Source organism: Collimonas fungivorans Ter331 (assembly GCF_000221045.1).
Lineage (GTDB): Bacteria > Pseudomonadota > Gammaproteobacteria > Burkholderiales > Burkholderiaceae_D > Collimonas > Collimonas fungivorans_A.
Genome location: NC_015856.1, coordinates 2,982,391 through 3,213,076 on the forward strand (window position 1 = coordinate 2,982,391; position 230,686 = coordinate 3,213,076).

Genomic DNA, 230,686 nt, shown 5'->3' on the forward strand with positions numbered 1-230,686 from the left:
CTGCTGCATGTTGTGCGTCACGATGGCGATGGTGTAGTCCTGTTTCAGCTCGCTGATCAGCTCTTCCACCTTGGCGGTCGAGATCGGATCGAGCGCCGAGGTCGGCTCGTCCAGCAGCAAGACATCCGGACGCACCGCCACGCTGCGGGCGATGCACAGGCGTTGCTGCTGGCCGCCCGACAGGCTCAGGCCGCTCTTGTTCAGCTTGTCCTTGACTTCGCCCCACAAGGCCGCCTTCGACAGCGCCCATTCAACGCGCTCATCCATCTCGCCTTTCGGCAGGTTTTCATACAGGCGGATGCCGAACGCGATGTTGTCGTAGATCGACATCGGAAACGGCGTCGGCTTCTGGAACACCATGCCGACCTTGGCGCGCAGCATGTTCAGGTCTTGTCCGGCTTCCAGGATGTTGCGGCCGGCATACATGATCTTGCCTTCCGCGCGCTGGCCCGGGTACAGGTCGTACATCCGGTTCAGGGTGCGCAGCAAGGTGGATTTGCCGCAGCCCGAAGGACCGATAAATGCGGTCACTTTCTTTTCATTGACATGCAGGTTGATGTTCTTCAAGCCCTGGAACGCGCCGTAGTAGAAATTCAGCTGCGAAATCTCTATGGTCGGCTGTTTGTCGAGAGCATTCGGTTTGATTGAGGTTTGCATAATATTGACCAGTAAGGATGGCAATCTAAGTGAGTTCGTTAGCCTGGAATCTTCTGGCTGAAAAGCGAACGCGATACGATGTTCAAGGCCAGCACGCTGAACGTGATCAGCAATGCCCCGCCCCAAGCCAGCGGCACCCAGTTATCGAACGGGCTCATCGCAAACTGGCTGATCACCACCGGCAGGTTTGCAATCGGCTTGTTCATGTTGGTGCTGAAGAACTGGTTGTTCAGGGCGGTGAACAGCAAAGGCGCCGTTTCCCCGGCAATCCGCGCCACCGCCAGCAAGACGCCGGTGACCACGCCGGCCTTGACCGCGCGCAGGCGCACCAGCAAAGCCACTTTCCAGCGCGGCGCGCCGAGGGAGAACGCCGCTTCGCGCAGGTTGCCCGGCACCAGCTTGAGCATGTTGTCGGTAGTCCGCACCACCACCGGCACCGCAATCAGCGACAAGGCGAAGGTGCCGGCCCAGCCGGAAAAATGGCCGACCTTGGCAACGTAGATCGCGTAGACAAACAAGCCGATCACGATCGACGGCGCTGACAGCATGATGTCGGTGACAAAGCGCGTCACCTGCGCCAGCTTGCTCTCCTCGCCATATTCAGCCAGGTAGATGCCGGCCAGGATGCCGATCGGAGTACTGATGACAGTCGCCAGTCCCACCAGCATCAGGCTGCCGATGATCGGGTTCAGCAAACCGCCGGCGCCGGAACCCGGGGCAGGCGTGTTTTGCGTCAGGATGCCGAGGTTCAGCGCGCCAAAGCCCTTGACCACCAGCGTCGCCAGGATCCAGGCCAGCACCGCTATGCCCAGCGCCATCGCCAGGAACGACAGCACCATGCCGAAACGATGCATCAGCAGCCGCTTGCGGTAGACCTGGTTGACCGGCGGAGTTGCCTGGATATCGGCATCCGCTTGCGAAGAATTACTCATTTGGCACCTTCTTTACGGGACATGCCCATCAACATGATTTTGGCGATCGACAAGACGATAAAGGTAATCACGAACAGGATCAGGCCCAGCGCAAACAAGGCCGATACGTGCAGCGTGCTGGAGGCCTCGGCGATTTCATTGGCCAGCGTCGAGGCGATGCTGTTACCGGAGGCAAACAGCGACCACGACAGCCGCTGCGCATTGCCGATCACGAAGGTCACCGCCATGGTCTCGCCCAAGGCGCGCCCGAGGCCGAGCATGACGCCGCCGACCACGCCGGTCTTGGCGTACGGCAGGACCACCTTGCGCACTACTTCCCAACGTGTGCAGCCGAGGCCGTAGGCGGATTCTTTCAGCACTGCGGGAACGACTTCGAATACGTCCCGCATGACGGAGGAAATGAACGGAATGATCATCACTGCCAGGATCAGGCCCGCGGTGAGCAAGCCTATGCCCATTTTAGGACCGTTGAACAAAGCGCCGATCAGCGGCAGATGGCCAAGCGTGGCGGACAGGAAAGGCTGGCCGTATTGGGCAAACAGCGGCGCGAATACAAACAGCCCCCACATGCCGTAGATGATGCTCGGCACGCCGGCCAGCAGTTCTACCGCGGTGCCCAGCGGGCGGCGCAGTTTGGCCGGGCAGATTTCAGTCAGGAACAAGGCGATCCCGAAACTCACCGGGAAGGCGATAGCCAGGGCGATGAACGACGTCACCAGGGTGCCGACGATGGCGATCATCGCGCCGTAATGGTCGTTGACCGGATCCCATTCGACGGTGGTGATGAAAGATGGCCCGAACTCGCGGAACACCGGCCAGGCGCCGATCGCCAGGCAAACGATGATGCCGAGCAGGACCAGCAGCACGATCAGCGAAAACAGCAGCGTGACCTTGTGGAAAAGGAAATCCTGGATGCGTTGTTTACGCATTGTGGCAAGCAGGCTCTGATGCGATAGACCCGCTTCTTCAGCGCTGATTGCCTGGGGTGAGATCGATTGTGCCATGACAGGAATATTTGCACTCATGAGTAGCGATATCCGATGAAGAATAAGAAGCGGCGGCGGGAGTTGCAAAGCCAGACCGCGCTCGACCTGAAGACATTTCGCGTGGGACTAGGTGATTCAATACTATTAACGGCGCAGGCAGCTTATTCCCCGAACAACTGCCGCGCCCACAACACAATTGCAACAACTGAAACTTGCGATCCGGACTTGAGCTATCCCAAATCCGGATCAGGTATGGCTATTACCAGACAGCCTTGCCGGCGTTATCCTTGATCTGGGCTTTCCACGACTCTTCCACCAGCTTCACCACCGATGCAGGAATCGCGACATAGTCCAGTTCGGTAGCAGCGGCGCCGCCGTTCTTATACGCCCATTCAAAGAACTTCAGGACTTCCTTGCCCTTGGCGGCATCGGCCTGGCTCTTGTGGATCAGGATGAAAGAAGCGCTGGTGATAGGCCAGCTGGTCTTGCCGGCCGCGTCGGTGAAATCCACCGCGAAACCTGGGGTCTTGGCCCAGTCGGCGCCGGCTGCAGCAGCCTTGAAAGTTTCGTCGTCAGGCTGCACGAAGCTGCCGTCGCGATTCTTCAGCTGAGTATGCTGCAGCTTGTTTTTCTTGGCGTAAGCGTACTCGACATAACCGATCGCGCCCTTGATCTTTTGCACGTTGGCGGCGACGCCTTCGTTACCCTTGCCGCCCACGCCGACCGGCCATTTGACCGCAGTGCCGGCGCCAACGCCGGTCTTGAACGCCGGGCTGGTCTTCGACAGGTAGCTGGTGAACACGAATGAAGTGCCGGAACCGTCAGCGCGGTACACCACGGTGATGTCGTCGGCCGGCAGTTTCACGCCTGGGTTGAGGGCCGTGATTTCAGGCGCATTCCACTTGGTGATCTTGCCCAGGTAGATGTCGGCAAGCACAGGACCGGTCAGCTTGACCTGGCCTGGAGTCACGCCGTCCAGGTTCACGACCGGCACCACGCCGCCCATGATCGCAGGGAATTGCGCCAGGTTGTCGGTGTTCAGGTCTTCTACCTTCAACGGCATGTCGGAAGCGCCGAAATCCACAGTTTTCGCCTTGATCTGCTTGATGCCGCCGCCGGAGCCGATCGATTGATAGTTCAAGCTGTTGCCAGTTGCGGTTTTGTAGGCTTCAGCCCATTTGGAGTAGATCGGGTAAGGAAAAGAAGCGCCGGCGCCGGTGATTTCCGCTGCCATGACCGAAGAAACCGCCAGGGTCGAACCCATTGCCAGAATGGCGGCCTTAACGAAGTGATTCAATCGCATTTGTTACTCCCTTGTTGACTATAGATGTGGTGTGCCCAAGTCGAGACTGTTGTGAAATTCATCTCCTTGCAAGGAAGCCAATTTCACAACAGCCCCTAAGACAGGGCGAACTCTAACCAAGATTTATGACAGCTTTATGACGAAGAAAAAATCAATGAAAATAACGTTAAATTATCAAAAAAATCATAAAAAAACAGGAAAAAAAACCTATTACGCCGTAGTATCTTCTTCATCCTGCCGGCGCACGGTGCCACCTTACAAGGGCAAATGTCTTGCGATGCTTCCATTTTCTTCATCAAGCTGTCATATTCAGTGCATACACTGCGCCGTAACCATCAGACCAGTTGCCTGATTCATGAATAAGAAAACCAAGCCGGACGATGATTCCAAGCACGCCAGCGCCAGATTAGGCGCCAATCCAAGCTATCTGAACCGCGAACTGTCGCAACTGGCCTTCAACCGGCGCGTCATGGCCCAGGCCGAGGACCGGCATGTGCCGTTGCTGGAGCGACTGCGGTATCTATGCATCGTCAGCAACAACCTCGACGAATTCTTTGAAGTCCGCATCGCCAGCTTGCTGGCAAACAGCCAGGTTGAAGGCGGCGGCGCCGAGTCGCCTGCCTTGGCCGCCGCGCTTGAGCGCACCAGCATAGAGTGCCACCAGATCGTCGACCGCCAGTACGCCATCCTCAACCAGACCATCTTGCCGCAGCTGTCGGCCAACCGCATCCACCTGCTGCGGCACGGCGACCGCAATGAAGAACAGCGGGCATGGGTGAAATCCTTCTTTGAACAGGAAATCCGCCCCCTGCTGACCCCGATCGGGCTGGATCCGGCTCACCCGTTTCCCCAGGTATTAAACAAAAGCCTCAATTTCATTGTCGAAATGGCGGGCAAGGATGCGTTCGGGCGCAGCACCTCGATTGCCATCATCAAGGCGCCGCGCGTATTGCCGCGCGTGATCAGGCTGCCGGATGTGCTGTCGCCCGACGGCGCCTCGTTTTGCCTGCTGTCGTCCATCATCCATGCCCACATAGGCGATCTTTTTGCCGGCCGCCAGATATTGGCTTATTCGCAATTCCGGGTGACGCGCAACAGCGACCTGTGGGTCGACGAAGAAGAGGTCAAGAACCTGCGCCAGGCGCTGCAAAGCGAGCTGCAGAGCCGCCAGTTCGGGGTTGCCGTCAGGCTGGAGGTGGCGCGCAGCTGCCCGTCGCACCTGGCCCAGTTTCTGCTCGACCAGTTTGGCATCGCCCCCAACCGCTTGTACGCGGTCGACGGCCCGGTCAACATGGTGCGCCTGTCGGAGATGATCGACCAGATCAGCGACGCCAGCCTGCGTTTCCCGCCGTTTGCTCCGGGCCTGCCGTTGCACCTGGAAAACGGTAACGACATCTTCGCGCAGCTGAAACAGAAAGACGTGCTGCTGCACCATCCGTTCCAGTCGTTCCAGCCGGTAGTCGACTTTGTCCGTTCCGCGGCATTCGACAGCAATGTGGTGGCGATCAAGCAAACCATTTACCGCACCGGCATGAACTCGGACCTGATGGAAGCGCTGATTGTTGCGGCCCAGCGCGGCAAAGAAGTGATGGTGATCGTTGAACTGATGGCGCGCTTCGACGAGGAAGCCAACATCAACTGGGCTGACAAGCTGGAGCGCGCCGGCGCCCAGGTGGTATATGGCGTGGTCGGCCTCAAGACCCATGCCAAGCTGTCGCTGGTGATCCGGCGCGAAGCCGACAAGAGCGGCAACGGCGAACTGCGCTATTACGCCCACCTCGGCACCGGCAACTACCATCCGACCACCACCAAGCTATACACCGACTTCGGCTTGCTCACTTCAAACCAGAAGCTGGCCACTGAAGTCAATGAGGTCTTCCTGCACCTGACCAGCCTCACCAAACCCAAGAAAATGGATTACCTGTGGCTGGCGCCGTTCCTGCTGCAAAAGGAAATCATCAGGGCGATCCACAACGAAGCCGAGATCGCCCGCAAGGGCCGGCCGGCGCGCATCGTCGCCAAGATGAATGCGCTGCTGGACGAATCCGTGATCCGCGCCCTCTACGAAGCCTCCGCCGACGGCGTCAAGATCGAACTGATCGTGCGCGGCGCTTGCGCGCTCAGGCCTGGCGTTCCGGGATTGTCCGAGAATATCCACGTGCGCTCCATCATCGGCCGCTTCTTGGAACACAGCCGTATTTATTATTTCCGCAACAACCTGCAGCACGATGTCTACCTGGCCAGCGCCGACTGGATGAACCGCAACCTGTTCCGGCGGGTCGAAGTGGCATTCCCGGTGCTGGACAAATCGCTCAAGAGGCGAGTCATCAACGAAGGCCTCACGCCTTACCTTAAAGACAACACCAATGCCTGGAGCCTCGGATCCGATGGCAATTGGCATAAAAACAAGCCTCACCGGAGACAAAAACCATACGGCGCGCAACGCCATCTGATGTTGGCCTTGGGCGCGCTTTCCCCTACACATTACACAAACAAGTGAGTAAGAGCAGATAAGGGCAAATCATGGATTTGATTCTATGGCGGCACGCGGAGGCAGAAATCGGCGAACCGGACGAGGGCCGCGCCCTCACCGGCAAGGGCCATAAACAAGCCTGGAAGATGGCCGACTGGCTGGACCATAACCTGCCTCACAGTTGCAAGATCATCAGCAGTCCGGCCACCCGTACGGTGCAAACGGCGGAGGCGCTGGGCCGCAAATTCAAGACCCATCCCGACCTCGCCCCCGACTGCAGCGCCGAACAGTTGCTGGCGGTGGCCAACTGGCCCAACAACCGCGAACCGGTGCTGATCATCGGCCACCAGCCGACGCTGGGCCAGGCCGCCGCCCTGCTGGTAGCCGGCCAGATGCAGGAGTGGTCCATCAGGAAAGGCAGCGTCTGGTGGATTGCCCAGCGCGAGCGCGGCGACATCACTACCAATTATCTGAAAGCCGTCATGTCGCCGGATCTGATCGCCAAGTAGAAATCAGGCTGAAAACCTGGTTGCCAGGGAGCCGTAAGTGGTATATTTGCGACCAAATCGTTTATCCTGTTTTTCTACCGTTGTTGTCAAACTACAGGAATTTTGCGGCATTTCCTTGCATAAGATAAAATGGCAGATGAGTTGCATTATAAGCAACCCTGTTGTAGTGGACCACCCGAGAGGTAACGCATGCTCTATCAATTTCACGAATTCAACCGCTCCTTACTCCATCCACTGGTGCAATGGGCCGATGCCGGCAGCAGACTCTTCACCGACCCGATATCGCCACTGTCCCACACGCCATTTGCGCAACGCATCGCCGCCGGCTACGAATTGATGTACCGCCTCGGCAAGCAGTATGAAAAGCCTGAGTTCGAAATCGACAGCACGCTGGTCAACGACAAAACGGTCGCAATCATCGAAGAAGTAGCGACTACCAAGCCGTTCTGCCGCCTGCTGCATTTCAGGAAAGACCTGAGCGCCAAGGAACTGGGCGCGCTCAAGCAGCCGACCGTGTTGCTGGTCGCTCCTTTGTCCGGCCATCATTCGACCCTGCTGCGCGATACCGTGCGCGGCCTGCTGCCGGAACACGATGTCTACATCACCGACTGGACCGACGCCCGCATGGTGCCGGCCAGCGACGGCGCCTTCCATTTGCACGACTATATCTATTACATACAGGATTTCATCCGCCAGCTGGGACCGGACCTGCACGTGGTCTCGGTCTGCCAGCCGACCGTTCCGGTGCTGGCCGCAATTTCGCTGATGGCCAGCGCCAAGGACAGCCACCTGCCGAAGAGCATGACCATGATGGGCGGTCCGATCGATCCGCGCGAATCGCCGACCGACGTCAACAACCTGGCCACCGAAAAGCCGTTCAGCTGGTTCGAGAACACCGTGATCTACAGCGTGCCCTCCAACTACCCTGGTTTCGGCCGCAAGGTCTATCCGGGCTTCCTGCAGCATGCCGGCTTCGTCGCCATGAATCCGAGCCGCCATGCCCAGAGCCACTGGGATTTCTACATGCACCTGCGCGAAGGCGACAACGAGTCGGCTGACAGTCACCGCAAGTTCTATAACGAGTACAACGCGGTGCTGGACATGCCGGCCGAGTACTATCTGGAAACCATCAAGACCGTATTCCAGGATTTCTCGCTGCCGCACGGCACATGGGAAGTCGAAGGCAAGCTGGTGCGGCCGCAGGATATCAAGAGCGTTGCGCTGTTTACCATCGAAGGCGAACTGGACGACATTTCCGGCCCGGGGCAAACCCAGGCCGCACATGGCCTGTGCAGTTCCATCCCGAAAAGCAAAAAACAGCATTTCACCGCCGAGAAATGCGGCCACTACGGGATTTTCTCAGGCCGCCGCTGGCGCGAACTGATTTGCCCGAAGATAACCGCCTTTATCAAGGACAACGCTTAAGCAAACAGCCTCAGTCCGGAAAATCCGCCGCCAGAGCCGTTCCCTTGCCGGGAACGGCTTTTTTCATTTGGCGCGGCCCCGGTATAATATGCCCCATGTTGTCATCACCAAGCTCCTTGCCGCCCGTGTCCTCACCTTCCCTCGCCGATCGTATCGAAGCGCTGCTGCCGCAGACGCAATGCACCAAGTGCGGCTATCCGGCTTGCCGCCCCTATGCCGAAGCCATCGCCGACGGCAGCGCCGGCTACAACCAGTGTCCGCCGGGGGGCCAGCAAGGCGTGGCGCGGCTGGCGCAGCTGCTGCAGCAGCCGGTCATCCCGCTCAATCCTGCCAACGGCGCCGAACGGCCGCGGCCGCTGGCGGTCATCGATGAAGCCGCCTGCATCGGCTGCACGCTGTGCATCCAGGCTTGTCCGGTCGACGCCATCGCCGGCGCCGCCAAGCAGATGCACACAGTGATCAACGACCTGTGCACCGGCTGCGACCTGTGCCTAGCGCCTTGCCCGGTCGATTGCATCACCATGGTCGACGTCAGCGGCACGGACACCGGCTGGGATGCATGGACCCAGCAGCAGGCCGATGCAGCACGTGCCCGCCACGATTTTCGTGCGGTCAGGCTGGCGCGCGAAAAACGGGAAAACGACGAACGCCTGGCCGCCAAGGCCGCGGAAAAACTCAAGGCGGTTGCAGCCGAATCGGCGGCGACACCTGAACAGCAAGCAGAACAGCAGCGCAAGAAAGCCATCATCCAGGCCGCCATCGAACGGGCCCGGCTGAAGAAAGAACAACAAGCCGAAGAGGCTGCCAAGGACTCGCCATGAATGCCGCCCATGAATGCAAATAAACGCCGGGAAATATTCACCCGCCTGCGCGCCGCCCTGCCGCACCCGACCACCGAACTGGAATACACCACGCCGTTTGAATTGCTGATCTCGGTGATCCTGTCGGCGCAAGCCACCGATGTCTCGGTCAACAAGGCGACGCGCAAGCTGTACCCGGTCGCCAATACGCCGGCGCAGATCTACGCACTCGGCATCGACGGCCTGATTCCGTATATCCAGACCATCGGCCTGTATCGCACCAAGGCCAAGAATGTGATCGAAACCTGCCGCATGCTGGTGGCCTTGCATGACGGCCAGGTGCCGCGCACCCGCGAACAGCTGGAAGCGCTGCCCGGGGTCGGCCGCAAGACTGCCAACGTGGTACTGAACACCGCTTTCGGGGTGCCGACGATTGCGGTCGACACCCATATCTTCCGTGTCTCCAACCGCACCGGCATCGCGCCCGGCAAGGATGTGGAGGCAGTCGAGCACAAGCTGATGAAGCTGGTGCCGGCCGAGTTCCTGCTGGACGCCCATCACTGGCTGATCCTGCATGGCCGCTATACCTGCATTGCCCGCAAACCGCTATGCTGGAACTGCAGCATCGCCGACCTGTGCGATTTCAAGGCGAAAACGCCGTTGCCGGAAAAAGGGATATAAATCCATGCAGCATTCTCATCCGCATACCGAACACCATTTCGAAGCCAGCGACACTGTGCGCGACATCGTCATTGGCATGGCCGACGGCCTGACGGTGCCGTTTGCGCTGGCGGCCGGCATCAGCGGCGCAGCTGCCGGGATCGACATCGTGGTCACCGCCGGCGTCGCGGAAATCGCCGCCGGTTCCATCGCCATGGGCCTGGGCGGCTACCTGGCGGGGCGCACCCAGCGCCAGCATTACTACGCCGAGCGCGACCGCGAAGAACAGGAAATCCTCAACGTGCCGCACCGCGAGCGCAAGGAAGTGATCGATATAATGGCCCAGTATGGCGTGACGAAACAGGAATGCGAACCGATGCTGGCCGGGCTGGAACGCAACCCGGTCGCCTGGCGCGATTTCATGATGCGCTTTGAACTCGGCCTGGAAGAACCGCAGCCGGCCGCAGCCAGGAAGAGCGCGGTCACCATCGCCCTGTCCTACCTGGTCGGCGGCCTGATCCCGCTCGCTCCCTACATGCTGATGACATCCATCCCGCGCGCCCTGGCCGCCTCCACCGTGGTCACGCTGCTGGCGCTGTTTGTCTTCGGCTACCTGAAAGGCCGCGTCACCGGCACCGGCGCCTTCAAATCGGCATTGCAAACCCTGACGGTCGGCGGCCTCGCCGCGGCTGTCGCATTCGGCATCGCCAGACTGATCAGTTAACCATCATGTTCAATCCATCCCAAGACGACGTGCGGCGCTTTTTCTGCGAAACCTACCGCAAGCACCGCGCCGGCGAAATCCTCACGCCGCTGGAAGCCATCGCCAGCGACTGGCTGGCACAGCATCCCGAGTATGACGACGACCTGAAAGACGTCGACGCCGCGCTGGGAGCAGATTATTCGGTCGAGAACGGCCAGACCAATCCCTTCCTGCATCTGTCCATGCACCTGTCGATCGCCGAGCAGATCTCGATCGACCAGCCGCCCGGCATACGCGCCGCCGCCACCGCCCTGACGCAACGCCTGCAATCGGAGCACGAAGCCCACCACCACATCATGGAATGCCTGGGCGAGATGATCTGGAATTCGCAGCGCAGCGGCTTGCCGCCGGACGGCGCGGCCTATATCGACTGCGTCAGGAAGCGCGTTTAACACAACGCCAAGCCACCGCACCGGGCAAAAAAAACGCCTGGATAAAATCCAGGCGCAAACCCAAGGGGACGTTGGGCAGGGAACTTCGGTTCGGCAAACTCAGTGCTGGACGACGGCTTCTTCGACGACCTTTCCTTCTTCATCTTCGTCACGGCGATGGAACAGCTGATACAGTATCGGCAGCACCAGCAAGGTCAGGATGGTTGAGGACAGGATTCCGCCGATCACCACTGTCGCCAGCGGCCGCTGCACTTCCGCCCCGGTGCCGGTGGCAATCGCCATCGGCACAAACCCCAGGGAAGCAACCAGCGCCGTCATCAGCACCGGCCGCAAACGGGTCAGCGCGCCCTCGCGGATCGCCGCGTCCAGGCCGCGGCCTTCTTCACGCAGGCTGCGGATAAAGGCGATCATCACCAGGCCGTTCAGCACCGCCACCCCGCACAGGGCAATGAAACCGACAGCCGCCGAAATCGACAAGGGAATCCCGCGCAGCCACAAGGCGACGATGCCGCCGGTCAAGGCGAACGGGATGCCGCTGAACACCAGCAAGCCATCCTTGATATTGCCGAACATGGCGAACAGCAGCGTGAACACCAGCAGCAACGCCACCGGGATCACGATCTGCAAGCGCTGGCTGGCCGACTGCAACTGTTCAAACTGGCCGCCCCAGCTGGTCCAGTAGCCGGACGGGATCTTGACCTGCTGCTGCAGCTTGGCCTCGGTCTCGGCCACAAACGAGCCGATGTCGCGGCCGCGTACATTGGCGCTCACCACGATCCGCCGCTTGCCGTTTTCGCGGCTGATCTGGTTCGGCCCGGGCGCCAGTTCCAGGCTGGCCACCTCGCTCAACGGGATATAGTTGGTGCGCCCTTCTCCGCCGGCGCTGCGCGGAAGCGAAATCGGCAGGCGCCTGAAAGCCTCCAGGTCGCTGCGCAGTTCCTCCGGCAAACGCACCACGATATCGAAACGGCGGTCGCCCTGGAACAAGGTGCCGGCTTCCTTGCCGCCTATCGCGGTAGCCACCACATCCTGCACGTCGGCTACATTGAGGCCGTAGCGCGCGGTCTTGTCGCGGTCGATGTTCACCGTCAGCATGGGCAAGCCTGAAGTCTGTTCGATCTTCACTTCGGCGGCGCCGCTGATCTTGCCCAGTACGGTCGACACCTTGTCGGCGGTATCGTTCAGGACTGCCATGTCGTCGCCGAATATCTTGACGGCGATGTCGCTGCGCACGCCGGAAATCAGTTCATTGAAACGCAGCTGTATCGGTTGCGAAAACTCGTAGTTGTTGCCGGGGATCTTGTTGGCGGCTTCCTGGATAGCCGCCAGCAACTCGGGCCGCGATTTCTTCGGCTTGGGCCAGTCGGTTTCCGGTTTCAGCATGATGTAGCCGTCGGAGATATTCGGCGGCATCGGATCGGAGGCGATTTCCGCGGTTCCGGTGCGGGCGAACACACGCTCTATTTCGGGAAACTGCCGCTTCAATGTGCTCTCGATCTGTTTTTGCATCTCCAGCGATTGCGTCAGGCTGGTGCCAGGGATGCGCAGCGCCTGGATCGCCATGTCGCCCTCGTTCAGGCTTGGCACGAACTCGCTGCCAAGCCGGGTCGCCAGCAGGCCGGACAACAGCAGCACAACCAATGCACCGCCCAGCACCATGGCTTTACGCAGCATCACCCATTCCAGCACCGGCGCGTAAAAACGCTTGGCGCCGCGCATCAGGAAATTTTCGGTTTCCGCCACACGCTTGCCGATGAACAGCGCCACCGCCGCCGGGATAAAGGTGATCGACAGAATCATCGCGCCGACCAGGGCAATTACCACCGTCAGTGCCATCGGATTGAACATTTTTCCTTCGACGCCGGTCAGCGCGAAGATCGGCAGGTAAACCACCATGATGATGACCTGGCCGAACAGCAAGGGACGGCGCGCTTCCTTGGAAGCAGCGAACACTTCATGGAAGCGTTCGCTGCGGGTCAGCGGCCGGCCGTGGTGCGCCTGCGCATGGGCCAGGCGCCGCACGCAGTTTTCGACAATGACCACGGCGCCATCGATGATGATGCCGAAATCGAGCGCACCCAGGCTGAGCAGGTTGGCGCTCACCTTGTACTGGACCATGCCGGTGAAGGTAAACAGCATGGACAGCGGGATCACCATCGCGGTAATGATCGCGGCCCGTATATTCCCAAGGAACATGAACAGGATGGCGATCACCAGGATCGCGCCTTCCAGCAGGTTCTTCTTGACGGTATTGATCGCCTTGTCGACCAGCACGGTACGATCGTAGACCGTCACCGCCTCGACCCCGGGCGGCAGGCTGCGGTTGATGTCGACCATCTTGCGGTCGACCGCCTGCGACACGGCGCGGCTGTTTTCGCCGATCAGCATGAACACCGTGCCCAGTACCACCTCGCGGCCGTTTTCGGTAGCCGCGCCGGTGCGCAGCTCGCGGCCGATGGCGACCTCGCCGATATCGCGGATACGGATCGGCACGCCCTGCACATTGCCCAGGATGATGTTGCGCATGTCCTCTATCGACTGCACCTGGCCCGGCGCCCGGATCAGCAGCTGCTCGCCGCGCTTTTCGATATAACCGGCGCCGACATTGCTGTTGTTGCGGTCAAGCGCGGTGACGATATCCTGCAGGGTCAGTCCGTAGGAGGCCAGCTTCTCCGGCACCGGCGCCACCTGGTATTCCTTGGCGAAACCGCCGATCGAATTGATTTCCGTGACGCCGCTGACATTACGCAGCTGCGGCTTGATGATCCAGTCCTGGATTTCCCGCAGGTCGGTAGCGGTATAGGCGCTGCCGTCCGCTTTTTTGGCGCCGTCCTTGGCTTCTACCGTCCACAGGTAAATCTCGCCCAGGCCGCTTGAAATCGGCCCCATCGCCGGCGTTACGCCAGCCGGCAGCTTGCCCCTCGCCTCCTGGATCCGCTCGTTCACCATCTGCCGCGCAAAATAGATGTCGGTACCGTCCTTGAAGATCACGGTCACCTGCGACAAGCCGTAACGCGACAGCGAACGCGTCTGCTGCAGGTGCGGCAGGCCGGACATCACCGTTTCGATCGGAAAAGTCACCCGCTGTTCGGTCTCCAGCGGTGAATAGCCGGGTGCAGAAGTGTTGATCTGGACCTGGACATTGGTAATGTCGGGCACCGCGTCGATCGGCAGCTTCTGATAGTTGTAAATGCCGAGCGCGGCCATCGCAAACACGGCCAGCATGACCAGCCAGCGCTGCTCGATGGCGAAGCGTATGATACGTTCAAACATGGGATCGGATCCTTTGCTGCATCAGTGGGCGTGCTCGGCGCTGCTCTTGCCGAGTTCCGATTTGAGAACGAAACTGCCGTCGGCCGCGTAGCGCGCGCCCGGCTTGAGTCCCTTGACGATCTCCACGTGCTGGCTGTCGGCGCGGCCGGTGCTCACCGGCTGCACCATGAAACCGTCGGCGATGCGGACGAACACTACCTGTTTGTCGTCCACGCTCTGTATCGCCTGCGGCTGCACCGCCACCGCTACTTCGGCATCGCTGGAAACCACCTCGACATTGACAAACAGGCCCGGCCGCCATGCCATGTCCGGATTAGCCAGCGTGACGCGTGCCTTGGCGGTGCGGGTCTGCTCGCCAAGCAAGGCGCCGACATAGGAAATGCTGCCGCTCGCCGTCGATTCGAAGGCGGTGGCGCTGATCTTGACCTTTTCGCCCAAGCGCACCAGGTTCAAGTCCTTGGCCGGCACGATGATCTCGGCCCACACGGTGGACAGGTCGGAGATCGTGAAAATGCTGGCATTGGCCGCCACGGCTTCGCCCAGCGCGATGTGTTTCTCTGTCACCAGGCCATTGAACGGGGCCCGGATCTCATAGCGGTTCAAGGCGCCAGGATTGCCGGCGCCGACACCGGTGCCCAGTACATTGAGTTTCTGGCGCGCATTCTGCAAGGCGATTTCAGCTTCGCTCATGACTTGCCGTGCTTGCTGGTAATCCTGTTCCGCGGATATCTTTTCTTCCCACAGCTTTTTTTCGCGCTCATAAGTGGTGCGCGCAAACGTGAAGCGCTTCTGCGCCGCCAACAGTTCGCTGCGCTGTTCCGCCAGGCCGGTGCTGGCCACCACCGCCAGCAGCTGCCCCTTCTTGACCTGCTGGCCGAGGCTGACCGCAACCTGCTCTACCACTCCTTCCAGACGCGGCACCACGTGGGCGGTCTTGTCTTCATTGAAGCGGATTTCTCCCGGCAGGGTGACCGAGGTCTTCACCTTGGCGGGGCCGGCGTTCTCAAGCTTGACGCCGCTGGCGGCAACCTGGGCCTGGTCCAGTTCGAGCTTGCCTTCCTCCTGGGCAAATCCGGCTTGCATGGACTGGTTGCCATATTGCAGCTGCAGCTTGGCGTCGAATACGTGCGGTTCAGCTATCGGCAAAGTGCTTTTGAGGAAATCCTTTTCCGGCGCGAAGCCGATTTTCTGGACTTCGCCATCCGGCCTGGTCAGCACCAGCTCCAGCCTGGCTGCCTCCGGCGCCAGCGGTTTACCGTCATTGAACAGCCACACCTGCAGGCGCGCTTCACCCGCGGCCTCGAGCATCTTCACTTCCAGCGCCAGCTTGTCCTTGGCGTACATTTTCCCGCCGTGCGGACCAGTGCTTGCCGCCGGGTGGTGTTCGCCGTCCGCATGCTGGCTGTCGTGGCCGTGCTTCTCGGATGGCTTTTCACCATGGTGTTCGGTATCGGCATGCGCAGCGGCTTCCCGGTGCATGCTCTCTTCCGGCTTATCGCCGCCATTGCTGCCCGCACTCAAGTACATGCCCGCGGCGACCAGCGCGACAATCGTCGCTATGCCGGCCGCGATAGCTTTGCTTTTGCTTAAATTGATTTTCATGTTGGCTGCTTCATAAGCTGATTGATGGGCTGATTAATAAGCTGACTGCGAAGACTCGGCTGGAGGGAAGATTCCTACCACGCGTTCGATTTCGGTAGCGGCGCGATGAGTGTCTGCGAGTGCGCGCAGGGTCTGTGACTTGGCCTGGAACAGCACACGCTGCGCATCCAGCACTTCCAGGAAACTGAACTTGCCGAGCTCAAAACCCTTGGTGGTGATGTCGTAGGTTTTCTGCGCGGCCGGCAGGATTTCGTCCTGTAGCGCCGCCACCTGCTGGCGCCCCAGCTTCAATCGTTCATAAGCATCCGCCAGTTCGCCATTGAGGCGCAGCTCGGCGCTTTTCTGTTCGTCGCGCGCCTTGTCGGTACGGCGCAGCGCTTCCAGCAGATTGCCTTGGTTGCGATCAAACACAGGGATCGGAATCGACAGGCCGAAAATCATCTGGTTGCGCCCGATCTCCTGCGCCCGCTTGCTGCCGATACTGACGGTGACATCGGGAATCCGACGGCTGCGCTCCAGTTCTGCCATGGCCTGGCGGCGCTCCACTTCCAGCCGTGCCCTGGCATACACCGGGGAATCGCGCAGGCGCGCCTGCAATACATCGAATTCGGGCAGCGCCGGCAAATTGTTTATTTCACCGTCGACTGCCGCAAAAGCCGGACTGCTGTCGCCCCAGGTAGCCGCCAGGCGCCGGCGTGCGATGTTCAGGGCGCTGCCGGCCTGCTGCAGATCGACCTGGACCCCGGCTTCGGCGACACGCGCCTTGGTCTCTTCGATGGGCGCCACCTTGCCGGCGATAACCCGTTTCTCGGTGAGTCCGGTGGCCCGTTGCGCCAATTGCAGGGAGCTTTGCAGCAGCTGCAGGTTCTCCTGCGCTTCCAGCACCGCAAAATAAGCTGCGACTACCGCCGCCTGTACGTCGGCGCGTTTGGCAAGCAGGTCAGCCTTGGCGGCATCCCGCCCCTTTTCCGCAGCGGCAATCCGCGCGCCGCGTTTGCCGCCCAGCTCCAGCGCCTGGTTCAGTTGTATGGTGGTGGTCCGGGTCGCCTTGCGGGTGTCTTCCAGCAAGGTCGAGAGTTCTGGATTGGGCCTGGCGCCGGCTTGCAAAATGGCAGCGTCGACCGCAGCGACCTCGAGCACCGCCGCGGCCAGTTCCGGATTGCTCCTGAATGCCTGCGCCAGCGCCTGTTCCAGCGTCAGCTTGCTGCCGGCATCGCTGCTCTTGAGCGGCGGCAGCCTGTAATTGATGGCCGGCGGTGCAGCCGCCGGTTTTGCTTCCTGCGCCAAGGATGGCTGGGGCTGGCAGGCCAATACCGCCAGACCGAGCGGCAAGAAAAGCTTGTACATGACTACTCTCCCCTCAAAACAGCTGACAGCTGTGTCGGCCTGCATCGCAGGTGGGTCGCCAGACCCGCGCCATGAACCCTGCGGCATGCATCAATGACCGGCATACACCGGGTCGATCTTCTGGTGCGATTCATCGGTCACCGGCTTCGATGGGGCTGCCATGCCGCCCTTGCTGCCGCCGGCAGGAATCTTCGGGTAGTGGGCATCCGCCACCGACATCTGGCCGGCGGCGCGCGCCTGCTCCAGTTCGCGCACGACTTCGGCGCGGGTCTTGCCTGCTGCTGGTGCCGAAGACTGCGCCGAGGACTGCGCCATGACGCTGCCGGCGGCAGCCAGTAGAACAACAACGACGGACATTTGCTTGATATTCATCTGCATCTCCTATTCATCTGGGAACACCCCAGCGGCCAGCCGGCTGTATCAGCGCGGCAGCTGCGTCGGAGTAATGGGCGAGAAGGCTTACGTTCAGGCGCCGGAGTAAATCGATTTTTTCGGACCATCCTGCTTATGGTCGTGCTTGCCGGACTTGCTCTTGCCCGCGTCCGGCTTGCCCGCCTCCTTTGTCGCTTCGACTTTGGCCGGAGCTGCCGGTTTGTCGGCGACAGGCGCCTGCGCCAGTGCCACACCGCTGGCAGTGATCAGAGTCAGTACGGCAAATAATTGTTTAGCGTTCATTTCAACCTCCGGAAAATTAAGAAAGGATTCAACGACGCCGCCATTTGCAGAACCGCTTGAGCCGCATCGTTGAACCAAGTGTAGAAAGGAGACGGAAACCGGAAGGTGACGGCTGGATTACGCTTTTGTAATCCACCGCTGCGGGGTTCTGTAAGATAATCGCCAGTAATTGGCAATAACCCGCAGTAACAACGCACGCAAGCAGAAGGGTGATACATGCGCATCCTGTTGGTGGAAGACGAGCCCAAGGCGGGCGAATACCTGCGCAAGGGACTGAGCGAATCAGGTTATGTGGTCGACTGGGTCCGGACCGGCGCCGACGGCCTGCACTGCGCCACCACCGAAGACTATGACCTGATCGTGCTGGACGTCATGCTGCCCGGCATGGATGGCTGGCAGGTGATCAGCGAACTGCGCAAGACCCATTCGACGCCGGTGCTGTTCCTGACCGCGCGCGACGAAGTCGACGACCGCATCAAGGGCCTGGAGCTGGGCGCCGACGACTACCTGGTGAAACCGTTTGCATTTGCCGAACTGGTGGCCCGGATCCGCACCCTGCTGCGGCGCGGACCGATCCGCGAAGCCGACCTGCTGCACATCGCCGACATGGAAATCGACGTCATGAAACGGCGCGTCACACGCAACGGCGAACGCATCGACCTCACCACCAAGGAATTTTCCCTGCTGTACCTGATGGCCAAACGCCAGTCCGAAGTGTTGTCGCGCTCGCTGATTGCATCGCAGGTGTGGGACATGAATTTCGACAGCGACACCAACGTCGTCGATGTCGCCATACGGCGCTTGCGCATCAAGATCGACGAACCGTATGCGCCGCCGCTGATCCATACCGTGCGCGGCATGGGCTACGTGCTGGAGGACCGCACTTGAGGCTGCGTGCGCCACGCTCGCTGACCGTCCGCCTGGCGCTGCTGTTTGCGCTGGCGACCCTGCTCACGTTCACCATGGTCGGCAGCTATCTGTATTATTCGCTGGCGCGCCAGCTGGAGCACCACGACGACCAGGAGCTGATGGGGAAAATCACCCTGATGCGGCACCTTGCGGCCAAGGCCAGGTCGGTGCTAGGCGATACGCGACGATCCGCACTCGTTCATGGACGCCACGCTTGGCCACGACGACCTGCTGCTGATACTGCGCAGCGCCGACGGCGCGCCGCTGCTCGACACCCGCCCCGAAGCCGGCAGCCTGCCGGCGCTGCCGATGACTGCCGCCGGCCAGGAGCCCGATCAAGAATCGCGGCAGAACCTGCGCACCTCGGCCGGTTTGCCGGTAAGGGCGACGGCGCTCTGGGCCAACATCGACAGCACCGGCGAAAAAGTGCAGATCATCGTCGCCCACAATACCAGCGACAGCATCGCCATGCTGGCCAGCTACCGCCAGCAGATACTCGGCGCGGCCCTGTCTGGCGCCATCCTGGCAGCGTTGCTGGGTTATGTGCTGGTGCGGCGCGGCTTGCGCCCTGCCCGCCTGATCGCGCAGCAGGCCCATTCCATCACCGCGCAGCGCCTGGACCGCGGCCTGGACGTCGCCAGCGCTCCGTATGAATTGCAGCAGCTGGTGGTCGCCTTCAACGGCATGCTGGACCGGCTGCACGACAGCTTCCAGCGCCTGTCGCAGTTTTCCGCCGATCTCGCGCACGACCTGCGCACACCGATCAACAACCTGATGGTGCAGACCCAGGTGGCGCTGGCGCAGCCGCGTTTACCCGAAGAATACCAAGGGCTGCTGGTGTCCAACGTGGAAGAGTATGAACGGCTGGCGCGCATGCTCGACAACATGCTGTTCCTGGCGCGCGCCGACCATGCGCATGTTGCGGTCGCCTTCGGGGAGCTCGACTGCCGCCTGGAACTGCAGCGCATTGCCGACTACTTTGAAGGGGTGGCGGAAGACAGCGGCGTGTGCCTGGAAATCGCCGCCTCCGGCAATATACGGGCCGACGCCATGCTGTTGCGGCGCGCGATCAGCAACCTGGTGGCCAATGCGATCCGTTATACCGCCGCCGGCCAAACCGTCGTGCTGGCAGCGGCGCAGACCGAACAGGCAACCGTGATCAGCGTCAGCAATCCCGGCCCGCAGATTGCGGATTCGGCCATTCCGAGACTATTTGACCGTTTCTACCGGGCCGATCCGGCGCGCAGCGACTCGGCGTCCTCGGCCGGGCTCGGGCTGGCCATCGTGCAGTCGATCATGAAACTGCATGGCGGCCGGGTCGAACTGAGCCGCAGTGCCGAGCAGATGACCGTATTCACGCTGTACTTTCCCGCGGACGGATGAAAAAAACCACGCAACAATCATTGCGTGGTTTTTTTGTGCGTAACTGATGAGTCTTATTTTTCCAGCACCAGGGTCGTCGGCAAGCTGTGCAGGTAAGCTGCAATATCTTGTATTTCCTGATGCGACAGCGTTTTTGCCACGCCGCCCATGACCGCATTGTTGCGGCCGTTTGGACCGTCGCCGCCGCGTTGGTAGGCAATCAGGGCGTGCTGCAGGTAATCTTGATGCTGACCGGCCAGGCGCGGAATATCCGGAGTGGTCGGACTGTGAAAATCGGCGCCGTGGCAGGAAGCGCAAGCATATTTTTTCGCAGCTGCAGCACCCGCTGCGATATTCCCCGCTGCGTGGGCATTCAGGAATGTGGCGGAAAGCAGAAACACCACGCCAGAAAAAATCTTTTTCATTATGTGGGTCCCTTATTTCTGCTGCGAATAATATGCCGCAATATCGGCCATGTCCTGATCGGACAGGCTGGCTGCGATACCGCGCATGGTTGGCATCTTGCGATCGCCCTTTTTATAAGCTGCCAGCGCATTCTGAATATATTGCGCAGACTGGCCGCCAAGCATGGGCACTTGATAGACTTCCGGGAAGGTAGCTTTATAGCCGGGAATACCGTGGCAGCCGATACACATCGATACCTTGTTTTCAGCTGCCTTGGCGTTGCCTACCACGTCCGCGGCTGCGGCCAGGTTGGCAAGACTCGCGAGCGCGAGAAGTGCAATTAGTTTTTTCATATTAGCTGGGTAATTTGTAGCGAAACCGGTTTAAGGAACCATGAAAAACCTGCCGCGTGCCCAGGCTGCGTGTCTCCCGCCGCCCCTGCGCCGCCTAATACGGTTTTCCTGCCCCTTTTACTGCGAACTTGCCGCGAATATTGCCTCAAATACGGCAGGAAATACAGCACGGGCAACAGATATACTCCATACGCCTTGCTGCATATACTGCGGCACTCATTGGGCACTTACTGCCAAGGTAGCCCTGCCCGACGCGGATTGCCGTCGCTACCCTACACCAAAACCGGCTAATTTTACCCCAAGAAACAGGCACAGTCCACGCCCGCCAATGCCAAAATCGCGGCATTTGCGGGGCTAGGACAATCAATTTCCACTGGTTTGACCCGTTTCAGCCGTGGCGGCTGCCGGGCTGACGTTGCCGCAAAGGGGACGCCTCCGACGGCGAAACCGGCTCGGCGGGATCGCCGTCGGGGGCGTAGGCTGCAGCCGCGTCGGCCTGCGGAGCAGGCGCTGCTGCCGGAGCCGCCGGCCGTTCGGGGAACAGGAAAGAACGCGGCGAGGCGCTGAAACGGCGCAGCGCCGCCCGGAACACCAGGCGCCGGATGCGCGCCGGCACATCGCGTGCGCGCAAAGCCAGGGTCAGCGCACAGGCAAACGAAACGCCGACATTCAATACGGCGATGCTGGCGATCCCGGCTACCGCCAGCCAGAATTGCGGCGCCGCCAGGACCTCCCAGCCCAGGCTGCTGGCGGCAGCGGTCAGCGAGCCGGTGGCCAGCGTCACATGGCGCACATCCAGCGGCAAGCCGAAGAACTGCGCCAGCACCGGCGTCATCCCCAGCAGCAGGCCGAGCGAGACGTTGCCGGCAATCTGCGCCACGTTGCGGTCCAGCCAGGCAGCCCAGCGTTCAGCCCGCATCGCTCCCAACACGAACACCAGGCGCCGCTGGTGGGTCAGCGCTTCGCGCAGGCGGCGCAGGGCAAACCAGTTGTCGGCAAAACCCGAGACCAGGCTCGACAGCCACAGCAAGATCCCGGTGAAAGCAGCAAACAAGGGCGTCGGCCCGATCACCGACAGGCTGTGCAGGCTGGCGCTGGCGCGCTCGGCCGTCATCATCGGCGCATCGGTAGCCAGCATGATGGCGCCGGAAATGAGCAGCATCGCCGGCACCACTCCCATCAGGTTGCCGAACACCGCCGCCGCTTGCGAACGCAGCAGCAAGGCGATTTCGCTCAGCAACGCGCGCAAGCCCTCTACCGTATCCAGCTGGCCCATCTTGGAGGCCAGCACCGGCGCCGTCACGGCCGGCTGTTTGGTGGCCAGCACGCCGCCGACGGCGGAAATCGCGATGAAGCTGACGGCGTAATTCAGGGAAGCGAACACACCCTCAAAGAAGCGCGCCGCGCCGACCGTCGATACCAGGGACTTGCCGAGCACGGTAAACGCCGTGATGACGCCGCCGCGCCCGGCTGCCTTCAGCATGGCGCGATATTCCTTGCTGTCGCGGGCGATGTAGTGCTCGCCGTGATCGGCGTTGCGCTCAACCATCTTGCGTGCCAGCAAAGAGAAGCTGCGCTGTATCAGCCCGCGCACCGAAGAGCGCTGATGGTGGGCCGCAATCAGGTCGCCCAGCAGGGCCTGGATCTGCCCCGCGCCCGGTTGCCCGGCGCCCGTCTCGGTATCCTGGCCGAGTGCGCCGGTGCTGTAAATCACGGAACGCAGGTCGGTCAGCAGCGCCATCCGCGTCAGCTGCGCGCGCATGCGTTCGACCCGGTAAACCAGGCTGACCGACACGCCGTGCTCGTCAAGATGGGCATAAATCCTGTCGGTCTGCGCCTGGCACACGGCGATCAGCATGCGCACGCTGCGCAAGGCTGCCTCATCCCGCGGGCTGACATACAAATAGGTTTCCAGCTCGCGCCGCAACACCATGAACGGGGTCGCCTGCAAAGGCATCTTGGGATCCAGCTTCTGGCGGAAGGCCTTGCTGATGCCGTCCGCCAGCACGGTCGCCGCCAGGTAGATCAGCGCCTCGTCGATCTGCTGCTGGTAGCTGTGGGCGATGCCGTCGTCGGCAATCAGTTTCCAGATTTGCGCCACGCTTTGCTTGTCCAGCGCCAGCAGCCAGTCGGCGTCTTCCGGGGTTGGGAACAAGGCGGTAAACAAGGCAGACAAATCGGCCTCGAACGGTGGCTTCGGCAGCACCAGCTTCACCGCGTGTTCGGTCAGTTCGCTGAAGAACGCCGGTTCATGCGGCAGGCCGGTGGCGCAAAACAGCTCGGGGCCGGCCGCCTCGCGCAAGGTTTTCTGCAGGGTGGCTTGCACTACCCGGCGCACGTCGCGGTTGCTGTCCAGCCATTCCAGCAGGAAACGCAGGCGCTGCTGCTTGACCCGCAGCCTGGCGTCGTCGTCGAGCATGGAGACCTTGGGGACATGGCGCAGCCACTGGACAATATCGATGATCCAGTTGGCCCGTTCCTGCCAGGAATAAAACGGATTGGCGCGACGCATCAAAGCGTCAACCTGGGTGGCGTGGTGCCGGCTATCAGCCTCCAGGTGCCGCTCGCCGTGTCGAAACCGGCGCCACATTACCCGCAGGCGGAGAAACAGAATTTTCATTGGCTATTTTTATAACAATGCAATAACAGTGAGGATGAGCTTGTCTCGTCAAGACAGCGCGTTTTTGAGCCCGGGCCAGCCAATCGCCCATCTCGTTTATACTCGGCCTTGTTTACTCCCTTATTGCTTCCTCATCACGACAATGCGACCTGAGACACGTTTTGAAAGTTCCGCCAGTTACGTCGCCACCGACGACCTGAAACTGGCGGTCAACGCCGCCCTGACGCTGCAACGGCCATTGCTGATCAAGGGTGAGCCGGGCACCGGCAAAACCATGCTGGCCGAAGAAGTGGCCGCCGCCCTCAACATGCCCTTGCTGCAATGGCATATCAAGTCGACCACAAAAGCCCAGCAAGGCTTATACGAATACGACGCCGTATCACGCCTGCGCGATTCGCAATTGGGAGACGCCAGGGTCAAGGACATCCACAACTACATCGTCAAAGGTGTCCTGTGGCAAGCGTTTGACGCGGACCAACAAGTGGTGTTGCTGATTGATGAGATCGACAAAGCAGACATTGAGTTCCCCAACGACTTGCTGCGCGAGCTGGATCGCATGGAATTCTACGTCTATGAAACACGTGAAATGGTGCGCGCCAAGCACAGGCCGCTGGTCATCATCACCTCGAACAATGAAAAGGAATTGCCGGACGCCTTCCTGCGGCGCTGTTTCTTCCATTACATCAAGTTCCCGGACAAGGCGACCATGCAGGACATCGTCAATGTGCACTTCCCCAACCTGAAAAAAGATTTGCTGGCGCAGGCGCTGGAAACCTTCTATCAGGTGCGCGATGTGGCCGGACTGAAGAAAAAACCGTCGACCTCGGAACTGCTGGACTGGCTCAAGCTGCTGCTGGCCGAAGACATCCCGCCGGAAGCCCTGCACAGCAGCGACGCCAAGGCGGTGGTGCCGCCGCTGCACGGCGCCCTGCTGAAGAACGAGCAAGACGTGCATCTGTTTGAACGCCTGGTGTTCATGGCCAGGAAAAACCGGTAAATCCCGTGCTGATCGATTTTTTCTTTACCCTGAAAGACGCCAAGATTCCGGTGTCGATCAAGGAATTCCTGCTTCTGCTGGAAGCGCTGCAGCGCAAGGTCATTTCGCCCACGCTCGATAATTTCTATTATCTGGCGCGCACCACGCTGGTCAAGGACGAAGCCCATTTCGACAAGTTCGACCAGGCTTTCGGCCGTTACTTCAAGGGCATCCAGACCGTCTTCGAAAAAAACGCCGAAATCCCGCTGGAATGGCTGATCCAGCGCATGAAGCGCGAATTGTCGCCGGAACAGCAGGCGCAGCTGGAGAAATTCGGCTACGACAAGCTGATGGAGCGCCTGCAGGAATTGCTGGAAGAACAGAAAGAACGGCACGAAGGCGGCAACAAATGGATAGGCACCGGCGGCACGTCGCCGTTCGGCCATGGCGGCAGCAACCCGGAAGGGATCCGCATCGGCGGCAGCGGCGGCAACCGCACCGCGGTCAAGGTGTGGGATGCGCGCGCCTACCGCGACTACGACGACGAGCGCGAGCTGGGCACGCGCAATATCAAGGTCGCCCTGCGCCGCCTGCGCAAGTTCGCGCGTGAAGGCATCGCCGAAGAACTGGCGCTGGACGATACCATACGCGCCACTGCCAACAATGCCGGCTACCTCGACATCAAGATGCGGCCGGAGCGCAAGAACAACATCAAGGTATTGATGCTGCTCGACGTCGGCGGCACCATGGACGACCACATCGCCCGCACCGAAGAGCTGTTCTCCGCCGCCAAGACCGAGTTCAAGAACATGGAGTTCTTTTATTTCCACAACTGCGTCTACGACTACCTGTGGAAAAACAACCAGCGCCGCCATGCCGAACGATTCCCGACCTGGGATATCCTGCGCAAGTACACGCCGGACACCAAGCTGATCTTTGTCGGCGACGCCACCATGAGCCCTTATGAAATCCTGCAGCCGGGCGGCTCGGTCGAATACAACAATGAAGAGGCCGGCGCCGAATGGCTGCAGCGTTTCACCAAGGCTTTTCCCAAGTTCGTCTGGCTCAATCCCGAACCCGAAGGCCTGTGGCAGTACCGGCAGTCGGTGGAAGTGATACGGCAGCTGATGAGCAACCGCATGTTTCCGGTGACCATGGACGGCCTGGAGCGCGGCATGCGCTTACTTAGCAAGTAATTCAGCAAATAATGCAGCAAATAAGCCGAGCCGGCCTTAGCGCCGCAAAGACAGGAATTTCCCCAGCGCCAGCAAGATCTGTGGCTGCTCCAGGTGACGGCTGAGAAAGCCGTCGCACGCCACCTGCCGCGCCCGCACGTGGTCATAGGCAAAATTCCTGTCGATCAGGAAAATCACCGCAATCCTCGTATTTTTGTGCTGCTGCTTGATGGTGGTGCACAGATCGTAGGGATCGAAACTGGACAACTGTGGATTGATCAGCACTACTGAAATGGTTTGGCGCGCATAAACTTCGGCCGCCGCATCCGGATTGCCGACCCACTCGACCGGCACCACATGGTGCGCCATGGCCACCGCCAGGTCGTCGCGGAAGGTCGAATGGTTGTCGATCACCAGGATGCGGTCGCTTTGCGGCGGCTTGCTGCGCATGCGTTCGTATTCTTGCGGATCGGTCAGGTCGAGGTCGAGCCGCTCGCGCCGGCGCCGTTCCGGCACGTTGTTGGCCAAGGCGGTATCGGCGGGATTCTGCTTGGCCAGCATGATCAGGCGCCGCTCCATCAAGCTATCCAGCGCATCGAACAGCTTCAGCCAGCGGATCGGCCGCTCGACGGTGGCAAACGGCAGTTCCACGTTAGGCGCGCCGACCAGCAAGGCCGGCCGCAGATTGTTGGGTTCCATGTCGGCCAGGGTCGCCAGCGCTTTCAGGTCGTCGGCGTTAACCAGGTACAGGTCCGGCTCCTGCAGGCTGTCGGCAGGCAAGCGGAAATATTGCTTCTCGCGATTTTGCTCGACCGAAAAAGTAGCGTCGAAAATATTGACTTCACGGGCCGAAAAGCCGATGAAGCGAATGGCGAATGATGCATGATGATTTTTCATTTTTTTGTATGCCCCCTGCTGCACGAACACCGGCGAAACCATGATAGCAGCACCATATTTAACTTTTGTTTTTATTATTGCACTGTGCAAAACAACAACATTCGATTGCTGGCCGCCAATAAAACAGCAGTTAAATCAGCGCATAAATGTGCGCATAAGTAAGTGATCAAGCCGGCTGTCCCTAAGCGATATTTCATTTACCGCATCTTGCCTGCGCAACCTGACGGCTTTTTCATTAGAATGCGCAAGGGATAATAACGAGTAATCTCCACCGTAATGGCGAACCTGTTCCAAATTAACAATAATTTACATTTAATACTACACATCTGAATGGCAACCAAAAAATCACCGCAATCTGACTACAGCGAATCGTCGATCCGTGTACTGAAAGGCCTGGAGCCGGTCAAGCAACGCCCTGGCATGTACACCCGCACCGAAAATCCGCTGCACATCATTCAGGAAGTGATTGACAATGCCTCGGACGAAGCGCTCGGCGGATTCTGCAAGAATATCCTGGTGACCTTGAATACCGACGGCAGCGTCAGCGTCGAGGACGACGGCCGCGGCATCCCGGTCGGCATGCATCCGGAAGAAAAAGTGCCGACGGTGGAAATCGTCTTCACCCGCCTGCACGCCGGCGGCAAGTTCGACAAGGGCAGCGGCGGCGCCTACTCTTTCTCGGGCGGCCTACACGGCGTCGGCGTCTCGGTCACCAACGCCCTCTCCTCGCGCCTGGAAATCACGGTATGGCGTGAAGGCGGCGAGCATCATATGGTGTTCGCCGATGGCGACGTGATTGAAAAACTCAAGTCGCGCTCGCTCGGCCGCGAAGACAACAAGAAATCAGGCACCCGCGTCACCGCCTGGCCGAATCCGAAATACTTCGACTCGCCGGCCATCTCGCAGCCGGAACTGCAGCGCCTGCTGCGCTCCAAGGCGGTGCTGCTGCCGGGCGTCAAGGTCACGCTGCTCAACGCCAAGAGCGGCGACAGCCAGACCTGGCAATACGACCAGGGCTTGCGCGGTTACCTGATGGAATCGCTGGCGCAGTCGTCGAACGCCGAGCCGCTGATCCCGCTGTTCGAAGGCGAGCAGTACGCCAATGCCGATGCCGAGGGTTTCGCCGAAGGCGAAGGCGCAGCCTGGGTCGTAGCCTGGACCGAAGACGGCGCCATCGTGCGCGAATCGTATGTCAACCTGATCCCGACCTCGGCCGGCGGCACCCACGAATCCGGCCTGCGCGAAGGCTTGTTCGGCGCCGTCAAGAGTTTCGTCGAAATGCATTCGCTGCTGCCCAAGGGCGTCAAGCTGCTGCCGGAAGACGTGTTTGCGCGCGTCTCCTTCGTTTTGTCGGCCAAGGTGCTGGACCCGCAGTTCCAGGGCCAGATCAAGGAGCGCCTGAACTCGCGCGACGCCGTGCGGCTGGTGTCCACCTATACCCGTCCGGCGCTGGAGCTGTGGCTGAACCAGCATGTCGAATACGGCAAGAAACTGGCCGACCTGGTGATCAAGCAAGCCCAGAACCGCTTGCGTTCGGCGCAAAAAGTCGAAAAGAAAAAATCTTCCGGGGTGGCTGTCTTGCCAGGCAAGCTGACCGACTGCGAATCCAGCGACATCAGCCGCAATGAGCTGTTCCTGGTCGAGGGCGACTCTGCCGGCGGTTCCGCCAAGATGGGCCGCGACAAGGAATTCCAGGCGATCCTGCCGCTGCGCGGCAAGGTGCTGAATTCCTGGGAAACCGAACGCGACCGTCTGTTCGCCAACAATGAAATCCACGATATCGCGGTCGCCATCGGGGTCGATCCTCATAGCAAGACCGACACCATCGATTTCAGCGGCCTGCGCTACGGCAAGATCTGCATCCTGTCGGATGCGGACGTCGACGGTTCGCACATCCAGGTCCTGTTGCTGACGCTGTTTTTCCGCCATTTCCCGCAACTGATAGACCGCGGCAACATCTGCATCGCGCGGCCGCCGCTGTACCGGGTCGATGCCCCGGCGCGCGGCAAGAAGCCGGCGCAGAAAATCTATGCGCTGGACGATGGCGAGCTGGAAGCGATTGAAGACAAGTTGCGCAAGGACGGCGTCAAGGACAGCGCCTGGTCCATCTCCCGCTTCAAAGGCCTGGGCGAAATGAACGCCGAGCAGCTGTGGGAAACCACGATGAATCCGGATACCCGCAGGCTGCTGCCGGTTTCGCTCGGCAACTTCGACCTGGAAGCATCGGAAAACCGCTTCAACATGTTGATGGGCAAGGGAGAAGCCGCGGCGCGCCGGGCCTGGATTGAAGAACACGGCAATGAAGCAGAGGCCGATATCTAAATCAGGAGCAGCGCGAGGCATAGCAATATATGACAGTATGGCAACATTTTTGCCATCCGCCATGCGCGGCGGCGAAACGTATTATCATGGTCGCAGTTTCCAGGCTTTCCCGGCGTCACTGTCATGTTTTCCGGACAGCTGGCAGCCAGTCGACCATCCCCGTCGTCCGTCGCAACCCTAGCGCAACCGCCCTGCTGCCCAGGGTTTTACCACGGCTCGTCGCCGAGCTTGCAAAGGATAGTGTTTTTAATGAAATACCGTAATCAACCAAGCTTGGCCTCCGATAGCAGATGAACCAGCTTCGCCGTCATCTGGGCCAACTCCTCACCGCCACTCTGCTGACGTTTGCACTCCTGACCACGGTCGGCAGCGCACGCGCGGATATTTTCGGCTATATCGACGCCGACGGCATGGGGCATTTCTCGACTGAAAAGCTGGATAACCGTTATCAGCTTTTCATGCGCGGCGACGGCTTTTTCGATTCCTCCCAGTTGGCGGCGGGCGGCGCCAAGCCGCTCAGCCCGGCGCTGCGCGACAGCCCGCTGTTCCGCTACCTGTCGCAGCATCCGAACCTGAAAAAATACGAAGCGCTGGTGGACCAGGCGGCGCAGGAATTTGCGCTGGAGCCAGCCCTGCTGAAGGCGGTGATGGCGGCTGAATCCGGCTTCAATCCCGCTGCGGTATCGCCTAAGGGCGCGATCGGCCTGATGCAGATCATGCCGGCCACCGCCGAGCGTTACGGCCTGACTGGCGACAGCAAGAAACCGGTCGAGAAAAAGCTGACCGACCCGCGCACCAATATCCGCCTGGGCGCCCGCTATCTGCGCGACTTGCTGAAACTGTATCCGGCGCAGCAGGAGCTGGTGATCGCTTCTTACAACGCCGGCGAAGGCGCCGTGCAGAAATACAATAACAAGGTGCCGCCGTATGCGGAAACGCGCAACTACGTGCAACTGGTGCGGCAGTTTTACCAGTTGTACCAGCCGGCATTCGCACAATCGGCCGCTAGCACTAACGCCGGCGGCAAACCCGGCTTGAACCGCATCCGCCTTGTGATTCCCGGCCGCAGCAACATGCCTGCGGCCACCACGCCGAATCTGAACCCGATTCCGCCGGCTGCGGCGATATCCGCAACGGCAACGCCTCTTATCGAATAATTCTCCGACTTCTCATGACCGACCAAAACGATCTGTTTGCTACGCCAGATGCACCAACCCCGGACGCTGAATCCTTAACCCTCGCCACTTTCGCTGAACGCGCCTACCTCGACTACGCCATTTCGGTCGTCAAGGGCCGCGCCTTGCCGGACGTCTCCGACGGCCAGAAGCCGGTGCAGCGCCGCATCCTGTATGCGATGAGCGAACTGGGCCTGAACGCCGCCGCCAAACCGCGCAAATCGGCGCTGGTGGTGGGCGATGTGCTGGGTAAGCTGCATCCGCATGGCGACCAGTCGGTGTACGACGCCCTGGTGCGCATGACCCAGGATTTCTCGCTGCGCTACCCGCTGGTCGACGGCCAGGGCAACTTCGGTTCGCGCGACGGCGACGGCGCCGCGGCGATGCGTTACACCGAAGCGCGCCTGATGCCGATCGCCCGTTTGCTGCTGGAAGAAATCGACATGGGCACGGTCGATTTCCAGCCCAACTACGATGGCTCCACAGAGGAACCGAAACTGCTGCCGGCGCGCCTGCCCTTCGTCTTGCTGAACGGCGCTTCGGGGATCGCGGTCGGCCTGGCTACCGAAATCCCGTCGCACAACCTGCAGGAAGTCGCAAAAGCGGCAGTCGCCCTGATCCGCAATCCCAACTTGAGCCATGCCGAGCTGATGCAGATCATCCCCGGCCCGGACTTCCCGGGTGGCGGCCAGATCATCACCTCGGCCAGCGCGATCTCGGAAATGTACGAAAGCGGCCGTGGCAGCCTGAAAGTGCGCGCCACCTGGAAGATCGAAGACCTGGCGCGCGGCCAGTGGCAAGCGGTGGTCACGGAGCTGCCGCCTGGCGCATCGTCGCAAAAGATCCTGGAAGAAATCGAAGAGCTGACCAATCCGAAAATCAAGCTCGGCAAGAAGACCCTGACGCCGGAACAGCTGGCGCTCAAGACGTCGATCCTGTCGGTGCTCGACACGGTGCGCGACGAATCCGGGCGCGATGCGCCGGTGCGCCTGGTGTTCGAACCGAAATCGAAGAACCTGGACCAGACCGAATTCACCAACATGCTGCTGGCCCATACTTCGCTCGAAAGCAGCGCTTCGATCAACCTGGTGATGATAGGCGGCGATGGCCGTCCGCGCCAGAAGGGCCTGGGCATGATCTTGCGCGAGTGGATCACTTTCCGCTTCGCCACCATTACCCGCCGCTCGCAATTCAAGTTGCAGAAAATCGACGACCGCATCCATATCCTGGAAGGCCGCGAAGCGATCCTGCTCAATATCGACAAGGTGATCAAGATCATCCGCGAGTCGGATGAGCCGAAGCCGGCGCTGATAGAGGCATTCAAGCTGTCCGACCGCCAGGCCGAAGACATCCTGGAAATCCGCCTGCGCCAGCTGGCGCGCCTGGAGACCATCAAGATCCAGCAGGAACTGGCCGAGCTGCGCAATGAAAAAGCCACGCTGCAAGACCTGCTCGACAATCCGGCCTCGATGAAACGCCTGGTGATCAAGGAAATCGAAGCCGACCAGAAACAGTTTGGCGATGCGCGCCGCACCCTGATCGAGGCAGCGGAAAAAGCCGTGGTGGAAACCCGCATCGTCGACGAACCGGTGACCGTCATCATTTCGCAAAAAGGCTGGGTGCGCGCACGCACCGGCCACGGCCATGACGCCAGCCAGTTCGGCTTCAAGGCGGGCGATGCCTTGTACGGCGCATTCGAGTGCCGCACCGTCGACAACCTGCTGACCTTCGGCTCCAACGGCCGCATCTACTCGGTATCGGTAGCGACCTTGCCCAACGCGCGCGGCGACGGCGTGCCGATCACGACCCTGATCGACCTGGCCAACGGCAGCAGCGTCATGCATTATTTCGCCGGCCCGTCCGAGCTGATGCTGCTGCTGGCCAGCACCGGCGGTTATGGCTTCACCGCCAAGATCGGCGACATGCTGAGCCGGGTCAAGGCCGGCAAGTCCTACGTCACGCTGGATGAAGGCGACCTGCCCTTGCCGCCGCAGGCGCTGAGCGCCAACGTCAGCGCCATCGCCTGCCTGTCGGAAAAAGGCCGCCTGCTGGTGTTCGGCCTGGACGAATGCAAGTCGCTCAGCAACGGCGGCCGCGGCGTGATCCTGATGGAACTGGAAGACAAGGAAAAACTGCTGGCAGCGCAACCGATCAGCCAGCGCGGCGTACTGGTGTCCGGCATCGGCCGCGGCGGCAAAGCGCAACAGGTAGCCTTGTCGGCATCGGGACTAGCCCCGCATATCGGCAAGCGCGCCCGCAAAGGGAAGATGCTGGAATCGAAACTCAAGCCGGCGACATTAACACCCGTGACACCCTAGTCCCAAGGCCATAAAACAGCCCGTTCCGCGCTGCTTTATTAAATTAGGGTCAGAGTCGAATTAAAATAATTCGACTCTGACCCTAATTTTTTCCTGGCCTGAAAATAAAAAAGCCGACTTCAAGTCGGCTTTTTCTGTTTGCATCACATCTCTGCAGCGTAAGCTGCGCGAAGACTATTGGATGGAAATCAAAGTTTCGAAGCAATCAGCTTGCCCAGCCTCTCGATCCCTTCGCGTATTTTTGCCGGCGGCACGGTCACGAAGCTCAGGCGCAGGGTGTGCTGTTCCGGCGTATTGCCGTAGAACGGACCGCCCGGCACGAAGGCCACGTGCTGTTCCACTGCTTCCGCCAGCAGCTTGGTGCTGTCGATGTGCTTGGGCAAGGTGACCCAGATGAACATGCCGCCTTCCGGCTTGGTCCAGCTGGTGCCGCTTGGGAAATAGGTCTTGAGCGCATCCAGCATGGCGTCGCACTGGTCCGAATACAATTTGCGGATGGTCGGGATATGCTGGTCGAGGAAACCGTCCTTGATGGTTTCGTACACCACCATCTGCGTCAGCTGCGCGGTGTGCAGGTCGGTCGCCTGCTTGGCTTGCTCCAGCTTTTCGATCAGCGGCCGCGGCGCCACCACGTAGCCCAGGCGGATTCCCGGCGTCAGGATCTTGGAGAAGGATCCCATGTAGATCACCCCGCCCGGATTCATGCTCAGCATCTTCGGCAGCGGTTCGGCGCGATAGCTGAGGGCGCCGTAAGGATCGTCCTCGATCAGCGGCAGGCCGAGCCGTGCGCAGATATCGACCAGCGCCTGGCGGCGCTCCACCGACAAGGTGCGGCCGGTAGGGTTCTGGAAATTCGGCAGCGCATACAGCATGCGCGCGCCCTGCCCCAGGGTCGCTACGGTTTCCGGGATCAGGCCGCCCTCATCGCTGGGCACTGAAACAAACTCAGGGCCGTACAAGGAAAACGCTTGCAGAGCACCCAGGTAGCTTGGCGTTTCCACCAGCACCTTGCTGTCTTCATCGATCAGCACCTTGCCCAGCAAATCCAGACCCTGCTGTGAACCGGAAGTCATCATGACCTGGTTCGCCATGATCTTGGCGCCGTTGGTCGACAGGGAATTGGCGACCCATTCGCGCAGCGGGCCGTAACCGTCGGTCGGACCGTATTGCAAGGCGACCTTGCCTTGCTCCGACAATATCTTGTCGAACGCCACCTTCAACTGTTCGACCGGGAAAGTCGCAGGCGAAGGCAGGCCGCCGGCGAAGGAAATGATTTCCGGACGCATGGTGATCTTCAGGATTTCACGGATGGCTGAACTTTGCAGTTTCTGCGCGCGCTGCGAAAAATGCCATTGCAGCGGGGTTGGATTTTCGATTTTCATACTATTCTCTTCAAGTGATCTTGTTCTGAGAGGCTGTCGGCCAGCGGCCGGCCGAAGCCAGGCGTGGACAGCAACAGCCTGTGGTTTTTATGATCTGCCGTCTCCTGGGCTGGCAGCGGATGGCGCTGCCAGGACTACGCTGCTGCGCTGCGAGGGTTACTCCAGCTCAGCAATCATTTCAATTTCTACGCAGGCGCCCAACGGCAGCTGTGCTACGCCGAATGCGGAACGGGCATGCTTGCCCTGCTCGCCGAATACTTCGCCGATCAGTTCGGAGGCGCCGTTGGTGACCAGGTGCTGCTCCGTGAAATCAGGCGTCGAATTGACCAGGCTCATCAGCTTGACGACGCGCTTGACGCGCTTCAGGTCGCCGCCGCATGCTGCTTGCAGGGTGGCGATCAGGTCAATGGCGATGCCGCGCGCGGCCAGCTTGGCTTCTTCGGTAGTGGTGTCCTTGCCCAGTTGGCCGACCCAGATCTTGCCGTCTTTCTTGGACAAGTGACCGGACAGGTAAACCGTATTGCCGCTTTGGGCGTACATCACATAGGCGGCGGCAGGCGCGGCCACCGCAGGCAATGTGATATTCAGGGCTTGCAACTTTTCATATACAGACATCTGACACTCCGAAAAAAAATCATTTGCCCGCGCTTTTGGCGCCAGCAGCAATGACGAGATAAATGGGATACAGCCGGCTGGCGCCCCGCCAAATTCCGGCCAATACGGGATTATCTCACCCCAGCGCCCAAATTGCGAAATGTAGCTTGGTATTTGGGCAGCTAAGTTTGCCGTCTACGCAGCTTGCCGCCGCACCGCCATCTTGCGGCCGAACGCCACCACCACCAGCACCGCCAGCGCAAACAGCATGTTGCCGGCCTGCAGGGTCTCGCCCAGCAGCAGCGCCGCTCCCAGCAAGGTCAGGAAAGGTTGCAATAGTTGCACCTGACCAACTCGCGCGATGCCGCCCAGCGCCAGGCCCTTGTACCAAAAGAGGAAGCCGATAAACATCGAAAATACCGACACATAGGCAAATCCCAGCCAGGCCCTGGGCGAAGCGCTGACGCCGTAATGCCATCCCAGCCAGACGGTCACCGGCAGCAGGACCGGCAAGGAAAGCAGCAGCGCCCAGGCGATCACCTGCTGCCCACCCATGGTTTGCGACAGGCGCCCGCCTTCCGCGTAACCCATGGCGGCGGCCAGCACTGCCGCCAGCAGGGCCAGGTCAGCCGCCTGCAAACCGCCACCGCCCTGGCTCAATGCAAAAACGACAACGATGAGGCTGCCGATCACCGCGGCGATCCAGAACCCGGCCGAGGGCCGTTCGCCAAAGCGCAAGGCGCCGAACAAGGCCGTAGCCAGCGGCAGGACGCCGAGTACGATGGCGCCGTGCGCAGCCGGCACATAACGCATCGCCACCGATGAAAACACGGGGAATCCGACCACTACGCCCAGCGCCGTCAGCGCCAAGGGTTTCCATTGCGCGGCGGTCGGCAGCTTGGCTTTCAGCTTCCACAACAGCAGCATGGAACACAGCGCAGCCACCACCGCCCGGCCCAACGCCACGAACACCGGATTCAGCTCCGCCACCGCCATCCGGGTAAACGGCAAGGTCAGGCTGAACACCGCCACCCCGACCAGTCCCAGCCACATGCCCTTGGATTCGTCCGTCATGCCGCTTGTCCTTGTATTCAAAGCCAGATCGAGACTGCAGAATAGATCGTCAGCAGCACCATTACTGTACAAAACACACGCTGCCACAGGGGCTGCGCCAGGTAGCGCCGCAATACCGAACCGGCGCCGGCCCAGACGCTCACGCATGGCAGGTTGATGACGCTGAACACCAGGCAATAGACGGCGATCGACAGCCAGATCGGCTCCAGCGGCGGCAGGAACGCCGAGGCGCTGGTGATGGCCATGATCCAGGCTTTCGGGTTGGCGGCCTGGAATACCGACGCGCCAAGAAAAGTCATCGGCTTGCGGTGGCCGCCGGCTTCCGATTTGAACGTCATGTTGCGCAGATTCCATGCCAGATACAGCAAGTAGCCCGAACCCAGTGTCTTCAGGATCACATGGCTAGCCGGCAAGGCCAGCACCAGGCTGCCGATGCCGGCCGCGCACAGCACCAGCATGATGCCGAAGCCGAAGGTCACGCCGAGCATGTGCGGGATGGTGCGGTTGAAGCCGAACATGATGCCGGACGAAGTCAGCATGATGTTGTTCGGGCCTGGCGTGATCGACGACACGAAGGCGAACACGGCGAGCGGCAGTAAGGAAGCCAGCATCATGACACGCTGGTGGCTGGGTGGAAGCCAGGGCCGCGCAAGCGCGCCAGCAGCGCCCGCAGGATGTCCGGCCTGCCACGGTGGCGCTGCGGCAAGCCGCTGAGGCTGATGCGGCTGTTGCCCGGATCGGCTTGCACCACCACCATGCGCCCCGGCAGCAAGGCCAGCGAACGGCCGGCGCACAGCCAGTGGTCTTCCGGCTGGCCTTCAAAAGTCACCCAGACGCGCCCGCTGACCACTTTCAGGATCATTTGCTGTTCGGTCACGCCGGACAGCACGCTGCCGCCCGACAAGGTATGGGACTGTTGCTTGAATAGTGTTTGCATGGCGCACTCGCTTCCGGATTTGCAGCATTGGAGATTTAGGTCTATGCTAAGCCAATAAACCAATACAGTACCAATACAGTTAACCAAGTAATTTCTGACATTGTCCCGGCCAAATCACCAATACAGTATCCAGCACAGTGACCAACACAGTCCCTCCCCGCAAGCTGAGCAACGGCCAGCTGCCATCCGCCCCACAGCCGCTGTCGCGCGACAGCGATACCTCGCTGGTCGAGCAGATCGTGCGCAGCATCGAATCCCGCATCAGCGACCGCCTGTTGCGCAGCGGCGCGCGCATGCCGTCGATCCGCCAGTTTGCCGACAGCCACAGCGTGTCGCGTTTCACGGTGGTGGAGGCCTATGACCGGCTGGTGGCCAAGGGTTGTCTGGAATCGCGCCGCGGTTCGGGTTTTTACGTGCGCGAGCGCTCGCCGCTGCTGGCGGAACGCGGCAGCAATGCCGCCAGCGACAAACAGCCACAACTGATCGACGTAGTCTGGTTGGTGCGCAATATGCACCAGCAGGCGCCGAACAAGAAAATGCCCGGCTCCGGCATGTTTCCCAGCGAATGGCTGGATGCCGACCTGATCGCCAATGCCCTGCGCAGCATCAGCCGGCAGAATCCGGCGCAACTGCTCTCCTACGGCATTCCGCAGGGCTTCCTGCCGCTGCGCCAGCAATTGCAGCTGAAGATGGCCGAACTGGAAATCGCCGCCACGCCGGAACAATTCGTCACCACCACCGGCGTCACCCAAGCGCTGGACTTGGTGGCGCGCCACTTTACCCAGCCCGGCGACGTGATTCTGGTGGACGATCCGTCCTGGTTCCTGATGTTCGCGTCGTTCGCCGCGCTGGGCGCCAAGGTAGTCGGCGTGCCGCGCCTGGCAGACGGCCCCGACATGGCCAAGCTGGCGGAACTGGTGGCGCTGCACAAGCCCAAGCTGTATGTGCTGGTCTCGGTGCTGCACAATCCGACCTCGACCTCGCTGTCGGCAGCCAAGGCATTCCAGATTCTCAAGCTGGCCGAGGAACACGACTTCATGATTGTCGAAGACGATATCTATTGCGACATGCATCCCGGCTCGGCAATCCAGCCGGCGACCCGCATTGCCGCGCTCGACCAGCTCAACCGCGTGATCTATATGGGCGGCTTTTCGAAGACGCTGTCGCCCAACCTGCGCTCCGGCTTTATCGCCACCTCGCTCGAACTGGCGCAGCATTTTGCCGACCGCAAGATGCTGACCAACCTGACCAGCGCCGAAGTCGGCGAGCGGGTAGTTTATAAAATCCTGTCCGAAGGCCACTACCGCAAGCATCTCGACCGCCTGCGCAACAAGCTCGACAGCGTGCGCGACCGCACCATCAGGCAGATGGAAAGGATAGGCATGACGGTCGACATCAGCACCCCGGCCGGCATCTTTGTGTGGGCCGACACCGGCCACGACACCAATGTGATGGCGGAAAAAGCCCTGGCCGAGGGTTTTTTGCTGGCGCCCGGCGCCCTGTTCTCGCCCAGCCAGCTGCCCTCTTCAAGAATGCGGATCAATGTGGCGGCGATGTCGGATCCGGCGATCTGGCGTTTCCTGGAACAGGAATGTGGCAAATAAGGAAACTTAATAGACGCCACGCCATCCGCTTCTGGTCGACTCTTGTAAAATCCGGATTACTCCCCATTTTTTGGGCAACACTCGGCTTTACGCGATGAAAGCGGACCAAGGCAGGCCGCCTTTATCGTTTTTACAATATTTTTTACGTTTATATACAGAGGAAACAATGGCCGTATCCGAAAAGCAAACCCTTGGTTTTCAGGCAGAAGTAAAGCAGCTGCTGCAATTGATGATCCACTCGCTGTATTCAAACAAGGAAATTTTCCTGCGCGAGCTGGTTTCCAATGCATCCGATGCCGCCGACAAGCTGCGCTTTGAAGCGATCAACAACGGCGCCCTGTTCGAGAACGACCCGGAACTGAAGATCAAGGTCGCTTTCGACAAGGCTGCGCGCACCATCACCATCTCGGACAACGGCATCGGCATGAGCCGCGATGAAGCCATCTCGCACCTGGGCACCATCGCCAAGTCCGGCACCAAGGAATTCTTCTCGAAACTGTCCGGCGACCAGCAAAAAGATGCGGCCCTGATCGGCCAGTTCGGCGTCGGCTTCTACTCCGCCTTCATCATCGCCGACAAGATCACGGTCGACACCCGCCGCGCCGGCGCCAGCGCCACCGAAGGCGTGCGCTGGGAATCCGAAGGCGCCGGCGATTTCAGCATCGAAGCGATCGACAAGCCGTCGCGCGGCACCGACATCACCCTGCACCTGCGCGAAGGCGAAGACGAGTATCTGTCGGCCTGGAAGCTGAAATCGATCATCCGCAAGTACTCCGACCATATCTCGCTGCCGATCGTGATGCAGAAAGAGGAATGGGACGAAGAAAAGAAAGAAACCGTCGTCAAGGACGAATTCGAGACCGTCAACCAGGCCAGCGCGCTGTGGGCCCGCAACAAGTCCGACATCACGGAAGAGCAGTACGTCGAATTCTACAAACACGTTTCGCATGATTTCGAAGCGCCGCTGACCTACACCCACAACCGGGTCGAAGGCCGCAGCGAATACACGCAGCTGCTGTACGTACCGAGCCGCGCCCCGTTCGACCTGTGGGACCGCAACAAGCGCGGCGGCATCAAGCTGTACGTCAAGCGCGTCTTCATCATGGACGATGCCGAACAGCTGATGCCGGTCTACCTGCGTTTTGTCAAAGGCGTGATCGACTCCAGCGACCTGCCGCTCAACGTTTCGCGCGAAATCCTGCAGGAATCGCGCGACGTGCGCGTGATCCGCGAAGGCTCGACCAAGCGCGTGCTGGGCTTGCTGGAAGAACTGGCGAACAGCGACGACCAGGCGCAAAAGGACAAGTACGCCAGTTTCTGGAAGGAATTCGGCCAGGTCCTGAAAGAAGGCATAGGCGAAGACGCCAGCAACAAGGAAAGAATCGCCAAGCTCCTGCGTTTTGCTTCCACCAGCAACGCAGATGGCAACGGCAGCGAGGCGCAGACCGTTTCCTTCGCCGACTATATCGGCCGCATGAAAGAAGGCCAGGACAAGATCTATTACGCGACCGGTGAAACTTTCGCCGCCGCCAAGAATAGTCCGCATCTGGAAATCTTCCGCAAGAAAGGCGTCGAAGTGCTGCTGCTGACTGACCGCGTCGACGAATGGATGCTGTCCTTCCTGCAGGATTTCGAGGGCAAGGAACTGGCGTCCGTGGCCAAGGGCGGCCTCGATCTTGGCACCCTGGAAGACGAAGCCGAGAAAAAGCAGCATGAAGAAACCGAAACCCAGTTCAAGGACCTGGTCGAGAAGATGAAGGGCGCGCTGGCCGACAAGGCCAAGGATGTGCGCGTCACTTTCCGCCTGACCGATTCGCCGGCCTGCCTGGTGGCTGACGAGAACGAGTTGTCGGGCAACCTGCTGCGCATGCTGAAAGCCGCCGGCCAGGAAGCGCCGGACTCCAAGCCTATCCTGGAAATCAATCCGGACCATCCGCTGGTGCAGCGCCTGAAGTACGAAGAAGCCAAGTTCGGCGACTGGTCGCACATCTTGTTCGACCAGGCTCTGCTTGCTGAAGGCGGCGCCCTGGCCGACCCGGCCGGTTTCGTCAAGCGCCTCAATGAAATGCTGTTGGGCATGACGGGCAAATAAGGCAGGCCGCCTCCCCGGAGGTGAAAACAAAGGGCGGGGAGACTTCATGTCTCCTCGCCCTTTGTTTTATGGCTTTTCTTCTGCAGTTACGGCGCCACCTCGAATTCGCCGACGAACACCGTTTCCTGTCTGTCCTTCAGACGCAGCGTGACCATCTGCTCTTTCTGCCGGGAGCTGCTGAAACCGGTAGTCAGCTTGACTTGCAAAGTGGTGGCGCCGGCAATCACCTGCTGGCGGTTGCCATAATAATTGGCTTCGATCTTGTACTTGCCCGGCTTGGCCTTGCGCAGTGAAAATTCCTCCGGTCCGTAGCCCTGGGTGAAATCGCGCGACAGGCGTCCACCCTGGTAAGTCAAGGCATGGCCGTAGTAGCATTTTTCACCGTTCGGATCGGTGACCCACAGATCCATGTCGGCATTGTCCGCATCCCAGGTCATGATCACCCGCAAATCGAGCGGCATGTTCTTCAGCAGGCGCGGATCGATGCGGCTGGTGTCGAGCGGCACGCCGGAGGTGGCGACAATCGCATTCAGTTCTGCCAGCACGATGGTCTCGATTTCCGGGAAACGGGCGTCCCATGGGCGCAGCACCACTTCGTACAGCTGGTCGACGGCTTGCTGGTACTGCTTGTTGGCGGCATACGCCAGCCCGAGATCGCGGAACGATTGCGGTTCTTCTTCCGCCAGCCGCCTGACCTTCTCGAACACCGGTATTGCCAGTTCCGGCGCGCCGGCTTGCAGCAGGCGGTAGCCCAGTATGCGCAGCACCGCGCGGTTTTCCAGGTCCATCTCGGCCAGGTTGGACAGCACGCGCAACGCCAGGTCGCGCTGCCCTTTTTCCAGCAGGATGTCGGCGGCATCGAGCAAGAAAGCGCTGCTGTTCGCGTAGCCGGGCTTTTCGTCGAGGTAGATGGCGTACACGGTTTCCGCCGTGGCCGATTTGAGACGATCGATATACGACGCTGTTGCACTCCATTTTTTCAGCGCCATCCTGATCTCGGGCGCAGCCGAAGCGGTATCCGAATCGACCTTGGATTTTGCCGAATAATTCGAACCCGCTTCAAAATTCTGCCGCGCGCTGATAGCGGGAGCCGGAGCAGACGGTGCTTGCATCACCGAGGCGGCAGCGTTGATGTGCGGCCGTCCTTCGTATCGGGCCTCGTCCTGCACCGGTGGCTTGGACGGCGGCGCAGCGCCTTTAGGGAAATCTTTATCCCACCATGCGGCCTTGCGCTGGAATTGTTCAATCACGGTTTCCAGATGCTTATCGCGCGCTTGCCTGACATCCGATTCGCGCAGCGCTTTCAATTGCTTGAATGCGATCTGGTATTCCTCCGGCGGAGCAACGTCGTAGCGTACATAGTCGTCCAGGCGCTCCAGCACGATCAGCGAAGTCTCGGCCGTCGCCAGGCCGAACTGCTGGCCGATGCGGCGGATTTCGGCGCGATGCAGGTCACGGTTCGCTTCCAGTTCATGCAAGCGATAGCCGGCCCACAGATAGGCCGCCAACGGATGTGCCGGCGCCGTTGCCGAAACGGGAACGGTGATGGTCGCCAGCCGGCCGTTTTGCCGCATAACCAGGGTGAGCTGGGCTTCCGGATTGCGCAACCGCCCGGCGATGCGCAGGATGCCGTTTTTAGCGTCATGCGATTCGATCTGCAAATCGCTGGCGCCGGCCGCCGTCAGCGTTTCCACATGGGTCGATTCGCTTAGCAAAGCTTGCGTCGCCGCAGCTATGGTTTGTGCTGAAACCTGTATCAAGCGGCCGCCGGTATTTTCCGCCCAGGCGGACAGCAGGCTGGCATCGGCCGCCAGCGCCGAGTTCAATGCGTACAGGCGCTGACCCGCAGCAAGCTTGGGAAATGCCGCATTGCCGTAATTGCTCAAGCCATCGCTCACCAGCAGGTATTCGCCGACATCGGCTTCCTGCTTCCATTCGCCCAAGGCGCTGGCGCCATCGTAGGAGGTGTTCTGCAAAGCCTGGCGCAAGGCGCTCCAGTTGCCGCTGGCGACATGGAAGGACTGTTCCGGCTCCTGCCTGTCGCGCAAACGGGTCAGACGCACCTCTGCATTGCCGGCGGCCTTGAAATAACGATCGAGAACGGCAAATTCGGCATCGTGATCGCGCGCCGCGCCGGAGCCCGAACTATCCCACAACAAGCCGATCACCTTGGGCAAGCTGCGCGCCATGCGCGTCTCGGGCACCGGTATTTCAGTGACAAACCAGGTGCCGTCATCGCGCAGCTGGGCGTAAGTCTGCGGCTTCTCGCCGGCAGGTATCAGCAGATTGAGCATGCCGCTGGCGGCAAATCCGCTTTTATTGACATGCATCTGGTACTGCTCACCGGTGCGCACGAGGCCAATGGCGCCCAGGCTGCCGCTGGCCTGCGGTGCGGCCATGGCGCCATGCACACTGAGCGTCAGATCGAAATCGCGCATGCGGTCGCCGTAAGCCAGCGGCAAGCGGTATTGCCAGTTCTTGCCTTGGCGCGCCAGCGGCTCCACGTACTTGATCTCCACCGTGCGCGTACCGTTGGCTGGAATCGGATAGATCCGCAGTTTGAAATTATTGCCCTGGGTCGCTTCCAGCAAACCCGGATCGACCCGGCGCCGCTCGATTGCTTCGAATATCTGACGTCCCTTGGCTTTTTCAACCGGCACGGCAGGCCGCTGCCGCCCTTCGATATCCAGCGAAAAGCCGACGATCTGCTGGCCATCGAGCAAAGGAAATTGCAGCTGTCCCTCCAGCAAGCGCCGGTTTGGATTGAAAAACACCATCTGCACCGTAGTCTGCGCCATGCCGCCGCTGATCTCGCCGCTGACCTGCAGGCTTTGCAGCACAATCGGTTGTTCCGCCCCGCTAGCGATGATCAGCGGCGGCGGCATCACCGTCCGCGCCTGCGCCGCGGGAAGTAGAAGTAGCAGCGCCCATAGTGCGGCTAACAAGCCTCGTAACATAGTATTCTCCGTTTATGCCGATACGCCGGCTTGTGATATGAAACGAGGCAGGTTCTGAAACGGGGTTAAATCGGCAAAAAAATTTACTAAGAAAAAATGGCTACGGGCAAGCATTCATTGGCTTATTGCTTTCTTGCACGGCACAAGTCACAATCGGCGCTACCGCCCTGCCGGGCAATGAAGCTGCCGCCGATCCACCATGCCCGCCGAACCCTCCGATGAATCGCTGATGCTCAGTTACCGCGACGGTGATCTGGCTGCATTCAGGGAGCTGTACCGGCGCCATAGCCAGGGTCTGTACAGATTCATCGCCTGGCGTTCGCCGCGCCGCGACTGGGTCGACGAGATCGCGCAAGACAGCTGGGCCGGCCTGCATCAGGCTCGCTCCCGCTATCAGCCGGAATCGCTGTTCCGGACATATCTGTTCCAGATCGCGCGCAATCGCCTGATTGACCTGTTACGCCAACAGCAAACCTTGCTGGCAAGCGAAATGGGCCAGGGAGACGACGAGCAAGCGGCGTTCGATTACCTGGCCGAAACGGCGCAAGAAATTCTGTCGCCCGAGACTGTGCTGGAAAACCGGGAGCGCATCGCCAGGCTGCATGCAGCGATACGGCTGCTGCCAGGAGAACAGAAAGAGGTTTTGATCTTGCAGCAATTTAACGGCATGAGCTTGGCAGAGATCGCATTGATTGTCGCCGCGCCGGAAGAGACCATCAAGAGCCGCTTGCGCTATGCCATGCGCAAATTGCGGCAGCAACTGACACCAGACCTGGATTCCAGCAAGGAGGCGGCATGACGTCCGAAGACAGCAAACGGCTGGACGACGCCGAATTCGAGGCCTTTCTGCAAGGCCGTGGCGAATTGGCGCGCCAACTGCAAGGGCTACCGCAGCCCTCGCCTTCGGCTGGCTTGGACGCTGCCATCCTGGCGCAGGCCGAGATCTTGCTCAAAACGGCAACACCGGTGCAGCAAGCGGCCAACGACGCCTTGTCCGGCAAACCCGGCCAGCCGGCCAAACCGCGTTTCTTGATGCGCTGGCCAACCCAGCTAGGCATGGCTGCTTGCATGGTGCTGGCGGTGCTGGCCACTTTGCGGTGGCAGACAGAGCCGGCCACACAGTCTTACGATACGATGCCGCAGGCCGAACCGGCGCCGTCATCTCCCGCGCCGGCAGCGGCGACAACGCCGTCAGTAAAGCCGGCGGAACCGGTTGAAAAGAAAGCCCAGGCAAAACCGGAGTTGGCGCGTCAGAAAGTTGCCGCCAGCAGCACGCCGCCGGCGGCAAAAGCCACACCGGAAGCGAAGTCGCTGGCCCAGGCCCGGGATACGCAAGCCCCACCTGCTCCGGCGCCAGCGCCTATTGCAGGTAGCGAAAACTATGCCGTTTCGCCAGCGCAGTTGGCAAGTCCGGAAAATTTGCCGTCAAGAGCCCGGGTAATCATTGCGCCGCGGGCTTCGCTCGCGGCCAATCCGCCATCAGCGATTGTCGATCCTGCGGCGGCGTACTCACCTGCTCCGACACCCATAGTAGCGCCCCCGCCTGCCCCAGTGATAGCATCTGGCGCCGCCGCAACAGCAGCGGAATCGGAATCGACGCCGGCCGCCGCCCTGCCGGGCAAACCAGAATCGCCCGTACGAGCCGAGGCGTGGCTATCAGTGATTGATGAAATGCTAAAGGCCGGCTTGCGCCAGGATGCGCTGGAAGAATGGGAGAAATTCAGACATGCCTATCCCGATTATCCGGTACAGGAAAAATTGCGCGCGCAAATCAGATTATTGCAGAAATAGAGATGAAGCTAGCCATGTAGAGCGAGTCCCCAGACCTTCAGGAAAACGGATTTACCAGGCTCACCCCGGTGCCGATAAAATCGCTGGTGTTACGCGTAACGACAGTCATGCTATGGATCAAGGCGATCGCGGCAATTTGCTTATCGATCGGATGTTGATTGTCGGCGGACATCAAACACCCCCACACCTGGGCACAACCGTCGTCAAAAGACAGGATACGATCCGCATATTCCGTTGTAAGCGTCTGCAGCCATGTCTCCAGCATTTTGGCCTGTGCTGAATCGCCGCGGCGCTTGACGATTTCAATACCGCGGCGTATTTCGCCTATGCTTTGCGCCGGCAGATAAATCGCATCGAGGTCAACCGAGCGCCAGAACGCCTGCGTTCCGAGATTGGCCTTTTTCCCTTTGCGGGACTCGCTGATGACATTGGTATCTAGCAGATACACGCGTTGCCCCTGAATTGACTCTTGCATTTACTCTTGAACATTGCGCGCATCGAAGTCCTTGTCTTCTCCGACATCCGGCATACTCAATAAAAATTCCACCAGCGAACGCCGCTTCGGACGCTGCAGCGCCGCCCGCAGGATTTCCCTGTGTTCGGCTTCGGCGCTGCGGCCGTGCGCAGCAGCCTGCTGCTTGAGTGCCAAAGTAAGCTCTTCTTCCACGTTTCTAACCACCAGGTTGGTCGCCATCGCAGCTCCCCACAATTGATTGCAACGCTATCACTTTAGCGAATTACCGCAATCAATGCAAGCATCTTCTCCGGCCATTAGTTGATTTTTTAAAAAGAATATGCTTTTTCAGGGCAACTGATGCAGCTATAGCCGGAAAATTAGTTGAATACTTATAAAAAAGGGCTGGAAGACAAGTTGTCTCCAGCCCCTTCGCTGATGTGCATTGCTTTATTTAGCGCTCGTCCCGGCGCTGCCGCCCTCAGGCAACCTGCTTTTCCTGGCTGAGCGATTTGCGCCCGGCCAGATGCGTCAACATATCGTCAACCATCTCGCTCAAGCTGTATGCAGGACGCCATGCCCACTCTGCCCGCGCACTGGAATCGTCAATCGAACGCGGCCATGCATCGGCGATCGCCTGGCGGAAATCCGGCTTGTAAGCGGCCTGGAAAGCTGGCACACGCTGCTGGATGACGCATACCAGCTCGCGCGGCGAAAAGCTCCATGCCGCCAGATTGTATGAACCGGCGGTCTTGAGGTTCTCTTTCGGTGCGCTCATCAGTTCGATGGTAGCGCGCACGGCATCCGGCATGTACATCATCGGCAATGTGCTCTCTTCGCCCAGGAAACTGGTGAAGGCGCTGCCGTCAGCCGCCGAAAACAAGGCCTGGATGGCGTAGTCGGTCGTGCCGCCGCCGGGTTCCGCCGAGTAGCTGATCAGGCCCGGATAACGCAGGCTGCGGATATCCATGCCGTATTTTTCCGCATACCAGCTGCACCAGTGCTCGCCCGCCAGCTTGGAGATGCCGTAGACGGTCTTGGGATCCATGGCGCCGACCTGCGGCGCATTGTCGCGCGGAGTCGACGGGCCGAAGGCGGCGATCGAGCTGGGCCAGAACACTTTCGACAGCTTGGCCTGGCGCGCCACTTCCAGCACGTTCAGCAAGCCGGTCATGTTCAGGTTCCAGGCCCACTCCGGATGCTCTTCGCCTTTGGCCGACAAGGCGGCCGCCAGATGATAGATTTCACCGATGTCGTGTTGCTGCACTACTTCGGCCAAGCGTTTGGCGTCGGTCACGTCCAGTTTTTCGTAAGCCAGTTCCTGGTGCCGGCCCAGCGCCTGTATATCGCTCGCAACCACCTGTTGTGCGCCATGCAGTTTGACCAGTGCGGTCGTCAGTTCGGTGCCGATCTGGCCGTTGGCGCCGATTACCAATATTTTTTTCATCGCTTGTCTCTTCAATTCTTATCTTCAGTTCTTCACCAGGCCCAGCTCTTCGCCGGCTTGCCGGAAAATGCCCACGGCGCGCTGCAATGTTGCTTCGTCATGGACCGCCGACATCTGCACCCGGATCCGTGCCTGTCCTTGCGGCACCACCGGATAAAAGAAGCCGACTGCATAGACGCCCAGCTCATACAGGCGGCGCGACAGGTTTTGCGCGACGACGGCGTCGTACACCATCAGCGGCACGATCGGGTGGGTCCCCGGCTTGATCTCGAAACCGGCTTCCGTGATGGCCTGGCGGAAATAGACGGTGTTGCGTTCCAGGCGGTCGCGCAATTCGGTGGATGCTTCCAGCAGGTTGAGCGCTTCGATCGAAGCACCGACGATCGCCGGCATCAGTGTGTTCGAAAACAGGTAGGGCCTGGAGCGTTGCCGCAGCAGGTCGATCACTTCGCGCCGGCCGGCGGTGAAACCGCCGCTGGCGCCGCCCAGGGCTTTGCCGAGGGTGCCGGTAATCACGTCGACCTTGCCGAAGATGCCGCGCGCTTCATGCGTGCCGCGTCCGCGCGCGCCCATGAAACCGGTGGCGTGGCAGTCGTCGACGCCAAGCAAGGCGCCGTACTTGTCGCACAGCTGGCGGATCACATCGAGCTGCGCCACGGTGCCGTCCATCGAAAACACGCCGTCGGTAAACACCATGGAAAAACGGGCGTTGTCGGCCTTGGCCTGTTTCAGGCAGCGCTCCAGGTCTTCCATGTCGTTGTGGGCGTAACGATAGCGTTTCGCCTTGCACAGGCGGACGCCGTCGATGATCGAAGCGTGGTTGAGCGCATCGCTGATGATCGCGTCCTGCTCGCCCAGCAAGGGCTCGAACAGGCCGCCGTTGGCGTCGAACGCGGCGGCGTACAGGATGCAGTCTTCAGTGCCGAGGAACTGCGCCAGGCGCTGTTCCAGTTCGCGATGGATATCTTGCGTGCCGCAGATGAAACGCACCGAACTCAGGCCGAAACCGTGGCTGTCCAGCGCCGCGTGGGCGGCCTTGATCAAGGCCGGGTGCGAAGACAATCCGAGATAGTTGTTGGCGCACAGGTTGATCAATTCGCCATTGGCGGTATTGATCGTGCCGCCCTGCGGGCCAAGGATCAGGCGCTCGCTTTTCAGCAGGCCGGCGGCCTGGATCCCGGCCAGCTCGTCGCGCAGGTGGCCGTAGAAACCGGGAGCGCCAGCCTGGGTAGTGATGTCTTGTGTCATTGTCTGCCTCGATCTTATATAATATATTGCTTCAATTCGATATATCGAACAAGAATTCCACGATAATGCACAAAAACGAGGTTGTCAACCAGATGAGCAGCAATTCAGGAAAAAATTTGGAGGATGCACCGCCCAAGGTCGGCGATACCTTGGTCAAGCTGCGCCAGGCCGACGGGCTCTCGCTGGATGCATTATCGAAACGCGCCGGCGTCTCCAAGTCCATGCTATCGCAAATCGAGCGCAACCAGGCCAATCCCACGGTTGCCGTGGTGTGGCGCCTGGCCAACGCCCTCGGCGTGCCGATCTCGCTGCTGGTGGACGGCAACCAGCCGGTGCCGGCCTCGATTGAAACCTTGCCCAGCCACGCCACGCCTTCGCTGCGTTCGCGCGACGGCCATTGCGTGCTGCGCATCCTGGGGCCGATCGAACTGGCCGGCCAGTTCGAATGGTATGAACTGTCGCTGGAACCCGGCGGCTGCCTCGACTCTGAGGCGCACGAACCGGCTTCGCGCGAACACCTGACGGTCTTGTCCGGCATGCTGGAAGTCCAGAGCGGCAGCAACGTCACCAAGATCAAGGTCGGCGAAACCGCACGTTATGCGGCGGACCGCCCCCACTACATCAAGAATGTCGGCAAGAATGCCGCCACCGCCCTGCTGGTGGTGATCCATAACGGCGGCCAGTAACCAGCCCTCCGCACAATAAAAAAGGCTGGAAGACAATCATGTCTTCCAGCCTTTTTGACTTTACAGCCGCTTGATCCGGGCTTAGTGGGTTACCCGGGTAACGCCGCCGGAAGACAGCAAACGCACACGGTCGCCGACGTTGAAACGCTCGTCCGCATCCTGGGTAATGGCGCGCAATTCGCCGTTGCTCAGGCGCACGGTGATTTCCAGGCCTGGACGCTGGTTCAGGTTGTTTTCCACCTGGTTGCCGGCAATCCCGCCGAGCACTGCGCCGACTACGCCGGCCGCAATCGATCCGTTGCCTTTACCGATCAGCGAACCGGCGCCAACCGCGCCAAGCGCGCCGCCAGCCAAGGTGCCGGCGCTGCCGCCGTTGTTCTTGTCGATGGTGACCGGACGCACCGAATCAACCACCGCCATGCGCACCGATTGCTCGCCCTGGGCTTGGTGGCTGGTATATACGTTTGCCGAATTCGGCGTTACAGCGCAACCGCCCAAGGCCACCAGGGCCGCGACTACGATCAGGTTCTTCATTCTCGATAACTCCATCTATAAATTGCTCTTACACAAAAAATTGCCGCATGACCCGCAAAGCGCACCGACAGAGGGGTTGCCCGGGCACGGCGCCGTTACTTGCAGCGTTGGACAGTGAATCAATGGATCAGGTTTTCGCCAATTCTGCTCATTTTATCAATTTTTTACAAGCAACTGGGATTTTGCCCAAATTGCCCCGATTGGGATCGAGAAAATCAGCGTATTAATTCAGGTTCAACAATAAAATCATTCCCATGAAACCGCACAAAAAAATTACTTAATGGCAACTAAAAACTATATAATCAATCTTCGCTGCCAAATTCAATCCCAGCAAGGCTCCCATGAAAACGCTGTTCAAAGCCCTAAGCATCATGTTTTTTTTAGTACTGATGGTCGGCTTTGGGCTCTGTGGCTTTCTAGGGATTGTGTCTGGCAGTAGCTACAAAACCGCTGGGGATGGCCTGTCGTCCATTTTTCTTCTTGGGTGCGCAGGAGTAGGAATTAGTATCGCGCTCGGCTTCGTTATATATCGCATTGCAAAAAAACCAGATGTAGCGATGCAGCCAGATCAAGACGAATCCAAATAATGAAAGCAGTTGTCTTTTCCAGCTCGACTGCACACCTCATCCATCTGTTTTTTGAATGGGCAGCCATCGCCTCCGGCGTCCAGCTATATCGCTGGCAACGTGCCCGCCAAGGCCTCCCCGGCATCTTGGAACCGGGACAATACGCCATCATCATCGGCTGCATACTCGGCGCAGCGATCGGAAACAAGTTGGTGTTCTGGATGGAGTTTCCCCAGTTATGGGCATCGTCTTCTTTAGACTTCAATCTCTGGATGTCGGGACAATCTATCGTCGGTGGTTTGCTCGGCGGGTTGTGTGGCGTAGAGATTGCAAAAAAACTGATTCGCTCTCAACGCTCCACGGGCGACAAATTTGTCTTGCCATTGATGCTAGGCACCGCCGTCGGGCGCGTCGGTTGTTTTCTGGCGGGACTGCACGACGGCACTTATGGCGTAGCCACCCACATGCCTTGGGGTGTCGACTTTGGCGACGGCATTTTTCGTCACCCCACGCAACTGTATGACATTCTCTTTGTATTAATTTGGGGTGGCGCCATTCTATTTTTTCAAAAACGCTGGCGCGAAAGCCCGGGCCTTCTCTTCAAGTTTTATCTATCAGGCTATTTACTGTGGCGCTTACTCATCGATGGCATCAAACCGATTCCTTATGAATATGCCGGTGGCCTTAGCGGCATACAGATCATATGTTTATTGGCTTTACTGTGCTATCTCCCATTTGTAATCAAACAATTTTTGAATTTTAAAAAAAATGCGCCTCTTTTCCCGTGATCGATCACGTGCAGCGTTACTGATAGTGAGTTTGAGCTTGATTGGTGGTACGGGTTGTATCACTGCCTCGATCGTCAACAGCGTGCAACAAAAAAATGCAGAGCGTGCGAATGCAGAAATGCAGAGAAAAAGAATTGAAGGGTACAAAGTAGCAGCCAGTCGCGGCGATCTGGAGGCCATGACACAACTTGGAATGGAATATATAAACGGTTCTCCAAGCCTGGAAAGAGATATCTCCACTGGTATCACTTTACTCGAACAAGCCGCTGCCAAACAATATAGTCCTGCGGAATATGGCTTAGGCTGGCTTTTACTCAACGGCTCCAACCGACAGGCCAACGCCAGGCCTCTCCGCGCAGAACAATTGCCCCTGGATCCCCTGCGCGGAGTCGAGTTATTAAAACGATCGTCTACACGTTCTTGCAGCCCTTCACCGGTGTTTTTTAATCGCTTTTCTGCGTTTGACGTTAGTGAAATATATCGCAATGGCGGGATTATCGGGCAAGACATACAGCAAGCAGACCTTTGGCTTGCGCGCAGCATTTTAGACTGCGGATATCCATTCGACGCCGCGATTAGATACAAATTTGAAATTTCAAAAACACCCGACACAGCGGCTAAAATTAAAACCCTATCTTTTCTCTTGATGCAACCGGTCAGCGACACGCTCACCAAACTGCAGGCATCCATGTCTCAGGCAGACATACAAGCGGCACAAGAAAGAATGGCATTGCTACGCCAAGCTGCCATCGAATCAAGACAACAATATCCCGCACCGCCTAACCCGAGACAACGATGACGCGTAAAATCCGCCCCTACCTTTTTTACGATACGACTACTTCAGTCTGCTCTACCTGCCTGCATCCGGTTGAAGCCAAGATCATCTTTAAAGATGATCTTGTCTACATGGATAAGTGGTGTACTGCGCACGGCAGCGAACGCGTGCTGGTTAGCGATGACGTCGAATATTATCGTTTGTGCCGCGAAGTGTTCGTCAAACATCCGGAAATGCCGCAAACGTTTAACACTAAAATGGAATACGGCTGCCCCTATGATTGCGGCCTGTGTCCAGACCACATGCAGCACTCTTGCTTATCCATTGTCGAGATTACCGACAACTGCAATCTAAATTGCCCCGTTTGTTATGCAGAAAGCGGTACGCATCGAGAACAGCATAAACCCTTGGCGGACGTCATCAAGATGCTTGACGCTGTTGTGGCCAATGAAGGCGAGGCTGATGTCATGCAATTGTCCGGCGGCGAGCCCACTTTACATCCGCAATTCTGGGAAATTCTCGATGCTGCCAAAGCGCGTCCGATCAAACATGTGATGGTTAACACCAATGGCATCGTATTGGCGCAAGATCCTGAGTTTGTGCAACGCTTGGCAGGCTATGCGCCAGGAATAGAAGTGTATTTGCAATTCGATTCCATGCGTGCAGAGGTGCATAAGGTATTACGCGGCGCTGATTTAAGCCGCATCCGGCTACAAGCATTGAAAAATCTGAATGCAGCTGGCTTGTCCACCACTTTGGTGGTAACGCTGAAAAAAGGTTTGAATGATGATGAGATTGGCGCCATTATCGATTTCGCCTTGACACAACCGTGTGTTCGCGGCGTCACATTGCAGCCGATTCAAGATGCTGGTCGTGTTGAAAATTACGATCCTCGCCTGCATCGCCTGACCGTTTCTGAAATACGTCGCAAGATCGCCGAGCAAACCAGTGTATTCACCTTGCAAGATATCGTCCCGGTGCCTTGCAACCCCGATACTCTGGCAATGGCTTACGCTCTCAAAACCGACGAAAAAACTGTCCCGCTTACCCGATATCTTGATCCGCAATCGTTAGTGGAAGGCAGTGGCAACACGATAGTTTTTGAGCGCGACGATGCGCTCAAAAAGAATATGAAAGACCAGATATTTAAACTATTTTCGACTAACCATTCGCCGGAATCACAAGCCAACTGTCTTTCTGAATTAATGTGCTGCCTGCCTTTGATTTCTGCGCCGCAGACGCTGCGATACGACAATGTTTTTCGGGTACTGATTGTGCAGTTTATGGACGCCTATTCTTTGGATGTTCGCGCCTTGAAAAAATCCTGCATACATTTTGCCCAAGCTGATGGAAAAATGATTCCATTTGAAAGTTACAACCTGCTCTATCGCGATGACAAACGACTTACGGACATTCGCCAAAGCATTGCGCAACAAACCACCGCCAGACACGATCCCAACCGCATCCCGATCAAACTGTTGTAGCTAGGACCACGGTCGGACGCCTTCACCTCGAATCATCGCTTCTACCGTCTGATCCTTCCTGTGATTAACGGCCGCCGGCGACATCGATGAACGCGCCGGTCGAATAAGACGCCTCGTCGGATACCAGCCACATGATCGCGCGCGCTACTTCCTCAGCGCTGCCGCCGCGCCGCATCGGCACCGTATCCTTGACCCGGTCGACCCGGCCCGGCTCGCCGCCGCTGGCGTGGATATCGGTATAGATCACGCCGGGACGCACCGCATTGACGCGGATGCCCTGGCCGGCGACTTCCTTCGCCAGGCCGACCGTCATGGCGTCGATCGCTCCCTTGGAGGCGGCGTAATCGACATATTCGCCCGGACCGCCGAGCTTGGCCGCCATCGACGACAGGTTGACGATGGCGCCGCCCTGGCCGCCGAGGCTGGTAGACATGCGCCGCACCGCTTCGCGGGCGCACAAGAAACTGCCGACGATGTTGGTGGCGAACACGCGCTGCAAACGCGCCACGTCCATCTCTTCCACCCGCATCTGCCGCTCCAGGATGCCGGCGTTGTTGACCAGGGCGGTCAGCTTGCCGAGTTGCGCATCGACGGTCTGGAACAGCTTCAAGACATCGGCCTCGACCGCGACATCGCCGGCTACCGCCAGGGCTTCGCCGCCAGCCTGGCGGATGGCATCGACCACCTGCTCGGCGGCGCTGCGGTTATGCACGTAATTGACGCATACGGCGTAGCCGCGGGCGGCCGCCAGATGCGCGGTGGCGGCGCCGATGCCGCGGCTGGCGCCGGTAATCACGATCACTTGTTTCGACATGCTGCCCTCATTCGTATTTGCGGGCATCCTCGATGACTTTGCCGTCATTCGGCAGGCTGCCCGGCGCGACAAATAAAACTTCGCCGCGCAGTTTGGTTATCTCGCGTAGGCTGTCCGCAATCTGTTCCGCGGCCAACGCCGGCGCGTCCTGCGCCTCGCAATGCAGCGTCATGACATCGTTGGCCATGGCGCCGCTGACCACCAGCCGCGCTTTCAGTACCTGTGGATGGCGCTTCAGCACTTCCGCCAGCTGCGACGGATGGACGAACATGCCGCGCACCTTGGTCACCTGGTCGGCGCGTCCCATCCAGCCCTTGATGCGGGTATTGGTGCGGCCGCATGGCGAGACGCCTTCCAGCACCGCAGACAAATCGCCGGTAGCGAACCGTATCAAAGGATAATCGGGGTTGAAAGAAGTCAGCACCACCTCGCCCACTTCACCGGCGGCAACCGGGTCGCCGCTGCCGGGCCGCACGATTTCCAGGATCAGGTCCTCATCCAGGATCATACCCGGATTGAGGCGGCCGTTGCTGAGCGACTCGTATGCGATATTGCCGACGTCGGCCGAGGCATACAATTGCAGCACGTGCGGCACGCCGTTATCGTGGAACCACTGGCGCAGCGATGGCGGCAAGGCTTCGGCGCTGAGCAGCGCCCGCTGCACGGTGCCGATGTCGGCGCCCATCTCGCGCGCCTTTTCGATGATGATCTTGAGGAAAGACGGCGTGCCGACGTAGGCGTCCGGCCGCAAGGCCGACATCGCCTGCACCTGCAGCTCAGTCTGGCCGATGCCGGCCGGGATCACGGCGCAGCCCAGCTTGCTGGCCGCGCCTTCGACCATGAACGCGGCCGGCGTGAAATGGTAGGTGAAACAATTCTGTATCAGGTCGCCGGCGCGCAGCCCCAGGGCCCGCATCGGCCGGGAAAAACGCCACCAGTCCTGGCCATAGCCCTCTGGATCGAAAATCGCTCCGGGCGACACATATAAGCGCCGCAACTGGCGGTGCGGCGTGGTGTTCAGGCCGCCGAACGGCGGCTGCTGCGCCTGCAGTTCATGCAAATCGGATTTGCGCGTGAGCGGCAATTGCGCCAGCGCGGCGCGGTCGCGGATCTCGCCGGCGGCTACGCCGTGCAGGATGCGGCCCCAGCCGGTTGCTGCCTGCGCCCGCGCGATCAATTGCGGCAAGCCGTTCATCAGATCCGCCTCGCGTTGCAAGGGATGGCGTTGTTCAAGAAAGTCGAGAGTGTCGGACATGGCGGACCTGTAGGCGTGGACGGAAAAACGGCGTAGCGATAAAGTCAGGCCAGCCAGCGCTTGCGGCGCCGGTAGAATTTCATGTCGCGGAAATTCTTGCGCCCCGCTCCCGATACCCCCAGGTAGAACTCTTTCACATCCTCGTTGCTGGCCAGCTCGCTGGCGGCGCCTTCCATCACCACCCGGCCGTTTTCCAGGATGTAGCCGAAATCGGCGTAACGCAGCGCCACCATGGTGTTTTGTTCTGCCAGCAGGAAAGACACGTTTTCCCGCCGGTTCAAATCCTTGACGATCTCGAAGATCTCCTCAACCACCTGCGGCGCCAGCCCCATCGACGGTTCATCCAGCAAGATCATCGACGGCTTGGCCATCATCGCCCGGCCGATCGCCGTCATCTGCTGTTCGCCGCCGGAGGTATAGCCTGACTGCGATTTGCGCCGTTCTTTCAGCCGCGGGAAATAGTCGTAGATCCTTTCCAGGTCGCGCCTGACCTGGATATTGCTGACCTGGCGCGTATAAGCGCCGGTCAGGAGATTTTCCTCTACCGTCAGGTGGCCGAAACAATGGCGTCCTTCCATCACCTGGATCACGCCGCGCCTGACCAGGTCGTTCGGCGTCAGGCGGTCGACCCGCTCGCCCTTGTATTCGATGCTGCCTTTGGTGACGTCGCCGCGCTCCGCCGACAACAGGTTGGAGATCGCTTTCAGCGTCGTGCTTTTGCCGGCGCCGTTGGCGCCCAGCAAAGCGACAATCTTCCCTTCCGGCACCGCCAGCGACACCCCTTTCAGCACCAGGATGACGTGGTCGTAGATCACTTCGATGTTATTGATGTTGAGTGCTGTACCCATGCTTTCCTCAGCTATGCAGTAAAAAGCGCCGGCGGCCCGCTTGGGCGCCGGCGCCGGGACTACTTCATGCAGGCGGGCGTGATGCCTTTTTCTTTTGCATACTTCGCGGCGGAAGCCTTGAACAGCGGATGAATCAGGTTCTTGTTGCCTTCGATCCAGTCGGACACCAAAACCCACTTGCCGCCGTCCCATTGCTGGATCTTGATCTTGCCCGAACCCTCATGGTTGTCGCAGGACGTCTTGATCTCAGGCAGCAGGCCGGAAGCGCCCAGCTGCTGCAGGCGCGCGTTGGTGATGTTCAGGTTTTCCAGCCCCCAGCGCACGTCCTCGCCGCTCATCACCTTGCCCTTGCCGTACTTGGCCTGCGCGGCGCGTATCGCTTCCACCGTCGCCAGCGCGGCCGATACGCCGCGGTTGTACAGGATCGAACCGATCTTCGCCTTGTCCTGCATGTTGCCCTTGCCGGCGCCGTACACCACCTTCTCGATATCGGCGATCAGCGGCACGCTCTTGCCGGATACGTTCCATGTGGCGCTCAGGTAACCCTTGGCAGCGTCGCCGGCCGGCACCGTGTCTTCCTCGGAGCCGGCCCACCAGGAACCGATGATCTTGTCGCGGGCGAATCCGACTTTCTGCGCCGCTTTCAAGGCGGTCTGGTTCATCACGCCCCAGCCCCAGAAAATCACGTAGTCCGGATTTTCCTGGCGGATCTTCAGCCATTGCGCGCCCTGCTCGTTGCCGGGATGGGCCACCGGGATCTGCACCAGCTTGAACTTGCCCAGCGTCGCCTCGGCTTCCAGCGCCACTATCGGTTCCTTGCCGTAGGCCGAGTCGTGGTACAGGAACACGATCTTCTTGCCGGACAGCGAACCGCCGTTCTTGCTGGCCAGGTATTTCACGATCGCCGACACCTGCATCTGGTAGGTCGTCACCAGCGGAAAGGCATACGGGAACACCGAGCCGTCCACCGCATCGGTGCGGCCGTAGCCGACCATCAGCAGCGGCACCTTGTCTTCCGCCGTCTTGTCGATCAGCGCATAGGCAATGCCGGTCGCCATGGCGTTGATGGCGGTGCCCTTGGTGACCGGGTTCTTGCCTTTCAGGCGTTCGTAACACTCGACGCCCTTGGCGTTGTTGTATTCGGTTTCGCATTCTTCCCAGGACAGTTTGACGCCGTTGATGCCGCCTTCCTTCAGGTTGACGTAGCTCAGGTAGTCGATATAACCGCCGTAATAAGACTGGCCGTTGGTGCCATACGGGCCGACCCGATAGCTGGGAATCGCGATGAACTGGTCGCTTGCCTGCGCCATCGCGGGCAAGGCCGGCGCCAGCAGGCTGGCTGCGGCCGCGACGGCGAGCATGATCCGTTTGAGGTTTTTCATTATCTTGTCTCCTTTATTGTGCTAATTGCCGTGCTGATTATCGGGACTGGGGGATTGCTAAAAAACTGCCGCATCGGTCAATGCGGGAACGGCCACAGGCGCAGTTTTTCCTTGGTGATCTGCCACAGGCGCGCCAGCCCGTGCGGTTCTGCAATCAGGAAGAAAATGATCAGGGCGCCGAACAGCATCATCTGGATATGCGACACCGTGGCGTTGGTGAACGGCAGGTGCAGCCAGGTCGCCAGCGGCGGCAAGACGTTGTCCAGGAAAATCGGCAGCAGCAGGATGAAGGCGGAACCGAGGAAAGCGCCGAGGATGCTGCCGACGCCGCCGACGATGATCATGAACAGGATGCGGAACGACAAGTCCAGCGAAAAGCCGTCCGGCTCCACCGACCCCAGGTAGCAGAAGGCGTACAGGGCGCCGGCGACGCCGCAGAAAAACGAGCTGACGGCAAACGCTAGCAGCTTGGTCTGCATCAGGCGGATGCCGATCACTTCCGCCGCCACGTCCATGTCGCGCACCGCCATCCAGGCGCGGCCAGTGGAAGAACGCACCAGGTTTTTCGCCAGCAGCGCCATGGCGCAGACAACCGCCAGCACGAACAGGTACTTCCTGACCGGGCTGTTGATGGCGATGCCGAACAGGTTGATCTTTTGCGCGCTGATCACGCCGGAAGAGCTATCGTTGGAAAACCAGGGAAACTTGGTCAGCACCCAGATCACGAAAAACTGCGCCGCCAGCGTCGCCACCGCCAGGTAAAAACCCTTGATGCGCAATGAAGGCAGGCCGAACAGGACGCCGACCGCAGCCGCGCAGCAGCCGGCCAAGATGAAGGACAGCAGGATCGGAATGCCCTCCACCCGCAGCTGGAAATTGTAGGCGGCATAGGCGCCCACCGCCATGAACGCGGCCGAACCCAGCGACAACTGGCCGGCGTAGCCAGTCAGTATGTTCAGTCCCAGCGCCGCCAGCGCAAACACCAGGAAGGGGATCAGGATCGCGGAAAACCAGTACTCGCTGCCGATCAGGGGGATGCCGACAAAGGCAACCGCCAGCAGGATGGCCATGCCGATGCGGTCCTGCCGGATCGGGAATATCTGGCTATCCGCGACGTACGAAGTTTTAAACTGTCCGGCTTCACGATAAAACATGGCATGTCTCCGTTCGAATTCTCAAGGTCTCGCCAGCGCCAAAAATGTCACACACGATCGATATGCCGCTCGCCGAACAGCCCCTCCGGCCGCACCAGCAGGAACAGCAGCGCAAACACATACGGGAACCATCCCTCTATGCCGCCGAAATTGCCGCCGAACATGTCTTGCATGACCGGCGGGATATAGATCTCCGCCAGCTTTTCGGACACGCCGATAATCAGGCCGCCGGCAATCGCCCCGGGGATCGAGGTAAAGCCGCCGAGAATCAATACCGGCAAAGCTTTCAAGGCCGTCATCGTCAACGCAAACTGGACGCCGTTGCGCGAGCCCCACAGCAAACCCGCAACCAGCGCCACAAAACCGGCCACGCCCCAGACGATGACCCAGATATGGCGCAAGGGAATACCCAGCGACAGCGCCGCCTGGTGGTCGTCCGCTACCGCCCGCAAGGCCCGGCCGACCTTGGTTTTCTGGAAGAACAGCGCCAGCAGCAGCACCAGACCGATCACCATGCCCGAAGCAAACAGGTCGAATTTGGAAATGCCTATGCCGAAACCGTCCATGACCGAGGCGATAGGCTCGTCGACGATGCCGAGGTTGATTGCCCGCACTTCGCTGCCGAACAGCATCGGCCCCAGCCCTTCCAGGAAAAAAGCCAGACCGATGGTGGCCATGAACAAGGTGATCGGCGGCTGGTTGACCAGCTTGCGCAGCACCAGGCGTTCGGTCGCCACCGCCACCACTATCATTACCGCAAAAGCGCCGATGATCGCCGCCCACATCGGCCAGCCCTTGTCCATCAGGCCGACCACCGCCAGCGCCGCAAAATAGACCATGGCGCCCTGGGCGAAATTGAAGACGCCGGATGCCTTGTAGATCAGCACGAAACCCAGCGCCACCAGCGAATACATCAGGCCCGAGAGCAAGCCGCTCAGCGTCACTTCAAGGAAAAATTGCATTGTCGTCTCCGTTCAGTGCGAGCTGCCGAGGTAGGCCTTGATGACTTCGGGATTGTTCATGACTTCGTCCGGCGTGCCGTCGCCGATCTTCTTGCCGTAGTCGAGCACCACCACCCGGTCCGAGATATCCATCACCACTCCCATGTCATGCTCGATCAGCACGATGGTGCTGCCGAACTGGTCGTTGACATCCAGGATGAAGCGGCACATGTCCTGCTTCTCCTCGACGTTCATGCCGGCCATCGGTTCGTCCAGCAGCAGCATGCTTGGCTCCGCGGCCAGGGCACGCGCCAGCTCCACGCGCTTTTGCAAGCCGTAAGGCAGGCGCCCGACCGGCGTCTTGCGGATGTGCTGGATTTCCAGGAAATCGATCACCTCCTCCACCTTGCGCCTGTGCTGCATTTCCTCGTTGCGCGCCCGCCCCCACCAGATGGCGTTGGCCAGCAGGCCGGAATGCATCTTGGTATTGCGGCCGGTCATGATGTTGTCCAGCACGGTCATGCCCTTGAACAAGGCGATATTCTGGAAGGTGCGTGCAATCCCCTGCCGCGCCACTTTGCTGGGATGCATGCTGTGGCGCGGCACGCCATGGAATACGATGCTGCCTTTTTGCGGGTGGTAGACGCCGTTGATGACATTGATCATCGAACTCTTGCCGGCGCCGTTGGGGCCGATGATGGCGCGGATCTCATGTTCTTTCACATTGAACGAGATATCGGTAAGCGCCTTGACGCCGCCGAACGACAGTGAAATATTCTGCAGGTCGAGCACCACTTCGCCGATATTGCGCTCGCGGCCCATCACCTGCTGTTCCGGTTTGTGCAAGGCAGCCAGCGGCGCCGGTTCTGCCGGCAGGACTTCTGCGGCGGCATGTCTTTTCATGATCGCACTCATCTCAGTCAAGCCGCTTTATCGAAAGAGTTAAAAGTCCTGGCGTCGGCGATCTGCAGGTCGGCAGCGATCATGCCCTGCCGGCCGTCTTCGAACTTGACCTGGGTTTCTATGTACTGCGATCGCTTGCCGTCATACAGGGCGTCGATCAGCACAGCATACTTGCCTGCGATGAAATCGCGCCGCACCTTGCGGGTGCGCGTCAGCTCGTCGTCATCGGCATCCAGTTCCTTGTGCAAGATCAGGAAACGGTGGATCTGCGACGCCGCCAGCAAAGGATCTTGCGCCAGGTCGGCATTGACCTTTTCCACGCAGCCGGCGATCAGCGCGTACACCGACTGCTGCGCGGCGAGGTCGGCGTAACTGCTGTAGGCCAGGTTGCGGCGTTCGGCCCAGTTGCCGACCGCATCCATGTCGATGTTGATGAAGGCGGTGCATTGCTGGCGCTGGTTGCCGAACACCACCGCTTCTTTGATGAAGGGAAAAAATTTCAGCTTGTTTTCTATGTACTTCGGCGCAAACAGGGTGCCGCCCGCCATCTTGCCCACATCCTTGGCGCGATCGATGATTTTCAGGTGGCCGTCGCCGTCGAAAAAGCCGGCGTCGCCGGTGTGGAAATAACCGTCGGCATCGATCGCCTCGGCGGTCGCCTCAGGCCGCTTGAAATAGGATTTCATCAAGCCGGGCGAGCGCACCAGCACCTCGCCCTTGCTGTCGATATGCACTTCCACCCCTTTCATCGGCCGTCCTACCGTGTCCAGCTTGACGTCGCCGGAAGGCTGCATGCAGACGGTGACGCAGGTTTCGGTCATGCCGTACAGCTGCTTCAGGTTGATGCCCAGCGAACGGTAGAAGTCGAACAGGTCGGGGCCGATCGCTTCGCCACCGGTATAGGCGACGCGAATCCGCGACATGCCCAGCACATTCTTCAGCGGACCGTAGATCAGCAGGTTGCCGAGACCGTACAGCAGGCGGTCGGCCAGCGACACGTCCAGCTTCTTGTCGAGTATGCGTATGCCGACGCGGCGGGCGATGCCCATGAACGCGTGGAACAGCTTGCGCTTGATCCAGCCGGCGTCTTCGATCCTGATCATCACCTGGGTCAGGATGTTTTCATAGATGCGCGGCGGCGCAAAATAATAGGTCGGCCCGATTTCGCGCAGGTCGCTCATCACGGTATTCGGCGATTCCGGGCAGTTCAGGCAGAAGCCGGCGACATGCGCTTGCGCAAACGAATACAGGAAATCGCCGACCCAGGCCAGCGGCAGGTAGCACAGCAGGTCGTCGTCCTGGTCCAGCTGGTCGAACTCGACCAGCGTGCGCGCGGTGGTGATCATCGCCGCATGCGAATGGCAGACGCCTTTCGGTTTACCGGTGGTGCCGGAGGTATACAGGATGATGGCGATGTCGTCGGCTCGCCCGGCATCGACTTCGTTCATGAAAAAGCCGGGATGCGCCAGGTCGTAGGCGCGCCCTATCTCCACTACCTTGGCAAAGGAAGATAATTCGGGCTGATGGTAATTGCGCAAGCCGCGTTCGTCATCGACGATGATGCGGCTGATGCGCAACTGCGCCTGCTTTATCTCAAATATCTTGTCGACCTGCTCCTGGTCTTCCACCACCACAAAATCGATTTCGGCGTCGGCCAGCACGTAAGCCATGTCAACTGCGGGGGCATCCTGGTACAGCGGCACCGGCATCCCGCCCAGGCACTGCGCGGCCGACATTGCCCAATACAGCCGCGGGCAGTTATTGCCGACAATCGCCAGGCTCATGCCGCGCCGGAAACCGAGCGCCGCCAAGCCGCAGGCAAAAGCCCGCACTTCGCCGGCCACCTGGGCCCAGCTGGTGGCTTGCCAGATGCCAAGGTCTTTTTCCCGGAACGCCGGCTGCTGCGGGCGTTCCTGTGCATGTTTCAGGAGCAGGTCTGGAAATGTCTGCACTCCTGGACGTCGTGTTGTCTCCACCATCGTCCCACCTTTTTTATTTGGTCCCGCGGCATCGAAATCGAAGCCATGGAGCTGTCAGTGTCAAGTCAGTCTGGGCCGGCATGCTTACGTCGCACTTACTCTAGCCGGTTATGCGCTGCTTTTGTGCGATGATAGTAGTGTGAGTCGGGAGATGGGGTTGTCATCTCGCAGACAATTGCCAAATTTTCGATATTGCAACGCATCATAATGATCAAAGAGACCTCCATCCAAGACATGCTGGCCAAGACCATGTGGGCGCGTTCGCTTACCGATGCGCAACTGGCGCGGGTGGAAGCCGAGATGTTCAGCCGCAAGATTGCCGGCGGCGCCTTTGTCTGCCACAAAGGCGATCCGGTCACCCACTGGATAGGCGTCCACGAGGGATTGCTGAAGATGAGCAGCGTTTCCCCCGAAGGTAAAACGGTGTCCTTTGCCGGCATGGCGAATGGCGGCTGGCTGGGCGAAGGCTCTTTGCTCAAGAGCGAGCCGCGCAAATACGATGTGGTGGCGCTGCGCGACAGCGAACTGCTGTACATGCCGAAAGCCACTTACCTATGGCTGCTCGACAACAGCATCCAGTTCAACCGCTTCCTGGTCACCCAGCTCAACGAACGGCTGGCGCTGTTCATCTCGCTGGTGGAATACGACCGCATGCTGGAGCCGGACGCGCGCGTGGCGCGTTGCCTGGCGGCGCTGTTCAATCCCTACCTGAACCCCGGCATCGGCCGCGAGCTGCAGATTTCCCAGGAAGAGGTCGGCAATCTTTCCGGCGCCTCGCGCCAGCGCGCCAACCAGGCGCTGCAGGTGCTGGAAAAGGCCGGACTGCTGAAAGTCGATTACGGCAGCATCACCATCCTCGACCTGGACGGCCTGCGCCAGTTCCACTCCTGATCCTGATGACCCGCAAGCGCAGCTTTCCGCCGGTGGTCGACGAGCAGGTCCGCCTGTTGATACTGGGCAGCCTGCCGGGCAACGTATCGCTGGCGCACAGCCAGTATTACGCCCATCCGCAAAACCGCTTCTGGAAACTGCTGGCGGAAGTGGCCGGCGTCGACCTGCCGGCGCTGCCCTATGCCGACCGCTTGCAAGCCCTGCTGGCCAGGCACATAGGCTTGTGGGATGTGGTCGCCGAAGCGCAGCGCGACGGCAGCCTGGACAGCAATATCCGCGACCATGTGCATAACGACTTGCCCAGCCTCGCCGCCAGCCTGCCGCAGCTGGCCGCCATCGCCTTCAACGGCGGCACCGCCGCCAGGCTCGGCCTGAAGGCGCTGGGACCGCAGGCCGCGGATTACCGCATCATCCTGCTCCCCTCCAGCAGCCCGGCCTATACCCGGCCGTATGCGGAAAAGCTGGAAGCCTGGCTAGCGCTGCGGGACTACCTGGCCTGAATGGTGACAAATTGACTGCGTCTAGTCAGACAATATTTAGCGCAGGTTGCTGCCGGGGCACGGTATCATTGCCCTACATTTTTACCTGACGCTATTTATTCCGCTAATGCTGATCAAACGCAAATCCATAGAAGCCGACGCCAATCGCATGGACGGCCCGCGCAAACGCTCCGAAGTTGCAAAAAAAGACACACCAAAACCGCCGCGCAAACCCAAGTTTGCCCCAGTGACGCTGTCCGAACAGGACGGCGTGCGTTTCCTGCATTTCGGCACCGAGTGGGTGCAAGGCGCCATGCGGCTGCGCAAGCCGGACTGGCCGGAACTCGAATACGCACAGCAGATGATGGCCTGGATGCTGTTCAACCCGGAGCCGCAGCACATCGTGCAACTGGGCCTGGGCACTGCGGCGCTGACCAAGTTCAGCTACCGCCAGTTTCCCGCCGCGCGCGTCACCGCGGTCGAACTGAACCCCTCGGTGCTGGCGATTTGCTGCTCCATGTTCAAGCTGCCGCCCGACGACGAGCGGCTGTCGGTGCTCGAGATGGACGCCATGGATTTTGTCATGGACCCGCTCAACCACGGCAGCATCGACGCCCTCCAGGTCGACCTGTACGACGCCACCGCGCGTGGCCCGGTGCTCGACACGCCAGAGTTTTACAGCGCTTGCGCCGCCTGCCTGAAGGACGACGGCATCATGACCGTCAACCTGTTCGGCGACCACCCCAGCTACGCCAAAAACCTGAAAGCCATGATGTTTGCCTTCGACGACGTCTGGTGCCTGCCGGAAGTCCACGAAGGCAATGTGATCGCCATCGCTTTCAAGAAGGCGCCGCCGGCCGATTTCAGCGCCCTCTATGAACGCGCCGCCGAAATCACCGCCGCCACCAAGCTGCCGGCCAAGTCCTGGGTCAATGGCCTGAAGACCTGGCATTCGCCGCAGTAAGAGACTAGGCTTGAAGCCATGGCATACCAGACAAACCCAGCCCAGCCCGCAGCTCAACCCGCAGCTAAACCTATCGATACTCCTGTCGCAATGAACACTGCCTCGCCAAAAATACTAGACCTGCAGCAGATCTTCACCTGGCTGCTGAACGACGGCACGGTTGACAAGAACGAGGTGAAAGCCTTTTATACCCAGGCGCAGGGAATTTTCCGCAACGCCCCGATCGCGATCCACCCGCTCAATGCGGTAGCCCAGTGCAAGCGCCAGTCGGCGCTGCCGCCGCATCGCGCCATCACCCTGGAATGGCTGACCGAATGGCTGGCGCGCCAGGTGCAGATGCCGTTCTACCGCATCGACCCGCTGAAGATCGATTTCGCCAAGGTGGCCGATGTCATGTCCGCCAGCTACGCTACCCGCTTCAACATCCTGCCGGTCGAGCTGAGCCTGACCGACCTGGTGATCGCCACCGCCGAGCCGTTCCGCACCGAATGGCAGGCCGAGATCGCCAAGATTTCACGCCGCAATATCCGCCTGGTGATCGCCAACCCGCTCGACATCACGCAATACATCACGCAGTTCTTCACACTGGCAAAATCGATCAAGAGCGCCCACAAATCGGGCGGCCAGGAACTGGCGCTGCGCAACAACTTCGAGCAGCTGGTCGAACTGGGCAGGTCGAACAAGCAAGTCGACGCCAACGACCAGCACATCGTCAACATCGTCGACTGGCTGTGGCAGTACGCGTTCGAACAGCGCGCCTCCGACATCCACATGGAACCCAAGCGCGACTTCAGCGCCATCCGGTTCCGCATCGACGGCGTCTTGCACCAGGTGTACCAGGTGCCGGCAGTGGTCATGATCGCCATGACCGCGCGCATCAAGCTGCTGGGGCGGATGGACGTCATCGAAAAGCGCCGGCCGCAGGATGGCCGCATCAAGACCCGCACCGCCGGCGGCCAGGAAATCGAGCTGCGCCTGTCGACGCTGCCGACCGCCTTCGGAGAAAAGCTGGTGATGCGGATTTTCGATCCGGAAGTAGTGGTCAAGACTTTGCCGGAACTCGGCTTCCCGGCCGACGACGCCCTGCGCTGGGACGCGCTGACCAAACGCCCGCACGGCATCATCCTGGTGACCGGCCCGACCGGCTCCGGCAAGACCACCACGCTATACACCACGCTCAAGGCGCTGGCTACCTCGGAAGTCAACGTCTGCTCGGTGGAAGACCCGATCGAAATGGTGGAAGCCTCGTTCAACCAGATGCAGGTCAACCACGGCATCGACCTTACCTTCGCCGACGGCGTGCGGGCCCTGATGCGGCAGGATCCGGACATCATCATGGTGGGTGAAATCCGCGACCTGGAAACCGCCGAAATGGCGATCCAGGCCGCCCTTACCGGCCACCTGGTGCTGTCGACCCTGCATACCAACGATGCGCCGTCGGCGGTGATGCGCCTGCTGGAACTGGGCGTGCCGTACTACCTGCTGGAAACCACCTTGATCGGCATCATGGCGCAGCGCCTGGTGCGCACCCTGTGCACCCATTGCAAGAGCGCCGACGGCCAGGTCGCCGACGATGTCTGGGCCACGCTGGTGGAAAACTGGAATGTGCCCAAGCCGGCCAATGTCTACCACCCGGTCGGCTGCCCGGAGTGCCGCCAGACCGGCTACCGCGGCCGCACCGGCTTGTACGAGCTGCTGACCGTGACCCAGCCGTTCTCGAAACTGATCCAGACCGAAACCGATATCCATGCGCTGAAACAGCAAAGCATCCGTGACGGCATGAAACCGCTGCGCTTGGCCGGCGCGCTGAAGGTGCTGGAAGGCGTGACCACGGTGGAAGAAGTATTGAAAGTGACCTCGGCGCTGACCTGACACGGCAATCCGCCGGCATCGCGGCAATCGATAAAGGGCTGCCCGTCATCGCGACGGGCAGCCCTTTTGTCTGTTTGTCATCCCTCGCGATAAATTGCGCCGGCCCTGGCGCCGAAATGGTTGAAATTCCAGGCGCTTCAAAAAAATAGCGCTTATCGCCGATTCCGGCGCTGATTTCCAATAGACAATTATTTAACCTTTGCGTAAGCTAAGGCACGCTATCGCCGGCGCCGCTTTTTTGTTCGCTGATTTGCTTGAAAGCGGCGTCAGTGCTGGCTCAGGGAGATGTGTGTATTTTGCAATACAGGGAGTAGTCTGCAACGAATAGTTTGCAATAAAAAAGACAGGCGGGAAATCCGCTCCGACCATACGCAGTCAAATCCGGATAAAAATAATGAAATTGACACAATTTAATTTCGTCACGGTAGCACTTGTCTTCAGCCTGATCAGTTCCGCCTTCGCACAGGAAGATCCAACCTTGTTCCTGAACCGCGCCAATGCCAAGATCGCCAAGGCGATGGCTTTCAAAACCAGCTGGGACGGTCCCACCAGCGGTCCCAGAATCGCAGCGCAGAAAAAATCGATCATACTGATCGCCTCGAACCTGAAGAACAACAGCGTGCTGCGCGTCGCCAACGGCGTCAAGGAAGCAGCGGCGGTGGCCGGCTGGGACGTGTTCGTGATCGACTGCTGGGGCGTCAACAGCAAGCACGCGGAAGCCTTCAGCCGGGCGCTGGCGCTGAAGCCGAACGGTATCGTCCTGGCCGGGATCGATGCCAACGAACAACCCAAGGAAATGAATGCCGCCCACGCCCAGAGCGTACCGGTGGTCGGCTGGCACGCCTCCACCAGGATAGGCCCGAGCGACGGCTTGTTTACCAACGTCACCGCCGATCCCAAGGAAGAGGCGACCATCGCGACCTTGCTCGGCGTAGTCAACTCCAACGGCAAGGCCGGGGTAGTCGTCTTCACCGACCCCAACAGCCTGTACGCCCAGTCGAAATCGAATGAAGTGGTGGCGGTGGTCAAGCAGTGCCGCAGCTGCACCCTGCTCAGCGTGGAAGCATTGCCGGCCACTACCACGGCCGACAAGATGCCGGCCCTGTTGACCGCGCTGGCGCAGCGCTTCGGCAAGAAATGGACGCATATCATCGGCGTCAACGACAACTACCTTGACCTGCTGGCGACGCCGGCCGCGGCCGCGATCATCGCCAGCAACAAGATCGAGGCGCTGTCTGCCGGCGAAGGTTCCGAATCGGCCTACCAGCGCATCCGCAGCAAGACAGTCCAGCTCGCCACGGTGCCAGAGCCGTTCAGCTTGCAAGGGTGGCAAATCGTCGATGAATTGAACCGCTCGTTTTCCGGTGAACAAGCCAGCGCCTATACCACCCCGGTCTATCTCGTCACTGAACAGAACATTGCATTCCATGGCGGCCAGCTGAACACCTTTGAACCGAATAACGGCTACCGCGGCGAGTACAAGAAAATCTGGGGCAAATAAGGCGATTGGCCGGCGCCCGCGCGATGGAGGTAGAATCGAGCAGACGGCTCCATTCAACGATGGCTCAAGGAGGAATCCCATGCACCCCCGAAGAATCCTTATCGCGCAAGGCGGCGGACCGACCGCCGTCATCAATCAGTCCCTGGCGGGAGTAGTGCTGGCGGCGCGCGGCGTGTCCGATGTCGACCTGGTGTACGGCGCCCGCAACGGCGTGCGCGGCATCGTCAACGAAGATTTCCTCGACCTCGGCCAGGAAACCGCCGCCAACCTGGAGCTGGTGGCCAACACCCCTTCTTCCGCGCTGGGATCGACGCGCGACAAACCCGACCTCAAGTATTGCAAGGAGATCATCCAGGTGCTGCAGGCGCACCAGATCAATCACTTCTTCTACATAGGCGGCAACGATTCGTCCGACACCCTGCGCATCCTCAGCCTGGAAGCGGAAAAGCTGGCCTTTCCCCTGCGCTGCATCCATATTCCGAAGACCATCGACAACGACCTGGTCAGCAACGATCACACGCCGGGTTTCCCATCGGCCGCGCGCTTCGTGGCGCAGGCGTTTGCCGGCGCCAACCTGGATAACGCCGCCCTGCCTGGGGTTTATGTCGGCGTGGTGATGGGCCGGCATGCCGGCTTCCTGACGGCGGCCTCAGCGCTGGGCAGGAAATTCGCCGACGACGGGCCGCACCTGATCTACCTGCCGGAACGGGTCTTCGTGCTGGAAAATTTCCTGGCCGATGTGAAGCAGGCCTACCAGCGTTTCGGCCGCTGCGTGATCGCTGTCTCGGAAGGCATACACGATGCATCCGGCACGCCTATCGCCAGCCTGCTGGCCAAGACGGTGGAGCGCGACGACCATGGCAACGTGCAGCTATCCGGCAACGGCGCCCTGGCCGACCTGCTGTGCGAAGAGATCAAATCGAAACTGAACATCAAGCGCGTGCGCGGCGACACCTTCGGCTACCTGCAGCGCTCGTTCATGGGTTGCGTCTCGGATGTGGACCAGCGCGAAGCGCGCGAGGTCGGTGAAAAAGCGCTGCAGTTTGCCATCAACGACCAGCGCAACGGCACTGTCGCCATCAAGCGCAGCGGCGCCTATTCGATCAACTACGCAGTCAACTATGAATTGCTGGACCTGGATGTGGTGGCAGGCAAGACCCGGGTCATGGAAGACGAGCTGATCGCCGCCAGCGGCACCGACGTCACCGACGCCTTCCGGCTTTACCTGCAGCCGCTGCTAGGCTCGGGCATGCCGGACGGTTTCCGGCTGCGCTCGCCTGCCGTCGCAAAAATACGGAACGTCGGCGGCTGATCCGCATCCCGCGACGAAGCGGGATGCACGGCCACTTTATGCAGAGGCTTTTTCCATCGTACTGTCGTACTGCCCGGCATGCGCCAGGCCGTTCAGCCGGCAACGGCGGAAGAAGGTTTTTTGCGCTTCCGCCACATTCTGCTCCTGGCCCTTCCAGGTGGTCAGCACCGGCGCCTGCAGCGCCCGGCCGTAAGAGAAGCTGACCGGCCACGGATGCGCGCCCAGCTTGTTCATTGCATCCAGATGGGCGGTGGCGTCTTGCGCGCTTTGGCCGCCGGACAGGAACACGATGCCGGGAACCGATGCCGGCACATAACGCGTCAGGCAACGCATGGTGGCTTCAGCCACTTGCTGCACGCCGGCTTGCTGCGGACACTTCATGCCGGCGATCACCATGTTCGGCTTGAGCAGCATGCCCTCGAACACCACACGCTGGTTATCCAGTTCGGCGAACACGATTTCCAGCACCTTTGACGTCACCGCTTCGCAGCGCGCGATATCGTGCGAGCCGTCCATCAGCACTTCCGGCTCGACGATAGGCACAATCCCGACCTCCTGGCACAGCGCGGCATAACGCGCCAGGGCGTGGGCGTTTGCCTGGATCGCGGAGCTTGTCGGAATGCCTTGCTCGCTGATTTCGATCACGCCGCGCCACTTGGCGAACCTGGCCCCCAGCTGCTGGTACTCCAGCAGGCGCTCGCGCAAGCCGTCCAGCCCCTCGGTGATTTTCTCGCCCGCATGCAGGGCCAGCGGCTTGGCGCCGCTGTCGACCTTGATGCCAGGGATGATGCCGCGCCGCGCCAGCAGCTCGGCAAAAGGCGTGCCGTCGGTCGCGCTCTGGCGCAGTGTTTCGTCGTACAGGATGACGCCGCCGAGATAGGGCTCGACGCCTTCGGTGGAAAACAGGATTTCACGATAACGGCGGCGGTTTTCTTCGCTGCACTCGAGTTGGATGACATCAAACCGTTTCTTGATGGTCGGCCCGCTTTCATCCGCCGCCAAGATGCCTTTCTGTCCTGCCACGATGGCGCTGGCCACCGACTTCAGCTCGTCGATATTCATTGCTGGTTGCTCCCAGTGATGACTGCAGACTGCAAAAAGCCCTGCGGAACATGCTGCCACGAATGCATCGGCAAGGCAACCGCTTGCCGCACTGTGCGTGCCTCCTATGTTGGCTATCGAACTGACAGCGGCCAGTGCCGCGTGGGATTGTGTCCGGCAACCGTCAACACATGACAAATCTTTTTTTACCTAGGAGACATGGTTATGAAACGTACAGCATCGGCAGCCTGGAGCGGCGGCCTCAAGGATGGCAAAGGCAATATCTCGACCCAAAGCGGAGTACTGGCCAATGCCCAATATGGCTTCAATACACGATTCGAGGATGGCCCCGGCACCAATCCGGAAGAATTGATCGCAGCCGCGCATGCCGGCTGTTTCAGCATGGCCCTGGCGGCCCAGCTGGGCGAAGCCGGCATGACCGCGGAAAGCATCAAGACCAGCGCCGCGGTGACGCTGGAGAAAATTGACGGCGGCTTCTCGATTACCGCGGTGCACCTGGACCTGGTCGCCAGGATTCCCGGCGCAACCCAGGCCAGCTTCGAGGCGGCGGCGAACAAGGCCAAGACAGGCTGCCCGGTGTCGAAGCTGCTCAACGCCAAGATTACCCTAGATGCAAAACTGGAAACCTGAATATAGGTCTAGGTGCGCCACCGTACCGACCATGGCCGGTTTTGCGGCTACTGTTGACTCCAAGGCTAGGACATTTCCCTACGCCTGAGTATTGATAAAGAGGTGTTCTTATGAAAACCATGCAAAAACTTACTGCCACAGCAATCACTGTTGTCATGTTGCTTGGCCTCGGCGCTTGCGACGGCATGTCGCGTCGCGGGCAGAATACGGCGATCGGCGCCGGTGTAGGTGCGGTCGGCGGTGCAGTGCTGACCAACGGCAGCGCGCTTGGCACTGTCGGCGGCGCCGCAGTCGGCGGCGTCATCGGTAACCATATCAACGGCCACTAATTTCAGCACAGCAGTGCCGCATACACCTGCCGCTCAACAGCATAGCAGCCGCACGCGGCTGCTTCCAGCCCCAGCCTGTCCAACACCTTGAGGTTGCCGCGCCGGTACTCTATCAAGCCGCTGCGTTGCAGGGCGCTGGCGGCGGCGGTAATGCCTTCGCGGCGCACGCCGAGCATGGCCGCCAGGAATTCGTGGGTAACGCGGAAACTGTCGGAATGCGCCCGGTCCTGGCTCATCAGCAGCCAGCGCGCCAGGCGCGGACCGATCAGGTGGAAACGCAGGCAGGCGGCCGAAGTCGCCATTTGCGCCATGCGTACATACAGATAGTGGTGCATGGCGCGCAGCAACGCCGGACTATGCGCCAGTTCGCCTCGAAAATCGTTGACGCCGATACGCCGTGCGGCGCCAGGACTTTGCACCACCGCATGCACCGGCGCCGTCGCCACGCCCAGCGCCATCTGCACCCCCAGCATGCCTTCCCGCCCTACCATGCCGACTTCCACTCCCGGGCTGCCCTCAATCCGGGCAACCAATGAAATCGACGCTTCGGTAGGGAAATACACATGGCGGATAGCGTTGCCAGGTTCGCATAACACTTCACCCAGCACCAGCTCGACCGGCTCACTGACAGACAGCAGGTGCAGGCGATCCTTGCGCGGAAGCAGCTCGATCAGATGGTTCTCGACGGTGCCCAAACTGATTCTCCGGTATATTGCCGGTCCGTCAGCTGCACGGGCCGGGATGAAGATCGCGTTGTTGGCGAATACGATGTCGCGGTGGTGACAACAGTTTGCGGCAAGCGGTCGCGGCTGACCGTCTGCTAGCGCACATAACGCAGACTTGATTGAGGCGCCCCACGATGCCTGAAACAACACCGATAGCGATGGAAGCTGGATTTTTATGCAAAAGACAAGCTCTCATGTTAAATTTCCGTACCGCAACTCGCGGCAGCTCAACATCTTTCGAAAACAGGGAAATACATGCATAAAAATAAAGCCGGCACCGGCAGTAGCGGCCGCGCACCAGCGGCGACTGCGTTATGTGTGTTTTTCTCGGGATTCCTGACCGTCTGCGCCGCTGCATCCGCCCCCGACGCTGTTACGCCCGACGGCGGCCGATATTACGGCCAGCTGGCGGACGGCAAATTGCAGGGTCAGGGGAAAATGGAATGGGAGAATGGCTCGACCTACGAAGGCGGTTTTGAAAAAGGACTGTTTTCAGGCAACGGAAAATACCAGTTACATCTTGGCTATTTGTACGAAGGCGAGTTCAAGGATGGCATGAGATCCGGCCAAGGCCGCGCTGTCAATCCCAGAGGCACCGTGTACGTCGGGCATTTCGCCAATAACGAATTCAACGGTTTTGGAAAACTGACTTCCAGGACCGAGGAATACATCGGCCAGTTCAAGCAAGGGGCATACGCCGGCAAAGGTGAAGTAAAGTACTCGAACGGACACGCTTCTTACAAAGGTGAATTCGCCAATGGTCAATACCAGGGCAAAGGGCGCTATGAAGTAAAAGGTGAGGAATTCTATGAAGGAGAATTCGACAAGGGCGAGTTCGCCGGATATGGCATCTTCCAGAGGAAAAACGGCTCCCGATATGCCGGCGCTTTCAAGAAATGGCTGCCTGACGGCGGCGGCCGGCTTACCGATGCCAGTGGCAATGTCTACGAAGGCGTTTTTTCTGGCGGACGCCTGGTCGGCCAGGGACGCTACACCGGCAAGGACGGCAGCAGCTACCAGGGCGGATTCAAGAACTGGAAATACCACGGCCAAGGAATCTACCGGAATGCCAAAGGCGACCAGTACACGGGAAATTTTGCGTACGGTCTCTATGAAGGCGAAGGCACCCTGGTTTACGCCACGCCGCAAAAAGACGGCCGCACCAAGGACAGCGGCAACTGGAGCGAAGGGGTCCTGGAAAATGCGGCGGCGGAAGCGCAGGCCCAGCAAAACATAGAAACCGCGCTGTACCAGCAGCGCGCCCTGCTCGACAAGGCACTGGCGGCAGTCGCGCCGCGTGAACCGGGCAAGATCAACCTGTACCTGCTGGCTGTCGCCGGCGACGGTTCGCAGGAAGTATTTCACCGCGAAACGGATTTTGTGCAGCAGCAGTTCGACCGCGATTTCGGCACTCGGGGGCGCTCGGTAGTACTGGTCAACAGCCGCAATACGGTGTCGCAGCAGCCGATGGCGACCGTCACCAGCATCCGCGAAAGCCTGAACGCCATCGCCGGCCGGATGGACAAGGAAAAGGATATCCTGTTCCTGTACCTGACCAGCCACGGCTCACGCGACCACCAGCTGATGCTGGCCCAGAACGGCATGGAACTGCGCAATCTCAAGGCTACGGAACTGGGAAAAATGCTGGCTGAGTCCGGCATACGCTGGAAGGTTGTGGTGGTTTCGGCCTGCTATGCCGGCGGTTTCATCAATCCGTTAAAGGACGAACGCACCATGGTGATCGCCGCCGCGCGTCCTGACCGCACTTCCTTCGGCTGTTCCGACGACAACGACTTCACCTATTTCGGACGGGCTTTCTTCCAGAAATCCCTGCCTGGCAGCGCTTCCTTCAGTGCAGCTTTCGACAAGGCCAAAACCCTGGTCGCCACCTGGGAGAACGACGATATCAAATCCGCCGGCAAAGACAGTGAAGTGTTGCATTCGGAACCGCAGATATATCACACCTCCCTGATCGACCAGTACCTGAAGACGTGGCAGGCGCAGCCGAAAACCGCCTCTGCTCAAAGATAGCGCCCCTGTCCGCCAGCTACTCGCTGGCTGCCGGCTCCATATACGCGAATTCCCATGCGTGGCCGTCCAGGTCGCGGAAACCGTGGCTGTACATGAAACCGTAGTCTTGCGGTTCTTCCGTGGTTCTCGCCCCGGCAGCAAGACCGCCTGCAACCAGCTTGTCGACCTGGGCGCGGCTGTCGCATGAAACACAGACCAGCACCTCGGTCTGCTTGGTGGCGTCGCATATAGGCTGCTTGGCAAAACCCTGGAAAAAATCTTCGACCAGCAGCATGGCGTACAGGTTCTCGCCAAGGATCATGCAGGCCCCTTGGTCGTTGGTGAATTTCGGGTTGAACTCATAACCGAGGCTCTTGAAGAAATCCTTCGATTTCGGCAAGTCCTTGACCGGCAGGTTGATGAAGATTTGCTTGTGCATGATTGTTCCTTTCAGATAATTCAGACGGTTGCCTGCGTTGCAGCGATATCGCTGACATCGAGCTCGCGCACCGGGCGCACTTCGATGCTGCCGTAGCGTGCAGGCGGGATCTTCGAAGCCCAGTGGATCGCCTCGTTGAGGTCCTTGGCTTCTATCATGTAGAAACCCGCCAGCTGTTCCTTGGTTTCGGCGAACGGGCCGTCGGTCAGGGACATCTGGCCGTTGCGCACCCGGATGGTGGTGGCCGTGTCGGTCGGCTGCAGCGCTTGTCCAGCAACAAAGTGGCCGCTGCCGCGCAGTTCCTCGGCGAAGGCGAAACAGGTGCTGTCCGGACAGGCATGCAGCTTGTCATGGGCGAGGTAGACAAGGCACAGATAGTTCATGATGGTCTCCAATAATGGCGAGGATGATGGGTGACTACTGGTGGCGCGGCGCGCCGCCGGGGTCGCTTCATTTGCACTTACACTGAATAGTCGAACCACAGGCAGCGGAATCGACAGTACTCCAAATATTTTTATTGTTCAGCCAGGCCGGCCAGGCGCCGATGCAGGAAGCGCCGCTCCGGTTCTTGCTGGGTCAAGGCCAACGCCCGCCCGTAAGCGGCGCGCGCTTCCGCAACATGGCCCAGGCGCCGATGCAGGTCGGCCTGCGCGGCGTGCGCCAGATGGTAATTTTGCAACTGGCCGCCGGCAATCAGGCCATCCACCAAAACCAGCCCGGCATCCGGCCCCTGGTGCATGGCGACCGCCACTGCACGGTTCAATTCAATCACCGGCGTAGGCTCCAGCCGCAGCAAGGCGTCGTACAGGCCGACGATCTGCGCCCAGTCGGTGGCGTCGGCGTGGCGGGCGTCGGCATGCACGGCGGAAATCGCGGCCTGCAGGCCGTATGTGCCGAAGCGCCCGGATGACAAGGCGCGCTCCACCAGCGCCGAACCCTCGGCGATATATTCTGCGTTCCACAAAGTGCGGTCCTGCTCGTCCAGCGGCACCAGGTCGCCGGCCGTCGTGCTGCGCGCGATGCGGCGCGATTCATGCAGCAGCATCAGCGCCAGCAAGCTCATGACTTCCGACTCCGGCAACAGTTCCAGCAGCAGCCGCGTGAGACGGATCGCTTCCTGCGACAGGTCATGGCGCGTCAGCGTCTCGCCCGAGGAGGCGGAATAGCCTTCGTTGAACACCAGGTAAATGACGCGCAGCACCGTGTGCAGGCGCGCCGGCAATGCGTCGCGGCCGGGAACCTGGTACGGAATGCGGGCGTCGCGGATCTTGGCCTTGGCGCGCACGATGCGCTGCGCCAGCGTCGGCGCCGGCGTCAGGAAGGCATGGGCGATCTCTTCCGTGCTCAGGCCGCAGACTTCGCGCAAGGTCAGCGCAATCTGCGCGTCCGGCGCCAGCGAGGGATGGCAGCAGGTGAAGATCAGGCGCAGGCGATCGTCCTCGACATGCTCGCGGTCGTCGTCCGGGGCCTGGCTGTCGTCGGCGATCGCCTCGATCGATTCCGCCACCTCGTCGTAGGCGGTGAACCTGGCGCGGCGGCGTATGCCGTCGATGGCCTTGAAGCGCCCTGCCGACACCAGCCACGGCACGGGCTTGTCGGGGATGCCGTCGCGCGGCCATTGCTCCATCGCCGCTTTGAACGCATCTTGCAAGGCTTCTTCGGCCAGGTCGAAGTCGCCCAGCAGGCGGATCAGCGTGGCGAACACGCGGCGCGATTCGCTGCGGTAAATACCTTCGATCGTGGCGCTAGTTGACATCATGCGGGCATCGTGTCGGCATCGTATTGGGGTCGTCTCTTGATAGTTTTTTTGCGCGGTGCAGCACACCGCCTGGCGATGGCTGTTTATTCGGACAGCGCCGTCGCTCCCTGTCCCACGAGAATAATACATTGAATCGCTGCCCTGCCAAGCTCGCCGGTCCGGCGGCGCTACAGATTCTGGGCTTGACTTCACCATCCAATATAATAGAAAATAATTCCATTATTATAGAAACCGAGGAATCGTCTCCCATGGACATCAACGCCCGCATTGCCGCCCGCGTCAGCTTCTTGCGCCAGGAACGCGGCCTGTCGCTGGATGCGCTGGCTACCCGGTGCAGCGTCAGCCGTTCCATGATTTCCCTGATCGAGAGAGGGCAAAGCAACGCCACTGCGGTGGTCCTGGAAAAACTGGCGACCGGGCTCGGCGTGATGCTGCCCGCCCTGTTCGAAGATCCGCAGCCGCAAACCGCCCCCCTCATCCGCCATGCCGACCAGCCGCAATGGCGCGATCCGCAATCGGGCTACGTGCGCCGCAATATCTCGCCGCCGGACCCGCAATCGCCGCTGCGGATCGTGGAAGTGCTGTTTCCGGCCGGCGCCCGGGTCACTTACGAAACCGCCGCGCGCGAAGCCCTGGTCTACCAGCAGGTATGGATCCTGGAAGGCAAGATGGATATCGCCGTCGGCGCCGCGCAATATTCGCTCGCAGCCGGCGACTGCCTGGCGTTCCAGCTGGACAGCCCGGTCGCCTACCACAACCCCCATCGCAAACCTGCGCTTTACGCCGTCGCCAGCAGCACGGACAACGCGCGCCAATAAGGAACCGCCATGCAAGACAACATACAAATCCGTCGCCTGGACGCGCTTGATCCGGCCGCAATTAACGCCCTGAGCGAGATCCTGATCGATTGCGTCGACGGCGGCGCCTCGGTCAGCTTCATGCATCCCCTGACGCGCAGCCGTGCGGACAATTTCTGGAATGGCGTCGCTCCCGGCGTAGCCGCCGGCGAACGTTTGCTGCTGGTGGCCCAGGACCAGGACGGTACGATTCTCGGCACGGTGCAGGTGGTGCTGAGCCAGCCGGAAAACCAGCCGCATCGCGCCGACGTGGCGAAACTGCTGGTTCATCGCAAGGCGCGGCGCGCCGGTTTGGGAGCAGCGCTGGTGACGGCGGCGGAACACGCCGCTGCGCTCGCCGGGAAACGCTTGCTGGTGCTCGATACGGTCACCGGCAGCCCAGCGGAGCAGCTATACAAACGGCTGGGATGGCAGGTGTCCGGCGTGATTCCCGACTATGCGCTATGGCCGGATGGCCGCTTGTGCGCCACGACCGTCTTCTACAAGCACATAGGAAACGGCACGGCAGCCTGAGCCGGCTACTTCGTGTAAGCGGGGAGCTCTGTTTGCGGCGGTGCGGCGCCGGCGCCAAAGTTGCTGGGGAAACGCGCATCGCGCAGCTTCATGAAAGGCGTTTCGACCAATCGATACAGCAAGTATCCGCCCACGATGCTGATCAAGGCGATCAGAACAACTTCGACCGCCGGGTCAATGCCGGCGCGTTTCAGGATCGGGTGAGCGATCATCGCGAGCGGCTTGTGCATCAGGTAGATGGCGTAAGACCATGCGGCCAGCTGGGCTGCGCCCGGTATCCGCCAGCGGTACAGGTAGCTGCACGGACTGAGCGCGGCGACCACCAGCAGCGCGAAGGCGACGGCAATCAGCGAATAGCCGAATCCGCTCATGAAGAAGCCGTAGCCATAGCCCTCGATATAGTAATAATTGACGGCCAGGTAGAAAAGCAGCGCCACCGCCAGGGCGCCGAAAAACAAGAACAAGTGGCCGCGGCGCAGGATCTTTTGCCAGAGATCGCGGTGAAAATTCTTCAGGATGGCGACAGCAATACCCGGCAGGAACTCATCAAAGCGGCAAAAGCTCGAGTAGTAGACATTCGGGTAATAGCCACCGACCGCACCGCCGGCCTCCCGTCCATACTGCAGCCACAGTAGGCTGCGCAGCGCGATCCCGGCCAGCATCAGCAGGCCGAGGGCGACCCAGGCCAGCCGGATCGACTTGCCATACCTGGCGGCGAGGATGACGGCGGCCGGCAACAACAGATAAAACTGTTCCTCTATGCACAGCGACCAGGCATGGGAAAAAGCGGTTCCCGGCTGCAGCCACAGATTCTGCGTGAAAGTGAGGAAGCGCCACAACGGCGGCGGCGCATTTCCTCCCATTACCACGGGAAACAGAAAATAGAGCGCCAGCACAAAGTAGAAATTGGGCAGCGTCCGCAGGAATCTCCTGGCGTAGAAATACCTGAGCGAAAGCTGCTGCCCGCGAGCGACGCCGGCAAAGATCTGGTTGCTGATAAGGTATCCGCTCAGCACAAAAAACAGGTCGACTCCGGTCCAACCCACCTTGCTGGCCCAGCCGAATGTGGCTGAGCCGCTGACAAACGCCATGTAGTGGTACATGAATACCAGCGTGATCGCCGCGGCGCGCAGCGTGTCCAGGCCGTGGTTGCGATGCGATTGATTTACAGGATGGCGGATGGCGGGCAGCATGGTGAGTAAATGGCGGGATTGATCGGGAGCCGGCTGCAGGCCGCCGGCATTTTTCCGGACATGGCGCGTATCGGCCCTTGCTGCGCATATCACATAAAAAAAGCCCGCCGAAGCGAGCTTTGCAATGACCGATACTTGAGGAGATTCGCGTATTCCCGTGCTATCTGCAAAGTGACTACGCCGCGAATGAATCTACTCAAGTATCTGCCATCAAACATTTTCTGGACACGCACGATAGCCTGTGCGTGAAATCCAGTATGCAACACGAATTATCCGGATGCAAGTTTTTTCTGATGCTTTTCTGCAGAAGCAAAACCGGCATCGGCCAGCCGCGATCGGAGGCAGCCGATGCAGGCTCTTGCCGGCCGGCGCGACATCTGCGCGACGGGCCTCCCGCCTCACTTGTTGGTCACGAACGGAATCGGCGCGGAACCGTACATCGTGGCCGGGACATCGCCCTTCCATTGTTTGGCGCGGACCATGTCAACCTCGATGCGACGCAGCTCCAGGACATCCTTGTTCTGCGCCAGCGCAGCGTTCTGGATTTTCAGGGACTCAGCCTGGGCCGTTGCGATCTTCAGTTGCGAATAAGCCTCGCCGTCGGCACGCGCCTGCATGGCATGCGCCTCGGCTTCAGCGATGGCGACTTTCTGCTTTTGCTCCGACTCCACCGTTTTGAGCTTGTTTTCGGCGCCCAGCCGCAACTGCTCTTGCGTTACTTTTTCGTTGATCGCCGCCATGTAGGAAGGAGAAAAGGAAAAAGTCCGCATATCGATGCCGATCACCTGCGCACCGTACACTTTCAGTTTCTCGCGCAGCGCGGCGCTGATGTCTCCGCTCACTTGCGAGCGGCGCGCGATCAAGTCGGGAGCGCTGTATTTTGCGGTGACCGCCTTGAACACTTCCTGGGTTGCGGTCTGGACATAGGAGGACAAATCGCCGTCGTGGCTGTATTTCTCGTAGACCTCGGCGACGCTGTTGGTGGAAATCGAATAACGGACAGTCATGCTGACTTTGACCGGCTGGGTATCCGAGGTGCTGCCCTCGGCATCTTCAACGTCTGCCCGTTCGGCGCGGATGCTGAAGATGGTCAGCTTCTTCCATGGCGGCAGGATGACCAGCCCTTCGTTCTCGATGCCGACGATCTTCCCGAACGAAGTTACCACGCCGCGGTTACCGGTAGGCACCGATCCGAATGGCCAGATCCACATCAAAACGACAATGGCGACAACTGCAATCAAAACCAGTTTCACCGGCTTCTTGTTCTGAAACTCAGGCATGCATTTCCCCTTATTGTAAAAACCGACAACCATGGCTAATCAAACGCCGCTTATATGTAATTCTTCCCAAGGCTGGCGATCTAGGCCCTCACCTAGCTCGCTGCCGTTCCGGTCACTTGGTCAGGCAATCATATTGCACCCCGATTGTAGTGTTAACATGACATTATTTCCAATCTTCAATTTTTCTATCGGATGACAGAAAAATGCACAACCCAGCCACGACTGCAAGCGAACCAGCTCCTGTTGCCCCCTCGTCCCCACATCGATCCGCATTTGCGCTGCTGCCTATGCTGTTCTGCGCCGCCTTTTTTTGCGCGCCGGTTCACGCAGCCGAAGCCTCGCCCTGCCCGCCCGACTGGGAAGCGCAGATCTGCGAGCTCAAGTCGGTAGTAGACGTGCTCAAGAAAGAACACCTGACGGAGATCGATGTCCCGGCCTTCCTCGACGAAACCATCCGCCTCGGCGTCAAGACCCTGCCCTACGCCCGCTTCCTCAATGCGCAGGAACAGCAAGAGCAGGTAAAAAAAGACCAGCGCACGCGCAACGGCACGCCCGGCATCGGCATCATTTTCGAAACCTTGCCGGATGGCTTGCATATTATCGATGTGGTGCCCGACGCGCCCGCCGCGCAAGCCGGGGTGCGCACCGGCGACCTGGTGGTGGCGATGGACGGCAACAGCATGGTAGGCATCGACAATACCGAAATCGCCAAGTACGCCAACGGCGAAGCCGGTGCGCCGCTCAAGCTGACGCTGCTGCGCGGCGCATCCCAGCAACGGTTGGAGTTCTCACCGCTGCGCGCAATCATCAAGCCAAGGCCGGCCAGCGCCAGGCGGCTCGACGGCAATGTGCTGTATACCCGGCTGGCCAGTTTTCCTGAGCCCACCATCGGCGATTACATAGACGTGGTGCAAGCGGAACGTAAAAAGGGACCGCCGGCCGCGGCAGTGATCCTCGATCTGCGCATCAACGGCGGCGGCGCGCTTAATGCGGCGATCGGCATTACGGCGCTGTTCACCGGCCGCGACAAGACGGCAATGGTGACGCTGCAGCGCGACGACAAGATCCAGCACCGCATCAGCACCAACTGGCCGGATTATGACCTGCCGGTGATGCAGGGCCAGGATCCGCTGGCGCCACTGCAAGGTGACGACTGGTGGCGTAGCGTGCCGCTCATTGTGCTGGTCGACGGCCAAAGCGCCTCAGCTGCCGAAGCCACCGCCGCCGCCCTGAAAGACCTCGGCCGCGCCAGGCTGCTGGGCACTCCGACCTATGGCAAGGGCATGGCGCAAACCGGCGTCGGCACGCGCGACGGTACTTACGTCGTCTGGAGCAATGCGCGCAACTTGCGGCCGAACGGTTGTCCGATGGAAGGCTATGGCGTAGTGCCTGACTGGATCGTGCCGCCGCGCAAAGACGCTGACATGGATGGCGTCCTGCTCGGTTATCGCGAAGTCGATATCCCGCGCGCCGCCTACGCCAACAAGCCGGCGCCCGATCCCTTCGCCGACGTGCGCAAGGAACGCCAGCGCCTGCGTGACCGGCGTGCGCTTGCCAAGCTGGACCCGGCCAACAGCGCGGCGCTGCCGCAAAAGGAATTCGGGACCGCCAAGGATTGGCAGCTGGAACAGGCGCTCAACGCGCTGGCCGGCAAGCCGGTGCAGGTGGTGAGGGTGAACCCGAGGTTCATGCCGGCGCAGCCGGCGTGCATGAAATTTGATATGCAGGAAACCAGGCAGAAAACTTAACAGACTATTTCTGACGGTTTTTGCCAAAACGACGGTCTATGTATTGCGGGATGTTCACCGGGGTGACCACAACCACGGACGACGAATCGCCGATGGCCGACACAGGCAGCAGTTTGTGGAAATGCATGATCTGGTGGCAGGCGTTCCTCATGTCCTGTCGCAGGTCATGATGCAATACCGCGCTGATCTGCCCGTCTCGCAGCAGGCGCATGTTGTCCCGGTCGAGGTCATGCGCGATGAAGCACTTTGGCGCTTTCCCCATGGCATGCAGGGCACGGAGTATCGCGACATTCCCACCGCCCATTGAATACACCGCCGCGACTTCTCTTTTTCTACCGACAGCCCTTCGCACCCGTTCCTCAGTCTCGACATCGAGCCCGTGCCCGCCACTGGCGTCTACCAGCATCAATTTCGGATAGCGTCTGCGCAGTTCGTCGCGAAAGCCGGCTTCACGTTCCTCCTCGCCCCTGAAGTGGCCATCGCTCATCGTTACCAGGACATTCCCCTGCGGCCGGGCAAGCCACTGGCCGATGAGAAAAGCGGCGGTTGCGCCCGCCATCCGGTTGTTAAGGCCCGCATAGGCGATCCGCGCCGACCCAGGCATATCGGTAAAAATGGTCACAACCGGAATGCCTCGTTGCTGCAGCCCGGCAATTGCCTCCGATATCTCGGGAATATCGCGCGCCTTGAGAAATACGCCATGGCTGCCCCGGCGGCCCACCGCCTCGAGTGCGTCCACGACCTGGGCGGTGGTCATGGTGTCCTGCATCATGAAGCGCGGCCGAAACACGGCCGGACGGAGCATCGGAAGTTCAGATTCCAGCGCCTCGCGTATCTCTTCGGAAAATCTGCTCGGAGCCTCCACCAGGACGTCGACGACGAGCTTTCGGCCGCTGGTCGCTAGCTGAAACTGTTGCCTTTCAAGCTCTTTAATTGCGTGCTGAACCCGCTGGCGGGTGCCTTCACGCACGTGTGCCCGGCCATTCAGCACCCGGTCGACCGTGGCCAGGCCGACGCCGGCCTGCAGGGCGATTTCCTTCATGAGAAAGCGATGCGGCATTGGAGGCGCTGCTCCTGGTTGAGGTGTTTTTGAGGTGTTTATGGTAACGCAAGCGGCTGCAGGAGGGATATCATGAAAGGACTACGCGAGGAGACGCCATGGATCAAGCCCACTTACACTCAAACGAAAAGCGGCGCAGACAGTATCGGGAACAGGATTGTTCACTTCACGACTTCCTCGCAGTCCTGCAGGACCGCAGCGATGACGTTCAACTCGAATACGCCCGCGAAATATGTGAACAGGTGCCGATTTACGACTGCGCCGAATTGGGCCGCGTGCTCGACGATGCGGTGGCCCGCGCCGATCTGCAGGCTGAGTGGGCGGAGGTTCTACATCGCGGTCCGGGCGTGCTGGTGCTGAAGCGCGCCTTTCCCGATCCGACCCCGATTGACGATGCGACGGCGGTCTTCGAAGCGATCATCCGCGATGAACGGGAAGCAGGCGGAGCAGCCGCCGATCATTTCGCAAAAGCGGGGGCCAACGACAGGATCTGGAATGCACAGCAAAAGCTCTGCTTGCGCGCACCGTCCGTGTTCGCCCGTTACTACGCCAACCCAATGCTGGTGGCCGCGGCCCAAGCATGGCTGGGGCCCTGCTTTCAGATGACGTCGCAGGTGAACGTGGTTCGGCCCGGCGGCGATGCACAACAGGCGCATCGGGACTATCACCTGGGATTCCAGGTAGCAGCCGAGGCCGAACGCTATCCGCCGCACGTCCATGCGATGTCGCCTTTCCTGACGCTGCAAGGCGCCGTCGCCCACAGCGACATGCCCGTGGCAAGCGGTCCCACCAAGCTGCTGCCGTTTTCGCAGCGATATGCCGAGGGTTATCTTGCATGGCGGCGCCAGGACTTTCGGGATCATTTTGAGGCCAACTACGTCCAGTTGCCCATCGAGAAAGGCGACGTGATCTTCTTCAGCCCCGCGCTCTTTCATGCCGCAGGGGCAAACCGGACGGCAGGTGTTCAGCGCATGGCCAACCTGCTGCAGATTTCCTCGGCTTACGGCCGCGCAATGGAGTCGTTGAATCGGGCAAGGATGTGCGAGGTCCTGTATCCGGTACTGCTGGATAAGCTCGCGGCGTCAAAGATCAGCGAAGCCGAAGCCGATGCGGTGATTGCCTCGTGCGCCGAGGTCTACCCGTTTCCCGCCAACCTTGACAATGTCCCGCCTGCAGGCGGCCTTGCGCCGGAAAGCCAGCAAATGTTGTTCGCCCGGACGCTCAGGGAGTCGTGGAAGGCCGACATTTTCACCTCGGCGATTCGGCGGCAAGCCGCACTACAGGAAGCCTGATCCGGACTCCCCAACCCGGAAGCATTCGTCCCGAATCAAACGCAAATCAGTCTGAAAGCGAACTCGACGTTACAAGAAGCATCAGGAAAGCGCCATACAAAGCAAAAAGGGCTTCCTCACGGAAACCCTTATGCCTACAGCAGCTGCTGATGTTCTGTTGGTGGGGCGTGTGTGATTCGAACACACGACCTACGGATTAAGAGTCAAACCAAGCTAGCCACAGGTTACCAGCGATCACTCTATCTCACAAGAGATTCTGTGGCTCCCGATCACTTGAGATCAGCCCTCATCACCAGATTATTCCGGCAGATTTGGAGGCATCTACTTTCGAGGTTGCACGAAAAAATTCACACTACCGTTGCATTGCCACGTCCAAAAGAATGAACGCTTTTTGTGTAGCTACAGAATCTTTTTAACAGAGCGTGACTGCGTATTGAGCAGATGAAGATATCAAGCTAAATCACTATCTACAATGTTAACGGTACTCATGCCTTCTTGTGCCTGCTTGTACTTTACAGGATAGGGCATGTTTTGAATAATGTATCGCTTTACCCGCTCCTCCATTCGGCATCCAAAAATGATCGCTTCAACAAATTCCGGCTGATAATAAACTTCCTTCCTAAGTTTTCCTGCCGGAATTCTGCTATTCTCATCATTCGCTAGATAACGGTACTCATCCTCATAAGACCACTCTTTTAGTTTTACTCTCAAAGCGGCCACTACCTTCTTGCCGAGTTCGTTTTCATCCACAGTACTGAGCTGAAGGCGAAACAGGTCTATCATCTCAAGCTTGGCAATGTTATCGGAGTAGGTTACCGGAAGAGCTTGAATGTACTGAGATCTAAATTCAATGCAGAATCCTCTATGCGAATCTGCGTAATGTGCCCACATCAAGTTGCTGGTAGCTTTCGCAGATAGTGAATATACGGCGTAGCTGTCGATAAGCTCGTTGAACATTTGTTCAAGATCATTGAGATGTCCGTGACCTGCCTGTGTAAATTTACCACTCTTGGTCAGCCCGTCAAATATGTGCTTTTGAGCCTTGTGTATGTGGTTTCGCAAAGCCTTAAACTGTTGTGGCGTCGGCTTAGCCAAGTCTATTTTTGAGTCAAATAGGTCGTTGAAATTCTTTCGACCAGAGAAATTTCCATAGCTCTTAAATAGAGCTTGAATTGCGTGATCATCCGCAATCTCGTCAAATTTCTTCGAGATTGAACGGTATTTGTAAAAGAATTCTGGATACATGTTTTCCTTAGCACGGTCCTGTATCGGATGTTGATTTGCGTCTAAAACTGACCCACTTAGCTGGATAATTTGCATCGAAAATTGACCCACGTATAGAACACAATCCTACTCAATATAGTGAGTGGGAGATTGGAGTGATCGACGTGGCATTATTAGGCATTATTCGACGCTGGCACCTTCGTGACCAGGTCTCCCTGAGGGAGATCGCCAGGCGCTTGGGAATCTCCAGAAACACCGTCAGACGTTATCTGCGCTCTGAGGTCATAGAGCCGGCTTATAGGGATCGACGCACTCCCAGTGCTCTTGATCAGTACGCCTTCAAACTTTCATCCTGGCTTAAAACCGAAGCGGCCAAATCTCGAAAGCAGCGCCGCAGCTTGAAACAGATCCATGCTGATCTATGTGCGCTAGGTTTTGAGGGATCGTACGACCGGGTTGCTGCCTTTGCGCGGCAGTGGCGAGTGGATCAACAGGATAGGGTCAATTTCGCAAGCAAAGGCACAGGCTTGGGTCCAGTCTGGGCACCAATCTGCCTGGCAGCTCTGTGAGTCAGTCGATGTTCTTGGACATTCTAATGCCTTATCCGAGCGAACACTATCCTTCGAGGAGTTCAGCGGCACAGCCGTGGCCCTTGGTTGGATGCCTTCCCGAGAGAAGACCGTGACGGATGATGTGGCGCCTCTCAATGTATGGCTATATTGCTTGAGTAGCAATGCCAGGTAAAGTCTAGGCAAATACACAAGAGCCAAGTCGATGGTTTACACAATTCTGGGATAAGACATTAGCTAACTAGTGCAACAGCTCACTGAGATCGTAATAATGGAAGCACAGAATCTAACTGACGATAACAACGTTTCTAGCCCGATGAGCTTTTTCTGGATCAATATCAAAGGTCACGCTCGTACCGGCTGCCACGGCCCCTCCTTCGTACTTTGATTGGATGTCACTCCAATGAAAGAAAACATCCTTCCCTTTAGGGCGGGTAATAAATCCAAAGCCTTTTAGAATATCGAAATTTTTTACACGTCCCTCATTCATGGAAACTCGCTAATAAACATGTTGGTTTCAGCGGCTTCAAATCTTTCTCTAGGCTAATCGCCAAGGTTCGATTTGTGCGACTCAATATACTAATTTTGTGTTTGAACTTGTAGTATTTACGAGTGTAGCCTTCTTCGGAAAATTTACTTGGGTGTAGTTTTGAATACCCGATAAATTTCCTGCAGAGCCACCCTATTTTCTTTGCTTTTTTATTGTCATATGTTGGCAAAATTTGACGCAAATGTTGACGATGAATTTCTGCCTTTTTTGTATTTAATCGACTATAGAGAGCGACCAATCCAGAAGCTTTATTAAACGATTTATGATACTCATGATCTGTCGTACTAACCTCCGCCTTGCTCTTAAGCTCGTACACCATCTGCCCGATTAATTTTACTTTTTCTTTTGGCAGTTTTATCATTTTATCTTCGACTACCAGCCCAGTTACAACAGTTTTCTTCCCAATCACTGTAGTGTTTGTAACCCCATATTTTCGCTGACTAATCTTCAGTTTTTTTTCACCCAACATCTTACTAATTTGCTCATATATAAAGCGTCTTTCTTCGTTTTTTATTATTGTTTTTGAACTTACCGTTATATCGTCAACGAGTCGTGAATAGGTAAAACCCATTGCATTCAAAGTTTTTACTATCTTATGTTCGCAGTCATAAAAAATTAGATTTGCCACATACGAACTAGTCGGTGCTCCTTGCGGAAGCCCATCCTGAAGAGTCATCAGCGAAACGAGCATTTCAGCAACTTCGTTTGGCAAATTAAATAAGAACTTAAGAACTTTTTTTACAAATTGAGGGCGTACGGATGGAAAGAAAGATTCGACATCAAAAGCCATAACCTCTCGTGCTTGGCTATGATATTGCGCGTTCCGAACGAAATCGCGAGGATTTATTTCATCCCTGATAGATCCAAATAGATAACTCGGAAACGAACACTTAGAAAAAATTCGCCGGACAATGCGGCGTTGAACAATTTTTAGTTCTTTTACAGGGTCAGAAATCGTTCTGAATCCATCTGTCTTTTTTGGAATTTTCGATATGGAGTAAAAATCATCTGGTTTAGATGCTACAAGCGTGAGGAAATTCTCTGTAACATCAAGCATTTTTGCTAATGCAGCAACGCTTCCAATAGAAGAATTAGAATATGCAATTTTCATATGTAAAGGTGACGAAGTGTTACTTAGTAAAGTGCGTAATTAGGTAGTGCAAAACTTCCGCAATTAACGCCCTCGTTACGTAACCAAAAAATAGTTTGAAGAGGCTTTCGCCTGCCATTTTTTTTAGCCCCAACCAGGCCTGTCTCGCAAATTGTTTCGCTTCCGACGAAACATTGCGGTTAATACTTGTATGTGCGAGTTTAATGATGATTAACAGATTCATAGGAATATTCCTTATAAGGGGTTATGACTACCTAAAAAAGATAGCCCGACTAGCCTTAATGAATCTATTTTGACCATTGGTGAGGTGTAACCTGGTTGGGTTAACTCCGCCACTTTTATCGTCTTACTGCTGTTGCTATAAGTTCACCGGCATTTTGGTCCACGCGGCGCGCGCCTTTAGCGCGGCCTGCGGGCCAACGTCCCGGTAGAGATATCAAGTGATATCGTCGAAAGCCAAATGGATTCCGACTTGGACACCCAGTCAATCTCAACACATAAAGTATGCTTGTTAAAGAGCGAAAACACGACAGCAAGGCATATCGCCCTGTTTCTTGATGGTATCGTACAAAAAAAACATTGTCAAACTGTACTAGATTTTCTCGAATGCTCACCTAACAAGGAAGACCGCCCGATCTAAAAGTAATGAGAAAGAGCGGTACAGTACGCTTCGCTATCCTTGGCGCGACCATCCTGCTCCAGTCTTTTCCCGCCGAAATTGGCCGCACTGCAACGGGCAGCCCACCCGCCCCTGAGCGGCCATATATTTATCGACGGTATCTTGCGATATCCGGCCTCGCATATCACCCCAATCTCTCCAAAAGACTTTCCGGTTTGAGGTGAGTGTACCTCTTGAGCATCTGCATGCTTTTATGCCCGGTGATACTGGCCACCTCCATTGGATGAAATCCCTTTTCGAATAGCCGCGAGGCAGCTTCGTGACGTAGATCGTGCCAGCGCAGGTCTTCGATTTTCACTTTGGCCAGCGCGCGTTTCCAGATGCAAATGATTGCGTTCGCCGTAGTGGCCAGCACAAGTCCGGCGCTTGGTTGCACAATTTCGCCTTTGTCATTCCGAGGGCAGATAGACTGCAGCACCTCGATAGCACGCCTAGATAAGGGCAATGCCGCCGGCACCCCTTTATTCGAAATTTCCACGGTGCTGGCCGGGAACCGTATCATCCGCGCGGAAAGATTCACCCACTCCCACCTAACTTTAAACAGCATTCCTTGCCGCAGGCTTGTTTCTATTGCCAGATCAAAAGCGCACGCGGCATACGGGTTTTCACTTGCTTTTAATCGACCAAGAATGAGATCGTACTCCCCTGTTTCCAGGCGGCGATTGCGCGCACGACTGCCAGCCGGTTTACGAATATTTTTCAGTGGATTGGCAAGATTTTCCATTCCCCATTCTTTACGCGCAATCTCATATAGATGACTGATAAGCTGGAGTTCCAGGCGAATTGTATTTTCTGCTCGACCTGCTTCGCGCCTTTTATCTCTGTAAACTGCGAAATCTGCACCTTTCAGATTTGCTAGGGTGCGGTAGCAAAGTCATTTTGCAACCATCGGTTGATGCGACAGGTTTCTTGATATGGATGTCGCTTGGCTGGGACGATATCTCGGTTGTAGCGCTCCAACGCCTCGCGCAGAGTGGTACGTTCCGCTTCAGCCCTGTCAACGTATAGGCCTGAATCCATTTCCGACTCTACGCGGCGCGCCCACTGCTGGGCCTGCTTTTGCGTATCGAATGTGCGATACGTAGGTTTATATCCTTTGCGACGAACTTCCGCCCGCCAATATGCACCGCGTTCCTTGATGTATGCCATTCCAGACTTCCCAATTGTTGATAAAGCGCTTGGTCTGGATTTTTTCATTCCGGCAGATTTCCGGCAAAGGCCAGTTTTTGAATCCTGCCGGGAATAAATAGACGAAAAAAAAGCACTGCGATTACTCGCAAGTGCTTGATTTCCATACCTGAATACTGTTGGTGGGGCGTGTGTGATTCGAACACACGACCTACGGATTAAGAGTCCGCTGCTCTACCAGCTGAGCTAACGCCCCAACAGGGGACGAATTATAGCGGCTGTTTATTATTTTTGCTAGTTCTTCGTAGGAATTTCTATCGAATTAAATATTCGCCGTTGTTTCCGCCTCTTCCAAGCGCCGGCAGCGCCGTCATGCCGTGACCAGTCCCACCCAGTGCAAGGTTGATTCGTCCACCGCGACCTGGGTGCGCCCGGCCGGACGGGCCGCCTTGGCAGCCGCTATCGCAGACCTGTAGAGCGTCTTCTGGGCTTTTCTCAGCAAGCGCTGTTCAATGCGCCGGGTATACAAATCGCTGTATTCGACAATTTTCCCCAGCGTCTGCGCCAACTCCTTGTCGTCGGCCTGGCTTTGCGCCAGCTGGCGCCAGAAATCGCATTCGGTCCAGCGCCGGAAACGCATGTAGACCGTGCTTGAACTGCCGAACCGCTCGGGCAGGCAGCGCCACGAACCTTTGTTGAGCACTATCCACAGCACGGCCTCGATGAACAGACGGTTGTTTTTTGCATTGGCGCCGGGATCGCTCTGTTTCCCGGTCAGGAGCGGCTCAAGCTTTTGCCATTGCCCGTCCCGAAGTTTGATTTGCTGCTTATGCACCAGGCTCATGGCCGCCTCCTCCAGAAAGAATGTGGTTGCGCTACCCGCCTCGGCCGCTCATGGCGGCGAGCCGAGGCACCAGCTTGACATTCTAGCGATGGGGTACGTTAAGGAATATAAGAGATGTCTGAAATTGAAAGGCCAGGCCTGCGTCAAAGGCCATACATCAAAGACCTACTGATCGTCTTAAAGCGGATCAGGCCAGGCGCGCATCGCTTGCGCACCGATCGCCAGCAGCTTCTCGCGCCCGGCGTTGTCGCGCGCCTGGGTCGACATGCCGTGGATGACTGTCACGAAAAAACTCGCCATCGCGGCGGTATCGGTGTCGGCAGCCAATTCGCCCTCGCGCACGCCGCGGTCCAGCCGGTCCTTGATGCCGGCCTCCATCTGCCCGCGGTAATCCGCCAGTACTTCCTGCACATGCGAAGAGGCGGCGGTGCAATTGGTGGCTGAAGTCACCACCATGCAACCGGGCGGCTGGTTGGGATCGGTTTGCGAGATGGCGATTACTTCGAGGTAGCTGCGGATGCTTTCCTTAGCCGTCAGCGGCTCGGCCACGATCGACTCGAAAAAACATGGCTTCTTTGCAAGATAATATTCCACTGCTTCCAGAAACAGGCGTTCCTTGTCGCCGAAGGCCGTATACAGGCTGGGCGGCGTGATTCCCATGGCGCAGGTGAGGTCGTTGAGCGACGTCGCCTCATATCCGTAACGCCAAAAAACCAGCATCGCGCGTTCCAGCGCAAGTTCCCTATCGAACGATAAAGGACGGCCGGCCTTCTTGCGCGGCTTGTCTTGTGTCATTTCCATAGTGATCGATATTAAACTACTTGACAGCGTAAAACAACCCCGTTAGAGTCGTACTCCAATTCGTAGTGATCGCTATTGAATAGAAATTCTGCAGATGCCGGATGTGGCTAAATGGAAACATCAGTGTCTCACAGAATTAAATTTGATGTTTTCCGAGCGCGTTTTTTTGCTTTCAGGTAAGGGAAAAACCGGCACATTTGGAGGATCAGACAAGAAGCGTCCAGTAAGCGGCTATCGGCTGACAGCCAGTCAGCCATACATTGCTAATCATGATTTGAAGCAATCCAAGCCAGTCAAGAACGCCGATGTCGATCTCCAGGCCAAGCTGCAATCCCTTTCATAGGCCCAGCGCTCCCGCGATTGTTTCCGATTACGCAGTTATCCATTTCCGTTTCCACACATATATCCAGGGGTCTCACATGCAAACTTCGACACCATTATTTTCTCGCAAAGCGATTGCGATTGCGGTTGGCATCCTCATCCTCGCCGCCGCCGGCACTTTCACCCTGACCAGCCGCCAGGCCAAGGCGGTCGCCGCGCCGCCTCCTGCCGCATCGGTCTCGGTGGCCGCCGCCCTGGAGAAATCGGTTACCGAATGGGATGATTTTTCGGGACGGGTGGAAGCTATCGAACGGGTTGAAATCCGCCCGCGCGTCTCCGGCACCATCGACGCCGTGCATTTCCAGGAAGGCCAGCTGGTCAAGAAAGGCGACCTGCTGTTCACTATCGATCCCCGCCCTTATCAAGCTGAACTGGCGCGCGCAGTGGCGACCCAGGCCGGCGCCCAGGCCGGACTGGCGCTGGCCAAAACCGAGCTGGCCCGCACCAGCCGCCTGATCGAAGAACATGCAGTGGCCCAGCGTGAGCTGGACCAGCGCAACAATGCCCTGCTGGAAGCCGACGCCAGCCTCAAGGCGGCGGACGCAGCGGTGCAGACCGCGCGCCTGAACCTGCAATACACCTCGATTGCAGCGCCGGTCAGCGGCCGTGTCTCGCGCGCTGAAATCACGGTCGGCAACCTGGTCGGCGCCGGCGTCGCTTCGCCGGCCTTGACCACCGTGGTGTCGGTATCGCCGGTGTACATCAATTTTGAAGTGGACGAGCAAACCTATATCCGCTACGCCGCCAACGGCGCGGTCGGTAATTCCGGCGTCAAGAACCTGCCGGTGTCGATAGGCCTGGCCAGTGAAGAAGGTTATCCGCACCAAGGCCAGATCAAGGCTTTCGACAACCGTCTCGATACTGCCTCCGGCACGATGCGGGTACGCGCGGTATTCGACAATTCGAACGGCACCCTGACTCCCGGCATGTACGCCCGCGTGCGCACCGGCGGCGCAGCGGCAGAGACCGCCGTGCTGATTGACGACAAGGCGGTCGGCACCGACCAGGACAAGAAATACGTCATGGTGCTGGGCGCCGACAACAAGGTTACCTATCGCACGGTCAAGCTGGGTCCGATCGTCGATGGCTTGCGGATCGTGCGCTCCGGCCTCAAGAAAGATGAGCGGATCGTCGTCAACGGCCTGCAGCGGATCCGGCCGAACGACCTGGTCACGCCAGTGACGGTGGCCATGGACGGTGAACAGCTCGCGCCAGCGAAGAATGCACTGGCCGTGGCTGCAGCTAAATAACAAGGACGCCGACGACTCACCTCGCAACGACGCCAAAACACAGCAGAGCCCAACACCATGAATATTTCTAAATTCTTTATCGACCGCCCGATCTTTGCGGGCGTGTTATCTGCAATCATCCTGATCGGCGGCCTGATTTCCATGCTCAGCCTGCCGATCTCCGAGTACCCGGAAGTGATTCCGCCATCCGTCATCGTCAAGGCGCAGTATCCGGGCGCCAATCCGCAAACCATCGCGGAAACCGTCGCCACGCCGATCGAAGAACAAATCAACGGCGTCGAGGGCATGCTCTACATGTCTTCGCAAGCGACTTCCGACGGCCTGATGACGCTGACCATCACCTTCAAGCTCGGCACCTCGCCCGACCTCGCGCAGCAACTGGTGCAGAACCGCGTCAACCAGGCGTTGCCGCGCTTGCCGGACGTGGTACAGCGGCTGGGCGTGACCACCGTCAAAAGCTCGCCCAACCTGACCATGGTGGTGCACTTGCTGTCGCCTAACGACCGCTATGACATGGCCTACCTGCGCAACTACGCGGTGCTGAACGTCAAGGACCGGCTGGCGCGCCTGCCCGGCATCGGTTCGGTCCAGCTGTTCGGTTCCGGCGATTATTCGATGCGGGTCTGGCTCGATCCGCGCAAGGTGGCTGAACGCGGCCTGGCTGCCACCGATGTGGTGAACGCCATCCGCGAACAGAACGTCAATGTCGCCGCCGGCGTGATCGGCGCTTCGCCTGCCGTTCCCGGCGTCAATTATCAGATCTCGGTGAACGCCCGCGGCCGCCTGGCCAATGAGGAAGAGTTCGGCAACATCGTGATCCGCACCTCGTCCGACGGCGTGGTGACCTACCTGAAAGACGTGGCGCGCATCGAACTGGGCGCCAGCGAATACGCCTTGCGCTCGCTGCTGGACAACAAGCAGGCGGTGGCGATTCCAATCTTCCAGGCGCCCGGCTCCAACGCGCTGGAAATCTCCGACAACGTGCGCGCCACCATGGCCGAGCTGAAGAAAGACATGCCGGAAGGCGTCGACTACAAGATCGTCTACGATCCGACCCAGTTCGTCCGCTCTTCGATCGAAGCCGTGGTGCATACCTTGCTGGAAGCGATCCTGCTGGTGGTGATCGTGGTGATCATCTTCCTGCAAACCTGGCGCGCCTCGATCATCCCTTTGCTGGCGGTGCCGGTCTCGGTCATCGGTACTTTTGCCGTGATGATGGGCCTGGGCTTTTCGATCAATGCGCTGAGCCTGTTCGGGCTGGTGCTGGCGATCGGGATCGTGGTCGATGACGCCATCGTGGTGGTGGAAAACGTCGAGCGCAATATCGAAAACGGCTTGTCCGCCAAGGAAGCCACCTATAAAGCAATGCGCGAAGTATCGGGACCGATCGTGGCGATCGCCCTGACCCTGTGTGCGGTGTTCGTGCCTTTGGCTTTCGTCAGCGGCCTGACCGGCGAATTCTTCAAGCAGTTCGCCCTGACCATTGCTATCTCTACCGTGATCTCGGCCTTCAACTCGCTGACTCTGTCGCCGGCCTTGGCCGCCCTGCTGCTAAAAGGCCATGGCGCCAAGAAGGACGGCTTCCAGCGTGCCATCGACCGTGTCTTCGGCGGCTTCTTCTCGGTGTTCAACAAGGTATTCCATCGCGGCTCGACCGCGTACGGCGAAGGCGTGACCGGCATCCTGAAACGCAAGACAGCCGCGCTCGGCGTGTATGCCGTACTGATCGGCCTGACCATGCTGTTGTTCCACACCGTGCCGAACGGCTTCATCCCGGCGCAAGACAAGCAGTACCTGGTCGGTTTTGCCCAGCTGCCTGACGCTGCTTCGCTCGACCGTACCGAGGACGTGATGCGCAAGATGTCCGAAATCGCACTGAAGCAGCCTGGCGTGGAATCGGCCGTGGCCTTCCCTGGCCTGTCGATCAACGGTTTCGTCAACAGCCCGAACTCCGGCATCGTATTCACCACGCTGAAGCCGTTCGACGAACGCCGCAGCGCCGACCAAAGCGGCATAGCGATTGCGCAGCAGCTTAACCAGAAATTCTCGGCCATCCAGGGCGCCTTCATTGCCGTGTTCCCGCCGCCGCCGGTACAGGGGCTGGGCACCATCGGCGGCTTCAAGCTGCAGATCGAGGACCGTGGCGCGCTGGGCAACCAGGCCTTGAACGATGCCTTGCAAGCGTTCATGGCAAAAGCGCACCAGGCGCCGGAACTGGCGGGCATGTTCTCCAGCTTCCAGATCAACGTGCCGCAACTGTACGCCGATGTCGACCGTGTCCGCGCGCAGCAGCTGGGGGTGTCTATCCCTTCAGTGTTCGACACCTTGCAGATCTACCTGGGTTCCTTGTACGTGAACGACTTCAACAAGTTCGGCCGCACCTTCCAGGTCCGGGTCCAGGCTGATGCGCCGTTCCGCGCCCATGCCGAAGATATCGGCTTGCTGAAAGCGCGCAACGACAAGGGCGAAATGGTGCCGCTGTCTTCGCTGCTGAAGATGACGCAAAGCTACGGCCCCGATCAGGCAGTGCGCTACAACGCCTTCCCCTCGGCCGACGTCAACGGCGGTCCGGCGCCAGGCTACAGCACCGGCCAGGCCCAGGCCGTGGTGGAACGCATCGCGGCCGAGACCCTGCCGCGCGGCATCAGCTACGAATGGACCGAAATCACTTATCAGGACAAGATCGCCGGCAATACGCTGTTCATCATCTTGCCGCTGTCGATCCTGCTGGTGTTCTTCGTGCTCGCAGCGCAATACGAGAGCCTGACCTTGCCGCTGGCGGTATTGCTGATCGTGCCGATGGGGATCCTGTCGGCGATTGCCGGCGTCTGGCTGACCCGTGGCGACAACAATATCTTCACCCAGATCAGCTTGATCGTACTGGTTGGGCTGGCGTGCAAGAACGCCATCCTGATCGTCGAGTTCGCCCACGAGCTGGAGCTGCAAGGCCGCTCCATCTACGCTGCGGCGATCGAAGCTGCCCGCCTGCGTTTGCGGCCTATCCTGATGACCTCGATCGCCTTCATCGCCGGCGTCGTGCCGCTGATCCTGTCGAGCGGCGCCGGCGCCGAAATGCGCCATGCAATGGGCGTGGCGGTGTTCTCGGGAATGATTGGGGTGACGGCTTTCGGCCTGTTCCTGACGCCGATCTTTTATGTACTGTTGCGCACGCTGGCATCGCGCTGGACCAGCGGCAAGCATGAAACCGAAGCCTATACCGGCCCGGCGCCACATGGCAATGCCGTTCCAGTAATTGCCAGCACCGCGCAAATTGAAGGAATCTGAACATGAAAAGCTTTAACCTGAAACTGACTGCAATGATGGCGGCGCTGGTGCTGGCCGGCTGCTCCACCACCAAACCGCCGGAACAGGTCGCGGTCGACACGCCAGCCCAGTATCGCGAAGCGGCCGCGCTGGACGGCAGCTGGAAAGTAGCCCAGCCGGCCGACGCCGCCGACCGCGGCGCCTGGTGGTCGGTGTTCGGCGACGCCCAGCTCAGCAAGCTGGTCACCGATGCCACTCAGTCCAGCCCGACCCTGGTCATGGCCTTGGCGCGCGTCAAGGAAGCGCGCGCCACCGCCGGTCTGGCCGATGCCGACCGCGCCTTCCAGCTTGGCGCCGCCTTCGGCCCTACCCGCCAGGGCACGGCCAGCGCCACCTCCACCCAATGGCAGGCGCAGCTAGGCGCCTCCTATGAGGTCGACCTGTTCGGCCGTCTGTCGGACAGCAGCCGCGCCGCCCGCCTCGATGCCGAAGGCCAGGAAGCGGCGTATCGCTCGGTGCTGCTGGCGCTGCAGGCTGACGTCGCCCAGCAGTATTTCGCGATCCGTTCGCTCGATTCGGAACTCGACGTGCTGCAGCAGACCATCAAGCTGCGCCAGGAAAACCTGCGCCTGGTGCAGCATCGCTACGATGCCGGCGACACCAGCGAGCTGGATGTGGCGCAAGCCCAGACCGAGCTGTCGGTGACCCAGGCCGAACAGGAAGGCGTCAGCCGCAGCCGCGCCCAGCGCGACCACGCGCTGGCGATCCTGCTGGGCAAGGCGCCGGCGCAGTTCACCCTGGCCAGCGCGCCGCTGCAGCCGGTGACGGTCAGCGTGCCGCCCGGCCTGCCATCCGATCTGCTGGAACGGCGCCCGGACATCGCCCAGGCGCAGCGCCAGCTGGCCGCCGCCAGCGCCCGCATCGGCGTCGCCAAGGCCGGCTTTTTCCCGAGCCTGGTGCTGACCGCTTCCGGCGGCTTCGCCTCGGACGCGCTGCACAACCTGTTCCAGTGGTCCAGCCGTAGCTGGATGCTGGGACCGCTGGTAGGCAGCGTGCTGAATCTGCCTCTGCTCGATGGCGGCCGCAACAAGGCCAACCTGGCCAAGGCCGACGCCAACTATGAATCGGTGGTGGCGAACTACCGCCAGCAGGTGCTGGTCGGCTTTCAGGACGTGGAAGACAACCTGAGTGCGATGCGTACGCTGGATAACCAGATCCGTTTCCAGGAAGACGCCGTGAAATCGGCACAACTGGCCGCGCGCCTGGCCGATTCGCGCTACAAGAACGGTTCGACCAGCTATTTCGAAGTGATCGATGCGCAACGTTCGAGTCTTTCCGCGCAACGCGCGAAGAGCCAGAGCGTCGGCCAGCGGGCGGTGGCCTCGGTCGGCCTGATCCGGGCGCTGGGCGGCGGCTGGGATCAGCCTGCGGCAAACGCTGCCCCTCTGGCGCTGGCCAGGTAACAAGCAGTAGAGTTTCTCTCCAGCCTGCATCAGGCGAAGTCGAAGCCGACTCGCCGATGCAGGTTTTTTTTCGTTCTTAATCCCGGATATCGCGCAAAGGCGAGGTTTTCAGCAAGCCGAAAGTCAGCAGGCTGCCGCCCACCGCGATGGCAATCAATCCGCTGCGCACGCCCAGGTGCTCAGCAATCCAGCCGGCCGACAAGGCGCCCAGCGGCGCCGCCGCCACGGTCATGAAACGCATGGTTGACACCATGCGGCCGTGATAGGCATCCGGCGTCAGTTTCAGCCGCAGCGCCAGGTAAGGCATGAAATACAGCATGGCGCTGCAATCGAAGATGAACACCACTACGCCGTAAGCCAGCGCGCTCAGCAGCGGCGAGCCGAACAGGCTGGCCGGGATCACCGCCAGCAGCAGCCACGCCGCGCCGGTGCCGCCGAGGCCGATCAGGATCGTGCGGCCGCTGCCGAAGCGCCGCGACAAGGGCTTGAGCAGCATCGAGCTGACCAGCACCCCCAGCCCGCCCAGTGTTTGCGCCGCGCCCAGCACGCCCGGCGACATGCCCAGCTGGTGGGTGGCGAACAGTATCTGCAAGGCCAGGTAACCGTTGAACAACAGCTGCCACAAGGCGGTGCCCCAGGCCAGCGGCCACAGTACTTCGTGACTCCACACCATCTTGATGCCATCCATCATCTCGCGGAACGGATGGCGGTCGGACGGCGCAGGATAAGAGTCGCGCTTGCGCAGATAACGCAGGTTCCACGACGACGCCATGAAAGCGAGAGCATCGACCAGCACCGCTACCGGCGCCGTCAGCAGTTGCACCAGCATGCCGGCGATGCCGGGGCCGACCAGGCGCGCCATCGAATCGGTCGCGGCGAACTTGCTCTGCGCATCCAGCAAATGCTCGCGCCCCACCAGCTGCGCCAGAAATACCTGAGAAGCGCTGCCGCCGATCACGAAGCCGATTCCCATCAGGAAGCCGACCGCGTACAGCACATGCATGTTCAGCAAACCCAGCCAGTAACTTATCGGAATCACCGCCAGCACGACGCCGAACAGGAATTCGGACCATAGCAATACCGGATACTTGCTGCGCCGGTCCAGCCAGACCCCGACCGGCAGCGAGAACAAGGCGAACGGCAGCGTCTGCAAGGCGATCAAGATGCCCATCTGGGCCGGCGTGGCTTGCAGCAGCAGCACCGCGGTCAGCGGAATCGCCAGGCTGCTGATCTGTTCGCCGAAGCTGGCCAGGACCGTGGACAGCCAGAAGCGGCGGAAGTCGTGGTGGCGCAGCATCGGATCGGCCGACAGCTTGCGGATGAAAAATTGACGGAATGCGTTAAAAATGATGCAACTCTCTGAAAGCGGCAACACTGGATAAGTAAGCGCGGCACGAGCAGTTCCGGATAGGAACATTGACCAAATGATAGCAGTAATGCGGCCGGCTTTTACCTGCTGCTGCAAATTAAATATGTTGATATTTCATAGACGAAACCGACTGTAGCGAGGCTTCGTTTCGCAGCTTTTCGAGGAAATTTCCGGATGCGGGAAAAATGTCAATAAATCATGGTTTTTCGGCGCCAAGCAATTTAAGACGACTGGTCATATAATAGCGGGATGAATAAAGCCACCGCCCTTCACGATACCCGCGCAACCCTGCTCGCCACCGGCCTCCGGCTGTTCGCCGAGCAAGGCTACAACGGCACCGGCATCAAGGAAATCGTCGACGCCACCGGCGTGCCCAAGGGCTCGTTCTATAACTATTTCAAGAGCAAGGAAGACTTCGGCGCCGAGGTCATCTCATTCTACGCCGACGGCTTCGCCGACAAATGGTCTGGCTATTTTGCGGAGGGACCGGAACAGCCGCTGGCCGCGCTGCGCTACACCTACGAACGCATCATCGGCTACCACGAACAGTGCGAAGTAAAAGCCGGCTGCCTGCTGGGCAATTTTGCCGCCGAAATGTCGGAGTCCAGCGAGCTCTGCCGCCTCACCTTGCAGGAAGTTGTGGCGGGCTGGCGCAAGCGCTTCGCCAGTTATCTGCGCAAGGCCCAGGCCGATGGTTCGGTACGCACCGACCTGAGTGCGGAACAACTCACCGATTTTTTCTGGAACGCCTGGGAAGGCGCTCTGCTGCGCATGAAAATCGAGCGCTCGACAGCGCCGGTGCGCGCCTGCGTCAACCTGATGTTCGATCATTTTTTCCTGCCATAACCTGACAGGAACCACAGAAGGAATGGAATCCGTTTTTTATAACAAATCCGAGACGACCGGTCACTTATCAACCTGTATTGCAGTTTGTTTTTTCAGCAACAAGTCAAACCACCAATCGCCTGACAGCGATTTATTCACGAAGGAATGTACATGAGCCGCACCCCAGAAATCCGTACCGAAGACAGCCTGTTCCAGCCAGCCCGCATCGGCGACATCGAAGTAGCCAACCGCATCGTGATGGCGCCGCTGACCCGCAACCGCGCCGGCGAAGGCAATGTGCCGAACGAGCTGAACCTCAAGTATTACGCCCAGCGCGCCGGCGCCGGCCTGATCGTTACCGAAGCGACCCAGGTGTCGGCCCAGGCCCAGGGTTACGCCAACACGCCTGGCCTGCATACGCCGGAACAGGTCGCCGCCTGGAAAAAGATCACCGACGCCGTGCATGAAAAAGGCGGCCGCATCGTGGTCCAGATCTGGCACACCGGCCGCATGTCGCATACCTCCTTCCAGCCGGACGGCAAGGCGCCCCTGGCGCCTTCGGCAATCCGCGCCGACGCCAAGACTTATGTGCCGGGCGAAGGCTTCATTGACACTTCGGTGCCACGCGAAATCACGCAGGCAGAAATCGCAGTAGTCGTAGACGACTTCCGCCAGACTGCAAGACGGGCCCTGGAAGCCGGCTTCGACGGCATCGAAATCCACGGCGCCCACGGCTATTTGCTCGACAGCTTCCTGCGTGACGGCTCCAACCACCGCACCGACAACTACGGCGGCAGTATCGAAAACCGCGCCCGCCTGCTGCTGGAAGTGGTTGCCGCCACCTCCGCCGAAATCGGCGGCGGCCGCGTCGGCGTCAGGTTGTCTCCTGTATCGCCAGTCAACGATTCCAGCGAAAGCGCACCGCAGCCGCTGTTCAACTATGTCGTAGAGCAGTTGAACAAATTCAGCCTGGCCTACCTGCACGTAGTAGAAGGCCACACCGGCGGCCCGCGCGACAATGCCCCGTTCGATTACGAAGCGCTGCACCAGCGCTTCGACGGCGCGTGGCTGGTCAACAACGGCTACGACCGCATGATGGCGCGCCAGGCAATCGCCAGCGGCCACGGTGACCTGGTCGCCTTCGGCCGCGCCTTCATCACTAACCCGGACCTGGTGCATCGCCTGCAGCACAACCTGCCCTTGAACGTGCCGTTTGAAGATGCGCCGCTGTATGGCGGCGTGGGCGAGCACGGCTATACCGACTACCCGGCCCTGACCGAAGCGTAAACAAATGGCCGATGCAGCTTAGGCAAGGGAAAGTCCAGTGCTACTTCCCTTGCCTTACCACCACGTCTCCAGTTGCATGCCGATGCTGGAGCCATGGGTGGCGCCGCCAAACGGGCCGTCGCGGGCCATGGCGCTGCCACTGGCAGCTGCATCTTGCGCCGCCTGGTTCCATTTGGCATAGGTATAGAACAGGCGAAGCTCAGGACGGCTGAAGAAAGATTTTCCCATCGTCACTGCGGGGCCGATCGTGAACTTGGTCAGGCTGCGGCTTGCGCCGTTGCCGGGAGTGACGACGTCGCGCCCGAGGTCGGCCTGTATCTTGAAATGGTCGCTGACCGCATATACCGGACGCACTCCCAGAGAAATCCAGTTCTGCCTGTAACCAGGGCTGCTTTCATGCTGGTAGACGGCCGCCAGCATGCCGCTGAATTTGCGCGTGAGCTGCCATAGCAGGCTTTCACTGAGCCGCCAGCGCCGCCAACCGTGGCCGGGGAAAGCCTGGTTCACCGTATTGATGGTGTCCCCTGCCCCCTGTCCATACTGGATGGCAACCCTGTTATAGCCGCCGAACAGCTGGTCCTGCTTATGCTGCGCGGTCAAGGAAAAACCGCCATGCCCATCTACCCCGGCGGGTTTTTGCATCAGCGACAGGCCCAGCTGCAATTCGCCATTCCGATTGGTGCGGATGCCGGCTACCTGGAAGTCGTGGCGATTCGCCAGCCGGGCCTGGAACTGCGCGTCTTGCCGGAACAAAGCATAGCTGTACTGCAGGCCGTTGATGGCGACGTTGTCGACGCCGGCGCCGAGGCCGCTTGGATTCCAGTAATAATAATCTATCGTGTGAATATCGTGCCGGTGGTAGTAGATCCGGCCGGCCCATAGGCGCGCCTGCGGATTCATGCCGGGCAGATTGGTCGCCTGCAGGTAGGCCTGAGGCAGCCGGACGGCGCCATTGGTGCTGGAATTGAAATGCGGAAACACATTGCCGGGATTGTACAAGCTGGCCATCACATCGGCGCTGACGACCATGCCATTTGCCAGGCCAAACAGTTTTTGCCGCGCTTCCAGTTCGCTGTAGTTCTCACACTCGTTGCCGAGCCGGTATTTGCTGGCAGCTCTCGCCAACTGGAAACAAGGCTGCGCACCGCCGCTGCCGCCGATTGCAGCGCCACCGCCGGCACGCAGGTAACCATGGAATTCAAAACCGTCAAGTCCGGCGGAGCTGTCGTCGCCGGCACAGGCGATGCCGGAAAATGCGGTTGATAGAATGGTCCAACATAACTGTTTCCTCACTCATGCCTCCTGGTTCATGTTTATCAGGCGACGATGCTGCCCGGCCCATGCTGCGCATTGATTCGGAGATGCGTGCCCAAGGTTACAATGGACGCAAGAATGCAACTATAAGTAAAAGCCGTAATATGGCGAAAATCTGCGCCGCTATCGAACCGCACGGCGAGATGTAAATCAATCCCCTCTGCCAGACAAGCAGATTGCAACAGCAAACGATCTTGGAGAATACACATGCCCTCATCACACGCCAGCTTCCATTGGGACGACCCACTATTGCTGGAGCAGCAGCTCAGCGGCGAGGAACGCCTGGTGCGCGACAGCGCCGCCTCCTACGCGCGCGACAAGCTGGCGCCGCGGGTGCTGATGTCGTTCCGCAATGAACAGACCGACGCCGGGATTTTCCGCGAAATGGGCGCACTCGGCCTGCTCGGCGCGACCATTCCCGAACAGTACGGCGGCGCCGGACTGAGCTACGTCAGCTACGGCCTGATCGCGCGCGAAATCGAGCGCATCGATTCCGGCTACCGCTCCATGATGAGCGTGCAAAGCTCGCTGGTGATGCTGCCGATTTTCGAATTCGGCAGCGAAGCCACGCGGCAAAAGTACTTGCCGCGGCTGGCCAGCGGCGAACTGATCGGCTGCTTCGGCCTGACCGAACCGGACCATGGCTCCGATCCCGGCAGCATGGTGACGCGCGCGCGCAAGGTCGACGGCGGCTACCGGCTCTCGGGCAGCAAGATGTGGATCACCAACAGCCCGATCGCCGACGTGTTCGTGGTCTGGGCCAAGGACGACGAAGGTGCGATCCGCGGCTTCGTCCTTGAAAAAGGCTGGAAGGGATTATCGACGCCAGTCATCCACGGCAAGGTCGGCTTGCGCACTTCAATTACCGGCGAAATCGTGATGGACCAGGTGTTCTGTCCGGAAGAAAACGCCTTCCCCGAAGTGCGCGGCTTGAAAGGTCCGTTCACCTGCCTCAACTCGGCGCGCTACGGCATCGCCTGGGGCGCGCTCGGCGCCGCCGAATTCTGCTGGCATGCGGCGCGCCAGTACACCATGGACCGCAAACAGTTCGGCCGGCCGCTGGCGGCCAACCAGCTGGTGCAGGTGAAGCTGGTGAACATGCAGACCGAGATCACCATGGCGCTGCAGGGTTGCCTGCGGCTGGGCCGCATGAAAGACGACGGCAGCGCCTCGCTGGAAATCACCTCCATCATGAAACGCAACTCCTGCGGCAAGGCGCTCGACATTGCCCGCGTTGCGCGCGACATGTTGGGCGGCAACGGCATTTCCGACGAGTTCGGCGTAATCCGCCACCTGGTCAACCTGGAAGTGGTGAATACTTACGAAGGCACGCATGACGTGCACGCACTGATCCTGGGACGGGCGCAGACCGGCATCCCGGCGTTTTCCAACTAGCCGACACCGAACACCTGCAGCACCAGCCAGATATTCGCCGCCGAAATCAGCGCAAACAGCAGCCAGGACAGCGCCGCCGTCAGCCACGAATTGGCGAACACGCCCATCACGTCGCGCCGGCTGGTGAGGCGGATCAGCGGATACATGGCGAACGGCAGCTGCAGGCTCAGCACCACCTGGCTGAGCACCAGCAGGCGCCCCACCGAATGCTCGCCCCAGGTCAGCACGCCGATCAGCGCCGGCACCAGGGCCAGGCCGCGCGTCAGCAGGCGCCGCTGCCAGCATGGGATCCTGAGATTGAGAAAACCTTCCATGATGACCTGGCCGGCGATGGTCCCGGTGAAAGTCGAACTCTGTCCCGATGCCAGCAGCGCCAGGCCGAACAGGATGCCGGCGGCGGCGCTGCCGGTAATCGGATCGAGCAGGTGATACGCCTGGTCGATATCGATTACCGACGTATTCCCGGTGGCATGAAACGCGCTCGCCGCCAGCACCAGGATAGCGCCGTTGATCAGCAGCGCCAGCAGCAGCGAGACGATGGTGTCGAGCCGCGACAGCTGTATCGCCTGGCGCCGGCTGCGGTCGTTCTTTTCCACTACCCGCGTCTGCACTATCGATGAATGCAGGTAGAGGTTGTGCGGCATCACGGTGGCGCCGAGGATGCCGATCGCCAGGTACAGCGGTTCCCGGCTCGACAGCGCGCTCAAGGACGGCAGCATGCCGGCCGCCACCGCATGCCAGTCCGGCTTCAGGAACACCAGCTCGACGAACAGGCAGGCCGCGATGGTGAGCACCAGGCCGAGGATGATGGCTTCGATCTGGCGGAAGCCCTTGCCTTTCAAACCCAGCACCAGCACCGTATCGAACGCGGTCAGGAGCACGCCGGCCGGCAGCGAGACGCCGAGCAGCAGCTTGAACGCCAGCGCGCACCCCAGTACCTCCGCCAGGTCGCAGGCGATGATGGAAATCTCCGCGAAAAACCACATGCCCTTGCTGACGCGCGGACTGTAGTTCTCGCGCGAATGCACCGCCAGGTCCTTGTTGGTAGCGATGCCCAGGCGCATGCTGAGGCATTGCAGGACGATTGCGGCCAGGCTGGACGCCAGCACCACGAACAGCAGCTGGTAACCGAACTGCGAGCCGGCCTGGATCGAGGTGGCCCAATTGCCGGGGTCCATGTAGCCGACCGAGACCAGCAAACCGGGGCCGACGAACCTGAGGATTTTTTTCCAGAACGGGCCGCTGCTCGGCACTGCGATGGTGCCGGCAACTTCGGAAGGGCAAAACGGTGCGGTGGCGGTGGTCGGCAAACGATACATGTAGGCTTCCTGATAGAGTTGCCCCAATTCTATATTGTCACGGACATTGCGTATGCTCGTTGCAACCCCTATGATTTGAGCGTACTTTCCAATATGGCAGCAGTTCATCCGGAGGCTAGGAAAATGAAAACCATACTGACGCTGGTCACCGTTGCACTGCTGGCCGCCGCCACGCCCTCCTTCGCCGCGGATCCGCAAGCCGAACTCATCCAGCAAGCCGAAACCGCAGCCAAAACCTGGATGACGCTGACCGACGCCGGCAAATTCGGTGAAAGCTGGGAACGCGCAGGCACATTCTTCAAGACCGGCATCGCAAAAAACACATGGGAAACCGGGATCCGCTCGTTACGGGCGCCGCTCGGTCCGGTAAAAATGCGTGAGCTGAAAAGCACGGAATATGCAACCACCCTGCCTGGCGCGCCCGATGGCGAATATGTGGTGATCCAGTATGAGACGCAGTTCGAAAACAAAAAATCGGCGACGGAAACCATCACGCCCATGCGTGAAAAAGACGGCAGCTGGAAAGTCTCGGGTTATTTCATTCGCTGACAGCAGCAAAAGGGACGTGGCGTGGAGGATGGGATGCGGCGGGAAGGAAGCAGGAATGCTGATCGGCAGAGTTGCGGCTTTGGCGGTTTAGCTTGACCCCAGGATCCGAAAGCCACCTTGTGAGGGCCTCGAAATCTCTTAAAACAGGGCGCCTTGTGGGCAAATCTGGAGCATAACCAGAAAACGTCTTGCACAAGCGGCAGAACAGACCCGCCGCTGCACTCATTGAAACATCGTTCAATGTAAAATCGGTGTGGCTAATTATTGGCTATTGCTGGCTATGCCGATATCAATATGTCCAGTGCAGACAGTGTCACAAGAATGGAATATCATGTCCACTCACAAATTTGTATGCGCCATAGCAGTTTGTTATAGAGCGTTACAACCACTCCCTGCATTGGCATAAAATCATGATCCGTTTCAGACAAATCGAGGCTTTCCGTTCACTGATGATTTCCGGCACCAGCGTATCAGCGGCCCGCCGCATGCACGTGACCCAGCCGGCGATCAGCCGCCTGATCGCCGATCTAGAGGCCGACCTCGGTTTCCGCCTGTTCAACCGCGCTAAGGGCCGCCTCGAGCCGACCAATGCCGGCGTGCGTTTTTACAAGGCGGTGGAAGAAAATTTCCTGGGACTGGAGCGGCTGATGCAGGTGGCGGGCAATATCCGCCATGAAGCGCCCGAAGGCTTGACCGTCGCCTGCCTGCCGGTGCTGTCCACCACCTTGCTGCCGGAAGTGCTGCAGCGTTTCTTCAAGCAGCATCCCGATGTCTCGGTCAAGATCGACAGCTGCACCGTGCCCGAAATCCTGGTCAGCCTGCAAGACCTCAAGGTCGACATGGCGCTGAGCCTGGCGTTCCCGCCGTTCGCCGGCATTGAAGTCGAACCGATCATGGAAGCCACCGTGCTGTGCGCGATGCTGGCGACCCACCCGTTGGCGCAGAAGGAAATCATCGTGCCCGAAGACCTCGACGGCGAGAACGTGATAGGCTGGATGCCCAACAGCGCGCAATCCTACGACCGCGAACTGTCGACCCTGAACTCGGCCGCGATCCGCCCCAACTACACCATCCAGACGCACACCTCGCACACACGCTACGCCATGGTCGCCAACGGTTTCGGCGTCGCCATCGTGGAGCCGTTCGCGGCCAAGATCTGGCGCCCGCACGGCGTCGTCACGCGGCCGTTCAAGGCTGACATCAACTACAAATACGTGCTGGCCTACCCGAGCGGCGGCATCCGTTCCGAACTCGCCCACGACCTGCGCGAAGCCGCGCTCCATGTTGCGAAAAACTATAACTTCGGCCTGTAAGAGGAAGCAGAATGTATTCGCCTGAAAGACTGATTGAAAATTTGAGCGGCTACCTTGGCGAATTGGCAGAGCTCATTTCAGCGGCCGCGCAAGCAGACCCTGCTGAAAAAAGTAGATTGTTTATAGAAAAATCAAATATAGAAACATACGTCGGAAAACTGGAAGCACTGCCTGGCAACCATCGCCTCGATGCAAAACATATCGAGGCCGGGCTTGCGCTGGAACCCCACCCGGAAGGCGGCTTCTATCGCGAATTCATCCGCACCGATGCCTGCACCGTGATTTTTTACCTGCTGCCCGAGCGGGCCATCTCCAGCTGGCATAGCCTGAAGGACACGCAAGAGAGATTCAGGCTGATCTCGGGAGAGTCTTTATTGATCCCGAAAATAGATGCCGGCGGATTGTGGAAATCCGAAGAAGCGGTGACTTATCAAAACGACGTCGTCATAGAAAAAAACCAGGATTTCGGCGACTGGTTCGGCGCCTATCCGAGCGGAGAGTACGGGCTCGTCACTTGCGAATGCAGAGGACCGTTCGAATTTGCGAAATTCAAAATCATCGACCGGGAAAGCTTGGCTGCATTTCACGACCAGAATCCTGGACACACAAAAATCATCGACAGGCTTTCGCCGAAACTCGGTTAAGCCCTCTCTCGCCAGTTCCGAATCAAATCCTAATCAGCAGGTAAAACGATCGTGGCCACCAGGCCGCCTTCGGTGTGATTGCGCAGGTGCAGCTCGCCGCCATGCGCCTGCACGATATTGCGCGCAATGCCCAGCCCAAGTCCCATGCCGCCGGCATTCTGGTCGCGTCCGTGCTCCAGCCGGGTGTACGGCTCGAACAGGCTGTGCAAGGCTTCTTCCGGCACGCCGGGGCCATGGTCGCGGATCTGGATCTGGATATTGCTGCCGGATTCATTGATCAGGCCGGCGACCGAGATTTCCACCTTCTGGCCATAGTGCAGCGCATTGTCGAACAGGTTGCCGATGGCGCGCTTGAGCGCCAGCGGCTTGGCCATCACCGTCAGGCCCGTTTCGGCAAACGCCACTTCGTGCCCTGCCATGCGGGCGTCGCGGATCATGCGCAAGATCAGCGTATCGAGTTTTACCTCGGTGCGGTTTTCATGGATATCGCTATCCTTGACCGACTGCAAGGCGCCCTTCACCATCATGTCGAGCTCGTCCAGGTCTTCGTGGAATTCACTGCGCAGATGCTCGTCGTCCAGCAGTTCGGTGCGCAGCTTGAGGCGCGTGATCGGCGTACGCAAATCGTGCGAGATCGAGACGAACAGGCGCTCGCGGTCATCCAGGTAACGCTTGATGCGTTCGCGCATGGCGCGGAACGCGCGTGCGGTCTTGATGAATTCACGGCTGCCGGTTTCCGGCAATTCGGGCGCGGCCTCGCCTTTGCCGAAAGCTTCGGCGGCGTCCGACAGCGCCGCCAGCGGCCGCGTGGTCCAGCGCACCACCAGGATCGACAGCAGCAGCACGGTGGCCAGCGACAGGCCTTGCAGCAGCAGGCGCTCGGGCGACAGCGGATTATCGCTGTCGAGGAAATAAGGGTTGGGCATAAGCGCCGCCAGGTAGAGCCAGTTGCCAGGCTCGAGCTCGGTCTGGATCACCAGCACCGGCGCCGGGTTGGGCTTGATCAGCAGCGTATGCTGGACCCAGCTGTCCGGCAGGTCCGCCACCTGCAACCCTTGCGGCGACACCATCAGGTCGTCAGGCCAGGCAAACGCCAGGCGGAAACCGGGCAGGAACGGCAGGTCGGTTTTCAGGGTGGCGCCGATATCGGCCAGCGCCATGTCGGCCAGCGTATTGTCGGCAATCTTGTGGATGGTCACCGGACCGTCGTTGGTGTTCACAAAAAACCGGGTGCCGCCCATTTCACGCAGTTGCTGGATCAGGATAGGCCGGTAATTGGCCGGCAAGCTCATGAAGAAACGGACTGCGCTGGCAGCGCTGTGCGCCAGATGCTGCGCCGCTGTTTTGGTTTCGACCTCGGCCTTGCTGCGCAATTGCGCCGACCAGATCAGGCCGCCGGCCACCTGGGTCACCAGCACGCCGAACACCATCACTACCGACAGCCGGCCCAGCAGCGTGTGCGGCAGCAGCCAGGACAGCAGCCGGCTATACCAGGCCGACCAGCTACGCGCGGGCACGGCTTCAGACTTGCGCAGCGGCCACATCGGCAGAAAATACGTAACCGGCGCCGCGCACCGTCTTGATCAGGTGCGGGTCCTTGCCGCCGTCGTTCAGGCGCAGGCGCAATTTGCTGATCTGCACATCCAGCGAACGGTCCAGCGGACCGACATCGCGGCCGCGGGTTTCCTCGCACAGGACGCCGCGGTCGAGCACGTCGCCCGGGTGTTCGACAAAATATTTCAGCAGCTGGTAATCGAGGCCGGTGAGCGCCACCGGCTGGCCGTCCGGATCGCTCAAGGTGCGCTCCACCGTGTCCAGCGTGAAGCCGACAAAGCGGTAATAGCGCGGCGCCACCGCGCTGTCGATGCCGGTGCGGCGATGGATGGCCTTGATGCGCGCCAGCAGCTCGCGCGGGCTGTAGGGCTTGGCGATATAGTCGTCGGCGCCCAGCTCGAGGCCGACCACGCGGTCGGTTTCGTCGGAACTGGCGGTGAGCATGATGATCGGCACGTTGGATTTGCGCCGGACCGTCTTGCACAAGGCGAAGCCGTCGGTATCCGGCAGCATCACGTCCAGGATCACCAGCGACAGTTCCTCGGCGTAGCGCTGGAACTCGGCCAGGAACGCCTCGCCGTTATGCGCCAGGCGCACTTCGTACTGGTTCTTTTCCAGGTAGGCTTTCAGCAGCGTCCTGGTTTTCTGGTCGTCGTCGACGATCAATATCTTGCGCATCGGGGGCCTATTAGCGTGTAATTTGGGAGTGCGAACGAGTCGTAGGCGTTGCAGGCCTAGGCGCAGCGACGCGACGTAGCGGCGCTACGGCAAGGATGCGGATGGCCGCCCCCTGCGACAGCGGCATGCGACGCCTACGACCCGTTCCCTCCGGGTTCAAACCAAAACGTGCGCTGGACAGCATTGCACGGCGTAGCAAGGGGAACCACCCCTTGCTACGCCGCGCGCCTTGCCAGCACACGTTTTGGTTCGAACGCATCTCCCAAATTACACGCTAATAGGCCCCGCTATTCCTGCTTTCCTGTCTTCGACAAGGAGCGGGCAATGCTGGCCAGCTTGCGCTGGATATCGCTCTCGCCCATCTTGTCATCCACAAAATAACGATGCACTTCAGCCACGATGGCGTCTTTCGCGGTTTCGTCGGCGGCCATGCGGTGCACCAGGCTCGGCGCCTGGAACGCGCTGCCCTTGCTGAACGCGCTCCATGAGGCGCGCGCGCAGCTATCCATTTTCGACAAATCCGGCGCGCGCCATACCGAGATCGCGCCCTTGACCTGATTGTAAGCGCTTTGAACCGGCTGCGACATGATCAGCTGGGCCAGCTTTTCCTGCGCCGGCTGGTGCGAATAGTCGCCGGCGAACATGGCCAGGGTATCGACACTATATAGATGGTAGTCTGCCGTGCCCGGCACCGCCGCACAAGAAAAATCCTGGTCGGTGTTCAAGCCCCAGGCCAGCAGCTCACCCTTGGCCCAATCGCCCATGACGAACATGGCGGCCTCGCCGTCAGCCAGCTGGCGCGTCATGTCCGGCCACGGCCGTTCCCTGAGCGGCTGCGGCATCCACTCCTTGAGCGCCCGCAAGCGCTTCAAGGCATGCGTCATGCGGGCGTCGCCAAAGGCGGCAGGATTCAGGTCGACAAACAGGGAGCGGTAATAAGCCGGCCCGCTTTCGGCCAGCACCAGGGTTTCAAACAAGGTCGCGACCTGCCAGGCTTCGCTGCTTTGCGCCAGCGGCGTAACGCCGGCCTGCCTGAGTTTTTCCGCGGCCCGTTCGAACTCCGGCCAAGTCTTGGGCGCAGCCAGGCCGAGCCGGTCGAAAACCTTCTTGTTGTAGAACAGATTGTTGATGCGGTGGATGCCAAGCGGCGCCGCCACCACATGGCCGCGGTTGCGCACCAGCGACCATACGGTCGGAAACAGCAGTTTTTGCCAGTTGCCAGGCGCGGCGACATCGTCCAATTCCAGCAGCAGGCCAAGATCGGCCCACTCGCCGAACACGATGCCGTTGAGCTGGGTTGCCTCGGGCGCTTTGCCGGCCAGCACCATGCTCTTGAGCACCTTGCTGGCGCCAAGGCCGGCGCCGCCGGGAATCGCCATGTCGCGCCACTGGATGTTATCTTCGGCAAGCCTGGTTGCCAGCACGTCTACCGACTTGCGTTCGCTGGCCGAAGTCCACCAGTGCACCACCTGCAGCGACGTTGCCGGCTGGCCGGCGGCGGAAACCGGCGGCGCTGCATTGGCCATGCCGGCCCTCAGAGTAATCAGGCAACCAAGCAGGCAGCCCGACGCCAGTAGTACGATCCGTCTGCGCGATCCTGCAGTCCAGGATTTCGCGCCTCCCCTGTCTCTTTTGTCGATCACTCGCTTGTCAATCATTGAGCGCCTTGTTGATTTTTTTATAAACACTTGTTACGTCTCCCACATCGCGTGTGACTATAGCGCAAGTCCGGTATACGACGTTAACAGTCTTCTCGTTTTGTAAAGAAGCGTAAGTTTTCGTAATTTTATCTATACTCATCAAAGCAGAATATCACCGCCAATCGCCGCAACTGCCCTATGAGGGAACGGTAAGTTACCCGCGCCACTGTAAAGATATGTAATCGCCGCAAACCGCTGGATTTGATTTTGTTCAATAAAATCAAAAACTTATGTAATTTGTATAGATAGTTTCCAACTAAGATGGCGACACATTTTTTATGGTGCTAATGTCTGTGCGCGGCGGTTTGACAGGCTTCAGGCTCTAAAGACAGCCGCGCTAATAAAACTCAAGCTATAAAAATCCAAGCGAAATCCAAGCGGCAAAACCCAAGAGGAGACTTTGATGCAAACCATCAACCGAATTCGTACCATCCGCAACGCCGTGCTGATCGCCCTGGCGACGGTCGGCACGGCGCAAGCCGGCACCCTGACTATCGAGAGCTGGCGCGTCGACGACAAGACCCTGTGGGAAACCGTGCTGATCCCGGCTTTCCAGAAAAAGAATCCAGGCATCGAAGTCAAGTTTGCGCCTACCGCTCCTACCGAGTACGACTCCAGCCTGACCGCGCGCCTGGCCGGCGGCACTGCCGGCGACCTGATCGCCTGCCGTCCTTTCGACGTTTCGCTGTCTTTGTACAAGAAGGGCAACCTGGAAAAACTGGACGGCAAACCAGGCATGGAACACTTCCCTGCCTCCGCCAAGACCGCATGGCAGACCGATGACGGCAAGGACACTTTCTGCATGCCGGTAGCGTCGGTAATGCATGGTTTCCTGTACAACCAGAAAATCTTCAAGGAACTGAACCTGCAGCCGCCAAAAACCGAGGCAGAATTCTTCAAGGTGCTAGACACCATCAAGAGCAACGGCAAGTACACGCCGCTGGCGCTGGGCACCGCGGACCAGTGGGAATCCAGCCAGGTGATCTTCACCGGCGTCGGACCGAACTACTGGAAGGGTGAAGAAGGCCGCAAGGCGCTGATCGCCGGCAAGGAAAAATTCACCGACCCTAATTTCGTCAATGCGTTTGAATACGAAGCGAAGCTGGGCAAATACCTGTCCAAGGGCGCCAGCTCGCAAACCTACGGCGACAGCCAGAACCTGTTCGCACTCGGCAAGGCAGCAATCTATCCGACCGGCTCCTGGGATATCGCTTACTTCAACACCAACGCCAAGTTCGAAATGGGCGCCTTCCCGCCGCCGGTGCCTAAAGCCGGCGACAAATGCTATATCTCGGATCACAACGACATCGGCATGGGCGTCAACAAGAAATCCAAGAACAAGGAAGATGCCTACAAGTTCCTGACCTGGCTCGGATCGCAGGAATTTGCCGACATCTACACCAACAAGGTCACCGGCTTCTTCTCGCTGTCGGACCACCTGATCTCAGTCAAGGATCCGGTCGCCAAGCAGATGATCGACTGGCGCAAATCCTGCTCGTCGACCATCCGCCTCAATGCGCAGATCCTCAACCGCGGCGAGCCGAGCATGGAAAACCAGCTGTGGAACGTGAATGCCCAGGTGCTTAATGGCAAACTGGCGCCGAAGGAAGCTGCGGCCCAGATCCAGACCGGCTTCGCCAAGTGGTACAAACCGCAACAATAAGCACTGCTGTTCGCCGGCCGGGGAAGAGTTTAAGATTGACTCTGCCCCGGCGCGCAAACCACACAGCAGCCAAGGCTTGCCGCCGGGTAAGCCCGTGATCCACGGCACGGAAGTCAAAACATAAGCCGCATAAGCCCTGATCACGCCCGTATTCCATGGTCCGCAAACCAGGCATGGATGGAACACGATCTCCCCCGTGTTTCCTCCGCGCCTGCGGCGACCTACGCATTTTTTGCTATCACCGAAAACCCGAATGAATCTTCAAAACAAGAAATTCCCTTGGCACATCGTGGTATTCCTGGCGCCAGCGGTCATCATCTATTCCATGTTCAGCGCACTGCCTTTACTGGATACCCTGCGCCTGGGCTTTTATACCAGCAACGACGCCGGCGTCCACAGCTTCGTCGGCCTCGCCAATTACCACACCATCCTGTTCGATTCCGACTGGTCCAAAGCGTTCTGGAACGCCATGCTGAACAACGTGAAATTCTTCGCGATCCACATGCTGCTGCAAAATCCGATCGGCCTGCTGCTGGCCACCCTGTTCAGCCTCAAGGGCCTGCGCGGCGCGCGCACTTACCGCACCCTGATTTTCCTGCCGACCCTGCTGTCGGTGGTGATCATCGGCTTCATCTGGCAGCTGATCCTGTCGCCGCTGTGGGGCGTCGGCGAAGGCTTGATGACGCATGTCGGCCTAGGCGACTATTTTGCGCCGTGGCTGGGACAGGAAAGCACCGCCTTGTTGACGCTCGGCCTGGTCTCGGTCTGGCAATACGTCGGCATCCCGATGATGCTGATCTACGCCGCCCTGCTCGCCGTGCCGGAAGAAGTGCTGGAAGCGGCCTATGCCGAAGGCGCCAGCTCGTTCCGCATCTTCTGGCAGATCAAGCTGCCGCTGATCCTGCCGACGCTGGGACTGGTGACCATCCTCACCTTCGTCGCCAACTTCAATGCCTTCGACCTGATCTATTCGGTCAAGGGCGCGCTGGCCGGTCCTAACTACACCACCGACATCCTGGGCACCTTCTTCTATCGCACCTTCTTCGGCTACCAGGCGCAGATCGGCAGCCCGACCATGGGTGCGGCGGTAGCCACCCTGATGTTCCTGGTGATCCTGCTCGGCGTCGCCAGCTATTTCTACTTCGTGCAGCGCAAGCTGACACGCTACGAACTGTAACGAGGACAGCATATGACATCGATTTCCTCGCTCTCTTCAGCCACCACCTCAGCGCCGGTGGTGCGCCAAAGCCGCTTCGCCAATCTGGGCCGCATCTGGGTCCATGTGGTGCTGTGCGCCTACGCCGTGATCGCGCTGTTTCCGATTGCGCTGATCATGATCAATTCGATCAAGTCGCGCGACGCCATCTTCGACAACCCGCTGGCGTTCCCGACGCCGGAGACGTTTTCCCTGATCGGCTTTGAAAAGGTGCTGCACAACACCAACTTCATGCTTTATTTCGGCAACAGCCTGGTGGTCACGCTCGGCTCGCTGGTCCTCATCGTGCTGTTCGGCGCCATGGCCGGCTGGGCGCTGTCGGAATACAAGTTCCGCGGCAACCGCCTGATGGCGCTGTACCTGGCGTTGGGCATCATGATCCCGATTCGGCTCGGCACCGTCTCCATCCTGCAGCTGGTGGTCAGCCTCGACCTGATCAACACTCGCACCGCGCTGATCCTGGTGTATACCGCGCAGGGCCTGCCGCTGGCGGTGATGATCCTGTCCGAATTCATCCGCCAGATTCCCAAGGAACTGAAAGATGCAGCACGCTGCGACGGCGTCGGCGAGTTCAAGATCTTCTTCCAGATCATCCTGCCGCTGATCCGCCCGGCGATCGCCACGGTTGCAGTGTTCACCATGATCCCGGCCTGGAACGACCTGTGGTTCCCGCTGATCCTGGCGCCCTCGGATGAAACCAAGACCGTCACCCTCGGCGTGCAGCAGTTCATCGGCCAGTACGTGACCGACTGGAATTCGGTATTGGCGGCGTTGTCGCTGGCCGTGATCCCGATCCTGGTCATGTACGTCATCTTCTCCCGGCAATTGATCCGCGGCCTGACTTCCGGCGCCGTCAAGTAATACAGAAAACGAGACATTCCATGGCAAACGTAAGCGTTAAACAAATCACCAAATCGTACGACGGCAAGCAGAACGTGCTGGCCGACCTCAACCTGGAAATCAAGGACGGCGAATTCGTGGTGCTGGTCGGCCCTTCCGGCTGCGGCAAATCCACCCTGCTGCGCATGCTGTGCGGGCTGGAATCGATCACCAGCGGCGAGCTGTCCATCGGCGACCAGGTAGTCAACCACCTGCCGCCGGCCGAACGCGGCATCGCCATGGTGTTCCAGAGCTACGCCTTGTATCCGCACATGAGCGTGTACAAGAACATGGCGTTCGGCCTGAAGATCGCCGGCGCCGACAAGGCCGCCATCGACCAGCGCATCCGCCACGCCGCCGGCATCCTCAAGATCGACCACCTGCTGGACCGCCTGCCGCGCGAACTGTCCGGCGGCCAGCGCCAGCGCGTGGCGATCGGCCGCGCCATCGTGCGCAAGCCGAAACTGTTCCTGTTCGACGAACCGCTGTCCAACCTGGATGCGGCGCTGCGGGTCCAGACCCGGCTCGAAATCGCCAAGCTGCACAAGCAGCTGGAAGCCACCATCGTCTATGTCACCCACGACCAGGTCGAAGCCATGACCCTGGGCGACAAGATCGTGGTGATGAACGATGGTTATATCCAGCAGGCAGGTTCGCCGCTGGAGCTGTACCAGCGTCCGCAAAACCTGTTTGTCGCGACTTTCATCGGCTCGCCGAAGATGAACCTGTTCAACGGCACGATCGCGGCGGTCGAAGCCGACCACCTGAGGATCAAGCTCAGCAGCGGCCAGGAAATCCGCGCCGACATCGCCGCCGGCACCGCCAAGGCCGGCGATGCCGTCACGGTTGGACTGCGCCCAGAACATATCCTGGAAAACGCGCATAGTGGTGAAGTATTCAGCGGCAAGGTCAGCATCGTTGAACATCTGGGCGAAGCCAACTTCATCTATGTGACGCTGCAGGACGGTCAGGATCTGCTGGTGCGCGGCGACGGCAACAATCCGGTGCATATCGGCGATACCGTCACGCTGTCGGCGCCGAGCAGCGCTTTCCACGTGTTCGATGCCCAAGGCCTGGCGTTGGCAAGGTTAAAACCTGGAAACATGATTTCATCCAAGCAATAATAGATACAATATGCGCCTTCAAAAAGGCGTGGGGGTTGAGTTGAAAACAGCGTACGAATATCTGATCGGCGTCGACGGCGGCGGCACCAAGACCTATATCCGGGTCGAGCGCCCCGATGGCAGCCATGTCGCCGACGGCAGCAGCGGGCCGTCGGCGCTGATGCATGGCACCAGCAAGGCCTGGTGCGCCATTGTCACCGCGCTCGACAACGCATTCCAGAGCGCCGGCATCAGCCGCCCGCCGTACCAGGCGATCGCCGCCGGCTGCGGTTTGTCGGGCATCAACAATCCGCAATGGGCGGCGCAATTCAGCGCCCAGAACCCCGGTTTCGGCGCCCTCGCCACCGGCACCGATGCTTTCACCACCTTGCTCGGCGCGCACCTGGGGCAAGCCGGCGTCGTGGTCGCCATCGGCACCGGCAGCGTCGGTGAAGTCTTGCTGGCGGACGGCAGCCGCCGTGAAGTCGGCGGCTGGGGCTTCCAGACCGGCGACGAAGCCAGCGGCGGCTGGATCGGCCTGCGCGCCGCCAACCATGTCGAACGGGCGCTGGATGGCCGGGTTATCCCGGGTTCGCTGGCGCGCGCCATCGTGCGCTTCTGCGGCGGCGACGACGACGCCGGTACCGATTTCAGCAGCAGCCAGAACCGCGAGCGCGTGATTGCCTGGGTCAACAGCGCCAACCAAAGCATTTTTGCGCAGCTGGCGCCGCTGGTGGTGGCCCATGCAGCACAGGACGAGGCAGCGCTCACCATCTTGCACAAGGCGGGCCAGGAAATCGCCCAGATCGCCAACGCGCTCGATCCGTCCCAGCAATTGCCGATCGCCCTGTGCGGCGGCCTGGCCGCGCCGCTGCAAGCCTATTTGCCGGAACCGTTGAAATCGCGCGCGATCACGCCGCGCGCCGACGCCGCAAGCGGCGCACTGCTGCTGCTGCGCCAGCAGCTGGCAACAGAGTCAGTGGGAGAAACGATATGAACGACAACACAATACAACTGCAGGGCAACATCCTGACCAGCGACGGCTGGATCGCCGGCAGCATCGGCTTCAGCGACATGATCGCCGAGATCAAGGGTGAGGCGCAAGAACAGACGCCGGCCAGCGGCGACTACATTTTGCCCGGTTTCATCGACCTCCACGTCCACGGCGGCGGCGGCAAGGACATCATGGAAGCCGGCGACGCCGTGCACGTGGTGTCGCGCCTGCACGCCCGGCATGGCACCACCAGCATGCTGGCCACCACCATGACCGCGCCGGCGGAAGAACTGGAAGCGGCGCTTGGCGCAATCGGCCGCGCCTGCCGCGGCCGCCGTCCAGGCAGCGCCAGGGTGCTGGGCGCACATCTGGAAGGGCCTTACATCAATCCCGGAAAACTCGGCGCGCAGCCGGATTTCGCGATTGCCGCGAGCCTGGAACAGATCGACTGGCTGCGCAGCTTCGCGCCGTTGAAACTGATCACCATCGCGCCCGAAATCAACGGCCACATGCAGCTGGTGAAAACCCTGTCCCAGCTCGGCATGCGGGTGCAGATCGGCCATACCCTGGGCACTTATGAAGATGGCGTTGCGGCCCTGAAAAACGGCGCGGCCGGGTTTACCCACCTGTTCAACGCCATGAGCTCCTTCCATCACCGCCAGCCGGGCATGGCCGGCGCCGCCCTGGCCCATGCCGAATACGCGGAACTGATCCCGGACCTGCTGCACGTCCATCCAGGCGCCATCAAGACCGCGCTGCGGGCGATTCCGCGCCTGTACTGCGTCACCGATTCCACCGCCGCGTCCGGCATGCCGGACGGCGAATACATGCTGGGCCGCCAGGTAGTCCACAAATGCCTGGGCGGCGTGCGCCTGGGCGACGGCACCCTGGCCGGCAGCACCCTGACCATGGACCAGGCCCTGCGCAACCTGGTCTCGCTCGGCCTCGACCTGGCCGAGGCGTCGCTGCGCGTCTCCACCTACCCTGCCGACTATCTCGGCATGCAGGAACGCGGCCGCCTCAAGGAAGGCTGTTTCGCCGACATCCTGGTGCTGGACCGCCGGCTCAAACTCAAAGCCGTTTATGTAGAAGGAGAAAAAATTGACCTCGTTGATGCTTAAGGAAGCCCGCTCGGCGGCAGAACATGTCGCCTTGCAGCTCAGCCAGGACCGCGACCGCTATGCAGAGCTGGGGCAACGCCTGCGGGCCGCGCCGCCCTCGACCATCCTGACGGTGGCGCGCGGCAGCTCCGACCATGCCGCCAACTACTGCGCCTACCTGATCATGGCGCGCCTGGGCCGCATCGTCGCCTCGCTGCCGCTGTCGCTGGTGACCCTGAACAAAGCGCCGCTGATCGCGCGCGACGCGCTCGCCATCGCCATTTCACAGTCCGGCCAGAGCCCTGACGTGATCGAACCTATCCGCTATTTCCGCGACAGCGGCGCCACTACCGTAGCGCTGGTGAACGACGTCGCATCGCCATTGGCAAGCAGCGCCGAATGGACCCTGCCCCTGCACGCCGGCGCCGAACTCAGCGTGGCCGCCACCAAAAGCTTTATCGCCAGCCTGGTGGCTGCCGCCAGGCTCGCCGCGCACTGGCAGGACGATGCCACCTTCCTGGCCGCCATCGACGCCCTGCCGCAAGCGCTGACCGCGGCCACCCAGCTGGACTGGACGCCGGCCATCGACGTACTGGCGCCTTCCTCGCGCATCATGGTGGTCGGGCGCGGCATCAGCTTGCCGCTGGCGCTGGAATCGGCCTTGAAGTTCAAGGAAACCTCGGCGATCCAGGCGGAAGCCTTCAGCGGCGCCGAAATCAAGCATGGCCCGATGGCCTTGATTGACGAAGGTTATCCTTTGCTGATCTTCGCCACGCGCGGGCCGACCCAGGCCGGCCTGCTCAAGCTGGCCGAGGAAATGCGCGGCCGCGGCGCCAAGGTATTGCTGGCGGCGCCGGACGACGTAGCTGCACGCGACCTGACCTTGCCAATAGCAGCAACGCCGGATCTCGACCCGATCGTGGCGATCCAGGCGTTCTACGTAATGGCGGCGCAGCTGGCAGTGGCGCGCGGCATGGATCCGGACCAGCCGCGGCATCTGAGCAAAGTCACCAAGACCGAATAAGCGGAGCCCATGCAACAACCCATCCGCTGGGGCATTCTCGGCACCGGAAAAATCGCCCGGGCTTTTGCCGCCGGCCTGCGCGACGTTCCGGACGCCGTCCTGCCGGCGGTGGCGTCGCGCAGCAGCGGCAGCGCCGATGCCTTCGGCCGTGAATTCGATATACCGCACCGCCACGCCTCATACCAGGCGCTGGCAGACGATCCGCAAGTCGATGTGATCTACATCGCCACGCCGCACTCCATGCACGCCGAAAATGCCATCATGTGCCTGGCAGCCGGCAAGCATGTGCTGTGCGAAAAACCGTTCACCATGAATCGGCGCGAAGCGGAACAGGTGATCGCGCTAGCGCGCCGCAACAAGCGTTTCCTGCTGGAGGCGATGTGGTCGCGTTTCCTGCCTGGCATGGCCGAAGCCAGGCGCATCGTCGCCAGCGGCGAAATCGGCAAGGTGCGCCAGGTGCAGTCGGATTTCAGCTTTGTCGGCGCTTTCGGTCCCGAACACCGCTTGTACAATCCCGAACTCGGCGGCGGCGCGCTGCTCGACATCGGCATTTATCCTTTATCGATCTCAACTTTTTTCCTCGGCCCGGTCGACGCCGTGCAATCGATTGCCGAAATCGGCACCACCGGCGTCGACGAGCAAACCGCGTTTTCCATGCGCCATCGCGGCGGCGGACTGTCTTCCTGCGTCTGCAGCACCCGCGTCGCCGGTCCGGTCGAGATGACCATCTCCGGCGAGCTGGGCTACCTGCGCCTGCATACGAATTTCCACCTGGGTGCCAGCCTGACGATCACACTGGCGAACGGCAGCACGCGCAGCCAGCAATGCCCGTTCATCGGCAACGGTTATGCACACGAAGCGATCGAGGTAATGCGCTGCCTGCGCGCCGGCCTGCTTGAAAGCCCGTTCATGACGCATGACGAGACGCTGGCGCAGATGGCCGTTCTCGATACGATACGCGCGCAAATCGGCGTGAACTACCCTGCCGACCGCGCCTGAAGATTCGAACCCGGATAGAATATGCAGCTACAACAGCAGCGTTATCGGGATCATCATGCAGAATATTCAGGCAGTAGAACTAGCCAAGGCCTATCGCCTGCTCAATCACGGCCCGACCACGATCGTCACCAGCGCCCATGGCGGCGTCAGCAACGTGATGGCGGCAGCCTGGGCGATGCCGCTCGATTTCGATCCGCCCAAGGTCTTGCTGGTGATCGACAGCAGCACCCTGACCCGCGAACTGGTGGAAGCCTCGGGCGAATTCGCCCTGAATATCCCGACCCGGGCGCTGGCCGAAACCACGCTCGCAGTGGGATCGAGCTCGGGACGCGACGGCGACAAATTCGCCGCGCTCGATATCGCCACATTTCCCTCGGAGAAAATTGCCGCGCCGCTGATGTCGGGCTGCCTGGCCTGGCTGGAATGCAAGGTGATTCCGGAATTGCACAACCAGCAGCGCTACGACCTGTTCGTCGCCGAGGTGGTGGCTGCCTGGGCCGATGCTGCAGCGTTTTCGGCGGGCCGCTGGCATTTCCCGGCCGACGACCAGCGCTCGCTGCACTACCTGTCCGGCGGCGCCTTTTTTGCCACCGGCGAGGCATTCAATGTCGAGCTGAAGCCGTAACAAAGATTCAGTTTCCCGCCAACCCGGACAAAATCAGCCGCGCCCGATGAACGGCATGTTGGTCGCCATCACCGTCATGAACTGAACGTTCGCATCCAGCGGCAAACTCGCCATGTACAGCACTGCATTGGCGACGTTTTCCACCGACATGGTCGGCTCCACCGCAACCTGGCCGCTGGCTTGCAGGATGCCTTTCTCCATCTTTTCGGTCATGTCGGTAGCGGCGTTGCCGATATCGATCTGGCCGCAGGCGATATTGTATTTGCGGCCGTCCAGCGAAGTCGACTTGGTGAGGCCGGTGATGGCATGCTTGGTCGCCGTATAGGCGACCGAGTTCGGCCGCGGCACATGGGCCGAGATCGAACCGTTGTTGATGATGCGGCCGCCGCCCGGCGTTTGCGTCTTCATGATGCGGAACGCCTCTTGCGTGCACAGGAAAGCGCCGCTCAGGTTGACATCGACCGATGCCTTCCATTGCGCAAAATCGACATCTTCCAGCGACGCCGATTTGGTAAAGATGCCGGCATTGTTGAACAACAGGTCAAGCCGGCCGAACCGCTCCCTGGTTTTTTCGAACAAGGCCCTGACCGATGCCGGATCGCTGACGTCGGCAGATACCGGCAAGGCGTGTACACCCGATGCCCCGGCGGCGGCAACCGTTTCCTCCAGCGCGGCTACACGCCGGCCCGCCAGCACCACGCTGTAATCGTTGCGCAGCAAGGCCAGAGCGATATGCTTGCCGATGCCGGAACCTGCGCCTGTGACCAGCGCGACTTTTTTCGTTGTTGCCATTGCCTGTGCTCCTTGCCTGTTGTTTCCTGCATTTTAACGGTGTTTCGGCATCTAGCCGGGACAGCGGTGCTTCCAAACTTGTAATATTCAAATGCAACTTTGATCGTTCACTGCGTGATCTTGTTTTGTTAATCTGCCCTGCATGGCAGCCGCTTTTTGCGGCCGGCCGCACTTAAACATCAACCAGGGACTACAACAACAATGAAATCATTCGCCATCTTACTCACCGGCCTGACGCTGCTGTCGGGCCTGGCCCATGCCGACAAGCTGGACGACATCAAGAAAGCCGGCGTGCTGCGTGTCGCTACCTTCGACGGCAATCCGCCGTTCGGTTTTGTCGACCAGAAAACCAACAAGCTCATCGGCCTCGATGTCGACTACGCCAACGAAGTCGCCAAAAAGCTCGGCGTCAAGGTCGAACTGGTGCCGACCAACCCGGCCAACCGCATCCCTTTACTGACGTCCGGCAAGGTCGACGTCGTGTTCGCCAACTTCACCATCAACGCCGAGCGCGCCCAGGTGATCGATTTCAGCATTCCTTACTTTGCATCGGGCCAGCAATTCCTAGCGAAAAAAGGCGTGCTGAAGAGCGCCACGCAGATTCCCGAGCTGCGCATAGGCACCGACAAGGGCACCACCATGGAAACCACCTTGCGCGAGAAATACCCGGCCGCCAAGGTTGTCCTGTACGACGACACCCCGTTTGCATTGGCCGCCCTGCGCAACGGCAACGTCCAGGCGATTACCCAGGACGGTTCGAAGCTGATCGCGCTGCTGGCGAACATCCCGGACAAGGAAAAATATGAAATCCCGGCGTTCGCCATTTCCGAGGAATACGAAGGCGTCGGCGTACCCAAGGGCGAAACGCGCCTGGTCAATACGCTCAACGATACCCTGCGCGAATTCGAGAAAAACGGCACCGCCCTCAAGATCTACGACAAGTGGTTCGGCCCCAACAGCAAATCGCCGCTGCCGCGCCTGTTCAGGATCGGCGACACCAAGTTGAGCCAGAACTGATCGATCATCAATTCTCCGTGGTATCTGTCTTGCACCGGCAATCACCATGGTTGCCGGTGTTTTTTTGTTTAGCGGCTGCAAAGTAAAAAATGACTGAGTTTCAAACGATCCTGGGGCAAATGCTTGCCCCCAAATACCTCGGCTGGCTGGTCGACGGCCTGTGGATGACGCTGCTGCTGTCCGCCGTGGTCGCCGTTTTTTCCACCTTGCTGGGCATTGTCATCGCCGCCGCACGCTCCAGCCGGCAGCCCTGGCTAGTCCTGCCGGCTCGCGGCTTCCTTTCTGTCTTTCGCAATACGCCGCTGCTGGTGCAGCTGTTTTTCTGGTATTTCGGCGTTTCCAGCCTGCTGCCGGAAGCTTCGGTGGAATGGCTCAATACGGTGCACAGCGTGGCGCTGGGACCTTACCTGAAATTGACATGGCCATCGTTCGAGCTGCTCTGTGCAATCTTCGGCCTGAGCCTGTATTCCGCAGCTTACGTCAGCGAAGAAATCCGCGCCGGCATGCGCGGCGTTGCCGAAGCACAGCGGCTGGCCGCTGCCGCCCTCGGCCTGAACCGCTGGCAGGGATTGCGCTACGTGATCCTGCCGCAAGCAGTGCGCATTGCGCTGCCGCCCTTGCTCGGCCAGTACATGAATATCGTCAAGAATACCTCATTGACCATGGCCATCGGCCTGGCGGAACTGTCTTACACCTCGCGCCAGGTGGAGGCGCAAACCTTCAAGACTTTCCAGGCTTTCGGCGTGGCGACCTTGTTCTACATCGCCGCCATCGCGCTGATTGAAAGCTTGGGCCAGCTGATCCAGCGCCGACAGCGGCTTGCCGGCGGGACGCAGCGATGAGCATGCAACTCAGCGTATTGACGGACAACCTGCCGTACCTGCTGTGGGGCGCATATCCCGACGGTCCGCTGGGCGGAGCGGCCCTGACCGTGCTGCTCAGCGTCGGTTCGGCGCTGGTTTCGGCATTGCTGGGGCTGGTGCTGGGCATCGCCCTGTCGCTGGCGCGCGGCTGGCCGCAGCTGCTGCTGACCATGGTGCTCGGCTTCTTCCGCGCGATCCCGGTGCTGATGCTGATCTTCTGGACCTACTTCCTGCTACCCATCGTTTTCCATATCGACGTGCCGGGCGTGCTGTCCGTGATGTGCGCCCTGGCGCTGATCGGCGGCGCCTACCTGGCGCACTCGGTGCATGCCGGCATCAGCGGCATCAAGGCCGGCCAATGGGACGCCGGCCTGTCGCTCGGCATGCCGCGCGTGACGGTGCTGCGCCACATCGTGCTGCCGCAGGCGCTGCAGATGATGCTGCCCTCCTTCGTCAACCAATGGGTGACCTTGATCAAGGACAGTTCGCTGGCCTACATCGTCGGCGTCGGCGAATTGTCGTTCGTGGCGGCGCAAGTCAACAGCCGGGTGATGATTTATCCGGCCGAGATATTCATGTTCATCGGCTTGATCTATTTCGTGCTGTGCTCGGGGCTGGGCTTGTTTGCGAACCGGGTAGCGGCGCATTTCGGTTCCGCCCAAAACTGGCAGTTGGATCAGGCGCACTGATCCGCTTGCCAACTTATCGACTGATTTGGCAAGCCAGATCGATAGTCGTATTGACTAAAGCAGGATTGAATTTATACTGTATATATGTACAGTATAATATAAACCTCAGTCTTGTCTTAAAGCTTGCCATCTCACCATGTTCATATCCGCCGGTACATCCAGCATTTCCGCCGCCGCCCAATCGGTCGTGGCGACCTTGCCGCATGCCTTGTGGCGCGCAGACCAGATGGGTTCTTACCAGGGCGTGGTCACCGCTTCCGGCCATCCCTCCCTGGACCGCGAGTTGCCGAACGGCGGCTGGCCGCATTCGGCGCTGATAGAGTTGCTGCTGCAACAAGCCGGCAGCGGCGAAATACGCCTGCTGCAGCCGGCGCTGGCGCGCATCGCCAGCCAGCGCCGGATCGTCTTGCTGCAGCCGCCGCACCTGCCGCAGATCGCAGCCTGGGATGGCGCCGGCCTGGCCAGCGAACAACTGCTGTGGATCAAGGCAGCGCGCAGCGCCGATGCGCTGTGGTCGGCGGAACAGGTATTGCGCAACGGCAGCTGCGGCGCACTGCTGCTGTGGCAACCGCATATCCGCGGCGAAGCTTTGCGCCGCTTGCACCTGGCGGCCCAGGCCAGCGACACCATGCTGTGGCTGCTGCGGCCGCTGAGCGCGGCCCACGAATCCTCGCCCTCGCCTTTGCGGCTGGCATTGCGGCCGGCCCGCAACGGCGTCGAAATCCAGCTGCTCAAGCGCAAGGGGCCGCAACACGAACAAGCGTTTTACCTGCCGCTGACGGCAGCCGTGGCCGCAACCGATACGGCCACGGTCCAGGCCGTTCCGCCCCATTCTTTTGCCGCACCCGACCATGACACTCTGGATAGGCATACACCTGCCGCTGCTGGCGCTGGAAACATTGCGCCCGCGCTGGTCTGAACCCTGCATGCTGGCAGTGCTGGAACATGACCAGGTGCTGACCATGACCGCCAGCGCCGAGGCCAGCGGCGTGCGGCCTGGCATGCGCCGCGGCGGTGTGCTGGCGCTGGCGCCGCAGGCGCAGCTGTGCGAGCGCGATGCGGCGCGCGAGCAAGGCGCGCGCGACGATATCGCGCTGACCCTGCTGCAATACACGCCGGAAGTGGCGCATGCCGAGGAAGATTCGCTGCTGCTCGACGTCAGCGCCAGCCTGAGCGCTTTCGGCGGCCGCCTGGCGCTGTGCCGCCGCATCCGCGACAGCATCCAGGCGCTGGGCTTCACGCCGCACCTCAGCATGGCGCCGACCGCCCAGGGCGCATGGCTGCTGGCGCGCTATCGCTGCCAGGCCAACGTGCCGGGCCTGGCCCGGCAACGCCGCAGCTTGCGGCTGGCCAGCCTGCAGCGACGGCTGGATAAACTGCCGTTCGCGATCCTGCCGGCGGCGCGCCCCTACCAGGATTGGCTGGCCGGCATCGGCTGCCAGACCCTGGCCGACTTGCGCAAGCTGCCGCGCGCCGGCTTGCAGCGGCGCAGCGACAAGCACATCCTGGAAACCCTGGACCGCGCCTACGGCACGGCGCCGGAGGTATTCGAATGGGTGCAGCCGCCGCAGGCATTCAGCGCCTGGCTGGAACTGCCGGACCGCATCGAGCATGCCGAGGCGGTACTGTTTGCGGCGCGCCGCCTGATCCTGCAAATGATAGGCTGGCTGGTGGCGCAACAGCTGGCAGTATCGCGCTTCCTGCTGTCGCTGGAACACGAGCGCGGGCGCCAGGCAATCGCCCCCACGCCGCTGGAAATCGCACTGGGCGAACCGGCCTGGCATGAAGAACACCTGCTGCGCCTGCTGAAAGAAAGGCTGGGCCGGCTGCAGCTCGATGCGCCCGTGATCGCCTTGCGTCTGCAGGCAACCCAGGTGGCGCCGATGCTGCCGCCGACCGCTTCGCTGTTTCCCGAACCAGGCGGCACGCCCGGCGCCTACGCTCGACTGCTGGAGCTGCTGAGCGCGCGGCTCGGCAGCGAAAACGTCTTGCAGCCGGCGGCCCTGGCCGACCACCGGCCGGAAGTCGCCAACGCCTGGCAAGCCGCCGCCGACAGCCAACGCCGCCCAGCGCCAGGCGATGCATTGCATCGCCTCCAGCCGCAACGGCCATTCTGGCTCCTGCAGCAACCGTTGGCCTTGATGTTCCGCAAGCACCGACCGTTTTACGGTTCGCCCTTGCGCCTGCTGTCAGGACCAGAGCGCATCGAATGCGGCTGGTGGGATGGCCCGCCGACTGTACGCGATTACTTCGTGGCGGAAGGCGCAGAAGCCGCTTGTTACTGGATATATCGCGAGCGCGATGGCGATGACATTCGCTGGTTCCTGCACGGCTTGTTTGCCTGATTGTGTATGGACAAGAATCCTTCGCTGGCATCGCCGTCGATCGTGCTGCCGGAATACGCCGAACTGCAGTGCGTCTCGAATTTCAGCTTCCTGCGCGGCGCATCGCACCCCGAGGAACTGGTGGAACGCGCTGTCCAGCTCGGCTACGCGGCGCTGGCGATTACCGACGAATGCTCGCTGGCCGGCGTGGTGCGCGCCCATGTCGAGGCCAAACAACATAAACTGCCGTTGCTGATCGGCAGCCAGTTCCAGTTGCATGAGGCCGACGGCAGCCCGGCGTTTTCCCTGATCGCGCTGGCGCAGAACCGCGAGGGTTACGGCAACCTGTCGGAACTGATCACGCTGGCGCGCAGCCGCGCCGACAAAGGCCACTATCTGCTCAGGCCGCAAGACCTCGACGCTCCCGACGGCGCCAACGCCCACCTGCGCCAGCTGCCCGATTGCCTGCTGATCCTGCTGCCCGTGCATGGCGTCGACACCGAGACCCTGGCACGCCAGGCGACATGGCTGAACAACACCTTTCCCGGCCGCGCCTGGATCGGCATGACCATGCTGCACCAGGTCGGCGACGAGCGGCAACGCGCCGTGATTGAACAGGTCGCGCAGCAGCTCGGCTTGCCGGTGGTGGCTACCGGCGATGTCTGCATGCACCGCCGCTCGCGCAAGCCGCTGCAAGATACGCTGACCGCGATCCGGCTCGGCAAGCCTGTCGCCGCCTGCGGTTACGCATTGGCGCCGAATGCCGAACAGCATCTGCGCGCCCGGCTGCGGCTGGCCAACCTGTATCCGGCGGCGGCCTTGGCCGAAACAGTCAGGATCGCCGGCAAGTGCAGCTTCTCGCTGGATGAACTGAAATATGAATATCCGGATGAAATCGTGCCGCCCGGGCATACCCCGGCCAGCTACCTGCGCCAGCAAACCTATGTCGGCGCACGCAACCGCTTCTCCGACGAAATCCCGGCCATGGTACAGCGGCAGCTGGAAGACGAACTGGACCTGATCCAGGAACTGGAATACGAAGCTTATTTCCTGACCGTCTACGACATCGTCCAGTTTGCCCGCAGCCAGGGCATCTTGTGTCAGGGCCGCGGCTCGGCCGCCAACTCGGCGGTCTGTTATTGCCTAGGCATCACCGAGGTCGATCCAGCCCAGAGCACCTTGCTGTTCGGCCGCTTCATCAGTCGCGAGCGTAATGAACCGCCCGACATCGACGTCGATTTCGAACACCAGCGGCGCGAGGAAGTGATCCAGTACATCTACGAAAAATACGGCCGGCGGCGGGCCGCGCTGACCGCGGTGGTCATCAGCTACCGGCCGCGCAGCGTGTTGCGCGATGTCGGCAAGGCGCTCGGCGTCGATCCCGGCCTGGTCGACCAGGTCGCCAAATCGCAGCGCTGGTGGGACGACAAGCAGCAGCTGCAGCAGAATTTCAGCGAGCTCGGCATGGCTGCCGATACCGCGATTGCAGAACAATGGGCCGATCTGTCGCATACCTTGATGGGATTTCCGCGCCACCTGTCGCAGCATCCGGGCGGTTTCGTGATTTCGCGCGGCAAGCTGTCGCGCCTGGTGCCCATCGAAAACGCGGCGATGAAAGACCGTAGCGTGGTGCAATGGGACAAGGATGACCTGGATGCCTTGCGCATACTCAAGGTCGATGTGCTGGCGCTGGGCATGCTGTCGATGCTGCAGCGGGCGCTGGCGATGGTGGCGCTGCAGCGCGGCGAAGCGTTCGAGATGAAAGACATCCCGCGCGAAGACCCTGCGACTTACGACATGATCTGCAAGGCTGACACCATAGGCGTGTTCCAGATCGAAAGCCGGGCTCAGATGAGCATGCTGCCGCGCCTGAAGCCGCGGAAATTCTACGATCTGGTGATCCAGGTTGCGATCGTCCGGCCAGGGCCAATCCAGGGCGGCATGGTCCATCCTTTTCTGCAAAACAGGAAAAAGGATCCCGACGACATCGTCTATCCAAGCGACAAATTGAAAGAAGCGCTAGAAAGAACCCTCGGCATCCCGATTTTCCAGGAACAAGTAATGCAGATCGCCGTAATCGCCGCAGGTTTTACCGAGGGTGAAGCCGATAGCCTGCGCCGCTCGATGGCAGCCTGGAAACGTAAAGGCGGCCTCGAAAAATTCGAACGCAAGCTGATCGACGGCATGACAGACAGGGGCTACGAAAAGAGTTTCGCCGAAGCCATCTATAGCCAGATCCAAGGTTTCGGCGAATACGGCTTTCCGGAAAGCCACGCCGCCAGTTTCGCCCTGCTCGCCTACGCCAGCTCCTGGCTCAAATGCCATGAACCGGAAGCGTTCCTGGCGGCGCTGCTGAACAGCCAGCCGATGGGATTCTATTCGCCGTCGCAGCTGGTGCAGGATGCACGCCGGCATGGCGTGGAAGTGCTGCCTGTCGATATCAACGTCAGCAACTGGGAAGCCGCCCTGGAACCTACCTCGGCCGCCAGGCCCGCAGTCAGGCTGGGTTTCAACCTGGTGCGCGGACTGAACTCCGGGAATGTCGACGAGATTGAAGCGGCGCGCGCGGTGCGCCCGTTCGCCGATCTCAAGGACATGGCTTTGCGCAGCGGCCTGAAGCGCGACCAGCTGCAAGCGCTGGCCGCCGCCAATTCGCTCGCGCCGTTGGTCGGCAACCGCCGCCAGGCGTTGTGGCAGGCGCTGGTCAGCGCGCCGGACAAAGGCTTGCTCAAGCAGGCCCAGGTGGAGGAACAGGAGCTGCCGCTGGCCGAGCCGGCGGAAGCGGAGAACCTGCTCAACGATTACGATGCGCTGGGCCTGACCCTGGGCCGCCATCCGCTGGCGCTGCTGCGCCCGCAGTTAAACGCCCAGCGTTTCCGGTCGGCCGAAGTGCTGAATACTTTCCGCAGCGGCCGGCTGGCGCGGGCCTGCGGCATCGTCACGGTGCGCCAGCGCCCCGGCACTGCCAAGGGCGTGGTGTTCGTTACGCTGGAAGATGAAACCGGCACCGTCAACGTCATCGTCTGGCCTGACCTGGCGGACAGCCAGCGCAAGGAATTGCAGGGATCGAAGCTGATGGGCGTCAACGGCACCTGGCAGTCCCAGGAAGGCGTCAGGCACCTGGTGGCTCAGCACCTGATCGACATGTCGCCCATGCTGGGCAAGCTGTACACCACCAGCCGCGACTTTCACTGAGATTTAATCGGATTTTGGATGCGGCATGTGCAGGTGGTCGGGATGCCGGTCGAGCAGCTGGTCGATGCCGGCGCCCGGATCTTCCGTGCCGTCTTCCTGGATCGCCACCTGGCGCTCGCGCGCGCTTTCATCATCCAGATCGCGCCTGCGCTGCCAGTTCACCGCCGCCAGCCCGCCCACGCCCAGCACCGCCAGGCAAGCCGCGGGCACCAGCATCGGCGTGACATTGCTGTGCGTGAGCTTGCCCACGTACGGCATCAGGTTCTGTCCCAAAAATCCGCCCAGGTTGCCGATCGAATTGATCGCCGCGATGCTGGCCGCGGCCCGTGCGCCCTGGAAGAATTTCGGCGGCAAGGACCAGAAACAGGGATACAGCAAGGTGATGCAGGCCCCGCCTATCACCAGGGCGCCGAAACGCAGGGTGTTCGAATCGAGCAGCGCACTGGAAGTGAAGCACAGCAAACCCAGCAGGCCAATGACGGCGATTGCCTTGAACACCACCCGGTCATGGCGCAGCTTGCCCGGCAGCCACAGCAACAGCAGCACCGCCAGCCCCCACGGCATCATGTTCAGCAAGCCGTTGATGGTGGAGCTGACGCCGAAGCCTTTCACCAAAGTCGGCAGCCAGTAGGTAACGCCATACAGGGAAGTCGACATCAGCATATAGGTGGCGGCAAACAGCAGCACGCGCAGGTCCCACAAGGCCGCCAGCGGATTGCCGCGGGTGACGTTGGCTGGCGTATCGCGTTGCATCATGTCGTTCAGCTTGGCTTTCTGCTCGGCCGACAGGAATTTGGCTTCGTCTATCGAACCTGGCAGGTACACCATCACCACCAGCGTCAGCAGCACCGCCGGCGCGCCGGTTGCGATGAATACCCACTGCCAGCCGGCCAGGCCCAGCGTGCCGTTCAGATTCAACAGCAAACCGCCGACCAAGGCTCCCAGCATGTTCGCCAAGGCGCTGCCCAGCGTAAAGATGCCCAGCACACGGGTGCGGTAAATCTGCGGAAACCACAGCGTCAGGTAATAAATCACGCCCGGATAAAACCCTGCTTCCGCCACGCCCAGCATGAAGCGCAGCACATAAAACATCGGCAGCGAACTGGTGAAGCCAAGCAGTATGGTCACCGCGCCCCAGGTAAACATGATGCGCGCCAGCCAGACCCGTGCGCCGTATTTGTGCAAGGCCAGGGTGCTGGGGATCTCAAACAGCAGGTAGCCGATGAAAAACAGGGAAGCGCCCAGGCCGTAAGCCGCTTCGCTCATGCTTAATGCATGCACCATCTCCAGCTTGGCGAAACCGACGTTCTGGCGGTCGATGAAGGACACCAGGAACATCACGATCAGTAATGGCATCAGGCGCCATGCCACTTTTTTCATCAACTGGTCTTCAGACAGCTCGGTTTGTAACTGCACGTTTAGTCTCCGTATATTGTTGGATTTTGCAAATCATGAAAGCATCGGCAGCGCATCAGCAGGAGAAGAATCAGCTATCCCAATGGCGGCGCCATACCGGCGCCACTTTGGGATGTGTTTCCACCCTCTCGATCAGCTCGAAGAAAGCAGGCCGCACCTGCGCCAAATGAGGCCGTGCTCCCGACCATTTGGAAACCACGGCGGCCAACAGGTCCAGCGCGCCGAGCGAGGCGCCGCTCAGGAATGGCGAGGCAGGATAAGTATCGGCAAAAATCTCCCAATAGCTGTGCAGGCGCGCGCGCGTGCCCTCTCGGATCTGCTCTTTGACGGCATCGTCCGCATTGATGCACCAGCGTTCGGGAAAATCGATCACACCGATCGCGGCGTAGCAGTTGGCAGCGATATATACCAGGCCCCCGATCGCCTGCGCGCGCTGCGCCGCGTCGGCAGGCAGCAGCCCGGCCGCGGGATGGGCCAGGCCGAGATGGAGCAGGATGGCGGCGCTCTCGGTCAGGATGCCGCCCTCCGGCAACTGCAGGGTGGGAATCTGCCCGAGCGGATTCAGCTGCCGCAGCTCATCGAGCGCCGGACTGGGTTCCCAGGAAGCGGCGTCGATCTGGCGGTAAGGCAGCCCGGCCAGTTCCAGCGCCAGCTCGACCGCGGCGGAGCCGGAACCCTTGAAGCCATACAATGTGTACATACGCCCTGTCCAATCCATCTTTTGGAAGATAAATTCTAACAGGGAGTGGCCTTACATAGGGTCCCTCAGGCCGGATCGTCCAAACCCATGGCGTGCCGCACGCGCCCGCACAGCTCTTCAGGCGAACGGGAAATGATTTCTTCGGGCACCAGGAATTTCTTGATCAGCCGCTTGTAGCTCTCGAAACCGTAGGAAACCATGAAAGGATGCATGCCGGAGCCGATCGCGGCCAGGTAATCCTTGTGCTCGTCGCCGCAGATGTAGGCGCGCGCCGGGTTGATGTCCAGGCGCTCGCGGATGGCGCGGAATTCCTGCATCTTTTCCAGGTGCAGCGGGATGTGGGCGAAAAAATCGAGCGCATCGAGATCGATGTCATGGCGCCGGAACAACAGCCGCAGCGTCTGCTCCGGTTCGTTGGTCATGTTGCGCGTGACCAGGCCGACCGCGATGTCCGGCGTGGCGATCAGGCTGCGCACCAGGTCCGCGATGCCGGGATACAGCTTGGCCTCTTCCCGGTAGACTTCAGTCAGGGTGGCGATCAGTTGCTTGCGGCTCTGCTTGCCTATCTGCTTTTTCAGGTTGGAGGGGAATTCTTTCAGTCCGCCCAGGTATTTGAACAGGCGGCGGCGTTTCTGGAACCTTTCTTCGTCGCCGATCACCATGCCGTGGCGGGAAAAGGTCTTGTCGATGGCGCTGTAGGCATCGATGGTGGTGCCGTCCGCATCGAGGATAATTAATCGTTTGTTATTGTTGTACATGGTTTATCCGTCAAGGAAAGCGATCGCAGCCGATGCAGCATCTTGTGCGCGCCAGTAGGGTGGGCACATCGTGCCCACGCGTGAATTCACATCACGTATATGCCTGTTTCCGTGCTGCTTGGGACGGCTCTCCGGTTATCGCGGTCACGCGTGGGCACAGGTGCCCACCCTACAAGCACAATGGATCAACAACTTATAGCAGTCTTATGACAGGACGATGACTTTGACAGGCGGCGCGTCGCCTGGATTGTTGCTTGTCAACTAAAGACAACGATAAATTCCGCCCCCGGCCCCTGATCGCGCATGACCACCAGGCGCCAGCCGTGAACCAGCGAAATTTCCTTGCAAATCGACAGCCCCAGCCCCGCGCCTTCGTCGCGCCGGTTTGCGCCGCGCCAGAAACGCTTGAACAGCAGCGGCAGGTTGTCGGCGGCGATGCCGTCGCCGTGATCGCGAATCGCGATGTGGCCCGCGCTCACCGTGACGATTGCGCTGGTTCCGGCCGGAGAATGGTGGATGGCGTTCTCCAGCAGGTTCTTGACCAGTACAAACAGCGCGCCGCTGTCGGCCATCAGCGCAACTTTCTGGATCGGCGAGTTCAGTACAACCGAAACATTCAACCGATCCGCAAGCCGCCCCAGGTGCTCGACTGCGCTGACCACGACCTCTCCGGCATCGATTTGTTCAAACATGAAATTCTTGCGGTCGCTTACTTCGGCCAGGTGCAGCAGCTGGTGCACTTGGCGCGCCATGCGGTCGACGTCCTTCAGCAGCAGCTGGCGGTCAGCCGTGCCGTCGAGCTCGATTTGCCCGCGGATCAGGGCCAACGGCGTCTTCAGTTCATGCGCAACCGTGGCAAGGAATTCCTGCTGCAGCCGATAGTCCAGCTCCAGGCGGTCCAGCGCCGTATTGAATGCGTCTATCAGCGGCACCAGTTCTTTCGGCACGTCCACCGTCGACAAGCGGGAATCCAGGCTGTTGAATTCAATCCTGCTGGCCGCATCCGACGCCACGCGCAACGGCCGCAGCGCGCGGTTGAATGTGCCCCACACGACGAAGGTAAATACCAGGATGGCGATAATCACCGCGACGCCCGCAGCCATCATGAAACTGGCGCTGTCGCTGCCCATGATGGCCTGGTGCATGCGTTCGCTGCGCGCAACCTGGATATAGTAGGTTTTATCGTTGAGGGAAATGGCTTGTGTAAATACATACAACGTCAATCCCGAGCGCCGCAGGACCAGGCTGGTGTCGGCCGCGGTTTTAGGATCGAAACGTGCGCCCTTGGCAAACAAAGGAATGTTTGCGCCATCGGAGGCGATCAGCACGGCGCCCTTGTCGTCCAGGATGCGGTAGATGGAGTCCTCTTTCAATGCTTCGTAAAGCAGCTTCATTTTCGAATTCAGCTCTACCCCGGACAGCTTGCCCGAGGCGTCAAAGCGCATCCGCTCCTGGATCTTGTCGACATGCCGGAGCATCTCCCGCTTCAGCAATAACTCCGGCCCCCATTGGAATACCGCAGCCAGGCCCGCGGACACCACCAGGGCAATCACCACCAGCGTGGCCGCGGCGGAGACAATCAGTTTTTTCGACAAGCTATACTGCATCAGGCACTTCCTGCAATGCAAAACCGTAAGCGCGGACGTTGGCGATCTCGATCGCGGAATCGATCGCCAGCAGTTTTCGCCGCAACCGGTGCAAAGCGACATCCAGCGCGTTCGGGGTGACCGCATCGCCCACGCCCCAGGCTGCCATTTCCAAAGCGGTGCGGCGCACCGGCTGCCCGCCCGCGCGCACCAGGCTCAGCATCAGCTGCAGCTCCGACGGCGCCAGCGACACCGAATCGTCGCCGTTGCGCATGCAGCTCGATTCCGGCAATACCTGCAAACCCAGGTAAACCGAAACCGGGTTTTGCAATTGCGGCGGACGCCGCATCAAGGCGCGCACTCTGGCCACCAGCTCTTCCATCGAAAACGGCTTGGGCAGGTAGTCATCGGCGCCAGCCTCGAGGCCGGCCACGCGGTCATGCAAGGCGTCGAGCGCGGTCAGCATCAGGCATGGCGCCAGCACGCCCTTGGCGCGCAACTTGCGCACCAGGTCGAGCCCGTCGCCGTCCGGCAAGCCGCGGTCGATCACCAGCGCCGCATAGGGAATGCGGGCAAAGCCGTCGGCCGCATGGTCGATGCGGCCATAGACATCAACCTCGATGCCGACTGCCGCCATGGCCTGGCGAATCAGCTGCGCCATTCGCTCGTGATCTTCCAGCAGGCCGATTCGGTTCATGGTCGTATCTAGAATTTATACAGGTAGCCTACCCGCACGGTCGCCGCCGACGACTTGTCGACCAGCGGGCTGTCCTTGATGCCGGTGCCGCGCTGCAGGTCGCCGACGTCGAGTATGATCATTTGATTACGCGTTAGCGGATAGTCGGCGCGCACGCCGAACTCGATGTTGGTCGTCGATTTGCCAGTATAAGCCGCGCGGTCGGCAGTGACTTCGTTTGCTTTGACGCCGTAGTAATAATTGACATACTTGCTGTCCATCCAGGTCGTGCTCAGGTGCGGCGTCAACTGGAATCCTGCCATCGCAAAAGAATGTTCGACGCCTAGTTTCACCGTATTGCCCTTGGTGCTGCCTGCGGTCAGCCATTCCAGCGACAACTTCGCATGGGGATTGTCCCAGGTGCCTGCCACCCCGCCCCATGCACTGCCCTTGCGTTCGTCCATGCCGTGCAATGCGTCCGAATCGCTGCTCTTGTAGCCGTCGTTCAATGCATATTTGGCACGCAATGTGAAACTGAACTGGTCGACCGTCCCCAGTTTGAAGTCCAGCGTATTGCCGAAGAAGTGGATCCAGCGATTTTCATACAATACCAGCGGCAGGACAGAAACATGGTTGCTGACGCCGCGGTAAGGCCGGCTTTCAGAACCGAGGCCGATGCCCAGCCCCCATTGGGAAGCGTCGGCAGAATGCGGTTCCTCGGCCAGGACCGGATCGGCATGGCTCAGACTCGCGGCGGCGCTAAGGGCAGTGCCGATTATCGCTGCGAGGGCTAGCCGGCTGGAAAGCTTGAAATAGTGCATGTTGACTCCACAAAGTGATTGAACGAACTGCTACTGACAAGCATGTTCGGCCACAAGCTCTTACCACTTACTTACTGGAGTCTTTAAACCCGGGAATATTTGGCGGCGCGTTCCTTGCGCAGCAGGCGCACGCTGTGCAGCGCGGTCAGCAGCACCGCGCACCAGATGGGAATGTAGGTCGCCAGTTGTCCCGGCGCCATGGATTCGCCGAGGAAGACGATGGCGACGCCGACCAGCAATACCGGCTCGACGTAACCGAGGATGCCGAACAAGGCCATCGGCAGCAGCCGGCTGGCGCCCTGGTAGGCGCCGAGCGCAACCGTGCTCAGCATACCCAGCCCCGGCAGCAGGAACAGCCACATGTCAGGCCGGTGCGCGACCACCGACCAGGAATCACGCGCATACAGCATGACGACAGCAACCGGCAGCAGCAGCGCCATCTCCAGCGCGAACGCCACCACCGGATCGGCGTTGATCTTGCGGCGCAGGATAAAATAAGGCGGGTAACCGAGCGCCACCACCAGGGTCGGCCAGGCAAAGCTGCGCGTGAGCCACAGTTCGTGCAGCACGCCGATCACGGCGCAGGCCACCGCCAGCCATTGGAACAGATCCAGCCGTTCGTGATAGTAGAAACGGCCGACCAGCACCATCGTCAAGGGCAGCAGGAAATAACCCAGCGAGACTTCCAGCGCGCGGCCATGCAAGGGCGCCCACAAGAAAATCCAGAGTTGCACCCCAAGCAGTGCCACTACCACCAACAGTGCAACGCAGGTCAAGGGTTCACGCGCCAGGCGGCACAGCAAGGCACGCGCCTGCGGCAGGCGCTGACGCAAGACCAGCAGCGCCAGCGCGGCGGGCAAGGTCCACACCACGCGCCAGGCGAAAATGTCGAGGCCGTCGAGCGGCGCCAGCAACCTGGTATAACCGGACATTAAGGCGAACAGCATCGAAGCGCCGATCGACAAGCTGATGCCGCGCCCTATTTCATGTTGATTCATGGTGCTGGCCGCACCTCGGAAAACATCACGCCAATGCTTCCTTGGCGGCTTGTTCCGGCGTCAGGCCGTCATAAAACTGGTCGGTAAACCATTCCACCTGTTCTTCGATATGTTCTTGCGCCTGTTCCAGGGTCGCGCCGCCGGCCACCAGGAAACCTTCGACTTCAATGCACCAGTTGATCAGCGCCAGTGTTTCCGGGTCCAGCTCTTCATTCTTCTTTGCCATCATTTTTTCCTGTATTAACGTCATTTCATGGCAGTCTAGCAATACACCCGAGACATGCGCCCGGGCCGCCAGCCTGCGCCGCCGGTATTCTACCTGCCTCCGCACCAATCGGGACAAGAGTGCCGAACGAGCGCTCATGATGCGGCATGGCTCCACGTGCCCTGGATCCGGATCTCGCTCTTCACCGAGCGCGCCAGGAAACACTCTTCGTGCGCCTTGTGGTGCAGCTGCCGGAGCGCGTCGTCGTCGGGGATCCTGGCGCCGGAAAAGGCCACGGCCGGCGCCAGCTCGACCAGCGCTATCCAGCTTTTGCCATCCTCTCCCCGCTGCATGTGACCGGTGGCGTGGTCAACATAATGGTCGACCAGGTAACCGGCGCCGCGCGCGATATCGAGGAACCACAGCATGTGGCAACTGGACAAGGAAGCTACAAATGCTTCTTCCGGATCGACATTGGCGGGGTTCGATAACGGCACCCGGACCACGTGCGGCGAACTGGACGCCGGCACTATTGCGCCGCCGTCGAATTGCCACTGGTGGGCGCGGCTGTAACGGTTATCGGCGAATACGGCATCCGCGCGTTCCCACTCGATAGTGGCGACATGAATCGACATGGCATTTCCTTTAGGCTGGTACGGAAAGATTTCTGCGCGGACGTGATAGTAGCAAAATTATCGGCCTTGGCCTGGACCGGCCGGCCTCAATCGTCGTCGCGCTTCCTGAACGCCAGCCAGCCGGCAACCGCGGTGAAGGTGGCGACGATGCCGGCGATGATCCAGAAGCCTTGCGGGTCCTGTCCCAGCGGGATGCCGCCCACGTTCATGCCCAGCAGGCCGGCGATGATATTGATCGGCAATGCCAGCACCGTGACGATGGTCAGCACGAACAGGCTGCGGTTATTGCCCTCGTTGACACGCGCGGCGATTTCTTCCTGCAGCAGCTTGATGCGTTCCTGCAGCGTGGCGATCTCGTGCAGCACCATCGAAAACTCTTCCGTGGCATGCCGCAATTCCTGCGAATCGATCTCGGCCACCCAGTTCGGCGGCCGCTGCAGCAAGCGGAACAAGGCCGCCGGTTCCGGCGCCAGCAGGCGCTGCAGGCGCACCAGCACGCGCCTCAGTTCGCCCAGGTTGGCGCGTTTCTGGTTCTGCTTGCCGGCCAGCAGGTTATCTTCTATGCCGTCGACCCGCTGGATGGCGTCGCGCACGATCTTCGACAGCACGTCGGCCTGGTCGCGCAGCAAATGGGTCAGCAGTTCGACTGAAGAACGGATCGGCTCGCCGCTCTTGACCGCGTTGCGCAAGCGGTCGACCGCCTTCAGCGGCTTGAGCCGTGCGCTGATCACGACCTGCCGGTCGACGTTCAGGAAAAGCGTGGAAATATCCGCCGGATCGAATGAAAAATCGTGCAGCACGTCGTTAACCACCGCGATCAGCATATTGTCGACCAGTTCGATACGGGTCGAGCGCTGTCCTTCGTGCAATGTCTCGTAGAATTCATCGCCGAGCTCGGCGTGTTTCTTCAGCCACTTCTCGCTGGCGGTGTTGGCCAGGTTGAAGTGCAGCCAGATGAACTGGCCCGGATGCTGGCCGCGCGCAGCCAGCCACTCCTCCGCCTGCTTCGATTCAATGGCCTGCCCTTGCGTGTCCTTGTCGAATAAATATCCGCATACCAGGCCGGTCTGATCCGAGCCGTAAGGCAGTGTCACCGTCTGCATCGCTTCCCCCATCAACCCAAACGCACAGTTTAGCGCAGGCTGCCGGTGGCTCGCAGGCATTCTAATAAATTCCGGGAATCAGCCGCGATGTACGGGAGCGGTAAGCTTCATAAGCGGCGCCAAACTGGCTGTGCAGCAGCGCCTCTTCGGCGCGCATGCGGGCCAGCAGCGGCGGGATCATGAGCAGCGTGAGCAGCACGCCGAGGCCGGAACGGAATACCAGGGACCAGCCCAGCGAATTTACCAGCAAGCCCAGGTAACTGGGATGGCGGATGACGCCATAGATGCCGTCGGTGACCAGCTCATGCCCCGGCTGGATCGCCACCAGGCCGCTGAAACGGCGACCGAGAATGAAGACCGGCCCCAGCCTCAGCGCGCCGCCGGCGATGAACAGGACCACGCCAGCCCAGCGCAGCGCGTCGCCGCCGAAGGTCCAGAAGCCGATGCGGTCGGAATAGGCCGGCAAGTAGGCTTGCAGCAGCCCGATCAGTCCGACGGTAGGGATGATCCAGCGGTTGCCGCGGTCCTCGCGCTCGCCGGAACTCAGGTTGGCGCCGGTGAAAAGCGCCGCGCCGGCCATGACGATCAATGCGGCGGCAGTGACGGACAGCGCCGGCCGCGAGAAAAAGGCGGAAAATCCGCCCTCGCCTAGAATCGCGAGCCAAAGGTAGGCCAGGCTCGCCGCTATGGTGAAGATCGCCAGTCTGGGTGTGAGCTGCATGAGCGCCTCCCTGATTTGAACCTTCTTTATTATAGCCAGCCGCAGCCTTGTCCGAGGGCGTCAGCCTAGTTGTAGATCGGCAGCGCCAGGAACAGCTTGATGACGATCGCATTGGCGATATCGATGAAAAATGCGCTCACCATCGGCACCACCAGGAACGCCAGGTGCGATGGCCCGAAACGGTCGGTCACCGCCTGCATGTTGGCGATCGCGGTCGGCGTCGCACCCAGGCCGAAACCGCAATGGCCGGCCGCCAGCACCGCCGCGTCATAGTTCTTGCCCATCAAGCGGAATGTCACGAAAATCGCATAGGCAGCCATCGCTACTGCCTGCACCGTCAGGATCAGCAGCACCGGCAGCGCCAGCGAAGCCAGGTCCCACAAGCGCAGGCTCATCAGCGCCATCGCTAGGAACAGGGACAAGCTGACGTTGCCCAAGACCTGGATGGCGCGCTCGAAAATCTTGTAGCCGACCAGCAGCGATAAACCGTTGCTCAATATGACGCCGACAAACAGCACGCAGACAAACGTCGGCAATTCAAACGCGCTGCCATTGAGCTGGTTGGCAATCATGGTGCCGGCGGAAAGGCTGACCGCGATCAGGGCCAGCGCCTCGATGAATGCCTGCGGCGTGATCAGCTGCACCGCTTTCGGCTGTTCGAAACTCAGCGGCACGCTGTCATCGCTGGTTTTGCCGGTCTCGGCAGACGGCAACTTGACGCGCTTGACCAGGAACTTGGCCACCGGACCGCCGATCAGGCCGCCCAGGATCAGGCCGAATGTTGCGCAGGCTATGGCAATCTCGGTGGCCGCCGCCAGGCCGTGGCGCTCGGAAAATACGCGGCCCCAGGCGGCGCCGGTGCCGTGGCCGCCCGACAAAGAAATCGAAGCGCCCAGCAAGCCGATCAAGGGATCGAGGCCCATGAGTTTCGCCATGCCGATGCCGATGGCGTCCTGCAACACCAGCAGCCCCAGCACCACGCCCAGGAACAGGACCAGGGTGCGGCCGCCGGCTTTCAGGCTGGCGAGATTGGCGTTCAGGCCGATGGTGGCGAAAAATGCCAGCATCAGCGGCCCTTGCAGGCTGCTGTCGAACTGTACCTGGACGCTGGAAAAGCTGCGCAGCCCGAACATCAGCAAAGCGACCAGCAAGCCGCCTATCACCGGCTCGGGAATGCTGTAGGCCTTCAACAGCGAGGAAGACGCCACCAGCTTGCGTCCAAGCAGCAGCACCAGCGATGCCGCTACCAGGGTTTCCAAGGTATCCAGTCTAATCATCTGTTTCCTCTCATCGTTTGATCAAATGCCAACACAAAGCCGATGTACCGAAATGGTTGTCGTGCGTAATTGTGCACTAAATTGTTACCTGATCGTTGCCTGGACAATGTTAATTATGAATGTTTTTATTGTAGGAAAAAACCGACAAATATTGCCAATTCCAGAATTTTTATCTAACAATCTTTAACAAACTATTGTTTTTTTTGAAAATCAAATTAACATACGAACAATTGGTAAAAAATTAAGCAAATCGATGCTCTAGAACCCGGAACAAGACCCGGTCGCGGTAGTGTTGCGACGCGTAATTTTGGAAGGCAAGTACAGTGAGAACCAAGGATCTTAGTACATTACAGACGATTTTCTGTGTCATCGCTCTCGCCCCTGGCATCTGGTATTTCTTCTGCGACGGCATCGAGGTGCTGGCAAGGCAGAATACACGCGCCATCGACAGGAACGTGGCGTTCCAGACCGTTGCCCAGTATCACATCGCCAAACGCAGCGGACTGGCAAGGGTCGCCTGTGCCCAGGCGGCTGCGGCATCGACTTCGTTTCTGCGGGCGAACGATGAAAAAGACTATGAACAGTGGAAAAACACCGAGAGGTCGGACTGCAAGATCGCCGGTATAGAAATGGCGTCCAATTAGCACGAAAGCCAGGATGTGCGGTTTCGGCTATAACCGCTTGTTAATGTGAAATCGGCCTCGATGCCGCCCCCCAGACTAGCGCCGCCGCCGTCGTTAAGCGATACAGTCTTGCCCCCTCCTCCCAAGTCGCGCCGTTGATCAGCGGTCCTGCGGTTCTGGCTCATGCAGCCAAGTCCGCCTGCGTATGCAGCAGGCCGGATGAACGAATGCAGTGCTGGCCGGGGTTGCAGTGGGTTCCGGTGAGGTTTCCGGTGTGATGGGCGTTTCTGGCATTGTGATTGTGACCGGCAGCGTGCCGGGACATGCAGGTGCGGCTGGCATCACTGCCGGCGCGGGTGCGGCGGGCGTAGCGCTTGTACCGCCAACGCTTGTCACCGGCGGCAGGTCGCCGCCGTTGCCGCACCTCGCCAGCAGCAGGGCTCCCAGGCTGGAAATAAAATGATGGCGCGATATGGCTTCGATATATTGTTCGAGACCGGCTCCTTTATCCGCTTCTGGTTTATTTACAGGTTTTACTTTTCAACGACATATCCTTCTTGCACCATGAACCACTTGAGAAAGTGCCGTCGGGTTATTTGACGCAGAGGGTACGAGAAGTTGACCGGGCACTCGTCAAGAGTGCATGAATCCGCTCTTTGGCCGATCCCGGCGACTTCCCGCGGAGATCAGATAGTTGCAAAGCCATTCATAATGCACCTGAATTTCGGCAAGCATGCCGGCATATTGGTTTTCAATATCGCGAAGCAACTGGCAAGCCCTTTCGCGCATGGAATTTTCCATGTCGCCATGCTTTTCCAGCGCGTCGACAATGGCGTCGGCAACCCTGTCGTAGAACTGCAATTGATGCTGATCGCCGCAAATGCTCTCCCACTCTTCGCGAAATATCGTATCAAAAGTCAAGCTCTCGATAAATCGCGCGGCGCTGGTAGTTTCGTCCAGGTTGAAAGAACGCAGTATTTGCGCTATCAACAGGGCATCGTCATCTGAAATTTTCTCCGCCATGTCAGCTCTCCTTTAATATCGACTCTATCGATAGATCCTCGGTACTTATAGTGAGCAATGCAAAAAGCGATTCCAATCAGGGAATCCTGAAATTTGGGTAAGCATTTCCTTCATACCAGGGGCAGCGCACCAACTTCCCATTCCCAAAAACAACAACATTAGCGACAGTTGCCCCCTATCAACTCTCACGATCGGCCGCCCCACAGTTCGCGTAGGGAATTCCTGACAAGCCGCTTCCTGGATCCCACGCAAATATCAAGATCCCCTGATACCGCAATTCCCGTGTATTGCCTACTCTTGTCGCAAGTCGCCGATAAAAAAAGAGATGCCTCGCAAGGCTCCATTCATGCAGCAAACCAGGGTCCAATGATCCGGCGCATCTTCAAGAGGAAATACCATGCCGCATTCGCCATTAAGAAATATTCCGGGATTCGCGTTGATTTGCAACAATCGGCACGGTGTCCATGATGCGTAAGACAACCTTCATTTCTGTCAAATATCTGGCTCAAAAAGAACTTCTGCGTTACGAACTCTTGATGCAGATAGCCGATGAAAAGACAGTGTTCCGCTGGATTTCGTCCGATCTCAAATTTGCCTCGGTAGTGCTGCTGGATCCCGCCATCTTCAAATCCCGTGAGGCGCTGCCGGCAAGCTGCATCTGCATCTGGATTTCCGACTCCGCCGTTCCCGCGGCCAAAAAACACGACATGATCTTGCCGCTCAGCTTTCGCCTGCCGGACCTGATCAGCGTGCTGGACCGGGCGGCCTTGCGCATACTGGACATGAAGACTGAGCAGATCTGTCCCGGCGACGTAACCGATCCTTTTTATCACAGAACTTACCGAATCTCGAAATGGACCCAGCTGGAGCACAGTCTTTCAGCTATCCGGTTTCAGAAAATCCTTGCAATCATGACCAAGCAATCCATCAACTGGCATTGGCTGCTTGCATACGGCGGGCTGACAGAGCGTGATGCTTATCTGTTTCTTGATGAACTAAGAAAGAGGAATGTGCTTATCGAAAGAATGAAATTGCCGGTCTCCCATGAAACTTCGCGCGTGACGTATGCAGACCAAAAGGAAAGCGGCGTCGGAATGTTTGTAAAGAAAATCAATCAATGGCTGGGCCGGAGCCGTTTGCAAGAACTGGAGAGAACGCCATAGTGTGCATACTTAGAATCGTCCTGCTGGGACCGATGGGCATAGGAAAAACGACGGCAATCCGCTCCTTGTGCGGCGACCTGATGGTCGATTGCGACGTTCCCAACATGGATCCTGCTTCGTCAGAAAAAACAAGTACGACCGTGGGGGCAGACTTCGGCGTCGTCGACCTGGATGGCGGCGAGCAGCTGCATATCTACGGCAGCCCGGGACAGGACCGTTTCGATTTCATGCGCGGCTGGCTGCTCTCCATGGCAATCGGCGTGGTCGTCATGATCGACGCCAACGAAGCGGATGCCGTGCGGACGACGGAACGCTATCTGCAGACCGTCTTTGAAATTTCCGAAACCATGCCATGCATGCTGCTGCTGGCGCGCCCGATCAGTCCTGAGGCAAGCAACCGCTTCGCGTCGGAGCTGACCGCAGCGCTCGGTATCGCCGTACCCATGATCACCGTGGACGTACGCGAAAAATCGCAGATGCTGGACGCCCTGGATATATTTTCTTCGTTGCTGATAACAATATGACTTCACATAAAGCAAATTTCGCCCCTGCATCGCTGGCAGCCCATCATGTATTCAATCAGCTCGGCTTGTCCCAGCACGGCATATCCACGGTGGTCATGACCACGCTTGACGGACAGGAAATCGCTATCTACGATCCGGGGCAGAAATTCAATGCCATCCGCCTCTCGGCAATGACCAGTTCGCTGATTGCCATCGCGCGTTCAGTCGGCAAGGAAGTGGACTTCGACGGCTGCGATCGCCTGATGCTTGAAACCCCGGCGGGGAAAATCATTTTCCGGCCGGTCGGCAATCAATATCCCTATCTGCTGTGCGTGGTGGTCAACCGCGACGCCATCCTGGGTCACACGATATGGACGGTCGACAAGATCGTCAGCAATTTCATCCAGCGGATAAGCATGGATCAATAATTAGTTTCACCCATCACCGAAGTTGGTCGGCCGGCGGTGATGTTTCTGTTTCATCCAACGCCGCTATTCATATAAACAGGGAAAAAACATGAGTAACATCAATGTCATCGTTGACACATTACTGAAAATCGACGGCGCGCAGGCAGCTGCAGTCGTCGATAGCAACAGCGGGATGGTTCTGGGATCCGGCGGTACCGGCGTCGATCTCGAGCTGGCGGCAGCCGGCAATACAGAGGTAGTGCGCGCCAAGATGAAAACCATAAAAAGCCTTGGCCTGAACGACGTTATCGAAGATATCCTGATTACCCTCGGCAAGCAATACCACATCCTGCGCCCGATAGAGAAGTACGAAGGCCTGTTCATCTATGTGGTGCTCGACAAAAACAAAGCCAACCTGGCGCTGGCGCGCCGCAAAGTACTGGAAGTAGAACAAGCGCTCGAGATATAACTACGTCTGGCAGGCGGACAATGATCCCAAGGTCAGGACGTAACGAAAACGTCCTCGCCTCGGGTGAAATTCCTCAGTCGTTGATTTTATCGGTAGGGTAAAGAATCGCATCCCGCAGCAGGTATCCCATCGGCATGTTCATGCTCTTGCCGCGCGGCGGAATCGGACTCATGAACCATTTGCTATAGATCTTCCGAAAATCGCCGTCATTCTGCATATTCGCCATTTGCCGGTCAACCGCTGCCTTGAACTCCGCATCGTCTTTGGTCAGCATGATAGCGTAGGGTTCTACCGAGAGCGGATCGCCGACGATCGCGAATTCTTCGGGATGCATCATATTCGCGCGAAGGCCGTACAGGATAACGTCGTCCATCACGAACGCAGCGACCTGCCCCTTTTCCAGCATGCTGAACGATTCGGCGTGATCGGTTCCGTCAACCAGGTTCAGGGCTAGCACTCTCACCTTGTTTCTGTCGTTTAATAACTTGACAGTAGTGGTCCCCTTGGTTGTCACGACTTCTTTTCCGCGCAAATTTGCCCAGTTCTTGATGCCCGAATCCGTGCGCACCGCCATCCGTACGCCGGCAAAGAAATGCGGGACGGTAAACGCCACCTGCTTGCGGCGCTCGGCGTTATTGGTGGTGGTGCCGCATTCCAGGTCAGCCTGGCCGCTTGCAATGGCATTTATGCGAGTGGAAGGCGTCACAGCCATATATGCCACTTTCAACTGCGGCAGTTTCAATTCCTGCCGTATGCCTTCGATGATTTTCGAGCATAGGTCGATGGTAAAGCCAATCGGCTTCTTGTCCGCATCAAGGTATGAGAACGGCGCCGTGGTTTCCCGATAGGCGACCGTGACAGTCTGGGTATCTCGGATCTTGGCCATGGTGGCGCCGGCGATCGCCTCCGGGGAAAACAGCAAGGAACTTAGCAACATCGTTCCAAAAAGAGAATATCCCGCCCGCAGAAAACCGTCAGTGTGCATTGAATCGCCTCGTTGTGAGAAAAGAAGAATGCGAAATCCTGGAAAACGCATTTGGCAGCCATTGCGCCGCCATCAGGATAATCAGAGCTTGGCTGAAGGTATATCGGGAGATCCTGATCTTGATGTAGGGATAAAAGCCCCTGGAATCCAGCGCCTAGGCTATCTCGCAGCGCTGTCAGTTTGTCGCGAAAAAAATTCCCGGCCCCTGTCGATGGCGAGGGCGCCGTAAATAAAAAAAGCAACTAGCCCGATGCCGCATAAACCACTCAACAAAGTCAGGTCAGGGCTCCACGTTTCTCGGTCCAGGCGAAACACGATAAGAGCCGCTAGTGTGGCTCCCATCAATATACCCAGGACGCTTCCCACCGCCAAATCGCTCACTCTCAGATGACTATTTTGCGACCGTATGAATTGCCAAATATCGTTGAACCTGAACGTTACCATCTCATCCTCACCTGTAGATTTTCGTTTTCTTCCTGCACTGCTCTTGTCCTTCTCTTGCCCTTCTACTCGGACGCGCCGTTCTGTTCCGGACCGATATGGAATTCCAGGTCCTGGTACGAATTTACATCCGCCCCCGCCAACCTGGCCGGCATGAAAGACGTATGGCGCAACATCGTTTCGATTCGCTCCAGCGCTTGCTGGTCATCGTCAAGGGCTTGCAATTTATCGATAGCGGTCACCACGCCGCTGGCGTCGATATATAGGCGCACGCGGATCGGCACCCCTGAGACCGCAACGCCTGCCAGCAAATCCGGATCCGGCGCGCTGAATGGCAAGGCGCCCTTGTCTACTTCCTGCGGTCCGTAGAATATCGGAGCCTGTGGCACGGATGCAGGTGTTTCGATCGCATTGCGCTGCTGAGGCGGTCTAGCGGACTGGGTTTCATCCAATAGCGATTTCCTTGCAATTGATGGCGGCGCACCTGCGGCGACGGGAGAGACCATCGCAATAAGCTGCACCTCGATGCCTTTCTCCTGCCCCGTAGCGGCGAGCGCCGACGATAATCCGGCCAGATTGCTCTGATGCCACCAAAGCATCATTAGCGACATGTGGAACGCTATCGATGCCGCAACGCCAAGCAAGCGATGCATATCGCTTACGCCACGCGAATCTGCCGCGCGCGGCCAGTCTCGAGAAGGTATTGCGGAAAACATCAATTCTCAACTGGAATCTGACGCCAGTTCAAGCGATTAAAAGGGTTGTTCAAGGAGGCAGCTGGATCGTTAAGTTTGCTCTTGCCGTCAGTATTGCTCGTCACCACTTTGACTTTTCCATTCACATTTGCAAAATAGATGCCATTGTTCAGTCCCGCCGTAGTGACGAATGGCTGGTCGGAATATTGCGATTTCCCGGTACCGTAGCTGACGGCATAATTATCATTGCTTCCCGAGGGAGTGCAAACATCGCCATCCGGCAGATTGGCGGCAAACGACACGATGCCGCCGTTTGTGGCTGCTTGCGATGTCACGCGCTGGGCAATATGATTGGCGTTCTGGCCCAAATCGATATACCAGCCGGACGGTTTTTGTGGGGTTGCTCCAATGCCATTTATCACATTCGTATCGTTATTCAGGTTGGCGCGGGTAATTGGATATTTTCCGACAACGGTCGGCAAACTCGCGCTGGTATCGAAATGGCTCCCGGTGCCATCATTGATAGCGTAAAAAGTTTGTTGTTGGCTACTCTTGATATCGCTATCCGCCAACAACTTGCCGGTACCGATCAGCACGTAACGTTTCAATGAATTCTTATCAACCTCAATCAATGGCCGGGTAGTGACAGGCTGTACCGCAGCGGTGCTCGACGAATCCGTCAGCAACGCGATTTGCGTCGGCGCATCGTAAGCTGTGCCGGTAGTTTTGGTTAAATCCAGGCGCCAGACGTTGCCCAGCAAATCACCTGCATACACGGCGTCGGCCGTGTAATCGGTATAGTCGCCAATATAGGCGGTTGCTTGAGCCAAGCCAGCCGACGCGCTGACGCTGCCGGCGCCAGTCGGAATCGGCGGCTCCAGCAATTTTCCGTTGCTAGGATTGACAATATAAAAATAGCCTTTACCGTCAGCATTGTTGTAACCTGAAGTCAGGATTACCACCCAGCCGTACTTGGCGGTCTTCACCACTACCGGAGGGCCGTAGCTGTAGCCCATCGTTGCATCGGTAAACTCCCACAAGACCGCTTTGGCGAGATTGGTTTCATCGCTCAGCGTGTCGGGATTGGTCACATCGAGCGCGTAATAACCCTTGCCGCCCTTGCCCAGACCGCCGATCAGCAGCGAGCGCCAGTCGGCAGAACTGTTTGCGGCGCCAGCCCTGCCAAAATCGACGTCGGTCACCAGCGGCGTTGCATCCACAAAAAAGTGATGGATATAGGTGGCGCTGGTCAGCGACGCCAGGCCGTTCACTGCGGGAGTGGCGGTCGGTCCCTGATACAAGAAGCTGGGCACATAGGCGAACAATTCCTTACCGCCGCTTAAGCCGCCGTCAAACGCATGCAGCATGCCGTCATTGGCGCCAACGTACACCACCGTGCTGCGGTTTTTCTGGGCATTGACGAAGCTGCTATAGCCCGGATTGTTGGAATCGGCATAAGGCTTATCCGGCGCGCCCACCGGATAAGCCTTCGAAGTAACGATATCGCCCAGCAGATACGCGCGCTGGCGGAATGGATTGCCTTCCTTGCTGCGGTCGCCGCGCAGGAAATTGACGACGTCGGTGGTGGTCACGCCGGCTACCGCCAGGGCTGCAGCATTGCCTGCGTTGCCGATATTGGCGGCGCGGAACGGCACCCCTTTGCCACCGTCGCTGGTGGCAATGAACCGCTGCGTATCCCAGCCGTTGCCGTTGCCGTTGCCGTTGCCGTTGCCGCCGGCCGCTTGCTTCTCCAGCAGCAGACGGGCATTCCATGCGGCTGCCGTGGCGACTGCCTGGCCGGTGCTAGCATCGAACTGCAAGGCGCTGGCAATCACGTCGCCCGACCAGTTCGCTGAGAAATATTGGGTGCTGTAGCTGACGGTGCCGTCGGTAACGGCCACCGGCGAAGCTACCGCCAGAGCAGAAGAAAACTGCGATGCCGAGTTGATGTTTTTAAAGGCATCCGTCAGCGACGACACCATCAAGCTAGCCTTACCGGCGTCATAATAATTATCTGGCCGTAAATTGCGGTTGCGGTCCGTATCTCCGGTCTTGTTCCAGCTTGATTGTGCCAGCGCGGCGGTATTGCCATAGGTGCTGTAGCCATCAGGAACGGTGAAGCCGCCGTATTTGGCGGCAAGCCAGTATTGATTGTTTGGCCTCTCTATATTACGTTCCATGACATCCAGCCAGTAAGTGGTAGCCGTAGTCTGAAACGATTTGGAGGTTACCTGTTTGCCATTTGCATCGAGAACAGTTTTAGTAAAATCGTTGGGCCGCAAATCGCTGGTATGGGCCGCGTAGGCGAGACCGGCAATGAAATAACTGCCCCCGTCGCCGCAACACCATGTCGGATGCTGCTCGCCAAGATTGCCCAGCCCTTCCAGTGCGCCGACCTTGTTGGTCGCCAAGCGGACATCGATCGCAGAACTTGTGGTTCCTGACACCGGCACATCCGCCGTTACGCTGGTCGGCATAGCTGGCTCCGCCCAGGAAGCGATTTTGCTACCGGGAAGATTGGAGTCGGCATGGGTGTTTTCGTCGCCGATACCGATAATGAAATTCCTTTGGCATGCATACTGGACAGGATCATCCCAGTTGGTAATTACCGGAAAACCGTCAGCCATGGTGGCATCCAAGCCGTTGGTGTATTCAGGAACGTTACCTGCATGCCTGAGATAACGAATCGCCGCGTAATACAATTCGCTAACCGGATCCGCAACCTTGTAGATCTGGCTGGCAAGGCCGAATTTATTCAAGTAATTGATGACGCCGCTATTGGCTATAGTGCTGCCAGTGGCTTTTCCGGTGGCTGCAGCATCAGCGCTGTCGGGATTATCCACAAAGATGCCGGTAGCAGGATCCCATTCCTTTTGCCAGTTATCGAGACTGGTAGATCCCGGCACCGGCGTCTTGGGACCAACAGATTTCATCCTGGTTCGCAGCACGCCGCCATCGCGCCAGAGATTCGAATCATTCAGATAAGAGAACGCTGCAAAGCGTAATTTATCCGCATTGTTTTGAATCAGACCGGTCGGCTTGTATATATTTTCGCCATATCGAGTGCAGTTGGCTTCCAGCGATACCGCCTTTGGATCGCAGACCTTGACCAACACCGGTATATCGAAAGTAGCGTCGTCAGTCGTGCTTGAGGCCGGGATGTTCTTTGCGCCCGCCGTATATGCGGTGGCGACGAAAGTCCCGAACGTACCGGGAGTGTCGTCGATGCTGATGGTGGTGCTGTCATATCTGTTCGAGATCCGCATCGAAGTGCCAAAACCATACACGCGCACATAAATATTCCTCCATTTTTTCCCGCTAAATGGCGTCGCACCTCTTATCATCTCAGCATCTCTGATAATTGCCTGGACAGGAAAGTTTTCTTCCCGACCTTGAGTAGTCGGCATATACGCTTTTTGCAATACCGTGGTAGTCGTGGTGTCTATCGCGCGATAGCCGCCGGTCAACGCCCAGCGAAAGGGGTCGATGGTCGAGGTAGTCGCCCAGTTCAGGAAATTGCCGCTCCATTGCCCTGAACAGACGTGATTCGCGGCGGCTTTGCTTGCCGCAAAGTAGCCTGCGGTATTGTCGTAATCGTAGCATTTGCCTGGATCGAAATAGCCGATGAACGTCGAGTCTGAGGAGTACGGGTCGGTATGCGCACGGCTTGTCGCCGTGGGATATTCAACCGACAAGGCCAACAGTACATTCGAGGGCACATTGATGTTGCTAAACATAGGCGTGTCGTTCAGCGCGATTTGCGCATGCGCCGCGCCAGCGGTACCCAGCACCAATACCCCAAGCAAATGGATCAAACGGTGCGGTGCCTTGAGCGTCTCGGGGATTCGATTCATGTACTGATGCTCCTGTTTATGCCGAATAGGTAAAAATGCGCCCGCCGGCCGCCTGCACTTTAGTGAGTGAAGGTAGTCTGGGTAAATGTCTGAGTGTTGCGCGGGCCGAGCGCCATGATCGTGAGCCGATAGACCGGCCCCAGGTCTGTGCTCACCTTTTTGGTGGCGTCGGATCCCCCTTTGTCATCAACAAAAGAACCCATGGTGCAAGCTGATTTGTCGGGCACCGTCGTGCCCGCTACGCACATGCGGTCAATCACGTAACGCAACCTGATACCGGTGGCGGTGTCGGTGATGTCATCTTTTTTTGCTGAAGCTATCAATATATTCGGGATGCCTGGAAATTTTGGCGAGGTTGACGGCAAGGCGTGTGCCCAGTAATTCTGGTCCGGCTGGTCGCTGTACAGAACCGTCTCCGACACTAGCGCACCGCTGACAAACCTGGTCCGGACTTCGGCTACGGCGCGTTCGGTCTGGTTCGCCAGATCGCGCTTGAAGGCTAGATTGCCGGCAGTCAGTAAAGAGGTGTCAGTCGAACTGATCAGCGCTACGCTGGCCAGCATCAATATCAGCAGGGAAATCAGCGCCATGATCAATACGGATCCGCGCTGCCTCATGCATCGGTTTGATGGCAGACGGGCCGTGGATGCCTGATGCGCATTGCCTGGCTCTGATGATGGAATAGAGAAAGATGGAATCATGGCATGCCTTCGTCAGTTGTTCACCACAAGCGCATTGCGCAGGGGAATCGTGGCGTCCAGCACGCGATATCGGAATTTCTGTTCCGCCTCGTTTAAAGTCTTGACATAAGGAAAATCCGTATCGCCGAACATGGCGGACAAGGTCGCCGGCGAAACCACATTCTTGTCCTCCACTGCGGACCGAGTGATCAAGCCGATACGGATTGCCTTGATGGCGGCAATCCGTTTGCCGGCATCGACGCTGCCATTCAGCAACGCGCTGGCAGCATAATTGCCCGTAGGCGCAATCCAGGCGATGGTGCCGTTGTTGCCTTGGTCGACACCATAGATCGCGTGCATCTCGAGCACGCCATCGGCAATCTGGTCGACACTGGTCGTAGTGCCATTCAATAGATCGAAGGCGACCAAGGCATTATCCGATCCGACGCCATAAAGCTGAAACGATGGGGTGGAACCAAGGTTGATAGCGACCGAGTTGGAAGAGTAGCTGGTCAGAGCCTTGTCGGTGCCGGCGGTATAAAATTTTCCACCCAGCGGCAACACACCGGTGCTCGCAGATCCCGAATACGTCTTGTCAACTGACTCAACCAGACATGCAGGCAGCGACCCAGTGTTGTCGCTAGAACGCTCAGCCACCAGCAATTGCTGCCCTGCAGAAAAAGACAGCGTATTCAACAGGTGTAGCGCACTCGGACTGGCAGTCGGGACGCTGGTCGACTCGATCGGCATTTCACCATAGCCAGCAGAGCCCGCCATCACGATCAGGGTGTCGGAAAGCTTGCCATTTGGGTCTTTCGAAATAATCACCGGCGCTATACGAAAAGCGCCGCCGATACTTGCCTTCAAACTGGAAAATGGATCCGGCAGTGAGGTCGGCGGGATCATCGCCTTGTCGTTATTCTTGGCGTTGATCGCACAACCGAAGGTCAGCGTGTACTGTTGGGAAAACCCGGTGCCGGCGCTCCTGATGGCCTGGTCCAGCTGATACAGCGCGAAGGCGCCGTTCTGGTTCATGTCGTTAGCTCCGGTGGTGTTTCTTTTACGCGCTTCGCTGACCGAAATCACGCTGAAAATCGCCAGCGACACCACCAGGCCGATGGCCATCGCCACCATCAGCTCGATCAGGCTCAAGCCGTGCTGGAATAGCGGATGCATCGGCGGCGCCGTGCTTTCTGATTGCTTCTTCATTGCACCACTACCTCGGTCGTATAAGTATGGCTGGCCGCCGCCGTATTGTTCTTCGTGGCCGCGGTCCAGCTGATGGTGATGACGACCAGGCTGGCATTGCTCGCATCGAGCTGGGCGACGCCGCTGCCGCCATGGAACGCCGACTTCACCCTGGCCTGCCAGTTGGTGTAGTCCTTGGCATTGCCGCCGTCGGCGGCGCATAGCAGATCGCAACTGCCGTTGGCCAATTTGCTCTTGCTCCACAAGATGGCGACCAAGTTGTCGGCGAGCAGCGCCGCCTGGCTGCGATCTTCGGCGCTGATGGAATTATTGATGGTTGCGGCCTGCAATCCGACCAGCCCCAGGATGCCGAACGAAAAAATCAGGATCGCCGCCAGTACCTCGATCAGCATAAAGCCGCCTTGCCGTTTCAGGGAGTGTTTCGTCATTTAGCATCCCGTCGGCGTGGTATTGGACAAAGCGAGGTTCGGGTCGCACATGCGGATCTGCCCGCCTTGCGTAACGACCACCAAGAGCCGACGGTCGCCAGAATTTTTGATTTCGAATTTATAGGACGCCGCACCGGCATTGTTGAGCCGTCCGAGACTGGTGAAAGTCAGGGTATCGACGTCGCCCGTGACAGTGACATTGGCATTTGCGCCGCCCAGTGAAGAGCCTTGCACGTAGAGATCGGAGTCGGCCGCCAGCAACGAGGCGGTTTGCTGCACGTACCAGTTGCTGCCGGTTTTCGAGGCTGCCGCGTCCTTGGCCGGCGTGGCTGCCGTGAGCCGGAAATCAACCAATCGGCTACGCCGCACGGCTTCGGTTTTTGCCAGCCGTATGCCGTTTTGCAGGGCTTCGGCGGTGGACCTGACCTTGGTATTCTGAATCCAGTTGGTGAACGACGGCAAAGCCACAGTCATCAGGATCGCCGTCACGGCAATAGTGACCATCAATTCGATCAGGCTGAAACCGCGGCCGCCTGAAGGGGACTGCGTCACGCGCATGGCTGCCCTTTTTTTACAATCCAGGCGCGGTCGCATGTGCTGCCCCAGCCGTCTTTCAGTCTCGTGGTGGCTTTGATCAGCCCCTTGCCGACAGTGTAGGTATAGGTATAAATAAACGCGCTGACAGGTCCCTGCCCGGTAGCTGTGATGGCATATTCCTGGTCTGTCAGGGCGCAGGTAAACGTGAAATTTTTGGTGTTGCCGCCGCAAGGCCCGGCGGCATATTTCCGGTTATCCTGATAAAACTGCTCCAGCTGCGCTTGCTCGGAAGCCATGCCATTGGTGGCGTCTACCAGATACCCGCGCAACACATAATCGGCATAGTTTGGATAGGCGATCGCCGACAGGATCGCAATGATGGCGATCGTGATCATCAATTCAATCAAGGTAAAACCTTTGCTTGCCATGGCCATGCCGACCTTCTCTTCAGATGTGATTTTTTAACAAACAAGCGATATCCAGAACCGGCTGCCATGGTATTTTTTTTGCATCGGCAAACAAGGAGCTTGATGACACGACCAAACCGCAATGCCGGACAGACGCGAGAATAACAATTCTTTCATAGGGGAAATATCGTCATATCCTGAACTTTATGTAGGGATTTCCTTGCACCCGATAGACTGGACCTTGCCGCTGTATCAAGTAAAATCCAGGGCAGCAATAGAGGTAAAATATGCTACTAAAAATGGCAATTGAAAAAGAAAACCATTACTTACCGAGAGGTGCGCGATAATGGCGAAAAAATCGATGGTTCCGCGCATGCAAGCTCATGACGCAAAGAGCGCGGCTGGCATTTCCATCCATAATGAATTGAGGGATTCATGATACGAGTACTGATTGCCGACGATCACGCGATCATGCGTGAAGGACTGAAACAATTGTTTGCGCTTGGTAAAGAGGTGGCGGTAGCCGAGGAAGCCGTCAACGGCGGACAAGTGCTCGATGCCTTGCAGACGGGCGGCATCGACCTGGTATTGCTGGACATGACCATGCCGGGCGTCAGCGGCGTCAACCTTATCCAGCGTATCCGCGCCCACGAATCCAATCCGCCGATCCTGGTGCTCAGCATGCACAATGAGCTGCCGATTGCGCGCCGGGCCCTGGCCGCCGGCGCCGCCGGCTACCTGACCAAGGATAACAAACCGGAAATACTGATGGCCGCCATCCGCAAAGTGGTGGCAGGAGGACGCTTCATCGATCCTGAACTGGCAGAACAGATGGTATTCGAATCGAGCAGCTCCGACCAGCGCCCGCCGCATGAACTCCTATCCGACCGGGAGTTCCACATCCTGCGGCTGCTGGTGCGCGGCAAAAGCGTCAACGAAGTTGCCGAAGAACTGGCGATCAGCAACAAGACTGTCAGCACCCACAAGGCGCGGCTGATGCAGAAAATGAATTTCCAGAATAATGCGGAGCTGGTGCGCTACGCAGTTACCTACAACCTGATCGAGTGACGACCAGCCCCGTCCTCATTGATTCTCTGCCGCATCGGCGATGGGAATCGACACCCTGATCGTGGCGCCGGCGCCGGGCTCGCTGAAAATACTCACCTCGCCGCCGAGCATGTGAGCCCGTTCGCGGATCCCGACCAGGCCGAATGATTTCTTTTTTTGTACGCTGACATCAAAACCCCTGCCGTTATCGCGTATCTCCAGCAAGTAATGTTTTTCCTTCCTCTCCAGGCTGATTTCTACCCGGCTCGCTTGCGCATGGCGGCTGATATTGGTCAATGATTCCTGCGCGATACGGAAAATGGTCGTGGTCCGCTTGTCATCCAGGACAATGTTTTCCTCGCGCACATCGAGGCGGCACGGAATGCCGGTATTGGCGGTAAATTCTTCGGTCAGCCACTCCAGCGCCGACACTATTCCCATGTCCAGCGCCGACGGCCGCAGCGACGACACGACATTGCGCACGACCTTGATGGTAGCGTCGACCAGTGTCACCATGCGTTCGATTTTTCCTTGCAGCGATGGATTTTTCCCTCCGAACTCCAGGCCCACCACCGACACGCCCATGCGCAAAGCCGACAGGTGCTGACCCAGCTCATCATGGATTTCGCGCGTCAGGTGCTTGCGCTCTTCCTCCCGCGACGCTTCCAGTTCATAAGCGCGCTCCTGTGCCTGCTGTTCCTTGAGCTGTTGGCGGGCCTCCAGCCTGCGCACGCGGTAGCGATGCATCAGATACAGAAGCAGCAGCGACAGCAAGCCGCAAAAAGCGTAGAACGTCCAGGTAGACCACCACGGCGGCAAGATCACGACCTCGACTTCCGCCGTCGAAGAATAGGCCTGCATGGGGGCATTGTCGGCCGCCACCTGGAAACGATAATGGCCTGGAGGCAAAGCCGCGTAGCGCACTTCGGGGACGCTGGTCTTCGACCAGTCAGGTTCCAGCCCTTGCATGCGGTAACGAAAATTCAGGGTCTCGCGGTTCTGGTAAGACAATGCAGCCAGCTTGAAATTGAGCGGGCCGGAGCTCCACGGCAAGCGCACAGGCTGGCCGCGGGCAAGGGTTTCGCCGTCGCGCCCGATGCTTTCCACCAGCACATCCAGCTGCAATGGCGCAAACAGCGATTCCGGCCGCAGGATGTGGGAGGCGCCGCCGCTGGTTGCTACCCACATCGAGCCGTCGCTGTCTTCGTAAAAGGAGCGCATGTCCGTGTCGTTCCATACCAGCCCGCTATCCTGGTTGAAAAACCGCCATTGCTTGTGATTCCATACACTGATTCCGGTATCCGTGGATACCCATAACCAGCCCCGGCTGTCTTCGAACAACGCCAACACCGACCGATTCTGCAGCAGCGGTGGCGTCACCTCGCTGATGTCCACCGCCTCGCCCCGTACGACGCCATGCCAGACATTCCCCGCTTCAGCGCCCAGCCACAATGTTTCGTTCTCGGTGCAAGCGATGGCGGCAGGCTGGAAAACCTGCGCCGCCGGCCTAGTTCGCGGCTTGCGCCAATGCACACCGTCAAAACGCAGCAGCCCTTTGTCGGTAACAAACCACAGCACCCCGTCCCGGCCCTCGCAGCCTTGGTAGGCGTCGATATCCTCAATCGAAAGAAACTCCGTTACTTTTACCGGAACCGGATTGGATTGCGGCTGCTTGATGCTGTAAATGCCGATCTCGGTAGCAATCCAGAGTTGTCCAGAGCGGTCGAAAAACAGGCTATTGATCGATGGCAGCTGAGCGACCTTGACGTCCGTTTCGGTACCGCTCCCACGGCGAACCAGGAGCCCTGAAAGCGAGCCGGCCCAGATATTGCCCTGGGCATCTTCAGCCATATTGGCCCATTGATGGGAGGTGCCGCCATAAGTTCCTGCAGTAACGGAAAAATATCCATTCTTCTGCAATATGGCGGAACCGGAACGAGTGCCGACATGCAGCAAATTTTGCCGGTCGCGCAAGAACGACAGCACGACATTGCTGGGCAGGCCTTGCCTGGAAGTCCAGTTCTCCCAGTTCGGATAACCTATCCAATGTATCAGCCCATGGCCCGCCGATCCGAGCCAGACGCCGCCGTCGCGATCAAACAGGATGGAATTGATGCCGCCGCCTACTATCAGTCCGCTGGACTCGCTAAAGGATTCCCAGCTCTTGCCGTTCCAGCGCAGGATGCCTTCGTCTTGCCGGCTGAAAATCCTGCCGGTGGCGTCCATCGCCAGGAACGGGACTCCGTGCGCCTTCTGCTGCTGGTTCGGGTCTGGCGAACGGTCCTGGAAGACATGGCCACCTGGCGGCAGCACAAATATCTTGTGACTGCCACGCGCCCAGAGCATGCCTTGACGGTCATGAAGAATGGCGTGCCAATTTTCGCCGGCGGGCAAACCGCTTTCCTTCCCCAGGACCGACAGCTTCCCCTGGTCGTAATGGCACAGCGTGAGGTCGCATCCCATCCACAAATCTCCGTGCGGACCGACATAGATGCTGAACAGGGTTTTCATCTCGGGATGAAGCGACAGTTGCTCTGCATCGAAAAACTCATGAGCCTGCCAGGAATGGCCTTGGTCCGCGGACAACAACAGCCACAAGCGGTCCCGGCTGGTCACCAGCAGACGGTCCGGCCCCAGGGTGGCGAAGGTCTGTCCTTGATAGAAAGCGAATTGTACATTTTGAAATTGCATGGACACGAAACGCTGCCCCTGCCACAGGTATAAACCTTCGGTGGTGCCGACCCACAGCCGGCCGCTGCCGTCGACATGCAGTGCGGTGATATACGGCGTGGGCAATCCTTGGCGCAGTTCAAAACGCTGGAAGCGCGCGCCGTCGTAGCGGAACAAACCGTTCGGGGTGCCAATCCACAGATAGCCGCCAGGCTCCTGCGCCAGGGCGCTGACAACCATGTTTGTCAAACCATCCGACTGACTGTAGTAACGCAGCGGCAGTTGCTGGCAAATTGCCGCCGGCAACAGGCAAATCAACCACAGCATTACGATCAGTCGACGACACCAGCGCAAACTCATCATTCAGGTTCCTATTGCCATTTGAGGACAAGGCTTTCCCAAGGATGCCTTATGCAGCATGATATGGCAAAAATCCTTATGCAGGCATCCAATTGATACCTACCGTTCACAGGGTCCCCATGGCAACCGGACCCAAAATACAGGTCCGACCTGGAACATGCCGCTGCGTCTAAAAAAAACTCTTCAGCTCAGCAATTGAAAAATTGCTGGTTTCATGGAGGCTGATCAGGATGGATGCGCCGACCCGCAGCCGGCCATGGCGGATTTTACTGATGACAGGCGGAGCCACTTCGAGGCGGCGCGAAAGTGCGGCGTCGTTTTTCAGTCCCAGCTTGGCGATGACGGCGTCCAGCATCTTGTTGGCATTTTTAATGTACTCAGCCGTGTCGTCTGCATTCTTCATTACTTGCCTTCGGTTGTTAAGATGAAATCAGATGAATTTACAAAAATGCTATTTTATTTTTATATTCCATTAGCAGATATGCTAATGGACCCGAGGAACGGAGGGCATCAGGAAATCATGATTTTCGGGTGGGCGCGCGCGAAACCGGCGTCGGGAATTCCTTACGCCGCGTCAATTAGCCGACAACGGAACGGCGTACCATCCGGCATGGGAGCGTTGCATCCGTAGCTCAACCCAGGAGACCCAAGCTGTAACGCTTGAGTAACCAGGTTGTCGCCGATGGTGCACTGCCATCGCTATCGCAGAGCGGCCCCGCCTTGCGTGAGATACTGACTCAGGAGACGGGCAAATTGTCCACCGTCACTGTTGATCGTGGTTTGGAAGCTCCCCCCTGCGCTGAAGACGATTGCGAAGGTATGGATGTCGCCGTATTCCTGGGTGTTGCGCAGCATGTAGTCGACACGGTTATCGCGATAGTGTTGGTTAGTGCCGCCAGGCGTGGCGGACGGCACGCCCATCGGCGTCTGCCACCACAAGATCGGGAGTCCATTGCTCAGCGCGGTGCGATAGTCCGAGATCGCGCTCTGCGATTGGTGGAAGTTCGGTGTGGCGATATTGTTTGCGTCCCAATAGAAAGTCCCGGTTCGCCCCGCGCATTCAGCTGGGGGCGATGCAGCTTCCAGGCAGCCGGCGTCTCGATCGCTGGTTTGGGCAACGATGAAATCCGCCTGATGCGCTCCAACCGCTTTCATTTCGGCGCCGATCTCAGCCGGGGAGCCAGACCAGAACGAGGGCGGGAATCCGAGCAACGCATTAGGTGCGATCTTCCTGCCCATTTGCACCAGGCATTGGCCGACGCCGGCGGCGCTATTCGGCAATCCGCTACATTCGGCCTGGCTGCTGACGACGGCTGGTATCTGCGCTGGATCATGCCCCGGCGCCTCTGCCCATACGAAACCCCAGAAATCCGGCTCCAGATTGACCAGAACCGGCGCATTGAGCGCGGCAATGCGTTGATACATCAGCCGGGCCTGCGCCCAGTAGTTGTTCATGAACGTCGCGTCGTTAATTCCGCTCAAGTTGCCGCCGCCGTTCTGCGCCATCTGATAAAACGTGAACATCGGGGTTGCGCCGTAAGCCTGGATGGCCTGCGCAGTGTATGTAATGTACGCGCCATCGGGACTGTTCCAAGTGGGCCACGAGCCGGCGCCGACACCCACCAGATAGGTATCAACGATATCCGGGTGAATACTCTGGCTTTGCATTTGCGCCAATGAATTGCCCGCGCCGAGTCCGACCAGCACTCGGGAGGGTTTGCCGAGCTTGGCCACCAAAGCAGAAGTAGCTGCGGCGCCTGTTGTACCGCCCCCTGTAGTGCCGCCACCTGTTGTACCGCCCCCTGTAGTGCCGCCACCTGTTGTACCGCCACCTGTTGTACCGCCTCCTGTTGTACCGCCACCTGTTGTACTGCCGCCTGAAGTACCGCCGCCTGTTGTACCGCCGCCTGTTGTACCTCCGCCTGTTGTACCTCCGCCTGTTGTACCGCCGCCTGAGGTACCGCCGCCTGTTGTACTGCCGCCTGAGGTACCGCCACCTGAAGCACCACCGCCTGAAGTACTGCCGCCCTGAGCGCTATCGCCTCCGCCGCCGCAACCGAAAAGGAAGAGCGCGAGCAGTAGTGCAGCAGTGTGTCGCAGGGTAAATATAGTCATCCAAAACTCCATGAAATTGAAGGAATACCAGGCGCCGCTGACGCTGGTTCCGGATATCGATCGGCGATCGGGATCAAGCTTCAATTTGAAGCGCATCCCGTACCGCAGCCGATGCAAATGTTTGCCAAGAGGTCGCCGCCGGCATTTGTGTCTAAAGACGCGTCGTTGCCTGGCATGATCCTCATCGCCCTCAACGCAATGCACGAACCATGCCTGTTTTTGCAATAAAGTCAGACCTCTCGCTTCATCACAAAAAGTGCCGCAAAGCGTTGATCCGGCTGCATGCTAGCTGGACACCCCGCTCTGTCCAGAAATACATGCTGCCTGGTTAGCCTACGGACTCACTGAGTGCGGCGACCTGAGGTTCCCTGCATAGAAAATTCAACCGGTAACGTCGGCGCGGAAATCAGATTATTTAATCCGGCCTGTTCTATCGCGGCAACCATTGCTTGATAACCTTCTTTGCTGTCCCGGTACAGCAATACAACAGAAAATTCCTTATCCGCTGGATCGTTCGACGCAAGAACGATGGCTTCGGCTCCAGCCGCACGGAGCTGCGAAGCAATTGCCTGTGCGCGCTGTTCGAACGCAAATATAGCGCCTACATGTCGACGCTTGGCGACTGCTTCTGATTGGCTGTAGGTGAGTTTTGCAGATGGAGGAAGTGTCTTCGCCGGTTCTGCCGTGACAATTTCTGGGGCATGTAGAGCAGCAGCCTGATCACTTACCGTATTTGAATTTGCCGCCTCTATCTGATATTCATTGCCATCAACAAGTACCAACGTCAGTCCTCGTTCCCCAAGTGATTTTTTAAACTGGATAAAAATCTCATCCGGTGAAAGCGGCTCGCTTGAGGCAAGGTTAATTGTTCCCCCTACTTCTCGAGCTAAATGAATCGAGCGGCCCGAATATTGACTGACCAGGCGTGTTGCATCCGGCAATCCGATATCTCGCCAAATGACATAAAACCGGTCTTCACAAAAGGCCGCTGTCGTGTATGAAAACGATAGAAGCGTCAATAGATACGTCGCGATCTTTTTTAATATTGATATCTGAAACATAACTCCCAACAATTATCGCGGCATCCCGCAGACGTATTCCGCAGGCAAATTTCTCATGCGATCTTGACTGCTGACATGTGCTTGCGAGATACATGACAGCAGTCCGAATGTCACATCAATGCGGCGGTTTCGGCTGTGCTCAAAGCTCCCTCATAGATGTGGACTCCACTGAAGTACGGATCAGTGCCGTACTGTGACCATTAGGCAGTAGCAGTAGCACGATCCGTGCCAAATCGAATGTTTAGCATGCAGTCAAACGAATCCAGATGAAACATCAGAAAGCGAGCCGCACTTGCACTACCAAGTACATGGACAAAAATTTGACCAAAAATAAAAAAACTGACAAATATTGTTAGCGCTATCACCAACTGCCGCGGTTTTGTGTAACTTGGAGTCGGTTAAATTTTCTACGCGAACGAGGTCACAAAATGATATCGAAAGAAAAATATCATGGGCGACATGATAATCACAAAAAAATCGAAGATACAGAAAACCTTTAGCCTCATCCATGGCGTGCTGATAGACCGATTCTCGGCCCAACTGCAGAAAAGGATACAGAGTTGGTCCTTGGTGAATCTGCTCTGGCTGGACCGCTACAAGAAGATGCAGGCCAAGCATATGTTGGCGTCGGAGTTGAGCCGTCACCTGCGTGCGATACCGTTCCAGCACATGACCCTACCTCTCGCGCATGCTCATGCCGTGGGCGTACATGCTGATGCCTCTTTCAGCATTTCATAGAGATTCTGCGCAGCTGGCGAGAACACGCGGCCGGATCGGCGAATAATGCCCAATGTACGCGTGATAGCCGGCTCCTTGAGCGGGATTGCGCGCAGGACGCTTAAGTGATCCGACGGCATCGCAAGTTGCGGCACCACGGCAATGCCGAGCCCGGCCTTCACCATCTCAAGCAACGTTGAAACATGGCGCACTTCAATGAACGAAGCGGGCTGTTTTTCCGACGGCGCCATCGCCATATCCAGCATCATCCGGTTACCGCTCGATTTGGCTACCGTCATGTAGGGATATTTGCCGATATCTTGCCAGCCGACGGCGCGCCGGCGCGCCAATGGATGGCCGGGCAAGCAGGCCATCACAAAACTCTCCCGCATGATCGGTTCGAAGTCGATGCCCTGTTCCTGCGTGCCGAGAAAATTGATGCCGAAATCGGAATCTCCGCGGGCAACGTTGTTCAGCACTTCATGTGCCCCTTCGTCCACGATGCGGATGCGAATCGAGGGAAATTGCGCATTGAAGCGCTGCAGGATCGGCGCCAGAAAATTGTGTGCTATCGAAGGCACGCAGGCCACCGTGATCTGGCCAAAATGCGTATAGGAAATGTCGCTGATGTTGTGCAAAGACGTTTCGACGCCATCGAGGATCTCGACTGCCTTGGCGAAAAACTCACGCCCTACCAGGGTTAGCGCCACGCGCCGGGTAGTGCGTTCAAACAGTTTGACGTTGAGTGCGTCTTCCAGCTTGCCGATACGGCGTGACAGCGCCGGCTGCGAGATATTCAGCGCCAGCGCCGCCGCCCGGAAACCACCCTGCTCCACCACCGCCACCATGGCTTGCAGGTCGCTTAAATCAAAACGTAGTCGATACATTATTGATACCTTAGACACATCAAAAGTAAATATTTATGCATTTTACTTTATCAATCAGGTTCGTGATAATTGTTCGACAAAACCTCAATTGCAGCGCAGTTGCATAAAAACAGGAGACAAAGAAAGTGCGTATCAAACAAACAATTTACCGACTGTTCGCTCTCGGCGCGGTCAGCCTGGCCCTATTGTCCAGCGCGGCTCAGGCTGAAGAGGTCAACGTGATGATTTCGGGCGGCTTCACTGCGGCCTACAAAGCATTGGCGCCTCAATTCGAGGCGGCTACCGGCAACACCTTGTCCACCGCCTTCGGCCCCTCGATGGGCAAGGCGCCGGAGGCGATTCCCAACCGCCTCGAACGCGGCGAATCGGCCGATGTCGTGATCATGGTCGGTTATGCGCTGAGCGACCTGATCAAGCAGGGCAAAGTCGATGCCGACAGTCGCGTCGACCTGGCCGATTCCCGCATCGGCATGGCGGTCAAAGCGGGTGCTGCGAAGCCAGACATCAGCACGGTGGAGGGTTTGAAATCAGCCATGCTCAACGCTAAATCGATCGCCTATTCCGACAGCGCGAGCGGCGTCTATATCGAGCGCGAACTGTTCAAAAAGCTGGGTATCGAAGAACAAGTCAAACCAAAAGCACGCATGATCCAGAAAACTCCCGTCGGATCGCTGGTGGCTAGCGGCGAATTCGAACTAGGCTTCCAGCAGGTAAGCGAAATTCTACCGGTGCAAGGGGTCGACTTTGTCGCCAGGATTCCGGAGCAGGTCCAAAGCATCACCACGTTCTCAGCCGGAATACCGGTCGGCGCCAAACATCCGGATGCCGCTCGTGCATTGATCCGTTACCTAGCCTCGCCCGAGGCGCGCGACGAAGTGATCAAAAGCGGACTGGATCCGAAGCATTAACTTCGCCTGCGCTATCAGCAACGGTATTCGTAGAAGTCTGCGCCATGCCCTTGCGTGAGGCGCAGGGCTCCAATCGCTTGTGAGATCAAAATGACAGCCATCGCAGCAGCAACTCCGTCGAAATTCGGCACGGTCCTCCGTGTCACCAGCGGTAATTTCATGGAAATGTTCGACTTTTTCCTGTTCGGATTTTACGCCACCTACATTTCCAAAACCTTCTTTCCCTCGGGCGACGAATTCGCCTCATTGATGCTGACTTTCATGACCTTCGGCGCCGGCTTTTTGATGCGTCCGCTCGGCGCCATCCTGCTCGGCGCCTACGTCGACCGCGTCGGCCGCCGCCAGGGTTTGATCGTGACCCTGGCCCTGATGGCGCTTGGCACGGTTCTGATTGCTTTCGTGCCGGGCTTTGCGACCATAGGCTATCTGGCGCCATTCCTGGTGCTGATCGGCCGTTTGCTACAAGGTTTTTCCGCCGGCGTCGAACTGGGCGGCGTCTCGGTCTATCTGGCTGAGATGGCAACGCCGGGCAACAAGGGCTTCTACGTCAGCTGGCAATCGGCCAGCCAGCAGGTGGCGATCATCGTCGCGGCAGCATTGGGCTACGCACTTAACATATGGTTGACCCCGCTGCAAATTGGTTCCTGGGGCTGGCGTGTTCCGTTCTTCATCGGTTGCATGATCGTGCCGGTACTGTTCATGATCCGCCGCTCCTTGCAGGAAACGGAGGAGTTCATGAAACGCAAGCAGCGTCCCGATACGCGTGCCATTTTCCGCTCGATGCTCGACAACTGGGGCCTGGTGATCACCGGGATGATGCTGGTGGCGATGACCACCGTCTCGTTCTACCTGATCACAATTTACACTCCAACTTTCGGCAAGAACGTACTCAAGCTCAGTACTGCCGACAGCCTGATCGTGACCCTGTGCGTTGGCATTTCCAACTTTATCTGGCTGCCGATCATGGGCGCGCTGTCGGACCGGATCGGTCGTCGTCCTATCCTGATTTTCTTCACCGTGCTGACCGTTCTGAGCGCCTATCCAGCCATGACCTGGCTAACCAGCGCACCCAGTTTCGAGAAGATGCTGGTGGTCGAGCTGTGGCTGTCGTTCCTGTATGCCAGCTACAACGGGGCTATGGTCGTCGCGCTGACCGAGGTAATGCCGGTCGAGGTGCGCACAGCTGGCTTTTCCCTGGCCTACAGCCTGGCGACAGCGATTTTTGGCGGCTTCACGCCGGCTATCGCCACCGCGTTGATCGAAGCGACGGGCGATAAGGCCGCGCCGGGCTTATGGATGACATTTGCCGCAGTGTGCGGACTGATCGCGACGCTGGTGCTGTACCGCAAACGCAGCGTTAAATATCGGCCAGACTCCGAGGAACAATACCCCATCCAAAACGCGCCTTAAAGAAGGACGAGGCCGATTGCTGCAAGCGCGAAGCTACCCTCGCAACCAGTAAAAACGGACCAGCTACTAGCTTTAGTGGCTGGTCCGTCTTCATTTTGGCCCGGACTTCATCGTCCTCTAGTTCGATTTGAGTTTTCCCTAAGATGCCGGAGTCGTCGCCGTGTAGTCGGTTTGATTATATTGCCAGGCCCGTTTATTGCTTTTGCACTCTACAATTTTCTTTAAGGAATGGTCTAAAGAAAATACTATTGTGGAAAGTTTTGTTCTCGGTTGGGGTGGTGGCTATGTGCTTGCCGGCTTGGTTATCCGCTTCATTCTTCTTCAAGTGCCGGAGAAATGATATCGATAGTCCGCTCACGACGCGGCCTGCCACTAATCGTCTCGGCGCCGATCTTTCTATCCATCTCGCTTATTTTTATTTCTCATGCCTACTCCACATTCTTTGACCCGGAACTACCTTGCTGCACTGATCGTTTCTCTTGTAGCTGCCGGCTGCGGCGGTGGCGGTGGCGATGGCAGTACAACGAGCGGCACGACCAGCAGTAACGCCAGCACTACAACGACGGTTGTCGATATTACCGCGGCTATCCTCGCTAATCAGAACATCGCGCTCAGCACCGACTCCGTTATCAATCTACCGGCCGGCGTCACTACTTATACTGGAGTGATCTCGGGCCAAGGAACGCTGCTCTTAAATCCTGCGGCAGGCAGTAGCCATCCGAGCACTTTTGTCCTCACTCAGGCCAGCACATTCATGCTACCCGACAGTCGGCAGGTTGAGACAGTGACAAAATCCGTCTATCCTGGCATGGGATATGCCCTCAGCATTACCGGAAGTAATCCTCCGGTGCTGACTATCAACCCTGGCGTAACGCTGCAAATCGGCAGCAATACCAGCGCGGATAACTCGCCGAATATTATCGCCACCTCAGACAGCAAAAACCTGGCTAGCGTGGTCAACAGAGAGATCAATCTCAACAACATTCTCAACAACGGCGCCATCGTTCTGAACAGTGCCCAGTTCATTCTGCTTGGGCAAGTCAGCGGTACCGGCTCCATCTCGCAGCTGCCGAACGTTTGGGGCGGCAATTCGATGGGCGGCGTCAGTCCATTCACCGGCGTCCTGGCGCTGAGCGCCGGACAGGATTTCGGGACGAATCACGTCAGCCCATCGATACCCAATGCCAAGGCAGTGGTCAATGAAGGGTCGTGGCTGGTCTGGAGTGCGCCCAACAGTGTTGTGACTGTCACGCAGAATATCTACGAGGCGAGTTTTGGCGGAGACATCAATTTCCATCCCATCGGCAATTCAAGGATCATCATGCGCGGCGTTTATAGCCACACGGACAACAGCCCGCACGGCAGCGCTAATCTGGTCAATCCCGGCTTGAGCGACGCCAGCCTGAATCTGGCGAAAGTGATTTACCGCGGCGGCCCGAATGACGCCAATGGCAACGACGGCAGCTATAGAGGCATCAATATCGAAAGCGGCGGCACGGTCCAATGGGGAGACGGCACGACCCACGACTTTTTCCTGCCCTCCGCGCCGTCGCCGTTCGCGGTGAGCCCGGCGCTGGGAGCAAAGAATGCCTATATCAACCTGCATCGAGGCGGCACCCTGGCCTTGAACTACAATGGCCCGGTCGCGCTGAACGTAGGAATTACCGGCGGTGGCGGCGGTCCTGACCGGGACGGCAGTGCAGGAACGGGCAATGTCACCATCATGTCGACCGCCGGCAACGACGTCACCTTCAGCCAGCCACAGAATTACAACGGCGTCACCACCATCGGCGCGAAGGCCATTTTACGGCTAGGAACCGGTTCGCCGCAGCCTTTGAACTACGATAAGCTGGTCTATAACAGCGCGACTCAACAATACGTCAAGAGCACGACGTTGCAGGCAACTTACAGCGGCGACAGCAGTTTGCTGACGGCAGAGTCGGCCGGCGGCGCATCGACCGACAGCATCGTCAACGACGGCAGCCTGATTGTTCAAAACACGACCGACGCCATCACGCTTTCCAATATCAGCGGCAGTGGGACTTTCCTGCAGAATGGTACAGCCAGCACTACCTTGCGCAACAACAGCTTCAGCGGAACTGCCGTCATCAACAGCGGTAGCGTACTGGCGGCCAGCGCTAATGCTTTCGGCAGCGGCAACCTGATTAACAATGCCGGCCTCGGACTGGGAAACACCCAGTTTGAGCTGACGTTGGGCGGCAGTTATCAACAAAACGCAGGCGGTTCTTTGACATTGTCAATCAACGGCACCAGCAAGGGCGTCGACTACGGCCATCTGACGGTGCCCGGCCCGGTTGTTTTGGGTGGTGTCCTGGCATTAAAATTCAACGGCACTTTCACAAGCGGCCAGAAATTTGCATTGATCGATGCCGGTGGCGGGATCAGCGGTTCTTTCAGCAGTGTTACGAGTTCCGGGCCTGCCGTCGACATCACGTTGAATGGCGGTGTTTTGTATGCGACAGTGAGGTAAAGCAGCAACCAGCACATCGTTAGCCGGCGCCAAGGCAAGTTGTTGCTCGGGCCGGCCAGCGATGGAAGCTACCTATGCAACCGGGAGCGGATGACCAAGGCTATTTTCTTAACGTCTCGGCGATTCTCAATCGAAGTAGCTCAATACTGCTCGGCGGGAAGAATTATCCCCAGCTCCATTAGCCGAGGCCCACCATGTGTTCGGCATCTGGTACAGCAACACGTCGGACATCGCGCCAACCGCGATCATCGGGGCATGCACCGCTTGAACAAAGCGAATTTCGCGATCCTGCACCGGTTCGGGCCATGCAATATGCCACGCTTCACCGATCTCAATGAGCAACTCAGCGAAATTTACTGCGCAGCCGATCCGGCTGGATGAGCATTGCCTCATCCAGCCGTCGGGGTGAATCGACCTGCCGACGATCCTCGATGGAACATGGAACATCGACTGCGTCGTCGCCACGCTGGGGTTAAAGGAGATAACTCAGGGCATACCGATCCGCTAGCCGATCCGCTAGCCGAGCAGCTACACCGATGCGAACCCGGCGCGCCGGGCGATCTTTGAATACGACCGGCTGGCGCGCAGCATTACGCGCTGATCAAGTCGATTTCTCCGGCCACATGGCTGCATGTGCACTTGAATCGGCGCCACGGCCTCACTACGGCTTGGACGCGAACAGCCCAAATTCGGCGAGATCCGTAAAGGTGCTATCGCCATTATTGGCTGTGATGTTGAGCCGGTAGTAGCGATAGGAGGCCGGATTCGCGATCGTGTAGGTCTTCAGCTTTAAGCGTGTGGCAAACACCTGGTTGCTTTGGGTGTCGAGCGTGGTCCAGGTAGAGCCGTCGGTGGAGCCCTGGAACTGCCAGTCCTTCGGATCGCGCGGGTCCCTGTCGTTGGCGCTGATGACCGTATAGCGCTGGACGCGCTCCGTGTGGCCGAGGTCGTACTGCAGCCAGCCGCTCACGCCCGTGTGGAACCATTCCGTCCCCGAGTTTTGGTCGAAGGCGCTTCTGGCGTTGGTCGGGTTGTTCGCACTGTCATTGGCGGCGCCACCGGTGGCGACGTTCACCATCGGATGCTCCGGCGTAGCGCTGTCCGCGGGAGAATTATCGCTCGTGCCGGCGGCGTTGGTCGCCGTGACGGTGTAGTAGTAGGTCGTGCCGTTGATCACCGACTTGTCCGTGTAGCTGCTGCCCGTGACACCCGACGCGACGGTTGTGGTTGGGCCGCCGCTGAAGGCGGCGCGCTTGACCGTGTAGCTGGTGGCGCCGAAGGACGCCTGCCAGCGCAGCGGGACCGCGCCATCGCCCGGCGAGGCCAGCAGCATGGCGGGCGCCGCTGGGATGACGCTCGGCGCACCACCGTCGCCGCCGGTGATCTGCACATTGCTGAAGGTGGAGCTGTTCAGGGTGTTATTGGCGACTGAGGAGACCACCAGGCCGACATAGATCGTATCGGGAACAGGGGCATCGATGCGGCCGACATCGGTGGCAGCCCAATTGGTGCCATCGGGAGAAAGGTAGCCGGTGATGATGTTCCCGACGCGCTCGAGCTTCACCCAGTACGAGGGCGTGGCGCTGGCGATGCCCAGGGCTTTGGTCCCATAGTTCGAACCACCATACACGGCGAGTTTCTGCATGTTCTGTTCGGCATTGCCTCTGCTAGCGATGGCCATCCAGGCGCGCGGAGCCCCTTGTTCCAGGCTTGTGCGGATCATCACGCCCGCCACTGCGGCCGGACTGGTGTTCTGGACGGACTCGACTTTCGCGATGATGGCGCCATTGCCGGTGATGGCCTTGTAGGTGAAGTGGAAAGCGTCTTGCGTGCGCCAGAAGATATCGTTACCCGCTCCCTGCACTATCCATTTGCCGTCGGCGTATGTGGCCCCGCCCGCCGGGGCGGCGCCCCCGATGTCAGCATTGCTGAATCCCGAGGTGATCGAGGTAGTCGACGGAATCGGCAGCGCCGGCGGCGGCGTCGCCTTCGTGGTGTCGGAATCCTTGAGGAACATGAAGCTGTCGCCGTCCACCGGCATCCAGAGGCGCCTCTGCGCGATGAAGGGTGCCTGGAGCCCCTTGCGGAGAACGTAGGCGCCATAAATCTGGGTCAGCGCCACGCTCCCGCCATTGGCTCCGTTCCAGCCGTGCCCGGTGCGGTCGGAGGTGTAGTACGCATCGGTGGTGCCGAAAGGAAGCGCTACCGTGGGGACGAGCTCGTTCACCCTCGCGAAATATTCACCCGCGGCCAGCAGGCGATTGTCAAGATCGGAATAGATGTCGATGCCTTGGCTCCAGAGCGCCTCGGCGAGCATGGTCAGCGACTTGAGCTGTCCATAAGAATGTCCTTGGTCGCGAAGGTAGTCGCCGAGCATGCCGATGTCGTTGGAATTGCGCAGTCCGATATGGGCTAGCGTACGAGCCTGATAGACCACCTTGTCCAATGCCTCGATGTCGTCGTTGTAGATCGCCAGCAGTCCAAGAGCGGTGAGGGCCAGTGCGCCCTTGTTGGCGGCACCGAAGGAGCTCTCGCCATAGGGGTTCGATGCTGGCATCAGGACGTCCTTGAAGTATTTCTTGACGATCGCCGTGTCGGCTTCCGTCCAGCCCGGCCATGTGCTGCGCAGGATGTCCGCGCCGCCCACGACCTGGAGAGCGTAATCGCCCAGATCGAGCATCGACTCGCGACCCGAGAATTCAGTCTGGGTGCTCGCCCACGCGATAAGGATCTCGCGCGCCTTCTTCGCGTATCGGTCGTCCTGGGTGAAATACCACATCCGCGAGAGATTCCAGATCGCGACCATGTCCTTGCGCCAGGGCCAGAGATTCGCGTCCGGGGCGCGGCTCACTTTCGCGAACGGGCCTGCCATGCCATAGGTGAGATGGGCCTTGCCGTCATTCGCCAACTGGTTGTAGGCGGACTTCCACGGCTCCTTGCCCTGATCGACGTACGCCTTGAGAGTCTGGAGATCCGAGAGGGTGAGCGGAGCGCCCGGATGCTTGATAACGCGGACCGCTGGAGTACCTCCCACTGGAGTACCTCCCACTGGGGTACCTCCCACTGGAGTACCTCCCACTGGAGTACCTCCCACTGGGGCACCTCCCACCGGAGTATTTCCCACCGGAGTATTTCCCACCGGAGTATTTCCCACCGGAGTATTTCCCACTGGGGTATTTCCCACTGGGGTATTTCCCACTGGGGTATTTCCCACTGGGGTATTTCCCGCCGGAGTACTTCCCACTGGAGCCCCGTCCACCTGAGTATTTCCCACTGGAGCACCTCCCGCTGGGGCGCCTTCCGCAAAGGAATTTCCCATCGGTTCGCCACCGCAAGCGCCGAGTATCAGGCAGGTAGAGATTGTTATAAAAATTTGTTTTTTCACAAAAAAAGTCATTTTATTCAAAAGAAAAAGGTGTCCGTAAAAATAATTTTTCCATCCGATCAAAGGGGAAAAGTTATTTTTCCAGAAGGAATTTCGAATGGTAATAAGGTGCGGGATCGATACGCGCGCAGCCATCTTTGGGGGACACCATCAGCACAATCCGTGCCATATTAAATTTCCAACACGAAGCCGAATGAATGAGAAGAACATGCCGAAATCGTGAAGTGACTTTGACTGAAGGACGAAAAAGTCGACAACTTTCGGGTATGACAGGCTGGTCAAACTGACCGAGTCGATTCAGCAAGCAAAAGACAAACTGGATTTCCATTGTTTCGAATTTTGAGTGCGGTCATTTGGGCCTGCTCAAGTTAAACGAGACTGCCCAGCCGGTGTTAGCGCTAACAAAATTTGTCAGTTTTTTTGTTTTTTGGTCAATATTCTGTCCATATCCTGGCGGCACAAGGTCGGATCACCTTCGGCCTTTTTGCCTGAATTCCTACTGCGTATTCGATATTCGATGTGGCACGGATAGTGCTATGAAGTTTCCATATGACAACTATTGCACACGAAAAATATGACATTTCTTTTTAAAAAACAGTTCTTTATCACGATCTCTGCCTGCCTGATACTCAGCGCGTGTGGTGCCGGCACGAGTGATTTCGGAACAGGCTCTTCCTCAGCCGGCATGGCGGCCATTCCAGCCGGCGCGGGGTCTACGCCAGCCAGCACAGGTTCCACGCCAACTGGAACGGGCTCTACGCCAACCGACACGCGCTCCACGCCAACTGGAACGGATTCCACGCCAACCGGCACGGGGTCTACACCAAATAATGGATCCGGTGACACCTCGACCGGCAGTACGGCGGCCACCTGGACCAGCGTCAAGTGGGGCGGCGGCGGCTATGTCAGCGGCCTGATCTATCATCCGACGTCGCCGGACGTCTTGTACGCCCGGACGGACATTGGCGGCGCCTACCGCTGGAACCAGGCCACGTCGCAATGGATGCCCATCACCGATGGCCTGCGTTTCGGCCAGGCCGAGTCCGCCTTCCACTACGTCGAAAGCATCGCCCTCGATCCCACCAACGACCAGCTCGTCTATTTGGTCGGGGGCAATGGCGGCAACGGTCGGCTGTATACTTCCAGCGACCGCGGCAACAGCTGGACGTGGGTCAGCCTGCCATTCATGGTGAACGGCAACGCTGCGGGCCGGGCGATCGGCGAGCGCCTGAGGCTCGATCCGACCAATCCGTCGACGATGTTCTACGGTTCGCGTAATGCCGGCTTGTGGAAGAGCGCGGACTCGGGCCGCACCTGGGCGCAGGTCACGGGATTGTCTTCCCTCAATATGAACACCGCCGCGGTTGGCGTCGAGCAGATCATCTTCGACAATGGGAACGTGGGCGGCGGCCAGACGACCTGGAACATGTGGGCCGCGGTCGCCCCCGACTATGCCAACGCGGCAGGCCTGACCTCGACCTTCTACAAGTCCAGCAACGGCGGCTCTTCATGGACGCCGGTCGCGGTGCCGACCGCGGTCGTCGGGTATTACATCCCGCACTTCGCGCGCGCCGCCGATGGCATGTACTACGTGGTGTTCAACAAGAACGCGGGCCCGGGCGGTGACGGTCCCGGCTACCTCTACAAGTATAGCGGTCTTAGCGGCGTCTGGACCTTGCTTAGCAGCACCACCGCGGGCGGCTACGGCGGCGTGTCCGTCTATGGCAGCGGCCCGACCACCCGCGTCGCGCTGGCTGTGACCAATACCTGGACCGATTTCCCCGGCCAGAAGATCACCCAGTTGTCCGACAATGCCGGCAGCACCTGGCGCGAAATCGAGTCCCAGATGCCCCACACGCAGACCACCTCCGGGTACTGGGGCTGGAATGATGACGTCGAAATCGATCCGAACAACCGCGACCACATCATGCACCTTGACGGCCCCGGCATCTGGGAGACGATGAACGCCTCGTCGGCGACACCGAGCTGGACCCTGAAGGTAACCGGCATCGAGGAGACTGCCACCCTGGCCGTCACCACCCCGCCAGCCGGTGCGACGTACAAGCTCATCAACAGCGGGGGCGACATCGGCACCTGGGTCCAGACGGACCTCGCGACGATGCCAACCAAAGGCCCCACCACGGGCTGGACCAACGGCAATTCGGCCGACATGAGCTGGTCCGATCCGCAATACATTGCCGCTGTCGCCACCACCAACGGGTCCGGTGGCGCAGGATACGGCTACTGGTCGGGCGACGGCGGCGCCACGTGGGCGAACTTCGCCACCCTGCCTGCCGGCGCCGCGGCCGATGGGCGCGAAGCGTCCAACATCGTTGTCACCGCACGCAACAAGGCGATCTGGGCGCCGTCCAATGCGGTGCCGTCCTACACCACCGACAATGGCGCCAGCTGGACAGCGACGAATCTCCCCGCGCTGACGGTGTTCGACGGCTGGACGCGCGCCTACCGGCTCGCGGTGGACCGCAAGAACCCGAACAAGGTCTATGCCTACGATTCGGGCGGTGTATGGTGGTCGAAAACGCCAGGCAGGGTTTATGTCTCGACGGATGGCGGCCATACCTTCACGCTGAGCCAGGGCTCGGTGTCGGCGGGGCTACGCGCCAATCCGTGGCAAGCCACCTCGCTGGCCGTCAATCCGAACGTCGAGGGCGACGTCTGGCTGGCTGATGGCGATACCGTGTACCACTCGGTCGACTCGGGCGCCACCTGGACCAAGCTCAACAACTTCGCGTCTATCTTCAGCAACGGCAACGGGGCACCCGACGCGCAGGGTGCCAGCGCTGTGGCCCTGGGCAAGGCAGCCGTTGGCGCGCCGTACTCGGCCGCAATCTACGTGGTGGGTGTGATCAACGGCCAGTGGGGCGTGTGGGCTTCCGACAATGCAGGCAGCACCTGGACCCGCTTCAACGACGATGCCCACCAGTTCGGCGGCATCGGTGCGATGGCGGCTGACTGGAACATCTACGGCCGGATCTACGTCAACGGCACGGGCCGCGGCTTGCTGTATTCCAATTAAGATCGCCTGATCGCGGGTGGACAAGGGCGGCTGCGGCTGCCCTTGTTATTTTGGGTTGCTGGATAGCGACGCTGGCGCGGTTGGCGCCCTGGCGCATTCCGCCCGGCGCCAGGATGGCCCCATTACTGACTCGTTTTCAGTCCACGGTGTTTCAATCAACTCACCGGTGCGGACCAACAGCATAATTCGCGTCAGCAACGGGTTGGCATGAACATACGCGCTTCGCGATCGCTCAAGGCCGATTACAGTCCTTCCAACGCAGCTTAATCTAGACTGACTCTGCGCTCAGCAGCGCATCGCTATCACACCTACTTAGCTAATCTAGAGCAAGAATTTCCGTTGTGCATGGCCAGGAGACTTTCCACCCAATTCGCTTGTCCCAAAGGTCAAAGGCGTGCCCCCATAAGGCGGTCTGCTCACATGAGTGGTTGCGGACTAAAACCTTCTGGGAGAATCCTGCATATCCTGGCGCACATGTGTTTCGCCTTCAAAACCTGTCTTTTGAATCTTCAATAGCTTGTCGTCCGCCTCTTCGGAAATTGGCGAAGTTGCCGGGTTAGTCGCCTCAATTAATGCCGTCACCACGTCGGTGGTTACAAGCGCGTCTTCTTTATTTGGTAAGCTGGCAACCAAAGCCGCAACTATCTTCAAGCTGGGAAAAACATAGATTCGCTGGCCTTTGAATCCGCTGGCAAAAAAGAACTGTACTCCAAGTACTCGACCAATCCACCAGTGAAGACCATAGCGACTGCTGACCCCTGGCGCCGATGCCAGATCGGGATAAGTTGCGGAGAAAATGCGAACGCCATTCCATTCTCCGTTTTGCAAATAAAGTTGGCCGAGTTTCAGCATATCCATCGGACGCAGTCGCAGCCCCCACCCTCCCGGCAAACGCCCTCCTTGGTCAGGAAACCACCAAGCGTAATTGGTCATGTGTAATGGCTTGAACAATGTTTTTCCTGCAAAATCGAGCAGATTGTCGCCAGAAATTCCGGCAATCACAGTTCCAGTCATTACGGCATCCGCATCTGAATAGTTAAAGCGGGTGCCAGGAGTCGCAATAATGTTTTGACTCACGACAGCACCGATCCGGTCTTGCCTGGCATCGTAAATGGGATTGCTGCTAGGGTCATGCTTGTAGTCAAACCCCGAACTCATTTGCATGACATTTTTAAGGGTAATGTTTTCTAGTTTATTCCAGCCATCCCCTCGCAGGCCTGATGGTCGTTCAATCAATCCAGTTATTGGCGTGTCGAGATTTTTTAATTTTTCTTGGTACAACAGTGCGCCAACTAATGTCGAAGAGATTGATTTCGTCACCGAATACATGGCATGGTTATGACTTCTGCCTATTCCAGTCTTATATCTCTCCATCACGATTTGACAATCACGCATGACTACCAAACCACGCACGTCATATTTACCTTCGTCTAGCTGTTGCAACAAAGCGATCAGGCGCTCCGATGAAACGCCTTCTGCGGAGGGGGCCGCGCTGCCGATATCTTCACCGATACCCGGGGCACAGTGTCCATCTGTAGCGTTCGCATGGTGACTAGAAAAGACAATCAGACATAGCGCAAGTGCCGTCCATAAGGCGCTTCTTATTTCCCATGTACCCATATTTTTATGTCGTCCTGTGGATGCAGTCATGATTGTTCGTTTGCGCGCAGAATTGACCTGCTCCTCTCTGCATTGCTTGGTGAACGCAGTGAGTCGGTCGTAAAACCCTCTGAATCCAAAATCGATGAACTCTTCGTGGAGCGGCCTAAGACTACGCCGCCGCTTGCGCGATTATGCCACTTCGGTCCTTGAGCCAGCCTAAAAGCTGGAAGGCGTATCGGTCGATGGCGCTAGCCGATTGACGCTCAGCATAGGCCGACTCGGGCATTTCCGAACGCAAGCAGCGCCGGACAGTGTGCGCGAGATCCCCAGTCGCTTGGCGATCTCCCTTAGTAGAACCTGGCCCCGCAGGTCCCAACTGCATAAAGGAAAATGCCAATCCGCTTGGCTTTTAGGCGCCGATACGCAATTGCAATCCAGTATTGCTGTAAAGCGGAGTCGCGGAGAAACCGTCTATGGAAATCGTATCGAATTTCCCTTTAAAACTGGTCGCGACGATGATGTTGATCGTGTCGCCGACGGCCGGTTTATAGCCGCCCTGGAATTTGACGTGAAGAATGCCGCCGGCAACGGTCATGTTTCCGGCGACGGCAAGCGTCCCTTGCTGAGCGCTTCCTACATTCAGTTCCAATGTGCTGTTCGCCAATTGCGTATATTTCCCGCGGATTGCCAGTGCGCCAGGCGCATTGCTTGCCAGCGTGCCGCCGCTGACGTACACATCGCTCGCACCAAACGCTGACACGGAATCCGCTTCCAGCGTCCCTGCCTCCAGCTGCGCACCGCCGCTCCAGGTATTGTTGCCGCTTAATTTCAGCACCCCGCTCCCTTGCTTCGTCAGCTTGCCAGCACCTGATATATCGTTCCGCCAGTTATCGACGGCGTAAAAGCCTCCCTTGCTGGCATCCATCGATACCACGACATTGCCGTTGAAGACCGCATATCCGTCCGCTGCGGCAAAAAGATTGAGGCGTCCCCAGCCCTCGGCGTCGTCCAGAACCGGATATCCGGAGGCAATCGCAGTCGTTTTCAACACCACGCGGCGCTGAACATCGCTGAGATAAGGCAAGCGTGTCTCCAACAGCACCTCGGCGCCTTTGGGTACGATGGCGGGCCTTGTCGCTGCGCCTGTTTGTGTAAAACCATAGGTGGTGCGGCGCAAATAATTTACCTTGTTGCTGGCATAATCTGCAAACCGGTCTGTGGTAGCGCTAGCAGAGTGAGCAAAAGCATTAAAGGTGTCGGCAGTCGTATTGGTTTGCGCCATAAGCGCCGTCCGGGCCAATGCCACAACAGCCGCTTTTGCAGCCGCATTAGCTGGATCGTTCAGATTGGCGGCAACCACGGCCTGGCCAAGTACGCGTCCGCTCATCACGTCCAATGGCGAGTGCATGCCAGCCAGAATCCGGTTCTCTCCCAATTCCAGGCCACGGCTGATGATCTCTTGGAATCGTTCAGGTACTGCATAAGCCATCGCCACCGTGTCGCGGGTAGCCTCCGCCGAGTGACCGCTGGTAAAACCGCCATCGGTTGCGGGTGTCGGACTCTTCGCAGGCACCAGGGCAGGTACGACAACCACGCTGCTGCTCCAGCGAAATGGCCGAGCATATTTGTAAAAACGTTTGGCGGGTTCCGTTGATCCGTTGTTGCCCATGGCGTTGACAAAATCGACAACCCCGCCAAATGCCGGATTGGCACTGCCGCCGACACCGGTATTATTACCGCTGTCGTTGTACAAAACAGTGGTGGCGTCGGCCGGGACCGCGGTAATGCTTGTAGTCTGCTGCGCTGCCTGGCGCCATGCTGTCGTCAGCGGGCCCATGCCATCCGTGACGCTATATCCTTTGCCGCGACGATCGTCCAGATAAGCGGCCGTTGCCTGATCTGCAGTGCGATTGGAGGTCGCCGCGACTACATACTGGATGTTCGCGTTGTGCACGGCTGCGTTGAGTATCGTTCCGCCCGGGGTTCCGTCGTTCGGAAGACCTGTCCAGGCCGACGGCGCGACGGCAGGAAAACTGCCGACGGCGGGTGCAGTGACGCCGGCATCGACAATATCGGTGAGTGGCTGCCATATCTGCTTGAAACCCGCCAACAGACGCACGCCGGCATTCGTTTCCAGCGTTGCATAACGCGCATCCCCACGCTGGTTGCTCGCCACATCATCCACAAAAGCGGGGATCGATGCCGCAACTGGCGCGGTATCGACATATCCCGGGTCGGCCGGCGGCGGGGGAATGACCAATGCCGTGGATTGCGGGTCCAGTTGATCCGATCCTCCGCCGCAAGCTGTTAATGCCAACGCTGCGCTGAGGGCGAGCGCCAGCGGCCGATGCAGGGAGGATTGTCGTAGTCGCATTTTCTATGCCTTCATTTATAAGAAACAAAACGAAGGGATGATAGCGACCAAATGCTACAACAGCATGACGTCATAGCCAGCAATGGCATCCAAAATTCGCTTTGATTTTGGGCGGTGGCAGCACCACCAATGGCGCGACCTTGGTAGGCGGGCAAGACGCTGCGGGTTACTACGTGACAGTGCAATGACGGCACAACGAAGGAAAATGAACTGCGGTTGGCGCGGTTCGCATCATAGGGAAATTCCTACGATGAAATGCCTGAATGCTGCATAAAAATCAAGGCTTCCTGATACCTCGCATCCGTTCCGCCAACTAACCTTGGAACACCCCGACTTCATAAATTAAAACAACCATGTCCCATCCCGTCTGCTATCGTTTTGTGCTTTCCGCCGCTTCATCCATTTTGCTGATACCCATGCTGAGTGTAAAACCCGGGACTGCCTACGCAGCCTGCAACACCTCAGGACAATCCACAATCTGCGATACCGGCACGCCCAACCCCTGGACAACTACGATAGGCGCAGGCAACCTGGCGGCCGAAGATGGCAGGACGATCACAGTCGGTGCAGGCAGCCGGATCGCAGTCGACGATGCCAACGCCATCAGCCTGCGCGACAATGCAAACATAAGGGTCCAGAACGGCGGCACGGTAAGCGCCAACGGGATCGGCGGTTCCGGACTCTATAAGACCGGCGCCAATACGGTCGAGTTTCTCAATAACGGCACTTTGACTATCGATCAAGGTGGCCAGGTCCTGGCGACCGGCACCGAATTCAATGCCGAAGCAATCAATCCGCAAGGCAGCGGCAATCTCATCATCAACAACGGCGTGATCAAGGCAGATCATGTCGCCGCCATCTGGTTTCAGAATACGAACGGGTTAAACACCATCGTCAACAATGAAACAGGCGTCATCCAGGCGCCTGGCGACGTAATCGGCGCATCCGGCAACGGCGCGGTCGACTTTACCAATAAAGGGCGGATCATCGGCAACCTTGTTTTTTCCGGCGGCGATGACAGGTTGCGGCTTTATACCGGGTCGGTAATTACTGGTAATTTCGATGGCGGTGAAGGTAACAACACTCTTTTCCTGAGCGGGACCGGTAGCGCGTCCCTGCCTGGCAGTATTGTACATTTCTCGTCGCTTATCAAAAACGATACGGGAACCTGGACCCTGACCGCTCCCATTGCCGGAATCGGGATTGTCGAAGTTCAGCAAGGGACGTTGGCATTGACTGCTAACAACAGCGCGTATAAGGGCCAGATGAGGGTCGACGCGGCAGGCGTGCTTGAAGCTCGCGCACAAAACCTGCCGCTTACCGTTGTGGACAATGGCCTGGTGCGCTTTGCGCAACCCGACAATGGCACTTATACCGGTCTCATTTCAGGCACCGGCGCGGTCGAAAAGACCGGGGGCGGCACCTTGGTGCTGGCGCCGACGGCTTCTGGCGGCAATACCTATTCCGGCGGCACGAAGATTTCTGCTGGAACGCTGGCAGTGGGCGACGCGGCGCACGCAACGGCGGCATTGTCCGGCGGCGGCAATACGACCGTCGCCTCGGGCGCCACGCTCGGCGGCTACGGCAGCGTCACAGGATCGGTAACCAACAACGGCACCATTGCGGCGGCCAATGCTTTGCCTCAATTTGCCGGCTCGAGCAACGGCAGCTTTACGATCAACGGGCCATTGACCAACGCCGGCCTGCTGCAAATAGGCGGCCAAGGGGTTGGCAACCGGCTCAATGTTGTCGGCAACTATGTCGGCCAAAAGGGCAGCATTGCCCTCAACACCTTCCTCGCAGGCGATGGCGCGGCATCTGACCGGTTAGTGATCAATGGCGGCGCCGCCAGCGGTTCGTCCAGCTTGCGCATCACGAATGCCGGTGGTCCTGGCGCGGCCATCGTCGCCGATGGCATTGAGGTGGTGCAGACCGTGAACGGCGCGACGACCACGGCAGACGCATTTGCACTTGCGGCGCCGGTCAAGGCTGGCGCCTATTCTTACTATCTTGCCAAGGGTGGCGTGACCAGCGGCACCTCGGAAAACTGGTATCTGCGCAACATCGTGACGCCTACCCCGCCCGCAGTTGTGCCGTCGACCGGCTCTGGAGAAATTCCGCTGTATCGCCCCGAAGTCCCTATCTATACGGAAGTTGCCAGCGTCGCCCGGCAAGTCAATATCCAGCAACTCGATAATTTCCATGACAGGCAAGGAGAGCAATCGCTGTTGACCGAGAACGGCGATCTGCCTGCGGCCTGGGGCCGTGTCTGGGGCAGCCGCACCAAGCAACGCCAGGATGGTACTGTCTCGCCGCAATTCGACGGTTCAATGACGGGAATACAGGTCGGCCACGACATCTATGCCGATACCGACGCCAGCGGCCAACGCAATCATTACGGTCTGTTTGCAGGCTTTGCGCATGCCACCGGCAAGGTCAACGGTTTTGCGATGGCGGTGCAGAATCTGGATGTCGGCAACCTGGCCATCGATGCATACAGTCTGGGCGGCTACTGGACCCACGTCGGCCCGAGCGGCTGGTACACGGATGCCGTGCTGATGGGAAGTTCACTGTCGGCGGATCCGCGCTCGCACGATGGCGTGGGCGCGCACACGCACGGCAGCGCACTCGTCGGATCCATCGAGGGCGGCCTGCCAATGCCACTGGGGGCGGACCTGACCATCGAGCCTCAGGCGCAAGTGATCTGGCAAAACCTGTCGCTGAATGACTTGAATGACGGTGTGTCGGCAGTGGGTTTCAACAACGGCAATGCCTTCCTGGCCCGCCTCGGCGTGCGGTTGAAAAGCCGTTTTGAAACATCGGGAGCGATTTGGCAGCCATATCTGCGCCTGAACCTGCTGCGCAGTTTCGGTTCTCATGACAGCACCACCTTTGACGGCACTACAGTGATTTCGAACGGGTCGAATCAGACGGCGGGCCAGCTCAACGCCGGCCTGGTCGCCACAATCAACAAGTCGACCAGTGCGTTTGTGACTGCAACTTACACCACCAACCTCGGCGGAGCGCAACAGCGCACGGTGATGGCGGATGCCAGCATACGCTGGAGTTGGTGACCTGCTGCGCCGGGCGCTGCCATCAGTGTAGAAAAAGCGGGCGCCGTCATGGAGAAACAGCACCCGCCTGCTGCACCAGGGAAGCTGTGATGCCGCCAGCAGCGCTGGGGATAACGCGCTTTACGCTGCTGTTCTCCAGGCAGAGCGGCGTTGATTAATTAAAATTGATCCCATTCGCTGCCGGCGGCGGCAGAGGCGTTCGCCACGCGTTTGAATGTTTTCACATTCGCCGACGGCAGCCTGGCGTTGCGGGCCGCGACATATACAGGCGCGGCAGCAACCGGCGCCGGACGGCCGGCCGCCTTAAAAGACGCGCCGGCATGCGCTTGTGTTCCCTCGGTCAAAAACACTCTGACCACTTGCACCAGATTGCCGGCCTGGTCCTGCAGCGACGCGGCGGCAGCCGCGGCCTGCTCCACCAGGGCGGCATTCTGCTGCGTGACGTGGTCCATCTGCATGATTGCCTGATTAACCTGTTCGATGCCCGCAGTCTGCTCCTGGCTGGCCGCCGTGATTTCGCTCATGATGTCGGTTACGCGCTTGACGCTGTCGACGATCTCGCCCATGGTGGCGCCGGCCTGGCCGACCAGCTTGACGCCGACATCGACTTTTTCCACCGAGTCGTCGATCAAGTGTTTGATCTCTTTAGCCGCAACTGCCGAACGTTGCGCCAGGTTGCGCACCTCGCTGGCCACCACCGCAAACCCACGTCCCTGCTCGCCGGCCCGCGCCGCTTCCACCGCCGCATTCAGCGCCAGGATATTGGTCTGGAACGCGATATTATCGATCACGCCGATGATATCCACGATCTTCTTGGCCGATGTATTGATCAGGTCCATCGTCTCTACCACTTGCGACACCACACCGCCGCCCTTGAGCGCGACGCCGGACGCCGACACTGCGAGTTGATTGGCTTGCCGCGCATTGTCGGCATTCTGTTTCACGGTGCTGGTCAACTGCTCCATCGACGCCGCGGTTTCTTCAAGCGAACTGGCCTGCTGTTCGGTGCGCGACGATAAATCAAGATTGCCCGAGGCGATTTGGTTTGATGCGGTAGCGATGGTATCGGTGCCGCTGCGCACTTCGCTGACGACCTTCCGCAAGCTGTCATTCATGTCTTTCAATGCCTGCATCAGCTGACCGGTTTCGTCGGTGGTTTTAACTTCTATGCGGCTGCTCAGGTCGCCGGAAGCCACGGTCTGCGCGACCTTGATTGCCTCGCCCAACGGACGGGTGATGGAGCGAGAGATCAGGAAGGCGCAAACCGCGCCCAAAACAATCACCAATACACCCAGCAGCAGCATGAGGTTGAAGCTGCGGCTGTACAGTTCGGCAATCTGCTGTCCGGTCTGGTCGATGTTTTTCCTTTGCAAGGAAAGAAACGCAAACAGTTCGCCTTGGTAACTTTTCGCGGTCGGCATGAATTCGCTATTGTAGATTTTCGATGCTTCCTCAGCCTTGCCGCCCTGCTTAGCTTTCATCGCCGCGACCTTGGACTGCTGGTATTTTTCGCGCAGCGTCTTGATCAGCGCATATTTCTCTTTCTCCAAGGATGAGGTCAATAGCGGTTCAAGCGAATTCTGGATTTCGGTGCCTTTCTTGGCGCTGGCATCGATGTCTTCCGCGAACGTCGTCGCCAAAGTGTCATCTGTACTTTTAACAATGAACGAGGTGCGAGCGATGGCAGCGTTGGTGAGGACCGACCAGTCGGACACTATCCGTTCTTTTGCCAGAGGGCTTTCCATCATGCGCTGGGTCTCCATCGCCACCTGGCGCAGGTTCCATATGCCGATGGCGATCGACATGACGGAAAGAGAAAGGACAATGGCGAACCCGATTCCCATCCGCGTACCGACTTTGAGATTAACGATTTTCATTTTTATTTTCTTCTGTAAAGAGTGCGGTTAATAAGCGCCAAAGTCGCTTTTTCTCAGCCGCGAGTTTTCCCATCGCTCCCACTTCCGTGCGAGACGTCGGCGTGTTGATATTGACCAGGATCCGCGAAATCTGATGACATTCCCTCAACAACATCGCCCATAACTGAGATAACGGCAAAAATCGTGTTTTTTTTAGGGAGGCATGCTCGAATCTGATTTCATATCAAATTGGACAGTTATAAATAAATGTGATCATCTTCAAAGAAATTTAAAATCTTCCCAATACACCCCAGAGTCTTTATATTCTGTTGAGCGTTTCAAGCGGGAAGCGCGGCTGAAGCAAGTAAACAGCCGCTTCCCCACAGCCGGAATTCAGCCTAACCATCCGAAATTTAGACGGGAGATCACAGTAATGTTCCATTTTTCACGATCCGCATTCGTATCAAGCCTGAGTGTAGGCATCGCCCTTGGTTTAGCCGCGCCCTCTTCTTTTGCCGAACCCGACAAGCAGGTTTATGAAAAAGCCGAGCAATACAAGGGCGATGCCTTGAAACTGCTAGAACGGCTGGTGAATATCGATACCGGCACCGGCGACGAACAGGGGTTGAGCCAGGTCAGCGGGATAGTGATTGAAGAACTGAAAAAAATCGGGGCACACGTTGAAACCTATCCGGCGGCCGCGCCCGCAAATGGCAATAACGTGGTGGCGACATTCTCCGGAACCGGCAAAGGAAAGATTTTGCTGATGGCGCACATGGATACGGTGTTCAAGCACGGAACCGCCACGGCAAAGCCGTTTTATATCAAAGACAGCCGGGCTTACGGTCCTGGTGTCATGGATGACAAAGGAGGCATCGTCGCCGGCCTGTATGCGTTGAAAATCCTGCAACAGTTGGGTTTCAAAGATTACGCCCAGATTACTTTATTGCTCAACTCTAACGAAGAGACCGGTTCCGCCGGTTCACGCGCCCTGATCGAAAAAATCGCCAGGCAGCACGATGTGGTGCTTAATCTCGAACCGGGCCGGGCGGCCGACGGCCTGGTGGTGTGGCGCAAAGGCAGCGGCACGGTGAAGGTTGAAGTTACCGGCAAGGCAGCGCACGCCGGCGTGGCGCCCGACAGCGGCCGCAATGCAGCGATGGAAGTCGCACACCAGATATTGCAGCTCGGCCAGCTCGGTGATCGCGAAAAACAAACGACAGTCAACTTTACCGTGATAAACGCGGGCGGCGCCACTAACGTCATCCCAGATCATGCGACAGCCTTCGGCGACGTGCGCGTCGCGGTTCCCGAGGAGTTCGACCGTGTCGAAAAAGACCTGGCCAAGATGTCGGAGAAAAAATTGATCCCCGATACCCAGGTAACGACGCGCTTGACCCGCGGATTCCCACCGATGCCGGCAAACCCGCAATCGGAAGCACTCGCTGCCAAGGCGCAGGCCATCTATGGCGAGTTAGGAAAAAAGCTGACGCTTGAGGGCAGCGGCGGCGCAGCGGATTCGAGCCTCTCGGCCGGCGTCGGGATTCCGACGCTGGATGGCTTCGGCATTGTTGGCGGCGGTATCCATACACCCGAGGAATACGCCGAAGTCGACAGCATCGTGCCGCGCTTTTATTTGCTAACCCGGATGCTTATGGATCTGGGCAAGCGGAAATAAGGCCCCGATCGGCCAGTATTCGGTTGAAAACCTTATTCGCAGCCGTAGGGTGGGCACATCGTGCCCACGCGGTATTCAAATAGGCAAGTGCGTCATGTGAATTCACGCGTGGGCACGATGTGCCCACCCTACTTTGCAGTCCCTGTCTAGGCGACCCCGGCTAGGCGCCCCATCAAAACAGCTTCTGCCATTGATCCTGCTTCTGCATATCCGCACGGGTATTAACTTCGAGCAGGACACCGCCGGGCGTGCGGCAAAAGAAGCGCGATCCGCGCGAGTTGTTGAAGACCTCCGTCTCCATGCTAACCCCGCCCTCCAGGAATTCCGTATAGAGGGCATGGACCTCATCCAGGCTGTCGACCTCCACGCCGAAGTGGAAGTTTTTTGGCCAGGCCGGCACGTCCTCTGCGACGTGATCCAGGACAATGTCGAAATCATTTCGCTTGAGCAGGCAGCTCTCGCCAGCGGCAACGATCTCGCAGCCGAGGTATTTTTCGAAAAACGCAGCGGTCTCGGCGACGTTGGTGGTGGGAAAGCTCAAGTGATTCAGCTTTGCTTGTTTATGAGTATTCATGAAAAGATCTCGCAAAAAGGTTGAAATGGCAATGAAGGAAGCTGTCAGCGACCCGGCTCTGTGCGGCTGTGCGCCTCTCCACTACATCCATTTTGCGAGTAATTACTCAATTTTTAAACTCGTATTGGACCTGCACCTCCTATAGCGCGCGAGGCAGCAATGGCGGGGATTTCCGCGCCAAGCGCGGCAACAGCCTGACGATTGCTCGCTTTTTTCGGAACCCGGCTCGCCGTCTCATTGATTCCAAAATCGTTTTCGTCATAAGCATGTTCGAAGAGATTCGTTCTCAAGTTTTTCGGCACTCTCTATCATCGGCACATTGGTCATAACCTGTCATGACAGGATTGATGTGTAAAGAGCGAACATGGCAAATGCAATAAACAGTTTTCAGATAGTCGATCCCTCGCCCATACCCTTGTATGTCCAGGTCAAGGACCTGCTGCGCGCGCGCATCTTCGATGGCAGCTACGCTCCGCATGCGCAGCTACCGCCCGAGAGCGGGCTGGGCGCCATCTTCGGCGTCAGCCGCATTACCGTACGCCAGGCCCTGAGCGACTTGCAGCGTGAAGGCGTCATCTTCAAGATTCCCGGCAAGGGGACTTTCGTGGCAAAGAAAAAGGCAGCGCAGCAACTTACCCACCTGGAAGGCTTCGCCGAGGCCATGACGCGCGAGGGATATCAAATCTATAACCGCGTGGTCGGGCATCACGCCATCCCCGCTACCGCCGAAGTAGCGCAGCAGCTGGGTGTGGAGGCCGGCACAAGCGTAGCGGAAATCCGCCGCGTGCGTCATCTGAACGGTGAACCGGTTTCTCTGGAAATCACTTATTTGCCGGAACAGCTTGGCCAGCGCCTGCGTAATGAAGATTTGACCAACCGGGATATTTTCCTGATCTTCGAGAACGATTTCGGCATCGCGCTGGGCCACGCCGACCTGCAAATCGGCGCCGTCACCGCCGACAGGACACTGGCTGATGCACTACAGGTCAGCGAAGGCAGCGCGCTATTGCGCATTGAGCGCCTGACCTATACCGCCGAAGGAAAACCGCTGGATTTCGAATATCTCTACTTTCGCAGCGAAACCTTTCAATACCACCTACGTATCGCACGGCGACCGGCTCCCGTCGGATCCGAGTGAATCAGGGCCACAGGAGAGCATCATGGAAACCCATATCCAGACGGTAGACGTACTGGTCATCGGCGGCGGCACAGCAGGGCCGATGGCTGCAGCAAAAGCCAAGGAAGCCAATCCGGCCTTGCGCGTGCTGCTGCTGGAAAAAGCCAACGTCAAGCGCAGCGGCGCCATCTCGATGGGCATGGACGGCCTCAATAACGCCATCGTGCCCGGCTTCGCCACGCCAGAGCAATATGTAAAGGAAATTACCACTGCCAACGATGGCATCGTCAATCAGAAGACGGTCATGGCGTATGCGCAGAACAGTTTCCCCATGATTGAGGAACTAGACCGCTGGGGCGTCAAGTTCGAGAAGGATGAAACCGGCGACTACGCCATGCGCAAGGTGCACCACATGGGGACGTACGTATTGCCGATGCCGGAAGGCCACGATATCAAGAAAGTGCTGTACCGCCGCCTCAAGCGAGCCCGCGTCGAGATCACCAACCGCCTGGTGGCGACCCGCCTGCTTACGGCCGGCGATGGCAGCATCGCCGGCGCCATGGCGTTCGACTGCCGTACCGGCGACTTCCACGTGATCCGCGCCAAGACTGTCGTGTTGTCGACCGGCGCCGCCGGCCGCCTTGGCCTGCCCGCCTCCGGCTATCTGTTCGGCACTTATGAAAACCCGACCAATGCCGGTGACGGCTACAGCATGGCGTATCACGCCGGCGCCGAGTTATCGGGCATCGAATGCTTCCAGATCAATCCCTTGATCAAGGACTACAACGGCCCGGCCTGCGCTTATGTCACGGGCCCGTTCGGCGGCTTCACGACAAACAGCCATGGCGAACGCTTCATCGAGTGCGATTACTGGAGCGGCCAGATGATGCAAGAGTTCTATAACGAGCTGCAAGGCGGCAAGGGACCGGTATTCCTCAAGCTGGACCACCTTGCGGAAGAAACCATCAGCACCATCGAAACCATCCTGCACACTAACGAGCGCCCTAGCCGCGGCCGATTCCACGAAGGGCGCGGCACCAATTACCGTGAACAGATGGTGGAAATGCACATCTCCGAGATCGGTTTGTGCAGCGGCCATTCAGCGTCCGGCGTATGGGTCAACGAACATGCCGAGACCACGGTTCCAGGCTTATATGCGGCTGGCGACCTGGCCTGCGTACCGCATAACTACATGCTGGGCGCCTTCGTCTACGGCAAACTGGCTGGTGAAAGCGCTGCACGCTATTGCGCTGAAAAACCGCTGGCGGAAATCAGCCAGGACCAGGTCGAGACAGAACGAGCGCGTGTCTGGGCGCCGCTCGACCGGGTTGACGGCCTGCCGCCGGCGCAGGTGGAGTACAAGCTGCGCCGCATGGTCAACGATTACCTGCAGCCGCCCAAGATTACACGCAAGATGGAAATCGGCCTCTCGCGTTTCGAAGCGATCCGCGCAGACCTCGACCGCCTGCAGGCGCGCAATCCGCACGAGCTTATGCGCGCAATGGAAATCCACGCCATCCGCGACTGCGCCGAAATGGCCGCACGGGCTTCGCTGTATCGTACCGAAAGCCGCTGGGGCTTGTACCACAACCGAATCGATTATCCGGAGCGCAACGATGCCGAATGGCTGGTGCATGTACAGGTGAAGAAAGAGCAGGAGCAGATGACCTGCTTCAAGCGTCCTCTCGAGCCCTATATCCTCGCCCTCGACGAAAACGAAAAATCGGCCTACCAGCATCTGCGCATAAAAAAAGACGCCGCGACCGAAACCAGACTGGCCGAGCCCTCGGCAGCCTGACCCCAAACCAGGATACCCCATGCCAACCGCCTTCAGCATCACCAGCGTCCCGGTCCGGATCGAGGAGGACAAATGCATCGCCGACAAGGGCTGCACCGTTTGCGTCGACGTCTGTCCGCTCGACGTGCTTGCCATCGACCTGACCAAAGGCAAGGCATTCATGAAATTCGACGAATGCTGGTACTGCATGCCATGCGAGAAGGACTGTCCCACGGGAGCGGTCCATGTCGACATACCTTATCTGCTGCGCTGATCCAGAACCGGTTCCGTCTTTTCATCAGGGAAATAACAATGCATTTTCGTCAAAACCTATATATAACCTTGTTCGGCCTGGCGCTGCTCGCGGGTTCCGCCAGCGCGGAGACCATCCGCATCGCTATCGGCACCCAGGACACGACGATCAACTGCGCCACCGGCGGTCTCCTGATACGCGAATTGAAACTGCTGGAGAAATATCTGCCGCACGAAGGCAAGTACAAGGACGCACAATATGACATCCAATGGAAAAACTTTACCTCGGGCGCGCCGCTGACCAATGAAATGGTGGCCGGCAAACTGGATATCGGTTCGATGGCGGATTTCCCCGGTTCCTTCAATGGCGCCGCCCATCAGAAAGCCGGCAAGCGCAGCATATTCGTCACGGTGCTATCGGGCAGCATTACCGGCAGCGGCAACGGCATTGTGGTGCCGAAAGCTTCCACGGTGCAGTCGCTGGCGGAATTAAAAGGCAAAACCATCTCAGTGCCGTTCGCCTCCACTGCCCACGGCATGCTGCTGCGCGCCGTCAAGGCGCAAGGCTGGGATCCGGAAAAGGATGTCAACATCGTCACCCAGGCCCCCGAAGTTGCCGGCTCCGCTCTCCAAAGCAACAAGATCGACGCCCACGCCGACTTCGTTCCCTTCGCCGAACTGTTCCCGCATCGCGGCTTTGCCCGCAAGATCTTCGACGGCTCGCAGACCGGCACGCCTACGTTGCACGGCAGCCTGGTCGATGCTGACTATGCAAAGAAATATCCTGAGATCGTGGTCGCCTACCTGCGCGCCGCCATCGAAGCGGACCGCCTGATTGCTGCCGAGCCAGAGAAATATAGCGAATTGATCGAAAAAATCACCGGCATCGACGCTGAAGTGAACTATCTGTTCCACGGCCCGCTTGGCCTGCAGACGCGCGACTTTACCTGGAAACCGGAATATCGCCAGGCGGTGAAGACTTCGATCGACACGCTGAAAGCCATGAAGCGCACCGAAACCGATCTCGATGCCGCCAGCTTCATCGTCGATGACTACATCCGGGCAGCATTCAAGCAATCCGGCCTCGACTACGAGGCCCACCTCAAGAATTACGCTAAACAGCCGCTGACGGCAAAAGATGCCTTGAGCGGAAAAACGATCGCTGACCCCAGGCGCGTGGGCCAGATATGGGTACAGGGTGAACCGCTGGTACGCCACTATGCTTCGCTGGAAAATGCCTTGTCGGAAGCACGCAAACTGGAAAAGTCCGGCAAGAAGATCCGCACCGTCTATGCGCATGACCGCGAAACCGGCCTGAAACTGCTGGCCGCGGATGCCTGGTTTGTACAAAGCAAGGGCGAAGTCAGCGCATTCCTGCTGAAGAGTTCGGCGGAAACCTGGGCCAGGAAAAACAATGGCACGGTGCTCGACTTCAGCGCCGCCAAAGCAGGCGGTCCGGTTTCAACTTTGTAACCAACGTAGCGACGGAGTCGGACCATGGCCTTGAGTTATCCATTTGACACGGCGGAAGATGGCGACCGCCAAGACGAGCCGCCATGGCGCTTGCCGGCGTCGTTCTCATTCGGTATTTTTTTTCCCCAATGGCTGCATTACGGACTGCGCCTGGCGTCCGTCGTTGCCTGCGTATTGCTGTGGCAATGGGCATCCAGCACTCACCTTAACCTGGGGTTGATCACTTTCCAGAACGTGCCATCACCCAAGGAAGTCATGCAGGCGGCGTGGAACCTGGCGCAATCGCCCAAACTGCTGGCGCACCTGGGTGCAAGCCTATATCGGGTGTTTGCCGGGTTCATCGTGGCGGCGCTGGCCGGCATCGTCCTGGGCATGCTGATTGGACGCGTACGCTGGCTGGCCGACATCTTGATGCCGCCGCTGGAACTGTTGCGGCCGATCCCGGCGGTAGCCTGGATTCCGCTGGCGATCCTGATGTTTCCTTCTTCGGAAATATCGATGATCTATATCACCTTCATCGGCGCGCTGTTCCCGATCCTGCTGAACACTATCCATGGCGTGGAAGGCGTTGATCCGCGCTTGATCGCTTCTGCCCGCAGCCTTGGCAGCGGCCGCAGAAGCATCTTTTCCGAAGTTATCCTGCCGGCGGCAGCCCCCGGCATCGTCACCGGTTTGTCGATCGGCATGGGAACCGCCTGGTTCTGCCTGGTCACCGCGGAAATGATCGCCGGCCAGTTCGGCATCGGTTATTACACCTGGGCTTCCTACACTATCCAGAACTATGCCGACATCATCGTCGGCATGCTGCTCATCGGCGCCATGGGTATGGGCAGCAGCGCCTTGATCAAGAAACTGGGCAATGCGCTGATGCCCTGGTATCTGCTGCAAAGGTAAACAACATGACAACGGCACAATTTGGCAAGATCGACATCGATCGCCTGCATATCCAGCTGGGTAAAGGCAAGCGTCGCTTCGAAGCACTGCACGATGTTTCCATGTCGATCGCGCCGGGTGAGTTTGTCTGCGTGCTTGGCCCCTCCGGCTGCGGCAAGTCGACGCTGCTGGGCGCCGTGGCCGGCCATCTGCCTGCCAGCGAAGGCAGCGTCCATGTCGACGATGCGGCGGTCGACGGCCCGCATCCGGACCGTGGGCTGGTGTTCCAGCATCACACGCTGTTTCCCTGGAAAAAAGTGCTCGACAATGTCGCTTTCGGCTTGAAAATGAAAGGCCTTGCGCGCGGCGAACGTCATCAAAGGGCGCGCAATCTGCTCAAGCTGGTGGGGTTGGAAGGTTTCGAGCATTGCTATCCGGCCCATTTGTCGGGCGGCATGCAGCAGCGCGTCGAAATTGCCCGTGTCCTGATCAATCATCCGCGCGTGATGCTGATGGATGAGCCATTTGGCGCGCTCGACGCGCAGACGCGCCTGAAAATGCAAGAGCTGTTGCTGGAAGTATGGGCAGGCATCAAGACCACAATCCTGTTCATCACGCACGATATCGACGAAGCGCTGTTCCTGGCCGACCGCATCCTGATATTGAGCCCGCGGCCGGGACGCATCATCGAAGAAATCAAACTGGAGTTTCCCCGGCCGCGCGGACCGGAACTGGTGACTTCGCTGCAATTCACCGAGTTCAAGCGCCATTGCCTGGCGCTGCTTCATCCCGAAGCCAAAGTCAGGCCGCTGGAACGGCTCAGTCCGCTAGGCGCACCCAACCTGACCGATATTCAATTTGCCATTTAAGGAAATGTAGTGAGCGCCGTCAACCATCATTACCAGGAAAGCCATGAAATCCGCCAGTTCCGTGAACGCTTGCGTGACGCCGATAGCGCCGTACGGCGCATAGCAGTGCTGGACCTGATCGACGTCGCCGGCGACGAACATGCGTCCTTGCTGGTGGAAACACTCAAGGACGCGGCTGCCGATGTGCGGCTAGAAGCAGCACGGGCGCTGGAAGCGTTCGAGAGCCGAGCCAGCGTCATCGGTCTGATCGGATTATTAACTGACGATGACAGCAAGGTACGCGAAGCTGCCGCCCACACGCTAAGCGAATTGAAAGACCCCGCATCGGCAGCAATACTGTTGCCGCATGCCTCGGACGAGCGCTCTTTCGTCCGCGTAGCCGTCCTGCGTGCGCTGCGTGAACTGCGCGCACCGGAAAGCCTGGAGCCGGCTTTGTCGGCATTGATGCATGCCGATGCTGCCGTGCGGCGCGAAGCAATTTCGGTACTTGGTTACCTGAAACAGATTCGCGCGCTTGCGCCCATCATGCAGTTGGCTACCAGCGACCCGGATCCGGAAGTGCGACGAGCGGCGTCCGGCGCCCTGGGTTTCGCCATCGATGACAGCGTATTGCCGGCGCTACTGACGACTCTGCACGATGCCGCCTGGCAGGTCCGCGAAGAAGCGGCCACCACCCTTGGCAAGTTGCGCCTGGCTGCGGCAGCCGACGAACTGATCAAGGCTTTGGAAGACCCTTACTGGCAAGTGAGGCTGCGCGCAGCGCGCAGCCTTGGACGGCTACGCAGCACCGCCGCCGTGATACCCTTGCTGCAAACCTTGCAGCACGAGATCAGCAACCTGCGCAAGGAAGCCGCCTTGTCGTTGGGAGAGATCCGCCACACAGCTGCACTGCCCTCTTTGCTGGCCGCAGAACAAGATCCTGATCCAGAAGTCCGCAAGGCGGTACGGCTGGCGATAGAACAAATCCGCAGCGGTACCTAAGCCGCCAAGCCATGCCATATCCCGTCAACATCGAAAATCAACTAGCCGGAGGCTTACTGCGCATCAACTGGGATGACGGTATCGAGCAATACTTGTCGCACAGCTTGTTGCGCAGCCGCTGCCAATGCGCGGATTGCAAGGCCATCCGATCGCACTCGAAGGCCGAATTATTGGTACAGGCGGACATTGGACTGACCGAAATCCGTTTGATCGGGCACTATGGGATTCAACTGATATTCAGCGATGGACATGCGCGCGGCATCTACCCCTGGCCCTATCTGCGAATTATCTCTGATCCCAACGGCGCGATGTAGATTTGAAGCGATGGTTCTTGCGGGCGCCCCCGGACGGGCCACGGATATTTCTTGAAAGAGGTATCGGATTTCTCGCGATGTCAATCGCGGAAATCACGGCATCACCACATCTTTACGCTCTCATCCTCCGGCAGCAGCCAACAATCGCAAACGCGCTGAACGCCACTCAGCCAGACATCTTATGCGCTGCTGATGGGCATCAGCCAGCGCCACCGGCGTACTCGGTATATGTATTACTCATGCACCGGCATTAATTGCCCAATGAGGGAAGGGGGAAATCTGGGGAACCGAAAGACGTTTACTCAAAATACATGTCAGGCTATTCTGCGGGTGACGTATATTGTTCCGATGCCAACCAAAAACAAGTTCATGCCATGCACAACCACATCTATCAATTGGTAAACGGCCGCCATGGACGTTTCCTGGTCAATCCACATGAACGGGATCCGCGGCAATTTCCTATGCGCTGCCAACATCCAAATGCACATCCGCATTGTATTTTTCAAACCATGAAAGAAGCTTAAATGAATCCCGATGTCTCGTGCATCATTCCCTCTTTCAATGGAATGGACCGGCTGGGTGCGCCGTGCAATCGGTACTGAACCAGCAAGGCGTGAATGTGGAAGTTGTTGGACGATTACAGCAACGCCGAAACACGCTGCTTCATCCTCGAGCTAGCTAATCACGCAGTCAGTTTATAAGCCCTTTAACGAATAACTAGTTCCACAATCTTCGGTCCATTGCCCCACATTACCCAGCATGTCATATAACCCCCACGGATTAGGAGGGAATGCCCCAACCGGAGAGGTTGTCGGGTAACCATCATTACAATCAGCATCAAGAGCATGGGTGTTGTATCCAGAAAGATCGACCGTTTTAGTCGCCTGGTCTCCGGAATTTACGAACTGGCATTGTTTTGATGGCTCATTCCAATAAGTAGGTGTCGTCGTTCCAGCTCTTGTCGCATACTCCCATTCAGCCTCGGTCGGCAAACGATATTGGGCGTGGGAGCAACATCAAAATTACAACCAGTCATCTCAACCAATATAAAATTAACGTCAGTGAAGAACCGACAAATTCAGTGTCCCAATGCTAGCGGCAAGTTGAATCTTTGCATTCTGCCAACCGGCTAACGCTGCAATACGCTGTTGTTGGGCATTGGCCAATGCAGTCTGAGTTGTGATCAATTCTAAAATACCTGTTACGCCTTTGGTATAACGCGCCTGAGCTGCTTCAAATGCTGCTTTGGCGCTGTCGAGAATTTCCTGGCTAGTACGCAAATTATCGGTGTCAACCCTCAGTGTCTGATAGCTAGTCCATACGCCCGATGCGACCTGTAACTCGGCATCAGTCAGACTTGCTTCTTTACCCTCGATCTGCGCCTGGGCCCCACGGATTTGATAGGTTCTTGTAAAACCTTCAAAGAAAGGGATGTTGATTTGAATGCCGATGGAACGGTCCCGGCTGGTTTCACCATAGTATTGCTGGCCGGCGCCAGAACTCTGCGGTTGATTGTTATAGTTGTATTTCCCCACAAAACTGATCGTGGGCCGTCCTTGCGCACGAATCATTTTTTCGTTAGCTTGCGCCGCTGCCAGATCAGCCCTAGCGGCGACCAGCGAAGGATGTCGCTCCTGGGCGCTTTGCAACAATTCAACTACCGATCGAACAAAGGCTGTATCAGGCAATACTGGGGTATTTGTTTCCGCAAGGTGTATGCCTGCATTTGGCTTTTGTCCGATGTCTATCGCAAGCTGACCGAGCGCGGACTGCCAATCGCCCTCGGCTTTGCTCCGATTGAATTTGGCTTGTGAATAGGCTGTTTGCGCTTGTAATTGATCGCTAATCGCCGCTACACCATGGCGCACACGGATGACAGCGGCATCAAAGACGCGCTGGGTGTCCGCTTCAATATCTTGCGTTGATTGCGCATTTTTTTGCGCCACGAGAGCGGCATAGTAATCTTTGACGGTGTTGGCGAAAACCGCCTGCAGCGTACTGTCTTGTCCTGCCAATGCTGAAGCCAGCAAGCTTTTTGCATAGCTAACGTTAGCCGATCTGGCGCCAAAATCATAAAGCACCCAATTCAACGTCAGAGCGGCGTTCTGGTAGCTGCTGTCTGATTGCACGTAAAAAGGGGCAGATGGCGTCCCATGATTGGTAGAACGATCTTTCGCAGCCTGCCCGGTGCCAGTCAATGTCGGCAGATAAGCAGCCTTGGAAAGGCCAACTTGCGCAGCCTGTACTTTAACGTTAACCCAAGCTTCTCGGGTTTTAGGGTTATGGCACAAAGCTGCCGACACAACGTCAAGTAAAGTGAGTTCCGTCTTTGCATTATCGGTACAAATTGCGATTGACGGCGAACCATCAAACATTTGTCCAGCAGGCATTACGGGTACCGCATCCAATTGGCGCAATGGGTCACGTAATCCCAAATCAATACCAAAACATGGCGCAACGCCACACCAACACACTACCAACAAGATGGCTTTGTACATGACGCGCCCGCTGAATTTCCACATATTAGTGACATGCATGAATTGATTTGGCAGCGTCATTTTTTAGCGATATTCATTCTGTCGCACCCACTTTGTGGCAATCCATTTTTCTCCTTCGATGACAGGGCTACCACCATGAAAACTTAGGGAATCAAGTTGGTTCTCTGCATTAGTATAAGAAAAATAGATCGCACTTCCTTTTGCCGGGACTATAGACAGTCCATTTCTAGGAAAAATGGTTTCACCGCCACCGTCGACATCGTTAAGGTAAATAATCAAGGTCGCAGTGCGTTGCCCCCCGCGTGCAAGATGCTTCGCGCTGCCAGGCGCGTCTGGGCGAAAATAATCATAGTGAGGCCTGTATTCCCCGCCCATTTGATAATTGAGAATCTGTAGTCCTTCACCATGACTCTCAGGCACCTGCATCAGAGCTGCAAGGCGCTTGTCGATCATGGCAATAAATGGCGTTGTTCCGCGATGGAAAAACGTACCGCTGCTGGTACGGTGTTCGTGGAGTTTGGTGTTGCCCGTCTGATGATCCACGACACCTGAGCGCAACAATTTCGTTTTGGATAAGGCAATCAGCTGATCGCACTCGTCGTGCGACAACACGTTACCAAACAAAATAGCACGTGGCTTTTCCAGTTTCATAAGCACGGCAATGTTATGACCGTCGATATGGACCTTATTGCCGGTATTCAGGCCGCATCCTTCATACCGATATTCTTTCGGTACGGCGTCAGTTACTGTAGTTGCATCAGGTGCTGCGGCTGACGCTCGAATGCGCTCCAGAGTGCGTGACGCTATGGTTGCTGCAGCAAGTTCATTGCCGAATTTCGCCTTAACCATAGCATCGATCAGCTTTTTCTCCGATACGCCCCGCAAGACATTTTCGTCAATCCAGCGTATCCATTCCGGTGGAATTTGATTCATTTTTCTACAATCAGCTAAAAACGAAAATCACCGCGCTGAAGGTTATGCGCGGTGATCGGGTTACCCTAATAACGGATTAAGCATCAACAGATGCACGTTAAGCTTGCTAACGCCGATCTGACGCCGTCAGGTGAGGTATCTCCGCATTGACGTGTACTAATGAGAAATGCGTATCAATACCGGCGCTGCCATCCGTGAACGCGGCCATGCTTTGCGTCAAATTATGCAACGATCTCATGACCTCAGGATCAGGTGAGGCGGTAGCAGGACGAAGTAATGCATTCACTCTGGCAGTTGGACTAGGATTCAAACTAGCTAGAGCTTGATAGGCCAGATTGACACCGGCAAGATGTCCTATCGTGCCATCCACCCAGGTAAACGTACTCTCATTAAGAATGGTATTACCATTATTATTGAGTTGTTCGGCAGCCGTATTCAAGTTGATAGAGGAAATACCCAATTGATTCAAAGAATACAATTCGCCTTGCTGGAAGTTGGCATCACCGTTCGGATCTACCCACACCTTCAGACTATTCCATAACGGGTTGCTGGCGTCTAGTTCACCACCAGTCTGATTGGCTAATGTGGATAATGCTCCGAAGCCAGCCACCAAACTCGTGTCGTTCGTTACGGTACCTGTGTTATTGGGATCGTAGACCAACATGCCTTCCCCGGCAGCCGCCCAACCGGTTTGGACCTTTTGGCCATTGTTCTGCATATCAAAATGCGCTGGAGAATTGGATAGCCCGACGGTGTCTACTGCCTTGCCTTTCAGATTCAAAATAATAGGGTCTTCTGGTGGAGGTGACGGCTCATCCGGTGGAGGTGACGGCTCATCCGGCGGTGGTGACGGCTCACCCGGCGGTGGTGACGGCTCACCCGGCGGTGGTGGCGGCTCAATCGGCGGCGGTGGCGGCTCTGGATTATAAACAGTCAGTGGCGGCTCGGTAGGATCCTCGTCAGTAAATGATCCCGAATCGGTCGCTCCAACATCCATATCGATCCCTTGATAATTAGCGCTTGCAAGCACAGTACTCCAATTCACAGTCCCATCCGTGTTATTGCCAAACTCGGAGACCGTTGTAGTATTGTTCGCATTGAAATTCATCAGAACGTTTCTGCCATCAACTTGTTCATTGAATTCAAGCGTTTGCTTTCCCGCCGTGTTGTAGCCCGCTTCAAGCAATTTATCCAGCCCATTGTTCAAAGCCAAACCATCGTTGGAAGTAAGGTAAATATCTTTACCGCCGCCGGCCACAGCCGCTTCGCTGGCCTGCACGTCCGTCGATGTACCCTGCAATATCTGGCTAGCAATCGCAGCGCCCCAATTGATCGTGCCATCTGGATTATTCGCATACTCCAGCATCGTCGTTGTGCCGTTGCCGTTTATATTCATCTCAATGCTGCTGCCATTGGTCTGTTCATTGAGTTCGACAATTTGTTTGCCTGAGGCGTCATAGCCTGCCTCGACCATCTTGTCCTGGCCATTATTCAACGCTAAGCCATCATTGGTCGTAAGGAAAATATCTTTACCGCCGCCGGCCACAGCCGCTTCGCTGGCCTGCACGTCCGTCGATGTACCCTGCAATATCTGGCTAGCAATCGCAGCGCCCCAATTGATCGTGCCATCTGGATTATTCGCATACTCCAGCATCGTCGTTGTGCCGTTGCCGTTTATATTCATCTCAATGCTGCTGCCATTGGTCTGTTCATTGAGTTCGACAATTTGTTTGCCTGAGGCGTCATAGCCTGCCTCGACCATCTTGTCCTGGCCATTATTCAACGCTAAGCCATCATTGGTCGTAAGGAAAATATCTTTACCGCCGCCGGCCACAGCCGCTTCGCTGGCCTGCACGTCCGTCGATGTGCCCTGCAATATCTGGCTAGCAATCGCAGCGCCCCAATTGATCGTGCCATCTGGATTATTCGCATACTCCAGCATCGTCGTTGTGCCGTTGCCGTTTATATTCATCTCAATGCTGCTGCCATTGGTCTGTTCATTGAGTTCGACAATTTGTTTGCCTGAGGCGTTATAGCCTGCCTCGACCATCTTGTCCTGGCCATTATTCAACGCTAAGCCATCATTGGTCGTAAGGAAAATATCTTTACCGCCGCCGGCCACAGCCGCTTCGCTGGCCTGCACGTCCGTCGATGTGCCCTGCAATATCTGGCTAGCAATCGCAGCGCCCCAATTGATCGTGCCATCTGGATTATTCGCATACTCCAGCATCGTCGTTGTGCCGTTGCCGTTTATATTCATCTCAATGCTGCTGCCATTAGTCTGTTCATTGAGTTCGACAATTTGTTTGCCTGAGGCGTCATAGCCTGCCTCGACCAACTTATCTTGACCATTGTTGAGTGCAAGACCATCTGCGCTTGTGAGGTAAATATCTTTTTCACCACTTGCCCGGGTAACCTCAGAGGTTTGAATATTGAAATCTTTTCCGATCAATATTTGTTGCTCATTCACGCCTGCGGATGCATTGACTTCATTTACCGTAATCTTACTGCCGTCAGTGGAACTGCTTAGGGTGAGTTTTGTACCATCGGACTCGGTGGTCGTCAGCGATGCACCGGCCCCGCCGGAGTATGTATTTCCTGTGCCATTGATTGTTGCCTGCGCACCAGCGGCGAGTGTAATGGTGGCACTACTTATCGTCTCGATAGCACCTGTTCCTGAAATGGCGGAGCTAACAACACCATTGGATGTCGTGGTGACGGTGTCGTCATATTGAGTGACGCCGCTAGCTGTAATGCCCTATGTATTATCAACAATCGCACCGCTGGCATTTGTTGTTTGAATATTCGTTGTAAGCGTAGCGGCAAGACTCGGACTTGAAGTTAGCGCATTTGCAAAAAGGTCTTCGCCATTACTGGCATCGTAGGTATATAACGAACCACTATTATTTTGCGCAGTAATATTGCCGCTTGCATCTTGATACAACAACCCGGCACTTGTCACGATTGTGCCTTGTCCATTACTATTTAGCGCCCCGTAAATATTGTCTTGATAATCTGCGTAACAAACTTGCGTATTTTGATCGACATACCCGTTCGCAACATAGTTGTTGTAAATCGCTTGTGCTTGTTGAGTATAGTTAGCAATAGATTCAGTCGAAATAGTCCCGTCATTGGCAATCAACGTCGCTGTTCCCAACGCGGTAGACACCACTGCTATCTGGCCAGAATTTTGTGCAACGATTGAAATATTTTGTCCCGACGATTGCTGCAACACATTAGTCAATGAACTCGTTTGTGCGGCACTATCTGGAATATTGTCTGAGCTAGTCTGGTTTGATCCGATCCCCGGAACATACCCACTTGCGTTGGATGGCAATTGGATAATTTGCCCGGTACGAATGCTATTAGGATCAACAATTTGCGGATTGACTGCAGTAAGTTGAGCCAACGAAATGCCATTGGCTTGTGCAATGCCAGAGAGCGTCTGGCCATTTTGTACTGTGAGAGCACCGTCAGCACCAGTATAGTCCGATGAAGGTCGAAACTGCATAATCTGCGCAGCAAGCGTAGCTGTATCGCTTTGAGGAGGGGTTGCCGATGCTGAAACTTGTGGGACTGCTGACGCCGCGACGGTACTGTTAAGTGCCTGGGCTTGTGCGGCTTGCTGAGATGTTGCCGTCGTATTCGGTGGCGGTTCCCCATTGACATATCCGAGCGACGTTTGACAAGCAGCCGTAGCGGCTTTCTGAGCAGCGGTACCGACAAAATACCCTGCCAGAAGCTGGCCAAATGCGCCAGTAGGCTTAGCTGCCGCAGCGGCTCCAATACCTGCTAGCGCACCTGCCGCAACTCCAAGGATAGTACAACCGGGACTCGAAGAACCTGGGCTTGTTGCGACACCGACCACAACATTGATACCCAAGCCAATATAGCCAATGGGACCAGGAAGCCGTCCGGCTTCACCTGCCCCAGTTGCTAGTCCGCTGTATAACGCTGATGATCCTGCACCAAAGGCATCAGCCGCCGCATTTCCTGGGCCATCCTTTCCCTTGTAGCCCTGAGCATTCAGATTTCCTAAGAAATTATTTACTGACTGAATAACATTTGCTTGCCCGCTTGAATTCGTTGCTCCGCCCATATTAAATTCCCCTCGTTTTTTTATTTAAATTAAACCGACGACACCCAGTCCCTAGAATTAATCCAGGTAAATATAAAGCGCCTGCAGTCATCCCCCAAGCTATAAGTCGGAATGGAATAGCATCGCTTACTTGGCTTATAAATGGACTCAAAAAACCTCCCAAAAACGGGAATACCCACACAAATACAAATACAAACAGAAATACAACGCACATCCCCAAAAAGCTAACCTGACTTGCCATCACCATGTTTTTATATTTTTTCTCGGTTAGAAAAAAGGCCGAGAAAAAACCAAGAATAAAAAAAATGGGAGATATTCCCCAAAAACCCGCATAGAAAACTCCCCAAAAATTATTGTACGGCGGAGAGTGCCCTATCAAATTACTAAGGGCTGGAACGATGGATGCCATAGTATTTATGAACGACAAAGCAAACGGCGTATCTGCCCACGCTTTTGGAAAAACATAAGACATGAATAAAACGTAAAAAACAATGATTGCGCATGCTGTCCAACCGTAATGCGATTCTTTTTTAAACAATGTATTTTTCATCAGATTTACCGGACGGTTTCCAATTTATGAGGAAATTCTGTATAGCTTTGAACAGACTAATCGAATCCATTCATTGAGTAATTATTCAGACTCTATGAGAAACATCATTTTTTGCCCATGAAACGCCTAAAAATCGGGCAAAAAAATATCTCAAAAGCCAGTTCTTGATATCCAAATCGCTATGAAAGCATTTTTTCATAGCAGCTGAATGCCACAAACTTTCAATCTTCATGTCATTTCATCGCTCCCTTAATGCCTCACCCCGATATTTCAGCAACGGTGTCAGCAAATACTCAATAATCCGTCGTTGCTCCGTTTTGATCTCCACCGAACTCGCCATACCCGGCGCCAATGCTTCACTCTTGCCGTCAGCAATGATGCTTGATTTCAGCAAGTTGATACGCGCCGGGTAAATCAACCCGAGCTTGTCATCCTTGACTGCATCCTGCGAAATCGAAATCACCCGACCAGGCAGCGTGCCGTAATGGGTATAAGGAAAAGCATCGAGCTTGATTGCCGCGTCTTGACCAGGCCGCACAAATCCAATGTCCTGATTCAGAATCTGTACTTCGATTTCCAAACCTGCATCATCTGGCACAAGTACCAGTAATTCTTGCGCCGGTGTCACGACACCACCCACGGTATGAATCGCCAGTTGCTGGACCGTGCCAGCGACCGGCGCATTGAGGTGCGTTTGCGTTTGCTTCTGCTCAGATTTTGCTTCATCACCCTGTACCTGCGCCAGTTGCTGTTGCGCTTGGTTGAGCGCATCTAATTGTTCGCGCCGGAACTGCGCGATAGCGGTCTCGATGTCCTGCCGTTGTTCGGCAATGCCATCCGCAAGTTCGCGCGCGTAACTCTGCTGCGATGTCAGATCCTGCTCCACCTGAATTCGCGTCTGCTGTTTTTCCAGAACCGCATGGCGCGGAACATAATTCTGTCCTAGCAAAGATTGATAGTCGGCCTCCTCGGCACGGGCAATCGGCAGCGTCTGTTGTAGACCGTCGATCTTGTGCCGAGTCGTTTGCAGTTCCTGCTCACGCTTTTGCAATTCGGCGCGCAGCGAGGTTAGCTTGCTGCGATATTCAATGAACGCGCCTTCAGCTAGTCGCTGGACATCGTGTTGTCGCTCTGGCGTAGCGTCGGCAATAGCTGGAAGCTGGGGTGGTTTGTTGTCTCGCTGAGCATCCAGCAGCGCTTGTGCCCGTTGAGCGGTCAGCATCGCATCAATCCGTGCAGTGCGCGATTTACCGACATCGGCAGTCGCGTCGGTGGGGTCCAGTTCGATCAATGGTTGACCAGCCATCACGTGCTGACCGTTACTCACAAGGATCGCCTTGACAATGCCCGCCTCCAGCGGTTGAATCACTTTGCTATTGCCGTTTGGGACAATCTTGCCTTGTGCCACGGCGACAACATCGACCTTGCCGATGACGGACCAGATCAACGCAATGCTAAACAGCACCATCAACGCCCACATCAACGCTCGCCCTACGGGGGATGCAGGTGTTTCCAGCACCTCCAGTGCCGCAGGAAGAAATTCGACTTCATCGCGCTGGCGCTTGGCAGGGTTGCCCTGCGCCCGCTCTTCCATCAGCGAAGCGCGAGCGATTTCCCAGTAGTGGCGCAAGGTATCAAACGACATGGAGATACCCCGTCTGATGTTGCCACAAAGAGGCATAGCGGCCGCCGCGACGTTGGATCAATTCGTCGTGCGTACCCTCTTCCACAATCTCACCCTTTTCGACCGTAATGATGCGTTCGGCAATCCGCACCGCAGATAATCTATGAGCAATGATAAAGACGGTGCGGCCGGCACAAATCTGATGCATATTGCCCTGGATGATTGCTTCGGATTCAGCATCCAGTGCCGAGGTTGCTTCATCAAAAATCAGAATCTTGGGATTGGTTGCGAGCGCCCGGGCAATCGCAATACGCTGCCGTTGGCCGCCGGACAGACCGTTGCCACGCTCACCGAGTTCTGTGTCATAGCCTTGCGGCAGTTCCAGCACGAATTCATGGGCACCGGCCAGGGTCGCTGCCTCAACCACTTTATCGAACGACATGCCTGGCGATGCGAAGGCAATATTGTCGCGGACCGTCCCTTTAAATAACATGTTCTCTTGCAGCACAGTGCCGATCTGACGACGTAACGACGCTGGATCAAGTACGGCCAAATCCATGCCGTCAATCAGCACCCGTCCCCGCTCAGGGGAATAGAGTCGTTGCACCAGCTTGGTCAAAGTACTTTTACCGGAACCTGATGGACCGACAATGCCAGTGACGCTGCCCGGCTTCACGGTCAGCGACAGACCACGTAAAACTTCCGGCCCATCGTGACGATAGCGAAATACCACCTTATCGAACACGACTTCGCCCTTGACTGCCGGTATCGAGGTTTGGCCCGCATTCGACTCAGCCTTATTGTCGAGGATGTCGCCTAAGCGATCCATAGACAAACGCACCTGCTGGAAATCCTGCCAGAGCTGCGCCAGGCGCAATACGGGGGCGCTGACGCGGCCGGCCAGCATATTGAAGGCGATCAACTCACCAACTGAAAGGGTGCCGTCAATGGCCAATTTGGCGCCGTACCATAGCAGTGCGGCGGTGGTCAGTTTACTAATAAGAGACGCTACCTGGTTGGCGGCATTCGAGAGATTAGAGGCTTTGAAGGCGATCGACACGTAGCCGGCAAGCTGGTTTTCCCAGCGACGCTGCATCAGCGGCTCGACCGCCATCGATTTGATGGTCTCCACACCGGTCACCGATTCCACCAGGAAGGACTGGTTTTCTGCGGAGCGACGGAATTTCTCGTTGAGGCGAGATTTCAATGCCGGCGTCACCAGAACCGACAAAGCGATGTAGCACGGCAGCGATATGAAAACCACCAGCGTCAAGACGCCTGAGTAGGAAAGCATCACCGCGAAGAACACCAACGTGAACAGCAAATCCATCACGACGGTCAAGGCGTTGCCGGTCAGGAAATTACGGATATTTTCCAGCTCGCGGACACGCGCGACGCTATCGCCGACCCGCCTGGCCTGGAAATAGGCCAATGGAAGATTCAACAGGTGATTAAACAGGCGACTGCCGAGCTCAACATCCATGCGGTTAGTTGTATGGCTGAAGACGTAGGTGCGCAAACCACCCAATAACGCCTCGAACACGGAAATCGCGACCAGGCCGAACACCAGCACATCCAGCGTCGACATCGATTTATGCACCAGCACCTTGTCGATCACCACTTGCATGAACAGGGGCGACACTAAGCCGAACAATTGCAGGAAGAAGGAGCCTGCCAGTACTTCCAACAATTGCTTGCGATATTTGACTATCGAAGGAATGAACCAAGACACGTCAAACTTCCCCCCGCCCTGGGACAGAATGGCACGCGACGTAATCAAGATCAGACGGCCGGACCACAGCTGCTCAAACTCGGTCAGAGGAAGTTGAAAGGTGCGTTTCTGGACTTCGTCATGCAACAACACGCCGTTGGCACATTTGGCGAGAACGATAAAACTACCATCCTTGAGTTCAGCGATAGCCGGCAATGGCGTCTGAGCAAGCCGGTGGAGTTGGCTATTGACCAGGCGGGCTTTGAGCGCGATCTGGCGCGCCAGCCGTACCAAGGTGATCGCATCGACGCGATCCGAGCTGCCGGATAAGTGCTGGAGACGTTCTGCGCTCGCGGCAACGCCTGACAACTGCGCCACGACCGTCAGCGCAGCAATACCGCTGTCCAGCGCACTGCCCGGCAGTTGCTCATCACCTTTGCCAGACAAGATACGCTCCCCCATTTTATAGTTTTCTACATACGTCTCACGTGGAAAGGATTCTATTCAATATTTCAAGTTAATAATTGTCGCCACTCTCGTTGTTTCAGACAGTTACACTTTTCAAAGGAACTACAGAAGGCCGAGTTGTATTGATGCAACAATTTTCACCGACAAATGTCACAGATTTGCTAAAACAAATTTTCCTTGCTCCAGTGGCCCAACGACGCCGCCGTGTGTTCGTTATCGCAAGTACTAGAGACGACTTCGATCCCACAGAGGTACTTTTTGAGTTCGAAGGTGTGCGCCGGGATTCTCCGCCGAGCCGTGAATCGGGGCAAGGAGTTACCGGCACAATTAGCAGCCGCACTTCAGGCGGCGGCGGCTTCGGGACAGATTTCGAATGCGCTGAAGGATTGCAGCCAGTAGCCTTTGGTGGAAATAACACGAGGGGGAGCATAGATGTCGCCACAGCGCGCAACGCATGTGGCAGTGCCAGCGGAAGAATGGACTTCGAAACTGAAACGTTCCTAATTCAGCATGTCTCAGGAATGTTGCTGTCAAATGGCAAGGCGGCAGGAAGCGCAACTCAACAGGATGCAGAGTGCGGCATGCTGGTGCCAGCATACAGCGCGGCTGCCCTATCGCATTCAGCAGCAAAGACAACGGTCGCGACGCCTGTGTCGATCTTTCGCCAACCCTGCGATCCGGTAACCACGACAAGAGTCATGCCAAGGGCGGCCAGTCGCCGGCGGTTTGTGTTACTGGCGACGTAACGCACACACTGAAAGCAGCAGAATTTGATAGCAGCGAAGATGGAACTGGGCTCGACCAGACGATTGTAGCGGCCTTCGCCGAAAACAGCCGTTCCGAAATTCGCATAGAGGGTGGTGACGGCAGCCGCACCGGGGCATTATCAACAGGTGGTGGCAAGGCTGGGCAAGGAATGCCCGTGGCAATGATCGGGATGGCAGTACGCCGCCTCGCGCCGCGCGAGTGCGAACGCCTGCAAGGATTCCCAGACGATTACACGCTAATCCCGACAGCGCGCGGTTCGTCAGTCAAACCCCACGAGCTAGACGAGTGGATCGCCTACCTACGCGCCGAGTATCCGCAGATCACTCGCATGGAAGCAAAGCAAATGGCACCTGACGGCCCGCGCTACAAAGCTCTAGGCAATTCAATGGCGGTGCCGCGCATGTATTGAATCGGCCGGCGCATTCACAATGCCTTGAATTTCGCCCATGAGCGCGAGATTACGAGGGTAGCGTAAGTCTAAACATCTCTTCCTGCATGGTCTTAGCAACTTGAAGTTGGTGCTTGGGATTTGAAAGAGTCGGTAATTTGATCTTTAGCCAGGCCTACGCGACCTTCTTGAAAGTCGGCGCCGTGTCACTCGCGGAGACATCTTGCACATCTCGAAACTTGACATGGGCCATGCCGGCGTCGGCAAGCGACATCGCAGGATACTGGCCAAACGTCTTTGTTTTGTCCTTACCACCGTCAAGGTAATTGCAACGCCACGACTTCGTGCCGGTAACGGCAATATATAGATAGAGCCGATTTGCATCGGTCAGCTTGTATGGCTTGTCTTTTGGTTGTGCGGCAGAAACCTGCTTTGCTGTGAACGGCATGGTGGTGTGGTATCCAGTGGTTGATACCACAATAGCTGTCAGATATACAAAAACTGGACGGCACGACCCGGGAGAGGAAAAGACAGGAAGGAGACCCGCATAAACAAAAAGCCCCGCAGAGACTTTAAGGATCTATGCGGGGCTTTTTGATACATATACTGGCGAGGGTGGGATTCGAACCCACGGTACGATTTAACGTACGCTTGATTCGAGTGGAGCATTCGAACCAAGCACGGTTTGAAACCCGCATAGAATAAGGGCTACTGTATATGCACACAGTGCGCTATTTCCATCCAGCGCACCGAATGAGGCAGGAAAATCCCCCCCATTGGCAGAGCTGTGCAGGGAAGAGAATATGGGACTCGCGCAAAAGTCGCGCAAATAATCCATAATTACTTTTTGATTTCCGCTCGAAATAGAACATCATGCTGATCTCGGCAAAAAGGAAGACGATAGCGCAACTTGCTGCGGATCTGTGCGACAAGAAAGCGGCGCATGAAATGCTGTCGATGCAGGGGTGGCCGAACGCCGAAATTGCCGCAGCGCGCGTCGAATATAACGCTGCGCGCGAGGCTCTGGAACAGGCCATGCCCGGCACAGAATTGTCGGCCAATCGACCTCATCGGCTATAATCGCCCTTCAAAAGCGATGCTAAATTACAATGAAACAGCAAAAAATATACAGCCAGTTGATCAGCCCTGCATTCATTTTCTTGTCGATTTGGGCGATTCAGATTATCGGGCATGCATTCCTAAGCGATGATTTTGATGCGTTTCAGGATGAGACTTGGTGGCTGCTGGCGGCGGCAATATCCGCTTTCTGTGTTGGTTGCATTGGCGCTTCTGTATCGGTACGACAGCAAATTGCCCCATACTTCTCAGAGTCGGCGCGCAAGATAAAGGCAACGAAACTCTGCTTTCTAGTGCTGGCCGGCTTCTTCATCATCTATTCCGTGCTGCCGACCGTTGACATGGTGCTGGCCGCCGGATCAATCGCCGGCGCTCGGGCCGCTGTAGTGGCTGGCATCACTAATTACGACAATTCGGCAGTGATTTCCTACTACGTCAGCACCTTGGTGGTGATCTTCTCAATCTACCTTGTTTCTCGATCATACCTTTTTACCAAGACATTTATTGCGCTGGCACTATTCATCGGGCTATTCGCTGCGGTGTTGTCATCTGGCCGTACCCTACTCCTGCTGCTGTTCTCTGCGGTGCCGGTGTCGCTCTATCTCCAAGGCAGGATTAGGCTCAAAACAATCGCGGTGACCGTTTTGCTATTCATGGCCGCATTCCTGCTGTTGGCCGTGATACAGGGCAAAGGCGGCGACGACATTGAAATGTGGGATCAGGTCACATGGAACCTTGAGGTGTACTTCTTGAATGGGCTGGCAGCGTTCAATTCGTTCGTCGTCAACAATTTTCCCAGCTTTGACGGGAGCTTGCTGCTGCCGAACATGTTCCGGCGCCTGTTTGATATCGGTGGCGAACCAGCGGCGCTGGTGCTGCCATTTGTGGAAACGCCGCTGGTGGGGAATGTCTATACCGCCATGTACCCGTATTACCATGACGGCGGCCTGCTCGGCCTAGTCTGCGGATTCTTCGGCATCGGCTTCTTTAGCCAGTACCTATACCGCAAGCGCCGCAAGTCGAGCAACCATATTTTCTATTATTCGGTCAGCGTCTATGCGCTCATCATGACCGTTTTTCAAGAACAATATTTGCAGGCCTACCCGATCTGGGTAATGATCTTTGTGGTGCCCGCGCTGCCGCGGCTGGGAATTTTCTTCTTCAAGCCGGCAATCAAGGCGCAGATCCATTCTCCCGGCTAAGTGCGAGAGCCGTCTTCTTCATTTCATCGCGGGCGGCGTTGTAGTCGTCGATGCAGGCGTTGAGGTCGCGCACCGATCCGTCAGCGTCTGTGGCGACTGCGACAAGAGCGTCAGCAAACGCCGGCAATAGTTCGGTTCTTGTTTCTTGATTGTCGGCGGCAACGGCGGCATTTCCGGAACTGGTGTTTTGACGAGCCGCGCGGGTGAGGACTGACACCAGCATAGGCAGAAGCGGCAGCGCGGCGCTGGGGATCATTTTGCCCAGCCTGCGGCCGTCAGCACCAGCAGCCCGACGAACACTAGTAGGCCGGCCACCACCACCGCCGCCGCTACGTTCCCGCCGCGCACATCAGCGATCAACTCGCTCAGTTTGATATCGGGAAAAACGATTCGCGAAAGGATGATGGTCACGCCGACCACCACTGGCAAATGCGTCAGCCAGAGAACCACCACTTGCATTCCCAGAGGATCGAAGAAATACCAGACCAGCAAGCACGGCACCATCAGCAGCCATGCACTGCCATCGACCAGCGCCGCAGCGCGTTGCATCCATTTTTCAAAGTTCATTTTCTACCTCCAGTAATCTGCAATCTTGCAATCCGCTCCAGGGCTTCAATGCGCAAATCCTGCTTATCATCGACGCGATGAATATCCGAAATTGATGTCACGATATGATCGATCCTGACATCCCTGTTGAACGCCTTTGGGTGCGCGAAACATGGGGTATGGGTTCCAGGCCTGACCCTTGGGGTGGCTATGACGGCATTGAATATAGAGCCGACGAGGCATGGCTCAGCGATGACGATGATCTTTACTGCCACAAGGTCAAAACGCCTGAGGACATTTGCTTGAGCGATTACCGTTCTGGGTGGCATCCATCCATTCACATGCCACGCTGGGCCAACCGCATCCTGCTGGAGATCACCGCCGTGCGCGTCGAGCGGCTGCAGGACATCAGCGCTGAGGATGCCTACGCCGAAGGCGCAGCGGTCTGGGCGGCTGAGAACGCCGAACGGCTACTCCGCGAAGGAAATAAGTACCGCAATATCATTCAATCCTTCGCGGCCCTATGGGATTCAACCGGCGGCAGCTGGGCGGCGAACCCGTGGGTGTGGGTTGTGGAATTCAAACGCATTGACGAGGTGAAGTGATGAGCGACCAAATAACGGCCATTGAAGCAGCAAAAATACTCGGCGTCTCCAGCCGTCAGGTCCACGAATTGGCAGCGCCTGGCGGCCCGATTCCATGTTTCAGAATCGGCAAGCGTATCATATTCACCCAGACGGACATCCAGGAGTACTTACAATCATGCCGATATACCGCGACAAAACGCGAGGTTGCTACCGCTTTGAATTCAACCGTGTTATTGAAGGCCGGCGGGTCCGCGCTAGAAAATACCTTCCGAAAACTTGGACTCAGTCCCAAGTGGACGCTTTCGACAGGCAAGAAACAGCCCGACTCTACGCGGTCGGAACAGCCATCGAACGTGTTGAATATTCCATTGAGGATGCGGTCAACGTCTACATCCTAGAGCGGCTGCCGCACCTGAAGACCGGCGACCATGTAGCGCGCGAGTTGGCCCAAATGAACTGGGCCTACACCGGCAGGCCGATCACCGCGCTGGCCGATGCCTGCAAGTTCTTCGCCGCCAAGGGTGTGCGGACAAATGAGGATGACAAGCGCCCGTTCTCGCCGGCATCGATCCGGAACCGAATCCGCTATCTGACTGCCGCATGCCGGTATGGCTGGAAGCACCACAACATGTGCAAGGACGACCCCGCGGCCCGGGTGAGTGTGCCAGTCGTCAAGAACGAGCGCCAGGAATACGCCAGCCGCCGGCAAATGCTGCAGCTCTCCAGGGCATGCACCAACAGGCCGGCGCGCCAAGCAATCCGAATTGCCTTTTATTCAGGGTTGCGGCTAAGCGAGATACTGCGTACCCAGGTGCGAGGCCAGACGTTTTACCTGATGGATACCAAGAACGGTGACCCTCGGGTCGTGCCTATCCATCCCCGCATCTGGTCTGCGTCCGGCGCTTCAACCAGAAAACGCCAAAGATCACAATCCAGCGAGCATTCCAGCGCGCAAGGCAAGTTTGCGATTTGGTGCATATTCACTTTCACGACCTGCGCCACAGTGCCGCCAGTGAATTAATCAATGCCGGCGTCGACCTTTTCACGGTGGGCCGGGTGCTCGGCCACAAAGACCCGCGCAGCACCCAGCGTTACAGCCACCTGGCAATCGACACGCTCACGGTTGCCGTCGGGAAGATTGGCAGGAAGTCAGCATGATGGCAAGAAAATCCCCCCAGAACGCAAAAACGCCCCGGTCTACGGGGCGTTCAATATTACGTAAGTGCTTGATTATATGGCGGAGAGGGTGGGATTCGAACCCACGGTACGATTTAACGTACGCTTGATTTCGAGTCAAGTACATTCGACCACTCTGCCACCTCTCCGGTTTTCGGTCGACTTGCTGTGTTTAATGCAGCAAAGCGCAAGATTATAGCAGACTCTTTTTGACTATGGAATGTCTTTTTATTCAAGCCATTCCACAACCGGCGTCGGCCCTAACCTCGCGCCAAATAGCCCTGTCAAATCAATTACTTAGCACTCAACTTGGTGATGCCGCCCATGTATGGATGCAGCACCGCCGGGATCTCCACGCTGCCGTCCGCCTGTTGGAAATTCTCCAGTATTGCCACCAGCGTCCGTCCGACCGCCAGGCCGGAACCGTTCAGGGTGTGCACCAGTTCGGTCTTGCCCTGGGCATTGCGGAAACGCGCTTGCAGGCGGCGCGCCTGGAATGCCTCGAAGTTGGACACCGAGGAAATCTCGCGGTAGGTGTTTTGCGCCGGCAGCCATACTTCCAGGTCGTAGGTCTTGGCGGCGCCGAAGCCGATGTCGCCGGTGCATAGCGACACCACGCGGTACGGCAGGCCGAGCTTCTTCAAGATATTCTCGGCGTGGCCGACCATTTCCTCCAGCACTTCATAGGATTTTTCCGGATGCACGATCTGCACCATTTCGACCTTGTCGAACTGGTGCTGGCGGATCATGCCGCGGGTGTCGCGGCCGTAGCTGCCGGCTTCCGAACGAAAACATGGCGAATGGGCCGCCATTTTGATCGGCAGTGTTTCGCCGGCGACGATTTCGTCGCGCACGATATTGGTCAGCGGCACTTCGGCCGTCGGGATCAGGTACAGCGCGGCGGCATCGGCGCCCTGCTCGCCTTCCTGGCCGCCTTTTTTCACCGCAAACAGGTCTTCTTCAAACTTCGGCAGCTGGCCGGTGCCGCGCAGCGAATCGGCATTGACGATGTAAGGCGTATAGCATTCGGTGTAGCCGTGCTCGGCGCCGTGGGTGTCCAGCATGAACTGCCCGAGGGCGCGGTGCAGGCGGGCGATGCCGCCCTTCAGCACGACAAAGCGCGAACCGGTGATCTTGGCGGCGGTATCGAAATCCAGGCCGAGCGCGGCGCCGACGTCGACATGGTCGCGCACTTCGAAACCGAAGCTGGGCGGCGTGCCGACTTTGCGCACTTCGACATTGGCGGCCTCATCGGCGCCCACCGGGACCGATTCGTGCGGGATGTTGGGCACCGACAGCAGGAATGCGCTGACCTGCTCCTGCACCAGGTCCAGCTTGGTGGCCGACGCCTTCAGTTCATCGCCGATGCCTGCGACTTCCGCCATCACGGCCGAAGCGTCTTCGCCCCGGCCTTTCAGCATACCGATTTGCTTGGACAGGGAATTGCGCTGGCCCTGCAATTCCTCGGTACGGGTCTGAATTTGCTTGCGTTCGGCTTCCAAGGCATTGAAGCTATTGACGTCGAGCTTGAATTTGCGCGTGGCCAGGCGGTCGGCGGCGCTGGCGATGTCTTTGCGAAGAAGTTGGATGTCGATCATGGACTTGGAATCAATAGGGGAAGGAATAAGCTGGCATTGTACCAAGCCCGGCCATTCCCCGGCCAGCCAATCTCCATGAACGATCATTGCTAAAACAATAACATTATTTACTCAAGTCAACTTTATAGAAGTCGTGCAGCGCAAACGCCGACATCTTGAACCCGATGACGGACTTGCGTATCGGCGTGTGGGTCAGCGAATGGGCAATGTCTATCCACGGCGCTTCTTCATGCGCGATCACCTGCGCCTGTTCATATAGCTTGCTGCGTTCCGCCTGGTTCGTGCTGAGCTTGGCTTTCTGGATCAATGCTTCAAAATCCTTGTTGCACCAGCGTGCGGTATTGCCGCCGCTACGGACGGAATCGCATCCCAGCAAGGTGGCGAAGAAATTGTCCGGATCGCCGTTGTCTCCCGACCAGCCGAACATCATAGCGTGCTGGTCGCCCTGTTTGCTGCGCTTCAGGTATTCGGTCCACTCGTAAGTGGTCAGCTTGGTCTTGACGCCGATTTTTGCCCAGTCGGCCTGCACCAGCTCTGCCATGCGCTTGCCGTCCGGGTTATAGGGACGCGTGACCGGCAGGTACGACAGCTCGACCTCGATACCGTTGGGGAAACCCGCCTTGGCCAGCAGTGCCTTGGCCTTGACCGGATCGTAGCTGTAGTCCTTGATCTTGTCGTTGTAAGACCAGAGCGTGGGCGGAATCGGATTCTTGGCGATCTGGCCTGCGCCCTGGTAGACCGTTTTCAGGATCGTCTGCTTGTCGGTCGCCAGGTTCAGCGCCTGCCGCACCAGTTTGTTGTCGAACGGCTTTTTCTCGACATTGAACGAAATATAGCCGATGTTCAGGCCCTCCTTGCTCAGCAAGGTGATCGCCGGGTCGGTTTTCATCAGCTCGATGTCGGCCGGCTTGGGAAACGCCATCACCTGGCATTCATTGGCCTTGAGCTTGGCGTAACGCACCGATGCGTCAGGAGTGATCGCGAAAATCAGGTTATCCAGCTTGGAACGGCCATCCCAGTATGCATCGAAGGCCTTGTAGCGGATCACGGCATCCTTCTGGTAGGACACGAACTGGAACGGGCCAGTGCCTATCGGGTCGCGATCGATGACTTCCGGCGTGCCCGCCTTCTTCATGTTGTCGGCATATTCAGCCGAAAGAATCGAGGCGAAATCCATGCCGAGGTTGGCGACGAATGGCGCTTCCGGATGTTTCAGCCTGAAGACGATGGTGTAGTCATCGGTCTTTTCTATCTTGGCGATGATTTTTTCCATGCCCATGTCGAGGAAAAAACTGAAGCTCTGTCCGGCCGAAAGCTGATGGAACGGATGATGCGGGTCCAGCATGCGATTGAAGGAAAACAGCACGTCGTCGGCATTAAAATCGCGGCTCGGCTTGAACCTGGCGTTGCCGTGGAATTTCACGCCCTTGCGCAATTTGAAGGTATAGGTCAAGCCGTCGTCCGACACCGTCCAGGATTCCGCCAGCGCCGGAACGATCCTGGTGCTGCCCAGTTCAAACGCCACCAGCCGGTTGTAGATAGGCACCGACGAGGCATCGAAGGTGGTGCCGGTGGTGAACAGCTGCGGATTGAAACCCTCCGGGCTCCCTTCCGAGCAAAACACCAGCGTTTTGGCCGGTGCGGCATGGACGGCGGCGCAAGACAGCACGGCCGCGCCGACTGCCGCAATCAGTTTGAATTTCTTGTTCATCAGTTCTTGTCTCCCTCTGGTTTTATGTGTGAAACCGGTAAATAATCTTCTACCAAACGTACCCAGAACGTTGCTCCCAACGGGATCAGGGCATCGTTGAAATCGTAATGCGGATTGTGCAAGGCGCATGGCCCCAGCGTGGCTTGCCCGTCGCGATGCTCGTCATTGCCGTTGCCGATCAATACGTAGCATCCGGGCCGCTGCGCCAGCATGAATGAAAAATCTTCCGATGTCATCAATGGCGGCAAAGTGATCAGCGCCTGCCCGCCCAGCCAGTCTTTGATGACTGTGCGGCATCTGGCGGTTTCAGCAGGATCGTTGATCAGCGCCGGCATTTCCCGGGTGAAGGCAAAATCCATGCTGCATTCATAGGAGTGCGCCACATGTTCCGCGATGTGCCGCAGGCGCTCTTCTATGCGCTGCAATACATGTTCATCGTAGGTGCGCACCGAGCCGCCCAGCCAGGCCGTGTCCGGGATGACATTAAAAGCGGTCCCGGCCTCCAGCCGGGTGACCGAGACCACGGCCGGGTCGGTCGGAGACAAGCTGCGCGCGACGATGTTCTGGATTTGGGTGGCGATCTGCGCCGCTGCCAGCAAAGCTTCGGTGGTGACATGCGGCGTGCCGACATGCCCGCCCTTGCCGCGCACCGTGATAGTGAACACGCTGCAGCTCGCTTCGCGGCCGCCCGGTTCGGCGACAAAAGTGCCGAGCGCCAGGCCCGGCCAGTTATGCATGCCGAATATGGCGTCGCACGGAAATCGTTCGAACAGACCGTCTTCCACCATCGCCAGCGCGCCGGCGCCGTCTTCTTCGGCCGGCTGGAAAATCAGGTTGACCGTGCCGTCGAACCGGCGCGTGGTGTGCAAATGATAGGCGGCGGCCAGCAGCATGACGGTATGGCCGTCGTGGCCGCAGGCGTGCATGCGGCCATCGTGCCGCGAGCGGTGCGGCATCGTGTTCTCTTCCTGCATCGGCAAGGCATCCATGTCGGCCCGCAAGCTGATCGCACGCTGGCTGTTGCCGTTGCTTAAGGCGGCCACCACGCCGGTTTTTCCGATCCCCCGCGTGACCGCAATACCCCAGCCTTCCAAGGTAGTCGCGACTTGCTCTGCGGTGCGGTGCTCCTCATATGCCAGTTCCGGGTGCGCATGGATGTCGTGCCGCAAGGCCACCAGCTGGTCAAGATTGGGCAAATCAATAAGCTGCATGGCAGGTCCTTGTGCGATTTCGTTCATTAGATAATGAGCGCTGATTATTGCAGCTCTTGCCGGAGGATGGGCAGTTCACGTTTGAAACCGCCCAATTTATCTGCAGCGATGCCGAGTTCGCGCGCAAAGCGATGGCCTTGATAAACGGCGGCGGCAATGGTGCCGGGGCCGAAAGCGTCGCCGATGGTGCACAAGCTGCGGTTCCCCGCCGCCGCCAGCTCCTGCCGCTTGTCGACGAGTTCCAGTGCGAGGCCGTCGGCAGGCAAGCGGGCGGTCACGCTGACCAGCGTGGAGCACGCTATTTCTCGCAGCTTTCCGGTAAGCTGGCATTCGACCGTCGCAGCTCTCTCGCTTAACTGCCTGACGTTGCTGTAGGTATGGACCTCGACGCCCAGGTGCAGTAGGCGGCGCAATATCGCCAGCGCTTCCAGCGTATCGCTGGTCCAGGCCGACACCAGCGCCGCCGGCGTGACCAGGACCACCCGGTTGCCGGCCAGCGCGCACCGCTCGGCCAGCAAGCCGCCCATGTAGTAATGGTCATCGTCAAACACCACCACCGCGCCTTGCGGCTGATGGCCGCGCATCAGTTCATCCGGGGTCCGGACATTGTGCCGGTCGAAGCCTTGGACCGGCGTCCCGTTGGCGCGTCCGATACCGTCGCGGCGCCAGAAAGAACCGGTGGCCAGCGCGATATGCGCCGCGCCGAATTCAAGCACATCGGCGGCGGCCAGTTTGCTGCCCCGGAAAATATCGACGTTGCTCATGCGCTGCAATTGCGTCACCCGCCAGTCCCTGACCCGCGCCCATTCGCGCAAGCCCGGCAGCCCGGATTCCAGCGCCACGCGCCCGCCGAGCTCGCTGCCGGCCTCGACCAGCGTCACTTCATAACCGCGCCTGGCGGCGGCCAGCGCCGCTTCCAGACCGCAGGGCCCGGCGCCGACGACCAGCACCGAACCTTCATCCGCCTTCTCAGGCATGGTTTCCGGATGCCAGCCGCGCCGCCACTCTTCGCCCATGGTGGGATTCTGCGTGCAGCGCAGGTTGGAATTGCTGTGGTCCGACGATACGCAGATATTGCAGCCTATGCATTCGCGGATTTCATCGATGCGCCCTTCTTCGATCTTGCGCGGCAAGAATGGATCGGCGATCGACGGCCGGGCGGCGCCGATGAAATCGAGGATCCCCCGCCTTACCTGGCTGACCATGGCGTCCGGCGAAGTGAAGCGGCCGACGCCTACCACCGGCCTGGTGGTCAGCTGCTTGACGAAGGAGACGTATTCCTCCTGGTAACCCTCCTTCTTGAAACGCGAGGTGGCGCTGTCATTGGCCCAGGAACTCACATTTACGTCCCACAGGTCCGGCAGCTCGGCCAGCAGGCCGACCACGTCGCGCCCTTCGGCTTCGCAGGAAACGCCGTCCGGCCCCAGCAACTCATCGACGCCCAGCCGCACCGCCACCGCGCAGCTGTCGCCCACCGTGTCGCGCGTATCTTCGATCAGTTCGCGCAGCAGCCGCACCCGGTTCTCGAGTGAACCGCCGTATTCGTCGATCCTGTCGTTCTTGCGCTTTTGCAGGAAATGAAAAGGCAGGGACAGATCGTGCGATGCATACACGTAGATGACGTCGAAACCGGCGCGCCTGGCGCGCAGCGCCGCGTCCCGGTGCCAGCGCCGCAATTCGCGGATGTCGGCCTTGGTCATGGCGCGCGCCTGCATCGGCGCGACGCTGGTCACGGGGCGATGCGAAGGACCCAGCGGGATTTCGCGCGTGGTGAAGTTGGCGCTCGACATGCCCTTGTGCAGCAGTTCGATCCCGGCCAGGGAACCATGCTCATGGACCGCATCCGCCATCAGCTGCAATGCGGGAATGTCTTCATCTCCCCACAAACGGCCCTCGTTGAACGGCGAGCAGTCGCTGCTGGGGTGGATTTCCACTTCTTCCGTGCACACCACGGCCCAGCCGCCTTCCGCCTTGACCTTGCGCAGCTCGGCCAAGGCGCGCGGCTGGGTCCAGCCCATGCCGTTGCAGTGGGGCACCTGGAAGAAACGGTTCCTGGCCGTGACCGGACCGATCTGCACCGGCTCAAACAAAATATCAAAACGGGAATCGCGCATGCAAGCTGCCCTCAATGAGATTCGATGCCACCGATTGGTGACAACAACATCGTTCTCTCTATTGCAGCTTTTGTGCCAAACCAAAACCCAAGGTAAGCGCCTGATTTATCGGCAAAATGTTTTTCGCGCCGGATGCCGGTTATTCGTCGACTTAACGAGAAATTGACGAATTGACAAAATTTCGCCATCCTCTGCTCCATGACCCGATCATGGAGCGCCCATGGATACAGAACTAGCCAGCGCACTGGCGATTTTTTCTCAGCTGTTCGACGCGATGCCGCAGCCGGTCGCCATCATCGATAGCGAGGGCAACTATGTCTATTACAACCAGGAGAGCGCGAAGATAGACGCCTATCCCGCCGAGCGCGCAGTCGGCCATCCATTGCTGGATATTTATCCTGCCATGGATGCGGAAAGCAGCACCTTGCTGCAAGCCCTGCATCACGGCAAGCGCTACACCGGCGCCTTCCAGGCCTTCATCAATGCGCAAGGCCGGCTGGTGCAGCAGATCCATACCACCTTGCCGTTGCTGAACCGGCGCGGCGCGGTTGTCGGCGCCGTGGAAATCGCGCGCGACCTGGCCGCTGCCGGCAGCGACGACGGCGCCTCAGCCATCGCGCCAAACAAACAGGAGGCATGCCGGCATGGCATCGTCAGCCAGGACCCCGCCATGCAGGTCTTGATACGCCAGGCTGAAGCGCTTGGCAAGGCAGGCGTCAACGTGCTGCTGTGCGGCGAGACAGGAACCGGCAAAGAGCTCTTCGCGCGCCTGTTGCACCAGTCCAGTCAGAGAGCCGGCGCGCCGTCGCCATCGCTGTCACCATTTGTTGTGCTGAATTGCGCGGCGATTCCGGAAACCCTGTTTGAAAGCACCCTGTTCGGCACGGCCCGCGGCGCCTTCACCGGCGCCCAGGAACGGCAGGGCCTGATCGAAACGGCGAATTCAGGAACCCTGTTCCTCGATGAATTGAATTCCCTGCCCTGGTCGGTGCAAGGCAAGCTGCTGCGGGTGCTGCAGGATGGCATGTTCAGCCGGGTCGGCAGCAACAAGGAAATCCGAGCCGACCTGCGCGTCATCGCCGCCGCCAACGAAACGCAACAGGAAATGCTCGCGGCCAGGAAGCTGCGTCCCGATCTGCTGTACCGGCTGAACATCGGGCAGCTGTCGATTCCGCCGCTCAGGGAACGGTGCGGCGACATCCCGCTGCTGGCGGAAGCATTCCTGCACAAGCATCGTGGCGTCGCCGGCGGCCGCGTCAAGCGGATCGCCCCTGCCGCCATGCGGCAGCTGCAGGCGTGCCGCTGGCCGGGCAATGTCCGCATGCTGGAAAACGTCATGCAGCGCAGCCTGATTTTCTGCGAAACCGGCGACGAGCTCCAGGCTATCTGGATAGGGGAGGATGCGGCCGATACCCGGTCGCATGACGCACCGGCGGAACCGGTGGCGGACACGCAAGGCCAAGGCAGCGGCCTGTCGCTGGAAGAGCAGATGTCATCTTACGAAAAAACGCTGCTGATAGGTTTGCTCAAGGAGCACGCCAGCCTGTCCGAAGTGGCACGACGTTGCGCCATCCCGCGCGCCACCCTGCAGTACAAACTCAAGAAACACAACATCACGCTGCATCGCAGCGCCTCCTGAATGCCGGTCAGCTGATTTCCTCCAGCCGATGGCAAGCCACCAGCCTGTCATCGAACGGACGCAGCACAGGCACCTCTTGCCGGCAGCGCTCGATCGCATGCGGGCAGCGGTTGTTGAAACTGCAGCCCGGCGGCGGCGCCAGCGGCGACGGCAGCTCTCCCGGCAGCATCATCTTTTGCTGCCGCTGCGCCGGATCGATGCGCGGGGTGCTGGCAAGCAAAGCCTTGGTGTAAGGATGCAAGGGACGGCTGAACACCTGTTCTTTGCTGCCATGCTCTACCGTTTTACCGAGGTACATGACCAGCACGTCGTCAGCGATGTGCTCCACCACCGACAGGTTGTGGGAGATGAACAGATAGGCCACGCCGCCGGCTTGCTGCAGGTCCATCAGCAGGTTCAGCACCTGCGCCTGGATCGATACGTCGAGCGCGGAAACAGGTTCATCGGCCACGATCACTTTCGGATCCAGCATCAGCGCGCGCGCGATCGCCACCCGCTGGCGCTGGCCGCCGGAGAACATGTGTGGATAACGGCCATAGTGCTCGGGCCGCAGGCCAACCTTGGCCATCATCGCTTGCGCCTTGTCGGCGCGTTCTTTGCCGCTGAGCCGGGTATTGATGATCAGCGGCTCTTCCAGCATCTGTCCGACTTTCTTGCGCGGATTCAGGCTGGCGTAGGGATTCTGGAACACCATCTGCACCAGCGGCCGTACCCGTTTCAGGGTCGCGTGGTCGGCGTCGGCGATATTGGCGCCGTCCATCCACAGCTCGCCGCCGGTAGGCGGTTCGATCATCGTGATCTGGCGCGCCAGAGTCGATTTACCGCAGCCGGATTCGCCCACTACTGCCAGTGTCCTGCCCGGCTGCAAGGTGAACGAGATGCCGTCCAGGGCGCGCGCCGTGGCCTTCGGCTTGAACAGGCCCTGCGATACGCTGTAATGCTTGACCAGGTTTTTTGCTTCAAGCAAAACTACCGGATTGGCGATTGTTTCCATATTCGAATTCATCATCATGCAGCCCCACTGCTCAGCATTAAGTCGGCTGTCTTGGCGTCTGTCTTGCGGGAGAGTTCCGACCAGCCGTTAGTCGGCTGGCCCGCAAGATCCAGCGGAAAATGGCAGCGCACCTGTTCCTGCGCCGCTCCCAGCAACTCCGGCCGTTCCTGGCGGCAGCGGTCTTGCGCGTAGGCGCAGCGCGGGCTGAGCAGGCAGCCGGCAGGCCTGTCGTACTGGCCGGGCACCACACCGGGAATGGTTTGCAGGCGTGCGCGGCCGATATTGTGCTCGGGCAGCGCCGCCAGCAGCGCCTGGGTGTAAGGATGTTTCGGCGCGTTGAAGATATCCGGCACGCGGCCGGTTTCCACTACCTGCCCGGCGTACATCACCACTACCCGCTGCGCGGTCTGGGCCACCACGCTCAGGTCATGCGTGATCAGCATCAGCGCCATGCCGCGGTCGCGCTGCAGCTGCAGCAGCAGTTCCAGCATTTGCGCCTGCACCGTGACGTCCAGCGCCGTGGTCGGTTCGTCGGCAATCAGCAGGCGCGGGTTGCAGGCGATCGCAATCGCCACCATGACACGCTGGCTCATGCCGCCCGACAATTGATGCGGATAGGCATCCAGGCGTCGTTCCGGATCGGGGATATCGACCTGCTTGAGCAGGGCCAGCGCCTTGGCGCGCAATTCTTTCTTGGAGCCGCCCTGGTGCACGCGCAGGGTTTCGATCAGCTGGTATGCGACGGTAAAGGACGGGTTGAGGCTGGTCATCGGATCCTGGAAGATCATCGCGATGTCCTTGCCCAGCATGCTGCGCCTTTCCTTTTCCGGCATTTTCAGCAAATCGCGGCCGTCGAACGCCATGCGTTCGCCTTTGACGCGGCCCGGGTAGTCGATCAGTCCCATCAGCGCCAGCGAAGTGACGCTCTTGCCGGAGCCGGACTCGCCGACGATGCCGACCACTTCACCGGCTTCGACGCTCAGGTCGAGGCCGTCGACGGCGGTGAACGGCGCTGCCGTCGAGCCGAACTCGACCCGCAGCTGTTTAATGTCTAGCAATGCCATAGTCCTGCCTTATCGTTTCAGTTTCGGGTCGAGCGCATCGCGCAAGCCGTCACCCATCAAATTGAACGCCAATACCGAGATCAGGATCGCCAGGCCGGGGAAAGCCACCACCCACCAGGCGCTCTGGATGAATTCCATGGCGCTGGCCAGCATCGAGCCCCATTCCGGCGTCGGCGGTTGTGCGCCCATGCCGAGGAAACCGAGCGCGGCCGCATCCAGGATGGCGGAAGAGAAACCGAGCGTGGCTTGCACGATCAAGGGCGCCAGGCAGTTGGGCAGGACGCAGTTGAACATGATGCGCAAGGTGCCGGCGCCGGCGATGCGCGAGGCGCTGACATAATCGCGCGACATCTCGCCGATCACCGCGGCGCGCGTCTGCCGCGCGTAGTGCGGCAGCATCACCACGGCAATCGCATACATCGCGTTCATCAGGCCAGGCCCGAGGATGGCGACCACCGCGATCGCCAGCAACAGGCTCGGCAAGGCCAGCATGATATCCATCAGGCGCATGATGGCGACTTCAACCAGGCCGCGGAAATAACCGGCCAGCAGGCCGAGCAGCACGCCGGTGGTGAGCGACAGCGAAATCGACACCAGGCCGATCAGCAGCGACAGGCGCACGCCGTGGATCAGGCGCGACAGCATGTCGCGTCCGACCGGATCGGTGCCGAGCAGGAACTGGCTGCTGCCGCCTGCCTGCCATACCGGCGGCACCAGGGTCGACTGGCGGAACTGCTCGATCGGCGAATGCGGCGCGATGACGTCGGCGAACAAGGCCGCCAGCACCATGGCGATGATGATGGCGAGGCCGATGACGGCGCCGCGGTTCTGGCTGAAATAGCCCCAGAATTCGCGCAGCGGATGCGGCGGCGCGGCCGGCCTGGAAGCGATTTGCGCGGCGGGTTTGACTTCAGGCGTAACGGTAGCGTTGTTCATGAGCGATGGCGAATACGTGGATTGATCACGCCGTACAGCAGGTCGACGGCCAGGTTGACGATGATGATGGTGATCGCCGACAGCAGGATCCCGCCCTGCACCACCGGATAATCGCGGCGCTGGATCGCCGCCACCAGCCACTTGCCGATGCCGGGCCAGGAAAAGATGGTTTCCGTCAGGATCGCGCCGGCCAGCAAGGTGCCGACCTGCAGGCCGACCACCGTCACCACCGGAATCAGGGCGTTGCGCAGAGCATGCACCGCCACCACCCGCGCCCGCGACAGCCCTTTGGCGCGCGCGGTGCGTACATAGTCCTCGCGCAGCACTTCCAGCATGGCGGAGCGCGTCATGCGCGCAATCACGGCCAGCGGAATGGTGCCGAGGGCGATGGTAGGAAGGATCAGGTGCGACAGCGCCGACTTGAACGCGCCGCTGTCGTCCGACAGCAGGCTGTCGATCAGCATGAAGCCGGTCACCGGCGGTACGTCGAACAGGATATCGATGCGACCCGAAACCGGTGTCCAGCCCAGGGTCACGGAAAACAGCAGGATCAGCAGCAGCGCCCACCAGAACACCGGCATCGAATAGCCGGTGAGCGAAGCGCCCATCACGGAATAATCCAGCACGGTGTTACGTTTCAGGGCGGCCAGTATGCCGGCCGGCAAACCGACGATCAGCGCAAACAGTATGGCGCAGAAAGACAGTTCCAGCGTCGCCGGGAACAGCGTCTTGAATTCGCTCAGCACCGACGTATGGGTCATGATCGACATGCCCAGGTCGCCCTTGAACAGGTTGCCCAGATAGTTGAAGTACTGCATGTAGATCGGCTGGTCGAGTCCCAGGTCATGCGCCATTTGCGCATAACGGGCCGGGTCCATGCCGCGCTCGCCGGTCATGGCTTCGACGGCGTTGCCAGGTATCAGGTGTATCAGTAAAAACACCAGCAGCGTGATGCCGAGAAAGGTCGGGATGACCAGACCGACACGGCGCAGGAGAAATCCAAACATTGGCGTTACCTGTTCGATGAAAGATGACAGCAACAGCGCTGTCGATTGCTAGCGGTAAATTTAAGCCGCTCCCTACTGCGCGTAGCGAGCGGCTTAATCAGAACAAAACCATGGCCACGACTTATTTGGCCAGGTCAACCTTCTCGAAGTGGTGATGCGCGAACACAGCCATCTTGAAGCCGATCACTTCCTTGCGCACCGGCGTGAAACGCACCGAGTGGGCCAGGTCTATCCATGGCGCTTCTTCATGCAGGATCACCTGGGCCTGTTCGTACAGCTTGGCGCGTTCGTCCTGCTTCGGCGTCAGCTTGGCTTTCTGGATCAGCGCTTCGTAGTCCTTGTTGCACCAGCGCGCGGTATTGCCGCCGCCCTTGACGCCTTCACAGCCCAACAGCGGCGCGAAGAAATTGTCCGGGTCGCCGTTGTCGCCCGACCAGCCGAACATCATCGAGTGCTGGTCGCCCTGCTTGCTGCGCTTCAGGTACTCGGTCCATTCGTAGGTGGTGAGCTTGGTCTTGACGCCGATCTTCGCCCCAGTCGGCCTGGATCAGCTCGGCCATGCGCTTGCCGTCCGGATTGTAGGGACGGGTGACCGGCAGGTACCACATCTCGACTTCGACGCCGTTCGGGTAGCCGGCCTTGGCCAGCAATTCCTTGGCCTTGACCGGATCGTAGGTGTAATCCTTGATCTTGTCGTTATAGCCCCACAGCGTAGGCGGGATCGGGTTCTTGGCCGGGACGCCGGCGCCCTGGTAAACGGTCTTGAGGATGGTCTGCTTGTCGACCGCCATGTTCAGCGCCTGCCGCACCAGCTTGTTGTCGAACGGTTTTTTCTCGACATTGAACGAGATGTAGCCGATGTTCAAGCCCGGCTTGGTCATCATGGTGACGGCCGGATCGGCTTTCATCAATTCGATGTCGGCCGGTTTCGGATACGCCATTACCTGGCACTCGTTAGCCTTGAGCTTGGCGTAGCGCACCGAAGCGTCAGGGGTGATGGCGTAGATCAGGTTATCCAGTTTCGGACGGCCGCCCCAGAATGCGTCATTGGCCTTGTAGCGGATCACGGCGTCCTTCTGGTAAGAGACGAACTGGAACGGTCCGGTGCCGATAGGCTCGCGGTCGATCACTTCCGGCGTGCCGGCCTTCTTCATGTTGTCGGCATATTCGGCCGACAGGATGGACGCGAAATCCATGCCGAGGTCGGCGATGAACGGCGCTTCCGGATGTTTCAGCTTGAACACGACAGTGTTGTCGTCGACTTTTTCCACCTTGTCGATGATCTTGTCCATGCCCATGTCCAGGTAGTAGCCGAAGCTCTGGCCGGCGGCCAGCTTGTGGAACGGATGGCTGGCGTCGCCCATGCGGTTGAACGAGAACAGCACGTCATCGGCGTTGAAATCGCGGGTCGACTTGAACTTGGCGCTGCTGTGGAACTTGACGCCCTTGCGCAGCTTGAACGTGTAAGTCAGACCGTCATCCGACACGGTCCACGATTCCGCCAGGCCCGGAATCGGCTTGGTGGTGCCCAGTTCGAACTCGACCAGGCGGTTGTACATCGGCACTGACGACGCATCGAAGGTGGTGCCGGTAGTGAACAGCTGCGGATTGAAACCCTCCGGGCTGCCTTCCGAGCAAAACACCAGGGTCTTGGCCGCCGCCGCATAACCGGCAGTGGCGCACAGGACGGCTAGCAGCGCCGCCTTGGCGATCAATTTTCTTTTCATCATAGGTCTCTTTCCTTAGGTTATGGTGAAACTGATGCATTTAACAACGATTCACAAGGGGAACACAAGTTTGAATGTAATACGCCTGCCGTTACTGCGATTTCTGTCATCTCCTAGGCCGCCATCAAGGCTTCGATCTCGGCGCAGGTTTTGGGAATGGCCGGGCCCAGCACTCTTGCGCCCGCTTCGGTCACCAGCACGTCGTCTTCAATCCGGATGCCGCCGAAATCCATGTGTTCTACAAATTTGTCGTAGTTGATCAGCGCACTGTGGCGCGCTTCCGCCTGCCAGCGCTGGATCAGGGCCGGGATGAAATAGATGCCCGGCTCCACCGTCACCACCATGCCGGCTTGCAGCGGCTTGGCCAGGCGCAGGTTGCGCAGGCCGAACAGTTCGCTGCGGCTGACGCTGGCATCGTAGCCGACCCGGGTTTCGCCCAGGCCTTCCATATCGTGCACGTCCAGGCCCATCTGGTGCCCCAGGCCATGCGGGAAACAAATGGCGTAGGCGCCGGACTCCACCACCTGCTCCGGCGTACCGTTAAAAAATCCGAGCCCGGACATGGCGGCAACCATGTGGGCGGCAGCCCGCTTGTGGACTTCCAGATAAGAGACGCCCGGCCGCATGGCGCCGATGGCAAGCTGCTGCGCGGCCAGCACGATTTCGTACAAGCCGCGCTGGCGTTCGCTGAAACGGCCGCCGACCGGAAAGGTGCGCGTGATGTCGCTGGCGTAGCCGAGGACGCTGGACGCGCCGGAATCGTTCACCACCAGGTCGCCTGCCTGCAAGCGGTTCTTGTGGTCGCGGTTGTGCAGGATCTCGCCGCTGCGGGAAAAAATCATCGGATAAGCGTTTTGCAGGTCATGGCTGCGCATGATGCCTTCCATCGCCGCCACCACCTGGTATTCATAGGTATCCGCCTTGGCTTGCCGCATGGCGGCGACGTGCATGTCGCGCGTCACGCTCAGGGCGTTTTCTATTTCCGCGATTTCCTCGTCGCCCTTGATTTCGCGCAAGGCGATCACGGCGGCCATCAGGCTTTCGGAAGCGCCGGACTTGCATTGTTCCGGCGTGCAATCGAGCAGGCTGGCCAGTTCGAGTATGGTTTCGCCGCGGTAAGGCGGCAAGTAGTGGATAGTGCGGCCTTGGCGGCGCGCCTCTGCCAGCACCTCGACCAGCTGTTTGTGCGGCTGCACCGCGCTGATGCCCACCGTCTCGGCGCGCTGCGCAAAAGAGCTTTGCGGTCCGACCCAGATCACGTCGTCCAGGCTTGGATCATCGCCGAACAGGGTCTCGCTGCCAGCCTCGATATCGATCAGCGCCGCCAGGTCAGGCTGGTTCAAGCCGAAGAAATAGGAAAACGATGAATCCTGGCGAAACCAGTAATGGTTGTGCAGGTAGTTCATGGAAACATCGGTATTGCCCGGAAACAGCAGCAGGCCGGAAGAAAAGCGCTGTTTCAGCTGCTGCCGGCGCTGGCTGTAGACGGCCGGCTTAAACATCGTGGCCTCGCGCCTGGTCCGCATCGAACATCTGTCTGATTGGTTGTTGGTGCATCGTCACTCCATTCCGCTGTCATTGCCGACGTCTTTGTCGACTTCGTGTCTGGCGCCTGCAGCCGGGGCAATATATGGTTTTCTGTAAGTGCAAAAACCATGCCACGGACCTGTCCTGCGTCTCAAAAAAATTCAGTGCCGCGTAATAACTGTTCCTGCTCCCGGCACGCAGTCGATTGCGGGCCGTCGAACAGCGCCACGGTGCCGACCCAGATCACTTCAGCCACCTGGTTTTCGTGCGGCAGCGATTCGATGCTGTGCGGGATATTGGCGTCGAAATGCAGGCTGTCGCCGACACTCAGCACATAGCTGTCTTTACCTACCGTGTAGCCGACCTGTCCGCTCAGCACGAAGATCATTTCATCGCCTTCGTGCGACACCAATTCCGATTTGTAGCCGGCCGGCATGGTGAACTTCACCGAATGCACCTGGCTGCCGGGGAATACCGTCGAGAGTCGTTCGTATTTGACGCGGCCGCTGGCCACCGAGTAGGGTTGCCGCTGGCTGCGGTAGGTATCCGGCCGCAATTGCGCCGGTTGTTTGATCAGGTCGCCAATCGTCACGCCGAGCGCCTTGGCGATCACCACCAGCGAAGTGATCGAAGGACTGGTCTGGCTGCGCTCAAGCTGCGAAATGAAGCCCGCGGTCAAGCCGGTTTCGGCCGCGACTTGCACCAGTGTCTTCTTGACAGCATGACGCCGCGCACGGATCGAGCTCCCCAGCTGTGGCATTTCCATCGTTTCTGTCTCCGGCCCGTACCTTGTCGTATTTAATACTCATTTGGTACTTATTTGTTACTTTGTTTATTGCTTCCACATCGAACAACGCCAGGCGTTAATTCAACAGTAACTTTTTAATAATCAGCGTCAGCACCCAGCGTCCATTGCAGCTGCGACTGCGGCGATCGGGCGTCGGAAATTATAGTCACACTAAAATTTGAGTCAAGAACCTTTTTTAAATTATCTTAGTACATGGTCAAAACAAAGAAGGCAGGCCGACCTGGCGCCTCGGCCGGAGCCCGATGCCGCTGGCCACAGGCCTTGATCTTGCTTAAGGATGAGAGGCAGCGGGCGCATTTTCGGATGACTTTCAACTTCAAAGCGGGTATTTTCAACTATACCTTTTCCAGCCAACCCTCATTCAAGAAGGCAGACATGCATATCAATCGACGCAACTTCATCGCCCAAGCCATTGCTGTCGGCTCGCTGGCCGCCGCCGGCCCGGTATTTTCCCAGGAACCGGAATCGACCGCCGCCAGGATCAAACGCACCGGCAAGCTGCGCATGGGGGCCATCAACGGCGCCTCGCCGTATTTCACCAAGGACCTGGCAAGCGGCGAATGGAAGGGTTTCATGGTGGACCTGGGGCGCGACCTGGCGAAATACCTGAAAGTCGACGTCGAATGGGTGGAAACCACCTGGGGCAATGCCGTGCTCGACGTGCAAACCAACAAGATCGATTGCCAGCTCGGCATGGCGCCCTCGCCGGCGCGGCGCGAAGTGGTCGATTTTTCCGCGCCGATTTTCCAGAACTACAACACGGTGGTCGCCAAGAAGGGCTTCAATTTCGAACGCTGGGAACAGCTCAACTCGCCCAGCGTCAAGGTCGCGGTGGACGTCGGCTCGAGCCACGACCAGCTGGTCACCAGGATATTGCCGAAGGCGACAGTATTACGATTTGAAACTTCCGCGGCCGCCACCATGGCGCTGCAATCCGGCCGCGTCGACTGCCAGGTGCTGGTGATCCTCCTGTCAACCGCCCTGCTGACCAAGCTGCCGAACGTCGGCCATATCGTGTTCCCGTCCCCCGATGAAACCAACCCCACCAATGTCGGCATCCGCAAGCAGTCCGACCAGACTTTCACCAAGTCGGTGAATGCCTGGCTGGAAGAAGCCAGGGCCTCAGGCAAAGTGAAAAGCACCATCATTTCCAATATGCAAACGCTGGTCGGCGTGCCGCCGACAGCATTTCCATCCCAGGTTCACTTTTAAGCTGTGAGGCAGGCATGTATCAGTGGGATTTTCATACGCTTTGGCAGTACAGGAACATCATTCTCACAGGTTTTGGCTACACGGTAGGCTACACCGTCATCGTCGTCATACTGGGACTGCTGGTTGGATTGATCGCCGGGCTGTGCCGGCTGTCGCCTAAGGTTTATATATCCGGACCATTCCGCGCTTATGTCGAATTGTTCAGGTGCACGCCGGTGCTGGTGCAGCTGATCTGGTTTTATTATGCGCTGCCGATCCTGACGGGCATCGAACTGACGCCGGGCATGGCGGCAGTGCTGTCGCTGACCCTGTACGGCGGCGCCTTCTATTCTGAAATCATCCGCGGCGGCGTGATTTCCATCGATCCCGGGCAGTCGGAAGCTGGCATGGCGCTGGGCATGACCCAGTTCCAGCTGATGCGGCGCGTGGTGTTGCCGCAAGCGTTCAAACGCATGACGCCGCCGCTGGTCAGCCAATCCATCATGCAGCTGAAGAACACGTCGCTGCTGTCGGTGCTGGCGGTGCCGGACCTGCTCTACCAGGGGCAGATCATTGCCCACGACACCTATCGTCCGCTGGAGATCTATTCGCTGATCGCCATCCTGTATTTCGCGATCTTGCTGCCGGCGACAATCCTGGCCAAGCGGCTCGAAGTCAAGGTGTCCGACGGACGGGGAGCCTGACCATGGACAACCCAATGATTGCCATCAGCAACCTTAAAAAATGTTTTGGCGATAACACCGTCCTGAAAGATATTTCCCTGCAGATCGGAAAAGGCTCGGTAGTGGCGATGATCGGACCTTCCGGTTCCGGCAAGTCGACCCTGCTACGCTGCATCAACCTGCTGACGATCCCGGACGCCGGCGTGGTCAATGTCGGCGGCCAGTCGATCATATTCGACGGCAAGCAGACCGCGCTGCCGAAAGCGCGCAACCTGGCGAAATTCCGTTCCAAGACCGGCATGGTGTTCCAGCACTTCAACCTGTTTCCGCACATGACGGTGCGGCAGAACGTCATGGAAGGCATGGTCACGGTGCTGAAGATACCGAAACAGGAAGCGCGCGCCGCAGCCGACGCCTTGCTGCAGCGGGTTGGACTGAGCGAGCGCGCGGACGCTTATCCAAGCATGCTGTCGGGAGGACAAAAGCAGCGGGTCGCGATTGCGAGAGCACTGGCCATGAAACCCGATGTCATGCTGTTCGACGAAGCCACTTCCGCGCTGGATCCGGAACTGGTGGGCGAAGTGCTGAACGTCATCCGCTCGCTGGCGGCGGAAGGCATGACCATGATCCTGGTGACGCATGAAATCGCGTTTGCCAAAGAGGTAGCCGACCAGGTCATTTTCATGCGCGACGGCGTTGTGGTCGAATCCGGGCCGCCGGCCATCGTCATCGACAATCCTGTGCAGGAAGCCACGCGCAGTTTCCTATCGCGCTTCAAGAACAGCGGCCACTGAGCATGGCGCCGCCTTTGAAGGAAACAGCTTGAATCCGATCGAGAAGCGACCCGCCCCCTTGCGCGTGGTGGTCATCGGCGCCGGCATCGTCGGCGCCGCCTGCGCCATCGAACTGCTGCGCGACGGCCACCATGTCACCCTGCTCGATCCAGACGAGCCGGGCGGCACGCAGGCCGCCAGCTACGGCAACGCGGCATGGCTGAGCCCGGCTTCGGTGGTGCCGATGTCGATGCCTGGCTTGTGGAAAAAATTACCGGGCTATCTGTTCGATAAAAACAGCCCTTTGACCATCCGCTGGAGCGCCCTGCCGTCGCTGCTGCCGTGGCTGGCCAGGTTCATCTGGGCCGGCGCCAGCGTTGCCCGGGTCGAAGCCACGGCGCGCGCGTTGTCCGCCCTGCTGCGCGATGCGCCCGCGCGCCATCGGGCGCTGGCGCAGGAAGCCGGCGTGCCCGGCCTGATCGTCAGCCGCGGGCTGCTGTATGCCTATCCCGATCGCGCCGCCTTCGAAGCGGAAGCGCTGGGCTGGCGCTTGCGGCGCGACAATGCGGTGAGCTGGAAGGAACTGGACGCACAGGCAATACGCGAACTGGTTCCTGAACTGGACCGCAGGTATCAGTTCGCCATCCTGCTGCAGCAAGGCGCCAACTGCGCCGACCCGGGCGCCTATGTGGCAGCGCTGGTGCGCCATGCGCTGGGCCAGGGAGCTGCCCTGCATCAAGCCAGGGCGACCGGGTTCGACCTGCAGAACGGCCACTTGCGCGCCGTGCTTACCGACCGCGGCGCACTCCCCTGCGAACGCGCCGTGATTGCCGCCGGCATCCATTCCAAGGCGCTGGCCAGGTCGGTGGGCGACAATGTCATCATGGAAAGCGAGCGCGGCTATCACGTCGTCATAGAAAATCCGCCGTTCAAGCTGGCCTTGCCGGTGATGCCGGCGGACGCCAAGACCGGCAATACCTCGACGCTGTCCGGCCTGCGCATTGCCGGCCAGGTAGAGCTGACCAGGTTACAGGCGGATCCGGACTGGAGCCGCGCCGACACCCTCCTGCGCCACGCAGCAGCGACCTATCCGGCGCTAGCGACATCGATCGGGAGCGCCGCCGTCCAGCGCTGGATGGGACACCGGCCGTCCACCACCGATGGCAGGCCGGTGCTGGGACCGGCGTCCGGCTGTCAGGACGTGTTCCACGCTTTCGGGCACGGCCATGTCGGCCTGGCGTCGGCG

The 230,686-nt window shown here is 58.7% G+C and carries 200 protein-coding genes, 2 tRNA genes and 4 pseudogenes (2 of these 206 running past the window's edge); 96 read left to right on the forward strand and 110 right to left on the reverse strand.

Annotated features, from left to right (window positions below):
* The 4 genes from pstB to pstS form a co-directional block, all read right to left on the reverse strand.
* Positions 1 to 657, reverse strand: partial view of a phosphate ABC transporter ATP-binding protein PstB gene (gene pstB, locus CFU_RS12945; protein WP_014006490.1) — the 5' portion only. Its footprint begins 132 nt before the window's first position; 657 of the gene's 789 nt are visible here — the first part of the coding sequence; it begins with the start codon at positions 655 to 657; the stop codon falls past the left edge of the window.
* A gap of 38 nt (positions 658 to 695) precedes the next feature.
* Positions 696 to 1,589, reverse strand: coding sequence for a phosphate ABC transporter permease PstA (pstA, locus tag CFU_RS12950; RefSeq protein ID WP_014006491.1), 894 nt, complete (start codon positions 1,587 to 1,589; stop codon positions 696 to 698).
* The gene (pstC, locus tag CFU_RS12955) at positions 1,586 to 2,593 is read right to left on the reverse strand and encodes a phosphate ABC transporter permease subunit PstC (protein WP_050808580.1); all 1,008 of its coding nucleotides are present in this window, start codon (positions 2,591 to 2,593) and stop codon (positions 1,586 to 1,588) included. Before pstC ends, pstA begins: the two co-directional genes overlap by 4 nt.
* Before the next feature lie 241 nt (positions 2,594 to 2,834).
* Entirely contained in the window at positions 2,835 to 3,878 is a 1,044-nt protein-coding gene (pstS, locus tag CFU_RS12960; protein WP_014006493.1) for a phosphate ABC transporter substrate-binding protein PstS, read from the reverse strand.
* Positions 3,879 to 4,233: 355 nt separating this feature from the next.
* Here pstS and ppk1 point away from each other — a divergent pair, with 355 nt between their 5' ends.
* The 7 genes from ppk1 (at position 4,234) to CFU_RS12995 (ending at position 10,900) form a co-directional block, all read left to right on the forward strand.
* On the forward strand, positions 4,234 to 6,378 hold the full coding sequence (gene ppk1 / locus CFU_RS12965; RefSeq protein ID WP_014006495.1) for a polyphosphate kinase 1: 2,145 nt from the start codon (positions 4,234 to 4,236) through the stop codon (positions 6,376 to 6,378).
* A 23-nt stretch (positions 6,379 to 6,401) separates the two neighbouring features.
* Positions 6,402 to 6,860, forward strand: coding sequence for a SixA phosphatase family protein (locus CFU_RS12970; protein ID WP_014006496.1), 459 nt, complete (start codon positions 6,402 to 6,404; stop codon positions 6,858 to 6,860).
* 189 nt (positions 6,861 to 7,049) lie between these two features.
* Positions 7,050 to 8,285, forward strand: a complete 1,236-nt coding sequence (locus CFU_RS12975; RefSeq protein ID WP_014006497.1) for a polyhydroxyalkanoate depolymerase — start codon at positions 7,050 to 7,052, stop codon at positions 8,283 to 8,285.
* 95 nt (positions 8,286 to 8,380) lie between these two features.
* Positions 8,381 to 9,106 carry an electron transport complex subunit RsxB gene (gene rsxB, locus CFU_RS12980; protein ID WP_041741963.1) on the forward strand — a complete coding sequence of 242 codons (726 nt, stop codon included), beginning with the start codon at positions 8,381 to 8,383 and terminating at the stop codon, positions 9,104 to 9,106.
* Between the two features lie 9 nt (positions 9,107 to 9,115).
* Entirely contained in the window at positions 9,116 to 9,766 is a 651-nt protein-coding gene (nth, locus tag CFU_RS12985; RefSeq protein WP_014006499.1) for an endonuclease III, read from the forward strand.
* A gap of 4 nt (positions 9,767 to 9,770) precedes the next feature.
* Positions 9,771 to 10,469: a VIT1/CCC1 transporter family protein gene (locus CFU_RS12990; RefSeq protein WP_014006500.1), complete on the forward strand. Its 699-nt coding sequence runs from the start codon at positions 9,771 to 9,773 to the stop codon at positions 10,467 to 10,469.
* A 5-nt stretch (positions 10,470 to 10,474) separates the two neighbouring features.
* A complete protein-coding gene (locus CFU_RS12995; RefSeq protein WP_014006501.1) occupies positions 10,475 to 10,900 on the forward strand; it encodes a DUF1841 family protein in 426 nt (141 codons plus the stop codon).
* 99 nt (positions 10,901 to 10,999) lie between these two features.
* On the opposite strand, the gene CFU_RS13000 is transcribed toward CFU_RS12995, so the two are convergent.
* The 5 genes from CFU_RS13000 to CFU_RS13020 form a co-directional block, all read right to left on the reverse strand.
* The gene (locus CFU_RS13000) at positions 11,000 to 14,173 is read right to left on the reverse strand and encodes a CusA/CzcA family heavy metal efflux RND transporter (RefSeq protein WP_014006502.1); all 3,174 of its coding nucleotides are present in this window, start codon (positions 14,171 to 14,173) and stop codon (positions 11,000 to 11,002) included.
* A 21-nt stretch (positions 14,174 to 14,194) separates the two neighbouring features.
* Positions 14,195 to 15,775, reverse strand: coding sequence for an efflux RND transporter periplasmic adaptor subunit (locus CFU_RS13005; RefSeq protein WP_014006503.1), 1,581 nt, complete (start codon positions 15,773 to 15,775; stop codon positions 14,195 to 14,197).
* 33 nt (positions 15,776 to 15,808) lie between these two features.
* Positions 15,809 to 17,122, reverse strand: coding sequence for a TolC family protein (locus CFU_RS13010; RefSeq protein ID WP_041741965.1), 1,314 nt, complete (start codon positions 17,120 to 17,122; stop codon positions 15,809 to 15,811).
* 90 nt (positions 17,123 to 17,212) lie between these two features.
* The gene (locus CFU_RS13015; RefSeq protein WP_041741967.1) at positions 17,213 to 17,494 is read right to left on the reverse strand and encodes a DUF4148 domain-containing protein; all 282 of its coding nucleotides are present in this window, start codon (positions 17,492 to 17,494) and stop codon (positions 17,213 to 17,215) included.
* 93 nt (positions 17,495 to 17,587) lie between these two features.
* On the reverse strand, positions 17,588 to 17,797 hold the full coding sequence (locus CFU_RS13020) for a hypothetical protein (protein WP_041741969.1): 210 nt from the start codon (positions 17,795 to 17,797) through the stop codon (positions 17,588 to 17,590).
* A 216-nt stretch (positions 17,798 to 18,013) separates the two neighbouring features.
* Here CFU_RS13020 and CFU_RS13025 point away from each other — a divergent pair, with 216 nt between their 5' ends.
* Together CFU_RS13025 and CFU_RS13030 are read left to right on the forward strand one after the other, a co-directional pair.
* Positions 18,014 to 18,685: a heavy metal response regulator transcription factor gene (locus CFU_RS13025; RefSeq protein ID WP_014006507.1), complete on the forward strand. Its 672-nt coding sequence runs from the start codon at positions 18,014 to 18,016 to the stop codon at positions 18,683 to 18,685.
* Positions 18,686 to 18,907: 222 nt separating this feature from the next.
* Positions 18,908 to 20,089, forward strand: a complete 1,182-nt coding sequence (locus CFU_RS13030) for a heavy metal sensor histidine kinase (RefSeq protein WP_014006508.1) — start codon at positions 18,908 to 18,910, stop codon at positions 20,087 to 20,089.
* A gap of 53 nt (positions 20,090 to 20,142) precedes the next feature.
* Here CFU_RS13030 and CFU_RS13035 read toward each other — a convergent pair whose 3' ends face one another.
* The 3 genes from CFU_RS13035 to CFU_RS13045 form a co-directional block, all read right to left on the reverse strand.
* Positions 20,143 to 20,493, reverse strand: coding sequence for a c-type cytochrome (locus CFU_RS13035; protein WP_014006509.1), 351 nt, complete (start codon positions 20,491 to 20,493; stop codon positions 20,143 to 20,145).
* A gap of 12 nt (positions 20,494 to 20,505) precedes the next feature.
* The gene (locus CFU_RS13040) at positions 20,506 to 20,826 is read right to left on the reverse strand and encodes a c-type cytochrome (RefSeq protein WP_014006510.1); all 321 of its coding nucleotides are present in this window, start codon (positions 20,824 to 20,826) and stop codon (positions 20,506 to 20,508) included.
* 388 nt (positions 20,827 to 21,214) lie between these two features.
* Positions 21,215 to 23,446, reverse strand: a complete 2,232-nt coding sequence (locus tag CFU_RS13045; RefSeq protein WP_014006511.1) for a site-specific recombinase — start codon at positions 23,444 to 23,446, stop codon at positions 21,215 to 21,217.
* Between the two features lie 142 nt (positions 23,447 to 23,588).
* Between CFU_RS13045 and CFU_RS13050 the strand changes: the two genes are divergently transcribed.
* Together CFU_RS13050 and CFU_RS13055 are read left to right on the forward strand one after the other, a co-directional pair.
* Positions 23,589 to 24,443 (forward strand): AAA family ATPase, encoded by an 855-nt coding sequence (locus tag CFU_RS13050; protein WP_014006512.1) that lies wholly within the window; start codon positions 23,589 to 23,591, stop codon positions 24,441 to 24,443.
* A gap of 5 nt (positions 24,444 to 24,448) precedes the next feature.
* The gene (locus tag CFU_RS13055; protein ID WP_014006513.1) at positions 24,449 to 25,618 is read left to right on the forward strand and encodes a vWA domain-containing protein; all 1,170 of its coding nucleotides are present in this window, start codon (positions 24,449 to 24,451) and stop codon (positions 25,616 to 25,618) included.
* 36 nt (positions 25,619 to 25,654) lie between these two features.
* On the opposite strand, the gene CFU_RS13060 is transcribed toward CFU_RS13055, so the two are convergent.
* The gene (locus CFU_RS13060) at positions 25,655 to 26,494 is read right to left on the reverse strand and encodes a response regulator (protein WP_041743441.1); all 840 of its coding nucleotides are present in this window, start codon (positions 26,492 to 26,494) and stop codon (positions 25,655 to 25,657) included.
* A gap of 330 nt (positions 26,495 to 26,824) precedes the next feature.
* Here CFU_RS13060 and CFU_RS13065 point away from each other — a divergent pair, with 330 nt between their 5' ends.
* The 3 genes from CFU_RS13065 (at position 26,825) to parC (ending at position 32,309) form a co-directional block, all read left to right on the forward strand.
* A complete protein-coding gene (locus tag CFU_RS13065; protein WP_014006515.1) occupies positions 26,825 to 28,816 on the forward strand; it encodes a DNA topoisomerase IV subunit B in 1,992 nt (663 codons plus the stop codon).
* A gap of 290 nt (positions 28,817 to 29,106) precedes the next feature.
* Complete coding sequence (locus tag CFU_RS13070; protein WP_014006516.1) at positions 29,107 to 29,973, forward strand: lytic transglycosylase domain-containing protein; 867 nt, start codon at positions 29,107 to 29,109, stop codon at positions 29,971 to 29,973.
* A 14-nt stretch (positions 29,974 to 29,987) separates the two neighbouring features.
* Complete coding sequence (gene parC, locus CFU_RS13075) at positions 29,988 to 32,309, forward strand: DNA topoisomerase IV subunit A (protein ID WP_014006517.1); 2,322 nt, start codon at positions 29,988 to 29,990, stop codon at positions 32,307 to 32,309.
* A gap of 188 nt (positions 32,310 to 32,497) precedes the next feature.
* On the opposite strand, the gene CFU_RS13080 is transcribed toward parC, so the two are convergent.
* From CFU_RS13080 to CFU_RS13100, 5 genes are all read right to left on the reverse strand, one after another.
* Positions 32,498 to 33,691, reverse strand: a complete 1,194-nt coding sequence (locus CFU_RS13080; RefSeq protein WP_014006518.1) for a PLP-dependent aminotransferase family protein — start codon at positions 33,689 to 33,691, stop codon at positions 32,498 to 32,500.
* Positions 33,692 to 33,847: 156 nt separating this feature from the next.
* Complete coding sequence (locus tag CFU_RS13085; protein WP_041741972.1) at positions 33,848 to 34,306, reverse strand: RidA family protein; 459 nt, start codon at positions 34,304 to 34,306, stop codon at positions 33,848 to 33,850.
* A gap of 174 nt (positions 34,307 to 34,480) precedes the next feature.
* Complete coding sequence (locus CFU_RS13090; RefSeq protein ID WP_050808582.1) at positions 34,481 to 35,359, reverse strand: DMT family transporter; 879 nt, start codon at positions 35,357 to 35,359, stop codon at positions 34,481 to 34,483.
* Between the two features lie 17 nt (positions 35,360 to 35,376).
* Positions 35,377 to 35,970 (reverse strand): LysE family translocator, encoded by a 594-nt coding sequence (locus tag CFU_RS13095; protein ID WP_041743447.1) that lies wholly within the window; start codon positions 35,968 to 35,970, stop codon positions 35,377 to 35,379.
* Positions 35,970 to 36,296 (reverse strand): DUF2917 domain-containing protein, encoded by a 327-nt coding sequence (locus CFU_RS13100; protein WP_041741974.1) that lies wholly within the window; start codon positions 36,294 to 36,296, stop codon positions 35,970 to 35,972. Before CFU_RS13100 ends, CFU_RS13095 begins: the two co-directional genes overlap by 1 nt.
* Positions 36,297 to 36,433: 137 nt before the next feature.
* On the opposite strand from CFU_RS13100, the gene CFU_RS13105 reads away from it, so the two are divergent.
* The gene (locus CFU_RS13105; protein WP_014006523.1) at positions 36,434 to 37,900 is read left to right on the forward strand and encodes a PLP-dependent aminotransferase family protein; all 1,467 of its coding nucleotides are present in this window, start codon (positions 36,434 to 36,436) and stop codon (positions 37,898 to 37,900) included.
* A gap of 166 nt (positions 37,901 to 38,066) precedes the next feature.
* Positions 38,067 to 39,992: a molecular chaperone HtpG gene (gene htpG, locus CFU_RS13110; RefSeq protein WP_041741978.1), complete on the forward strand. Its 1,926-nt coding sequence runs from the start codon at positions 38,067 to 38,069 to the stop codon at positions 39,990 to 39,992.
* An 86-nt stretch (positions 39,993 to 40,078) separates the two neighbouring features.
* Here the strand turns inward: htpG and CFU_RS13115 are convergent, their stop codons facing one another.
* Positions 40,079 to 42,949 carry a VIT domain-containing protein gene (locus CFU_RS13115; RefSeq protein WP_014006525.1) on the reverse strand — a complete coding sequence of 957 codons (2,871 nt, stop codon included), beginning with the start codon at positions 42,947 to 42,949 and terminating at the stop codon, positions 40,079 to 40,081.
* 199 nt (positions 42,950 to 43,148) lie between these two features.
* On the opposite strand from CFU_RS13115, the gene CFU_RS13120 reads away from it, so the two are divergent.
* Positions 43,149 to 43,748, forward strand: coding sequence for a sigma-70 family RNA polymerase sigma factor (locus tag CFU_RS13120; protein ID WP_014006526.1), 600 nt, complete (start codon positions 43,149 to 43,151; stop codon positions 43,746 to 43,748).
* Positions 43,745 to 44,740 carry a hypothetical protein gene (locus CFU_RS13125; RefSeq protein WP_014006527.1) on the forward strand — a complete coding sequence of 332 codons (996 nt, stop codon included), beginning with the start codon at positions 43,745 to 43,747 and terminating at the stop codon, positions 44,738 to 44,740. The genes CFU_RS13120 and CFU_RS13125 overlap by 4 nt, the downstream gene beginning before the upstream one ends.
* Positions 44,741 to 44,777: 37 nt before the next feature.
* Here the strand turns inward: CFU_RS13125 and CFU_RS13130 are convergent, their stop codons facing one another.
* The 4 genes from CFU_RS13130 to kbl form a co-directional block, all read right to left on the reverse strand.
* On the reverse strand, positions 44,778 to 45,215 hold the full coding sequence (locus CFU_RS13130; RefSeq protein WP_014006528.1) for a type II toxin-antitoxin system VapC family toxin: 438 nt from the start codon (positions 45,213 to 45,215) through the stop codon (positions 44,778 to 44,780).
* On the reverse strand, positions 45,216 to 45,434 hold the full coding sequence (locus CFU_RS13135; RefSeq protein WP_041741982.1) for a FitA-like ribbon-helix-helix domain-containing protein: 219 nt from the start codon (positions 45,432 to 45,434) through the stop codon (positions 45,216 to 45,218).
* 241 nt (positions 45,435 to 45,675) lie between these two features.
* On the reverse strand, positions 45,676 to 46,641 hold the full coding sequence (locus CFU_RS13140) for an NAD-dependent epimerase/dehydratase family protein (protein ID WP_041741983.1): 966 nt from the start codon (positions 46,639 to 46,641) through the stop codon (positions 45,676 to 45,678).
* Between the two features lie 24 nt (positions 46,642 to 46,665).
* Positions 46,666 to 47,889 carry a glycine C-acetyltransferase gene (gene kbl / locus CFU_RS13145; RefSeq protein WP_014006531.1) on the reverse strand — a complete coding sequence of 408 codons (1,224 nt, stop codon included), beginning with the start codon at positions 47,887 to 47,889 and terminating at the stop codon, positions 46,666 to 46,668.
* 92 nt (positions 47,890 to 47,981) lie between these two features.
* Between kbl and CFU_RS13150 the strand changes: the two genes are divergently transcribed.
* Complete coding sequence (locus CFU_RS13150) at positions 47,982 to 48,575, forward strand: XRE family transcriptional regulator (RefSeq protein WP_041743449.1); 594 nt, start codon at positions 47,982 to 47,984, stop codon at positions 48,573 to 48,575.
* Between the two features lie 81 nt (positions 48,576 to 48,656).
* On the opposite strand, the gene CFU_RS13155 is transcribed toward CFU_RS13150, so the two are convergent.
* Complete coding sequence (locus tag CFU_RS13155) at positions 48,657 to 49,109, reverse strand: glycine zipper 2TM domain-containing protein (RefSeq protein WP_041741985.1); 453 nt, start codon at positions 49,107 to 49,109, stop codon at positions 48,657 to 48,659.
* 341 nt (positions 49,110 to 49,450) lie between these two features.
* Between CFU_RS13155 and CFU_RS13160 the strand changes: the two genes are divergently transcribed.
* The 4 genes from CFU_RS13160 to CFU_RS13170 are packed head-to-tail and all read left to right on the forward strand — an operon-like array spanning position 49,451 to position 52,722.
* Complete coding sequence (locus CFU_RS13160) at positions 49,451 to 49,696, forward strand: hypothetical protein (protein ID WP_041741987.1); 246 nt, start codon at positions 49,451 to 49,453, stop codon at positions 49,694 to 49,696.
* On the forward strand, positions 49,696 to 50,463 hold the full coding sequence (locus tag CFU_RS13165; protein ID WP_041741989.1) for a prolipoprotein diacylglyceryl transferase: 768 nt from the start codon (positions 49,696 to 49,698) through the stop codon (positions 50,461 to 50,463). The genes CFU_RS13160 and CFU_RS13165 overlap by 1 nt, the downstream gene beginning before the upstream one ends.
* A 31-nt stretch (positions 50,464 to 50,494) precedes the next feature.
* The gene (locus CFU_RS24500; RefSeq protein ID WP_190275152.1) at positions 50,495 to 51,262 is read left to right on the forward strand and encodes a tetratricopeptide repeat protein; all 768 of its coding nucleotides are present in this window, start codon (positions 50,495 to 50,497) and stop codon (positions 51,260 to 51,262) included.
* Positions 51,259 to 52,722, forward strand: a complete 1,464-nt coding sequence (locus CFU_RS13170) for a radical SAM protein (RefSeq protein WP_014006534.1) — start codon at positions 51,259 to 51,261, stop codon at positions 52,720 to 52,722. Before CFU_RS24500 ends, CFU_RS13170 begins: the two co-directional genes overlap by 4 nt.
* Positions 52,723 to 52,786: 64 nt before the next feature.
* On the opposite strand, the gene CFU_RS13175 is transcribed toward CFU_RS13170, so the two are convergent.
* The 8 genes from CFU_RS13175 to CFU_RS13210 form a co-directional block, all read right to left on the reverse strand.
* Positions 52,787 to 53,536 carry an SDR family oxidoreductase gene (locus CFU_RS13175; RefSeq protein ID WP_041741991.1) on the reverse strand — a complete coding sequence of 250 codons (750 nt, stop codon included), beginning with the start codon at positions 53,534 to 53,536 and terminating at the stop codon, positions 52,787 to 52,789.
* A gap of 7 nt (positions 53,537 to 53,543) precedes the next feature.
* Complete coding sequence (locus CFU_RS13180; protein ID WP_014006536.1) at positions 53,544 to 54,791, reverse strand: phenylacetate--CoA ligase family protein; 1,248 nt, start codon at positions 54,789 to 54,791, stop codon at positions 53,544 to 53,546.
* A 44-nt stretch (positions 54,792 to 54,835) separates the two neighbouring features.
* On the reverse strand, positions 54,836 to 55,639 hold the full coding sequence (locus CFU_RS13185; RefSeq protein ID WP_041741993.1) for an ABC transporter ATP-binding protein: 804 nt from the start codon (positions 55,637 to 55,639) through the stop codon (positions 54,836 to 54,838).
* A gap of 59 nt (positions 55,640 to 55,698) precedes the next feature.
* Positions 55,699 to 57,021, reverse strand: coding sequence for an ABC transporter substrate-binding protein (locus CFU_RS13190; RefSeq protein WP_014006538.1), 1,323 nt, complete (start codon positions 57,019 to 57,021; stop codon positions 55,699 to 55,701).
* Between the two features lie 77 nt (positions 57,022 to 57,098).
* Complete coding sequence (locus CFU_RS13195) at positions 57,099 to 58,175, reverse strand: branched-chain amino acid ABC transporter permease (protein ID WP_014006539.1); 1,077 nt, start codon at positions 58,173 to 58,175, stop codon at positions 57,099 to 57,101.
* A 47-nt stretch (positions 58,176 to 58,222) separates the two neighbouring features.
* Entirely contained in the window at positions 58,223 to 59,137 is a 915-nt protein-coding gene (locus tag CFU_RS13200; protein WP_014006540.1) for a branched-chain amino acid ABC transporter permease, read from the reverse strand.
* A 12-nt stretch (positions 59,138 to 59,149) separates the two neighbouring features.
* The gene (locus CFU_RS13205; protein WP_041741995.1) at positions 59,150 to 60,031 is read right to left on the reverse strand and encodes an ABC transporter ATP-binding protein; all 882 of its coding nucleotides are present in this window, start codon (positions 60,029 to 60,031) and stop codon (positions 59,150 to 59,152) included.
* A gap of 5 nt (positions 60,032 to 60,036) precedes the next feature.
* The gene (locus CFU_RS13210; RefSeq protein WP_014006542.1) at positions 60,037 to 61,998 is read right to left on the reverse strand and encodes an AMP-dependent synthetase/ligase; all 1,962 of its coding nucleotides are present in this window, start codon (positions 61,996 to 61,998) and stop codon (positions 60,037 to 60,039) included.
* Between the two features lie 234 nt (positions 61,999 to 62,232).
* Here CFU_RS13210 and CFU_RS13215 point away from each other — a divergent pair, with 234 nt between their 5' ends.
* The 6 genes from CFU_RS13215 (at position 62,233) to CFU_RS13240 (ending at position 69,017) form a co-directional block, all read left to right on the forward strand.
* Entirely contained in the window at positions 62,233 to 62,889 is a 657-nt protein-coding gene (locus CFU_RS13215; protein ID WP_190275255.1) for a Crp/Fnr family transcriptional regulator, read from the forward strand.
* Positions 62,890 to 62,894: 5 nt separating this feature from the next.
* Entirely contained in the window at positions 62,895 to 63,389 is a 495-nt protein-coding gene (locus tag CFU_RS13220; protein ID WP_041741998.1) for a DNA-deoxyinosine glycosylase, read from the forward strand.
* A gap of 106 nt (positions 63,390 to 63,495) precedes the next feature.
* Entirely contained in the window at positions 63,496 to 64,332 is an 837-nt protein-coding gene (locus CFU_RS13225) for a spermidine synthase (protein WP_014006544.1), read from the forward strand.
* A gap of 90 nt (positions 64,333 to 64,422) precedes the next feature.
* Positions 64,423 to 66,204, forward strand: a complete 1,782-nt coding sequence (locus tag CFU_RS13230; protein WP_041742001.1) for a GspE/PulE family protein — start codon at positions 64,423 to 64,425, stop codon at positions 66,202 to 66,204.
* Positions 66,205 to 66,598: 394 nt separating this feature from the next.
* Positions 66,599 to 67,705 (forward strand): substrate-binding domain-containing protein, encoded by a 1,107-nt coding sequence (locus CFU_RS13235; RefSeq protein WP_014006546.1) that lies wholly within the window; start codon positions 66,599 to 66,601, stop codon positions 67,703 to 67,705.
* 79 nt (positions 67,706 to 67,784) lie between these two features.
* Complete coding sequence (locus CFU_RS13240; RefSeq protein ID WP_014006547.1) at positions 67,785 to 69,017, forward strand: 6-phosphofructokinase; 1,233 nt, start codon at positions 67,785 to 67,787, stop codon at positions 69,015 to 69,017.
* Between the two features lie 36 nt (positions 69,018 to 69,053).
* On the opposite strand, the gene CFU_RS13245 is transcribed toward CFU_RS13240, so the two are convergent.
* A complete protein-coding gene (locus tag CFU_RS13245) occupies positions 69,054 to 70,079 on the reverse strand; it encodes a class I fructose-bisphosphate aldolase (RefSeq protein WP_041742003.1) in 1,026 nt (341 codons plus the stop codon).
* A 198-nt stretch (positions 70,080 to 70,277) separates the two neighbouring features.
* Between CFU_RS13245 and CFU_RS13250 the strand changes: the two genes are divergently transcribed.
* Both CFU_RS13250 and CFU_RS13255 read left to right on the forward strand, forming a co-directional pair.
* Complete coding sequence (locus CFU_RS13250) at positions 70,278 to 70,709, forward strand: OsmC family protein (RefSeq protein WP_014006549.1); 432 nt, start codon at positions 70,278 to 70,280, stop codon at positions 70,707 to 70,709.
* Between the two features lie 110 nt (positions 70,710 to 70,819).
* Positions 70,820 to 71,038 (forward strand): glycine zipper 2TM domain-containing protein, encoded by a 219-nt coding sequence (locus CFU_RS13255; RefSeq protein WP_014006550.1) that lies wholly within the window; start codon positions 70,820 to 70,822, stop codon positions 71,036 to 71,038.
* A 2-nt stretch (positions 71,039 to 71,040) separates the two neighbouring features.
* Here CFU_RS13255 and CFU_RS13260 read toward each other — a convergent pair whose 3' ends face one another.
* A complete protein-coding gene (locus CFU_RS13260) occupies positions 71,041 to 71,733 on the reverse strand; it encodes a Crp/Fnr family transcriptional regulator (RefSeq protein WP_041742007.1) in 693 nt (230 codons plus the stop codon).
* A 285-nt stretch (positions 71,734 to 72,018) separates the two neighbouring features.
* On the opposite strand from CFU_RS13260, the gene CFU_RS13265 reads away from it, so the two are divergent.
* Positions 72,019 to 73,794: a C13 family peptidase gene (locus tag CFU_RS13265; protein WP_014006552.1), complete on the forward strand. Its 1,776-nt coding sequence runs from the start codon at positions 72,019 to 72,021 to the stop codon at positions 73,792 to 73,794.
* Positions 73,795 to 73,810: 16 nt separating this feature from the next.
* Here the strand turns inward: CFU_RS13265 and CFU_RS13270 are convergent, their stop codons facing one another.
* The 3 genes from CFU_RS13270 to CFU_RS13280 form a co-directional block, all read right to left on the reverse strand.
* The gene (locus tag CFU_RS13270; RefSeq protein WP_014006553.1) at positions 73,811 to 74,212 is read right to left on the reverse strand and encodes a VOC family protein; all 402 of its coding nucleotides are present in this window, start codon (positions 74,210 to 74,212) and stop codon (positions 73,811 to 73,813) included.
* A 20-nt stretch (positions 74,213 to 74,232) separates the two neighbouring features.
* Positions 74,233 to 74,595, reverse strand: coding sequence for a YciI family protein (locus CFU_RS13275; RefSeq protein ID WP_041742009.1), 363 nt, complete (start codon positions 74,593 to 74,595; stop codon positions 74,233 to 74,235).
* Between the two features lie 131 nt (positions 74,596 to 74,726).
* On the reverse strand, positions 74,727 to 75,971 hold the full coding sequence (locus CFU_RS13280; RefSeq protein WP_041742011.1) for a DUF6596 domain-containing protein: 1,245 nt from the start codon (positions 75,969 to 75,971) through the stop codon (positions 74,727 to 74,729).
* A gap of 248 nt (positions 75,972 to 76,219) precedes the next feature.
* Between CFU_RS13280 and CFU_RS13285 the strand changes: the two genes are divergently transcribed.
* Positions 76,220 to 76,789 (forward strand): helix-turn-helix domain-containing protein, encoded by a 570-nt coding sequence (locus CFU_RS13285; RefSeq protein ID WP_041742013.1) that lies wholly within the window; start codon positions 76,220 to 76,222, stop codon positions 76,787 to 76,789.
* Positions 76,790 to 76,798: 9 nt separating this feature from the next.
* A complete protein-coding gene (locus tag CFU_RS13290; RefSeq protein WP_014006557.1) occupies positions 76,799 to 77,341 on the forward strand; it encodes a GNAT family N-acetyltransferase in 543 nt (180 codons plus the stop codon).
* 5 nt (positions 77,342 to 77,346) lie between these two features.
* On the opposite strand, the gene CFU_RS13295 is transcribed toward CFU_RS13290, so the two are convergent.
* Both CFU_RS13295 and CFU_RS13300 read right to left on the reverse strand, forming a co-directional pair.
* The gene (locus CFU_RS13295) at positions 77,347 to 78,534 is read right to left on the reverse strand and encodes an acyltransferase family protein (RefSeq protein WP_148264835.1); all 1,188 of its coding nucleotides are present in this window, start codon (positions 78,532 to 78,534) and stop codon (positions 77,347 to 77,349) included.
* Positions 78,535 to 78,932: 398 nt separating this feature from the next.
* Complete coding sequence (locus CFU_RS13300) at positions 78,933 to 79,814, reverse strand: prohibitin family protein (RefSeq protein WP_041743454.1); 882 nt, start codon at positions 79,812 to 79,814, stop codon at positions 78,933 to 78,935.
* Positions 79,815 to 80,017: 203 nt separating this feature from the next.
* Here CFU_RS13300 and CFU_RS13305 point away from each other — a divergent pair, with 203 nt between their 5' ends.
* Positions 80,018 to 81,562, forward strand: coding sequence for a S41 family peptidase (locus CFU_RS13305; RefSeq protein WP_014006560.1), 1,545 nt, complete (start codon positions 80,018 to 80,020; stop codon positions 81,560 to 81,562).
* 4 nt (positions 81,563 to 81,566) lie between these two features.
* Here CFU_RS13305 and CFU_RS13310 read toward each other — a convergent pair whose 3' ends face one another.
* Positions 81,567 to 82,622, reverse strand: coding sequence for a LacI family DNA-binding transcriptional regulator (locus CFU_RS13310; RefSeq protein ID WP_041742017.1), 1,056 nt, complete (start codon positions 82,620 to 82,622; stop codon positions 81,567 to 81,569).
* Between the two features lie 98 nt (positions 82,623 to 82,720).
* Here CFU_RS13310 and CFU_RS13315 point away from each other — a divergent pair, with 98 nt between their 5' ends.
* The gene (locus tag CFU_RS13315) at positions 82,721 to 83,914 is read left to right on the forward strand and encodes a phytanoyl-CoA dioxygenase family protein (protein WP_014006563.1); all 1,194 of its coding nucleotides are present in this window, start codon (positions 82,721 to 82,723) and stop codon (positions 83,912 to 83,914) included.
* 450 nt (positions 83,915 to 84,364) lie between these two features.
* On the opposite strand, the gene CFU_RS13320 is transcribed toward CFU_RS13315, so the two are convergent.
* Positions 84,365 to 85,159, reverse strand: a complete 795-nt coding sequence (locus CFU_RS13320) for a DUF2971 domain-containing protein (protein ID WP_190275153.1) — start codon at positions 85,157 to 85,159, stop codon at positions 84,365 to 84,367.
* Positions 85,160 to 85,293: 134 nt separating this feature from the next.
* Here CFU_RS13320 and CFU_RS23875 point away from each other — a divergent pair.
* Positions 85,294 to 85,618 (forward strand): annotated as a pseudogene (locus CFU_RS23875) (helix-turn-helix domain-containing protein); the annotation flags it as partial.
* Between the two features lie 375 nt (positions 85,619 to 85,993).
* Here the strand turns inward: CFU_RS23875 and CFU_RS23880 are convergent.
* The 8 genes from CFU_RS23880 to CFU_RS13350 all read right to left on the reverse strand — a co-directional run bounded on the left by CFU_RS23880 (position 85,994) and on the right by CFU_RS13350 (position 90,820).
* The gene (locus CFU_RS23880) at positions 85,994 to 86,197 is read right to left on the reverse strand and encodes a cold shock domain-containing protein (RefSeq protein WP_081466470.1); all 204 of its coding nucleotides are present in this window, start codon (positions 86,195 to 86,197) and stop codon (positions 85,994 to 85,996) included.
* Complete coding sequence (locus CFU_RS13325) at positions 86,190 to 87,368, reverse strand: reverse transcriptase family protein (protein WP_014006565.1); 1,179 nt, start codon at positions 87,366 to 87,368, stop codon at positions 86,190 to 86,192. The genes CFU_RS23880 and CFU_RS13325 overlap by 8 nt, the downstream gene beginning before the upstream one ends.
* Before the next feature lie 19 nt (positions 87,369 to 87,387).
* Positions 87,388 to 87,591 carry a hypothetical protein gene (locus tag CFU_RS13330; RefSeq protein WP_041742023.1) on the reverse strand — a complete coding sequence of 68 codons (204 nt, stop codon included), beginning with the start codon at positions 87,589 to 87,591 and terminating at the stop codon, positions 87,388 to 87,390.
* A gap of 580 nt (positions 87,592 to 88,171) precedes the next feature.
* Complete coding sequence (locus CFU_RS25195; RefSeq protein ID WP_014006566.1) at positions 88,172 to 88,771, reverse strand: site-specific integrase; 600 nt, start codon at positions 88,769 to 88,771, stop codon at positions 88,172 to 88,174.
* A 131-nt stretch (positions 88,772 to 88,902) separates the two neighbouring features.
* A complete protein-coding gene (locus tag CFU_RS25200) occupies positions 88,903 to 89,244 on the reverse strand; it encodes a hypothetical protein (RefSeq protein ID WP_238531307.1) in 342 nt (113 codons plus the stop codon).
* A 111-nt stretch (positions 89,245 to 89,355) separates the two neighbouring features.
* A tRNA-Lys gene (locus CFU_RS13340) sits at positions 89,356 to 89,431 on the reverse strand.
* 114 nt (positions 89,432 to 89,545) lie between these two features.
* Complete coding sequence (locus CFU_RS23340; protein ID WP_014006568.1) at positions 89,546 to 90,019, reverse strand: transposase; 474 nt, start codon at positions 90,017 to 90,019, stop codon at positions 89,546 to 89,548.
* Positions 90,020 to 90,196: 177 nt separating this feature from the next.
* Positions 90,197 to 90,820 (reverse strand): TetR/AcrR family transcriptional regulator, encoded by a 624-nt coding sequence (locus CFU_RS13350; RefSeq protein WP_014006569.1) that lies wholly within the window; start codon positions 90,818 to 90,820, stop codon positions 90,197 to 90,199.
* Between the two features lie 94 nt (positions 90,821 to 90,914).
* On the opposite strand from CFU_RS13350, the gene CFU_RS24505 reads away from it, so the two are divergent.
* From CFU_RS24505 to CFU_RS13365, 4 genes are all read left to right on the forward strand, one after another.
* Positions 90,915 to 91,163: a hypothetical protein gene (locus CFU_RS24505; RefSeq protein ID WP_148264837.1), complete on the forward strand. Its 249-nt coding sequence runs from the start codon at positions 90,915 to 90,917 to the stop codon at positions 91,161 to 91,163.
* A gap of 76 nt (positions 91,164 to 91,239) precedes the next feature.
* Positions 91,240 to 92,451 (forward strand): efflux RND transporter periplasmic adaptor subunit, encoded by a 1,212-nt coding sequence (locus tag CFU_RS13355; RefSeq protein WP_041742025.1) that lies wholly within the window; start codon positions 91,240 to 91,242, stop codon positions 92,449 to 92,451.
* Between the two features lie 57 nt (positions 92,452 to 92,508).
* Positions 92,509 to 95,736, forward strand: a complete 3,228-nt coding sequence (locus tag CFU_RS13360) for an efflux RND transporter permease subunit (protein ID WP_014006571.1) — start codon at positions 92,509 to 92,511, stop codon at positions 95,734 to 95,736.
* A gap of 2 nt (positions 95,737 to 95,738) precedes the next feature.
* Positions 95,739 to 97,178, forward strand: coding sequence for an efflux transporter outer membrane subunit (locus CFU_RS13365; protein WP_014006572.1), 1,440 nt, complete (start codon positions 95,739 to 95,741; stop codon positions 97,176 to 97,178).
* 76 nt (positions 97,179 to 97,254) lie between these two features.
* On the opposite strand, the gene CFU_RS13370 is transcribed toward CFU_RS13365, so the two are convergent.
* Positions 97,255 to 98,595, reverse strand: coding sequence for an MFS transporter (locus CFU_RS13370; protein ID WP_238531308.1), 1,341 nt, complete (start codon positions 98,593 to 98,595; stop codon positions 97,255 to 97,257).
* A 201-nt stretch (positions 98,596 to 98,796) separates the two neighbouring features.
* On the opposite strand from CFU_RS13370, the gene CFU_RS13375 reads away from it, so the two are divergent.
* A complete protein-coding gene (locus tag CFU_RS13375) occupies positions 98,797 to 99,393 on the forward strand; it encodes a TetR/AcrR family transcriptional regulator (RefSeq protein WP_014006574.1) in 597 nt (198 codons plus the stop codon).
* Positions 99,394 to 99,543: 150 nt separating this feature from the next.
* Entirely contained in the window at positions 99,544 to 100,659 is a 1,116-nt protein-coding gene (locus CFU_RS13380) for an alkene reductase (protein WP_041742027.1), read from the forward strand.
* Between the two features lie 54 nt (positions 100,660 to 100,713).
* Here the strand turns inward: CFU_RS13380 and CFU_RS13385 are convergent, their stop codons facing one another.
* Positions 100,714 to 101,952 carry a maltoporin gene (locus tag CFU_RS13385; protein WP_014006576.1) on the reverse strand — a complete coding sequence of 413 codons (1,239 nt, stop codon included), beginning with the start codon at positions 101,950 to 101,952 and terminating at the stop codon, positions 100,714 to 100,716.
* A gap of 228 nt (positions 101,953 to 102,180) precedes the next feature.
* Between CFU_RS13385 and CFU_RS13390 the strand changes: the two genes are divergently transcribed.
* Positions 102,181 to 103,368, forward strand: coding sequence for an acyl-CoA dehydrogenase (locus CFU_RS13390; protein ID WP_014006577.1), 1,188 nt, complete (start codon positions 102,181 to 102,183; stop codon positions 103,366 to 103,368).
* Here CFU_RS13390 and CFU_RS13395 read toward each other — a convergent pair.
* Entirely contained in the window at positions 103,365 to 104,687 is a 1,323-nt protein-coding gene (locus tag CFU_RS13395; RefSeq protein ID WP_041742029.1) for an Nramp family divalent metal transporter, read from the reverse strand. The two genes, CFU_RS13390 and CFU_RS13395, sit on opposite strands and share 4 nt — an antisense overlap.
* A 123-nt stretch (positions 104,688 to 104,810) precedes the next feature.
* On the opposite strand from CFU_RS13395, the gene CFU_RS13400 reads away from it, so the two are divergent.
* The 3 genes from CFU_RS13400 (at position 104,811) to CFU_RS23345 (ending at position 107,193) form a co-directional block, all read left to right on the forward strand.
* Positions 104,811 to 105,236, forward strand: coding sequence for a DUF4019 domain-containing protein (locus tag CFU_RS13400; RefSeq protein ID WP_041742031.1), 426 nt, complete (start codon positions 104,811 to 104,813; stop codon positions 105,234 to 105,236).
* Positions 105,237 to 105,646: 410 nt separating this feature from the next.
* Complete coding sequence (locus CFU_RS13405; protein ID WP_014006580.1) at positions 105,647 to 106,549, forward strand: LysR substrate-binding domain-containing protein; 903 nt, start codon at positions 105,647 to 105,649, stop codon at positions 106,547 to 106,549.
* An 11-nt stretch (positions 106,550 to 106,560) separates the two neighbouring features.
* The gene (locus tag CFU_RS23345) at positions 106,561 to 107,193 is read left to right on the forward strand and encodes a cupin domain-containing protein (protein ID WP_014006581.1); all 633 of its coding nucleotides are present in this window, start codon (positions 106,561 to 106,563) and stop codon (positions 107,191 to 107,193) included.
* Between the two features lie 29 nt (positions 107,194 to 107,222).
* On the opposite strand, the gene CFU_RS13415 is transcribed toward CFU_RS23345, so the two are convergent.
* The 3 genes from CFU_RS13415 to CFU_RS13425 all read right to left on the reverse strand — a co-directional run bounded on the left by CFU_RS13415 (position 107,223) and on the right by CFU_RS13425 (position 110,951).
* A complete protein-coding gene (locus CFU_RS13415; protein ID WP_014006582.1) occupies positions 107,223 to 108,737 on the reverse strand; it encodes an ATP-binding protein in 1,515 nt (504 codons plus the stop codon).
* Positions 108,715 to 109,425, reverse strand: coding sequence for a response regulator (locus tag CFU_RS13420; RefSeq protein ID WP_014006583.1), 711 nt, complete (start codon positions 109,423 to 109,425; stop codon positions 108,715 to 108,717). Before CFU_RS13420 ends, CFU_RS13415 begins: the two co-directional genes overlap by 23 nt.
* Before the next feature lie 287 nt (positions 109,426 to 109,712).
* The gene (locus tag CFU_RS13425; protein WP_190275154.1) at positions 109,713 to 110,951 is read right to left on the reverse strand and encodes an ABC transporter substrate-binding protein; all 1,239 of its coding nucleotides are present in this window, start codon (positions 110,949 to 110,951) and stop codon (positions 109,713 to 109,715) included.
* Between the two features lie 577 nt (positions 110,952 to 111,528).
* Here CFU_RS13425 and CFU_RS13430 point away from each other — a divergent pair.
* The 9 genes from CFU_RS13430 (at position 111,529) to CFU_RS13470 (ending at position 120,728) form a co-directional block, all read left to right on the forward strand.
* Complete coding sequence (locus CFU_RS13430) at positions 111,529 to 112,788, forward strand: ABC transporter substrate-binding protein (protein ID WP_041742034.1); 1,260 nt, start codon at positions 111,529 to 111,531, stop codon at positions 112,786 to 112,788.
* 253 nt (positions 112,789 to 113,041) lie between these two features.
* The gene (locus CFU_RS13435) at positions 113,042 to 113,965 is read left to right on the forward strand and encodes a carbohydrate ABC transporter permease (RefSeq protein ID WP_041742035.1); all 924 of its coding nucleotides are present in this window, start codon (positions 113,042 to 113,044) and stop codon (positions 113,963 to 113,965) included.
* 12 nt (positions 113,966 to 113,977) lie between these two features.
* On the forward strand, positions 113,978 to 114,865 hold the full coding sequence (locus tag CFU_RS13440; RefSeq protein ID WP_014006587.1) for a carbohydrate ABC transporter permease: 888 nt from the start codon (positions 113,978 to 113,980) through the stop codon (positions 114,863 to 114,865).
* Positions 114,866 to 114,885: 20 nt separating this feature from the next.
* Positions 114,886 to 116,007 (forward strand): ABC transporter ATP-binding protein, encoded by a 1,122-nt coding sequence (locus tag CFU_RS13445; RefSeq protein WP_014006588.1) that lies wholly within the window; start codon positions 114,886 to 114,888, stop codon positions 116,005 to 116,007.
* 10 nt (positions 116,008 to 116,017) lie between these two features.
* Entirely contained in the window at positions 116,018 to 116,983 is a 966-nt protein-coding gene (locus CFU_RS13450) for a BadF/BadG/BcrA/BcrD ATPase family protein (protein WP_014006589.1), read from the forward strand.
* Entirely contained in the window at positions 116,980 to 118,101 is a 1,122-nt protein-coding gene (nagA, locus tag CFU_RS13455; protein ID WP_014006590.1) for an N-acetylglucosamine-6-phosphate deacetylase, read from the forward strand. Before CFU_RS13450 ends, nagA begins: the two co-directional genes overlap by 4 nt.
* Positions 118,094 to 119,104, forward strand: coding sequence for an SIS domain-containing protein (locus tag CFU_RS13460; protein ID WP_190275256.1), 1,011 nt, complete (start codon positions 118,094 to 118,096; stop codon positions 119,102 to 119,104). The genes nagA and CFU_RS13460 overlap by 8 nt, the downstream gene beginning before the upstream one ends.
* A gap of 9 nt (positions 119,105 to 119,113) precedes the next feature.
* On the forward strand, positions 119,114 to 120,103 hold the full coding sequence (locus CFU_RS13465) for a Gfo/Idh/MocA family protein (protein WP_014006592.1): 990 nt from the start codon (positions 119,114 to 119,116) through the stop codon (positions 120,101 to 120,103).
* A gap of 55 nt (positions 120,104 to 120,158) precedes the next feature.
* A complete protein-coding gene (locus CFU_RS13470; protein ID WP_014006593.1) occupies positions 120,159 to 120,728 on the forward strand; it encodes a flavin reductase family protein in 570 nt (189 codons plus the stop codon).
* Positions 120,729 to 120,761: 33 nt separating this feature from the next.
* Here CFU_RS13470 and CFU_RS13475 read toward each other — a convergent pair whose 3' ends face one another.
* Positions 120,762 to 121,520 carry an SDR family oxidoreductase gene (locus CFU_RS13475; protein ID WP_014006594.1) on the reverse strand — a complete coding sequence of 253 codons (759 nt, stop codon included), beginning with the start codon at positions 121,518 to 121,520 and terminating at the stop codon, positions 120,762 to 120,764.
* A 201-nt stretch (positions 121,521 to 121,721) separates the two neighbouring features.
* Between CFU_RS13475 and CFU_RS13480 the strand changes: the two genes are divergently transcribed.
* The 6 genes from CFU_RS13480 to CFU_RS13505 all read left to right on the forward strand — a co-directional run bounded on the left by CFU_RS13480 (position 121,722) and on the right by CFU_RS13505 (position 129,608).
* Positions 121,722 to 122,537 carry an ABC transporter substrate-binding protein gene (locus CFU_RS13480; RefSeq protein WP_041742038.1) on the forward strand — a complete coding sequence of 272 codons (816 nt, stop codon included), beginning with the start codon at positions 121,722 to 121,724 and terminating at the stop codon, positions 122,535 to 122,537.
* 89 nt (positions 122,538 to 122,626) lie between these two features.
* Positions 122,627 to 123,379, forward strand: coding sequence for an amino acid ABC transporter permease (locus tag CFU_RS13485; RefSeq protein WP_014006596.1), 753 nt, complete (start codon positions 122,627 to 122,629; stop codon positions 123,377 to 123,379).
* 2 nt (positions 123,380 to 123,381) lie between these two features.
* The gene (locus CFU_RS13490; protein ID WP_041742039.1) at positions 123,382 to 124,089 is read left to right on the forward strand and encodes an amino acid ABC transporter permease; all 708 of its coding nucleotides are present in this window, start codon (positions 123,382 to 123,384) and stop codon (positions 124,087 to 124,089) included.
* A gap of 136 nt (positions 124,090 to 124,225) precedes the next feature.
* Positions 124,226 to 125,008: a translesion DNA synthesis-associated protein ImuA gene (gene imuA, locus CFU_RS13495; protein WP_014006598.1), complete on the forward strand. Its 783-nt coding sequence runs from the start codon at positions 124,226 to 124,228 to the stop codon at positions 125,006 to 125,008.
* On the forward strand, positions 124,941 to 126,434 hold the full coding sequence (locus CFU_RS13500) for a Y-family DNA polymerase (protein ID WP_014006599.1): 1,494 nt from the start codon (positions 124,941 to 124,943) through the stop codon (positions 126,432 to 126,434). The genes imuA and CFU_RS13500 overlap by 68 nt, the downstream gene beginning before the upstream one ends.
* 6 nt (positions 126,435 to 126,440) lie before the next feature.
* Positions 126,441 to 129,608 carry an error-prone DNA polymerase gene (locus tag CFU_RS13505; protein ID WP_050808584.1) on the forward strand — a complete coding sequence of 1,056 codons (3,168 nt, stop codon included), beginning with the start codon at positions 126,441 to 126,443 and terminating at the stop codon, positions 129,606 to 129,608.
* A gap of 3 nt (positions 129,609 to 129,611) precedes the next feature.
* On the opposite strand, the gene CFU_RS13510 is transcribed toward CFU_RS13505, so the two are convergent.
* The 12 genes from CFU_RS13510 to gltS all read right to left on the reverse strand — a co-directional run bounded on the left by CFU_RS13510 (position 129,612) and on the right by gltS (position 140,504).
* Entirely contained in the window at positions 129,612 to 130,988 is a 1,377-nt protein-coding gene (locus tag CFU_RS13510) for an MFS transporter (RefSeq protein ID WP_050808747.1), read from the reverse strand.
* Between the two features lie 106 nt (positions 130,989 to 131,094).
* Entirely contained in the window at positions 131,095 to 131,724 is a 630-nt protein-coding gene (locus CFU_RS13515) for a glutathione S-transferase family protein (RefSeq protein WP_041742040.1), read from the reverse strand.
* Positions 131,725 to 131,789: 65 nt separating this feature from the next.
* The gene (locus CFU_RS13520; protein WP_014006603.1) at positions 131,790 to 132,482 is read right to left on the reverse strand and encodes an HAD family hydrolase; all 693 of its coding nucleotides are present in this window, start codon (positions 132,480 to 132,482) and stop codon (positions 131,790 to 131,792) included.
* Between the two features lie 257 nt (positions 132,483 to 132,739).
* A complete protein-coding gene (locus tag CFU_RS13525) occupies positions 132,740 to 134,089 on the reverse strand; it encodes a sensor histidine kinase (protein ID WP_041742041.1) in 1,350 nt (449 codons plus the stop codon).
* Positions 134,079 to 134,765, reverse strand: a complete 687-nt coding sequence (locus tag CFU_RS13530; RefSeq protein WP_014006605.1) for a response regulator transcription factor — start codon at positions 134,763 to 134,765, stop codon at positions 134,079 to 134,081. The genes CFU_RS13525 and CFU_RS13530 overlap by 11 nt, the downstream gene beginning before the upstream one ends.
* An 8-nt stretch (positions 134,766 to 134,773) precedes the next feature.
* Positions 134,774 to 135,565, reverse strand: coding sequence for a MipA/OmpV family protein (locus CFU_RS13535; RefSeq protein WP_014006606.1), 792 nt, complete (start codon positions 135,563 to 135,565; stop codon positions 134,774 to 134,776).
* A gap of 83 nt (positions 135,566 to 135,648) precedes the next feature.
* Positions 135,649 to 136,563 (reverse strand): EamA family transporter RarD, encoded by a 915-nt coding sequence (rarD, locus tag CFU_RS13540; RefSeq protein ID WP_014006607.1) that lies wholly within the window; start codon positions 136,561 to 136,563, stop codon positions 135,649 to 135,651.
* A 25-nt stretch (positions 136,564 to 136,588) separates the two neighbouring features.
* Positions 136,589 to 136,789 carry a hypothetical protein gene (locus CFU_RS13545; protein WP_041742042.1) on the reverse strand — a complete coding sequence of 67 codons (201 nt, stop codon included), beginning with the start codon at positions 136,787 to 136,789 and terminating at the stop codon, positions 136,589 to 136,591.
* Between the two features lie 134 nt (positions 136,790 to 136,923).
* Positions 136,924 to 137,403: an OsmC family protein gene (locus CFU_RS13550; RefSeq protein ID WP_014006609.1), complete on the reverse strand. Its 480-nt coding sequence runs from the start codon at positions 137,401 to 137,403 to the stop codon at positions 136,924 to 136,926.
* Between the two features lie 86 nt (positions 137,404 to 137,489).
* A complete protein-coding gene (locus tag CFU_RS13555; RefSeq protein WP_041743469.1) occupies positions 137,490 to 138,506 on the reverse strand; it encodes a transporter in 1,017 nt (338 codons plus the stop codon).
* A 61-nt stretch (positions 138,507 to 138,567) separates the two neighbouring features.
* Positions 138,568 to 139,227 carry a methyltransferase family protein gene (locus CFU_RS13560; protein WP_014006611.1) on the reverse strand — a complete coding sequence of 220 codons (660 nt, stop codon included), beginning with the start codon at positions 139,225 to 139,227 and terminating at the stop codon, positions 138,568 to 138,570.
* Between the two features lie 65 nt (positions 139,228 to 139,292).
* On the reverse strand, positions 139,293 to 140,504 hold the full coding sequence (gene gltS / locus CFU_RS13565) for a sodium/glutamate symporter (protein ID WP_014006612.1): 1,212 nt from the start codon (positions 140,502 to 140,504) through the stop codon (positions 139,293 to 139,295).
* A gap of 323 nt (positions 140,505 to 140,827) precedes the next feature.
* Here gltS and CFU_RS13570 point away from each other — a divergent pair, with 323 nt between their 5' ends.
* Positions 140,828 to 141,148: a hypothetical protein gene (locus CFU_RS13570; protein ID WP_014006613.1), complete on the forward strand. Its 321-nt coding sequence runs from the start codon at positions 140,828 to 140,830 to the stop codon at positions 141,146 to 141,148.
* 612 nt (positions 141,149 to 141,760) lie between these two features.
* On the opposite strand, the gene CFU_RS13575 is transcribed toward CFU_RS13570, so the two are convergent.
* Entirely contained in the window at positions 141,761 to 142,150 is a 390-nt protein-coding gene (locus CFU_RS13575) for a hypothetical protein (RefSeq protein ID WP_014006614.1), read from the reverse strand.
* 464 nt (positions 142,151 to 142,614) lie between these two features.
* On the opposite strand from CFU_RS13575, the gene CFU_RS13580 reads away from it, so the two are divergent.
* The 4 genes from CFU_RS13580 to CFU_RS13595 all read left to right on the forward strand — a co-directional run bounded on the left by CFU_RS13580 (position 142,615) and on the right by CFU_RS13595 (position 144,692).
* Positions 142,615 to 143,313 carry a hypothetical protein gene (locus CFU_RS13580; protein WP_041742043.1) on the forward strand — a complete coding sequence of 233 codons (699 nt, stop codon included), beginning with the start codon at positions 142,615 to 142,617 and terminating at the stop codon, positions 143,311 to 143,313.
* On the forward strand, positions 143,313 to 143,837 hold the full coding sequence (locus CFU_RS13585) for a GTP-binding protein (RefSeq protein ID WP_238531309.1): 525 nt from the start codon (positions 143,313 to 143,315) through the stop codon (positions 143,835 to 143,837). Before CFU_RS13580 ends, CFU_RS13585 begins: the two co-directional genes overlap by 1 nt.
* Complete coding sequence (locus tag CFU_RS23350) at positions 143,834 to 144,244, forward strand: roadblock/LC7 domain-containing protein (protein ID WP_014006617.1); 411 nt, start codon at positions 143,834 to 143,836, stop codon at positions 144,242 to 144,244. The genes CFU_RS13585 and CFU_RS23350 overlap by 4 nt, the downstream gene beginning before the upstream one ends.
* Before the next feature lie 88 nt (positions 144,245 to 144,332).
* A complete protein-coding gene (locus tag CFU_RS13595) occupies positions 144,333 to 144,692 on the forward strand; it encodes a hypothetical protein (protein ID WP_014006618.1) in 360 nt (119 codons plus the stop codon).
* A gap of 73 nt (positions 144,693 to 144,765) precedes the next feature.
* Here the strand turns inward: CFU_RS13595 and CFU_RS13600 are convergent, their stop codons facing one another.
* The 8 genes from CFU_RS13600 to CFU_RS13640 all read right to left on the reverse strand — a co-directional run bounded on the left by CFU_RS13600 (position 144,766) and on the right by CFU_RS13640 (position 153,955).
* Entirely contained in the window at positions 144,766 to 145,677 is a 912-nt protein-coding gene (locus tag CFU_RS13600) for an amino acid ABC transporter substrate-binding protein (protein WP_014006619.1), read from the reverse strand.
* Positions 145,678 to 146,183: 506 nt separating this feature from the next.
* A complete protein-coding gene (locus CFU_RS24510; RefSeq protein ID WP_148264839.1) occupies positions 146,184 to 146,834 on the reverse strand; it encodes a hypothetical protein in 651 nt (216 codons plus the stop codon).
* Positions 146,834 to 150,667, reverse strand: coding sequence for a pilus assembly protein (locus CFU_RS13615; RefSeq protein ID WP_014006621.1), 3,834 nt, complete (start codon positions 150,665 to 150,667; stop codon positions 146,834 to 146,836). The genes CFU_RS24510 and CFU_RS13615 overlap by 1 nt, the downstream gene beginning before the upstream one ends.
* 59 nt (positions 150,668 to 150,726) lie before the next feature.
* Positions 150,727 to 151,257 carry a hypothetical protein gene (locus CFU_RS13620; RefSeq protein WP_148264840.1) on the reverse strand — a complete coding sequence of 177 codons (531 nt, stop codon included), beginning with the start codon at positions 151,255 to 151,257 and terminating at the stop codon, positions 150,727 to 150,729.
* Between the two features lie 123 nt (positions 151,258 to 151,380).
* Positions 151,381 to 152,556, reverse strand: coding sequence for a PilW family protein (locus tag CFU_RS13625; protein ID WP_014006622.1), 1,176 nt, complete (start codon positions 152,554 to 152,556; stop codon positions 151,381 to 151,383).
* A complete protein-coding gene (locus CFU_RS24895) occupies positions 152,553 to 152,984 on the reverse strand; it encodes a type-4 fimbrial biogenesis transmembrane protein (protein ID WP_014006623.1) in 432 nt (143 codons plus the stop codon). Before CFU_RS24895 ends, CFU_RS13625 begins: the two co-directional genes overlap by 4 nt.
* Complete coding sequence (locus CFU_RS13635) at positions 152,985 to 153,536, reverse strand: GspH/FimT family pseudopilin (protein WP_190275155.1); 552 nt, start codon at positions 153,534 to 153,536, stop codon at positions 152,985 to 152,987. It abuts the gene before it with no gap.
* On the reverse strand, positions 153,533 to 153,955 hold the full coding sequence (locus tag CFU_RS13640; protein WP_014006624.1) for a type IV pilin protein: 423 nt from the start codon (positions 153,953 to 153,955) through the stop codon (positions 153,533 to 153,535). Before CFU_RS13640 ends, CFU_RS13635 begins: the two co-directional genes overlap by 4 nt.
* Before the next feature lie 408 nt (positions 153,956 to 154,363).
* On the opposite strand from CFU_RS13640, the gene CFU_RS13645 reads away from it, so the two are divergent.
* Positions 154,364 to 154,996, forward strand: coding sequence for a response regulator (locus CFU_RS13645; RefSeq protein WP_014006625.1), 633 nt, complete (start codon positions 154,364 to 154,366; stop codon positions 154,994 to 154,996).
* Between the two features lie 15 nt (positions 154,997 to 155,011).
* On the opposite strand, the gene CFU_RS13650 is transcribed toward CFU_RS13645, so the two are convergent.
* The 4 genes from CFU_RS13650 to CFU_RS24525 form a co-directional block, all read right to left on the reverse strand.
* Positions 155,012 to 157,885, reverse strand: a complete 2,874-nt coding sequence (locus CFU_RS13650) for a sensor histidine kinase (RefSeq protein WP_238531310.1) — start codon at positions 157,883 to 157,885, stop codon at positions 155,012 to 155,014.
* Positions 157,886 to 158,174: 289 nt separating this feature from the next.
* Entirely contained in the window at positions 158,175 to 158,408 is a 234-nt protein-coding gene (locus CFU_RS13655) for a hypothetical protein (RefSeq protein WP_014006627.1), read from the reverse strand.
* A 296-nt stretch (positions 158,409 to 158,704) separates the two neighbouring features.
* Positions 158,705 to 160,216 (reverse strand): hypothetical protein, encoded by a 1,512-nt coding sequence (locus CFU_RS24515; RefSeq protein WP_238531311.1) that lies wholly within the window; start codon positions 160,214 to 160,216, stop codon positions 158,705 to 158,707.
* A gap of 245 nt (positions 160,217 to 160,461) precedes the next feature.
* Positions 160,462 to 161,181 carry a hypothetical protein gene (locus CFU_RS24525; RefSeq protein ID WP_148264842.1) on the reverse strand — a complete coding sequence of 240 codons (720 nt, stop codon included), beginning with the start codon at positions 161,179 to 161,181 and terminating at the stop codon, positions 160,462 to 160,464.
* Positions 161,182 to 161,631: 450 nt separating this feature from the next.
* Between CFU_RS24525 and CFU_RS13665 the strand changes: the two genes are divergently transcribed.
* Positions 161,632 to 161,919: a hypothetical protein gene (locus tag CFU_RS13665; protein WP_041742048.1), complete on the forward strand. Its 288-nt coding sequence runs from the start codon at positions 161,632 to 161,634 to the stop codon at positions 161,917 to 161,919.
* Here the strand turns inward: CFU_RS13665 and CFU_RS13670 are convergent.
* Positions 161,874 to 162,785, reverse strand: a complete 912-nt coding sequence (locus tag CFU_RS13670) for a LysR family transcriptional regulator (RefSeq protein ID WP_041742049.1) — start codon at positions 162,783 to 162,785, stop codon at positions 161,874 to 161,876. The two genes, CFU_RS13665 and CFU_RS13670, sit on opposite strands and share 46 nt — an antisense overlap.
* A gap of 131 nt (positions 162,786 to 162,916) precedes the next feature.
* Between CFU_RS13670 and CFU_RS13675 the strand changes: the two genes are divergently transcribed.
* From CFU_RS13675 to CFU_RS25210, 4 genes and pseudogenes are all read left to right on the forward strand, one after another.
* Positions 162,917 to 163,693, forward strand: a complete 777-nt coding sequence (locus CFU_RS13675; RefSeq protein ID WP_238531467.1) for a substrate-binding domain-containing protein — start codon at positions 162,917 to 162,919, stop codon at positions 163,691 to 163,693.
* A 90-nt stretch (positions 163,694 to 163,783) separates the two neighbouring features.
* Entirely contained in the window at positions 163,784 to 165,103 is a 1,320-nt protein-coding gene (locus CFU_RS13680; protein ID WP_041742050.1) for an MFS transporter, read from the forward strand.
* 424 nt (positions 165,104 to 165,527) lie between these two features.
* The gene (locus CFU_RS13685; protein ID WP_014006632.1) at positions 165,528 to 167,594 is read left to right on the forward strand and encodes a hypothetical protein; all 2,067 of its coding nucleotides are present in this window, start codon (positions 165,528 to 165,530) and stop codon (positions 167,592 to 167,594) included.
* 184 nt (positions 167,595 to 167,778) lie between these two features.
* Positions 167,779 to 168,186 (forward strand): annotated as a pseudogene (locus CFU_RS25210) (Tn3 family transposase); the annotation flags it as partial.
* 69 nt (positions 168,187 to 168,255) lie between these two features.
* On the opposite strand, the gene CFU_RS13695 reads toward CFU_RS25210, so the two are convergent.
* Positions 168,256 to 170,628: a discoidin domain-containing protein gene (locus tag CFU_RS13695; protein ID WP_238531312.1), complete on the reverse strand. Its 2,373-nt coding sequence runs from the start codon at positions 170,626 to 170,628 to the stop codon at positions 168,256 to 168,258.
* Positions 170,629 to 171,553: 925 nt separating this feature from the next.
* Between CFU_RS13695 and CFU_RS13700 the strand changes: the two genes are divergently transcribed.
* Positions 171,554 to 174,016, forward strand: coding sequence for a dockerin (locus CFU_RS13700; RefSeq protein WP_202946122.1), 2,463 nt, complete (start codon positions 171,554 to 171,556; stop codon positions 174,014 to 174,016).
* Between the two features lie 435 nt (positions 174,017 to 174,451).
* Here the strand turns inward: CFU_RS13700 and CFU_RS13705 are convergent, their stop codons facing one another.
* Both CFU_RS13705 and CFU_RS13710 read right to left on the reverse strand, forming a co-directional pair.
* Positions 174,452 to 175,666 (reverse strand): serine hydrolase domain-containing protein, encoded by a 1,215-nt coding sequence (locus CFU_RS13705; protein ID WP_014006636.1) that lies wholly within the window; start codon positions 175,664 to 175,666, stop codon positions 174,452 to 174,454.
* Positions 175,667 to 176,027: 361 nt separating this feature from the next.
* Positions 176,028 to 177,992, reverse strand: a complete 1,965-nt coding sequence (locus CFU_RS13710) for an acid phosphatase (RefSeq protein WP_014006637.1) — start codon at positions 177,990 to 177,992, stop codon at positions 176,028 to 176,030.
* Between the two features lie 353 nt (positions 177,993 to 178,345).
* Here CFU_RS13710 and CFU_RS13715 point away from each other — a divergent pair, with 353 nt between their 5' ends.
* Positions 178,346 to 181,066 (forward strand): autotransporter outer membrane beta-barrel domain-containing protein, encoded by a 2,721-nt coding sequence (locus tag CFU_RS13715; protein WP_014006638.1) that lies wholly within the window; start codon positions 178,346 to 178,348, stop codon positions 181,064 to 181,066.
* Between the two features lie 158 nt (positions 181,067 to 181,224).
* On the opposite strand, the gene CFU_RS13720 is transcribed toward CFU_RS13715, so the two are convergent.
* Positions 181,225 to 182,943, reverse strand: a complete 1,719-nt coding sequence (locus tag CFU_RS13720) for a methyl-accepting chemotaxis protein (protein WP_014006639.1) — start codon at positions 182,941 to 182,943, stop codon at positions 181,225 to 181,227.
* 412 nt (positions 182,944 to 183,355) lie between these two features.
* On the opposite strand from CFU_RS13720, the gene CFU_RS13725 reads away from it, so the two are divergent.
* Complete coding sequence (locus CFU_RS13725) at positions 183,356 to 184,600, forward strand: M20/M25/M40 family metallo-hydrolase (RefSeq protein ID WP_041742052.1); 1,245 nt, start codon at positions 183,356 to 183,358, stop codon at positions 184,598 to 184,600.
* A 172-nt stretch (positions 184,601 to 184,772) separates the two neighbouring features.
* Here CFU_RS13725 and CFU_RS13730 read toward each other — a convergent pair whose 3' ends face one another.
* The gene (locus CFU_RS13730; protein WP_041742053.1) at positions 184,773 to 185,174 is read right to left on the reverse strand and encodes a VOC family protein; all 402 of its coding nucleotides are present in this window, start codon (positions 185,172 to 185,174) and stop codon (positions 184,773 to 184,775) included.
* Positions 185,175 to 185,538: 364 nt separating this feature from the next.
* Between CFU_RS13730 and CFU_RS13735 the strand changes: the two genes are divergently transcribed.
* Genes CFU_RS13735 through CFU_RS13770 form a run of 8 tightly spaced genes read left to right on the forward strand, consistent with a single transcriptional unit; the run spans position 185,539 to position 192,830 of the window.
* The gene (locus CFU_RS13735) at positions 185,539 to 186,312 is read left to right on the forward strand and encodes a GntR family transcriptional regulator (RefSeq protein WP_014006642.1); all 774 of its coding nucleotides are present in this window, start codon (positions 185,539 to 185,541) and stop codon (positions 186,310 to 186,312) included.
* Positions 186,313 to 186,334: 22 nt separating this feature from the next.
* The gene (locus tag CFU_RS13740; protein ID WP_014006643.1) at positions 186,335 to 188,089 is read left to right on the forward strand and encodes a fumarate reductase/succinate dehydrogenase flavoprotein subunit; all 1,755 of its coding nucleotides are present in this window, start codon (positions 186,335 to 186,337) and stop codon (positions 188,087 to 188,089) included.
* A 19-nt stretch (positions 188,090 to 188,108) separates the two neighbouring features.
* Positions 188,109 to 188,342 carry a 4Fe-4S dicluster domain-containing protein gene (locus tag CFU_RS13745; protein WP_014006644.1) on the forward strand — a complete coding sequence of 78 codons (234 nt, stop codon included), beginning with the start codon at positions 188,109 to 188,111 and terminating at the stop codon, positions 188,340 to 188,342.
* Positions 188,343 to 188,380: 38 nt separating this feature from the next.
* Positions 188,381 to 189,793: an ABC transporter substrate-binding protein gene (locus CFU_RS13750; RefSeq protein ID WP_014006645.1), complete on the forward strand. Its 1,413-nt coding sequence runs from the start codon at positions 188,381 to 188,383 to the stop codon at positions 189,791 to 189,793.
* Between the two features lie 24 nt (positions 189,794 to 189,817).
* The gene (locus CFU_RS13755) at positions 189,818 to 190,687 is read left to right on the forward strand and encodes an ABC transporter permease (RefSeq protein WP_014006646.1); all 870 of its coding nucleotides are present in this window, start codon (positions 189,818 to 189,820) and stop codon (positions 190,685 to 190,687) included.
* Between the two features lie 5 nt (positions 190,688 to 190,692).
* Complete coding sequence (locus CFU_RS13760; RefSeq protein ID WP_014006647.1) at positions 190,693 to 191,535, forward strand: ABC transporter ATP-binding protein; 843 nt, start codon at positions 190,693 to 190,695, stop codon at positions 191,533 to 191,535.
* Positions 191,536 to 191,544: 9 nt separating this feature from the next.
* A complete protein-coding gene (locus tag CFU_RS13765; protein ID WP_014006648.1) occupies positions 191,545 to 192,516 on the forward strand; it encodes a HEAT repeat domain-containing protein in 972 nt (323 codons plus the stop codon).
* A gap of 11 nt (positions 192,517 to 192,527) precedes the next feature.
* Entirely contained in the window at positions 192,528 to 192,830 is a 303-nt protein-coding gene (locus CFU_RS13770; protein WP_041742054.1) for a DUF971 domain-containing protein, read from the forward strand.
* A gap of 695 nt (positions 192,831 to 193,525) precedes the next feature.
* Here the strand turns inward: CFU_RS13770 and CFU_RS25540 are convergent.
* The 8 genes from CFU_RS25540 to CFU_RS13800 form a co-directional block, all read right to left on the reverse strand.
* Positions 193,526 to 193,822: a formylglycine-generating enzyme family protein gene (locus tag CFU_RS25540; protein ID WP_081466476.1), complete on the reverse strand. Its 297-nt coding sequence runs from the start codon at positions 193,820 to 193,822 to the stop codon at positions 193,526 to 193,528.
* A gap of 66 nt (positions 193,823 to 193,888) precedes the next feature.
* Entirely contained in the window at positions 193,889 to 195,388 is a 1,500-nt protein-coding gene (locus tag CFU_RS13780) for a TolC family protein (protein ID WP_014006649.1), read from the reverse strand.
* 3 nt (positions 195,389 to 195,391) lie between these two features.
* Complete coding sequence (locus tag CFU_RS13785; protein ID WP_014006650.1) at positions 195,392 to 196,261, reverse strand: 2OG-Fe(II) oxygenase; 870 nt, start codon at positions 196,259 to 196,261, stop codon at positions 195,392 to 195,394.
* 106 nt (positions 196,262 to 196,367) lie between these two features.
* Positions 196,368 to 198,731 (reverse strand): hypothetical protein, encoded by a 2,364-nt coding sequence (locus tag CFU_RS24530; RefSeq protein ID WP_014006651.1) that lies wholly within the window; start codon positions 198,729 to 198,731, stop codon positions 196,368 to 196,370.
* 288 nt (positions 198,732 to 199,019) lie between these two features.
* A complete protein-coding gene (locus tag CFU_RS23905) occupies positions 199,020 to 200,360 on the reverse strand; it encodes a LysM peptidoglycan-binding domain-containing protein (RefSeq protein WP_014006652.1) in 1,341 nt (446 codons plus the stop codon).
* A 1-nt stretch (position 200,361) separates the two neighbouring features.
* A complete protein-coding gene (locus CFU_RS24535; RefSeq protein WP_148264844.1) occupies positions 200,362 to 200,910 on the reverse strand; it encodes a hypothetical protein in 549 nt (182 codons plus the stop codon).
* Positions 200,911 to 201,148: 238 nt separating this feature from the next.
* On the reverse strand, positions 201,149 to 202,555 hold the full coding sequence (locus CFU_RS13795) for an HlyD family type I secretion periplasmic adaptor subunit (protein WP_041742056.1): 1,407 nt from the start codon (positions 202,553 to 202,555) through the stop codon (positions 201,149 to 201,151).
* On the reverse strand, positions 202,545 to 204,707 hold the full coding sequence (locus CFU_RS13800; RefSeq protein WP_014006654.1) for a type I secretion system permease/ATPase: 2,163 nt from the start codon (positions 204,705 to 204,707) through the stop codon (positions 202,545 to 202,547). Before CFU_RS13800 ends, CFU_RS13795 begins: the two co-directional genes overlap by 11 nt.
* A 580-nt stretch (positions 204,708 to 205,287) precedes the next feature.
* On the opposite strand from CFU_RS13800, the gene CFU_RS25215 reads away from it, so the two are divergent.
* Positions 205,288 to 205,890, forward strand: coding sequence for a DNA cytosine methyltransferase (locus CFU_RS25215; RefSeq protein WP_041742057.1), 603 nt, complete (start codon positions 205,288 to 205,290; stop codon positions 205,888 to 205,890).
* Between the two features lie 154 nt (positions 205,891 to 206,044).
* On the opposite strand, the gene CFU_RS13810 is transcribed toward CFU_RS25215, so the two are convergent.
* Positions 206,045 to 206,317, reverse strand: coding sequence for an Arm DNA-binding domain-containing protein (locus tag CFU_RS13810; protein WP_041742058.1), 273 nt, complete (start codon positions 206,315 to 206,317; stop codon positions 206,045 to 206,047).
* A 425-nt stretch (positions 206,318 to 206,742) separates the two neighbouring features.
* On the opposite strand from CFU_RS13810, the gene CFU_RS13815 reads away from it, so the two are divergent.
* Positions 206,743 to 206,949, forward strand: a complete 207-nt coding sequence (locus CFU_RS13815; RefSeq protein WP_014006656.1) for a hypothetical protein — start codon at positions 206,743 to 206,745, stop codon at positions 206,947 to 206,949.
* A gap of 29 nt (positions 206,950 to 206,978) precedes the next feature.
* On the forward strand, positions 206,979 to 208,148 hold the full coding sequence (locus tag CFU_RS13820; protein ID WP_014006657.1) for an O-antigen polymerase: 1,170 nt from the start codon (positions 206,979 to 206,981) through the stop codon (positions 208,146 to 208,148).
* Here the strand turns inward: CFU_RS13820 and CFU_RS13825 are convergent.
* A complete protein-coding gene (locus CFU_RS13825; RefSeq protein ID WP_041742059.1) occupies positions 208,120 to 208,404 on the reverse strand; it encodes a hypothetical protein in 285 nt (94 codons plus the stop codon). The two genes, CFU_RS13820 and CFU_RS13825, sit on opposite strands and share 29 nt — an antisense overlap.
* A complete protein-coding gene (locus tag CFU_RS13830) occupies positions 208,401 to 208,715 on the reverse strand; it encodes a hypothetical protein (protein WP_014006658.1) in 315 nt (104 codons plus the stop codon). Before CFU_RS13830 ends, CFU_RS13825 begins: the two co-directional genes overlap by 4 nt.
* A gap of 104 nt (positions 208,716 to 208,819) precedes the next feature.
* Between CFU_RS13830 and CFU_RS24545 the strand changes: the two genes are divergently transcribed.
* The 4 genes and pseudogenes from CFU_RS24545 to CFU_RS25220 all read left to right on the forward strand — a co-directional run bounded on the left by CFU_RS24545 (position 208,820) and on the right by CFU_RS25220 (position 210,439).
* The gene (locus CFU_RS24545; RefSeq protein ID WP_014006659.1) at positions 208,820 to 209,299 is read left to right on the forward strand and encodes a hypothetical protein; all 480 of its coding nucleotides are present in this window, start codon (positions 208,820 to 208,822) and stop codon (positions 209,297 to 209,299) included.
* A pseudogene (locus CFU_RS25545) lies at positions 209,299 to 209,403 on the forward strand (hypothetical protein); the annotation flags it as partial. The gene CFU_RS24545 and the pseudogene CFU_RS25545, both read left to right, overlap by 1 nt.
* 53 nt (positions 209,404 to 209,456) lie before the next feature.
* Positions 209,457 to 210,302: a site-specific integrase gene (locus CFU_RS13840; protein ID WP_238531313.1), complete on the forward strand. Its 846-nt coding sequence runs from the start codon at positions 209,457 to 209,459 to the stop codon at positions 210,300 to 210,302.
* Entirely contained in the window at positions 210,212 to 210,439 is a 228-nt protein-coding gene (locus tag CFU_RS25220; RefSeq protein WP_238531469.1) for a tyrosine-type recombinase/integrase, read from the forward strand. The genes CFU_RS13840 and CFU_RS25220 overlap by 91 nt, the downstream gene beginning before the upstream one ends.
* A gap of 77 nt (positions 210,440 to 210,516) precedes the next feature.
* On the opposite strand, the gene CFU_RS13845 is transcribed toward CFU_RS25220, so the two are convergent.
* The 5 genes from CFU_RS13845 to CFU_RS13865 all read right to left on the reverse strand — a co-directional run bounded on the left by CFU_RS13845 (position 210,517) and on the right by CFU_RS13865 (position 217,091).
* Positions 210,517 to 210,606: transfer RNA gene (locus CFU_RS13845), tRNA-Ser, on the reverse strand.
* Positions 210,607 to 210,750: 144 nt separating this feature from the next.
* Entirely contained in the window at positions 210,751 to 212,055 is a 1,305-nt protein-coding gene (gene serS / locus CFU_RS13850) for a serine--tRNA ligase (protein WP_041742060.1), read from the reverse strand.
* A gap of 103 nt (positions 212,056 to 212,158) precedes the next feature.
* On the reverse strand, positions 212,159 to 213,766 hold the full coding sequence (locus CFU_RS13855; RefSeq protein WP_014006662.1) for an ABC transporter substrate-binding protein: 1,608 nt from the start codon (positions 213,764 to 213,766) through the stop codon (positions 212,159 to 212,161).
* Positions 213,766 to 214,977 carry a M20 aminoacylase family protein gene (locus CFU_RS13860; RefSeq protein ID WP_041743496.1) on the reverse strand — a complete coding sequence of 404 codons (1,212 nt, stop codon included), beginning with the start codon at positions 214,975 to 214,977 and terminating at the stop codon, positions 213,766 to 213,768. Before CFU_RS13860 ends, CFU_RS13855 begins: the two co-directional genes overlap by 1 nt.
* 44 nt (positions 214,978 to 215,021) lie before the next feature.
* On the reverse strand, positions 215,022 to 217,091 hold the full coding sequence (locus CFU_RS13865) for an FAD-dependent oxidoreductase (protein WP_041742061.1): 2,070 nt from the start codon (positions 217,089 to 217,091) through the stop codon (positions 215,022 to 215,024).
* 220 nt (positions 217,092 to 217,311) lie between these two features.
* Between CFU_RS13865 and CFU_RS13870 the strand changes: the two genes are divergently transcribed.
* The gene (locus tag CFU_RS13870; protein ID WP_014006665.1) at positions 217,312 to 218,730 is read left to right on the forward strand and encodes a sigma-54 interaction domain-containing protein; all 1,419 of its coding nucleotides are present in this window, start codon (positions 217,312 to 217,314) and stop codon (positions 218,728 to 218,730) included.
* 7 nt (positions 218,731 to 218,737) lie between these two features.
* Here CFU_RS13870 and CFU_RS13875 read toward each other — a convergent pair whose 3' ends face one another.
* From CFU_RS13875 to CFU_RS13905, 7 genes and pseudogenes are all read right to left on the reverse strand, one after another.
* Positions 218,738 to 219,742: a peptide ABC transporter ATP-binding protein gene (locus CFU_RS13875; protein WP_014006666.1), complete on the reverse strand. Its 1,005-nt coding sequence runs from the start codon at positions 219,740 to 219,742 to the stop codon at positions 218,738 to 218,740.
* Positions 219,739 to 220,788, reverse strand: a complete 1,050-nt coding sequence (dppD, locus tag CFU_RS13880) for a dipeptide ABC transporter ATP-binding protein (RefSeq protein WP_014006668.1) — start codon at positions 220,786 to 220,788, stop codon at positions 219,739 to 219,741. The genes CFU_RS13875 and dppD overlap by 4 nt, the downstream gene beginning before the upstream one ends.
* 9 nt (positions 220,789 to 220,797) lie before the next feature.
* On the reverse strand, positions 220,798 to 221,724 hold the full coding sequence (locus tag CFU_RS13885) for an ABC transporter permease subunit (protein ID WP_014006669.1): 927 nt from the start codon (positions 221,722 to 221,724) through the stop codon (positions 220,798 to 220,800).
* A complete protein-coding gene (locus tag CFU_RS13890; protein WP_041743501.1) occupies positions 221,721 to 222,731 on the reverse strand; it encodes an ABC transporter permease subunit in 1,011 nt (336 codons plus the stop codon). Before CFU_RS13890 ends, CFU_RS13885 begins: the two co-directional genes overlap by 4 nt.
* Positions 222,732 to 222,852: 121 nt before the next feature.
* Positions 222,853 to 224,461: pseudogene (locus CFU_RS13895) on the reverse strand (ABC transporter substrate-binding protein).
* A 110-nt stretch (positions 224,462 to 224,571) separates the two neighbouring features.
* Complete coding sequence (locus CFU_RS13900) at positions 224,572 to 225,960, reverse strand: aminopeptidase P family protein (RefSeq protein WP_041742062.1); 1,389 nt, start codon at positions 225,958 to 225,960, stop codon at positions 224,572 to 224,574.
* A 176-nt stretch (positions 225,961 to 226,136) separates the two neighbouring features.
* The gene (locus tag CFU_RS13905; RefSeq protein ID WP_014006674.1) at positions 226,137 to 226,751 is read right to left on the reverse strand and encodes a helix-turn-helix domain-containing protein; all 615 of its coding nucleotides are present in this window, start codon (positions 226,749 to 226,751) and stop codon (positions 226,137 to 226,139) included.
* A gap of 417 nt (positions 226,752 to 227,168) precedes the next feature.
* Here CFU_RS13905 and CFU_RS13910 point away from each other — a divergent pair, with 417 nt between their 5' ends.
* The 4 genes in view from CFU_RS13910 to CFU_RS13925 are tightly spaced (at most 28 nt apart) and all read left to right on the forward strand, a layout consistent with a single transcriptional unit that may run on beyond the window.
* The gene (locus CFU_RS13910) at positions 227,169 to 228,005 is read left to right on the forward strand and encodes a transporter substrate-binding domain-containing protein (protein WP_041743505.1); all 837 of its coding nucleotides are present in this window, start codon (positions 227,169 to 227,171) and stop codon (positions 228,003 to 228,005) included.
* 14 nt (positions 228,006 to 228,019) lie between these two features.
* Positions 228,020 to 228,688 (forward strand): amino acid ABC transporter permease, encoded by a 669-nt coding sequence (locus CFU_RS13915; protein WP_014006676.1) that lies wholly within the window; start codon positions 228,020 to 228,022, stop codon positions 228,686 to 228,688.
* Positions 228,689 to 228,690: 2 nt separating this feature from the next.
* Positions 228,691 to 229,461, forward strand: a complete 771-nt coding sequence (locus tag CFU_RS13920; protein ID WP_014006677.1) for an amino acid ABC transporter ATP-binding protein — start codon at positions 228,691 to 228,693, stop codon at positions 229,459 to 229,461.
* A gap of 28 nt (positions 229,462 to 229,489) precedes the next feature.
* Positions 229,490 to 230,686, forward strand: the 5' portion of a protein-coding gene (locus CFU_RS13925) for an NAD(P)/FAD-dependent oxidoreductase (RefSeq protein ID WP_014006678.1). Its footprint extends 87 nt past the window's final position; 1,197 of the gene's 1,284 nt are visible here — the first part of the coding sequence; it begins with the start codon at positions 229,490 to 229,492; its stop codon lies off the right edge, out of view.

Coding starts and splice junctions, on each gene's coding strand:
- CFU_RS24535 (WP_148264844.1), bottom strand. CDS start 200,910: ATGAAAAATACATTGTTTAAAAAAGAATCGCATTACGGTTGGACAGCA.
- CFU_RS13435 (WP_041742035.1), top strand. CDS start 113,042: ATGAATCTTCAAAACAAGAAATTCCCTTGGCACATCGTGGTATTCCTG.
- CFU_RS13640 (WP_014006624.1), bottom strand. CDS start 153,955: ATGGCCATGGCAAGCAAAGGTTTTACCTTGATTGAATTGATGATCACG.
- CFU_RS25195 (WP_014006566.1), bottom strand. CDS start 88,771: ATGGAAAATCTTGCCAATCCACTGAAAAATATTCGTAAACCGGCTGGC.
- CFU_RS13395 (WP_041742029.1), bottom strand. CDS start 104,687: ATGTATCGTTTGCCGACCACCGCCACCGCACCGTTTTGCCCTTCCGAA.
- CFU_RS13090 (WP_050808582.1), bottom strand. CDS start 35,359: ATGACGGACGAATCCAAGGGCATGTGGCTGGGACTGGTCGGGGTGGCG.
- CFU_RS13125 (WP_014006527.1), top strand. CDS start 43,745: ATGACGTCCGAAGACAGCAAACGGCTGGACGACGCCGAATTCGAGGCC.
- CFU_RS13315 (WP_014006563.1), top strand. CDS start 82,721: ATGGATCAAGCCCACTTACACTCAAACGAAAAGCGGCGCAGACAGTAT.
- CFU_RS13815 (WP_014006656.1), top strand. CDS start 206,743: ATGCTGATCTCGGCAAAAAGGAAGACGATAGCGCAACTTGCTGCGGAT.
- CFU_RS13820 (WP_014006657.1), top strand. CDS start 206,979: ATGAAACAGCAAAAAATATACAGCCAGTTGATCAGCCCTGCATTCATT.
- CFU_RS13100 (WP_041741974.1), bottom strand. CDS start 36,296: ATGCAAACACTATTCAAGCAACAGTCCCATACCTTGTCGGGCGGCAGC.
- CFU_RS13885 (WP_014006669.1), bottom strand. CDS start 221,724: ATGAACAACGCTACCGTTACGCCTGAAGTCAAACCCGCCGCGCAAATC.
- CFU_RS13710 (WP_014006637.1), bottom strand. CDS start 177,992: ATGCGACTACGACAATCCTCCCTGCATCGGCCGCTGGCGCTCGCCCTC.
- CFU_RS13380 (WP_041742027.1), top strand. CDS start 99,544: ATGAGCCGCACCCCAGAAATCCGTACCGAAGACAGCCTGTTCCAGCCA.
- CFU_RS13755 (WP_014006646.1), top strand. CDS start 189,818: ATGGCCTTGAGTTATCCATTTGACACGGCGGAAGATGGCGACCGCCAA.
- CFU_RS13420 (WP_014006583.1), bottom strand. CDS start 109,425: ATGCGCAAGATATTGATCGTCGACGACGACCAGAAAACCAGGACGCTG.
- CFU_RS13575 (WP_014006614.1), bottom strand. CDS start 142,150: ATGGCGGAGAAAATTTCAGATGACGATGCCCTGTTGATAGCGCAAATA.
- nagA (WP_014006590.1), top strand. CDS start 116,980: ATGAACGACAACACAATACAACTGCAGGGCAACATCCTGACCAGCGAC.
- CFU_RS13230 (WP_041742001.1), top strand. CDS start 64,423: ATGAACACTGCCTCGCCAAAAATACTAGACCTGCAGCAGATCTTCACC.
- CFU_RS13645 (WP_014006625.1), top strand. CDS start 154,364: ATGATACGAGTACTGATTGCCGACGATCACGCGATCATGCGTGAAGGA.
- CFU_RS13555 (WP_041743469.1), bottom strand. CDS start 138,506: ATGCAGACGGTGACACTGCCTTACGGCTCGGATCAGACCGGCCTGGTA.
- CFU_RS13865 (WP_041742061.1), bottom strand. CDS start 217,091: ATGCGCGATTCCCGTTTTGATATTTTGTTTGAGCCGGTGCAGATCGGT.
- CFU_RS13325 (WP_014006565.1), bottom strand. CDS start 87,368: ATGAAAATTGCATATTCTAATTCTTCTATTGGAAGCGTTGCTGCATTA.
- CFU_RS12975 (WP_014006497.1), top strand. CDS start 7,050: ATGCTCTATCAATTTCACGAATTCAACCGCTCCTTACTCCATCCACTG.
- CFU_RS13800 (WP_014006654.1), bottom strand. CDS start 204,707: ATGGGGGAGCGTATCTTGTCTGGCAAAGGTGATGAGCAACTGCCGGGC.
- CFU_RS13700 (WP_202946122.1), top strand. CDS start 171,554: ATGACATTTCTTTTTAAAAAACAGTTCTTTATCACGATCTCTGCCTGC.
- pstC (WP_050808580.1), bottom strand. CDS start 2,593: ATGGCACAATCGATCTCACCCCAGGCAATCAGCGCTGAAGAAGCGGGT.
- CFU_RS13050 (WP_014006512.1), top strand. CDS start 23,589: ATGCGACCTGAGACACGTTTTGAAAGTTCCGCCAGTTACGTCGCCACC.
- CFU_RS13910 (WP_041743505.1), top strand. CDS start 227,169: ATGCATATCAATCGACGCAACTTCATCGCCCAAGCCATTGCTGTCGGC.
- CFU_RS13095 (WP_041743447.1), bottom strand. CDS start 35,970: ATGCTGGCTTCCTTACTGCCGCTCGCCGTGTTCGCCTTCGTGTCGTCG.
- CFU_RS13510 (WP_050808747.1), bottom strand. CDS start 130,988: ATGAAAAAAGTGGCATGGCGCCTGATGCCATTACTGATCGTGATGTTC.
- CFU_RS13725 (WP_041742052.1), top strand. CDS start 183,356: ATGTTCCATTTTTCACGATCCGCATTCGTATCAAGCCTGAGTGTAGGC.
- CFU_RS13500 (WP_014006599.1), top strand. CDS start 124,941: ATGACACTCTGGATAGGCATACACCTGCCGCTGCTGGCGCTGGAAACA.
- CFU_RS13655 (WP_014006627.1), bottom strand. CDS start 158,408: ATGAAGAATGCAGACGACACGGCTGAGTACATTAAAAATGCCAACAAG.
- CFU_RS13010 (WP_041741965.1), bottom strand. CDS start 17,122: ATGTACAAGCTTTTCTTGCCGCTCGGTCTGGCGGTATTGGCCTGCCAG.
- CFU_RS13475 (WP_014006594.1), bottom strand. CDS start 121,520: ATGGCAACAACGAAAAAAGTCGCGCTGGTCACAGGCGCAGGTTCCGGC.
- CFU_RS13295 (WP_148264835.1), bottom strand. CDS start 78,534: ATGCTGCCCGCCATCCGCCATCCTGTAAATCAATCGCATCGCAACCAC.
- CFU_RS23350 (WP_014006617.1), top strand. CDS start 143,834: ATGACTTCACATAAAGCAAATTTCGCCCCTGCATCGCTGGCAGCCCAT.
- CFU_RS13290 (WP_014006557.1), top strand. CDS start 76,799: ATGCAAGACAACATACAAATCCGTCGCCTGGACGCGCTTGATCCGGCC.
- CFU_RS13685 (WP_014006632.1), top strand. CDS start 165,528: ATGCCTACTCCACATTCTTTGACCCGGAACTACCTTGCTGCACTGATC.
- CFU_RS13150 (WP_041743449.1), top strand. CDS start 47,982: ATGAGCAGCAATTCAGGAAAAAATTTGGAGGATGCACCGCCCAAGGTC.
- CFU_RS13620 (WP_148264840.1), bottom strand. CDS start 151,257: ATGGCGCTGATTTCCCTGCTGATATTGATGCTGGCCAGCGTAGCGCTG.
- CFU_RS13195 (WP_014006539.1), bottom strand. CDS start 58,175: ATGTTTTATCGTGAAGCCGGACAGTTTAAAACTTCGTACGTCGCGGAT.
- CFU_RS23905 (WP_014006652.1), bottom strand. CDS start 200,360: ATGGGCGGAGCAACGAATTCAAGCGGGCAAGCAAATGTTATTCAGTCA.
- CFU_RS13360 (WP_014006571.1), top strand. CDS start 92,509: ATGAATATTTCTAAATTCTTTATCGACCGCCCGATCTTTGCGGGCGTG.
- CFU_RS13770 (WP_041742054.1), top strand. CDS start 192,528: ATGCCATATCCCGTCAACATCGAAAATCAACTAGCCGGAGGCTTACTG.
- CFU_RS13045 (WP_014006511.1), bottom strand. CDS start 23,446: ATGAAAATTCTGTTTCTCCGCCTGCGGGTAATGTGGCGCCGGTTTCGA.
- pstA (WP_014006491.1), bottom strand. CDS start 1,589: ATGAGTAATTCTTCGCAAGCGGATGCCGATATCCAGGCAACTCCGCCG.
- CFU_RS13080 (WP_014006518.1), bottom strand. CDS start 33,691: ATGAAAATCGAAAATCCAACCCCGCTGCAATGGCATTTTTCGCAGCGC.
- CFU_RS13270 (WP_014006553.1), bottom strand. CDS start 74,212: ATGCACAAGCAAATCTTCATCAACCTGCCGGTCAAGGACTTGCCGAAA.
- nth (WP_014006499.1), top strand. CDS start 9,116: ATGAATGCAAATAAACGCCGGGAAATATTCACCCGCCTGCGCGCCGCC.
- htpG (WP_041741978.1), top strand. CDS start 38,067: ATGGCCGTATCCGAAAAGCAAACCCTTGGTTTTCAGGCAGAAGTAAAG.
- CFU_RS13485 (WP_014006596.1), top strand. CDS start 122,627: ATGACTGAGTTTCAAACGATCCTGGGGCAAATGCTTGCCCCCAAATAC.
- CFU_RS13225 (WP_014006544.1), top strand. CDS start 63,496: ATGCTGATCAAACGCAAATCCATAGAAGCCGACGCCAATCGCATGGAC.
- gltS (WP_014006612.1), bottom strand. CDS start 140,504: ATGATTAGACTGGATACCTTGGAAACCCTGGTAGCGGCATCGCTGGTG.
- CFU_RS13165 (WP_041741989.1), top strand. CDS start 49,696: ATGAAAGCAGTTGTCTTTTCCAGCTCGACTGCACACCTCATCCATCTG.
- CFU_RS13915 (WP_014006676.1), top strand. CDS start 228,020: ATGTATCAGTGGGATTTTCATACGCTTTGGCAGTACAGGAACATCATT.
- CFU_RS13200 (WP_014006540.1), bottom strand. CDS start 59,137: ATGCAATTTTTCCTTGAAGTGACGCTGAGCGGCTTGCTCTCGGGCCTG.
- CFU_RS13320 (WP_190275153.1), bottom strand. CDS start 85,159: ATGTATCCAGAATTCTTTTACAAATACCGTTCAATCTCGAAGAAATTT.
- CFU_RS13280 (WP_041742011.1), bottom strand. CDS start 75,971: ATGATGTCAACTAGCGCCACGATCGAAGGTATTTACCGCAGCGAATCG.
- CFU_RS12990 (WP_014006500.1), top strand. CDS start 9,771: ATGCAGCATTCTCATCCGCATACCGAACACCATTTCGAAGCCAGCGAC.
- CFU_RS13490 (WP_041742039.1), top strand. CDS start 123,382: ATGCAACTCAGCGTATTGACGGACAACCTGCCGTACCTGCTGTGGGGC.
- CFU_RS13255 (WP_014006550.1), top strand. CDS start 70,820: ATGAAAACCATGCAAAAACTTACTGCCACAGCAATCACTGTTGTCATG.
- CFU_RS13600 (WP_014006619.1), bottom strand. CDS start 145,677: ATGCACACTGACGGTTTTCTGCGGGCGGGATATTCTCTTTTTGGAACG.
- CFU_RS13300 (WP_041743454.1), bottom strand. CDS start 79,814: ATGCCTGAGTTTCAGAACAAGAAGCCGGTGAAACTGGTTTTGATTGCA.
- CFU_RS13240 (WP_014006547.1), top strand. CDS start 67,785: ATGCACCCCCGAAGAATCCTTATCGCGCAAGGCGGCGGACCGACCGCC.
- CFU_RS12970 (WP_014006496.1), top strand. CDS start 6,402: ATGGATTTGATTCTATGGCGGCACGCGGAGGCAGAAATCGGCGAACCG.
- CFU_RS13070 (WP_014006516.1), top strand. CDS start 29,107: ATGAACCAGCTTCGCCGTCATCTGGGCCAACTCCTCACCGCCACTCTG.
- CFU_RS13040 (WP_014006510.1), bottom strand. CDS start 20,826: ATGAAAAAACTAATTGCACTTCTCGCGCTCGCGAGTCTTGCCAACCTG.
- CFU_RS13215 (WP_190275255.1), top strand. CDS start 62,233: ATGCTGGCCAAGACCATGTGGGCGCGTTCGCTTACCGATGCGCAACTG.
- CFU_RS13625 (WP_014006622.1), bottom strand. CDS start 152,556: ATGAAGAAGCAATCAGAAAGCACGGCGCCGCCGATGCATCCGCTATTC.
- CFU_RS13680 (WP_041742050.1), top strand. CDS start 163,784: ATGACAGCCATCGCAGCAGCAACTCCGTCGAAATTCGGCACGGTCCTC.
- dppD (WP_014006668.1), bottom strand. CDS start 220,788: ATGGCATTGCTAGACATTAAACAGCTGCGGGTCGAGTTCGGCTCGACG.
- CFU_RS13745 (WP_014006644.1), top strand. CDS start 188,109: ATGCCAACCGCCTTCAGCATCACCAGCGTCCCGGTCCGGATCGAGGAG.
- CFU_RS24895 (WP_014006623.1), bottom strand. CDS start 152,984: ATGACGAAACACTCCCTGAAACGGCAAGGCGGCTTTATGCTGATCGAG.
- CFU_RS13740 (WP_014006643.1), top strand. CDS start 186,335: ATGGAAACCCATATCCAGACGGTAGACGTACTGGTCATCGGCGGCGGC.
- CFU_RS13525 (WP_041742041.1), bottom strand. CDS start 134,089: ATGCAGTATAGCTTGTCGAAAAAACTGATTGTCTCCGCCGCGGCCACG.
- CFU_RS23880 (WP_081466470.1), bottom strand. CDS start 86,197: ATGAATGAGGGACGTGTAAAAAATTTCGATATTCTAAAAGGCTTTGGA.
- rsxB (WP_041741963.1), top strand. CDS start 8,381: ATGTTGTCATCACCAAGCTCCTTGCCGCCCGTGTCCTCACCTTCCCTC.
- CFU_RS13235 (WP_014006546.1), top strand. CDS start 66,599: ATGAAATTGACACAATTTAATTTCGTCACGGTAGCACTTGTCTTCAGC.
- CFU_RS13545 (WP_041742042.1), bottom strand. CDS start 136,789: ATGGCAAAGAAGAATGAAGAGCTGGACCCGGAAACACTGGCGCTGATC.
- CFU_RS13005 (WP_014006503.1), bottom strand. CDS start 15,775: ATGAAAATCAATTTAAGCAAAAGCAAAGCTATCGCGGCCGGCATAGCG.
- CFU_RS13720 (WP_014006639.1), bottom strand. CDS start 182,943: ATGAAAATCGTTAATCTCAAAGTCGGTACGCGGATGGGAATCGGGTTC.
- CFU_RS13830 (WP_014006658.1), bottom strand. CDS start 208,715: ATGAACTTTGAAAAATGGATGCAACGCGCTGCGGCGCTGGTCGATGGC.
- CFU_RS13175 (WP_041741991.1), bottom strand. CDS start 53,536: ATGTCGAAACAAGTGATCGTGATTACCGGCGCCAGCCGCGGCATCGGC.
- CFU_RS13205 (WP_041741995.1), bottom strand. CDS start 60,031: ATGAGTGCGATCATGAAAAGACATGCCGCCGCAGAAGTCCTGCCGGCA.
- CFU_RS12995 (WP_014006501.1), top strand. CDS start 10,475: ATGTTCAATCCATCCCAAGACGACGTGCGGCGCTTTTTCTGCGAAACC.
- CFU_RS13025 (WP_014006507.1), top strand. CDS start 18,014: ATGCGCATCCTGTTGGTGGAAGACGAGCCCAAGGCGGGCGAATACCTG.
- CFU_RS13560 (WP_014006611.1), bottom strand. CDS start 139,227: ATGCAGCTCACACCCAGACTGGCGATCTTCACCATAGCGGCGAGCCTG.
- CFU_RS13715 (WP_014006638.1), top strand. CDS start 178,346: ATGTCCCATCCCGTCTGCTATCGTTTTGTGCTTTCCGCCGCTTCATCC.
- CFU_RS13330 (WP_041742023.1), bottom strand. CDS start 87,591: ATGAATCTGTTAATCATCATTAAACTCGCACATACAAGTATTAACCGC.
- CFU_RS13275 (WP_041742009.1), bottom strand. CDS start 74,595: ATGAACTATCTGTGCCTTGTCTACCTCGCCCATGACAAGCTGCATGCC.
- CFU_RS13580 (WP_041742043.1), top strand. CDS start 142,615: ATGATGCGTAAGACAACCTTCATTTCTGTCAAATATCTGGCTCAAAAA.
- CFU_RS13220 (WP_041741998.1), top strand. CDS start 62,895: ATGACCCGCAAGCGCAGCTTTCCGCCGGTGGTCGACGAGCAGGTCCGC.
- CFU_RS13535 (WP_014006606.1), bottom strand. CDS start 135,565: ATGCACTATTTCAAGCTTTCCAGCCGGCTAGCCCTCGCAGCGATAATC.
- CFU_RS25200 (WP_238531307.1), bottom strand. CDS start 89,244: ATGAAAAAATCCAGACCAAGCGCTTTATCAACAATTGGGAAGTCTGGA.
- CFU_RS13390 (WP_014006577.1), top strand. CDS start 102,181: ATGCCCTCATCACACGCCAGCTTCCATTGGGACGACCCACTATTGCTG.
- CFU_RS13060 (WP_041743441.1), bottom strand. CDS start 26,494: ATGAAAAATCATCATGCATCATTCGCCATTCGCTTCATCGGCTTTTCG.
- CFU_RS24510 (WP_148264839.1), bottom strand. CDS start 146,834: ATGTTTTCCGCAATACCTTCTCGAGACTGGCCGCGCGCGGCAGATTCG.
- CFU_RS13310 (WP_041742017.1), bottom strand. CDS start 82,622: ATGCCGCATCGCTTTCTCATGAAGGAAATCGCCCTGCAGGCCGGCGTC.
- CFU_RS13365 (WP_014006572.1), top strand. CDS start 95,739: ATGAAAAGCTTTAACCTGAAACTGACTGCAATGATGGCGGCGCTGGTG.
- CFU_RS13020 (WP_041741969.1), bottom strand. CDS start 17,797: ATGAACGCTAAACAATTATTTGCCGTACTGACTCTGATCACTGCCAGC.
- ppk1 (WP_014006495.1), top strand. CDS start 4,234: ATGAATAAGAAAACCAAGCCGGACGATGATTCCAAGCACGCCAGCGCC.
- CFU_RS13530 (WP_014006605.1), bottom strand. CDS start 134,765: ATGAACCGAATCGGCCTGCTGGAAGATCACGAGCGAATGGCGCAGCTG.
- parC (WP_014006517.1), top strand. CDS start 29,988: ATGACCGACCAAAACGATCTGTTTGCTACGCCAGATGCACCAACCCCG.
- CFU_RS13440 (WP_014006587.1), top strand. CDS start 113,978: ATGACATCGATTTCCTCGCTCTCTTCAGCCACCACCTCAGCGCCGGTG.
- CFU_RS13250 (WP_014006549.1), top strand. CDS start 70,278: ATGGTTATGAAACGTACAGCATCGGCAGCCTGGAGCGGCGGCCTCAAG.
- pstS (WP_014006493.1), bottom strand. CDS start 3,878: ATGCGATTGAATCACTTCGTTAAGGCCGCCATTCTGGCAATGGGTTCG.
- CFU_RS13615 (WP_014006621.1), bottom strand. CDS start 150,667: ATGAATCGAATCCCCGAGACGCTCAAGGCACCGCACCGTTTGATCCAT.
- CFU_RS13000 (WP_014006502.1), bottom strand. CDS start 14,173: ATGTTTGAACGTATCATACGCTTCGCCATCGAGCAGCGCTGGCTGGTC.
- CFU_RS13130 (WP_014006528.1), bottom strand. CDS start 45,215: ATGCAAGAGTCAATTCAGGGGCAACGCGTGTATCTGCTAGATACCAAT.
- CFU_RS13480 (WP_041742038.1), top strand. CDS start 121,722: ATGAAATCATTCGCCATCTTACTCACCGGCCTGACGCTGCTGTCGGGC.
- CFU_RS13285 (WP_041742013.1), top strand. CDS start 76,220: ATGGACATCAACGCCCGCATTGCCGCCCGCGTCAGCTTCTTGCGCCAG.
- CFU_RS24505 (WP_148264837.1), top strand. CDS start 90,915: ATGCCGGATGTGGCTAAATGGAAACATCAGTGTCTCACAGAATTAAAT.
- CFU_RS13445 (WP_014006588.1), top strand. CDS start 114,886: ATGGCAAACGTAAGCGTTAAACAAATCACCAAATCGTACGACGGCAAG.
- CFU_RS13810 (WP_041742058.1), bottom strand. CDS start 206,317: ATGCCGTTCACAGCAAAGCAGGTTTCTGCCGCACAACCAAAAGACAAG.
- kbl (WP_014006531.1), bottom strand. CDS start 47,889: ATGACACAAGACATCACTACCCAGGCTGGCGCTCCCGGTTTCTACGGC.
- CFU_RS13855 (WP_014006662.1), bottom strand. CDS start 213,766: ATGAACAAGAAATTCAAACTGATTGCGGCAGTCGGCGCGGCCGTGCTG.
- CFU_RS13185 (WP_041741993.1), bottom strand. CDS start 55,639: ATGGGTACAGCACTCAACATCAATAACATCGAAGTGATCTACGACCAC.
- serS (WP_041742060.1), bottom strand. CDS start 212,055: ATGATCGACATCCAACTTCTTCGCAAAGACATCGCCAGCGCCGCCGAC.
- CFU_RS13370 (WP_238531308.1), bottom strand. CDS start 98,595: ATGTTCCTATCCGGAACTGCTCGTGCCGCGCTTACTTATCCAGTGTTG.
- CFU_RS13350 (WP_014006569.1), bottom strand. CDS start 90,820: ATGGAAATGACACAAGACAAGCCGCGCAAGAAGGCCGGCCGTCCTTTA.
- CFU_RS13015 (WP_041741967.1), bottom strand. CDS start 17,494: ATGAATATCAAGCAAATGTCCGTCGTTGTTGTTCTACTGGCTGCCGCC.
- CFU_RS13505 (WP_050808584.1), top strand. CDS start 126,441: ATGGACAAGAATCCTTCGCTGGCATCGCCGTCGATCGTGCTGCCGGAA.
- CFU_RS13750 (WP_014006645.1), top strand. CDS start 188,381: ATGCATTTTCGTCAAAACCTATATATAACCTTGTTCGGCCTGGCGCTG.
- CFU_RS13085 (WP_041741972.1), bottom strand. CDS start 34,306: ATGTCTGTATATGAAAAGTTGCAAGCCCTGAATATCACATTGCCTGCG.
- CFU_RS13120 (WP_014006526.1), top strand. CDS start 43,149: ATGCCCGCCGAACCCTCCGATGAATCGCTGATGCTCAGTTACCGCGAC.
- CFU_RS13460 (WP_190275256.1), top strand. CDS start 118,094: ATGCTTAAGGAAGCCCGCTCGGCGGCAGAACATGTCGCCTTGCAGCTC.
- CFU_RS24525 (WP_148264842.1), bottom strand. CDS start 161,181: ATGTTTCAGATATCAATATTAAAAAAGATCGCGACGTATCTATTGACG.
- CFU_RS13550 (WP_014006609.1), bottom strand. CDS start 137,403: ATGTCGATTCATGTCGCCACTATCGAGTGGGAACGCGCGGATGCCGTA.
- CFU_RS13415 (WP_014006582.1), bottom strand. CDS start 108,737: ATGTGGCCGCTGCGCAAGTCTGAAGCCGTGCCCGCGCGTAGCTGGTCG.
- CFU_RS13135 (WP_041741982.1), bottom strand. CDS start 45,434: ATGGCGACCAACCTGGTGGTTAGAAACGTGGAAGAAGAGCTTACTTTG.
- CFU_RS13180 (WP_014006536.1), bottom strand. CDS start 54,791: ATGTCCGACACTCTCGACTTTCTTGAACAACGCCATCCCTTGCAACGC.
- CFU_RS24515 (WP_238531311.1), bottom strand. CDS start 160,216: ATGCGCTTCAAATTGAAGCTTGATCCCGATCGCCGATCGATATCCGGA.
- CFU_RS13400 (WP_041742031.1), top strand. CDS start 104,811: ATGAAAACCATACTGACGCTGGTCACCGTTGCACTGCTGGCCGCCGCC.
- CFU_RS13470 (WP_014006593.1), top strand. CDS start 120,159: ATGCAGAATATTCAGGCAGTAGAACTAGCCAAGGCCTATCGCCTGCTC.
- CFU_RS13030 (WP_014006508.1), top strand. CDS start 18,908: ATGGACGCCACGCTTGGCCACGACGACCTGCTGCTGATACTGCGCAGC.
- CFU_RS13245 (WP_041742003.1), bottom strand. CDS start 70,079: ATGAATATCGACGAGCTGAAGTCGGTGGCCAGCGCCATCGTGGCAGGA.
- CFU_RS13210 (WP_014006542.1), bottom strand. CDS start 61,998: ATGGTGGAGACAACACGACGTCCAGGAGTGCAGACATTTCCAGACCTG.
- CFU_RS13305 (WP_014006560.1), top strand. CDS start 80,018: ATGCACAACCCAGCCACGACTGCAAGCGAACCAGCTCCTGTTGCCCCC.
- CFU_RS13670 (WP_041742049.1), bottom strand. CDS start 162,785: ATGTATCGACTACGTTTTGATTTAAGCGACCTGCAAGCCATGGTGGCG.
- CFU_RS23345 (WP_014006581.1), top strand. CDS start 106,561: ATGTATTCGCCTGAAAGACTGATTGAAAATTTGAGCGGCTACCTTGGC.
- CFU_RS13825 (WP_041742059.1), bottom strand. CDS start 208,404: ATGATCCCCAGCGCCGCGCTGCCGCTTCTGCCTATGCTGGTGTCAGTC.
- CFU_RS13170 (WP_014006534.1), top strand. CDS start 51,259: ATGACGCGTAAAATCCGCCCCTACCTTTTTTACGATACGACTACTTCA.
- CFU_RS13795 (WP_041742056.1), bottom strand. CDS start 202,555: ATGTCGTTTGATACCTTGCGCCACTACTGGGAAATCGCTCGCGCTTCG.
- CFU_RS13190 (WP_014006538.1), bottom strand. CDS start 57,021: ATGAAAAACCTCAAACGGATCATGCTCGCCGTCGCGGCCGCAGCCAGC.
- CFU_RS13430 (WP_041742034.1), top strand. CDS start 111,529: ATGCAAACCATCAACCGAATTCGTACCATCCGCAACGCCGTGCTGATC.
- CFU_RS13265 (WP_014006552.1), top strand. CDS start 72,019: ATGCATAAAAATAAAGCCGGCACCGGCAGTAGCGGCCGCGCACCAGCG.
- CFU_RS13520 (WP_014006603.1), bottom strand. CDS start 132,482: ATGTACAACAATAACAAACGATTAATTATCCTCGATGCGGACGGCACC.
- CFU_RS13900 (WP_041742062.1), bottom strand. CDS start 225,960: ATGTTTAAGCCGGCCGTCTACAGCCAGCGCCGGCAGCAGCTGAAACAG.
- CFU_RS13760 (WP_014006647.1), top strand. CDS start 190,693: ATGACAACGGCACAATTTGGCAAGATCGACATCGATCGCCTGCATATC.
- imuA (WP_014006598.1), top strand. CDS start 124,226: ATGTTCATATCCGCCGGTACATCCAGCATTTCCGCCGCCGCCCAATCG.
- CFU_RS13375 (WP_014006574.1), top strand. CDS start 98,797: ATGAATAAAGCCACCGCCCTTCACGATACCCGCGCAACCCTGCTCGCC.
- CFU_RS23340 (WP_014006568.1), bottom strand. CDS start 90,019: ATGAGCCTGGTGCATAAGCAGCAAATCAAACTTCGGGACGGGCAATGG.
- CFU_RS13705 (WP_014006636.1), bottom strand. CDS start 175,666: ATGACTGCATCCACAGGACGACATAAAAATATGGGTACATGGGAAATA.
- rarD (WP_014006607.1), bottom strand. CDS start 136,563: ATGAATCAACATGAAATAGGGCGCGGCATCAGCTTGTCGATCGGCGCT.
- CFU_RS13515 (WP_041742040.1), bottom strand. CDS start 131,724: ATGTACACATTGTATGGCTTCAAGGGTTCCGGCTCCGCCGCGGTCGAG.
- CFU_RS13730 (WP_041742053.1), bottom strand. CDS start 185,174: ATGAATACTCATAAACAAGCAAAGCTGAATCACTTGAGCTTTCCCACC.
- CFU_RS13920 (WP_014006677.1), top strand. CDS start 228,691: ATGGACAACCCAATGATTGCCATCAGCAACCTTAAAAAATGTTTTGGC.
- CFU_RS13870 (WP_014006665.1), top strand. CDS start 217,312: ATGGATACAGAACTAGCCAGCGCACTGGCGATTTTTTCTCAGCTGTTC.
- CFU_RS13665 (WP_041742048.1), top strand. CDS start 161,632: ATGGGCGACATGATAATCACAAAAAAATCGAAGATACAGAAAACCTTT.
- CFU_RS13450 (WP_014006589.1), top strand. CDS start 116,018: ATGCGCCTTCAAAAAGGCGTGGGGGTTGAGTTGAAAACAGCGTACGAA.
- CFU_RS13650 (WP_238531310.1), bottom strand. CDS start 157,885: ATGGTTGTCAGCGCCCTGGCGCAGGAGCCTGGCGGCTATCTGTGGATT.
- CFU_RS13860 (WP_041743496.1), bottom strand. CDS start 214,977: ATGCAGCTTATTGATTTGCCCAATCTTGACCAGCTGGTGGCCTTGCGG.
- CFU_RS13405 (WP_014006580.1), top strand. CDS start 105,647: ATGATCCGTTTCAGACAAATCGAGGCTTTCCGTTCACTGATGATTTCC.
- CFU_RS13355 (WP_041742025.1), top strand. CDS start 91,240: ATGCAAACTTCGACACCATTATTTTCTCGCAAAGCGATTGCGATTGCG.
- CFU_RS13160 (WP_041741987.1), top strand. CDS start 49,451: ATGAAAACGCTGTTCAAAGCCCTAAGCATCATGTTTTTTTTAGTACTG.
- CFU_RS13595 (WP_014006618.1), top strand. CDS start 144,333: ATGAGTAACATCAATGTCATCGTTGACACATTACTGAAAATCGACGGC.
- CFU_RS13735 (WP_014006642.1), top strand. CDS start 185,539: ATGGCAAATGCAATAAACAGTTTTCAGATAGTCGATCCCTCGCCCATA.
- CFU_RS13890 (WP_041743501.1), bottom strand. CDS start 222,731: ATGTTTGGATTTCTCCTGCGCCGTGTCGGTCTGGTCATCCCGACCTTT.
- CFU_RS13140 (WP_041741983.1), bottom strand. CDS start 46,641: ATGAAAAAAATATTGGTAATCGGCGCCAACGGCCAGATCGGCACCGAA.
- CFU_RS13905 (WP_014006674.1), bottom strand. CDS start 226,751: ATGGAAATGCCACAGCTGGGGAGCTCGATCCGTGCGCGGCGTCATGCT.
- CFU_RS13465 (WP_014006592.1), top strand. CDS start 119,114: ATGCAACAACCCATCCGCTGGGGCATTCTCGGCACCGGAAAAATCGCC.
- CFU_RS13155 (WP_041741985.1), bottom strand. CDS start 49,109: ATGAAGAACCTGATCGTAGTCGCGGCCCTGGTGGCCTTGGGCGGTTGC.
- CFU_RS13035 (WP_014006509.1), bottom strand. CDS start 20,493: ATGAAAAAGATTTTTTCTGGCGTGGTGTTTCTGCTTTCCGCCACATTC.
- CFU_RS13425 (WP_190275154.1), bottom strand. CDS start 110,951: ATGGCCAATGCAGCGCCGCCGGTTTCCGCCGCCGGCCAGCCGGCAACG.
- CFU_RS24545 (WP_014006659.1), top strand. CDS start 208,820: ATGATCGATCCTGACATCCCTGTTGAACGCCTTTGGGTGCGCGAAACA.
- CFU_RS13115 (WP_014006525.1), bottom strand. CDS start 42,949: ATGTTACGAGGCTTGTTAGCCGCACTATGGGCGCTGCTACTTCTACTT.
- CFU_RS13840 (WP_238531313.1), top strand. CDS start 209,457: ATGCCGATATACCGCGACAAAACGCGAGGTTGCTACCGCTTTGAATTC.
- CFU_RS13875 (WP_014006666.1), bottom strand. CDS start 219,742: ATGATGATGAATTCGAATATGGAAACAATCGCCAATCCGGTAGTTTTG.
- CFU_RS13780 (WP_014006649.1), bottom strand. CDS start 195,388: ATGACGCTGCCAAATCAATTCATGCATGTCACTAATATGTGGAAATTC.
- CFU_RS13065 (WP_014006515.1), top strand. CDS start 26,825: ATGGCAACCAAAAAATCACCGCAATCTGACTACAGCGAATCGTCGATC.
- CFU_RS13785 (WP_014006650.1), bottom strand. CDS start 196,261: ATGAATCAAATTCCACCGGAATGGATACGCTGGATTGACGAAAATGTC.